This is a genomic window from Arthrobacter sp. THG-b23 (genome assembly GCF_059091265.1).
Map to the genome: position 1 here is coordinate 449,148 of NZ_JBNHGM010000001.1, position 222,897 is coordinate 672,044.

General features: G+C 65.4%; 221 protein-coding genes, 3 tRNA genes, 3 pseudogenes and 2 riboswitches (2 of these 229 running past the window's edge). Of the genes and pseudogenes, 98 read left to right on the forward strand and 129 right to left on the reverse strand.

Annotated elements, in window-relative coordinates; translation table 11 throughout:
- The 6 genes from AC5RVD_RS02140 to AC5RVD_RS02165 all read right to left on the reverse strand — a co-directional run.
- Positions 1–473: the 5' portion of an ABC transporter permease gene (locus tag AC5RVD_RS02140; protein WP_494125802.1), read on the reverse strand. 301 nt of this gene lie to the left of the window's left edge; only the first 473 of its 774 coding nucleotides appear in the window; the start codon lies at positions 471–473; its stop codon lies off the left edge, out of view.
- Complete coding sequence (locus tag AC5RVD_RS02145) at positions 470–1,315, reverse strand: ABC transporter permease (protein WP_494125803.1); 846 nt, start codon at positions 1,313–1,315, stop codon at positions 470–472. Before AC5RVD_RS02145 ends, AC5RVD_RS02140 begins: the two co-directional genes overlap by 4 nt.
- A 243-nt stretch (positions 1,316–1,558) precedes the next feature.
- The gene (locus tag AC5RVD_RS02150) at positions 1,559–1,786 is read right to left on the reverse strand and encodes a PLDc N-terminal domain-containing protein (protein ID WP_494112622.1); all 228 of its coding nucleotides are present in this window, start codon (positions 1,784–1,786) and stop codon (positions 1,559–1,561) included.
- Positions 1,787–1,857: 71 nt separating this feature from the next.
- The gene (locus AC5RVD_RS02155) at positions 1,858–2,598 is read right to left on the reverse strand and encodes an NUDIX hydrolase (protein WP_494125804.1); all 741 of its coding nucleotides are present in this window, start codon (positions 2,596–2,598) and stop codon (positions 1,858–1,860) included.
- Between the two features lie 56 nt (positions 2,599–2,654).
- The gene (locus AC5RVD_RS02160; protein ID WP_494125805.1) at positions 2,655–3,698 is read right to left on the reverse strand and encodes an LLM class flavin-dependent oxidoreductase; all 1,044 of its coding nucleotides are present in this window, start codon (positions 3,696–3,698) and stop codon (positions 2,655–2,657) included.
- A gap of 29 nt (positions 3,699–3,727) precedes the next feature.
- Entirely contained in the window at positions 3,728–4,378 is a 651-nt protein-coding gene (locus tag AC5RVD_RS02165) for an NADPH-dependent F420 reductase (protein WP_494125806.1), read from the reverse strand.
- 91 nt (positions 4,379–4,469) lie between these two features.
- On the opposite strand from AC5RVD_RS02165, the gene AC5RVD_RS02170 reads away from it, so the two are divergent.
- From AC5RVD_RS02170 to AC5RVD_RS02185, 4 genes are all read left to right on the forward strand, one after another.
- Positions 4,470–4,976, forward strand: a complete 507-nt coding sequence (locus AC5RVD_RS02170) for a MarR family winged helix-turn-helix transcriptional regulator (RefSeq protein WP_494112618.1) — start codon at positions 4,470–4,472, stop codon at positions 4,974–4,976.
- A gap of 10 nt (positions 4,977–4,986) precedes the next feature.
- Positions 4,987–5,280, forward strand: a complete 294-nt coding sequence (locus tag AC5RVD_RS02175) for a DUF503 domain-containing protein (RefSeq protein ID WP_494112617.1) — start codon at positions 4,987–4,989, stop codon at positions 5,278–5,280.
- 114 nt (positions 5,281–5,394) lie between these two features.
- Positions 5,395–5,826 carry a hotdog fold thioesterase gene (locus AC5RVD_RS02180; RefSeq protein ID WP_494112616.1) on the forward strand — a complete coding sequence of 144 codons (432 nt, stop codon included), beginning with the start codon at positions 5,395–5,397 and terminating at the stop codon, positions 5,824–5,826.
- A 30-nt stretch (positions 5,827–5,856) separates the two neighbouring features.
- Entirely contained in the window at positions 5,857–6,687 is an 831-nt protein-coding gene (locus AC5RVD_RS02185) for an aldo/keto reductase (protein ID WP_494125807.1), read from the forward strand.
- 73 nt (positions 6,688–6,760) lie between these two features.
- Here the strand turns inward: AC5RVD_RS02185 and AC5RVD_RS02190 are convergent, their stop codons facing one another.
- Positions 6,761–7,864, reverse strand: a complete 1,104-nt coding sequence (locus AC5RVD_RS02190; protein ID WP_494112614.1) for a fatty acid desaturase family protein — start codon at positions 7,862–7,864, stop codon at positions 6,761–6,763.
- A gap of 304 nt (positions 7,865–8,168) precedes the next feature.
- Here AC5RVD_RS02190 and AC5RVD_RS02195 point away from each other — a divergent pair, with 304 nt between their 5' ends.
- From AC5RVD_RS02195 to AC5RVD_RS02210, 4 genes are all read left to right on the forward strand, one after another.
- On the forward strand, positions 8,169–8,375 hold the full coding sequence (locus AC5RVD_RS02195) for a cold-shock protein (RefSeq protein WP_127512299.1): 207 nt from the start codon (positions 8,169–8,171) through the stop codon (positions 8,373–8,375).
- Between the two features lie 166 nt (positions 8,376–8,541).
- The gene (locus AC5RVD_RS02200) at positions 8,542–9,240 is read left to right on the forward strand and encodes a hypothetical protein (RefSeq protein ID WP_494125808.1); all 699 of its coding nucleotides are present in this window, start codon (positions 8,542–8,544) and stop codon (positions 9,238–9,240) included.
- Between the two features lies 1 nt (position 9,241).
- The gene (locus AC5RVD_RS02205; protein WP_494112612.1) at positions 9,242–9,931 is read left to right on the forward strand and encodes a PspA/IM30 family protein; all 690 of its coding nucleotides are present in this window, start codon (positions 9,242–9,244) and stop codon (positions 9,929–9,931) included.
- Entirely contained in the window at positions 9,931–10,911 is a 981-nt protein-coding gene (locus AC5RVD_RS02210; protein ID WP_494125809.1) for a D-2-hydroxyacid dehydrogenase, read from the forward strand. Before AC5RVD_RS02205 ends, AC5RVD_RS02210 begins: the two co-directional genes overlap by 1 nt.
- Before the next feature lie 22 nt (positions 10,912–10,933).
- On the opposite strand, the gene AC5RVD_RS02215 is transcribed toward AC5RVD_RS02210, so the two are convergent.
- On the reverse strand, positions 10,934–11,518 hold the full coding sequence (locus tag AC5RVD_RS02215) for a PepSY domain-containing protein (protein WP_494125810.1): 585 nt from the start codon (positions 11,516–11,518) through the stop codon (positions 10,934–10,936).
- A 102-nt stretch (positions 11,519–11,620) separates the two neighbouring features.
- Here AC5RVD_RS02215 and AC5RVD_RS02220 point away from each other — a divergent pair, with 102 nt between their 5' ends.
- Complete coding sequence (locus tag AC5RVD_RS02220; protein WP_494125811.1) at positions 11,621–12,352, forward strand: dienelactone hydrolase family protein; 732 nt, start codon at positions 11,621–11,623, stop codon at positions 12,350–12,352.
- 10 nt (positions 12,353–12,362) lie between these two features.
- Here AC5RVD_RS02220 and AC5RVD_RS02225 read toward each other — a convergent pair whose 3' ends face one another.
- On the reverse strand, positions 12,363–12,506 hold the full coding sequence (locus AC5RVD_RS02225) for a hypothetical protein (protein ID WP_494125812.1): 144 nt from the start codon (positions 12,504–12,506) through the stop codon (positions 12,363–12,365).
- 35 nt (positions 12,507–12,541) lie between these two features.
- On the opposite strand from AC5RVD_RS02225, the gene AC5RVD_RS02230 reads away from it, so the two are divergent.
- The 9 genes and pseudogenes from AC5RVD_RS02230 (at position 12,542) to AC5RVD_RS02270 (ending at position 20,226) form a co-directional block, all read left to right on the forward strand.
- Positions 12,542–13,561 (forward strand): squalene cyclase, encoded by a 1,020-nt coding sequence (locus AC5RVD_RS02230; protein ID WP_494125813.1) that lies wholly within the window; start codon positions 12,542–12,544, stop codon positions 13,559–13,561.
- A 216-nt stretch (positions 13,562–13,777) separates the two neighbouring features.
- Positions 13,778–14,080, forward strand: coding sequence for an urease subunit gamma (locus AC5RVD_RS02235; protein ID WP_493989825.1), 303 nt, complete (start codon positions 13,778–13,780; stop codon positions 14,078–14,080).
- Between the two features lie 18 nt (positions 14,081–14,098).
- A pseudogene (locus AC5RVD_RS02240) lies at positions 14,099–14,533 on the forward strand (urease subunit beta); the annotation flags it as partial.
- A gap of 149 nt (positions 14,534–14,682) precedes the next feature.
- Positions 14,683–16,395 carry an urease subunit alpha gene (gene ureC / locus AC5RVD_RS02245; protein WP_494125814.1) on the forward strand — a complete coding sequence of 571 codons (1,713 nt, stop codon included), beginning with the start codon at positions 14,683–14,685 and terminating at the stop codon, positions 16,393–16,395.
- Positions 16,396–16,424: 29 nt separating this feature from the next.
- Positions 16,425–16,898, forward strand: a complete 474-nt coding sequence (gene ureE / locus AC5RVD_RS02250; protein ID WP_494112388.1) for an urease accessory protein UreE — start codon at positions 16,425–16,427, stop codon at positions 16,896–16,898.
- Entirely contained in the window at positions 16,879–17,592 is a 714-nt protein-coding gene (locus AC5RVD_RS02255) for an urease accessory protein UreF (protein WP_494125815.1), read from the forward strand. Before ureE ends, AC5RVD_RS02255 begins: the two co-directional genes overlap by 20 nt.
- 65 nt (positions 17,593–17,657) lie before the next feature.
- Positions 17,658–18,272: an urease accessory protein UreG gene (ureG, locus tag AC5RVD_RS02260; RefSeq protein ID WP_493940768.1), complete on the forward strand. Its 615-nt coding sequence runs from the start codon at positions 17,658–17,660 to the stop codon at positions 18,270–18,272.
- Positions 18,269–19,123, forward strand: a complete 855-nt coding sequence (locus AC5RVD_RS02265; protein WP_494125816.1) for an urease accessory protein UreD — start codon at positions 18,269–18,271, stop codon at positions 19,121–19,123. The genes ureG and AC5RVD_RS02265 overlap by 4 nt, the downstream gene beginning before the upstream one ends.
- 56 nt (positions 19,124–19,179) lie before the next feature.
- On the forward strand, positions 19,180–20,226 hold the full coding sequence (locus tag AC5RVD_RS02270) for a HoxN/HupN/NixA family nickel/cobalt transporter (RefSeq protein WP_494125817.1): 1,047 nt from the start codon (positions 19,180–19,182) through the stop codon (positions 20,224–20,226).
- A 59-nt stretch (positions 20,227–20,285) separates the two neighbouring features.
- On the opposite strand, the gene AC5RVD_RS02275 is transcribed toward AC5RVD_RS02270, so the two are convergent.
- Positions 20,286–20,732, reverse strand: coding sequence for a MarR family winged helix-turn-helix transcriptional regulator (locus AC5RVD_RS02275; protein ID WP_494112384.1), 447 nt, complete (start codon positions 20,730–20,732; stop codon positions 20,286–20,288).
- 330 nt (positions 20,733–21,062) lie between these two features.
- Here AC5RVD_RS02275 and AC5RVD_RS02280 point away from each other — a divergent pair, with 330 nt between their 5' ends.
- Positions 21,063–21,428 carry a hypothetical protein gene (locus AC5RVD_RS02280; RefSeq protein WP_494125818.1) on the forward strand — a complete coding sequence of 122 codons (366 nt, stop codon included), beginning with the start codon at positions 21,063–21,065 and terminating at the stop codon, positions 21,426–21,428.
- 98 nt (positions 21,429–21,526) lie between these two features.
- Here the strand turns inward: AC5RVD_RS02280 and AC5RVD_RS02285 are convergent, their stop codons facing one another.
- The gene (locus AC5RVD_RS02285) at positions 21,527–22,894 is read right to left on the reverse strand and encodes a DUF2254 domain-containing protein (RefSeq protein WP_494125819.1); all 1,368 of its coding nucleotides are present in this window, start codon (positions 22,892–22,894) and stop codon (positions 21,527–21,529) included.
- Between the two features lie 335 nt (positions 22,895–23,229).
- On the opposite strand from AC5RVD_RS02285, the gene lysA reads away from it, so the two are divergent.
- The 7 genes from lysA to AC5RVD_RS02320 all read left to right on the forward strand — a co-directional run bounded on the left by lysA (position 23,230) and on the right by AC5RVD_RS02320 (position 31,085).
- Positions 23,230–24,669 carry a diaminopimelate decarboxylase gene (gene lysA / locus AC5RVD_RS02290; RefSeq protein ID WP_494125820.1) on the forward strand — a complete coding sequence of 480 codons (1,440 nt, stop codon included), beginning with the start codon at positions 23,230–23,232 and terminating at the stop codon, positions 24,667–24,669.
- 154 nt (positions 24,670–24,823) lie between these two features.
- Positions 24,824–25,744 (forward strand): MurR/RpiR family transcriptional regulator, encoded by a 921-nt coding sequence (locus tag AC5RVD_RS02295; protein WP_494112381.1) that lies wholly within the window; start codon positions 24,824–24,826, stop codon positions 25,742–25,744.
- A gap of 416 nt (positions 25,745–26,160) precedes the next feature.
- The gene (locus AC5RVD_RS02300; RefSeq protein WP_494112380.1) at positions 26,161–26,985 is read left to right on the forward strand and encodes an ABC transporter substrate-binding protein; all 825 of its coding nucleotides are present in this window, start codon (positions 26,161–26,163) and stop codon (positions 26,983–26,985) included.
- A gap of 82 nt (positions 26,986–27,067) precedes the next feature.
- Positions 27,068–27,904 carry an amino acid ABC transporter permease gene (locus tag AC5RVD_RS02305; RefSeq protein WP_494125821.1) on the forward strand — a complete coding sequence of 279 codons (837 nt, stop codon included), beginning with the start codon at positions 27,068–27,070 and terminating at the stop codon, positions 27,902–27,904.
- Between the two features lie 2 nt (positions 27,905–27,906).
- Positions 27,907–28,737 (forward strand): amino acid ABC transporter ATP-binding protein, encoded by an 831-nt coding sequence (locus AC5RVD_RS02310; RefSeq protein WP_494112378.1) that lies wholly within the window; start codon positions 27,907–27,909, stop codon positions 28,735–28,737.
- A 281-nt stretch (positions 28,738–29,018) separates the two neighbouring features.
- Positions 29,019–30,584, forward strand: a complete 1,566-nt coding sequence (locus AC5RVD_RS02315) for an amino acid permease (RefSeq protein WP_494125822.1) — start codon at positions 29,019–29,021, stop codon at positions 30,582–30,584.
- 129 nt (positions 30,585–30,713) lie between these two features.
- Positions 30,714–31,085, forward strand: a complete 372-nt coding sequence (locus AC5RVD_RS02320) for a VOC family protein (protein WP_494125823.1) — start codon at positions 30,714–30,716, stop codon at positions 31,083–31,085.
- Positions 31,086–31,214: 129 nt separating this feature from the next.
- Here AC5RVD_RS02320 and AC5RVD_RS02325 read toward each other — a convergent pair whose 3' ends face one another.
- Both AC5RVD_RS02325 and AC5RVD_RS02330 read right to left on the reverse strand, forming a co-directional pair.
- Positions 31,215–31,415, reverse strand: coding sequence for a cold-shock protein (locus tag AC5RVD_RS02325; protein ID WP_494126052.1), 201 nt, complete (start codon positions 31,413–31,415; stop codon positions 31,215–31,217).
- A 33-nt stretch (positions 31,416–31,448) separates the two neighbouring features.
- Positions 31,449–31,925 carry a general stress protein gene (locus tag AC5RVD_RS02330; protein ID WP_493989836.1) on the reverse strand — a complete coding sequence of 159 codons (477 nt, stop codon included), beginning with the start codon at positions 31,923–31,925 and terminating at the stop codon, positions 31,449–31,451.
- A 101-nt stretch (positions 31,926–32,026) separates the two neighbouring features.
- Here AC5RVD_RS02330 and AC5RVD_RS02335 point away from each other — a divergent pair, with 101 nt between their 5' ends.
- Positions 32,027–32,554 (forward strand): MarR family winged helix-turn-helix transcriptional regulator, encoded by a 528-nt coding sequence (locus AC5RVD_RS02335; RefSeq protein WP_494125824.1) that lies wholly within the window; start codon positions 32,027–32,029, stop codon positions 32,552–32,554.
- A 58-nt stretch (positions 32,555–32,612) separates the two neighbouring features.
- Here the strand turns inward: AC5RVD_RS02335 and AC5RVD_RS02340 are convergent, their stop codons facing one another.
- From AC5RVD_RS02340 to AC5RVD_RS02350, 3 genes are read right to left on the reverse strand one after another with little or no spacing between them, the layout of a single operon-like run.
- Positions 32,613–33,590 carry a formylglycine-generating enzyme family protein gene (locus tag AC5RVD_RS02340; RefSeq protein ID WP_494125825.1) on the reverse strand — a complete coding sequence of 326 codons (978 nt, stop codon included), beginning with the start codon at positions 33,588–33,590 and terminating at the stop codon, positions 32,613–32,615.
- Positions 33,587–35,308 (reverse strand): sulfatase-like hydrolase/transferase, encoded by a 1,722-nt coding sequence (locus AC5RVD_RS02345; protein ID WP_494125826.1) that lies wholly within the window; start codon positions 35,306–35,308, stop codon positions 33,587–33,589. Before AC5RVD_RS02345 ends, AC5RVD_RS02340 begins: the two co-directional genes overlap by 4 nt.
- Positions 35,309–35,313: 5 nt before the next feature.
- The gene (locus AC5RVD_RS02350) at positions 35,314–36,219 is read right to left on the reverse strand and encodes a bile acid:sodium symporter family protein (RefSeq protein ID WP_494125827.1); all 906 of its coding nucleotides are present in this window, start codon (positions 36,217–36,219) and stop codon (positions 35,314–35,316) included.
- A gap of 239 nt (positions 36,220–36,458) precedes the next feature.
- Between AC5RVD_RS02350 and AC5RVD_RS02355 the strand changes: the two genes are divergently transcribed.
- Complete coding sequence (locus AC5RVD_RS02355) at positions 36,459–38,114, forward strand: SulP family inorganic anion transporter (protein WP_494125828.1); 1,656 nt, start codon at positions 36,459–36,461, stop codon at positions 38,112–38,114.
- 26 nt (positions 38,115–38,140) lie between these two features.
- Here AC5RVD_RS02355 and AC5RVD_RS02360 read toward each other — a convergent pair whose 3' ends face one another.
- From AC5RVD_RS02360 to AC5RVD_RS02370, 3 genes are all read right to left on the reverse strand, one after another.
- Entirely contained in the window at positions 38,141–38,644 is a 504-nt protein-coding gene (locus AC5RVD_RS02360; RefSeq protein ID WP_494121358.1) for a ferritin, read from the reverse strand.
- A gap of 71 nt (positions 38,645–38,715) precedes the next feature.
- Positions 38,716–39,246: a YbaK/EbsC family protein gene (locus AC5RVD_RS02365; RefSeq protein ID WP_494125829.1), complete on the reverse strand. Its 531-nt coding sequence runs from the start codon at positions 39,244–39,246 to the stop codon at positions 38,716–38,718.
- Positions 39,243–39,965: an alpha/beta fold hydrolase gene (locus tag AC5RVD_RS02370; protein WP_494125830.1), complete on the reverse strand. Its 723-nt coding sequence runs from the start codon at positions 39,963–39,965 to the stop codon at positions 39,243–39,245. Before AC5RVD_RS02370 ends, AC5RVD_RS02365 begins: the two co-directional genes overlap by 4 nt.
- A gap of 167 nt (positions 39,966–40,132) precedes the next feature.
- Between AC5RVD_RS02370 and AC5RVD_RS02375 the strand changes: the two genes are divergently transcribed.
- The 4 genes from AC5RVD_RS02375 (at position 40,133) to AC5RVD_RS02390 (ending at position 44,577) form a co-directional block, all read left to right on the forward strand.
- Positions 40,133–41,230 (forward strand): DNA alkylation repair protein, encoded by a 1,098-nt coding sequence (locus tag AC5RVD_RS02375; RefSeq protein ID WP_494125831.1) that lies wholly within the window; start codon positions 40,133–40,135, stop codon positions 41,228–41,230.
- Positions 41,231–41,480: 250 nt separating this feature from the next.
- Complete coding sequence (locus AC5RVD_RS02380) at positions 41,481–42,230, forward strand: glucosamine-6-phosphate deaminase (RefSeq protein WP_494125832.1); 750 nt, start codon at positions 41,481–41,483, stop codon at positions 42,228–42,230.
- A gap of 14 nt (positions 42,231–42,244) precedes the next feature.
- Positions 42,245–43,516, forward strand: coding sequence for an N-acetylglucosamine-6-phosphate deacetylase (gene nagA / locus AC5RVD_RS02385; protein WP_494112366.1), 1,272 nt, complete (start codon positions 42,245–42,247; stop codon positions 43,514–43,516).
- A gap of 59 nt (positions 43,517–43,575) precedes the next feature.
- A complete protein-coding gene (locus tag AC5RVD_RS02390; protein WP_494112401.1) occupies positions 43,576–44,577 on the forward strand; it encodes an LLM class flavin-dependent oxidoreductase in 1,002 nt (333 codons plus the stop codon).
- Positions 44,578–44,616: 39 nt separating this feature from the next.
- On the opposite strand, the gene AC5RVD_RS02395 is transcribed toward AC5RVD_RS02390, so the two are convergent.
- The 6 genes from AC5RVD_RS02395 to AC5RVD_RS02420 all read right to left on the reverse strand — a co-directional run bounded on the left by AC5RVD_RS02395 (position 44,617) and on the right by AC5RVD_RS02420 (position 50,376).
- Positions 44,617–45,558: an alpha/beta hydrolase gene (locus AC5RVD_RS02395; RefSeq protein WP_494125833.1), complete on the reverse strand. Its 942-nt coding sequence runs from the start codon at positions 45,556–45,558 to the stop codon at positions 44,617–44,619.
- The gene (locus AC5RVD_RS02400; protein ID WP_494125834.1) at positions 45,559–46,665 is read right to left on the reverse strand and encodes a cation diffusion facilitator family transporter; all 1,107 of its coding nucleotides are present in this window, start codon (positions 46,663–46,665) and stop codon (positions 45,559–45,561) included.
- On the reverse strand, positions 46,662–47,027 hold the full coding sequence (locus AC5RVD_RS02405; RefSeq protein WP_493979994.1) for an ArsR/SmtB family transcription factor: 366 nt from the start codon (positions 47,025–47,027) through the stop codon (positions 46,662–46,664). The genes AC5RVD_RS02400 and AC5RVD_RS02405 overlap by 4 nt, the downstream gene beginning before the upstream one ends.
- A gap of 54 nt (positions 47,028–47,081) precedes the next feature.
- The gene (locus AC5RVD_RS02410) at positions 47,082–47,744 is read right to left on the reverse strand and encodes a DUF305 domain-containing protein (RefSeq protein ID WP_494125835.1); all 663 of its coding nucleotides are present in this window, start codon (positions 47,742–47,744) and stop codon (positions 47,082–47,084) included.
- 50 nt (positions 47,745–47,794) lie between these two features.
- Positions 47,795–49,882 carry a heavy metal translocating P-type ATPase gene (locus tag AC5RVD_RS02415; RefSeq protein WP_494126053.1) on the reverse strand — a complete coding sequence of 696 codons (2,088 nt, stop codon included), beginning with the start codon at positions 49,880–49,882 and terminating at the stop codon, positions 47,795–47,797.
- A gap of 155 nt (positions 49,883–50,037) precedes the next feature.
- Positions 50,038–50,376 carry a heavy-metal-associated domain-containing protein gene (locus AC5RVD_RS02420; protein ID WP_494125836.1) on the reverse strand — a complete coding sequence of 113 codons (339 nt, stop codon included), beginning with the start codon at positions 50,374–50,376 and terminating at the stop codon, positions 50,038–50,040.
- A gap of 291 nt (positions 50,377–50,667) precedes the next feature.
- Here AC5RVD_RS02420 and AC5RVD_RS02425 point away from each other — a divergent pair, with 291 nt between their 5' ends.
- Positions 50,668–51,090: a four-helix bundle copper-binding protein gene (locus tag AC5RVD_RS02425; protein ID WP_494125837.1), complete on the forward strand. Its 423-nt coding sequence runs from the start codon at positions 50,668–50,670 to the stop codon at positions 51,088–51,090.
- Positions 51,091–51,172: 82 nt separating this feature from the next.
- On the opposite strand, the gene AC5RVD_RS02430 is transcribed toward AC5RVD_RS02425, so the two are convergent.
- Together AC5RVD_RS02430 and AC5RVD_RS02435 are read right to left on the reverse strand one after the other, a co-directional pair.
- On the reverse strand, positions 51,173–52,723 hold the full coding sequence (locus tag AC5RVD_RS02430; RefSeq protein WP_494125838.1) for a hypothetical protein: 1,551 nt from the start codon (positions 52,721–52,723) through the stop codon (positions 51,173–51,175).
- 191 nt (positions 52,724–52,914) lie between these two features.
- The gene (locus AC5RVD_RS02435) at positions 52,915–53,844 is read right to left on the reverse strand and encodes an EamA family transporter (RefSeq protein ID WP_494125839.1); all 930 of its coding nucleotides are present in this window, start codon (positions 53,842–53,844) and stop codon (positions 52,915–52,917) included.
- 305 nt (positions 53,845–54,149) lie between these two features.
- Here AC5RVD_RS02435 and AC5RVD_RS02440 point away from each other — a divergent pair, with 305 nt between their 5' ends.
- On the forward strand, positions 54,150–54,635 hold the full coding sequence (locus AC5RVD_RS02440) for a MarR family winged helix-turn-helix transcriptional regulator (protein ID WP_494125840.1): 486 nt from the start codon (positions 54,150–54,152) through the stop codon (positions 54,633–54,635).
- A 158-nt stretch (positions 54,636–54,793) separates the two neighbouring features.
- Here AC5RVD_RS02440 and AC5RVD_RS02445 read toward each other — a convergent pair whose 3' ends face one another.
- From AC5RVD_RS02445 to AC5RVD_RS02455, 3 genes are all read right to left on the reverse strand, one after another.
- A complete protein-coding gene (locus AC5RVD_RS02445; protein ID WP_494121369.1) occupies positions 54,794–55,984 on the reverse strand; it encodes an NAD(P)/FAD-dependent oxidoreductase in 1,191 nt (396 codons plus the stop codon).
- A 343-nt stretch (positions 55,985–56,327) separates the two neighbouring features.
- Positions 56,328–56,400 (reverse strand) — tRNA-Ala (locus tag AC5RVD_RS02450).
- A 207-nt stretch (positions 56,401–56,607) separates the two neighbouring features.
- Positions 56,608–56,982: a VOC family protein gene (locus tag AC5RVD_RS02455; protein ID WP_494125841.1), complete on the reverse strand. Its 375-nt coding sequence runs from the start codon at positions 56,980–56,982 to the stop codon at positions 56,608–56,610.
- A gap of 368 nt (positions 56,983–57,350) precedes the next feature.
- On the opposite strand from AC5RVD_RS02455, the gene AC5RVD_RS02460 reads away from it, so the two are divergent.
- Both AC5RVD_RS02460 and AC5RVD_RS02465 read left to right on the forward strand, forming a co-directional pair.
- Positions 57,351–57,734: a VOC family protein gene (locus AC5RVD_RS02460; RefSeq protein ID WP_494126054.1), complete on the forward strand. Its 384-nt coding sequence runs from the start codon at positions 57,351–57,353 to the stop codon at positions 57,732–57,734.
- Positions 57,735–58,068: 334 nt separating this feature from the next.
- Entirely contained in the window at positions 58,069–58,530 is a 462-nt protein-coding gene (locus AC5RVD_RS02465) for an Lrp/AsnC family transcriptional regulator (RefSeq protein ID WP_494112353.1), read from the forward strand.
- Positions 58,531–58,609: 79 nt separating this feature from the next.
- Here AC5RVD_RS02465 and AC5RVD_RS02470 read toward each other — a convergent pair whose 3' ends face one another.
- Positions 58,610–59,107 (reverse strand): DUF456 domain-containing protein, encoded by a 498-nt coding sequence (locus AC5RVD_RS02470; protein WP_494112352.1) that lies wholly within the window; start codon positions 59,105–59,107, stop codon positions 58,610–58,612.
- Between the two features lie 254 nt (positions 59,108–59,361).
- On the opposite strand from AC5RVD_RS02470, the gene AC5RVD_RS02475 reads away from it, so the two are divergent.
- Positions 59,362–61,092 (forward strand): calcineurin-like phosphoesterase C-terminal domain-containing protein, encoded by a 1,731-nt coding sequence (locus tag AC5RVD_RS02475; RefSeq protein WP_494126055.1) that lies wholly within the window; start codon positions 59,362–59,364, stop codon positions 61,090–61,092.
- A 118-nt stretch (positions 61,093–61,210) separates the two neighbouring features.
- Here AC5RVD_RS02475 and AC5RVD_RS02480 read toward each other — a convergent pair whose 3' ends face one another.
- The gene (locus tag AC5RVD_RS02480) at positions 61,211–61,654 is read right to left on the reverse strand and encodes an iron chaperone (RefSeq protein WP_494125842.1); all 444 of its coding nucleotides are present in this window, start codon (positions 61,652–61,654) and stop codon (positions 61,211–61,213) included.
- A gap of 176 nt (positions 61,655–61,830) precedes the next feature.
- Between AC5RVD_RS02480 and AC5RVD_RS02485 the strand changes: the two genes are divergently transcribed.
- Positions 61,831–62,280 carry a hypothetical protein gene (locus AC5RVD_RS02485; protein WP_494112349.1) on the forward strand — a complete coding sequence of 150 codons (450 nt, stop codon included), beginning with the start codon at positions 61,831–61,833 and terminating at the stop codon, positions 62,278–62,280.
- 60 nt (positions 62,281–62,340) lie between these two features.
- Here the strand turns inward: AC5RVD_RS02485 and AC5RVD_RS02490 are convergent, their stop codons facing one another.
- The 3 genes from AC5RVD_RS02490 to gluQRS form a co-directional block, all read right to left on the reverse strand.
- On the reverse strand, positions 62,341–63,612 hold the full coding sequence (locus tag AC5RVD_RS02490; protein WP_494125843.1) for an MFS transporter: 1,272 nt from the start codon (positions 63,610–63,612) through the stop codon (positions 62,341–62,343).
- Between the two features lie 243 nt (positions 63,613–63,855).
- Entirely contained in the window at positions 63,856–64,704 is an 849-nt protein-coding gene (locus tag AC5RVD_RS02495) for an SGNH/GDSL hydrolase family protein (RefSeq protein ID WP_494125844.1), read from the reverse strand.
- An 83-nt stretch (positions 64,705–64,787) separates the two neighbouring features.
- Positions 64,788–65,702 carry a tRNA glutamyl-Q(34) synthetase GluQRS gene (gluQRS, locus tag AC5RVD_RS02500; protein WP_494125845.1) on the reverse strand — a complete coding sequence of 305 codons (915 nt, stop codon included), beginning with the start codon at positions 65,700–65,702 and terminating at the stop codon, positions 64,788–64,790.
- Between the two features lie 65 nt (positions 65,703–65,767).
- Between gluQRS and AC5RVD_RS02505 the strand changes: the two genes are divergently transcribed.
- The gene (locus AC5RVD_RS02505) at positions 65,768–66,631 is read left to right on the forward strand and encodes an SDR family oxidoreductase (protein WP_494125846.1); all 864 of its coding nucleotides are present in this window, start codon (positions 65,768–65,770) and stop codon (positions 66,629–66,631) included.
- A 129-nt stretch (positions 66,632–66,760) separates the two neighbouring features.
- Here the strand turns inward: AC5RVD_RS02505 and AC5RVD_RS02510 are convergent, their stop codons facing one another.
- Positions 66,761–67,606, reverse strand: a complete 846-nt coding sequence (locus AC5RVD_RS02510; RefSeq protein WP_494112344.1) for an HpcH/HpaI aldolase/citrate lyase family protein — start codon at positions 67,604–67,606, stop codon at positions 66,761–66,763.
- Positions 67,607–67,743: 137 nt separating this feature from the next.
- Complete coding sequence (locus AC5RVD_RS02515; protein ID WP_494125847.1) at positions 67,744–68,223, reverse strand: DedA family protein; 480 nt, start codon at positions 68,221–68,223, stop codon at positions 67,744–67,746.
- Positions 68,224–68,491: 268 nt separating this feature from the next.
- Here AC5RVD_RS02515 and AC5RVD_RS02520 point away from each other — a divergent pair, with 268 nt between their 5' ends.
- The 3 genes from AC5RVD_RS02520 to AC5RVD_RS02530 all read left to right on the forward strand — a co-directional run bounded on the left by AC5RVD_RS02520 (position 68,492) and on the right by AC5RVD_RS02530 (position 71,107).
- Entirely contained in the window at positions 68,492–68,899 is a 408-nt protein-coding gene (locus AC5RVD_RS02520; protein WP_493980005.1) for a helix-turn-helix domain-containing protein, read from the forward strand.
- A gap of 210 nt (positions 68,900–69,109) precedes the next feature.
- Complete coding sequence (locus tag AC5RVD_RS02525) at positions 69,110–69,943, forward strand: aldo/keto reductase (RefSeq protein WP_494125848.1); 834 nt, start codon at positions 69,110–69,112, stop codon at positions 69,941–69,943.
- Positions 69,944–70,321: 378 nt separating this feature from the next.
- Positions 70,322–71,107, forward strand: coding sequence for an acetoin reductase (locus AC5RVD_RS02530; protein ID WP_494112341.1), 786 nt, complete (start codon positions 70,322–70,324; stop codon positions 71,105–71,107).
- A gap of 155 nt (positions 71,108–71,262) precedes the next feature.
- Here AC5RVD_RS02530 and AC5RVD_RS02535 read toward each other — a convergent pair whose 3' ends face one another.
- From AC5RVD_RS02535 to AC5RVD_RS02545, 3 genes are all read right to left on the reverse strand, one after another.
- Entirely contained in the window at positions 71,263–71,454 is a 192-nt protein-coding gene (locus AC5RVD_RS02535; protein ID WP_494125849.1) for a hypothetical protein, read from the reverse strand.
- A complete protein-coding gene (locus AC5RVD_RS02540; RefSeq protein ID WP_494125850.1) occupies positions 71,451–72,422 on the reverse strand; it encodes a lantibiotic dehydratase C-terminal domain-containing protein in 972 nt (323 codons plus the stop codon). The genes AC5RVD_RS02535 and AC5RVD_RS02540 overlap by 4 nt, the downstream gene beginning before the upstream one ends.
- A 98-nt stretch (positions 72,423–72,520) precedes the next feature.
- Positions 72,521–72,667 (reverse strand): hypothetical protein, encoded by a 147-nt coding sequence (locus tag AC5RVD_RS02545; RefSeq protein WP_493989877.1) that lies wholly within the window; start codon positions 72,665–72,667, stop codon positions 72,521–72,523.
- Between the two features lie 405 nt (positions 72,668–73,072).
- Here AC5RVD_RS02545 and AC5RVD_RS02550 point away from each other — a divergent pair, with 405 nt between their 5' ends.
- Positions 73,073–74,047, forward strand: a complete 975-nt coding sequence (locus AC5RVD_RS02550; RefSeq protein ID WP_494112338.1) for a helix-turn-helix transcriptional regulator — start codon at positions 73,073–73,075, stop codon at positions 74,045–74,047.
- A 66-nt stretch (positions 74,048–74,113) separates the two neighbouring features.
- Positions 74,114–75,406 carry an aminotransferase-like domain-containing protein gene (locus AC5RVD_RS02555; protein WP_494112337.1) on the forward strand — a complete coding sequence of 431 codons (1,293 nt, stop codon included), beginning with the start codon at positions 74,114–74,116 and terminating at the stop codon, positions 75,404–75,406.
- On the opposite strand, the gene AC5RVD_RS02560 is transcribed toward AC5RVD_RS02555, so the two are convergent.
- The 7 genes from AC5RVD_RS02560 to AC5RVD_RS02590 form a co-directional block, all read right to left on the reverse strand.
- Positions 75,384–75,608, reverse strand: coding sequence for a hypothetical protein (locus tag AC5RVD_RS02560; RefSeq protein ID WP_494112336.1), 225 nt, complete (start codon positions 75,606–75,608; stop codon positions 75,384–75,386). The two genes, AC5RVD_RS02555 and AC5RVD_RS02560, sit on opposite strands and share 23 nt — an antisense overlap.
- Positions 75,609–75,648: 40 nt before the next feature.
- Positions 75,649–76,689: a serine hydrolase domain-containing protein gene (locus AC5RVD_RS02565; RefSeq protein ID WP_494125851.1), complete on the reverse strand. Its 1,041-nt coding sequence runs from the start codon at positions 76,687–76,689 to the stop codon at positions 75,649–75,651.
- A gap of 20 nt (positions 76,690–76,709) precedes the next feature.
- On the reverse strand, positions 76,710–77,222 hold the full coding sequence (gene rraA, locus AC5RVD_RS02570; protein WP_494125852.1) for a ribonuclease E activity regulator RraA: 513 nt from the start codon (positions 77,220–77,222) through the stop codon (positions 76,710–76,712).
- 157 nt (positions 77,223–77,379) lie between these two features.
- On the reverse strand, positions 77,380–78,918 hold the full coding sequence (locus tag AC5RVD_RS02575; RefSeq protein WP_494125853.1) for a dihydrolipoamide acetyltransferase family protein: 1,539 nt from the start codon (positions 78,916–78,918) through the stop codon (positions 77,380–77,382).
- 13 nt (positions 78,919–78,931) lie between these two features.
- Complete coding sequence (locus AC5RVD_RS02580) at positions 78,932–79,906, reverse strand: alpha-ketoacid dehydrogenase subunit beta (RefSeq protein ID WP_494125854.1); 975 nt, start codon at positions 79,904–79,906, stop codon at positions 78,932–78,934.
- Positions 79,906–81,090, reverse strand: coding sequence for a pyruvate dehydrogenase (acetyl-transferring) E1 component subunit alpha (gene pdhA, locus AC5RVD_RS02585; RefSeq protein ID WP_494121391.1), 1,185 nt, complete (start codon positions 81,088–81,090; stop codon positions 79,906–79,908). Before pdhA ends, AC5RVD_RS02580 begins: the two co-directional genes overlap by 1 nt.
- Positions 81,091–81,241: 151 nt before the next feature.
- The gene (locus AC5RVD_RS02590; protein ID WP_494121392.1) at positions 81,242–82,396 is read right to left on the reverse strand and encodes a histidinol-phosphate transaminase; all 1,155 of its coding nucleotides are present in this window, start codon (positions 82,394–82,396) and stop codon (positions 81,242–81,244) included.
- Between the two features lie 70 nt (positions 82,397–82,466).
- On the opposite strand from AC5RVD_RS02590, the gene AC5RVD_RS02595 reads away from it, so the two are divergent.
- On the forward strand, positions 82,467–82,868 hold the full coding sequence (locus AC5RVD_RS02595; protein WP_494112329.1) for a phage holin family protein: 402 nt from the start codon (positions 82,467–82,469) through the stop codon (positions 82,866–82,868).
- A gap of 13 nt (positions 82,869–82,881) precedes the next feature.
- Here AC5RVD_RS02595 and AC5RVD_RS02600 read toward each other — a convergent pair whose 3' ends face one another.
- The gene (locus AC5RVD_RS02600) at positions 82,882–84,345 is read right to left on the reverse strand and encodes a hypothetical protein (RefSeq protein WP_494125855.1); all 1,464 of its coding nucleotides are present in this window, start codon (positions 84,343–84,345) and stop codon (positions 82,882–82,884) included.
- A 37-nt stretch (positions 84,346–84,382) separates the two neighbouring features.
- Entirely contained in the window at positions 84,383–84,694 is a 312-nt protein-coding gene (locus AC5RVD_RS02605; RefSeq protein ID WP_494125856.1) for a hypothetical protein, read from the reverse strand.
- A gap of 157 nt (positions 84,695–84,851) precedes the next feature.
- Here AC5RVD_RS02605 and purB point away from each other — a divergent pair, with 157 nt between their 5' ends.
- Positions 84,852–86,264 carry an adenylosuccinate lyase gene (gene purB, locus AC5RVD_RS02610; RefSeq protein ID WP_494125857.1) on the forward strand — a complete coding sequence of 471 codons (1,413 nt, stop codon included), beginning with the start codon at positions 84,852–84,854 and terminating at the stop codon, positions 86,262–86,264.
- 159 nt (positions 86,265–86,423) lie between these two features.
- Positions 86,424–86,497 (forward strand) — tRNA-Met (locus AC5RVD_RS02615).
- A gap of 234 nt (positions 86,498–86,731) precedes the next feature.
- Here the strand turns inward: AC5RVD_RS02615 and AC5RVD_RS02620 are convergent.
- Positions 86,732–86,956: a hypothetical protein gene (locus tag AC5RVD_RS02620; protein ID WP_494125858.1), complete on the reverse strand. Its 225-nt coding sequence runs from the start codon at positions 86,954–86,956 to the stop codon at positions 86,732–86,734.
- 388 nt (positions 86,957–87,344) lie between these two features.
- The gene (locus AC5RVD_RS02625; RefSeq protein WP_494125859.1) at positions 87,345–88,244 is read right to left on the reverse strand and encodes a diacylglycerol/lipid kinase family protein; all 900 of its coding nucleotides are present in this window, start codon (positions 88,242–88,244) and stop codon (positions 87,345–87,347) included.
- Between the two features lie 492 nt (positions 88,245–88,736).
- Between AC5RVD_RS02625 and AC5RVD_RS02630 the strand changes: the two genes are divergently transcribed.
- The gene (locus tag AC5RVD_RS02630) at positions 88,737–89,000 is read left to right on the forward strand and encodes a hypothetical protein (RefSeq protein ID WP_494125860.1); all 264 of its coding nucleotides are present in this window, start codon (positions 88,737–88,739) and stop codon (positions 88,998–89,000) included.
- Between the two features lie 338 nt (positions 89,001–89,338).
- Here the strand turns inward: AC5RVD_RS02630 and AC5RVD_RS02635 are convergent, their stop codons facing one another.
- The gene (locus AC5RVD_RS02635) at positions 89,339–89,659 is read right to left on the reverse strand and encodes a transcriptional regulator (RefSeq protein WP_494112322.1); all 321 of its coding nucleotides are present in this window, start codon (positions 89,657–89,659) and stop codon (positions 89,339–89,341) included.
- Positions 89,631–90,173, reverse strand: coding sequence for a hypothetical protein (locus tag AC5RVD_RS02640; RefSeq protein ID WP_494125861.1), 543 nt, complete (start codon positions 90,171–90,173; stop codon positions 89,631–89,633). The genes AC5RVD_RS02635 and AC5RVD_RS02640 overlap by 29 nt, the downstream gene beginning before the upstream one ends.
- 868 nt (positions 90,174–91,041) lie before the next feature.
- Between AC5RVD_RS02640 and AC5RVD_RS02645 the strand changes: the two genes are divergently transcribed.
- Positions 91,042–92,616, forward strand: a complete 1,575-nt coding sequence (locus AC5RVD_RS02645; protein WP_494125862.1) for an aspartate:alanine exchanger family transporter — start codon at positions 91,042–91,044, stop codon at positions 92,614–92,616.
- Between the two features lie 780 nt (positions 92,617–93,396).
- Positions 93,397–93,636, forward strand: a complete 240-nt coding sequence (locus tag AC5RVD_RS02650; RefSeq protein ID WP_494126056.1) for a VOC family protein — start codon at positions 93,397–93,399, stop codon at positions 93,634–93,636.
- A gap of 419 nt (positions 93,637–94,055) precedes the next feature.
- Here AC5RVD_RS02650 and AC5RVD_RS02655 read toward each other — a convergent pair whose 3' ends face one another.
- The 3 genes from AC5RVD_RS02655 to AC5RVD_RS02665 form a co-directional block, all read right to left on the reverse strand.
- A complete protein-coding gene (locus tag AC5RVD_RS02655; RefSeq protein WP_494125863.1) occupies positions 94,056–95,345 on the reverse strand; it encodes an AI-2E family transporter in 1,290 nt (429 codons plus the stop codon).
- Positions 95,346–95,615: 270 nt separating this feature from the next.
- On the reverse strand, positions 95,616–95,918 hold the full coding sequence (locus AC5RVD_RS02660) for an SUMF1/EgtB/PvdO family nonheme iron enzyme (RefSeq protein WP_494126057.1): 303 nt from the start codon (positions 95,916–95,918) through the stop codon (positions 95,616–95,618).
- A gap of 24 nt (positions 95,919–95,942) precedes the next feature.
- A complete protein-coding gene (locus tag AC5RVD_RS02665; protein ID WP_494121432.1) occupies positions 95,943–96,419 on the reverse strand; it encodes a general stress protein in 477 nt (158 codons plus the stop codon).
- Between the two features lie 97 nt (positions 96,420–96,516).
- Between AC5RVD_RS02665 and AC5RVD_RS02670 the strand changes: the two genes are divergently transcribed.
- From AC5RVD_RS02670 to AC5RVD_RS02680, 3 genes and pseudogenes are all read left to right on the forward strand, one after another.
- Positions 96,517–97,077 carry a MarR family winged helix-turn-helix transcriptional regulator gene (locus AC5RVD_RS02670; protein ID WP_494125864.1) on the forward strand — a complete coding sequence of 187 codons (561 nt, stop codon included), beginning with the start codon at positions 96,517–96,519 and terminating at the stop codon, positions 97,075–97,077.
- A 301-nt stretch (positions 97,078–97,378) separates the two neighbouring features.
- Positions 97,379–98,095: a DUF2238 domain-containing protein gene (locus tag AC5RVD_RS02675; RefSeq protein ID WP_494125865.1), complete on the forward strand. Its 717-nt coding sequence runs from the start codon at positions 97,379–97,381 to the stop codon at positions 98,093–98,095.
- Positions 98,096–98,231: 136 nt separating this feature from the next.
- Positions 98,232–98,516 (forward strand): annotated as a pseudogene (locus tag AC5RVD_RS02680) (aldo/keto reductase); the annotation flags it as partial.
- 10 nt (positions 98,517–98,526) lie between these two features.
- Here the strand turns inward: AC5RVD_RS02680 and AC5RVD_RS02685 are convergent.
- From AC5RVD_RS02685 to AC5RVD_RS02695, 3 genes are all read right to left on the reverse strand, one after another.
- The gene (locus AC5RVD_RS02685) at positions 98,527–99,867 is read right to left on the reverse strand and encodes a SpoIIAA family protein (protein WP_494125866.1); all 1,341 of its coding nucleotides are present in this window, start codon (positions 99,865–99,867) and stop codon (positions 98,527–98,529) included.
- Between the two features lie 811 nt (positions 99,868–100,678).
- Positions 100,679–101,722: a hypothetical protein gene (locus AC5RVD_RS02690; protein ID WP_494125867.1), complete on the reverse strand. Its 1,044-nt coding sequence runs from the start codon at positions 101,720–101,722 to the stop codon at positions 100,679–100,681.
- A gap of 98 nt (positions 101,723–101,820) precedes the next feature.
- Positions 101,821–102,345, reverse strand: a complete 525-nt coding sequence (locus tag AC5RVD_RS02695; protein ID WP_494125868.1) for a WxL domain-containing protein — start codon at positions 102,343–102,345, stop codon at positions 101,821–101,823.
- Between the two features lie 1,938 nt (positions 102,346–104,283).
- Between AC5RVD_RS02695 and AC5RVD_RS02700 the strand changes: the two genes are divergently transcribed.
- The 3 genes from AC5RVD_RS02700 (at position 104,284) to AC5RVD_RS02710 (ending at position 107,502) form a co-directional block, all read left to right on the forward strand.
- Positions 104,284–104,357: transfer RNA gene (locus AC5RVD_RS02700), tRNA-Met, on the forward strand.
- Between the two features lie 362 nt (positions 104,358–104,719).
- Positions 104,720–106,984, forward strand: coding sequence for a choline BCCT transporter BetT (gene betT, locus AC5RVD_RS02705; protein ID WP_494125869.1), 2,265 nt, complete (start codon positions 104,720–104,722; stop codon positions 106,982–106,984).
- A gap of 83 nt (positions 106,985–107,067) precedes the next feature.
- Positions 107,068–107,502 (forward strand): acyl-CoA thioesterase, encoded by a 435-nt coding sequence (locus AC5RVD_RS02710; protein WP_493989900.1) that lies wholly within the window; start codon positions 107,068–107,070, stop codon positions 107,500–107,502.
- A 108-nt stretch (positions 107,503–107,610) separates the two neighbouring features.
- Here the strand turns inward: AC5RVD_RS02710 and rlmN are convergent, their stop codons facing one another.
- Complete coding sequence (gene rlmN / locus AC5RVD_RS02715) at positions 107,611–108,828, reverse strand: dual-specificity RNA methyltransferase RlmN (protein WP_494121436.1); 1,218 nt, start codon at positions 108,826–108,828, stop codon at positions 107,611–107,613.
- Positions 108,829–108,953: 125 nt separating this feature from the next.
- Between rlmN and AC5RVD_RS02720 the strand changes: the two genes are divergently transcribed.
- The gene (locus AC5RVD_RS02720) at positions 108,954–109,436 is read left to right on the forward strand and encodes a pyrimidine dimer DNA glycosylase/endonuclease V (RefSeq protein WP_494125870.1); all 483 of its coding nucleotides are present in this window, start codon (positions 108,954–108,956) and stop codon (positions 109,434–109,436) included.
- A 105-nt stretch (positions 109,437–109,541) separates the two neighbouring features.
- Here AC5RVD_RS02720 and AC5RVD_RS02725 read toward each other — a convergent pair whose 3' ends face one another.
- The 3 genes from AC5RVD_RS02725 to AC5RVD_RS02735 form a co-directional block, all read right to left on the reverse strand.
- Positions 109,542–110,708: an aminotransferase class I/II-fold pyridoxal phosphate-dependent enzyme gene (locus tag AC5RVD_RS02725; protein WP_494126058.1), complete on the reverse strand. Its 1,167-nt coding sequence runs from the start codon at positions 110,706–110,708 to the stop codon at positions 109,542–109,544.
- 61 nt (positions 110,709–110,769) lie between these two features.
- On the reverse strand, positions 110,770–111,195 hold the full coding sequence (locus tag AC5RVD_RS02730; protein ID WP_494112311.1) for a universal stress protein: 426 nt from the start codon (positions 111,193–111,195) through the stop codon (positions 110,770–110,772).
- A 104-nt stretch (positions 111,196–111,299) separates the two neighbouring features.
- Positions 111,300–111,503, reverse strand: a complete 204-nt coding sequence (locus AC5RVD_RS02735) for a hypothetical protein (protein WP_494112310.1) — start codon at positions 111,501–111,503, stop codon at positions 111,300–111,302.
- 215 nt (positions 111,504–111,718) lie between these two features.
- Between AC5RVD_RS02735 and AC5RVD_RS02740 the strand changes: the two genes are divergently transcribed.
- A complete protein-coding gene (locus AC5RVD_RS02740; protein ID WP_494125871.1) occupies positions 111,719–112,177 on the forward strand; it encodes a VOC family protein in 459 nt (152 codons plus the stop codon).
- Between the two features lie 252 nt (positions 112,178–112,429).
- Positions 112,430–112,870 (forward strand): arsenate-mycothiol transferase ArsC, encoded by a 441-nt coding sequence (locus tag AC5RVD_RS02745; protein ID WP_494121438.1) that lies wholly within the window; start codon positions 112,430–112,432, stop codon positions 112,868–112,870.
- Positions 112,871–112,922: 52 nt separating this feature from the next.
- Here AC5RVD_RS02745 and AC5RVD_RS02750 read toward each other — a convergent pair whose 3' ends face one another.
- The 3 genes from AC5RVD_RS02750 to AC5RVD_RS02760 form a co-directional block, all read right to left on the reverse strand.
- Positions 112,923–114,224, reverse strand: a complete 1,302-nt coding sequence (locus AC5RVD_RS02750) for an MFS transporter (RefSeq protein WP_494126059.1) — start codon at positions 114,222–114,224, stop codon at positions 112,923–112,925.
- A gap of 353 nt (positions 114,225–114,577) precedes the next feature.
- Positions 114,578–115,030, reverse strand: coding sequence for a DUF4190 domain-containing protein (locus AC5RVD_RS02755; RefSeq protein ID WP_494125872.1), 453 nt, complete (start codon positions 115,028–115,030; stop codon positions 114,578–114,580).
- A 68-nt stretch (positions 115,031–115,098) separates the two neighbouring features.
- Positions 115,099–115,638 (reverse strand): TetR/AcrR family transcriptional regulator, encoded by a 540-nt coding sequence (locus tag AC5RVD_RS02760; protein WP_494112306.1) that lies wholly within the window; start codon positions 115,636–115,638, stop codon positions 115,099–115,101.
- Between the two features lie 109 nt (positions 115,639–115,747).
- Here AC5RVD_RS02760 and AC5RVD_RS02765 point away from each other — a divergent pair, with 109 nt between their 5' ends.
- From AC5RVD_RS02765 to AC5RVD_RS02780, 4 genes are all read left to right on the forward strand, one after another.
- Positions 115,748–117,253, forward strand: coding sequence for an MFS transporter (locus AC5RVD_RS02765; protein WP_494125873.1), 1,506 nt, complete (start codon positions 115,748–115,750; stop codon positions 117,251–117,253).
- A gap of 84 nt (positions 117,254–117,337) precedes the next feature.
- Complete coding sequence (locus tag AC5RVD_RS02770) at positions 117,338–117,694, forward strand: metal-sensitive transcriptional regulator (protein ID WP_494125874.1); 357 nt, start codon at positions 117,338–117,340, stop codon at positions 117,692–117,694.
- 40 nt (positions 117,695–117,734) lie between these two features.
- On the forward strand, positions 117,735–117,959 hold the full coding sequence (locus AC5RVD_RS02775; protein ID WP_494112303.1) for a heavy-metal-associated domain-containing protein: 225 nt from the start codon (positions 117,735–117,737) through the stop codon (positions 117,957–117,959).
- A gap of 120 nt (positions 117,960–118,079) precedes the next feature.
- Positions 118,080–120,518 carry a heavy metal translocating P-type ATPase gene (locus AC5RVD_RS02780; RefSeq protein ID WP_494125875.1) on the forward strand — a complete coding sequence of 813 codons (2,439 nt, stop codon included), beginning with the start codon at positions 118,080–118,082 and terminating at the stop codon, positions 120,516–120,518.
- A 12-nt stretch (positions 120,519–120,530) separates the two neighbouring features.
- Here the strand turns inward: AC5RVD_RS02780 and AC5RVD_RS02785 are convergent, their stop codons facing one another.
- On the reverse strand, positions 120,531–120,806 hold the full coding sequence (locus AC5RVD_RS02785) for a DUF2277 domain-containing protein (protein WP_493989913.1): 276 nt from the start codon (positions 120,804–120,806) through the stop codon (positions 120,531–120,533).
- A gap of 183 nt (positions 120,807–120,989) precedes the next feature.
- A complete protein-coding gene (locus AC5RVD_RS02790) occupies positions 120,990–122,312 on the reverse strand; it encodes an MFS transporter (protein ID WP_494112301.1) in 1,323 nt (440 codons plus the stop codon).
- A 287-nt stretch (positions 122,313–122,599) separates the two neighbouring features.
- Here AC5RVD_RS02790 and AC5RVD_RS02795 point away from each other — a divergent pair, with 287 nt between their 5' ends.
- Positions 122,600–123,277, forward strand: coding sequence for an NADPH-dependent F420 reductase (locus tag AC5RVD_RS02795; RefSeq protein WP_494125876.1), 678 nt, complete (start codon positions 122,600–122,602; stop codon positions 123,275–123,277).
- Here the strand turns inward: AC5RVD_RS02795 and AC5RVD_RS02800 are convergent.
- Complete coding sequence (locus tag AC5RVD_RS02800) at positions 123,261–124,265, reverse strand: EamA family transporter (protein ID WP_494112299.1); 1,005 nt, start codon at positions 124,263–124,265, stop codon at positions 123,261–123,263. The genes AC5RVD_RS02795 and AC5RVD_RS02800 overlap by 17 nt on opposite strands.
- Positions 124,266–124,373: 108 nt before the next feature.
- On the opposite strand from AC5RVD_RS02800, the gene AC5RVD_RS02805 reads away from it, so the two are divergent.
- Positions 124,374–124,922 (forward strand): CGNR zinc finger domain-containing protein, encoded by a 549-nt coding sequence (locus tag AC5RVD_RS02805; RefSeq protein WP_494121445.1) that lies wholly within the window; start codon positions 124,374–124,376, stop codon positions 124,920–124,922.
- A gap of 65 nt (positions 124,923–124,987) precedes the next feature.
- Here AC5RVD_RS02805 and AC5RVD_RS02810 read toward each other — a convergent pair whose 3' ends face one another.
- The 5 genes from AC5RVD_RS02810 to AC5RVD_RS02830 form a co-directional block, all read right to left on the reverse strand.
- Positions 124,988–125,926: a DUF4261 domain-containing protein gene (locus tag AC5RVD_RS02810; protein ID WP_494125877.1), complete on the reverse strand. Its 939-nt coding sequence runs from the start codon at positions 125,924–125,926 to the stop codon at positions 124,988–124,990.
- Positions 125,927–125,967: 41 nt separating this feature from the next.
- Complete coding sequence (locus AC5RVD_RS02815; protein ID WP_494112296.1) at positions 125,968–126,396, reverse strand: hypothetical protein; 429 nt, start codon at positions 126,394–126,396, stop codon at positions 125,968–125,970.
- Between the two features lie 102 nt (positions 126,397–126,498).
- Positions 126,499–127,110 carry a hypothetical protein gene (locus AC5RVD_RS02820; RefSeq protein ID WP_494125878.1) on the reverse strand — a complete coding sequence of 204 codons (612 nt, stop codon included), beginning with the start codon at positions 127,108–127,110 and terminating at the stop codon, positions 126,499–126,501.
- A 9-nt stretch (positions 127,111–127,119) separates the two neighbouring features.
- A complete protein-coding gene (locus tag AC5RVD_RS02825; protein WP_494125879.1) occupies positions 127,120–128,469 on the reverse strand; it encodes an MATE family efflux transporter in 1,350 nt (449 codons plus the stop codon).
- 34 nt (positions 128,470–128,503) lie between these two features.
- Positions 128,504–129,658 carry an MFS transporter gene (locus tag AC5RVD_RS02830; RefSeq protein WP_494126060.1) on the reverse strand — a complete coding sequence of 385 codons (1,155 nt, stop codon included), beginning with the start codon at positions 129,656–129,658 and terminating at the stop codon, positions 128,504–128,506.
- Positions 129,659–129,847: 189 nt separating this feature from the next.
- Between AC5RVD_RS02830 and bcp the strand changes: the two genes are divergently transcribed.
- Positions 129,848–130,312 (forward strand): thioredoxin-dependent thiol peroxidase, encoded by a 465-nt coding sequence (gene bcp, locus AC5RVD_RS02835; RefSeq protein ID WP_494125880.1) that lies wholly within the window; start codon positions 129,848–129,850, stop codon positions 130,310–130,312.
- A 126-nt stretch (positions 130,313–130,438) separates the two neighbouring features.
- On the opposite strand, the gene AC5RVD_RS02840 is transcribed toward bcp, so the two are convergent.
- The gene (locus AC5RVD_RS02840) at positions 130,439–131,707 is read right to left on the reverse strand and encodes an MFS transporter (RefSeq protein WP_494125881.1); all 1,269 of its coding nucleotides are present in this window, start codon (positions 131,705–131,707) and stop codon (positions 130,439–130,441) included.
- Between the two features lie 95 nt (positions 131,708–131,802).
- On the opposite strand from AC5RVD_RS02840, the gene AC5RVD_RS02845 reads away from it, so the two are divergent.
- The 4 genes from AC5RVD_RS02845 to AC5RVD_RS02860 all read left to right on the forward strand — a co-directional run bounded on the left by AC5RVD_RS02845 (position 131,803) and on the right by AC5RVD_RS02860 (position 134,150).
- Positions 131,803–132,900, forward strand: a complete 1,098-nt coding sequence (locus tag AC5RVD_RS02845) for a WD40/YVTN/BNR-like repeat-containing protein (RefSeq protein ID WP_494125882.1) — start codon at positions 131,803–131,805, stop codon at positions 132,898–132,900.
- A gap of 12 nt (positions 132,901–132,912) precedes the next feature.
- Complete coding sequence (locus AC5RVD_RS02850; protein ID WP_494125883.1) at positions 132,913–133,215, forward strand: MoaD/ThiS family protein; 303 nt, start codon at positions 132,913–132,915, stop codon at positions 133,213–133,215.
- 69 nt (positions 133,216–133,284) lie between these two features.
- Positions 133,285–133,500 carry an Rv3202a family protein gene (locus tag AC5RVD_RS02855; protein ID WP_494121452.1) on the forward strand — a complete coding sequence of 72 codons (216 nt, stop codon included), beginning with the start codon at positions 133,285–133,287 and terminating at the stop codon, positions 133,498–133,500.
- A gap of 65 nt (positions 133,501–133,565) precedes the next feature.
- Positions 133,566–134,150 (forward strand): LOG family protein, encoded by a 585-nt coding sequence (locus tag AC5RVD_RS02860; RefSeq protein WP_494112285.1) that lies wholly within the window; start codon positions 133,566–133,568, stop codon positions 134,148–134,150.
- A 103-nt stretch (positions 134,151–134,253) separates the two neighbouring features.
- On the opposite strand, the gene AC5RVD_RS02865 is transcribed toward AC5RVD_RS02860, so the two are convergent.
- The 3 genes from AC5RVD_RS02865 to AC5RVD_RS02875 form a co-directional block, all read right to left on the reverse strand.
- The gene (locus tag AC5RVD_RS02865; RefSeq protein WP_494125884.1) at positions 134,254–135,240 is read right to left on the reverse strand and encodes an ABC transporter substrate-binding protein; all 987 of its coding nucleotides are present in this window, start codon (positions 135,238–135,240) and stop codon (positions 134,254–134,256) included.
- Positions 135,241–135,422: 182 nt separating this feature from the next.
- The gene (locus AC5RVD_RS02870) at positions 135,423–137,114 is read right to left on the reverse strand and encodes a long-chain-fatty-acid--CoA ligase (protein WP_494125885.1); all 1,692 of its coding nucleotides are present in this window, start codon (positions 137,112–137,114) and stop codon (positions 135,423–135,425) included.
- A gap of 113 nt (positions 137,115–137,227) precedes the next feature.
- The gene (locus tag AC5RVD_RS02875) at positions 137,228–137,914 is read right to left on the reverse strand and encodes a transglycosylase family protein (RefSeq protein WP_494125886.1); all 687 of its coding nucleotides are present in this window, start codon (positions 137,912–137,914) and stop codon (positions 137,228–137,230) included.
- A gap of 371 nt (positions 137,915–138,285) precedes the next feature.
- Between AC5RVD_RS02875 and AC5RVD_RS02880 the strand changes: the two genes are divergently transcribed.
- Positions 138,286–138,483 carry a DUF2795 domain-containing protein gene (locus AC5RVD_RS02880; RefSeq protein ID WP_494112281.1) on the forward strand — a complete coding sequence of 66 codons (198 nt, stop codon included), beginning with the start codon at positions 138,286–138,288 and terminating at the stop codon, positions 138,481–138,483.
- Here AC5RVD_RS02880 and AC5RVD_RS02885 read toward each other — a convergent pair.
- Both AC5RVD_RS02885 and AC5RVD_RS02890 read right to left on the reverse strand, forming a co-directional pair.
- On the reverse strand, positions 138,480–138,992 hold the full coding sequence (locus tag AC5RVD_RS02885; RefSeq protein WP_494112280.1) for a metallophosphoesterase family protein: 513 nt from the start codon (positions 138,990–138,992) through the stop codon (positions 138,480–138,482). The genes AC5RVD_RS02880 and AC5RVD_RS02885 overlap by 4 nt on opposite strands.
- 22 nt (positions 138,993–139,014) lie before the next feature.
- Complete coding sequence (locus tag AC5RVD_RS02890) at positions 139,015–139,635, reverse strand: LysE/ArgO family amino acid transporter (protein ID WP_494125887.1); 621 nt, start codon at positions 139,633–139,635, stop codon at positions 139,015–139,017.
- Positions 139,636–139,705: 70 nt separating this feature from the next.
- On the opposite strand from AC5RVD_RS02890, the gene AC5RVD_RS02895 reads away from it, so the two are divergent.
- The 3 genes from AC5RVD_RS02895 (at position 139,706) to AC5RVD_RS02905 (ending at position 144,096) form a co-directional block, all read left to right on the forward strand.
- On the forward strand, positions 139,706–140,605 hold the full coding sequence (locus tag AC5RVD_RS02895) for a LysR family transcriptional regulator ArgP (protein WP_494125888.1): 900 nt from the start codon (positions 139,706–139,708) through the stop codon (positions 140,603–140,605).
- A 129-nt stretch (positions 140,606–140,734) separates the two neighbouring features.
- A complete protein-coding gene (gene scpC, locus AC5RVD_RS02900) occupies positions 140,735–142,255 on the forward strand; it encodes a succinyl-CoA:acetate CoA-transferase ScpC (protein WP_494125889.1) in 1,521 nt (506 codons plus the stop codon).
- A 197-nt stretch (positions 142,256–142,452) separates the two neighbouring features.
- Positions 142,453–142,562, forward strand: a riboswitch (TPP riboswitch).
- Positions 142,563–142,716: 154 nt separating this feature from the next.
- A complete protein-coding gene (locus tag AC5RVD_RS02905; RefSeq protein WP_494125890.1) occupies positions 142,717–144,096 on the forward strand; it encodes an NtaA/DmoA family FMN-dependent monooxygenase in 1,380 nt (459 codons plus the stop codon).
- 18 nt (positions 144,097–144,114) lie between these two features.
- Here the strand turns inward: AC5RVD_RS02905 and AC5RVD_RS02910 are convergent, their stop codons facing one another.
- The 3 genes from AC5RVD_RS02910 to AC5RVD_RS02920 form a co-directional block, all read right to left on the reverse strand.
- Complete coding sequence (locus tag AC5RVD_RS02910; protein ID WP_494126061.1) at positions 144,115–144,942, reverse strand: oxidoreductase; 828 nt, start codon at positions 144,940–144,942, stop codon at positions 144,115–144,117.
- Positions 144,943–144,952: 10 nt separating this feature from the next.
- Entirely contained in the window at positions 144,953–146,017 is a 1,065-nt protein-coding gene (locus AC5RVD_RS02915; protein ID WP_494125891.1) for a hypothetical protein, read from the reverse strand.
- A gap of 154 nt (positions 146,018–146,171) precedes the next feature.
- Complete coding sequence (locus AC5RVD_RS02920; protein ID WP_493979801.1) at positions 146,172–146,312, reverse strand: hypothetical protein; 141 nt, start codon at positions 146,310–146,312, stop codon at positions 146,172–146,174.
- A gap of 168 nt (positions 146,313–146,480) precedes the next feature.
- On the opposite strand from AC5RVD_RS02920, the gene AC5RVD_RS02925 reads away from it, so the two are divergent.
- Both AC5RVD_RS02925 and AC5RVD_RS02930 read left to right on the forward strand, forming a co-directional pair.
- On the forward strand, positions 146,481–147,293 hold the full coding sequence (locus tag AC5RVD_RS02925) for an SGNH/GDSL hydrolase family protein (protein WP_494125892.1): 813 nt from the start codon (positions 146,481–146,483) through the stop codon (positions 147,291–147,293).
- 259 nt (positions 147,294–147,552) lie between these two features.
- Positions 147,553–149,130 carry an amino acid permease gene (locus tag AC5RVD_RS02930; protein ID WP_494125893.1) on the forward strand — a complete coding sequence of 526 codons (1,578 nt, stop codon included), beginning with the start codon at positions 147,553–147,555 and terminating at the stop codon, positions 149,128–149,130.
- A 57-nt stretch (positions 149,131–149,187) separates the two neighbouring features.
- Here the strand turns inward: AC5RVD_RS02930 and AC5RVD_RS02935 are convergent, their stop codons facing one another.
- On the reverse strand, positions 149,188–151,656 hold the full coding sequence (locus tag AC5RVD_RS02935; RefSeq protein ID WP_494125894.1) for a hypothetical protein: 2,469 nt from the start codon (positions 151,654–151,656) through the stop codon (positions 149,188–149,190).
- Positions 151,657–151,662: 6 nt separating this feature from the next.
- Complete coding sequence (locus AC5RVD_RS02940) at positions 151,663–152,454, reverse strand: peptidoglycan-binding protein (protein WP_494125895.1); 792 nt, start codon at positions 152,452–152,454, stop codon at positions 151,663–151,665.
- A 298-nt stretch (positions 152,455–152,752) separates the two neighbouring features.
- Positions 152,753–152,854, forward strand: a riboswitch (glycine riboswitch).
- A 148-nt stretch (positions 152,855–153,002) separates the two neighbouring features.
- Here AC5RVD_RS02940 and AC5RVD_RS02945 point away from each other — a divergent pair.
- The 4 genes and pseudogenes from AC5RVD_RS02945 to AC5RVD_RS02960 all read left to right on the forward strand — a co-directional run.
- Positions 153,003–153,400, forward strand: a pseudogene (locus tag AC5RVD_RS02945) (glycine dehydrogenase (aminomethyl-transferring)); the annotation flags it as partial.
- Between the two features lie 46 nt (positions 153,401–153,446).
- Complete coding sequence (gcvH, locus tag AC5RVD_RS02950; RefSeq protein WP_494125896.1) at positions 153,447–153,833, forward strand: glycine cleavage system protein GcvH; 387 nt, start codon at positions 153,447–153,449, stop codon at positions 153,831–153,833.
- Positions 153,830–155,155 carry a serine hydroxymethyltransferase gene (gene glyA / locus AC5RVD_RS02955; RefSeq protein WP_494125897.1) on the forward strand — a complete coding sequence of 442 codons (1,326 nt, stop codon included), beginning with the start codon at positions 153,830–153,832 and terminating at the stop codon, positions 155,153–155,155. Before gcvH ends, glyA begins: the two co-directional genes overlap by 4 nt.
- An 8-nt stretch (positions 155,156–155,163) precedes the next feature.
- Positions 155,164–156,579 (forward strand): L-serine ammonia-lyase, encoded by a 1,416-nt coding sequence (locus AC5RVD_RS02960; protein WP_494125898.1) that lies wholly within the window; start codon positions 155,164–155,166, stop codon positions 156,577–156,579.
- Positions 156,580–156,637: 58 nt separating this feature from the next.
- Here AC5RVD_RS02960 and AC5RVD_RS02965 read toward each other — a convergent pair whose 3' ends face one another.
- Positions 156,638–157,672 carry an AAA family ATPase gene (locus tag AC5RVD_RS02965; protein WP_494125899.1) on the reverse strand — a complete coding sequence of 345 codons (1,035 nt, stop codon included), beginning with the start codon at positions 157,670–157,672 and terminating at the stop codon, positions 156,638–156,640.
- A 430-nt stretch (positions 157,673–158,102) separates the two neighbouring features.
- Here AC5RVD_RS02965 and AC5RVD_RS02970 point away from each other — a divergent pair, with 430 nt between their 5' ends.
- On the forward strand, positions 158,103–158,498 hold the full coding sequence (locus tag AC5RVD_RS02970; RefSeq protein ID WP_494125900.1) for a nuclear transport factor 2 family protein: 396 nt from the start codon (positions 158,103–158,105) through the stop codon (positions 158,496–158,498).
- Between the two features lie 540 nt (positions 158,499–159,038).
- On the opposite strand, the gene acs is transcribed toward AC5RVD_RS02970, so the two are convergent.
- The 11 genes from acs to AC5RVD_RS03025 all read right to left on the reverse strand — a co-directional run bounded on the left by acs (position 159,039) and on the right by AC5RVD_RS03025 (position 171,507).
- Positions 159,039–161,006 carry an acetate--CoA ligase gene (gene acs / locus AC5RVD_RS02975; protein ID WP_494125901.1) on the reverse strand — a complete coding sequence of 656 codons (1,968 nt, stop codon included), beginning with the start codon at positions 161,004–161,006 and terminating at the stop codon, positions 159,039–159,041.
- Between the two features lie 124 nt (positions 161,007–161,130).
- Complete coding sequence (locus AC5RVD_RS02980; protein WP_494125902.1) at positions 161,131–161,970, reverse strand: enoyl-CoA hydratase/isomerase family protein; 840 nt, start codon at positions 161,968–161,970, stop codon at positions 161,131–161,133.
- Entirely contained in the window at positions 161,967–163,205 is a 1,239-nt protein-coding gene (locus AC5RVD_RS02985) for a CaiB/BaiF CoA transferase family protein (protein WP_494125903.1), read from the reverse strand. Before AC5RVD_RS02985 ends, AC5RVD_RS02980 begins: the two co-directional genes overlap by 4 nt.
- A 3-nt stretch (positions 163,206–163,208) precedes the next feature.
- The gene (locus AC5RVD_RS02990) at positions 163,209–164,708 is read right to left on the reverse strand and encodes an aldehyde dehydrogenase family protein (RefSeq protein WP_494125904.1); all 1,500 of its coding nucleotides are present in this window, start codon (positions 164,706–164,708) and stop codon (positions 163,209–163,211) included.
- 59 nt (positions 164,709–164,767) lie between these two features.
- Positions 164,768–165,544, reverse strand: a complete 777-nt coding sequence (locus AC5RVD_RS02995; protein ID WP_494125905.1) for an enoyl-CoA hydratase — start codon at positions 165,542–165,544, stop codon at positions 164,768–164,770.
- Positions 165,541–166,452: a 3-hydroxyisobutyrate dehydrogenase gene (gene mmsB / locus AC5RVD_RS03000; RefSeq protein WP_494125906.1), complete on the reverse strand. Its 912-nt coding sequence runs from the start codon at positions 166,450–166,452 to the stop codon at positions 165,541–165,543. The genes AC5RVD_RS02995 and mmsB overlap by 4 nt, the downstream gene beginning before the upstream one ends.
- 36 nt (positions 166,453–166,488) lie before the next feature.
- Positions 166,489–167,553: an enoyl-CoA hydratase/isomerase family protein gene (locus AC5RVD_RS03005; protein ID WP_494125907.1), complete on the reverse strand. Its 1,065-nt coding sequence runs from the start codon at positions 167,551–167,553 to the stop codon at positions 166,489–166,491.
- Between the two features lie 5 nt (positions 167,554–167,558).
- Entirely contained in the window at positions 167,559–168,695 is a 1,137-nt protein-coding gene (locus AC5RVD_RS03010) for an acyl-CoA dehydrogenase family protein (RefSeq protein WP_494125908.1), read from the reverse strand.
- Between the two features lie 16 nt (positions 168,696–168,711).
- Positions 168,712–169,602 (reverse strand): cytochrome b/b6 domain-containing protein, encoded by an 891-nt coding sequence (locus AC5RVD_RS03015; protein ID WP_494126062.1) that lies wholly within the window; start codon positions 169,600–169,602, stop codon positions 168,712–168,714.
- A 117-nt stretch (positions 169,603–169,719) separates the two neighbouring features.
- On the reverse strand, positions 169,720–170,724 hold the full coding sequence (locus AC5RVD_RS03020) for an electron transfer flavoprotein subunit alpha/FixB family protein (protein WP_494125909.1): 1,005 nt from the start codon (positions 170,722–170,724) through the stop codon (positions 169,720–169,722).
- Between the two features lie 15 nt (positions 170,725–170,739).
- Positions 170,740–171,507 (reverse strand): electron transfer flavoprotein subunit beta/FixA family protein, encoded by a 768-nt coding sequence (locus AC5RVD_RS03025; RefSeq protein WP_494126063.1) that lies wholly within the window; start codon positions 171,505–171,507, stop codon positions 170,740–170,742.
- A 98-nt stretch (positions 171,508–171,605) separates the two neighbouring features.
- Between AC5RVD_RS03025 and AC5RVD_RS03030 the strand changes: the two genes are divergently transcribed.
- Positions 171,606–172,376, forward strand: a complete 771-nt coding sequence (locus AC5RVD_RS03030) for an enoyl-CoA hydratase-related protein (protein WP_494125910.1) — start codon at positions 171,606–171,608, stop codon at positions 172,374–172,376.
- Between the two features lie 298 nt (positions 172,377–172,674).
- Here the strand turns inward: AC5RVD_RS03030 and AC5RVD_RS03035 are convergent, their stop codons facing one another.
- The gene (locus AC5RVD_RS03035; RefSeq protein ID WP_494125911.1) at positions 172,675–172,857 is read right to left on the reverse strand and encodes a hypothetical protein; all 183 of its coding nucleotides are present in this window, start codon (positions 172,855–172,857) and stop codon (positions 172,675–172,677) included.
- Positions 172,858–172,869: 12 nt separating this feature from the next.
- Positions 172,870–174,447 (reverse strand): flavin-containing monooxygenase, encoded by a 1,578-nt coding sequence (locus AC5RVD_RS03040; protein ID WP_494125912.1) that lies wholly within the window; start codon positions 174,445–174,447, stop codon positions 172,870–172,872.
- A gap of 130 nt (positions 174,448–174,577) precedes the next feature.
- Between AC5RVD_RS03040 and AC5RVD_RS03045 the strand changes: the two genes are divergently transcribed.
- Positions 174,578–175,486, forward strand: a complete 909-nt coding sequence (locus AC5RVD_RS03045; RefSeq protein WP_494125913.1) for an IclR family transcriptional regulator — start codon at positions 174,578–174,580, stop codon at positions 175,484–175,486.
- Positions 175,487–175,518: 32 nt separating this feature from the next.
- Positions 175,519–176,535 (forward strand): SGNH/GDSL hydrolase family protein, encoded by a 1,017-nt coding sequence (locus tag AC5RVD_RS03050; RefSeq protein ID WP_494125914.1) that lies wholly within the window; start codon positions 175,519–175,521, stop codon positions 176,533–176,535.
- Positions 176,536–176,943: 408 nt separating this feature from the next.
- Here AC5RVD_RS03050 and AC5RVD_RS03055 read toward each other — a convergent pair whose 3' ends face one another.
- The 11 genes from AC5RVD_RS03055 to AC5RVD_RS03105 form a co-directional block, all read right to left on the reverse strand.
- Positions 176,944–177,741, reverse strand: coding sequence for an enoyl-CoA hydratase/isomerase family protein (locus AC5RVD_RS03055; protein ID WP_494125915.1), 798 nt, complete (start codon positions 177,739–177,741; stop codon positions 176,944–176,946).
- Complete coding sequence (locus AC5RVD_RS03060) at positions 177,738–178,499, reverse strand: SDR family NAD(P)-dependent oxidoreductase (protein WP_494125916.1); 762 nt, start codon at positions 178,497–178,499, stop codon at positions 177,738–177,740. Before AC5RVD_RS03060 ends, AC5RVD_RS03055 begins: the two co-directional genes overlap by 4 nt.
- Before the next feature lie 142 nt (positions 178,500–178,641).
- Positions 178,642–179,640, reverse strand: coding sequence for an NAD(P)H-dependent flavin oxidoreductase (locus AC5RVD_RS03065; protein WP_494125917.1), 999 nt, complete (start codon positions 179,638–179,640; stop codon positions 178,642–178,644).
- A gap of 76 nt (positions 179,641–179,716) precedes the next feature.
- Positions 179,717–180,484, reverse strand: a complete 768-nt coding sequence (locus tag AC5RVD_RS03070) for an SDR family NAD(P)-dependent oxidoreductase (RefSeq protein ID WP_494125918.1) — start codon at positions 180,482–180,484, stop codon at positions 179,717–179,719.
- Between the two features lie 369 nt (positions 180,485–180,853).
- The gene (locus AC5RVD_RS03075; RefSeq protein WP_494125919.1) at positions 180,854–182,458 is read right to left on the reverse strand and encodes an AMP-binding protein; all 1,605 of its coding nucleotides are present in this window, start codon (positions 182,456–182,458) and stop codon (positions 180,854–180,856) included.
- Between the two features lie 44 nt (positions 182,459–182,502).
- Positions 182,503–183,363, reverse strand: coding sequence for an amidohydrolase family protein (locus AC5RVD_RS03080; RefSeq protein ID WP_494125920.1), 861 nt, complete (start codon positions 183,361–183,363; stop codon positions 182,503–182,505).
- Between the two features lie 37 nt (positions 183,364–183,400).
- Positions 183,401–184,411, reverse strand: coding sequence for an acyl-CoA dehydrogenase family protein (locus AC5RVD_RS03085; protein ID WP_494125921.1), 1,011 nt, complete (start codon positions 184,409–184,411; stop codon positions 183,401–183,403).
- Entirely contained in the window at positions 184,404–185,546 is a 1,143-nt protein-coding gene (locus tag AC5RVD_RS03090; protein WP_494125922.1) for an acyl-CoA dehydrogenase family protein, read from the reverse strand. The genes AC5RVD_RS03085 and AC5RVD_RS03090 overlap by 8 nt, the downstream gene beginning before the upstream one ends.
- Positions 185,547–185,616: 70 nt before the next feature.
- Positions 185,617–186,384 carry an SDR family NAD(P)-dependent oxidoreductase gene (locus tag AC5RVD_RS03095; protein ID WP_494125923.1) on the reverse strand — a complete coding sequence of 256 codons (768 nt, stop codon included), beginning with the start codon at positions 186,382–186,384 and terminating at the stop codon, positions 185,617–185,619.
- A gap of 90 nt (positions 186,385–186,474) precedes the next feature.
- Positions 186,475–187,449, reverse strand: a complete 975-nt coding sequence (locus AC5RVD_RS03100) for an acyl-CoA dehydrogenase family protein (RefSeq protein ID WP_494125924.1) — start codon at positions 187,447–187,449, stop codon at positions 186,475–186,477.
- A complete protein-coding gene (locus AC5RVD_RS03105; protein ID WP_494125925.1) occupies positions 187,446–188,600 on the reverse strand; it encodes an acyl-CoA dehydrogenase family protein in 1,155 nt (384 codons plus the stop codon). The genes AC5RVD_RS03100 and AC5RVD_RS03105 overlap by 4 nt, the downstream gene beginning before the upstream one ends.
- A 438-nt stretch (positions 188,601–189,038) precedes the next feature.
- Here AC5RVD_RS03105 and AC5RVD_RS03110 point away from each other — a divergent pair, with 438 nt between their 5' ends.
- Positions 189,039–190,121, forward strand: coding sequence for a zinc-binding dehydrogenase (locus AC5RVD_RS03110; RefSeq protein ID WP_494125926.1), 1,083 nt, complete (start codon positions 189,039–189,041; stop codon positions 190,119–190,121).
- A gap of 388 nt (positions 190,122–190,509) precedes the next feature.
- Here AC5RVD_RS03110 and AC5RVD_RS03115 read toward each other — a convergent pair whose 3' ends face one another.
- Positions 190,510–191,658 (reverse strand): NADH:flavin oxidoreductase, encoded by a 1,149-nt coding sequence (locus AC5RVD_RS03115; RefSeq protein ID WP_494125927.1) that lies wholly within the window; start codon positions 191,656–191,658, stop codon positions 190,510–190,512.
- Between the two features lie 182 nt (positions 191,659–191,840).
- Here AC5RVD_RS03115 and AC5RVD_RS03120 point away from each other — a divergent pair, with 182 nt between their 5' ends.
- Both AC5RVD_RS03120 and AC5RVD_RS03125 read left to right on the forward strand, forming a co-directional pair.
- The gene (locus tag AC5RVD_RS03120) at positions 191,841–193,025 is read left to right on the forward strand and encodes a thiolase family protein (RefSeq protein WP_494125928.1); all 1,185 of its coding nucleotides are present in this window, start codon (positions 191,841–191,843) and stop codon (positions 193,023–193,025) included.
- 151 nt (positions 193,026–193,176) lie between these two features.
- The gene (locus AC5RVD_RS03125) at positions 193,177–193,986 is read left to right on the forward strand and encodes a FadR/GntR family transcriptional regulator (RefSeq protein ID WP_494125929.1); all 810 of its coding nucleotides are present in this window, start codon (positions 193,177–193,179) and stop codon (positions 193,984–193,986) included.
- A 549-nt stretch (positions 193,987–194,535) separates the two neighbouring features.
- On the opposite strand, the gene AC5RVD_RS03130 is transcribed toward AC5RVD_RS03125, so the two are convergent.
- The 10 genes from AC5RVD_RS03130 to AC5RVD_RS03175 all read right to left on the reverse strand — a co-directional run bounded on the left by AC5RVD_RS03130 (position 194,536) and on the right by AC5RVD_RS03175 (position 203,504).
- The gene (locus AC5RVD_RS03130; protein ID WP_494125930.1) at positions 194,536–195,654 is read right to left on the reverse strand and encodes a branched-chain amino acid ABC transporter permease; all 1,119 of its coding nucleotides are present in this window, start codon (positions 195,652–195,654) and stop codon (positions 194,536–194,538) included.
- A 38-nt stretch (positions 195,655–195,692) separates the two neighbouring features.
- Positions 195,693–196,577: a branched-chain amino acid ABC transporter permease gene (locus tag AC5RVD_RS03135; RefSeq protein WP_494125931.1), complete on the reverse strand. Its 885-nt coding sequence runs from the start codon at positions 196,575–196,577 to the stop codon at positions 195,693–195,695.
- Positions 196,570–197,346 carry an ABC transporter ATP-binding protein gene (locus tag AC5RVD_RS03140; RefSeq protein ID WP_494125932.1) on the reverse strand — a complete coding sequence of 259 codons (777 nt, stop codon included), beginning with the start codon at positions 197,344–197,346 and terminating at the stop codon, positions 196,570–196,572. The genes AC5RVD_RS03135 and AC5RVD_RS03140 overlap by 8 nt, the downstream gene beginning before the upstream one ends.
- A 1-nt stretch (position 197,347) precedes the next feature.
- On the reverse strand, positions 197,348–198,112 hold the full coding sequence (locus tag AC5RVD_RS03145; RefSeq protein ID WP_494125933.1) for an ABC transporter ATP-binding protein: 765 nt from the start codon (positions 198,110–198,112) through the stop codon (positions 197,348–197,350).
- A 45-nt stretch (positions 198,113–198,157) separates the two neighbouring features.
- On the reverse strand, positions 198,158–199,333 hold the full coding sequence (locus tag AC5RVD_RS03150) for an ABC transporter substrate-binding protein (protein ID WP_494125934.1): 1,176 nt from the start codon (positions 199,331–199,333) through the stop codon (positions 198,158–198,160).
- Positions 199,334–199,452: 119 nt separating this feature from the next.
- On the reverse strand, positions 199,453–200,232 hold the full coding sequence (locus AC5RVD_RS03155) for an SDR family NAD(P)-dependent oxidoreductase (protein WP_494125935.1): 780 nt from the start codon (positions 200,230–200,232) through the stop codon (positions 199,453–199,455).
- A gap of 83 nt (positions 200,233–200,315) precedes the next feature.
- Positions 200,316–201,227 carry a cyclase family protein gene (locus tag AC5RVD_RS03160; protein ID WP_494125936.1) on the reverse strand — a complete coding sequence of 304 codons (912 nt, stop codon included), beginning with the start codon at positions 201,225–201,227 and terminating at the stop codon, positions 200,316–200,318.
- A 126-nt stretch (positions 201,228–201,353) separates the two neighbouring features.
- Entirely contained in the window at positions 201,354–202,145 is a 792-nt protein-coding gene (locus tag AC5RVD_RS03165) for an SDR family NAD(P)-dependent oxidoreductase (protein WP_494125937.1), read from the reverse strand.
- A gap of 41 nt (positions 202,146–202,186) precedes the next feature.
- Positions 202,187–202,666 (reverse strand): flavin reductase family protein, encoded by a 480-nt coding sequence (locus AC5RVD_RS03170; RefSeq protein WP_494125938.1) that lies wholly within the window; start codon positions 202,664–202,666, stop codon positions 202,187–202,189.
- 544 nt (positions 202,667–203,210) lie between these two features.
- Positions 203,211–203,504: a putative quinol monooxygenase gene (locus AC5RVD_RS03175; RefSeq protein WP_494125939.1), complete on the reverse strand. Its 294-nt coding sequence runs from the start codon at positions 203,502–203,504 to the stop codon at positions 203,211–203,213.
- A gap of 250 nt (positions 203,505–203,754) precedes the next feature.
- On the opposite strand from AC5RVD_RS03175, the gene AC5RVD_RS03180 reads away from it, so the two are divergent.
- The 11 genes from AC5RVD_RS03180 (at position 203,755) to mftF (ending at position 214,325) form a co-directional block, all read left to right on the forward strand.
- Entirely contained in the window at positions 203,755–204,567 is an 813-nt protein-coding gene (locus AC5RVD_RS03180; RefSeq protein ID WP_494125940.1) for a mycofactocin-coupled SDR family oxidoreductase, read from the forward strand.
- Between the two features lie 370 nt (positions 204,568–204,937).
- A complete protein-coding gene (locus AC5RVD_RS03185; RefSeq protein WP_494125941.1) occupies positions 204,938–206,212 on the forward strand; it encodes an NAD(P)/FAD-dependent oxidoreductase in 1,275 nt (424 codons plus the stop codon).
- 425 nt (positions 206,213–206,637) lie between these two features.
- Positions 206,638–207,849 carry a cytochrome P450 gene (locus AC5RVD_RS03190; RefSeq protein ID WP_494125942.1) on the forward strand — a complete coding sequence of 404 codons (1,212 nt, stop codon included), beginning with the start codon at positions 206,638–206,640 and terminating at the stop codon, positions 207,847–207,849.
- A 110-nt stretch (positions 207,850–207,959) separates the two neighbouring features.
- The gene (locus AC5RVD_RS03195) at positions 207,960–208,271 is read left to right on the forward strand and encodes a 2Fe-2S iron-sulfur cluster-binding protein (RefSeq protein WP_494125943.1); all 312 of its coding nucleotides are present in this window, start codon (positions 207,960–207,962) and stop codon (positions 208,269–208,271) included.
- Between the two features lie 97 nt (positions 208,272–208,368).
- Positions 208,369–208,467, forward strand: coding sequence for a mycofactocin precursor MftA (mftA, locus tag AC5RVD_RS03200; RefSeq protein WP_494125944.1), 99 nt, complete (start codon positions 208,369–208,371; stop codon positions 208,465–208,467).
- Positions 208,467–208,748, forward strand: coding sequence for a mycofactocin biosynthesis chaperone MftB (mftB, locus tag AC5RVD_RS03205; protein WP_494125945.1), 282 nt, complete (start codon positions 208,467–208,469; stop codon positions 208,746–208,748). The genes mftA and mftB overlap by 1 nt, the downstream gene beginning before the upstream one ends.
- Entirely contained in the window at positions 208,745–209,989 is a 1,245-nt protein-coding gene (gene mftC, locus AC5RVD_RS03210; protein WP_494125946.1) for a mycofactocin radical SAM maturase, read from the forward strand. The genes mftB and mftC overlap by 4 nt, the downstream gene beginning before the upstream one ends.
- 59 nt (positions 209,990–210,048) lie before the next feature.
- The gene (mftD, locus tag AC5RVD_RS03215) at positions 210,049–211,350 is read left to right on the forward strand and encodes a pre-mycofactocin synthase MftD (RefSeq protein WP_494125947.1); all 1,302 of its coding nucleotides are present in this window, start codon (positions 210,049–210,051) and stop codon (positions 211,348–211,350) included.
- Between the two features lie 7 nt (positions 211,351–211,357).
- Positions 211,358–212,047 carry a mycofactocin biosynthesis peptidyl-dipeptidase MftE gene (gene mftE, locus AC5RVD_RS03220; protein ID WP_494125948.1) on the forward strand — a complete coding sequence of 230 codons (690 nt, stop codon included), beginning with the start codon at positions 211,358–211,360 and terminating at the stop codon, positions 212,045–212,047.
- Positions 212,044–212,835: a mycofactocin-coupled SDR family oxidoreductase gene (locus AC5RVD_RS03225; RefSeq protein ID WP_494125949.1), complete on the forward strand. Its 792-nt coding sequence runs from the start codon at positions 212,044–212,046 to the stop codon at positions 212,833–212,835. The genes mftE and AC5RVD_RS03225 overlap by 4 nt, the downstream gene beginning before the upstream one ends.
- Positions 212,832–214,325 carry a mycofactocin biosynthesis glycosyltransferase MftF gene (mftF, locus tag AC5RVD_RS03230; protein WP_494125950.1) on the forward strand — a complete coding sequence of 498 codons (1,494 nt, stop codon included), beginning with the start codon at positions 212,832–212,834 and terminating at the stop codon, positions 214,323–214,325. Before AC5RVD_RS03225 ends, mftF begins: the two co-directional genes overlap by 4 nt.
- A 717-nt stretch (positions 214,326–215,042) precedes the next feature.
- Here the strand turns inward: mftF and AC5RVD_RS03235 are convergent.
- The 8 genes from AC5RVD_RS03235 to AC5RVD_RS03270 form a co-directional block, all read right to left on the reverse strand.
- Positions 215,043–215,960: an alpha/beta hydrolase fold domain-containing protein gene (locus AC5RVD_RS03235; RefSeq protein WP_494125951.1), complete on the reverse strand. Its 918-nt coding sequence runs from the start codon at positions 215,958–215,960 to the stop codon at positions 215,043–215,045.
- 30 nt (positions 215,961–215,990) lie between these two features.
- The gene (locus AC5RVD_RS03240; protein ID WP_494125952.1) at positions 215,991–217,217 is read right to left on the reverse strand and encodes an acyl-CoA dehydrogenase family protein; all 1,227 of its coding nucleotides are present in this window, start codon (positions 217,215–217,217) and stop codon (positions 215,991–215,993) included.
- A 939-nt stretch (positions 217,218–218,156) separates the two neighbouring features.
- Positions 218,157–219,110: a zinc-binding dehydrogenase gene (locus AC5RVD_RS03245; protein WP_494125953.1), complete on the reverse strand. Its 954-nt coding sequence runs from the start codon at positions 219,108–219,110 to the stop codon at positions 218,157–218,159.
- Between the two features lie 103 nt (positions 219,111–219,213).
- On the reverse strand, positions 219,214–220,098 hold the full coding sequence (locus AC5RVD_RS03250; RefSeq protein ID WP_494125954.1) for a riboflavin kinase: 885 nt from the start codon (positions 220,096–220,098) through the stop codon (positions 219,214–219,216).
- Positions 220,095–220,637 (reverse strand): NUDIX domain-containing protein, encoded by a 543-nt coding sequence (locus AC5RVD_RS03255; RefSeq protein WP_494125955.1) that lies wholly within the window; start codon positions 220,635–220,637, stop codon positions 220,095–220,097. The genes AC5RVD_RS03250 and AC5RVD_RS03255 overlap by 4 nt, the downstream gene beginning before the upstream one ends.
- Before the next feature lie 473 nt (positions 220,638–221,110).
- Positions 221,111–221,899: an HpcH/HpaI aldolase family protein gene (locus AC5RVD_RS03260; RefSeq protein WP_494125956.1), complete on the reverse strand. Its 789-nt coding sequence runs from the start codon at positions 221,897–221,899 to the stop codon at positions 221,111–221,113.
- A 17-nt stretch (positions 221,900–221,916) separates the two neighbouring features.
- Positions 221,917–222,429, reverse strand: coding sequence for a flavin reductase family protein (locus AC5RVD_RS03265; RefSeq protein WP_494125957.1), 513 nt, complete (start codon positions 222,427–222,429; stop codon positions 221,917–221,919).
- Positions 222,426–222,897, reverse strand: the 3' portion of a protein-coding gene (locus AC5RVD_RS03270) for an NtaA/DmoA family FMN-dependent monooxygenase (RefSeq protein ID WP_494125958.1). The gene runs 854 nt beyond the window's last position; only the last 472 of its 1,326 coding nucleotides appear in the window; the start codon falls outside the window, past its right edge — the gene reads right to left on this strand; the stop codon is at positions 222,426–222,428. The genes AC5RVD_RS03265 and AC5RVD_RS03270 overlap by 4 nt, the downstream gene beginning before the upstream one ends.

The following is a 222,897-nucleotide window of genomic DNA, read 5'->3' on the forward strand; positions in this document are numbered from 1 at the left end:
CCGATACCGTAAGTGTGCGCCGAGTCCGAAAGCACCGAGTCGATGGCGCGGACGCCTTCGATGGTGTTCAGCAGAACCGGCCAGATACAGCCGGAGATGATGACCACAATCTTCATCGTGTCGGTGATGCCCATCAGCAGCATCAGTACCGGAATCAGCACCGGCGGCGGGATGGCGCGGAAGAACTCCAGCACCGGCTCGGTGAAATCGCGCAGCCACTTGATCGAGCCGATCAGCAGGCCGGCGACGATGCCCAGGATGATCGCCGCGGCCACCCCGATGAGCAGCCGGCCGATCGAGGGCAGCACGTCGGACAGGAGCCGTTCGCCAAACCAGGTCTCGGCGAACGCGTCGACGAGCAGTGCCGGCGTGGGCACGAAGAAGTTTGCCTCGCCCAGCGTTGAGGCCCACCAGATCAGCACCAGGATGACCGGCAGTGCCAGCGCGTAGGCAATGCTTTTCAGGACTTTCACGCGATCACCTCGGAACGGATCGATTCATGCCAGGACAGGGTCTTGCGCTCAATGAAGCGCATCACCAGGTTGACCAGCACGCCGATCAGCCCGGTGGCCAGCACCAGCGCGTACATGCCAGCGATCGCGCCGCCGGACTGCGCCAGTGCGATTTCCCGGCCCAGGCCCGGCGATCCGATCACCAGTTCGGCCGTGATGGCCAGAATCAGGGCGACCGCTGCGGCCAACCGCACCCCGGTCATCAGGTACGGCAGGGCGGTGGGGAACACCACGTGGCGGACCCGGGCGAACCGGCCCAGGCCGTAGGACTTCGCCGTCTGCATGGCCACGTTGTCCACGTCGGCCACTCCGTAAAGCACCTGGATGAAGACCTGCCAGAAGGATGCGTAGACAATCAGCATCAGCGAGGACTCGATCTTCACGCCGAACAGCAGCACGGCCAGCGGAATAAGCGCCACCGACGGGATGGGCCGCAGGAACTCCACCGTGGAGTTGGTGAACTTCCGCAGGAAGTTCGACGAACCGATAATGAAGCCAAGGACCACGGCCAGCAGTACCGCCATCAGCAGGCCAAGGAACCACGCGAGCATGGTCTCGCCCACCGCCAGCCAGAACGCCGCCAAACCAAAGTCGTTGAAGAGCACGGCCAGCACCTCGGACGCAGGCGGCAGGAAGCGCGCCTCCACAATCCCCACCCGCGGAACCAGTTCCCACACCAGCAGGAACGCAAGGATCCCTGCAAGCCCCAGCAGCTGCTTGGCGGGACGCTTCTTCGACGGGCGCCGGCGGGATCGGCTGGGCGCCGGACCCTTGCTGTCCGTGGTCACCGCGGGGGCGCTCATGAGAGCATCTCCGCCAAGTGCGGCGCCCTATACAGCGCACATTTCATTTCCACTCCTTCTGCCCCGAGGAGAACGGGGATCCAGACCGCCCTGTTCGCTAGCCGAACAAGCGTTCACTAGCTCAAGTGTGGTCGACGCCACTTGGTGACGTCAAACACTCTAGGCCATCGTTACGCAGGCAACACTGCGCGACGGTGTTTAACGCCGGTGAATTGAAATGATCAACGGTTTGTGCTTGGCGGTTCAGCGCTTTCGGCCGAGCAGAAAGTAGGCCAACGGGCCGACGAAATTGAGGAAGGACGCCGCGAACCACACCGGCTTCGGCCCGTTGACCAGGGCGGCCGGGCGCTTCTTTAGGTCCTTGAGTGCGGCCGTCTGCAAAACAAGCTGCAGTCCGGCCATGAGGGCAACGCGTAGCCGTTGTGCCCCGCTCAAATCCTTCAAGGACTTCGTCTTCATGGCTTTCTTCATGGCGGCCTCCCGGTCTGTTCTGGCAGCAGGTGCCTCAAGTGTAGGCGTGCACCGGCCGACCGCGTAGGGGCTCAGCGGTCCCGTTCGTACCGCCACGGCAGCGACCCGGTGGAGAGCCGGTGCCGGGCCCCGGCGGAAGCCGCCGGCCCGGGACCGGGGTAGGCGTCATCGCCCGCCCACACGATGACTTGTCCGCCCGCCGGGCCGTCAATCACGTGGCTCTCATAGTTGAAAGGCTCCGTCGTCCGGGCGGCTTCCAGCGCGTCCGCCACGGTGCCGTAGCGGCCCAGTTCATGCAGTGTCACCCAGGTCGGCGGGACCAGCCGCATCCGGCCGGACTCATGCCGGCGGAGCGCTTCCTGGGGCGGCATCCAGGCGAAGCCGGCCAGCTCGCCGTCGTTGAGCACGATCTCCCCTGCCGGCGCCGCTGCCGCAAAAAACCACGTTTGGAAGCGGCGGACCAAGCTGTGCCGCGGCACCCAGTTCGACAGGTGCACCAGTTCCTGCCCGGCGATCCGCAGTCCGGTCTCTTCGAAGGTTTCGCGCACCCCTGCAACTTTCGCCGCCGCCAGCTGCCTGCCGTGTTCACCCTCGAAGCTGCCGATCCCCGTGCCGCCGGGCGCTTCCGCTTCCGCCGCCAGGTAGTCCCCCGGATCCACCTTTCCGCCGGGGAATACCCATGCCCCGGCAAAGGATCCCCTGCCGGGGCGTTCCAGCATCAGGACTTCCAGTCCCTCCGGGCTATCGCGCAGCAGGATGACTGTTGCCGCCAGCTCCGCTTGGTTCGCCTGCTTGTCCTCCGCTTTATCCACGCCCTTAGCTTAGGACGATGGCTGAAACGTTGGTTTTCGGGCCAACCCTGTCGTGCCTACTTCCGTGACAGCAGCCGCTCAACCCGCGGCTTGACCTCCGTGGCCAGCAGCGTGATGGATTCGATCAGGTGCTCGTGCGGCAGCCCGCCGATGTCGGTCTGCAGGAAGTGGCGCACATGTCCCAGGTATCCGTGCAGGTGGGCAATCCGCTCGGCCACGTCGTCCGGATCGCCGACGTAGTAGGCGCCCGGGGCTTCGGCCTGGGCCAGGAAAGCGCGCTTGTCCGGCGCGGGCCAGCCGCGCAGCCGGCCCATTTCCACGTTGAGGTTGTGCCAGCCGGGGTAAAACCGGTCGAGGGCCTCCTGCTTGCTCGGCGCCACCAACCCGAGGGCGGCTACGGAAACCTTGATCTGCGGACCGCTGTGGCCGGCCTGGGCCGCGGTGCGCCGGTAGAGCTCGGCCAGCGGCGCGAACCGGTGCGGGGCCCCGCCGATAATCCCGTAGGAAACAGGCAGTCCGAGCTGCCCGGCCCGGGCCGAAGACCCGGCGTTGCCGCCGGTGGCCAGCCAGATCGGCAGCGGCCCCGCGGCGGGCCGCGGGACGACGGCCAGGTCCGCGATGGCAGGCCGCCGGGATCCGCTCCACGACACTTCCGGTGCGCGGCTGTTGTTGATGGTCATCAGCAAATCCAGCTTCTGCGCATATAACTCGTCGTAGTCGCCCAGGTCGTAGCCGAACAGCGGAAAGGTCTCCACCGACGAACCGCGGCCGGCGGTGATCTCCACACGGCCGCCGCCGGAGATCGCGTCGGCCGTGGAGAACTGCTGGAACACGCGAACGGGATCATCCGTGGAAATGATGCTGGCGGCGCTCCCGAGCCGGATCTGCTTCGTGGCGGCCGCGGCCGCGGCGACGATCGCGCCCGGCGAGGACGCGGGCATGCTGGTGGTGTGGTGCTCGCCGATCCCGAAGTAATCCAGGCCGGCCTTATCGGCGTGGACGATCGCGTCGAAGAGGTTGCGGATGGCCTCGGACGTCGCCCGCTGGGTGCCGTCCGGATTCAGTTGCGTGTCGCCGAAGCTGTAGGCACCGATTTCCATGTCTTGTCCTGTCCTGCCTGTCGACGCCGTCATGGACGTGCGGGTTCGTTGGCCTCCGCCAAAAGGCCGCGGAGCTGCCCGGCGGTATGGGCCTCGATGAAAATGCGGGTGCCCGGTTGGAAGACGCGGCCGGCGGACAGCGGGCCGGCATCGACCGGGTCATAGCCGAGGCGGTCGATGAATCGGGCGACCAGGGATTTGGCGTCGTCATCGTCGCCGGCAAGAGCCAAGGCCCGACGGTCGGCAGAACCTGGATCGCGGCCGTCCTCTTCGAGTTCCCGGTAGCCGATATGGTTCAGCGTTTTGACCAGGCGCGCGCCCGCCAGGAAATCCTGGATGACTTCGCTGCTGCCGCGCGGGTCGTTCTCGAAGTCGTCGATCACGCCGTCGGTGGGTGCCCAATAGTTCATCGCATCGATCACGGTCTGTCCGGCCAGTATGCCCGGATCCAGGGTGCGGTATCTGTGCAGCGGCACCGCGGCGAGGACCAGGCCCGCCGTCACAACCTCGGCGGCATCCACCGGTTCCGCCCCCGGCGTGATGATTTCCGTCAGCAAGGCGATTTCCGCGGCCGGCTTGGACGTTGCGATCTTCACCCGGTAGCCGGCTTTGAGTGCTTGACGGGCCACGGCGGTGCCCACCCGACCGGCACCCAGGATGCCAATGGTGCCCAGCTCCATACCAACTCCAGTCTGCAAATATGTTGTCTGACAGACTATATTGTGCGCAGATTATCTGTGCAACTTCGCTTGGATGGATATCATGTGAGGCATGACAGGAGAACGAGCCGCCACAGCGGACAGGACGCACAGCCCGGTTCCTGGCGATCTCGGCTGGAACCTCGGCATGGTCCTGCGCGGGTACCAGGAAAAATTCGAGGAGGCCGTCACCGGCATGCCGGAAGGCATCCGCGGCTACCAAATCCTCTCCGCCGTCGTTCATCGGGACCCGCCGAACCAGCAGGCCCTCGGGGCTCACTTGGTCATCGACCGAACCGTGCTGACCTACATCCTGGATAAGCTCGTGGCCGCCCGGCTGGTGGAGCGCGTACCCGCCGCCAACGACCGGCGTGCCCGGAAAATCGTCCCCACCGCGCAAGGACGCGAAGCGCTCGCTGACCTCGAGGTCCGCGTCGCACGTGCCGAGCAGGCCCTGCTCTCCGGCTTGTCGCCGGAGGACGTGCGCCGGCTCTCCACCCTGGTCGAGGTGTTGGCCATGGAGATCCACCGCGCCCAGCCGAACTCCAGCCCGTGCGAGGCGATGGACCACCTGCCCTAAACTCGTCAGCATGTGGATCGGCTGGATTGAGTTCGACCTGCTCCTGGGCGACGTGCATTCACTCAAGGAAAAGCGATCCGTGCTGCGGCCGATCGTCGCCGAGGTACGGAAGCGGTTCGATGTTTCCGTGGCGGAAGTCGGCCAACAGAACCTCTACCGCCGGGCCGAACTGGGCATCGGGCTGGTAGGCGGCGACCGGGCCCATGTGGTCCAGGTGCTGGACGCGGCCGAGAACTACATTGCCTACCGCCCCGGCGTGGACCTGCTCAGCACGCGGCGGAGAATCCACTCCAGCGACGACTGAGTCCGGCAGCGGACCGCTGCATACCTGTCCTGCAGGCAGCTGGTGCGCATCGACCGGCGCGGATATTGGTAGCGTTGGTCACGCCCATGATCCATGCCACATCCGGAGGCTCTGTTGACCACCCCCGCCACCGACGCGCAGTTTTCTACCGTTGAGGAGCTTGTCCGCCACCGCTATGCCTCGGACAAAGCGTCGCAGCATCTTGGCATCGAGGTGCTCGAGGCCGAAGAAGGCCGCGTGGTGATGGCCATGGGCGTGCAGGACTACATGCTGAACGGCCACCACATCCTGCACGGCGGCTACCTGTTTACCCTCGGCGATACGTGCTTCGCGTTCGTTTGTGAGTCGCTGGGCCGGCCGTCGGTCTCCCGTCAGGCCGAGATAACGTACATTGCGCCCGGCGCGGCGGAAGCCCGCCTGGTGGCCACCGGCGTCGAACGCACCCGCTATGGCCGCAACAACATCGTGGATATTTCCATTCACGACCAAGACGGCCAGCACTTGGCCGAAATGCGCGTCTACGGCGTGCTGGTCCCGAAGAAGTAGTTCCGCCCCCGCACCGAAGGAGCATTCCCGATGGCCGTAGTGCCCGCGATGGATCTCAATAACGGCGTCAGCATTCCGCAACTGGGCTTCGGCGTTTTCCAAGTGCCGCCGGCCGAAACCCAGCAGGCGGTCGAAGCTGCCCTTGAAGCAGGCTACCGCCACATCGACACGGCTGCCGCGTACCGGAACGAGTCCGGCGTCGGCGCCGCCATCTCCTCCAGCGGGATCCCGCGCGAGGAACTGTTCATCACCACCAAGCTCCGCAACGGCGAACAGGCCGACGCCCGCCGGGCTTTTGATAACAGCCTGCGCGAACTCGGCTTGGATTTCGTGGACCTGTACTTGATCCACTGGCCGGTGCCCTCGCAGAACCTGTACGTGCAGTCGTGGCAGGCGCTCGAAGAGCTCTACGCCGAAGGCCTCAGCCGGGCCATCGGCGTCTCCAACTTCCTGTCCGAGCATCTGGAGACCCTGCTGGCCGCCGGAGGCATGGTGCCGGCGGTCAACCAGATCGAGATCCACCCGACCTTCCAGCAGCGCGAAGTGGCGGCGCTCAGCCGCCGGCACGGCATCGCCGTCGAAGCCTACAGCCCTCTGGGCCAGGGCGCCGATTTGGAGAGCCGGACGGTCACCGCCATCGCGGCAAAGTATCTGGCGACCCCGGCCCAAGTGGTGCTCGCCTGGCATCTGGCCAACGGCAACATCGTGATCCCCAAGTCCGCCAACCCGGACCGGATAGCGAAAAACCTGACCGCGGCACGGCTCACGCTCGATGCGGAGGACCTGGCCGCGATCACGGCGCTTGACGCCGGCGGTCGCATCGGCGCGGACCCGGCCACGGCCGCCTTCACGCAGCTCTAGAAACGACGGTTGCCGGTGTCCGCGTTGGACACCGGCAACCGTAGGGAACCTGCTGAGCGCTAGAGGCGGAGCGCTAGAGCCGGCGGTACTCGGCCACCATCGGGCAGTCGAAGGGATCCCGGGCCGACAGGCCAACCTTGTTCAGGTACTGGACCACGATGCCGTAGGACTTGGGCAGCGACGTTTCGGTGTACGGGATGCTGTGGTTGGCGCAGTATTCGCGCACGATCTGGGCCGCCTTAGCCAGGTTGGGCCGGGGCATGCTCGGGAACAGGTGGTGCTCCACCTGGTAGTTGAGTCCGCCCATGAGTGCGTTGATGGCGCCGCTTCCCGTGGGGGTGCGGCCAACGATGTTGCGGCTGGTCAGGACCTGGCGGCTGAGGAAGTCCACCTTCGAGTCCTTGGGGATCAGCGGCATGCCCTTGTGGTTCGGCGCGAAGGACGCGCCCATGTAGACGCCGAAAACGGCCAGCTGGACGCCGAGGAACGCGAAGGCGATGCCGGTCGGCAGGAAGACGAAGATGGCCGCGACGTAGAGAGTCAGCCGGGCGAACAGCACGGAGATTTCCCGCTTGCGGCCCTTGACGGGCCCGCGGGCAAACAGCGACTTAATGGAGGTGATGTGCAGGTTGATGCCCTCGAGCATCAGCAGCGGGAAGAACAGGTAGCCCTGCCTGCGGGTGAACCAGGCCATCAGGCCCCGGCGTTCGGCAGCCTGTTCGGGCAGGAAGGAGACGGTGTCCTGCTCGATGTCCGGGTCTTTGCCGATCGTGTTCGGGTTGCCGTGGTGCCGGGTGTGCTTGTTCATCCACCACTGGTAGCTGATCCCCACCACGGCGTTGGCCAGAAACCTTCCGGCACGGTCGTTGGCCGGACCGGTTTCGAAGACCTGCCGGTGGGCGGCCTCATGGGCCAGGAACGCCAGCTGCGTGAACAGGATGCCCAGGGCGCCGGCAATCAACAGCTGGAACCAGCTGTCGCCGAGCAGTACGAATCCGGTGACCGCGCCGGCCAGCCCCAGCACCAGCGCAACAAAGAGGCTGATGTAAAATCCCCTGCGCTTTCGCAGCAGACCTGCATCCCGCACCGTACTCAACAGCTGGGAGTAGCCGCTGGCGGCGGAAGAACCGCGCTTGCTACGGGTAGAAGTTGTCGGGGGAGATACAGATATGCTCATGCAGCCTTCAGTGGATCGGGTCCGGCTTCCCAGCCGTGGTGTAGGGCGAGTGCCCCGTAGATGAAGATCACTTTACGGTAGCAACCTGAACGAGTCCTGAACAGAGGGTGCCGTGGTAGCGCCATTCGGATTCCCGGAAAATGTCCTGTACAGTAGTTCTTGTAGTTGTTGTGTTGCGCATTTGATTTTGAGCAACAGGCCCTTCACCGAAGGGCTTGTGCTTCTCTGAACGGCGGACGAAAAACACCGCTGCAAACGACCCGTGAAGTCCGCGGGGCGTGAAAATACTCGGAGGAGTACAAGAATGGCAACTGGAACCGTCAAGTGGTTTAACTCTGAAAAGGGCTTCGGCTTCATCGCTCCGGACGACGGCTCGGCCGACGTCTTCGCTCACTACTCGGCTATCGAGAACAGTGGCGGATACCGCGAACTGCGTGAAGACCAGAAGGTCGAATTCGAAACCGTGCAGGGCCCCAAGGGCCTGCAGGCTGCCAACATCCGCGGCCTCTAAGACGGCAGCGGCAACGCCGCTCTAGTCTTTCCAATGGAGCCGGTTCCCGTAAGGGAGCCGGCTCCATTGTTTTGCCCGCTGTCTTGCCCTGGCGTTTTGCCCGGCGTTTTGCCCGGCGATTCACTCCCACTGGCAGGAATCGATCATCCGGGGGCAAACTTGAGGCATGCCCTTGACACCAGTGCCCGCCAGTACCGGAACCTTTTTGGCCGACATGCTCCTGCAGATCCTGATGTTCACCGGCATCGCCGTGCTGTGCGTCGGGACGGCGGCGGCCGTGACCGTGTGGCTGGCGATCCGCAGGATCCGGCGCTCCCGCCGGCTCCGGAACGGGCTGCGCCGGGGATCCCTCACCGTCCGCAGTTTCAGCAAGGACGCCGCCGGCCGCCGCCTTGCGCGCCAGCGGCTCGGGTTGCAGCGCTCGACGGAAGCGACGGAGCGGACACTCGCCGCCGCCCGGGCGGAGGGCCGCCCCGTCGGGGAACTTCCGCTGGTGGCGGCCAGGCTTGAGACGGCTTCCCGGTCCCTGGACGAACAACTGAAGTTGGCGGAAGGCGAGCCGGTGCCGGAGGTCAAGCGCTCCCTCGCCGCCAGCTTGGGCGGACGGACCGAACAGCTCACCCGGCTGTCGGGCCAACTGCGGCAACACCTGGTGGAAGCCGGGTACTCTGCCGACGCCGAGCAGCTGGAACTGGCCGGGCGGCATTTGTCCCGGGAGATCGAGGCGCTGCACGCTTGGTCCTCGGCCTACCGCGGTGTCCGCGATGGGCACAGCACTGCTGTCCCGCCACACTCCCGGTCCAGCTTCCCGCCGCGCCGCCAGCCCGCCCCGGCGCAGCGTCGGCCCGATCCCATGAGGAGCTAGCGTGTCCATCAAGCACCGCCTTGGACGCATTATCCGCGCCAACCGCGCGGCCAAAGAGACTCCGGTCGATCCCCTGGCGGCCATCGAGGCCAGCCAGCAGCAACAGTCCGAAGCGGTGGACCAGGCCCGCCGCAGCGTCGCGGACATCGCGGCCGATTGCCGCCGCATCGGGCTGCTGCTGGATGAGGCCAAAGCAGAGCAGGCGTACTGCGACCGCCAAGCCGAAGAGTGCGTGGCCCGCGGCGACGACGACGGGGCCCGCGAGTTCCTGCACCGGAGCATCACAGCGTCGAAGCGGGTGGAAACCCTCGCCCGGCAATATGAGCGCATGGCCGATCAGTGGCGCCGGCTGGACGGGGAGCTCGCCCGCTTGTCCTCGCGGATAGACGAGAGCCGCCTGCGCTACCAAACCCTCCAAGCCCGCCGCAACGTCGCCCAGGCCACGCTCGGCATGCAGCAGGCCGCCTCGGCGGCAGCCGGCAGCGCAACCGGAATGCAGTCCGCTGCCCGGGATGCCGAGCGGGAGACCCGTCGCATCGAGGCCGAGGCGTCCGCCCGCAACGAAATCGCGTGGTCGGACCCGGACTCGCCGCAAGTGCAGGAGGCCTTCGAATGGCTGGAGGCCAGCACGGAAGTTGACGACCAGCTGGGCGCGCTGAAGTCGCGGCGCAACAAGGCGCCGGAAGCCTGATGGCCGCAGCCGCCAGACCCGTCGTCACCGTCCTGTACAAAGACCATCTGCCGCCGGGCATGGAGGACGTGGAGGCCGCCGCGGAGGTGCGTTATGCCACCGCGGACCAACTCGCCGAGGCCTTGGACGGCGCCCACGTGCTGTTCCTCTGGGACTTTTTCTCCCCCGCGCTGGAGGATGCCTGGCATGCCGCCGGCTCGCTGGAATGGATCCACGTGGCCGCCGCCGGCGTGGACAAGCTTTTGTTCCAGGACCTGCGGGATTCAGGCGTGGTGGTTACCAACGCTCGCGGCATTTTCGACCGGCCGATCGCCGAATTCGTCCTCGCCGGAATGCTGGCCTTCGCCAAGGACCTGCCCGGCCTGCTGTCCCTGCAGCGGGGGCGGACCTGGCAGCACCGCGAGACCGAACGCCTGGAGTCCGGCCGAGCGCTCATCGTCGGCGCCGGGGCCATCGGACGCGAAATCGCCCGCGTGCTCAAGGCCCTCGGCCTGCGGGTTGCCGGGGCTGGGCGCACTGCCCGCAGCGGTGACGCCGATTTCGGCGAGGTTTACGCTTCGTCCGAGCTTGCCGCCGTCGTCGGAGACTTCGACTGGGTGGTGATGGTGGCACCGCTGACCGAAGAGACCCGGCACCTCGTCGACGCACCCGTGCTGGAGGCCATGAAGCCGACCGCCCGGCTGGTCAACGTGGGCCGCGGGGCCTGCGTGGACACCGACGCGCTGGTGGCAGCGCTGCAGTCCGGCGCCATCGCCGGAGCCGCCCTGGACGTGTTCGAAACCGAGCCGCTGCCGGCCGACCACGCGCTCTGGACGATGGACAACGTGATCGTCTCGCCGCACCTCAGCGGTGACGCGCGTGGTTGGCTGCCCCAGCTGGCCGGCCAGTTCGCGGACAATTTCGCGCGCTACATCCGGCAGCAACCGCTGGAGAACATGATCGACAAGAAGCTGGGTTTCGCCGCTCCCGCAGGATCATGAACGAACACGCGGGCATCTCCCTCTAGCGCATCTGCTCACCGGTTATGCCGTCAATCAGCACATCAATGCTGGAACCGTCTTCGCGGTCGATTTCGATCTCCCACACCGGCAGGCCGCCCTCATTCCCCAGCGTCACTTCGTCCACGTTGCCTGGTTCTGCCTCCGCCGCGGTCGCAAGGGCCTCGGGCATGGAAACCCTGGTCTGCTCCAACTCTCGGGCATGCTCCGGTTCGGCACCCCCGGATTCCCGCTGCTCAAGCACTTCGCTGCCGTCCGGCGAGACCTGTACCTCGACCTCAGCATCGACGTCGAAGACGTCCACTTCCCAGGCCTGAAGCCGGTCGCTGTAGTCGAGTTCGATCGCGGAACTGCCGTGGACGGCAGTCACCGCGGTTTCGACAGCGGCTATCGCATTGCGTTCACTGGGCATGGCAGATCCGGTGCCGGCAGGGCTGGGGCTGCCGGCCCCGGCTGGGGTTTCGGCCGGCTGGGCCTGGCCCGGTTCGGGCTGGGATATGTCGTCTCCGGTGGCGTCACAGGCCGACACTGTAACGGCCAGCCCGGCAGCCATCGAAAGGGCAGTCAAAGTCTTCCTCAGCTGTTCCATACACCGATTCTCCGCCCCGACAACCGGCTTGGCCATGCCCCGGAGCCTCCGCCGTCGCCCCACCGGTAACCCCGACAACATCGGCTGCTGTCCTAGACTGACATGGAATGCCCCCGAGTGATCAGGAGTACGACCTTGGCCAACAACCCGACGTACCAGAACGTCACGTTCGAATCCGCAGGCACCCAGGCCCACGGCTATCTGGCCGTACCTGAGTCCGGGTCCGGCCCCGGCGTCATCGTCATTCAGGAGTGGTGGGGCCTGGTGGACCACATCCGGGATGTTGCCGACCGCCTGGCCGCCGAAGGTTTCGTCGCGCTGGCACCCGACCTCTACGGCGGACGCATTGCCCACGACGGCAAGGAAGCCGCGGCGATGATGTCCAAGCTGCCGGAACAGGAAGGTGCCCGGCTGCTGGCCGGCGCCGTGGACTACCTGCTGGCCCACGAGGCGGTCACCAGTACCACCGTAGGCGCCATCGGTTTCTGCATGGGCGGCGGCTTTGTGCTGGCGCTGGCCGCACAGCAGGGCGAGCGCATCAGCGCAGCCGTGCCGTTCTACGGCGTCGGCCAGGGCGTGCCCAAATCGTACGAAGGGGTCCGCGCCGCCATCCAGGGCCACTACGGCGAACAGGACTCGTCCTACCCGGTGCAGAAGGCCAAGGCGCAGGAGGAGCAGATCCGCCGCGAGTCCGGCGCGGAAGTGACCTACTACTTCTACGACGCCCCGCACGCCTTCCACAACGACGAGAACCCGCAGGGCAACTACCGTCCCGAGGAGGCCAAGCTGGCTTGGAGCCGCTCCGTGCAGTTCCTCAAGGACAAGGTTAAGTAGCCTCCACAAGTCATAGGACGACGTCGGTGCCCACCTTGGCACCGACGTCGTCCTTTGTGTTGGTGATCGAGTGCCGGAGCGGCTTCCGCCGGCCCGGCCACGGCCCCCGCACGCGGAAGTAGCCCCTCCCCCGGCGGCGTGGCGGTTCGGCCATGTTGTTCTTCCACAGAGGCCGCTACTCTGTTGACCATGAAGCCCGAGGCGGCGTTGGTCGACTGGCTGCTCGACTCCGATCCGGCACTGCGCTGGCAGGTCGAACGGGACCTCGCACACGCGCCCCCTGAACAGTGGACCGCGACCAAGGCGCGCGTGGCTACGGAGGGTTTCGGCGCGCGGCTGCTCGCACACCAGGACCCCGACGGCCAGTGGGCCGGCGGGGCGTACTTCCCCAGCGACTTCGACTTCCAAGGGCCGGAAGCAGCCGAGGGTGCGGGACAGCCGTGGACGGCCACCACGTGGTCGCTCAATTCCCTCCGGGACTGGGGCCTCGACGCCGCCGTGCTGGCCGGCACAGCCGACCTGCTCGCCGCCAACAGCCGCTGGGAATACGAGAACCTGCCGTACTGGGACGGCGAAGTGGACTGCTGCATCAACGCCTTCACCCTGGCCAACGGCGCATGGCTGGGTGCGGAGGTGGGCGGGATCGCCACCTGGTTCATCGAGCACCAATTGCCCGACGGCGGCTGGAACTGCGAGTGGATCGAAGGTTCCACCCGTTCATCGTTCCACTCCACGCTCAACACCTTGAAAGGGCTGCTGTACTACGAGTCCGCCACCGGCGGTTCCGCCGAACTCCGCGCCGCCCGCCACGCCGGCGAGGAGTACCTGCTCGAACGCCGGCTGCTGTACACCCGGTCGACCGGCGAACTCGTCGCCCCGTGGGCCACGCACTTCGCCTATCCGTTCCGCTGGCTGTACAGCGCACTGAATGCCGTGGACTACTTCAGGTCGGCGACCCTCCATGACGGCGCGGCACCCGATCCCCGGCTGGCCGACGCCATGGAGCTCATCGAATCCGCGCGCCAGCCCGACGGAACCTGGCTGCAGGAACGCCGCCACCCCGGCCGCGCCTGGTTCGAGGTCGACGTAGCCCCTGGCGAGCCGTCCAAGTGGCTCACGTTCCACGGCCTGCGCGCCCTGGCGTGGTGGGACGAGGCGGGCGCCCTCCCGCCTGCGTCGGGTTACAGGTCCGAGACCGTGTGGCGCTGATCGCGGCCCCTTCAGACAGACGGAGCGAAGCGAGTGACACCTGGAAGCTCGAGCTCAAGCAATTGCGAGGCGGTGATGCCACCGGATTCCCACCAAGTTGCCGGGTGCAATCACTGTGGCTATCCTTGCCTTATCCACGGGCCTCCCGGTCTAGTCTCTGACCGGTTGTAGATAACGGGTGGACACTTCTTTTTGTTAAGGACTAGGGAGTTCTACATGCATTTAACGCCCCGTGAGCACGAAAAACTCATGATTGTGGTCGCCGCCGACCTGGCCCGAAGGCGCCAGCAGCGCGGCCTTAAACTCAACCATCCCGAAGCGGTCGCCCTGATCACGTACGAGCTGATCGAGGGGGCCCGCGACGGCCGGACGGTCGCGGACCTGATGAGCTACGGGTCCACGATCCTCTCCCGCAGCGACGTTATGGACGGCGTCGCAGAGATGATCGCCGACGTGCAGGTCGAGGCCACCTTCCCCGACGGCACCAAGCTGGTCACCGTCCATAACCCGATCCGCTGAGCCTGAGGAGGAGTACCTATGAAACCGGGAGAATACATCCTGCGCGACGAGCCCATCATCTGCAATGAGGGCGTCGCGACCCGAATCATGAACGTGACCAACCGAGGCGACCGGCCGGTCCAGGTCGGGTCGCACTACCACTTCGCCGAGGTTAATCCGGCGCTGGACATGGACCGGGTCGCGGCGCGCGGCTTCCGGCTGGACATTCCGGCAGGCACGGCCGTGCGTTTCGAACCGGGCGATGCTCGCAGCGTGCACCTGGTGGAAATCGCCGGGAACCGCGAGGTCCATGGCTTCCGAAACCACGTGAACGGGTCGCTGGGCGCCAGCGTCCCCCCGGGCTACACCGAAGCCATCGGAGGCACCGCCGGCATCAACGCGGAGGCCGAGCCCGAACTGGCGGCCGAATACGCCATTGATCTGCCCAACGTTGGCTTCGAGGGGGCCGGCTTCCACACCACGTACGGCCTGGACCCGGTCGACGAATCGCGCGGACCGAAGGCCCGCGGCGCCGGCAAGAAGCCGGGCCGTGGCGAGGCCGCCGAGAAGACCGACGACGGTGCTGCCATCGGGAAGACCAACGGCGGCGGGGAGGAGCAGCGATGAGTTTCGAGATGAAACGCAGGCACTATGCCGAGATGTACGGGCCGACCACCGGCGATGCGATCCGGCTCGCAGACACCGACCTGCTGCTGGAGATCGAGCACGACTACACCCGCTACGGAGAGGAAGTGGTCTTCGGCGGCGGGAAAGTGATCCGGGACGGCATGGGCCAGAATGGACAGCGGACGCGCGACCAGGACATTCCGGACACGGTCATCACGAACGTCGTGGTGCTGGACTACAGCGGGATCTACAAGGCCGACGTCGCGCTGCGCGACGGACACATCTTCAAGATCGGCAAGGCCGGCAACCCGGACATCTCCGCCGGCGTCGACATCACCATCGGTGCCGCGACGGACGTGATCGCCGGGGAGCACAAGATCCTCACCGCGGGCGGCATCGACACCCACGTGCACTTCATCAGCCCCGACCAGGTGCCGGTTGCCCTGGCGAACGGCGTCACCACACTGATCGGCGGCGGCGCCGGGCCGTCGGATGCCTCCAAGGCGACGACCGTGACGCCGGGACCGTGGCACATCGGCCGGATGTTGCAGGCGGTCGACGATCTGCCGGTCAACATCGGGCTGCTTGCCAAGGGCCACGCCAGCGCGCGCGGTCCGCTGGCCGAACAGATCCGGGCCGGTGCCATCGGCTTCAAGGTGCACGAGGACTGGGGCGCCACCACCTCCTCCATTGACATGTCGCTGCGGATCGCCGACGAGTTCGATGTGCAGGTCGCCATCCACGCGGACACGCTCAACGAGTGCGGTTTCGTGGAGGACACCATCCGCGTCATCGACGGTCGGGTGATCCACACCTTCCACACCGAAGGCGCCGGCGGCGGGCACGCCCCGGACATTATCCGCGTCGCCGGGCTGCCGAACGTCCTGCCCGCTTCGACCAACCCGACCCTGCCCTACACCACCAACACGCTCGACGAGCATCTGGACATGCTCATGGTCGCCCACCACCTGAACCCGGACATCCCCGAGGACGTAGCCTTCGCCGACTCCAGGATCCGCAAGGAGACCATCGCCGCCGAAGACGTGCTGCACGATCTCGGCGTCTTCTCGATCACCAGCTCGGACGCCCAGGCCATGGGCCGCGTCGGCGAGATGGTGCTGCGGACCTGGCAGGTGGCGGATGCGATGAAGCGCCAGCGCGGCAAGTTTGAGCAAGACCCGGAAATTGGCGACAACTTCCGGCTCAAGCGCTACGTCGCCAAGTACACCATCAACCCCGCGCTGGCCCACGGCATCGCCGACTCCGTCGGCAGCGTCGAGGTGGGCAAATTCGCCGACCTGGTGCTTTGGGATCCGGCCTTCTTCGGCGTCAAACCGGAGATGGTGATCAAGGGCGGACAGATCGTCCAGTCGATCATGGGCGACGCCAACGGTTCAATTCCCACCCCGCAACCACGGGCCCTGCGGCGGAACTTCGGGGCGTTGGGCAACGCAGTGCACTCATCCTCGATCACGTTCATGCCGAAGATCGCCATCGACGAAGGCATCCCGGACCGGTTGAATCTGCGCCGGACCATCCGGGCAGCGCACGGCATCCGCACCCTGACCAAGGCCGACCTGAAGTACAACGGGGAGACCCCGGATATCCAGGTCGACCCGCAAACCTACACCGTCACGGTGAACGGTGAGGTAGCGACCTGCGAGCCCTCGAGCGTGCTGCCGATGGCCCAGCGCTACTTCCTGTTCTAGACCGAGCCATACCCGAAAGGACGTAGTCAATGATTGTTGAGCGCGTCATCGCCAACCGGCACGATCTTCCCAACACGGAGCTTGCCGGCCTGCACGAGGAGAAGGTAGCGCTTCCCAGCAGCGAACTGGTCAAGCGCGTCCAGCGCGTCACCACCGATCACGGCCGCGAAATCGGCATCCGGCTGGCCACGCCGGGCGACCTGCGCGACGGCGACATCCTGTTCCGCGACGAGTCGAACGTCATCGTCGTCAGCGTCCTGCCCACGGACGTCCTGGTCATCGCCCCGCGCACCATCCGGGAGATGGGCGTGGTGGCCCACAGCCTGGGCAACCGGCACCTGCAGGCGCAATTTTTCGACGCCGGAAGCGACTACCGCGCGGAGGTCATGGTGGTGCAGTACGACCACACCGTCGAAGACTACCTGCAGCACATGCGGGTGCCCTACTCCCGGCAGGAACGGGTCATGCCCGTGCCGTTTCGACATGCCGAACACACGCACTGAGGCACCCGGCCGCCACCCGTCGTCGTACCTGTTGCCCCTGCTGCAGCTGGCCGACTCTGCCCTGCCCACCGGCGCCTTCAGCCACTCGTTCGGGCTCGAGACGTTTCTGGAACGCGGGCTGGTCCGCGACGAGAAGACCTTCGCGGTCTGGCTCGGCCAGTTCATCCACAGCCAGCTGACCTACAGCGACGGCCTCGCCATCCGGCTGGCCCTGGAAGCCCGCTCGACGGCTGAACTGCGTGAGCTGGACGCGATGCTGGCAGCGCAGGCCCTGCCGCGGCAGGTGCGCGAGGCCGGCGTGAAGATGGGCGCGCGGATGCTCCAGATCGCCTCGGTGATCCTCGATAGCGACGAGATCGAGCAGTACCGCGAGGACGTCGCGAGCGGCGCCTGCAGCGGACACCCGGCGCTGGCGTTCGCCCTCGCCGGGCGAAGCCTGCAGGTTCCGCTGCCGGAGCTGCTGGGCACCTACCTGTTTTCGACGGCGACCTCGCTGACGCAGAACGCCATCCGCGGCATCCCGATCGGCCAGGACGCCGGCCAGCGGGTGCTGCGCCAGATCCATCCGGAGATCACCGCGGCCACGGCCAGGATCTCCGGACTGGACCGCAGCGACTTCGGCGCCGCCGCACCTGGGCTGGAGATCGCCCAAATGCGCCACGAGCGGCAGCGGGCCCGCATGTTCATGTCCTGACCCGCCGTCGCGCACCGCAAGACCCGGCCGCCCAGCGGCCGGCCCACGGAACAAGGAGTAAGACAATGGAACCCATCAAGATTGGTATCGGCGGCCCCGTCGGTGCCGGCAAGACCCAGCTGGTCGAACGCCTGACCCGGCACCTGTCCGGCGAGATCTCCATGGCCGCCATCACCAACGACATCTACACAATCGAGGACGCCAAGATCCTGGCCGCAAACGGCGTGCTGCCGCTGGACCGGATCATCGGCATCGAAACCGGCGGCTGCCCGCACACAGCCATCCGCGAGGACACCTCAATGAACTCCGCCGCCGTGGAGGAATTGAAGAACCGGCACCCGGACCTGCAGGTCGTGTTCATCGAAAGCGGGGGCGACAACCTCTCGGCGACGTTTAGCCCGGAACTGGTGGACTTCTCCATCTACATCATCGACGTGGCGCAGGGCGAGAAGATTCCCCGCAAGGCCGGCCAGGGCATGATCAAGTCGGACCTGTTCATCATCAACAAGACCGACTTGGCGCCGCACGTGGGTGCCGACCTGTCGGTGATGGAGTCCGACTCGAAGGAATTCCGCGGAGACAAGCCGTTCTGCTTCACCAACCTGAAGACGGACGAGGGCCTGGATAAGGTCATCGAATGGCTCCGCCGCGACGTGTTGATGCAGGACCTGGCGCAATGAGCGCGGCCCGGCCGGTGGGCGTGCAGCTGCCGACCGGTGAGCTGCGCCTGACCGTTGGCCAGCGCGGCGGCCGCGGCGTCGCCACCTCGCAATACCACCAGGGCGCGCTGCGCGTCATCCGCCCGCACTACCTGGACGCCTCCGCGCAGGTCGCCTACACGATCGTCAACCCGGGCGGCGGCTATCTGGGAGGGGACGTCTACGACGTCGACATTAAGGTCGAGGACCAAGCCCGTCTGTTGCTGACCACCCAGTCCGCCACCAAGATCTACCGGACGCCGGGCGATCCGGCCGTGCAGCACACCCGGTTCCGGCTCGGCCCCGGCGCCAGCCTGGAGTACCTGCCGGACCAGCTCATCGCGTACCGGGAGGCTACCTACCGCCAGGAGACCGTCGTCGAACTCGCCGCGGACTCCTCCCTGGTGATGTGCGATGTGGTCACTCCCGGCTGGTCCCCGGACGGCCGGCCCTTCCGGTACGAGGAGGTGCGCATCCGCAACGACATCTACCGCGACGGCCGCCTGCTCGCGCTGGACAACCTGCTGATCCGCCCCGGCGATCCGGACGCGCCGCTGTCCAGCATGCTCTTCCTTGAGGACTACTCGCACCTGGGCTCGATGCTCGCGGTCGACCCCCGGGTGGACGGTGACCTGGTCCGCGAGTTGCAGGACCTGTTGGCCCCCATGGATCCCGGCGGACAGCTCGGCCTGTCGCTGCTGAACGGCCCCGGCTTCGCCCTGCGCGCCCTGTCCCGCAGCACCGACACGCTGAACGCCATGCTGCACGCAGCCGTCGACCTGCTCCGCCACCGCTGGTTCGGCCAGCAACCACTGAATCTTCGCAAGTACTGACCCGGCGCCGGACGCCAGCCACCCTGAATCCGGCCCGGCCCCAAAGGAGACAAAGTATGAACGCACAGCCGTTCCCCCTCGCTTCCAGCTACCTTGAGCGGGAAAAACTGCCGGCCTCGCGCCGGATCGCCGCCACCTTCGGCGCCGTCGCCCTGCTGCACGTGCTCTGCCTCGGCCTGCTCGCCTACTCGTTCGCAACCGACACGCACCCGCTGGCCATCGGCCTGTTCTTCACCGCTTACCTGGCCGGCGTCAAGCACAGCTACGACTGTGACCACATCGCCGCCATCGACAACTCCAGCCGCAAATTCGCCGCCCAGGGCCGCTCGCCGGTCAGCGTCGGCTTCGCCTTCAGCCTCGGGCACAGCACCATCGTGCTGCTGGCCGGCATTCTCGTGGTCAGCGGCGCCACCATCATGGCCTCGGCTTTGGAGGAAGGCTCCACCGTCAACACCGTGCTCGGCCTGATCGGCGCAGCCGTCTCGGCCACCTTCCTGCTTGTTATCGGCGTCTTCAACGGCGCCGCCTTCCGCCGCACCGCCCGGCTCTACCGGCACGTGCGCGACGGCGGACACGTCACCGCGCAGGAGCTGCGCCCGCAGGGCCTGGTCGCCCGGCTGCTGGACAAGCCGCTGTCCCGGATCAACCGCCCGCGGGACATCTACGTGCTTGGCTTCCTGTTCGGCCTCGGCTTCGACACCGCCACCACCATCGCCTTCCTGCTCCTGACCGCCTCCGCCGCCCTCGCCGGCGTCTCGCCCCTGGCCCTGATGGCCCTGCCCCTGGGCTTCACCGCCGCCATGACGCTGTGCGATACAGCCAACGGCATGGCCATGATGAAGATGTACCGCACCGCCATCCTGGACCCGCAGAAGAAGATCGGCTTCAACATGGTCATCACCGGCCTCTCCTCCTGCTCCGCGCTCTTCATCGCCGTGCTGACCGTCGGCGGCATCCTGCATGAAGCCGGCCTGAAGGATCCGATAACCCGTTGGCTGGGCGCGCTCGACCTCGGCCACGCCGGCCTGCTGCTGGTCGCCGTCTTCCTCGCCACCTGGGGCATCGCCACCCTCGGCTGGCGCCGCCGGGCCGTGCCGGCCTGACCAAGGCGGCCTGGAAGCGGCCCCAGCCGGCGTAAAACTCCGTTGTTGTCCCTGCCGGGTCAGGCAGGGCGCAAGGGCCTCTTGATGCCGAATCTGTCGTTACCGAGGTCCCGGATGACGCCGATGAGCCGCGTCTTGAGCTGCTCGACCTCGCCGTCCTCGCCCAGAAGCTCCTGTCCCAGTTTCACCACCTGTTGGAAGGTTTCCTCGCCCCGCTCCGAGATGTTGACCCGTTGCTCGCGCCGGTCGCTCTTGCTGCGAGCGCGGGATATGTAACCGGTTGCTTCCAGCCGTGCCAGGGTCTTGCCCACGGTCTGTGGTTGCACCCGCACCCGCTTTGCCAGCTGTGCCTGGGCCATCGGCCCCTCCACGGCCAGGATTTCCAGGACAGTTGCCCCGGCATGGGTCAGGCCGAGGGAAGCCAGCTGCTCGTTCCACTCGTATTCGACAAGCCTCGCGGCTGTGGACAGGAGCCGGGGCATGGGCCACTTGGAAAGATCAGGCATGCAGGATTATAAGCAAACTGACCGTTGAGAGGTCAATGGTTTATCCCAGCATCACAGCAACTTACGCCGATCTTTTGCACGCCGGGACGCTTGGCGCCCCCGACCCGTCGCGGCGCTGGCGGATGAACCTCCGGGCGCCCACCTGGAGGCGAATGCCGGGGAAAGTGTCGTCCTTGGCACAGCGCGACCGAACCGACAATCCCGCTGCCTTCCGTGTTTGACCGTGCGGTAGGCTTCGACTCAGTAGGCAGGCCTGTCTGTCTACAACACGCAGCAAGCGCTCTCTCACCAGAGGAAGAAGCGCTGCACTTTCCCTTGAAAGGGACATTGATGGATCCCGTGAACGAAACCAACACGCTGCCCCTGTCCATCGCGGAGTTGGACTCCACGATCTATACCGGACGGCCAGCTGCGACAGACACACTCCCTGAGGGACGGGCGCAGACAGTTTCCGACCTGACCCCGGGGCAGAAGAAAGCACTGGAGGCCGTCACCGTCCGGGCAGGGCAAGTCGAGGCGGCGGAATGGGCCCTGGACCAGGCGAAGGCCGTCTTCCAGGAGCAGACATCCGCCGCATTGGCCTCCGGTGTACCTGCCGAACTGGTTGCCGCAGCCGCCGGAACGTGCGCCTCTGCACTCCCCGCACCGACCGGTGGGGCTGCCGCGAACCCGCTGGATTTGGTGGCCATCAGCTGACCCGCCCTGCCGGCATGGCGGTCCGGCCGCAGGCGCGCCGCGCCGGGTCCTCTACGAAGCCGCTACGAAGGTGACCCACGAAGCCCGGGGCATGCGGGTCAGCCTCTGCCGCCGGGCGTCGAAGCGTCGGTGTGGTGGGGACGTTGCCGGCTATGGTCAGCCGGGTCTGTTTCGTTGGCTGAGAGATCACGCAGGTGCTGCCGGTCGGCAGGATGCAGCCTGGAGTTTCCGTCGATCGCTTCCGTCAGTATCGTCAGGTGCTTGCGGAGCACCGGGACGTGCTGGGGACGACCCGACTCTTGTGACAACTGGATGAGCATGCGGAGTGTTCTCAAGATTGCGGCAGCCACCTGCGGCTGTTCGGTTGCGGCATGCCGCAGCTGGTCAAAAGCATGGTCAATGTATTCATCCATGTTTAGCTCCCAGGGCCGCAGCAGGAGCCGGCCTTGGCGCCCGGCGATCCTTTCCGGAGGCAACTCCGATAGCACCAGTTTTCGCAGGAGGCTTCCGAGCCGCAACACCACTTCGACGGCGGTGTTCGGATCGTTAATCGCCGAGCTCAGCGCCCGCAGGCCGATGTCGACCAACTGCCGAATGGAAAAGTCGATGTCCTGCTGGGCAGTGCGCGCGTTGCTGACCCTGATCACGCCCCTCAAGCGGCGGGCGACGGCCGCGTCGCCATCAGGCCAGACGGTGGCCAGCGGTTCGCCCTGGTGGATGTAAGCCCCGACGCGGGTCTCGAGCCGGACGGTGGTGCGGGCGGGAACGGCAGCAAGAATATTCTTGCTCAGGGCTTGGGTAACCCAACCGTCCCGGTGCGCGCGGACAACAAATCCTGGCTGCGTTTCCGGCGGTACCGGTGATCCTGTGGGACTTGTTTCGTTTCCGCTGCCGTGCAGGACGGTAGCCGCAATTCTTTGGCCTTCGTTGGCGATGGTCCGGACAATTTCCCCCACCTGGAGCCGGTGGGCGAGGTGGTTGAGGTGCGCAATAATGAGCAGCACCGTCCCCACCGTCAGCAGCACCGCAATGGTCATCGATAAGCGGGGCGCAGGGTCGCTGGATTCGGCATTGATGTTCCGCATCACCAGGACGCAGTAAACGAACGTGGCCACGAGCAGTCCCACCACGCATTGGCTCAAGCGGTCGCGGACAAAAGAGCGCATTACTCGGGGCGAGAACTGGCTGCTGGCCAGCTGCAGGCTCACGACCGTCAGGGAGAAAACAACGCCTGCGGTCGTGATTGTCGCACCCGAAACAACGCTCAATAACCAGACCGCGGCGTTGCTCGACATTCCGAACGTGAAGCCAAGCAGCGGAGTTTCTGTGCCCGCCGCGTCAATCGCTGCGGCAACCTCCGCCAACCCGGCACCGCACACGACGATGATCGCCGGAAGAAGAAACAGGCTCTCCCGGAAGGAATATGCCGCCGCACTGGCCCTGATCCCGAACCTTGTCCACATCATGGGCTGAGACTATGGAGGAGCGCGAGGCCAGTCAAAACACCGGCATCCATACTTCAAGACTGCTCTGTTAGCCCCGCCTCACCAGCTACGTCATCGCTGCCCACAGCTGCGCCCCATGCGATGCCGCTTTGAACATGTTCATTCATGTTCCGCTATTGACGGTCTTTCTTGATCGACACTATGCTCAACGAAGCGGTGTGATCAGCGTCGCATTCTTCAACGGCACGGCGGCTGCCACGGTGAGTGGCAGCTAGCTTCTTCGGCTCCTCTTATCGCCTGCGGATGTGCGCGCTCCGTCCGTTGAACGAGACGGAGCAAAGCGAGGATTAGAGTCAATGACACCTGAAACCATGATGGCAGCCAGTTCGCCTCTGGCACCGAAATGGCTAGCAGTTCCTTCCGGCCGCAACGCACTGACGTCCAAGATTTGGCCGAGCGGGGTTGGTCGGGCAGCAACGGGTGAACTGGTCGTGGAGGGTGTGGGCGTCTCAGAGTTGGCCCGAAAGTTTGGCACCCCCGCCTTTATTGTTTCGGAGAACGATTTCCGGAGGCGTGCCCGCGCGTTCCGCGCCGCGTTCAATGAAGCGTTCGAACCGCTGTGTGGCGGCGTAGACATCTACTATGCCGGCAAGTCATTTCTCTGCGTCGAGGTCGCTAAATGGGCGGTCGAGGAAGGCATGCACCTCGACACCTGCTCCGGCGGCGAACTAGCGTTGGCAGCCCGGGCAGGCATTGAGGGTTCGAAGCTGGGTTTGCATGGCAACAACAAGTCCGATGCCGAGCTGATCCGCGCACTGGATATGGGCGTTGGACGGATCATCGTTGACAGCCTTCAAGAACTCGCGCGCGTAGGAGAGCTCGCCCGAAGCCGTGGCACGGCGGCCCCTGTTCTGTTGCGCCTGACTCCTGGTGTCTATGCTGACACCCACGAATTCATTGCAACAGCTCACGAAGATCAGAAATTTGGCCTATCCATGGCCTCAGTCAAAGGGCGGCTTTCCGCGGCGGAGGCTGCCGTGGCGGCAGCCCTGCAGGACAAAGGCGTGCTGCTTCTAGGGGTTCACTGCCACCTTGGTTCCCAGATCTTTTCGCCCGACGGGTTCGCTCTCGCAGCCGAGCGACTCTTGAAATTCGTCGCCGACATGCGGAGATTCTACGGCGCGGCACTGGAGGAATTGGATCTCGGCGGCGGCTATGGCATTGCGTATACGGCAGCCGATAACCCGCACGAGCCGAAACAAGTTGCCCCGGCCATTGCCCGCGCCGTCCAAAATGCATGCGAGCGCTTCGGCATCGACATACCGAGGATTTCTATCGAGCCTGGTCGGGCCATCGTTGGAAGTTCGACCTTTACCCTGTATTCAGTGGGGACGCTTAAGACGAATTACATCGAGCATGGCTCCGAGATCTTTCCGCGACGATATGTTTCCGTCGACGGAGGGATGAGTGACAACCCGCGCCCCGTCTTGTACGGCGCCGACTACTCAGCGGCCCTCGCTTCGCGAAGCTCACAGGCGGACTACGCGTTGTCCCGCGTAGTCGGACGACACTGTGAGAGTGGCGATATCGTTGTCCGCGATGTCTACCTCCCCTCGGACCTGCAGCCAGGGGATCTCCTCGCCGTGCCGGGCACAGGGGCATACTGCTGGGTGCTCGCCAGCAACTACAACTACACGCCGCGCCCGCCGGTTGTTGCTGTCTCCGACGGGCTTGCCCGGATCATCGTTAGAGGAGAGACCGAGGACGACCTGTTCCGCAGGGATGTGTGGTGCTAACAGGAACCGAGCCACTGTTCCTCCTGCTTGCGGGTTGAGTTTCAAGGCCTGTCTACAAACGATGAGCCGGCAGTAACATCAGGAAAGTACAAACCCATTCACAATCGGGCGGCGAAGTTCGATCTCGGATGGGTGCAATGACGGAGGTACACGAATGTCCGATCGCCAGGCGTCCAGAGATCTCCCCGTTTTTGAGGTTATTCGCCGCCAGCTGTCCGAGATGTCTGTCGCGGAGCGTAAAGTGGCGCGCACCCTGCTTGGAGGGCCAGCGACGATCGGCCTCGAATCATCGACAAAGCTGGCTCGGCATGCCCAAGTGAGCGGACCAACTGTGATCCGCTTCGTGAACCACCTGGGTTTCGCTACGTATATGGAGTTCCAAGAGGCTGTTAAAGACGACGTGATTGCGCGTGTGACGTCGCCGGTCGAGCTGTTTCCCGAGGCGCAAAACACGGCGGGAAATGAACTTCAGGACTACTCCGACGCCCTAAGCTCCGCCATATCCGCAACGATGAGTCGACTGTCCACCGAGGACATTTCTGCTGCGGCCGATCTGCTGGCCGACCCGAGGCGGAAGGTCCTTATTTTTGGCGGGTGGTTCAGTTCAGCCCTCGCTCGTTATCTGTCCGCCATGCTTCAGGAACTGCGTCCGGGAGTCGAGTTTCTGGACGATGAACCCACACGACGCGTAGCCGCACTCTGCGATGCAGACAGGCGCACTACCGCGGTTGCTTTCGACTTTCGGCGCTATGAAGCCAGGACGGAAAAGCTGGGGAGGGCTCTCGTCGAACAAGGCGGGAAGCTCATACTCTTCACGGACCCTTGGTTGTCGCCTCTGGCGGACGTGGCAACTGCGGTACTGCCCGCTTCGGTAGGAACGCCGAGGCCGTTCGAGTCATACGTGTCCAGCTTGGCAGTCGTTGAAACCCTAACAGCACGAGTGGTTGATATGACGTCGAACTCCGCTCGGGCTCGATTCGAACGTTACGGGTCCTTCACCGAAGCACTTGTACCACACTGGGAATACCGGCGGCAGCTCGACGCGGAGGAGCCGGCAGGCAAGGCTGCACCATAGGTTGGGCTCAAGACGGGCAACGCATACATACTCTCGCTCGTCCATGCCCTCTTGCCCGCGATACCCCTCCCACGCCGTTCGAGGGGAATCAAGCGTCTATCGAACTGAGGTCGAGGCGTCTCGTCGCCCGCATCAGGAACACCACATCTGGTACCGCTCGGCCAGCTAAGCAGATATGCCTGAATCAAGTAATTCTTGCAGGGCCTGTTGCGGTATCTGGCAAATGACTTCATACTTGATTTCGGTGTGGCCCAGCCCACACTGTCCAGCGGGGCGGCTTAGGCCGAGCGGCTCGGGAGCGGCAGCGGCCACACTCGAAAACGCTCCTACGGTGCTTTGCATCATAGGCTCCTGCTGTCTGCCACTCGTCGAGCCCGGGCCGAGCCCTTCTGGCCCCGCCACATAAGGAGACGCCCTTGCCGTCATACAAAAGGCTTGCGACCACAGCACTCATTGCGATCTGCGCGGTTGCACTGTCCGCCTGCGGTAACGAACCGTCCGCTGCCGTCGATCCCTCCGCCGGCTCGGCTGACGGTGTGACTCTCATTTCGCCAGGCAAGCTCACGGTCTGCACCCATCTTCCGTACGCACCGTTTCAGGCCAACGACGACTCCGGGCAGGTAGTCGGCTTCGACGTCGACATTACCGAGCTCGTTGCGGAGCGCTTGGGCGCCCAGCAGGCGATCATCGATACGCCCTTCGAGGGCATCAAATCCGGGGAGGACATGGCAACCGGAAAATGTGATATTGCTGCGGCCGGAATGACGATCACGGACGCCCGCAAGGAAGCCATTCTGTTCTCGGAGCCGTATTTCGATGCGACTCAGGCATTGCTGGTACCAACCGACTCGGCGGTGAAGAGCATGGCCGATTTGAAGGGCAAAAAGCTGGGCGCCGCGACGGCAACTACCGGCTTGGAGTACGCGAAGGAGCATCAGGACGAGTGCGCATGCGAGATCGTTGAGTTCCAAGACCTTGCGTCGCAGTCACAGGCCCTGTTCACCGGTCAAGTCGACGCAGCAATCAATGACCTGCCTGTGTGGACGGAGGCCTTGAAAGACAATGCCGGCAAGGCGTTTATCTCAGCTCAGTTCGACACCGGCGAGCAGTACGGTCTCGGCATGAAGCTCGGCAACACGGCACTCAAGAAGGTCGTCGATGAAGTTCTTGCAGAGGCCAAGAACGACGGAACGTATGACGAGATTTACAAGAAATGGATTGGGGATCTGCCGCAAACCTGACCGGTCAGCCCAACCGCCGGCGGACAGTCGGCGGTTGGGCCAAAGGCGTCCCGGTGAAATGCAGCGCACCAGTTAGGAAATCATGAGCACACAAACCCAGCAGGCCCCTCCTGAGGTTGCCACACCACGATTGACACGGCGGCAGCGGGCACGCGTCATACGCGGTATTCAATACCTGATCGGGATCGCTGTCCTTGCCTTCGTGGTGGCGAAGACCGACTGGACAACTTTCAGCGAAGCCTTCCTGCGGCCAGACATCTTCCTGCGGATGTTGCCCCGGCTAATCACGGTGGGTCTCGTAAACACCATCATCTACGCCCTCTTGGCATTCGTCTTTGCCTTCATCGTGGGACTGCTGCTGGCCATGATGAGGCTGAGTTCGGTCAAGCCGTACAGATGGTTTGCCACTGCTTATGTTGAGTTCTTCCGCGGAGTTCCTGCCCTCGTCGTCCTCTTCATGGTCGCCTATGGCGTCCCCAGCGCATTTCCGGGTTTCCAGTTTCCCGGAGATAAGTACGGCATGGTCATGGTAGGCCTGGGCATCACGGCCGCCGCCTACATGGCCGAAACTTTTCGTGCAGGCATCCAAGCCGTACCGAAGGGACAGTTGGAGGCTGCTCGCACCCTTGGGATGGGCCATGGCCGAACCATGGCGACGATCGTCATACCCCAGGCATTTCGGATCGTGGTCCCACCGCTCACGAACGAAATGATCCTTTTGGTCAAAGACTCGTCCTTGGTTTACGTCGTTGGAGTCACCGCCGCGCAGTATGAGCTCACGAAGTTTGCACAGGACTTCCTGAATCGTTCCGTCAACGCGACCCCCCTGATTGTTGGGGCACTTTGCTACCTTGCGATCACCCTTCCTCTGTCCATGCTCGTGCGTAAACTCGAGCGCCGCTACGCGAAAGCACTCTGACAATGCCTACCGCACCGATTCCAGCACCTCCGGGCACCGCAGCAAGTCCTGCCATCTCGATCCAAAACTTGAAGAAGAGTTTCGGCCAAAATGAAGTGCTTAAGGACGTCTCGATTGAGATCGGTTTGGGCGAAGTCGTTTGCGTTATTGGCCCCTCTGGATCTGGGAAGTCCACCCTGCTGCGCTGCATTAATCTGCTCGAGATCCCCACCTCAGGGACGATCTCTGTAGGTCCTGACGAGGTCACCCACCCGGATGCCGATTTGGATCGCATTCGCCGCCGGATCGGTATGGTCTTCCAGTCTTTCAACCTGTTCCCACATCTGACAGTGCTGGAAAACCTCGCTGTTGCGCAGGTCAAGGTGCTCAAGCGGCGGAAGGAAGAGGCGCTCAAAATAGCCCGACTCAACCTCAACAGAGTCGGATTATCCCACAAGGAGGCCGCATACCCTGCGCAGCTCTCCGGCGGCCAGCAGCAGCGAGTGGCAATTGCCCGCTCGCTTTCGATGGAGCCGCAGCTCATGTTGTTTGATGAACCGACGTCAGCGCTTGACCCCGAGCTCGTCGGAGAGGTGCTGTCAGTGATGAAGTCTCTCGCCGCCGACGGCATGACCATGGTGATCGTCACCCATGAAATGGCTTTTGCACGCGCAGTGGCAGACCGAGTGGTCTTTATGGACGGTGGCTACATCGTCGAGCAGGGCCGCCCTCAGGACGTTATCGGCAACCCGCAGGAGGAAAGGACAAAGTCCTTCCTCCACCGGGTCCTCAATCCGATGGTCGTCGATGCGGAAGAGATGATCGACGAGGAGAAGCTCGGCGCAGCTTTGTGACCTGGCCCCTTCGGGGCGATCCCGGCCCACCTTACGTAGACGCAAAAAAGGAAATAATAGCTATTAGCCCTGCGAGTCGGTTCAGACCCGAGATGCCTCGCAGGGTCTGAACCGCGTACGTGGTATGTACGCGGGGGCTTGCGGCTCTGGCCTCATGCGGACGATGCGTCCGCGGATCCGGGAGGATAGGACCGGCCCTGCAACGACCCGTTCTGCGGGCTGCCACTCCCTCAGCCCGGAGTGGGGTTTCCGGCGCAGGCCATCCTGAGAATACTTGTCCCATGAGCCTCTTTCGGACCAAGTCCATCGAGCAGTCCATGGCGGACATGACGGAGCCGGGGCGGGAGCTGAAACGCACGCTGAGCACCTTCGACCTGATGGTGCTCGGTGTGGCTGTCGCCGTCGGGGCGGGCATCTTTTCCGTCGGTGCGAAGGCCGCCGGCAGCTATGCCGGCCCGGCCGTGACGGTGTCCTTCGTGTTGGCGGCCATCACCTGCGCCCTGGCCATCATGTGTTATGCCGAGTTCGCCTCCGCTATTCCAGTGGCCGGCAGCGCCTACACGTATACCTACGCGACCCTGGGCGAACTGCTGGCCTGGATCATCGGCTGGGACCTGATTCTGGAGTTGTTCACGGCCGGGGCCGTCATCGCGAAATATTGGGGGATCTACCTCAGCAACGTCTTCCTGCTCTTCGACGTCAATGTCCCCACCACGGTGAATGTCTTCGGCCTGGAGCTCACCTGGGGCCCGCTGCTGATCGTTGCCGTCTTCACGACTCTGCTGGTGCTCGGCACCGAGCTGTCGGCCCGCGTGAACAACGTCTTCACCATCATCAAGGTGGCCATTGTCCTGTTCGTGATCGTTGTCGGCTTCACGTACGTGCGGGCGGAAAACTACACACCGTTCGTGCCGGCTCCGGTCGCCACCTCAGGCGCCGGAGGAAACGTCTGGTCCCAGTCGCTGTTCTCCTTCCTTAGCGGTGCGGAGCCCCAGCAGTACGGCGTGGTGGGCATCCTGGCGGGTGCCGCGCTGGTGTTCTTTGCCTTCATCGGATTCGACGTCGTGGCGACGAGCGCGGAAGAAGTGCGCAACCCGCAAAAGACGCTTCCGCGGGGTATCTTCGGCGGCCTGGCGATCGTGACCGTGCTGTACATCCTGGTCACCCTGGCCCTGACGGGCATGGTTTCCTACCGGGAGCTGGCGGCAGCCGATGAGGCCTCACTGGCCACAGCCTTCATTGGCGTCGGGGCGGACTGGGCTGCGCAAGTCATTTCGGTCGGCATCCTGATCGGACTCACTACCGTCATCATGGTCCTCCTGATGGGCCTCGCCCGCGTTGCCTTCGCGATGAGCCGTGACGGCCTGCTGCCGCGGTGGCTGAGCCACACCACCGAGCATCAAAAAACCCCGGCGCGGGTGCAGATTTTGGCCGGAGCCCTGGTTGCCCTGGTGGCGGGCTTCACCAACGTGGACGTTCTGGAAGAAATGATCAACATCGGCACCCTCTCAGCCTTCGTGCTGGTGAGCATCGGCGTCGTCGTGCTGCGCAACAAGCGGCCGGATCTGCCCCGCGCCTACCGCGTCCCGGGCTCGCCCGTGGTGCCGATCCTGTCCGCGGTGCTGTGCTTCTGGCTGATGCTGAACCTGACCACGCTCACGTGGGTGCGCTTCGCAGTCTGGCTGGCCATCGGCTTCGCCATCTACTTCCTGTACGGCCGCCAACATTCGCGGCTGAACCATCCGGAGCTGATAGCACTGGAGCACGAGCGCGAGGAGCACCGCCGGCTGGAGCACGAGCAGCGTGTCCGCGACCGCAAGAACCACCGTCACAACCCGGAGCCGTAGCCCCTCTGTTGCCGGAGCAGGGACTGGCCGCTGCCGCCGTGCCGGCCGCGTCCCGACGTGTTTGTGCTCCACCCCGGCCGGCCGTGGCTATGATGCGATGAGTCCGCATTCCGGAGAATGGAGCAACACATGCAACTCGGTGCTTTTTCGCTCAGCCTCGCTGTTAAGGACATTGCGGCTTCTGCCGCGTTCTACGAGAAGCTCGGGTTCAGCCAGCACGGCGGTGACATCACGCAGAACTGGTTGATCCTGAAAAACGGCGCGGCCGTCATCGGACTCTTCCAGGGAATGTTCGAGAAAAACGCCTTGACCTTCAACCCGGGCTGGAACCAGGACGCCCAGGCCCTTGGCTCATTCGCTGATGTGCGCGATCTCCAGCGGCAGCTAAAAGCGGAGGGCGTGCAATTCCTGTCCGAAGCAGACGAGGCAACCACCGGTCCTGCCAGCTTTGTTCTGCAGGACCCCGACGGCAACCCGATCATCGTGGACCAGCACATTTAATGGCCGCTGGCTCTGACCCCCGAACGGGGAGGGCCGATGTCGGGACGCTCATGGCGCTGCACCCGGAAATGCAACCAGCATAGGAAACGCCCCCGAACCACAAGGATCCGGGGGCGGAATTCAAAGCCGTCAGAGCGGGCGGATGTTCTCAGCCTGCAGCCCGTTAGGCCCCTGGGCGACATCGAACTCGACCCCTGGGTTGTCTTCCAGGGAGCGGTAGCCGCTGGGAGATTGCCTAAAGTGCGCGAACACGTCCGGTCCTTCGCCATCCTGGCCGATGAAGCCAAAACCCTTTTCGGCGTTGCACCACTTGACGGTGCCTGTTGCCAGTTCGGGATGGCACGGGGCGCAGCTTTCGGGCGGCTACCGGTTGGTGATGGCGGACGCCTGCGCGAAGTATTCTGAGTCGACCATGACGGCGTAGCGCTCGGCTTCAAGGGACTTTACCGACTTGAAGTCCCGTCGTCCGCCGCTGCTCCAGTGCCCGATGAAACCGAACAAGGCACCCCACACGGCGGCGATGAGCACGCTGCCCAACAGCACGCTCAGCCATACGATGCCGGGGACGAACAGCCCGAACAGCAGCCCGATGAGCAGGCCGAACCAGGCGCCGCCGGCAGCTCCGGCCAGCGCGGCCTTGCCCTTGGTCATTCGGCCCGTGACTTGCTCCACGCTGCTGATGCCTAGGCCGACAATGCGCACGTGCTCCACCGGGAACTTCTCATCCGAGAGCCGGTCCACCAGGCGCTGCGCCTGCAGGTAATCACCAAATTCGGCCAACACGGCCGTGGCGCGCGGAGCGGAAAGAGTTGACTGGTTTTCGATCGTCTCGCTGGTCATATTCCTCCTCTAGTTGTACTCGGTCATCTATCTGAGGACGCTTCCACCGTACCAGCTTTAGTTCGGTTAGGCGAACCGAACCTTATTGGTAGACTCCTTCCATGACCGATCCTCATTCGACCAAAGCCGGCGATGTGCCGACGCCCGGGGAACAAGTGCGCCACGGCTTCGCCCTGTTGCTCCGGTGGTCCAGCCGGAGAAAAATCCGCAGCTACATCCTCGGGCCCGCCGCCGCGAACCTCTCGCCCACCGATACCGCGCTGCTGGAATATCTGACCAGGAACGGGCCGATGCGGCTTTCGCATCTGGCAGCACAGTGGGGCGTCAACAAGTCCACCATGAACCCGCAGGTCCGCCGCCTCGAGGCCAAGGGGCTGATCGACCGCCAACCCGATCCGGCCGATCGCCGTGCCACCCTGTTGGGGACTTCCGCCAGCGGAATCGAACTGCAACACCAGATCGGCGTGGCCGGCGCTTCAGCGTTCGACGAAATACTCTCCACTTGGTCCCCGGAAGATCGGGAAGTCCTCGGCGCCATGCTGGTCCGCTTCGCCAACGAACTCTCGGCCGCCACACCCGAACTCCTCCACAAAGGTGCCGCCAAGGCCTCCCTGCCCGGTTCCAGCTGAGCGCCCGCACAGCAAAAGCGCGATCCGACCGACGGCCGGCCGCTGCATATGCCGATGCCTAACGACCGTCCTCCCGCGGAACCAGACCAGCAATCGTCGTCCCGATGTCCCGGACGCACCGGAATCCAATGTGCGTGGTGGCGGAGTCGCGGTCCTGGGGCTGTCGGGCGGCGGGCCGGTAGCGCAGGCAGTATTCGGGGGCGCAAAGGTGGGAGCCGCCCTTGACCACGAAGGCGTCGCGCGGATTTTCCGGGCCGGCGTGCTCCCGGCGCGGATCCGTCGGGACGCAGCAAGGGGAGGCCGCGGCCTGCGGGTGACGGGGCGACCACCGGTCGGCCGTCCACTCCCAGACGTTTCCGATCAGGTCCACGGCTCCGTAGGCGTTGGCAGCGTAGGCGCCCACGGGAGAGGTCGCGGGCCAGCCGTCCTCGGCGGAGTTCCGGTAGGGGAACGCCCCTTGCCAGGTGTTGGCCAGGTGGTGACCGCCCGGGCAGCGCTGGTCGCCCCAGGCGTAAGGAGTTGGCGCGGTACCCCCGCGGGAGGCGAACTCGTGTTCCGCCTCGGATGGAAGCCTTCGCCCGGCCCATCTGGCGTAGGCCGCGGCATCCTCCAGCGACACCTGCGTGACGGGGTGGTCCGGCCGGTCATCCAGTGCCCGCGAGCCGGGCCCCTCCGGGAAACGCCACGACGCGCCGGGCACCCAGGACCACCAGAGTGACGGGTCGCTCAGTGGAACCGACCCGGAGGTTCCGGTGAACACCAGCGCCCCTGGAACCAGCAGTCGCGGGTCCACGCCGGGGTAATCCCCCGGGTCGGGGGCTCGCTCGGCCACGGTCAGGTAGCCGGTGTCGGCGGCGAATCGAGCGAACTGCGTCACCGTCACGGGCGTGCGGTCCATTAGGAACGGGGACACACGCACCGGGTGGACGGGCCGTTCTTCGGGATAGAAGTTCTCTGAGCCCATCGGGAATGTCCCGCCGGGTACGAGAACCATTCCAGCCGGAACCTCAGCCTCCGGGACAACACCCTGGCTCACGGCTCTTGCTCTTGCCGCGCTGCGGTTGCGGGACCGGGTTCGGCCGGCAGCCCGCCGCCCGGGGCACCGGCCTCGATGTCCTCCAGCCGGTAACGGACCTCCCGCGTGCCGAAGAGGTCCAGGTCGAAGGGCGGTTCGTCCTCGCCCAGCTCGGTGTCGATAAGGTTGACAAGCTTTTTGAGCATCGACTCCATCAAGTGCCCGTCATAATCGGGATGGGAGGGATCCCCGACGTTACGTGTCTCGCCGGGGTCATCCAAAAGATCATAGAGCGCCACCTCGGAGACTGCGTGCAACTCCTCGACCGTACGGGGTACGCCGTACTGGGTGGGAGAAAACCACCGGACCAACTTGTATCGGCCGTCGGAGACCGATCGAAAGAACGTGCGCTTGTCCAGGTCCGGGGCCCCAAACTTTTTCCCGGCCGCACGGCAGTCCTCCAGTGTTTTCTCCGGGCCTTCGTGCAACTGGGCCAGTTCGCCCAAGGCGCCCTGGATAGCCCACTCCGGGTCCTGCATGTTGAGGCCGTCCCAGCTTATTAACGCGCCATCGCCGGGCTCGGAGGACGAGCCGCGAGGCGGCTTCGCCTGTCCGGGGCTTTCAAACACGGGCCGCAGGTTCCGGCCTTTCAACGCCGGGTACAGGCGACCTATCTCCGTCTCCTCCAGCCCCGCCCATGACAGGAAAGTAGTGGCGAGGTCCAGATGCGATCCGACGGCGTCGGACTGCACCCCCTTGGGGCTGCGCGGCGCGACGACGGTCATGTTGACGATCGAGGCCTCCTGGAAGGGAATTGCTCCCTTCTGTGTCATGCCGTGCCCGCCGTTCATCTCGCCGTGGTCGGAGGTGAGGATCACCACGGTGTTCCGCCACAGGTCCTGCCGGTCGAGCTCGTTCAGGATTTGCTGGAACTGTGCGTCGACCATCCGCAGGCAGTTGATCAGGTAATTCCGCCGGGCCTTCCACAAATCTTCCCTGCCCTCCGGAATCCGGCCGTAGTTCCATTCGGTGCTCCGCTTGTAGGACCGCACCCCGTACGGCTGGGCGTCAAGGTCGTCGTGGAAGTTCACCGGGAGTTCCACGTCGTAGTCGCGCATGAACCCCAGGTCCTGCGCCGGATGGGTCAAGGCGGCCATCACCCCGTTCGCGTGGGCCTGCTCCTCTTGGCCGGAGCGCAGGAACATGACGTCGTGGGGGTTGACCATCGAAGAGATCAGCAACCATGGGCGATCCTGCGGCCGCTTGTGGCGCAGCCAGTCCACGGTTTCGAAGGCCACCGCGCCGTCCAGGGTCTCGCCGTGGAACGGGGCGCCCCAGTTGTCGCCCCAGGACTGGTAATCCGAGAAGCCATAGCCTTCGAGTGCGTCCGAAGATTGCCCTGGGTGCGACAAGTGCCACTTGCCCTTGAACGCGGAGTAATATCCCTGCTCCCGCATCATCGTGCCGATCGTGGGGACGTCCTCGTCCAGCACGTCTATCCACGCGAAGTTGGTGTTGTCCCACAGACCAACGTTCTTGGCGTGCTGGCCGGTCCACATCGTGGCCCGGGAGGGAGTGCACTGTGGGACCGTGCAGTACTGGTTGCTCAAGCTGACACCCGCCCCCACCAAGCGCTGGATGGCAGGCAGTTCCACACCGGGCGGCAGGTCCATGTGCACGTCCCACTGGTCCATGCACAGCACCAGGATGTTCGGTCGTTGATCGCGGGCAGCGCACATTGTCGTCAGCCTCCTCCGTCGTCGTGGTCGTTCTTCCCCGGCATGTCGGCCGCCGTCGGGATCAGAAATTGGAAACTGTTGTCCCTGCTCATCAACTTCGCCGCGACGATCAGCAGCAGCACGCCGAAGGTGTTGAGCAGCGTGATAACGACCAGTACGCGCGGATCGTTGAAATTGGTCTGGGCGACGATCAGGGCTGCGGCGATGCCCCGCTGGGCCGTACTCAACCCGCCCACGTCCTGGAGGTGGTCGTGGCCATCGCCCATGGTCCAGCCCAAGAACAGCGCGAGCAGCAGCACCGCCGTGCCCACTCCGATGGCCGCCCACAGCCCGGGATCGGCCATTGCCGGTAGATACCCGATCGGGATCGCGACGATCAGCACGTACAGCGAGATGTTGGAGATTATCGCCACCCACGGCTGCACGGCGGCCACCACGTTCTCGGTGAACTGCCGGACGAGCATCCCAACCACCAAGGGCAGGACCATCTGCGTGAGCAGCCCCTGGACCACTGCCCAAGTGTCCACCGTCACACCTTCCAGTACCTGGGGAAGCAGGAGCGGGAGCCAGAGGACGGTGCCGACAATCAGGACGAGCATCACGGTCGCGCCCAGAGCGATGTCCGAATCGGAGACCCCGGTGAGCTTGATGGAAAACGGAGCCCCGGCGGACAAGGAGAACAGCAACAAACCAGCCGAGTAGGCAGGGGCCAGTTCAACGAGGTCCGTTGCAGCCATCATCAGGGCCGGCACCACAATGAAATTCAGCAACAGCATCCGCAGCAAAAACGCCCGGTTGGACAGGTGCGTGAGCAACCGTGAGGGTTTTTGGGTCAACCCCACGTTGAGCATCGAGGCGACCACGAAGACGGTCACCCCCCATGAGCCCAGAGCCTGGAAAAATTCGTACACGCGCGGATCCATCGTTGGGGAACTTCCGCCCCCGAACGGAACCGGTGCCGCTGGTTTCGTCCCGGGTTGTCTAACCATCCAATCACGGATGTACGTTAGATAGGGAGTAACGGCTTAGCAAAAGCGCTTCCGCTACAGGAAAAACCTTTGCATAAAGGGGCAAGCCCCCCAAAGAATCCACACAGCCGGGAGGGACCGTGCCACAGGACAGTGAGAAGGCGTCGGGGTTCCTACCGCGGATGAAAAACCTACCCGGGGATGCACTGGCCGGGCTCGTCAACGCCGTGGTCAGCGTGCCCTCCGGCATGGCCACCGCCGCACTGGCCGGGGTCAACCCCGTCTACGGCCTCTACGCCACCGTCGTCGCCCCGACCGTGGGCGGGTTCTTCGCCAGCTCCCAGCTGATGCAAATCGCCACCACCAGTGTCTCTGCCATCACCGCAGGCCAGGCGATCGCGGCATTTCCCGCCGAACAGCGCGCGCCGGCCCTGTTCTTCCTCGTGGGGCTCAGCGGGCTGTTCCTGGTGGCCTTCGGCCTGCTCGGTGCCGGCAAGCTGGTCCGCTACATCTCCTACCCGGTGATGACCGCCTTCCTCTCCGGGGTGGGAGCGGTGCTGGTGATGGACCAGGCGGCACAGCTCGCCGGATACACATCCCAGGCCAGCACCAGCCTCGGGGCGTTCGTGGACCTGATCCTGCACGTCGGGCAGTTCAGCTGGAACTCAGTGCTGGTCGGATCCATCGCGCTGATCATCATGATCTTGCTGGGGCGCACGCGGCTGGCCAACGCTGCTTCGCTCCTCGCCCTCGTCATACCCAGTCTCATCGCCATCTGGTGGCAACCTGAAGGTGTGAAGATCGTTCAGGACGTCAGCGACATCCCCACGGGCCTGCCGCCCTTCGCGATTCCCAACCTCACCCTTTTCACCCCGGGCCTGGTAGCCTCGGCCTTCGCCGTCGCGGCAGTCATTGCTATCCAGGGCGCCGGGGTGAGCCAAAGCGTGCGGAACCCGGACGGCTCCCGGCCCGACATCTCCCGGGACATGGTTGCCCAGGGCCTGGGCAACACGGCCGCCAGCTTCTTCCACGGCATGCCCACCGGCGCCTCCGTGAGCCAGAGCGCGCTGAACACACAAGCCGGAGCAAAGAGCCGCTACGCCATGGTGTTCCACGGGTTGGTCATGCTCGCGATCATCCTAGTCGCCTCGACCCTGATCGGTCAGGTACCCATGACCGTGCTCGCCGCGATCGCAATCGTCGCCGGCTTCCAAGTCATCAAGATCACCGAGATGCGCTCAATCTGGCGCGTGGGCGGAACCGCACGATGGGCGATGGTCATCACCTTCCTCGCCACCCTGCTGACCTCCATCCCGGTGGCCGTCGGCCTAGGCGTGCTGCTGACCTTGGTCTTGTTCATCTACCAGGCCGGGCAACTAACCGAGGTGCATGAACTGGTCCGCGAGGATGACGGCAAGATCCACGTCAAGGACGCCCCGACCCGATTGCGTTCGGGTCAGGTCACGGTCCTGGACGTCTACGGCCCGCTCTACTTCGCCGCAGCCCGCACGCTGCGGGAACGGCTTCCGGCGCCGGACTCCGCCGAGAGCGCCGCACTCGTGCTGCGGATCCGCGGCAACAGCCAGATCGGAGCCACCTTCATCGAAGAGATCAACGACTACGCCCACGAGCTCGCCCAGCACGGGGGCCGGGTCTACCTGTGCGGCATGACCCCCGACCTCGCCGACAAGCTATACCGCGCGGACCGTTTCGCGCTCGACGACGAAGTCGTCCTGGTTCCGGGAACCGAGATACTCGGCTCCTCCCTTCAGGACGCAGTACGGCAGGCCCAGTCCTGGCTCGACAATCGCGGTGAAGAGGGGGACCCGTCGGCCTAGCCCGCACCACCTGGCCGGCGTTTGCGCTAGCTGGCGTCGCCGGTACGGGAACCGAGCTGCTCGTCCAGGCGCAGCAGGCCGGGCCCGTCGTCGTTGACCAGCTTGACCCGGCCGATGATCTCGCCGACCGTGGCTTCTTCTTCCAACTGCTCGTCGATGAACCAGTTGAGCAGCGGAATGGAGTCGATGTCGCCCTCCTGCTGCGCGAGCCGGTACAGGTCGCGGATCGACTCGGAGACCTTCTTCTCGTGTGCCAGCGAGGCTTCGAACGCCTGCAAGACGGTCCCGGCGAAAATTGTCGGAGCGGTGATCGCCTGGATCTTCGGGTGGGCGCCGCGGTCCATCATGTGCTCGATGAACTTGTTCGCGTGGACCACCTCTTCCTCGGCCTGGGCGCGGAACCAGCCGGCGATCCCGGGCAGGTCGATGGCATCCATTTCGATGGCGAGCTGGCGGTAGACCACGGAGGCCTGGAGTTCCAGCGTGACCTGGTCGTTAAACGCTTCTGCGAGTTTTCCTGTGAGTCCCATGGCTCCAGATTATGCGCCGGCCTGTATCCCCGCCAGCAAGGTAAGGCAAGCCAAGATTAGGGAAGCCTGTGCTATCCGTCCCCTGGACTGTCGGTGGCGTTGAGCGGCACGGCGGGTTTCGCCAGCCCTTCGATCACGACGGCGCGGGGCAGCTTGGCCAGCTCCCCGGGCCTGAGCAGCAGTTTGCTGGACCGGTTGCCGCCGCCCATCACCACGCGTTCCTGGTCCATCACGGCGGCGTCGATGTAGATGGGGTGACCGGAGGTCCCGATGGCGGTCACTCCCCCGATCTCCATGCCGGTCACGGCTTGGGCGGTCTCCGCGTCGGCGAAGGACGCGCGCTTCACGCCCAGGAGTTCGCGGACCGTCTTGTTCACGTCCAGCCGGGCGGTCCCCAGCACCACGCACACCGCGTACCTGGCCGGTTCCACCTTCTTCGACGCCACCAGAATGGTGTTGGCCGACTGCTCCAGGGCGAAGCCGTAGTGTGCGCAAAACGCCGCCGTGTCCGCCAGGTCCGGGTCGCAGCCGAGGACTTCGTAAGCGAGACCGTGCCCGGCGAGCGCTGCCTCGACGGCGGGCAACAGTTTGGCTGCGCTCACTGCGCCCCGGTTGCCTCAACGGTCTTGGTGACGGCGGCCAGGATGGCTTCGCCGAGCTCGGCCGGTTTGGTGAACTGCGGCCAGTGCCCCGTGGGCAGGTGCACGTACTCGACGTCCCGGATCCTGGCCAGTTCGACCACCTGGGGTGCGCCGGCGTCGATCCAGCCCTGCAGTTGTTCGGGCGTGAACTCGCACGTGACCACCGTGACCGGAACGTTGAAACGCCGCTCGTCGGACAGGTGCTGCGGATCGGAGGCCACACCCCTCGGTTGCGGGATGGCCCGGGCACGGAACGCGGCGCGGAGCCCCTCGTCGAGGTCCACCAGGTCTTCTTCCTCGAAGAGGCTCCAGTCCGGCAGCGGCACCTCGTCGCCTTCGGCGGGCAGTTCGTCGTTGATCACGCCACCTTCGCCCAGCGGGCCGCTGTCCACGTAGACGGCACGGGCGATCCTGTCCGGGCGCTGGTCTACCACGCCATGGATGATGGCCCCGCCGCCGGAATGGCCCACCAGGACCACCGGCCCGTCCAAACCGTCCACCGCTTTGACGGTTGCGTCGATGTGGTCGCGCAGGCCGATCCCCGCCCGCGGCGCATCAGGCGCTTCCAGCCCGGGCAGCGTCAACGGGTGCACTCGGTGCCCGGCGGCGGCCAACGGTGGGGTCACCTCGGCCCACGACGACGCGTCCAGCCAGAATCCGGGTACCAGGATGATGTCCATGTCAGGTGACTCTAGTGCCCGACCGTGACCCGGAACACCCTTGCGGCGAAATTCAGGACAACCACGGTCCCTTAGGTGGTTCCGGAGGAGAACAACGGCCGGGTCCACCGGCCGAAGAGCCATAGGCTGGTTTCGGCGAACTTATTGGCCCCGACCCGGAGGACCGTATGGGAATCATGAACGACCTGCTGGGGCCGGCCGACGTCGAGCAACTGCAAAGTTCCCTGGCCGCAGCCGGTGGCCAATCTGCATGGCCGGCGCTCCGCGAAGCAGGGAGTCGGCTCGAGCCGCTGGCCCTGCGCGCCCGCGCCGACTTGCTGGCGGAAGCGCTCCTCGCCGACCTGGCTGGCGGCTACGAACCAGCCGCCGCCATGATCCGCGCGGCGCTGGCCGACGGCGCCTTCACCGGCTGGATGCTCTGGCCGGTCGGCGAGGCGGCCGTAACCCGCGCCTTGGAAGACGGGAGCCAGCGGGCCTTCGACGATGCTCTGGCCCTGCTCGCGGAACTGACTCCGCGGATGAGCAGCGAGTTCGCCATCCGCCGGCTGTTGATCCAGGACCTGGACCGGGCGCTGGGAATCATCCGGGACTGGACGGCCCACCCGGATGAACAGGTGCGGCGGCTGGCCAGCGAAGGGACGCGGCCGTACCTGCCGTGGGCCGTTCGGGTACCCGGCATCGTCGACCGGCCGGCGGGCACCTTGCCGATCCTCGACGAGCTGTTCCAGGACGACAGCGACGCCGTCCGCCGCTCGGTGGCCAACCATCTGAATGACGTCTCGCGCCACGCCCCGGACGACGTGGTGGCGACCGCGGCCCGGTGGAACGCTGCGCCGGGTGGCCACACCGCCTGGGTGGTACGGCACGGGCTGCGCACACTGGTGAAAAAGGCCCACCCCGGCGCCCTCGCGACGCTTGGCTTCACAGCCGACGCCGTCACGGTGACCGTCCCGCAACTTGACCGGAACATTGTCCACCTGCCCGGGGAGCTCGGCTTCGCCGTCGAGATCCGCAACGAAACGGACGCCCCGGCTCGCGTGGCGGTGGACTACGTGGTCCACTACGTCAAGGCAAGCGGTTCGCTGGCTCCAAAGGTCTTTAAGCTGGCGGTCGCCGACCTCGCCCCGGGCGAGGCCCGGCAGTTCCACAAAACGCACGCCTTCCGCCAGATGACCACGCGCGCGCATTACCCGGGCCGGCACCTCGTCCAAGTGCAGGCCAACGGAACCCTGTCGCCCGAGGCGGGCTTCGACGTCGTGCTCTGACACATGCACCGTGCGCAAACGTCTGGAATTCGCTCTCGGCATGGTGCGCCCGCATCTACCCGTTTGGGCCGGTAGCATCCGGTAATCTTGCTCCAACCTTTATCCGGGGTGCCGACCCTGACGGCACACCCGGAGGCTCCGACCCGTCCCACAAGGAAAAGTGCATGAAGTTTGACTTGCCCTTGCCGCAAAGCACGTGCAGCGCGGCGCGCATCCGTCCAGGCGGACTCCTCCAGCAGACAGGACTCCTATGAACCCGTTGGCCGAGCAGGAACGCAAGCTCCATGTTTCGCACCACGACGCTGAAGACATCGGCGCGCTGGCCGCCGACATAGTGGCCGACCTCGTCGGAGAGCTGCCCCGTGCCGTCATCGGGCTGGCCACCGGGTCCTCGCCGCTGCCGCTGTATCAGTCCTTGGCACGGCGCAGCCTGGATCTGTCCGGGGTCCGCTGGTTCGCGCTGGACGAATACGTGGGACTTCCGGCCGGGCACCCGGAGAGCTACGCGCAGGTGATTGACCGGGAAGTGATCCGGCCGCTGGGGCTCGACCGGGCGTCGGTCCTGCTGCCGGACGCCGACCGGACCGATGTGGACCGGGCGGCTGCGGACTATGAAGCGGCCATCGCGTCGGCGGGCGGAATCGACCTGCAGATCCTGGGCATCGGCCACAACGGCCACCTGGCCTTTAACGAGCCCGGCTCGGCCCTGGATTCCAGAACCCGGGTCGAGGAGCTGACGATGACGACGCGCCGAGCCAATGCCCGGTTCTTCCCGTCGCTCGACGACGTCCCCACCCGCTGCATCACGCAGGGCCTGGGGACCATCCTGGATGCCAGGCGGCTGCTGTTGATGGTGCAGGGTCGGGACAAGGCCGACATCCTTCACCGCGCGTTGACCGGGCCCATTGACCCCGACTGCCCGGCCTCGGTGCTCCAACTGCACCCGGACGTCACCGTCCTCACGGATGTCGAGGCGGGCTCCCGGTTTCCCCCCGGATAGGCCTCGATTCCGCCATGACATGCCAAGGCGCGGGCAGCACCGACGGCTCCCCCGTCCCGTTCCGCGAAGCGGAACGGGCTCCGCTGCCGGGCGGCCGGACCATCCTCAGGGGCAGAATCCACACCGGCGAGGGTGAACTGCGGGACGGAGCCGTTGCGGTGTCCGGCGCGAAAATCAGCTTCGTCGGTCCGTCGGAGGCCCTGCCGCCCGGCGAGGCGGACACCGTCGTCGACGTCCCTGCCGGCCAGAGGGTGATCCCCGGGCTGGTTGATCTGCACTGCCACGGCGCCTTCGGCGTCGACTTCCCCACCGCCCAGGAAACGGACGCACGCCGCGCGGCGGCCGGCATCCATGCTTCGGGCACCACCACCCTGCTGGCGAGCCTAGTGACAGCACCGCCCCAGGATCTGCTCGGCGGACTCGACGTCCTCGCGCGCATAGCCGCCGACGGCGAGGTAGCCGGCATCCACGCGGAGGGGCCATTCCTGTCACCTGCCCGATGCGGCGCGCAGGACCCGCGATGGCTGCTGGAACCGGACCTCGACCTCACACGCGAGATGCTCGCAAGCGGTCGCGGCTTCCTGCGCACCATGACGTACGCGCCCGAGCTGGCCGGCGCCGACGAACTCGTGGAACTGCTCGCCGGCCACGGCGTTGTCCCCTCGCTGGGCCACACGGCCGCGGAAACCGCGGTCGCGGCCGACTCCCTGCGCCACGCACGGGATGCCCTCGCCCGGCGGTTCGGTGAGGGGTCAGCGGTGCCCACGGTGACGCATTTGTTCAACGGGATGGAACCGCTGCACCACCGGTCCCCCGGCGCCGTGAGCGCCTGCCTCCGGGCCGCCCGCGCCGGCGAGGCCGTCGTGGAGCTCATCGCGGACAACACCCACCTGCACCCCGACCTCGTCGTGACCATGTTCGAGCTGCTGGGTGCCGACAACATCGCCTTGGTCACCGACTCGATGGCAGCAGCCGGGCTAAGCGACGGCGTGTACCCCCTGGGCCCGGCGGAGGTGCGGGTGCAATCGGGAGTGGCCCGCCTGGCATCCGGGGCCATCGCCGGAGGCACCGCCAGCATGATGGACCTGCTGCGGAACGCCCTCGAGGCGGGAGTCCCTTTCGACCAGGCCCTCCGGTCGGCCACTGTGGTCCCGGCCCGGATCATGGGCCTGGCCGACAGCGTAGGCACCTTGGCTCGCGGCAAGTTCGCCGACCTCGTGATCATCGATGAAGCCCTGGCAATCACCGGCGTCATGCGCCGGGGCCGGTGGCTGGCCCGGCGCTGAGCGCGAGCAGGACCTCCGCCGGGATGGAATACCAGCCTGCCGGCCACGTTGTGACTGGTATGCACCGTGCCTCCATCCCCGTCTCCATCCTGGACCGCGCCAACGCCCGCGAGGGCACCTCGGCGTCGGCGGCCCTGGACGCCACCATCCGCCGGGCGCGGCAGGCCGAGCAGCTGGGCTACCGCCGGTTCTGGGTGGCCGAGCACCACGGTGTGCCGGGGATCGCCGGTTCAGCTCCGACGGTACTGATGGCCGCGGTGGCTGCCCAGACAAAACGGATCCGCGTCGGCTCCGGCGGCGTGATGCTGCCCAACCACCAACCGCTGGTGGTGGCCGAACAGGCCGCCACCCTGCAGGCGCTCTTTCCCGGCCGGATCGATCTCGGGGTCGGACGCTCCGTCGGATTCACGCCGGCGGTACGGTCGGCGCTGCGGCAGGACAAGGACGCCGCGGACCGCTTCGGCGAGGACCTGGCGGAACTGATGTCCTATCTCGACGGCAGCGCCGCCGTCACTGCCCGGCCGCACGACGGCGGTGCGACGCCGCTTTTCGTGCTGGCTACCGGCAAGGGGGTGGACATCGCCGCCAAGGCGGGCCTCGCCGTCGTGGTTGGCGGTCCTGCCTTTACCGGACGCAATGCGGAACCGGCCCGCGGAGTTCTGGGGCGCTACCGGCAGAATTTTCGGCCGTCCGCCTATTACGCCGAGCCGTACGTGATCGCCTCCGCGACCGTGGCCGTTGCTGAAACCGCCGAAAAGGCGCGGGAGCTGCTGCTGCCCGAGGCCTGGGCAATGGCGCAGTCCCGCACCCGCGGGGAATTCCCGCCGCTCGCGCCCGTCGGCTCCATCCGATCAGCTCCCATGACCTCCAGGCAGGAGCGCCTGGTAGCCGAGTCCCTTGCCGCTGCCGTGCACGGAACGGCGGACCAGGTGGGCCAGCGGCTCGGACGCTTGCTGGAGGTGACCGGTGCCGACGAACTCTTGGTCACCACCAACACCTTCGACACGGACGCCCTCGCCGACGCCGACCGGCGGCTTGCCGCGCTCCTCGGCCTCGGATGACCGCGCCGCTGAGCCACCTGGCGGCGGCCGTGGTGCGCGTCAGGCCTTAGACACGGATTCGACTTCCATGCCGACGACGTCGAGGAATTTCTGGATGCCCGGTTCTTCCACTGGAAAGTGTCCGCATCCCTCGAGCTCAACCAATCGATGTTTTCCGGCAAGCCGGCTCAGGTACCGGCTACTGATCTCTGTGGGGGTCCACCGGTCGTTGCCCGGATGGACCAGCAGGACCGGCGGTCCGCCGTATGACTCCGGCGGCACGGCGGGGCCGGCCTCCAGGAACGACCGGAACCAACCCAGCGGCATCGAACCTCCCCCGCCGCGCGAATCGCGCAGGACCTGGGCGGATAGTTCCGGGTCGTTGGAAATCTTCCGCATCGGGGCGACCCACCGCAGCGGAAGGGGTATCCGCTGAGCCGGCCCGCTGATGGTCTTGAGGAAGGGCGCCGCAAGACGGGCCATCCACGGGGCACGCACGATGGCCGCCCGAACGTCAGGGTCGGTGGCGTCGAGCAGGCACGTCACGATGACCCGGTCACCCCTGCCGCTCAAAGCAGCAGCATCCAGCGCCAGCATGCCGCCCATACTGGCGCCCAGGAGCAGCAGCGGCCGCTGGTCAGCGATGCGCGCCGCAAGGTCCGCCAGAAGCCGCTGCCAATCCTGATACGAAATGCGCGCGCTTCCGCGGGGACGGGTACGCCCATAGCCCGGAAGGTCAACGAGCGTGACGAGGCCTCCGAGCCGCGACAGATGTGCGGCAAAGGGCCACATGGCCGCAGCGTTCCCTCCCCCGCCGTGCACCAGAAGCATCCGCACCGGCGCCTCAAGGGACCCGACGTGTTCCACGTGCACGTCCCACCCGTGCCAGGTCCAGGTTTCAGCGCGGCGTCCAACCGACGGGTCGATAGGACGGACGTAGGGCTCGTACCTGCGGTCGGCCGCTGTGAACCTCGCGCCCTGATCCCTCCCGATGCCGCTCATTTACGGCTGCCCGCTAAACCCGGAGCCCGGGCGGAGGGCTTCGGCCGGTGTAGGCGTCAGGGACAGGTAGTCGATTCCGGGCAGCGCCTCGCGTAGCCCGGCGGTCAGGCGTCGCCGGAGAAGGTGGTAACCGTCGACGGTCATGGCCGGGTCCACCAGAAGCGTGGCGGAGACATTGAGCCGATGACCATTCCAGCGAAGCCGCACCTCCGACAGTCCCTTGACTTCGCTCTCAGCCAGCAGGATCTGTTCGGCACGATCGACGAGTTCGGGTTCGACACCGTCCAGCAGGCGGCGGCCGATGTCCCGGGCGGTGCCCCAGAGCAGGACGAGGATCGCGGCGGTGATGACCAGGCCGACGATGGGGTCGGCCAGCGGGAAACCGAGCCAGACCCCCATGACACCCAGAACCACGGCCAGGGAGGTGAACCCGTCCGTGCGGGCATGGATGCCGTCGGCCACCAAGGCGGCCGAGCCGATGCTCCGCCCGACCCTGATCCGGTAGATCGCCACCAGCTCGTTGCCGGCAAAACCGACGAGTCCTGCCGCGAGGACCCAGCCCAGGTTCTGCAGGGGCTGCGGGTTTAGCAGCCGGTCGATGGACTGCCAGCCGGCGCCCAGGGCCGACAGCGCGATCATGGCCACGATGAACAGGCCGGCAAGGTCCTCGGCCCGGCCGAAGCCAAACGTATAGCGGCGGGTGGGCTGCCGCGTCCCCAGGATGAAGGCGATCCACAGCGGAATGGCTGTCAGCGCATCGGAAAAATTATGGATCGTATCGGCCAGCAGGGCGACCGAGCCGCTGATGACCACAACCACCAGCTGCAGCACTGCCGTGGCGCCGAGCCCTGCCAGGCTCAGCTTTACCGCGCGGATGCCCTTTGCGCTGGATTCCAGTACATCGTCGATGGAGTCGGCGGTGTCGTGGCTGTGCGGGACAAAAAGCTCGTGGAGAAACCCTTTCAGCCCCGTCGGATGATCGTGGCCGTGGTCGCCGTGGCTGTGGTCATGGTCATCGTGGCTGTGGCTGTGGTCGCCGAGGCTGTGACCGTGCTCGTCCCCGGCCTCCCCGGCTGCAGAACGTCCGGCCTGCGGATGCGCGCTCATGATGCCTGCGGCCGGGGGTTGCTGTGATGTGCCGGAAGGCCGCCGAGCGAATGCTCCGCCTGGAAAACAGCATCGGCAACCAGCTGCCGGGCATGTTCGTTCTCCAGCCGGTAGTACACCTTGGTGCCTTCCTGCCGCGTCGCCACGATGCGTCCCAGCCGCAGTTTCGCCAGATGCTGCGATACCGCGGCCGGGGACTTTCCCACCGTCTCAGCCAGTTCGTTCACCGGCAGTTCGGTATCCCGCAGAGCCAGGATGATGCGCACGCGTGTGGCGTCTGCCAGCATCGCAAAGACCTCAACGGCCAGCTCAACATACTGGCTGTCTACGTCGAGGCTGCAACCCTTCTTACCTGCATTCATACGCAGATAATTGCACACGTCGGCCCGGGCGGCAATGGTTCACCGCGGGAGCGGTCAAAGGCTGCCGAGGAGGTCCTGCATTTCCTGGATTTCCCCTTCCTGGTCTTCGATGATGGTCTGTGCCAGTTCCTTGGCCTGCGGGTTGGAACCCTGTTCGACTTCCTGCTCGGCCATCTTCACGGCGCCCTCATGGTGGGCGATCATCTGGGTCAAAAACAACTTGGCCGCCTCGGGCCCCTGCGCGGACTCCAGCCGTGCCAGATCTTCCTCCGACATCATGCCTTCCATGGCACCCATGCCGGCCTCCCCGGATTCTGCGCCGTGCATGTCGTGGCCTTCCATGCCGCCGGTGCCCGCGGACATACCGACCTGTTCTCCCCAGGCTTCAAGCATGGCGGTCATCCGGTCGATTTCCGGGCCCTGTGCTTCCTTGATGCGGGTCGCCAGCTCGGTGATCCGCGCGTCCAGGCCTTCCTTGGACAACATGGTCCCGCTCATCTCCACGGCCTGCCGATGATGCGGGATCATCATCTGCGCGAACATCGTGTCGGCGTCGTTGTGCTCGGTGCCGGTTTCCGCGCCGGCCTGAGGCGCCGTCCCCGTGGTCGCGGCGGTCGGTGCAGGGGCGGTTTGGCCGCCGGAGTCTCCGGTTGCACAGCCGGCGAGCGCGAGTACGACGGCGAGGGCGGCAGCGGACAGGGTCAGGTCATGCTTCATGATTTTGTTCCTTCGAAATAGCTTGCTCGTGCGGGTGTGGCTCCGCACTGCTACTGGATTCGTTCCGGGTCCAGGTCAATCCGCCGCAGCAACTGGGCGTTGAGGGCGACCACGATGGTAGAAACGGACATCAGGATCGCCGCAATGGCCGGGGAGATGGCGACCCCGGCGAAGGCAAGCACACCGGCGGCCAGCGGCACGGCGATGATGTTATAGCCGGTGGCCCAGATCAGATTCTGAACCATCTTCCGGTAGCTGGCCCGGGACAGGTCGATCATCGACAGCACGGACCGGGGGTCGTTGCCCGCCAACACGACGCCGGCAGATTCCATCGCCACGTCGGTGCCGGCTCCGATGGCGATGCCGACTTCGGAGCGGGCCAGGGCTGGCGAGTCGTTGACGCCGTCGCCGACCATCGCCACTTTCAGGCCGCGTTGCTGCAGTTCGGTGACCTTCTTGTCCTTGTCCTGCGGCAGGACCTCGGCGAAGACCTCGTCGATGCCCAGGTCGCGGCCCACGGAGTTGGCGACTTGCCGGGCGTCCCCGGTGATCATGGCGACCTTGAGCCCGCGCGCCTGCAAGGCCCTGACCGCCGCCCGCGACTCGGGGCGGACCTTGTCTTCCAGGGCCAGCGCCCCAATCATCTTGCCGTCGCGGACCACGTGCAGCACACCGGCGCCCCGATCCATCCAGGCCGAGGTTTCTTGGGCTACCTCCGCCGCCTCAGCCAGGTTCAACTCCCGGAGCATGTTCGGCCCGCCCACGGAGATGTCGGCCCCGTTAACCACGGCACGCACGCCCCGGCCGGTGCTGGAGGTGAAGTTGCGTCCGGTCAGGCCCAGTCGTGCCGCCTCGGAATGCTCGGCGGCAGCCCGGACGATCGCACGGGCGACGGGGTGTTCGCTGTCGGATTCGGCGGCGGCAGCCAGGGCCAGCAGCTCGCCTTCGGTCACGCCCTCCGCTGCGGCGACGGCGGTAACCGCGTGTTCGCCTTCGGTCAGCGTGCCGGTCTTGTCGAACAGGACGACGTCGATGGTGCGCATCCGCTCCAGGGCGATGCGGTTCTTGATCAGCACGCCAGAGCGGGCTGCTCGTTCGGTGGAGATGGCGATGACCAGTGGGATGGCCAGGCCCAGCGCATGGGGGCAGGCGATGACCAGGACGGTCACGGTGCGGACGACGGCCTCATCGGGACTTCCGAGCAGCAGCCAGGCCCCGAAGGTGATGATGCCGGCCACCAGCGCGAAGTAGAACAGCAGGGCCGCAGCCCGGTCCGCCAGGGCCTGGGCCCGGGACGACGATGCCTGGGCCTCGGCCACGAGGCGCTGGATGCCCGCCAGCGCCGTGTCGGAGCCCACCGCAGTGATCTGGACCCGCACCGAGTTGTCCGTGGCGACCGTACCGGCAACTACCGTATCGCCGGTCGCCCGGGCGACGGCTTTGGATTCCCCGGTGATCATCGATTCGTCGAACTCGGCGCCGCCGTCGACGATCTGCCCGTCTGCCGGCACGCGGGCGCCGGAGCGCACCAACACGATATCGCCAATGGCGAGGGACCCGACCGGCACGGTTCGGACACTTCCATCGCTGTTGACCACGTCCGCCTCATCCGGCAGCAGGGCGGCCAGCGCGTCGAGTGCTCCCTGCGCGGAGCCCAGGGCACGCATTTCCATCCAGTGGCCCAACAGCATGATCACAATCAGCAGCGCCAGTTCCCACCAGAAGTCCAGATCGAACCCGCCGATGCCGAGCGTCGTGATCCACGAGGCGGCGAAGGCAACCGTGATGGCCATTCCTATCAGCAGCATCATGCCCGGCTGCCGGGACCGCAGTTCCTTCATCGCGCCCTTCAGGAAGGGGGTGCCGCCGTAGAAGAAAATGATGGTGCCAAGTACCGGCGGGATCCACGCCGCCCCGGGGAACTCCGGGACGGTGTAGCCCAGGAGCATGGCGAACATCGGGCTGAAGAAGACCACCGGGACCGACAGGACCAGGGACAGCCAGAACTTGTTCTTGAACATCGCCGTACTGTGCCCGGCGTGCTGGCCATGCGTATGGACGGCATGTTCTTCGTCCACCGCCGAATGGACGGGTCCGTCCGGCATGGCCTGCCCGTGCGATTCGTGGTCGGTCACCATCGGGCCCTGGCCCGGATGGCGGTGCTCAGGGCCAGGGCTTTGGGTCTGCTGGCCGGAATTGTAGAGGTGCTGCGAATGCTCGCTTTTCATGACTCTTCTTTCGCGGGCGCCCCTGCCTTTGGAAGCGGGGCGGCCCTTAGCGGGGAACCTGATCTTCAGGAGGCAATAAGTTCGTAGCCGGCGTCGGCGATGGCCGACCGGACGGCGGACTCGCTGACCGGCGATACGGCCAGAAGGGTGACAGTGGAAATGCCGCCGGGCACGAGGGCGACCTGCACGTCGCTCACGTCGTCGAGAGCACCCAGTGCATCCGTAACGCTGGAGGCGCAGTGTCCGCAGGTCATGCCGGCAACCCGGTACTCTGCCTGAACGGCCGGCCACATCGACGAAGCCTTCGGCTCGCGGCGCTCGGTTCGTTTTCCGGAGGCGCCGGTCGGGGCGCAGCAGGTGCATCCTTGTGCGGACTTGGCGGTCAGGGACAGGGATTCGGCCATGGTGTTCTCCTCACACATCGTGGTGCTGGCTGCGGGAAGTGGGAACGCCAGACCAGGGGAATGACGCTCCGCCGCCGAAGCCGGTGAGGACCTTCACTGCGTTGAAGCCTTGGCGGGCTCGTGACGCTTGTTCCGGTGAGTCTGAACTTATACCCCCCGGGGGTATAAGTCAAGGGGCGGGCAGGGTCTGGAGATGCTGCTGCGGCAGTGGCCACAATCCCAGCGTAGGGGTACGGTGCTTGAGAGGCGGCCGACCGCCGCCGGCCAGAAACCGGACGACAGGAGCAGATTATGACGCACATCAGCTCGATGCTCGATACCTACCCCAAGGACCTGGGCGGCGTGGACCGCCAGAAGCTGGCGGAGTGTATTGCCGCCTGCTTCGAATGCGCGCAGACGTGCACCGCGTGCGCCGACGCGTGCCTCTCGGAGGACATGGTTGCCGACCTCACCAAGTGCATCCGCACGAATCTGGACTGCGCCGACATCTGCGCAACCACCGGCCGCATCCTCTCGCGCCACACGGGCTATGACGCCAACATCACCAGGGCAATCCTGGAGGCCTGCCGGACTGCCTGCAGGGCCTGCGCCGACGAATGCGGGCAGCACGCGGAGATGCACGAACACTGCAAGGTTTGCGCGGAGGCCTGCCGTCGGTGTGAACGCGCCTGTGCCGAACTCTTGGCCTCGCTGGGAAGCGGCGCTTCCGAATAGGCCGGCCCACCTCTTGTCTCGCTGCGGTGGCGCGCAGCCTCCTGCCGCGGGCCCGGGACCCCGGGGCCCGCGGCAGGTCCGGCTAGGAGCCGATCTTCAGTCCGTTCCAGCCGCCGACACCTACAGTGATGCGCTTTTGGATCTTTTTCGAGGCGACCGGGTAAAAGTGCAGGTTGCCTTTCTTGTCGCGAGCGAGGATGCCGGGCTGGCCAGCGGTCACATGGTCGTCGGCAGCAGACAGGTGCGTCATGGCATTCCAACCTGACTTGGCGATCACCTTCCGGGTCTCGCTGATGATCTCGCCTTTGCCGTTGGAGCGGTAGAGCTTCAGTTGCCCGGCCTCGGTGCGGGCGACCAAGTCCATTTTCTGGTCCGCGTCGAAGTCCAGGGCCATCACGTCCATGCCCTTCCAATTGCCGGAGCTCAGCAGCTTCCGCGCCTCAGGCTTTAAGCCGGCCGGGTTCGCATAGGAGTACAGCTTGCCGTCACGATTTTTGGCGATGATGCCCGGGTACTTGTCGGTGGCCCTCCACCTGGTGACGAGGATGGTGTTGTGCTGCCATCCGCTCGTGCCCAGAGTGGAGCGTTTGAAGCCGCCGTTCTTTTGCCCGTAGTCGACGGTGAGCCGTCCGTCCTTCCAGTTGGCGATCAGGTCCTGGGTGCCGTCGCCGTTCCAGTCGGCGATCTCCACCGCTCGCGCTGCTCCCCATCCGGCCGAAACGTAGGAGCGCTTGTTCAAGTCCCTCCCCTTGGCTGACGGGTATAGGTAGAGCTTGTCTGCGGAGTCCACGGCTGCAACATCGCCGGACTTGGCCTTGGCCGGGGCGACGGCGGCCGGCAGTGCCTTCAAGTCGTTGGCGATCAGCTTCGGCATGTCATAGGTGTAGTGCGTGACACCCGGGAGGATGGTCATCTTCGTGTTGGTGAACCCGAGGCTCTTGTATTTTTTCTCAGCGCTCTTGGCGCTGCCTAGGGCTGACCAAGTTTTCAAGCTGGTGCCGCCGCGTCCGTCGCGGCTGCCGCAGATCCAGTGCAGCTTCATCTTCTTCACCGCCGCGGGACCGGCTGTCTCCATGCCCGTGTATCCGCCGCCGCCGACGATGGTGGCCCCGCCGCCCTTCATCCAATCCTGTCGGTCTGCGAGGAGTTCATAGGTGATGAACTCGGCTCCGCCGGAGTAGCCGTGGAACCAGATGCGGCGGGCGTCGAGCTTGTATTTGGCGATCAGTGTTCCGGCCAGGGCCCGGAAGTAGTCACCGTTGCGGTCAGCATCCTCCCACCAGGTGATGCCGCCTTTCTTGTCCGGGGTGATGACGGGAACCATGATCATGTTCTTCTTGGCCGCCTCGGCCGCCATCTTCTTCATGATGGACCCGTTGGGGTGGTGGACGTACGACTGCGCCGGGTAGGAGTAGTCGCCGTGGAAGACGAATAGGACGCCGACCGGCTTCTTCGTATCGATGCCGTTGGTGTAGACGTGGTATTTGCTGCTGACACCGTTGGGAGCGGTGTAGGTCTGGTAGGTCGCGTTTCGCGGTGCCGTGGCCTGGGCCGGGGTGCTGACAGCCAGGGCTGACGCGAGCATGGTCGTCCCTAGGACTGCTCCCAGGAGCGCGCGGATGAGGGCCTTCATCAAGCTGGTTCCGTTCATAGTGCTGCCGCACTGCGCGAATGCGGGCACGGGTGCTAAGGGATGCAATCGGACGTAAGGGATCTGAGGAAACCGCGCCAGTTCCCCCCCTCGAAGTAGGGGTGCCAAATCGTGGGACGGGAGCCGCATTTGCCTTTGGACAGGAACAGCCGGTTCCTGCATGCGGGGAGGACTCATATGTCGCTGGCGGTTTGGGACGCCGCAGGAATCAAGGGTCTTCCGCGGGCAGCGGTTGTGCTGGGCATGGCTCCGGGAGGAGCGGGCAGTTGGGCGGCAACGATCGCCGTCAGGGACAAGCCGAAGCCCACGACCTGCCACGAACCCAGCACCTGCCCCAGCAGCAGCGCCCCCAAGGCCGCGGCTACCAGCGGGGACAGCAGGCCCAGCACCGCCACCGCGGAGACCGGGATGCGTCCGATGCCCCAGAACCAGATCACGTAAGCAGCGAGCCCGCCGACAGTCCCCAGCCACGCATAGCCAGCAACCGCCGGGAGGTCCAGGTGTGGCGGGATGCCTTCCAGCAACAACGTCACCGGCAGCAGGAACAGGCCGCCGGCAGTCAGTTGCCAGCCTGCCAGCGCAACAGGCCCAACCCCCGGAGGCCGGCCCCATCGTTTGGTGAGAGTGACGCCGGCAGCCATTGCGGCCGCACTGGCCAGTCCGGCTGCAACTCCGGTGGCATCCAGCACCGCGGTGGAGCGGAGAACTACGAGGGAGACGCCGGCCAGACCGATGAAGCCCCAGCCCAGCCGCCAGCCCGACAAGCGCTCCCGGAGCACGATCACGGCTAGCAGGGCAACGATCAACGGCTGGGTCGCCCCGAGGGCGGAGGCCACCCCGCCTGGCAGCCGGTAGGCGGCCGCGAACAGCAACGGGAAGAACGCCCCGATGTTCAACATGCCCAGCACTACCGCCTTCCACCACCACCCTCCCCTCGGCAGCCGGCGGGTGAAAACCAGCCCGATGATCCCGGCGGGCAGTGCCCGGATCATCGCGGAGAACAACGGGTAGTCCTCCGGCAACAGCTCGGAGGTCACCACATAGGTGGTCCCCCAGGCAAGTGGCGCGATGGCAGTAAGCAGGATGACGGCGGCGCCGGCCATGCTTCCCCCTAACGGATGTGCTTGAGCTGCTGCCGTAGGCCGGCCTGTCGCCGCACGGCGGACCGACAGGTGGAGCGCCTCATCTTGGAGCTACTCAAGGAGTGAGATATCTAAGTGCTTAGGTATAATACCTAAGCACTTAGATATTTGCAATGGTCTCTTCGACGTTCGGGAGTTGATGTACAGACCGGCCATCTGTTCAACGCCATCTGGCCCGGCGCGGCATCAGCCGTTCCCGAGCATCTGAATGGGTTTGAACCGGCACATGAAAACCAGATTCATCAGCACATAATAGGTTGGAGCGTATGAACGACCATTTGGAATCGATCCTGGGCCAGTGGGCTGCCGAACGTCCCGACCTGGATGTTTCTCCCATGGCGGTGATCGGGCGCATTTCACGCATCTCCAGAATGATCGACACCAGCCTCGCACGCACCTTCGCTGATCACGGGCTGGACTCCGCATCGTTTGACGTTCTTGCAACCCTTCGGAGGTCCGGAGCCCCCTACACGCTGAGCCCTAGTGAACTGACCAGCAGTGCCATGGTTACCTCTGCCGCCATCGCCCAGAGACTAAACCGGCTTGAAGAAAAGGGGCTGGTCACCCGCTCAAAAAACGAAGCGGACGGCCGGGGCAAACAGGTCACACTAACATCCAGGGGTCTCGGCCTTATCGAGCAGGCGCTGCCAGACCACGTCCGAACCGAGCACGATTTGCTTAGCTCACTCAGCAAAGCCGAGAGAGACTCCCTGGCCTCGCTCCTGGCGAAGCTCGAATCGGGCTTCAGCTAGCGGGACCCCCGTTACTGCTTGAAGAGCATTCGTCGAAGATGCGGCTCGACGTCAACAGTGCCGAACTCAACAGGATCTAGCCTCACACCTTGCTTCATGCCGACCAGGGATACAGCCGGCCCTCTTTTCCAAGGAACACGAGCAAGATGACGAGACGCTCAGGCCCGTCCCTTCAGGATCAGGTGCCAGTAGATCTGCGGGAGGATCCGCCGGTCCATCACCCACTGCCAGCGCCGTTCCTTGGCCATCCTGAGGACCGGGTAGCTCGGTTGGGGGCGGTATTGGTCGTCGAACTCGGCAAAGAACGCGGTGCGGCGGCTCAGCGTGAACGGGCAGACTGAGTAGCCGTTGTAACGCGCATCAGGCGCACGCCCGGCCAGAACAGCGGTGAGGTTCTTCGCCAGTACCGTGGTCTGTTTGCGGAGCGCCCCGCCGGACTTGGAGTTCCGCGTTCCGGCGGCGTCGCCGAGGGACCAGACGTTGGGAAATCGCGGGTGGCGCAGAATCTCTGAATCTACCTCGACAAAGCCGCCGCTGCTCCCCCTCGGCGGCAGTGAAGTGGCTTTTAACCAGTCCGGCGCCGACTGCGGCGGCACCGCGTGCAGCAGGTCGTACCGGACCTCCCGGTCCCCCGAGGAGCCGTGCAGCACCAGTGTCTGTGCCTCAGGATTGACCGAGGCTACGGTGGTGGAGGTCCACAGCGTGATCCCGTACTCGCTGATCTTGCGCTCCAGCTCCCGGTCCACCTCCGGCATCCCGAAGACGGTAGGCGTGGGCACCACCATGTGCACGTTGATGTCCTGCAGCACGCCCTGTTCGCGCCAGTAGTCGCAGGCCATGTACGCAATTTTTTGGGCGGCACCTGCGCACTTTGCGGGCCCGGGCGGCTGAGTGAATACGGCGGTGCCGGCGCGCAGCCCTCGCACCAAATCCCAGGTCTTGGGGGCCAGCGCGGCGTCGTAATTGGACGAGCCGTGCGGCGAGGCTATCGCCTCGGCAAGCCCGGGAACGGCGCCCCAGTCCAACTGCAGGCCCGGGCAGACCACCAAGTGCTCGTAACCAACGCGATCGCCTCCGGCCAGGACGACGACGTTCTCCTCCGGCCGCACGTCGGCCGCCGCCCCGCGGATCCAGTCAACCCCCTGCGGCATGACATCCGCCTGGGGGCGGACTGCTTCGGCCATCCGTGCAGCCCCGGCTCCTATGTGGGAGAACAGCGGTTGGAAGTAGTGCTGGTCCCGGGGTTCGATGATTGCGATGTCCTTAACCTTCCACCGGCGAAGCCGCGCGGCCAGCGAGATTCCCGCATTGCCGCCGCCGACAACCACTACCTGATGGTGCTTGTCCATGTTTCGGCCTTCCGCCATTGGCGGCCGCGCCCCAGCCGCTCCCGCATCCGCCCAGTCCACAACGCCCAGGGCCTTCCGTCAAGGCCGGAGCGAGCCAGGACCGGGTCGTGAAACGTCGGCCTCAATCTCCAAATGCAGCGGTGCGCGCAGGATGGGGCTGGGACGTTACGGCGGCGGTCCGGGATGAGGCGGTCGGGTTCCGGCACATGCGGTCGTGATTGGCGGCTGCGAGCACCAGCGCGACCGATGAGTAGCAACGTTGGCCTCGATGCCCTTAGTACTGCCAAAGTCTGTGGAAAGTGTGTTCTTTGGGAGGCGGAACACAGAAGTCGCGCGTCTTCAGTGGAGCTTAGGGGAATCGAACCCCTGACCTTTTCATTGCGAACGAAACGCTCTACCAACTGAGCTAAAGCCCCGGATGCGCAGGTTACCCGCGCTATCACACGTGTGTAAGGGTAGCGCATCGACCCGCGTGTGCACCAAATGAACTCCGGCTTTCTGATGTGCAGCTTCGAGGGTGCTATTCCCTATTCAACGCCCACGGCCGTTCGGGATCCCACGCTCGGTCGGACCGCTGGGAGCTCACCAGCTAGCTCGGATGGTGGCGTCCGGGCGACCTCCGACTACTTCTCCTGCAAGACCGACAGCACGTTCCCGGACGGATCTTTGAACCATGCGATGTAGGGGCCTTCGTCGCGAAAGATGCCATGTTTATCCTGGGCAAAACCCTCATAGCGCTCGAAATGCACTCCCTGCGAGGCCAGTCCGGTCACGGCAGCATCGATGTCATCCACTTGAAAGTTGAGGATCGTGAAGCTCGCCGGAACGGCGTCGGGCTGTTCGTAGACAAGCGTGTCCCGGCCGCCTGCCAGATGCAGCCACATCAGCCCATACTCGTCGGACGTTCTCAGGCCAAGAGTTTCGCCGTAAAAGCGTTGCGCCTCCTGCAGATCACGAACGGCGATGCCGCTGTATGCCTTGCTGTTGGTGAGCTTCATCGCAACCCCTCCAGGGTGGACCCAAGCGTGAATGTGCAGGGCCTGCCTTCAACGTTTCCAGCCGCCAGCTCTTGCCCGGTGGTGATCTGTCACAGCGAAAGATCCTGCTCAACAGTGTCGCAGTTCGAGGGAGTTCGGGGAAGACGCTTGCTCGCTCAGGGAATGTAAGCCAGTCGCAACGAACCCGCAGCTGGGAGGTTCTGCTTAGTTTGAACCACAGGTGCGCCTTCGCCGTCGTGGGCGATTCATCGATGAGGACCAATTCCCCGACCGTATGTCCTCGGGCTTACCTATAGTAGGTGCACCCGCCCATCCGGCTGAAGGCGGGAGAGACAGGAGCAGCAATGCAGCAGGTACCGCAGTAGAAAATCACCACTTTCCTCATGTTTGATGGTCAAGCCGAGGACGCGATGAACTTCTACGTCTCCCTGTTCCCCGACGGCGAGGTGCTGAGCCTCGTCCGCTACGGGGCCGATGGCCCCGGCGTTGAAGGAACAATCGAGCACGCGGCCTTCTCGATTGCCGGGCAGCAGTTCATGTGCAGCGACAGCAGCGTCAAACAAACCTTTGGCTTTACTCCGTCCATGTCGCTGTACATCGAATGTGAAGCCGAAGATGAAATCGGTCGGCTTTATGACGCAGTGGCCGTGGACGGGGAGCTCCTGATGCCCTTGGACTCCTACGGTTTCAGCACAAAATTCGCTTGGGTACAGGATCGGTACGGGGTGTCTTGGCAGCTGAACCTGAAATAGGCGCAAACCTCTCACGGAGCACGCCGCGGGCGACGCTTGGAGCGCCTGCGCTACAGGATTGCTAGAACAAACGCAGCAAGACCCCTGGCGGTCCGGCATCCGGACTGGCAGGGGTCTTCAGCTGTGTGAACAACAAGGTCGGGGCTTTGCGGGCCCGCAGACACTGCTCCGGCTTCGTGGGCCTGAACGGTGCACCTCAACGGGCTGGCAGCTTGTGACTTCGCCCGATCTGATAAGTATCAGAGCACTCTGCCTACAATCCGTGCAAGCGCTTTCCTTACAATTGATCAGACTGTTCAAGCAGTAGTGCGGCACTCGACAGGAAGTGGTCATTTTGCAGCAACTTGATGCGACGGACCGGCGGATCCTGCTGGCGCTGGATGAGGATCCGCGGATCCCGGTGATGATGTTGGCCCAGCGGCTGGGTCTGGCCCGCGGCACGGTCCATTCGCGGCTTGAGCGCTTGGCTGCCTCTGGTTGCCTGCGCACACACTCCGCGCGGGTGCTGCCGGAAGCCTTGAACCGCGGGGTGATGGCCATGGTGAGTGCGGAACTGGACCAGAGCAAGCTCAACGACGCGGTGGAAGCGCTCAGGAAGATTCCGGAAGTGCTGGAATGCCACGCCCCGGCGGGCGATACAGACTTGCTGATCCGGGTGGTGGCCAGCAGCCCGGACGATCTGTATCGGGTGAGCGAGGAGATCCGTTTCTGTCCCGGCATCACCCGCACCTCCACGCAGATGTTCCTCCGCGAGGTCATCCCCTACCGCACCACGGGGCTTTTAGAGCAGGACTGATCATCGCGGAGCCACGGCCGGCAGCGCCGCGCTGGTCTGAAAAGCCGCTCGTTGGGATGGCCGGTTCCGGGGCCAGCCGCTAGAAGAAGAACTGCGCCAGCACGCCGATCACCCAGACGGCGCCGGCGGCGAACGCGCAGCCGAGCTCAACCAGCATCCCCAGGCCCACTGCCTTGAGCGCCGCCCAACTGGCCCCGACCGCCTGGCCGAAGTCCCGCCGTCGTGCGTATTCGCTGAGCAGTAGCCCGGCGGCAAATCCGATGAACAGCCCGACGACGGGAATCACGAACATTCCGACCACACCGACCAGCACGCCCGCCAGGATTGACCAGTTGGGCACCTGCCGCTGTTTCAGCCTGCGCCCGGTGAGCACCAGGCTGGCCAACATGCCGGCGGCCACGAACACCATGCCAATCGCGAAGACCACCCAGCCCAGGGTGTTCTGCAGGACGATGGCCCAGACCAGCAGGCTGATGCCGATGGTGATGGTGCCGGGCAGGACGGGGACGACGATGCCGGCAATGCCGACAGCGATGAGCAGACCGCAAAAGACGGTCGCGAGTATCTGGGCTTCCACCCACTCAGCCTACTGGGATGCATCGCGGCCGGCGGGAAGGGGTGTGTCACCAGAACGTGGCGCGCACCTCGTTTCCCCTTCGGTCCCCGTTCATTCCCGCGGGCAACAGTTGAGGGGTCGGCCACCTCCAACGGCCGGCCATCACTCAACCGGAGGTCCCATTCGTGTACGCGTCCCCAACTTCGAAATCAGCCTGGTTGTCCCGACCTTTGCGCCTGACCGGCGGCGCTCTGGTCCTGCTGGCTGCCGGCGCAATGCTCGGCCCCGCCGCCACCGCCGCTCCCACCCCGGTCGACACCGATTGGGCAGCCTCGGCCTACCGCGGAGGCATCGACGTCGTTGATGCTCCTGATGCCGACCAGCAGACCCTCGACGGTTCCGTCTTTGATGACAAGAACAAGAACTCAAAGCAGGACGTCAACGAACCGGGCCTGCGCGGTGTCACCGTCTCCAACGGCCGCGACGTCGTCACCACGGACAGCCATGGCCGCTACGAACTGCCGGCGTTCGACAACATGACCGTCTTCGTTACCCAGCCCCGCGGTTACCAGGTGCCGGTGGACGAAGACAACGTCGCCCAGTTCTTCTACCACCACCTGCCGGAGGGGTCCCCCGACCTGAAGTTCGGCGGCATCGCCCCGACCGGAGCGCTGCCTGACAAGGTGAACTTCCCGCTGGCCAAGAGCAAGCTCACCCAGTCCCCGGAGCAACACTGCGCAATCGGCGCCGACGTCCAGACCTACAACCAAAAAGAGATGGAGTTCGCGCACAACGGCGCCTTCGCCGACCTGGCCGCCCGCTCCGACTATGCCGGCTGCGGCGCGCTCTTCATCGGCGACATCGTGGGCGATGACCTGTCCCTCTTCGGGCAGACCCGGGAACTGACCGCCAAGCTCAACGGTCCGGCCCGGTTCCTGCCCGGCAACCACGACCTCGACTTCGACGCCCTTGACGGCGAGCACGAGTTCGACACTTACCGCAGCCAGTTCGGACCGGAATATTACTCGTACGACGCCGGCAAGGCCCACATCGTCGCCCTGAGCAACATCGAATATCCGACCGCGATCCCCGCGAAGAAGAGCAATTACACTTACGCACTGGGCGAACGCCAACTCGAGTGGCTCCGCCAGGACATCGCGAAGGTGCCCAAGGACCGGGTGATCGTGCTGGCCGGCCACAGCCCGCTGCTCGAGTTCTACTACAGCGACTCTCACACCACGAAGCAGCTGCAGGCGATTTACGGGATACTCGAGGGCCGCGAAGTCGTTTCCCTGGGCGGGCACACCCACATGTCGGAGAACCTGCGGGAGGGCGACCTCATGGCCGGCTGGCGCGACGAGCTCGGCGACGCGGGCTTGCCGTTCACCCATTTGACTGTCCCGGCAGTGTCCGGCCAGTGGTACAACGGCCGGGTGCTCGAGGAGGGCTTCCCCACCGCCATCCAGCGTGACGGGACCCCTCCCGGCGTCCTGACCCTGGACATCAAGAACACGGAGGTTCGCGAGCGTTTCACGGCCACCGGCGACGACGGCTCCGACCAAATGGCTCTGGGCATCAACTCCCCCGCGTACCGTGCCTGGTTCGACGAATACAAGAACCAGCGCGGCAAGGCCCCGTCCCCGGAGAACCCGAACGCGGTGGCACAGGGCGAACTCGGTGAGACCTGGCTGACGACCAACTTCTGGATGGGCTCCACCGGCTCCACCGTGAAGGTATCCATTGACGGCGGCGAAAGCGCCGAAGCCGCGCGTACCCAGTCGATGACCGCCGACGACGTCCCGCTGATTGGTGCCGAGTACACCGATCCGACCGCCACCATCGAACAGTTGGTGCACGGCGGCGGCCTACACGACCGCACCTCCCACCTGTGGCGACTCGAGCTGCCGGCCGGCCTGACCGTCGGCGAGCACACGGCCACGGTCACCGCGACCGACGTGCACGGCCGCGAGTTCACCGAGACCATCACCTTTGAGGTCGTCAAGTAACCCTGCCTGATATCCGACGGCGGTTGGTTGCGTTCCGCAGCCACCCGCCGTCGCTGGTCTCACCTCAGCTCGGCCAGGATCTCCCCAAGGTGCCGGGGACTGCGGCCGGTGGGGGCACCTAGGCTATCGCGGCCTTGACGAGCGCCTCGACCTTCTCCTCCACCGCGGGGGTCCACTCCACTATCGCGAACGAGACCGGCCACATCGGCCCGTCGTCAAGCGTGGCCGCGTCGTTGAATCCGAAGGTGGCGTAGCGGGCCTGGAACTTGGCTGCGCCCTGAAAAAAGCAGACGACCTTGCCGTCCGTGTTGGCGTACGCAGGCATCCCGTACCAGGTCTTGGGCAGAAGCTCCGGCGCGTTCGCGGTGACGAGTGCGTGAATGCGTTCGGCGAGGACGCGGTCTGCGTCGGGCATTTCGGCGATCGCGTTGAGCACGGCGCGCTCGTTGTCGGCCTTCTTCTGGCCGCTGCGGCCCTGTGCCTTCAGCTCCTGGGCACGCTCCTTCATGGCGGCATGCTCGGCCTCCGAGAAGCCGCCCGCATCTGACTTCTTAGTGGTCATCTCGATCTCCCTTGTACGAATCACGACCGACAGTAGCAGCCACGCGGGGCGCGGGCTTCTCGAATCCTGCTCGGTTCGCGAAAAAACGTAGCCGTCGGCGGGCAATCTGATATACGGTGCAGCGATACCTCGCGGCTACAGGGCGGGGGCTATTTACCGGAAGGCGCGGGGACATCATGGACGACGCACAGAGCCGCCAGGACCTGACCCTACAAATCGACCAGCGCCGTGATGACATCAGGGCCTTTCTTCGCCGCGCCCGTCCCAAGCGCAACCGCCTGACCAATGTCAGCATCGTCGGGAGCTCAGTCGTCGCCGCATTGACGGCGGGGCCCGGCTTCGGCCAAAACAACTTCAACTCGGCCGTCGCAGGCGCTTTCTCGCTGTCCAGCACTTCGGTCGTCTGGCAGGTCATCTGCATCCTGGCCTCGCTCCTCTCCCTTGCCGCCGCGATCGCGTCCGGCCTTGCCAACTCACGCAACAGCGCGGAGCAGATCTCGACGGCAGAGTCCGCCAGCGCGCAGCTCGACGGGCTGCTGACGGCACTGAAGTACGGCCAACTGCCGGTGGGCGATGCTGCGCGGCTCTATCAGGAATACAGCTCTAAAGCAGCCTTCATCGACTAGCCGGTGCAGCGACCAGGCCAACCTTGGCTTGAAGAGGCCTCGAAACCGGGCTGCTGTTGGCTACCGGACGCCCTTGATCTTGACTACGAAGACCGCGCCGAGCAGCCCGATCACAGCGGACAGTACGAACAGCGCCGTGTAACCGCCGAGGTAGAGGACGGTGGGGGCGGCGATCAACGGGGCGATGACCTGCGGCGACGAGGCCGCGATATTGATGACGCCCATGTCCTTGCCCCGGTCCGCGGCGCTCGGCAGCACTTCCGTGAGCAGGGCGAAGTCGACGGCCAGGAACATGCCGAAGCCCGCGCCGAGGACCATTGCCGCCCCGACCACGGCCAGCCACGCGGGCGTGATGGCCACGATGATCGAGGCCGTTGCGATGGTGACCGAGGACGCGATAACGAACGGCTTGCGGCGCCCCACCCGGTCGCTGAGTGGTCCCCCCACGACCGCCATCACCACCACCATGGCCGCATAGACGCCGGTCAGCAGCAGCACGCCGGCGGCCGGGTCCGGATGCCCCACGGCGTCCTGGAGGAAGAAGAACAGATAGAGGGTGAAGATGTTGTTGCCCAGATTGACCAGGAACCGGGTCAGCCACGCCCAGCCGAAGTCGGGGTGCTTGGCCGGGGAGATCCAGAAGCCCTTGAGGAAGCCGGGCCAGGCGAAGGGCGGGCGGTCGGCCTTCCGCAACGGGGTGTCCCGGCCGGCAATCACGAAAGGGATGATGCTGGCCAGCAGGAAGACGGCACAGTAGAGGTAACCGAGGACGAAGCCGCCGGCCAGATTGGCCAGTACCGCGCCCATCACAATGCCAAGCGTCTGCCCGATGGCCGCCAGTCCGCCGATCTGGCCGCGCTGCCGCCGCGGCACGCGGTCCGGGATGCTGGCCGTCACGGCTGCGTAGGCGCCATTGCACCCTGCCTGCACCAGGCACCAGCCGATCACCATCACCGCGATGTTGGGGGCGCCGGAAAGCAGCAGCAGCGCGGCGAACCCCAGGATGCCGCCGGTCAGCGCCCACGGCACGCGGCGTCCGAACCGTGAGGTGGTGCGGTCGCTCAGCGCCCCGAAGACCGGATTGGCGACGAGGGACACCGCGGCGCCGAAGCCCGTGGCCATCGCCAGTACGGCTTCCTTGTTCACGGCATCGAACGCCTGCGACTGCTGGGCCAGCAGCACCTGCAAGGGGCCGAAGAACGCCGCGTTGATGCCAAGGTTGGTCAGCAGGACGGCGGTGACCCAGCCGGCCCGGACCTTGGTGGTGGGTTCCCGGAACGCCGCGGGAAGGTCGAGCGCCGGCACGGGCTCGCGCGGTTCCTGGACGGACATGGCGACAACCCTCCTCACCGACGGCGCGGCATGGCCGCGGTCCCCTGTTGTTGCAACAGCGTACAGCCGCAGCCGCGCAGGCCGGTAAGGCCATGCGCCGGCTGCCGGTGGTGTCGCTGAACGGCAGTGTTGCCGCGGTGACGGGCATGCCCGTCGCGGTGACCGGCTGGCTTAACGCAGGCGTGCGGGACGTTATCTGCGGGGCGTCGCCCCGGCGGCCGGCCGACGGGGCTCTGCGGGACGTCAGCCTGCGGAAGCGGCAGCCCGCTGCCTGGCCAGCTTTTTCAGCCCGTGCGAGACCCGGACTGGCTCGGGCCAGCGTGGCGTCAGGTTGTCCCCCAGCGTGACGCCCTTGAGCTTGCGGCCGAACATCGGGACCACCCATTCCTGCAGCCAGTCGCGCTCGCGCCGGAGCGCTTCGCGCCAGCCCGCCCGCACCGGAGCCTCCAACCGCTTCAGCCTGAGTGTGTGATCCACGCCGAGGGCCTCGAGGACCCTGGCCGCCATGTACTTGTGCCCCAGCGCGGACATATGCAGCCGGTCCGTGTCCCACATCCGCCGGTCCTGATAGAGGTCGAACGCCCAGTGGTCCACCAGCACGGCGTCGTATCGCCGGGACAAGTCACGGACGGCCTCGTTGAACACCCAGTTGCGCCGCCGCATCGGCTCAAGGACCGGCGGGAGCATGACCTCAAAGCCGGTGAAAAGGATCAACTGCGCACCCGTTTGGGCCAGCCGGCTGACGGCGGATTCGTACTCGGCCAAGAGCTCGGGCATGCTGCGCTTGAGCTCCAGGATGTCGTTTCCGCCGGCATAGAAGGAGACCAGTGTGGGCTGCATAGCCACGGCCGGTTCCAACTGGTCAGCGACGATCTGGTGCAGCCGCTTGCTGCGCACCGCCAGGTTTGCGTAGCGGAAGTCCGGGTCCTGCTTGCCCAACTGCTTGGCCACCCGGTCGGCCCAGCCGCGCACGCCATTGGGGAAGTTGGCGTTGTAGTCCCCCACGCCCTCGGTGAAGCTGTCGCCCAGCGCCACGAATAGTCCTCCCACCTGCGGAAGACTAGCTGCGCCGGGCGACGTACCGGCAAACATGCGGTGAAGTTCAGCGCCGTTGCGGCCGGGTGGTCCGCTGCGGGGTTATAAGACCCGGAGCCCGGCGGCATGCCCTGCTGCCGTCAGGTGGCGTCGGGAACCAGCTCCGGCGGGTCGAAGATCCACGGCTCACGCGGCAGGTCATCGGGCCGGAAGTCGGAGAGCAACTTGTGCAGCGGCACATCCGGCAAATCCAGCGATGCCAGCAACAGGCCGCGCACCGCGGCCGCGTCCAGCCCGGCCAGCTCAAGTGCCCCCAATGTCACCGCGCCGTCGCGCTTGGCCAGGCGCCGCCGTCGTTCATTGAGGACCAACGGCACGTGGACGTATTCGACCGGCGGCAGCCCCAGCAGCACGGCGAGGTACGCCTGCCGCGGTGCGGAGGACAGCAGGTCATCGCCGCGCACTACTTGGTCCACGCCTTGGGCGGCGTCATCCACCACCACCGCCAGGTTGTAGGCGGGGACGCCGTCGTTGCGCCGCAGCACGAAGTCGTCAACGATGCCGGTGTAGTCGCCGTGCAGCCGGTCGGTGACCGTGTGGCTGGTGGTGGAAGCGCGCAGCCGCAGCGCTGCGGGGCGGAACTGGCGGCGCTCCTCGCGTTCGGCGTCGGTCAGGTTGCGGCAGGTTCCCGGGTAGGCGCCCTCCGGGGCATGCGGGGCGCTGGGCGCCACGGCAATCTCGCGCCGCGTGCAGAAGCATTCGTAGATCAAGCTGGCCTCCGCCAACTGCCCGAGGGCCTGCCGGTAGACCGCGGCGCGGTCGGTCTGGCGCACGACCTCGCCGTCCCAGTCCAAACCGATGGCCGCCAGATCCGTCAGCTGCCGGGCCTCGAACCCGGCTCGCGCACGGTCCAGGTCCTCGACCCGAACGAGGAAGCGGCGGCCGGTGCTGCGGGCGAAGAGCCAAGCGAGCAGCGCCGTGCGCAGGTTGCCGACGTGCAGTTCACCCGAGGGGCTGGGCGCGAACCGACCGGCGGGACTCTGGGCTGCTGGCACGTCCCCACGGTAGCAGGCCGGTCCCCGCCCGCGGGGGTGTTGCCGCGGCCTACTAGGCTGGTGCTATGAGCACACCCGACTCCCCCAGGGAAACCCCGATTGCCGTCACCGGTGCCACCGGCGAGCTGGGCGGCATGGTCGCCAGGATGCTGGCGGAGCAGAACCTTCCACAGCGGCTGATTGTCCGCGACCCGTCGCGTGCACCGCAGCTGCCCGGAACGACGACGGCGCCTGCCGACTACGGCGACAAGGCCGCCGTCACCGCAGCGCTGCAAGGCATCGAGACAGTGCTCATGGTGTCCGCCGCCGAAGCCGAGGACCGGCTGCAGCAGCATTTCACCTTCATCGACGCCGCCATCGACGCCGGCGTGCAGCACATTGTCTACACCTCCTTCATCGGTGCGACCGAGGACGCCACGTTCACGCTGGCCAGGGACCACTACGCCACCGAGGAAAAACTGCGCGGAACCGGCCTGAAGCACACGCTGCTGCGCAACAACCTCTACGCAGACGTCCTGCCGTTGTTCGCCGACGAATCGGGCGTGATCCGCGGTCCGGCGGGGGACGGGAAGGCGGGATTCGTGGCCCGCGAGGACGTGGCCCGGGCGGCCGCGACCATCCTGGCCGAACCCATGCCCCATGCCGGCTTTACCTACGAGCTGACCGGCCCGGAGTCGGTGACCCTGGCCGAGGCTGCAGCGGCCATCGCGGAGGCAACAGGCCGCCCGACGTCGTTCCTTAACGAAACGGTGGAGGAGGCCTACGCGAGCCGGGCGCACTACGGCGCCCCCGACTGGCAGCTGGATGCCTGGGTCAGCACCTACACGGCGATTGCCGCCGGGGAGCTGGACCTGGTGACCCACGACGTGGACCTGCTGACCGGGCGGCCGGCGCTGAGCCTCCGGGAGCTGTTCGGCGGCCGGGAGTGATCCGGAGCCGGGCTGTTCGGCGGCCGGGAGTGATCCTGCGGGAGCAGGTCGGCGGCCGGGACTGATTCGAGGTCGGGCCAGCGCTTGACGCTGCCGGCCGGACGGAGCCCCGCGCCCGGAAAGTGGAACCTAGGCGTTCCAGAGTCCGTAGGAGTCCGCGAGCGAAGAGATTTTCTCGGCGCGGGCGAGGCGCGGCAGATAGGAGCCGTCGCCCACCACCGCGCCGGCCGCGTGCGCATCGAGCAGTTCGTGCGCCCACTTGATTTCCGACTCGCTGGGTGAGAGTCCCTTGTTGATGGTGTCGGCGGCGTCGGTGAGCAGGCAGAGCTTGCCCGTCATGCCCATGGACGCTGTCACCTTGCAGGCTTCCAGCAGTTCGTCGCCGAGCGCGCCGACGGTCGGACCGTCGATGGGGCCCGGCAGTTGGCCCACGCGGGAGGCGACTACCAGCCGGGAACGGGCATACGCCAGGGCCATCGGTGAATCGCTGGCCCCGGTGTCCCGGCGGAAGTCGCCCACGCCGAAGGCGAGGCGGAAGGTGCCCGGCGCGCGGGCGATGTCGGTGGCGTTCTCAATGCCGACGGCGGATTCGATCAGGGCGAGCACCGGGGTGCCGGCCTGCAGCCGCATGGCGGTGTGCGTGACCTGCTCGGGCTTTTCCGTCATGGCCAGCATGACGCCGCGCAGGCCCGGCGCCTTGGACAGGGCGGCCAGGTCGTCGGCCCAGTAGTCGGTTTCCATGCCGTTCACGCGGACCCAGGCGGTCATGCCGGTGGACAGGGCCTCCACCACCCGTTCGCGCGCGGCGGCCTTGCCCTCCGCCGGCACGGCATCTTCCATGTCGAAAATGACGGAGTCTGCTTCAGAGGCGAGTGCCGGCCCGAAATTCGCTTCGTCCGCCGCCGAGGCCAGAAGCCATGAGCGGGACAATTTTGCGGGAAGGGCGGCAGCACGGCGGTTTCTTAAAGCGGACATACCCCTAGCCTAATGTTTCCGCCGCCGGGGCTACCAATGCAGGGGCGAATGCCGATGAGGCATGCGCCACGTGCGTCCGCGGCGGAGGTAAACCGGCGTCAGAGAGATGCCGGGCGGCGGCGTTAGGTAACCCGGCGTCAGAGAGACGCCGGGCGGCGTCCGCGCCGCCGGCGGGCCACAACGATGGCGGCGACCACCACTGCTGCCAGCAGCACTACGACGGCGATGCCAAGCGGGGACCCGGCGGCCGCGGCCAGCCAGGCGTTGAGGGCAGCCAGGCCCACGGTGGCATACAGCACCGCCCACAACACCGAGCCGACCACGACGGCCGGCAGGTACCGGCGCAGCGGCATCCGGCCCAGGCCGGCCGTCGCGTTTACCGCAGTCTGGACGCCCACCGTCAGGAAGCAGAGCGCGACGGCGGGGGCTCCCCAGCGGGCGATGATAGCCTCCGCGCGGCGCATGGCCGGCGAATCCAACTGGCGGACCAGACGGGTGTGCCGCCCGCCGGCGGCCACTCCCCTGCCGGCCCAGTACGTGGCGTTGGCGCGCAGCATCACGATCACGAACAGTGCGCTGACCGCGTATCCGAAGGGGAGGCTGGCGATCTGCTCCATGTCAGACCGCGGGCTCCGGCCGATGCGGGGCGTTCGGAACACCCTTCAGTTCGGCGCAGAACGGTCTGCCCACGATGGTCTCCTCTGGAGTCGGCGGATATTCCCTTCCGCGGACGGAGCACGCTGTCCGTCGCGAACAGCAGTTTACGCTTACCTAACGCCGGGCCGTCAGGGAATGTCAATGCCGCCGCCGGGCACGTCCGCGGCAAGAACGACGACGCAGCACGCCTTCCCCGGTGCGGGCCGGGAAGTGTCTTACGCTGTCCCCATGGCCCAGCTGACTCCCCGCACCACCGATGCCCTCCCGGCCGCCCAGGCGCAGCGACTGCAGCGGGCGCTCGACGAGAGCGCCGATGTCACCGTTTTCGTGAACGGCACCACGGTGAAGCTGCCCGCCCAAGCCGCGGACGCCGTCGTCGATATGCTCCGCCGCTTTGCCCACGGCGATGCGGTGATGGTCAGCTCCGCAGTCGAACTGCTGAACACCTCTCAGGCGGCGGAGGTGGCCGGGGTGTCGCTGACCTACATGCGCCGCCTGACCGACGCGGGGACCATTCCGGTCCAGTACCGCGGGACCCACCGGCGGATCCTGCTCTCCGACGTGCTGGCCTGGCTGGAGACCCGGACCGCCGCACCCGACGCAGGTTCGGCGGACGCCGCCTCCGCTGCGGGTTAGCGGGCTCTTCCCGCCTGAGCCGGGGAACCCGCGCCCTACGGCATCCTCTTCCCGCCTGAGCTGGCAAACCCGCGCCCTACGGCGTCCTCTTCTCCGACTGTCGCCGGGCTGCGGCCGGCACCGGGGTGCACAGCCGGCGCTATCACCCCTAGGCTGGGTGCCACGGGCCCGGGACCGGGTCCTGAAGGACAACCAGAGGAGACTGTGACCGTGGCCGACCTGCTTGCTCCGCTCGTGACCCTCCGCAACGGGGCCAAGATGCCGCTGCTGGGACTGGGAACCTGGCCCCTGGACAATGCGGAAGCCGCCCGGACGGTCGAAACTGCACTCAACCTCGGCTACCGGCTGTTCGACACCGCGGAGAATTACCAGAACGAGGAAGGCGTCGGCGAGGGGTTGCGCCGCAGCGGGCTTGACCGCTCGGAAATCTTCATCACCACCAAGTTCAATAAGCAGTGGCACAGCGTCGACGGCGTACGGCAGGCTTTCGAGGCCAGCGCCCGGCGGCTGGGCGTCGACTACGTGGACCTGCTGCTGATCCACTGGCCCAACCCCGGGCAGGACGGCTACGTCGAGGCCTTCGAGGGGCTGACCCGCTTGCTGGAGGACGGGAGCGTGCGGGCCATCGGCACGTCAAACTTCAAACCAGCGCACCTGCATCGGCTGTTCGACGCCGGGCTGGTACCCGAGGTCAACCAGATCCAGCTGGATCCCCGGCACACCCGCGGGGATCTGGTGGAGATACACCGCCAACGCGGCATCGTCACGGAGTCCTGGAGTCCGCTCGGGAAAGGCGGCGACCTGCTGCGGGAGCCGGCGGTTCAGTCGCTGGCCGGCAAGTACGGCAAGAGCCCGGCCCAGATCGTGCTCCGCTGGCACACCCAGCTGGGGCATGTGCCCATCCCCAAGTCCGCCCGCCCGGACCGGCTGGCCGAAAACTTCGCCATCTTCGACTTCATGCTGGAGGCCGGCGAACTGGCCCGGCTCTCCACGCTGGACCGGGGCACCGGAGACATCACTGACGCCGACGCTTTCGGTCACTAGGCGGCGGACTGCGGGAACTGCTCCGGCTCCCTCCCGCTCTAGGCGCGCCAAGGTTCCAGTCCGGCTTCCCTCCCGCTCGAGGCGCGCCAAGGTTCCGGTCGGCTTTCCTCCCGCTCGAGGCGCGCCAAGGTTCCGGTCGGCATTCCTCCCTCCGGAAACCGCCGGCCCCGCCATGGCCGGCTTCCCACCGTCCCGACGCGAACCTCCGCCGTCTTGGTGGCACCGGCCACCAAGGCACAAATATGCAAAGGAATGAATGCTGGTGGGTTTGTGTTGCGCCTAGTGACACCGGTTTTAACTCAACGGTGTTCACCGCAGCCGCCGTGACGCTCGGATTAGCGCTACTGGCCGGCTGGAAGCAGTACAAAGGAGACAACAATGACTGTGCAGGACAAGGTCGCTCTCGTAACCGGCGCCGGCCAAGGCATCGGGCGGGCCATCGCTCTTCGCTTGGCTGAAGACGGCTTCAACGTCGCCATCGCCGATATCGAACCGCAGCGCGCCAAGGGCGAGGCTGTCGCGGCGGAGATCGAAGCCCTCGGGCGCAAGTCCATTTTTGTGGCAGCAGACGTCGCCAAGAGGGACGAGGTTGTTGCTGCTGTCGACACGGCCGCCGACCAGCTCGGCGGATTCGACGTCATCGTCAACAACGCAGGCATTGCCCAGATCAAGCCGGTTCTTGAAATCAGCGAGCAGGAACTCGACCAGATTTTCAATGTGAACGTCAACAGCGTGGTCTGGGGCATTCAGGCCGCGGCCGCCAAGTTTGAAGAGCTCGGCCACGGAGGCAAGATCATCTCGGCGGCCTCCATCGCAGCCATCCAGGGCTTCCCCATTCTCAGCGCCTACTCCGCCTCCAAGTTCGCCGTGCGCGGCTTCACGCAGGCCGCAGCCCAGGAGTTGGCACCCAAGGGGATCACGGTCAACGCGTATGCGCCCGGCATTGTGGGAACCGGAATGTGGGAGCTCATCGACAAGGAGCTCAGCAAGATCAACGGAAAGCCGATCGGCCAGAACCTCAAGGAGAACGTGGAGGGCATCGCCCTCGGCCGGATTGAGACGCCGGAAGACGTGGCAAAGATCGTGTCCTTCTTCGCCGGCCCCGACTCCGATTACGTCACCGGCCAGGTGCTGCTGGTGGACGGCGGCATGCTCTACAACTGACTAGGGCATGCGGGCTGTCCGCACCAGAGCTTGACGGGTGAAAACAGCCCCTGATGGGCAGGACACGCAAGGAAAGGATCAGGCCGGAGCGTTGGGGGTCGCTCCGGCCTGATCCTGTTGGGGGAGGTGTGGTTTTGGAGGCGGACGCCGGCGGGCTATTGCCACGCCTGGTCTGCCCAGGCGGCGTCGCGCGAGTAGTTGCTGCCGGTGAGGTTCCAGAGGTCGTCATCCTGGGCGTGCGCACCCAGCACACCAACCTGATCCAGGGATGATGATGTTCCTTCGTTCTGGACATCCGGACTCCTGATGGATTCTGGTCCAATCGACGAGAAACCGAACGGGCTCATTTTGTCCTCTTCTCCAACAGTGAGGATTCGACTTCGGGCGACCAGCCCCTGGCATAGACACCGAGTGCCGCTTCTTCCCACGTGGTGAACCCCAACCGGTTCATCAGCAAGTGGGCCTGGGAAAACGTCAATTGCTGCGCACTGCGGCTAACCCGCGCACGGTCCGCCCGGTACAGGTACGAGTCAAGGGTCCTGATCCAGCGGCGGCGCCAGTTCTGGACACTGCTTTCGTCCGCGGTCGCGGCCATCAAACGGTGCATCGGCGCGGTGCGGGCTACCAGTCCGGCGGTGAGGCTGTGGCGCGCCTTCGGGGCCGAACGGCCCAGCTCGGCCGTGGATACCCGCAGGTGGTTGTCCCAGCAGTACTCCCAGGACAGCCTGCCGCGGTCCGGCCACTGCTGCGCCTTCGGCCCGTACATCATGGCCCACGCTGCATCGCAGAGGAGCAGGGAAGCAAGCGCCGAACGTCCTTGGGCCTTGCTGAAACGCTGCGTGGCCCACATGGCCAGCTCGGAGGATAGTTCGAAGACCTCCTCCGCGAGTTCCAGCCCATCGGGTCCCCCAAAACGGTCCAAGTCCGCTTCGGGCACGGGGACGGCGGCATCAGCCGGCGAGAGGTGGATGGAATCCTCGCTGCCGGAAGGCAGCACGAAATTTTCCTGCGTGGTGATGCCGGGAAGGATGTCGAGGACCCGGTCCCGGGCCGCCAGCTCAAACCTTTGGAGGCTGTCGAGGATTGGACGGCGGCCCAGGAACCGGACCTTCACGTGAGGCCCCATCTGGTCGGCACTGTGGCTGAAGTACCAGCGGCCCACGCCTTCGCGGCGAGCGTGGGCGACCAGCGGTGTAACCAGTTCTCCTATGACTGCGTCGACTACGTCCTGCCTACCCGTGTAAATAGACAGAACCCACCAGTACGATTTGACGTTCACCGAACTTGTTGGGCGGATGGCTGTCAGCTGGCTCATGCGCTACTCCTGGTTCGATGTTCTGGTGGTTGGGGAGGGATAGCCGGCGTCATCCTGGTTACGGAATCAGCACAATGCCGATGAGATGGGGCGGCTTTTTACCAGTCCCAGATATAGGCGGAAGCGGTGGCGTTTTGAGAATGGGGAACCGGTCCTAGATCGGCCGCTACTGCCGGAGTGGCCGCAGAGACCGCCCCCAAGGCAACCAGCAGACCTGCCGCGATGCTTGCGATCTTCTTGAACATGTCATTCCCTTCACATGGCTTAGGTTCGTTCAGTGACAAATCCAGCCGGGTTGCTCGCCCCCGACATGTTCAAGAGTTCCGTGCTACTGCTACGCCTGTCCAGCCAATCCAGTTGCAACATCCGGACATGCCATGATCGTGCCTCATGGCTTGCGCTGTCACGTTCCGGACAGGTGGTCGAAACAGCCTGCTGCCCCGAGAACCCGGGGAAGGGAACGGCTCCACCGGATCAGCGGACAAACGTCGTGAGCCGGTGGCATAATGTGGCCATGGCAGGAAGTGGTCGGTAACAAAAGGCGCAAGATGCCCCAAAGAAGTGCTTTAGACTGACCACAGAGCGGCCGCACCGCATCGGAAATGGCAGGCCCTGCGTGATACATAATGGATCAACCGGAGGAGCGCCCTATGCTGAGCGGGACGGCATTCGAGGTCTATGAATTTGCTGTGGCCCACCCCGGCTGGACCAAAGAAACCATGTCCACGGCACTTGGCTACACCATCCGCGACCTCAACATCGCCATCGGCGAGCTGGTCAGCCGGCAACTGCTCCAGCAGCCGGCACCGGACGTCGAATGCTATGTCGCCATCTCCCCCGACGTTGCGCTGTCGCAGCTGGTGGACTCCGACGAACGGCTGCTGATCGACCTGCGCACCAAGATCAGCGGACACCGTGCGGACATGGCGGCCCTCGTGCCGACGTATTTGGCGGCCCGCAAACGGGTGTCGCTTGATTCCTCCGTGGAGGTCCTCGAAGACCCGGGAGTGATCCGCAAGCTGCTGGTGGACTATGGCCGGGACGTTTCCGAGCAAGTGCTGATCAGCCAGCCGGGTTCCGGCGCCTCCGCCGACGTCCACGAAGAGGGCATCCAAAAGGACATCGAACTACTCAACCGCGGGGTGGTCCGCAAGAACATCAGCCACGCCAGCACCCTGGACCACGTGCCCACGCGCAAAGCGGTCGCCGCGATTTCCCCGGCCGGCGGTGAGTACCGAACCTTGCCGTACGTGCCGCTGAAGATCATGATCTTCGACCGCAACCTCGCCCTGATCGGACGCCAACTGCATCCGGAAGACCGCGGCGCGCTGGTGGTGCGCGACTTCAACCTCATCCAGGTCTTCATCAACCTGTTCCACGTGGCCTGGGAGCTGGCCGACCCCTACATTTTGGACGGGCAGGACAACGCCGCCTCGGATCTCAACGGCATCCAACACTCCATCCTCAACGCCATGGCCGCCGGTTACTCCGATGAAGTGATTGCCCGGAGGCTGGACATCAGCGTCCGCACGTGCAGGCGCCACATTGCGTGGATGCTGGAGCAGCTCGGCGCGGAAAGCCGTTTCCAGGCCGCGCTCAAGGCCCGGGACGCGGGCTGGCTCTAGCTCGAGGCAGCACCAATAGAAAACTTCTGTTTCCTATCCCGTAACGTCTCGGGCTATCCTGTGTGAGTGACTTCACAGGATGCAGACCTTTCCGAGACCCTGCCCACCGAAACGGAAGTGGCGCTGGAGCGCGCCACTGCGGCGCACCGGCACGAGCACCTGTTCTCGCAGCGCGCCGCAAACATCAAACAATCAGCCGTCCGCGACGTCTTCGACATCTCGATGCGCCCCGGGCTGGTATCCCTGGCCGGTGGCAACCCCTACCTGCAGTCCCTGCCCTTGGAGAAGATTGCCGGCTTGGCGCAGCGGCTGATCGCCGAGCATGGGATGACCGCCCTGCAGTACGGCGGCGGCCAGGGCACCCCGGACCTGCGGCGCCAGATTTGCGACGTCATGGCACGGGAAGGGATCACCGGCGTGGATCCCGCGAACGTGGTCGTCACGGCGGGGTCCCAGTCCGCCCAGGATGTGGCCGCCAAGGTCTTCTGCAACCCCGGCGATGTGGTGCTGTGCGAGGATCCCACCTACGTGGGCGCGCTGAATACCTTCGAGGCCTACGAGGTCCAGGTGGAGCCGGTGTCGATGGACGAACACGGTCTGGTCCCCTCGGAACTCCAGCGCCGCATCGAAGAGCTGCAGGGCGAGGGCCGCAGCATCAAGTTCCTCTACACCATTCCCAGCTTCAACAATCCTTCGGGCATCACGCTGGCCGCCGAGCGCCGGCAGCACATCGTCGACATCTGCCGCGAGGCCGGCGTTTTGGTCCTTGAGGACAACCCCTACGGGCTGCTGCGCTTCGACGGCCAGCCCTTGCGGCCGCTGCGCGCCGATAATCCCGACGACGTGGTCTACCTGGGTTCGTTCTCAAAGATCCTGGCGCCGGGCCTGCGGATCGGCTGGGCCCTGCTGCCCGACCACCTGCAGCGGAGCTTCTACCTGGCCAACGAGGCGGTCACCCTGTGCCCGCCCACGCTCAACCAGATGCTGATTTCCGCCTACCTGGACGAGCACGACTGGGTGGGGCAGATCGATACCTACCGCCAGTTGTACGCCACGCGGTGTGCCGCCATGTTGTCGGCGTTGGACGAGTTCATGCCGGACGGGGCCACCTGGACCGAACCCGAGGGCGGCTTTTTCGTCTGGGTCACCCTCCCGGAGGGCGTTGACACCTACCCGCTGCTCTACGACGCGATCGAGGCCGGAGTTGTCTTCATCCCGGGAGCGGCGTTCAGCCCCTCCGAGGAGCCGTCCCGTCAGCTGCGGCTGGCTTTCAGCGCCGTGCCCGAAGAGGCCATTCGCGAGGGCGTGCGGCGGCTGGCGCCCGTCCTTGCAAAGGCTATGGCCGGCGCCGGTTCTTGAAATAGCGGTAGTACGCGTAGCGGCCGGCGAAATACAGGCCGATCACGATGATGATCCGCAGGATGGGGTGCAGGCCGGGCACCAGCCAGATCATGACGTAGCTGAGCAGGAAAACGGCCGCCATGGCCCAAAGGGTGCCCTTCCAGTCGATCCTGGGCACCCCGGAGTCGTTGCGCTGACCCGAGGGCCTGTTGTTACTCATGGCCCCAGTCTTTCACAGCCGGTACGCGGCCAACGGTCCGTCAGGGAATGAGGTCGTTGATCTGGCGCAGCGGATCCCAGACGCCGTCCTCCGAGTTGGACACCATGGCCAGGGTGAGGTCGTGTGCGGGAAAGTACTCCACGATGGCGCTGGCCCCGGTGTTGATTCCGTCCTTGGACAGCGTCCGCATCCTGCCGGCTGTAGACCTGAATTCGAGTCCGAACCCGTACTCCACCACGGTGTCGCCGTCCTTGTGGTGCTTCAACTGGGGGGTCAGGAAGGCCCGCGTGGATTCGGCCGACAGCAGTTTCCCTAACCTCGCCGCGTCCAGGAACACGGCGAGGTCGCGCGCCGTCGCGTGGGCGCCACCGTCCGGAGACCCGATGGGCGGATAACTGTAGATGTTCGACCGCCAGCCCGTCCCGTCCCGGGCCGGTTCCCAGCCTTCGGTTACATCCGGGACCGCCGCGCGCATATCGAAGAAACCGGCCGTCATCCCTGCCGGGGCAAAGACATGATCGACGACGTAGTCGCGGTAGGCACGGCCCGTCACCTTTTCCACAGCAAGGCCTGCCAGGACGTAGCCCACGTTGCAGTACCGGCATCCCTGCCCCGGCGCGAAGTTGGGCACCTTGTGCACGAACTGCGGCAGGAAGTCGGCGGTCTCCGTGACCGAGTAGTTGGGCCTGTCATGCCAGAGGGCCTCGTATGATTCGCCGCTTTCCTCATCCGCGTCGTCGGCGATGCCGGAGGTGTGGGTCAGCAAGTGCCTCAGGGTGACCGCGGCGGGGATCTGCGTGTCGGCCAAATCCACGTAGTCGTGGATCCGCGCGTCCAAAGCCAACGTCCCGGCATCGACCTGCTGCAGCACGGCGACGGCGGTGAATAGCTTGGTCACGGAGGCGACGTCGAACCGGGTGGCCGTGCTGACCGGCACGTTCCACCGCCGCGTGGCCACCCCGTAGGCTTCGTCGAGCAGGACCCGCCCGCCCTGCCGGACGTGGATGGCGCCGGAGAAGTTCCCGGCGGCCGCCGACTCCAATATCCCGGCGGCAGCGGCGGCACCGAAGGATGCAGTCATGAACCGACTCTAGCGCGCGGTCAGGCGCCTACCAGGATGCCGTCCAGGTCGGCGTGGACCGTGGCGCCCGGCCGGAACAGCACGCCACCGATCTCGACGGGAACGTCCGTTTCCCCGCTGCTGTTCTTGGCACTCTTCCGCGGGTTGCTGCCAAGCGCCTTGACGCCGAGCGGCAGCTGCGCAAGTGCCGCCCGGTCCCGGACCGCCCCGTTGATGATCACCCCGGACCAGCCGTTGGCCACGGCGGCCGCGGCGATCATGTCCCCCATCAGCGCCGTCTCCAGCGAACCGCCGCCGTCGACCACCAGCACGGCGCCGTGGCCCGGGGAGTTGAGGACGGATTTCACCAGCCCGTTGTCCTGGTAGCACCTGACGGTGCGGACGGGTCCGCTGAAGGCCGCCCGGCCGCCGAAGTCGCCGAACTGGAGCGACAGCGACGCCAGTTCGTCGCCGCGCTGGTCGTACAGATCCGCCGTGGGGATCACTGTAGGTTCTGCGCCGCGGGTCGCTGCGTTGCCAGCTGTCTCAATCACCTGATGGTGCTCCTCCTCGCCACACCGCGATCATAGCCAACCGCGGCCCGGCGGGCATCCGCGCGCCGCGCACCGCCCATTCAGCACGCGGCGGGCACCGCCCATCTGCGCGCGGTGCCAGCGCCCGGTCAGACCAGCATGACGCGGCGCCGCGCCCTCAATCCAGCAGCAGCGCCGGTTCTTCCATGATCGCCGCGACGTCTGCCATGAACCTGGCGGAAAGGTCGCCGTCCACCACGCGGTGGTCGAACGATCCGCCCAGCGTGGTGATCCAGCGCGGAATGACTTCGCCGGAGACCACCCACGGCTTCTGCCGGATGGTGCCGAACGCGACGATTGCGACTTCGCCCGGGTTGATGATCGGGGTGCCGATATCGATCCCCAGCGCGCCGATGTTGGTGATGGAGAGGGTGCCGTTCTGCATGTCTGCCGGCTTGGTCTTGCCGGCACGGGCGGTGGTGGCCAGGTCGTTGAGGGCGACCGCGAGCTCTTTGAGCGAGAGGTCCTGGGCGTCCTTGATGTTCGGGACCAGCAGGCCGCGCGGGGTGGCGGCGGCAATGCCCAGGTTCATGAAGTGCTTGACGTGGATCTCGTCGCCGGACTCCGTCTCCACCCAACTGGCGTTGACGTTCGGGTTGCGCGCGGCAGCCCAGATGACGGCCTTGGCCAGGATGAGCAGCGGCGACACCCTGACGCCTTCGAAGTCGCGGGACTTCTTCAGCCGCTGGACGAACTCCATGGTCCGCGAAGCATCCACGTCCACGAAGATGCTCACGTGCGGGGCGCTGAAGGCCGACTCGACCATGGCCTTGGCGGTCGCCTTGCGCACGCCCTTGACCGGGACCCGCTCGATCCGGTTGTCCAGCCCCTTGCGCGGCGTCCAGAACGTCGGGGCAGCTGCCTGCTCCGCCTCGCGCTGGGCCTGGTAGCTGAGCAGATCCTGCTTGGTGACCTCGCCGCCCTTGCCGGTGGGGGTGATGTCCGCCAGGTTGATGCCCAGGTCCTTGGCGGCCTTGCGCACCGGCGGCTTGGCGAGCACCCGGGTCAGCAGCCGCGTGACGGCCGCCTGGACGGCTTCGCCGCGGGCGGCCCCGGTCGCCGGGGCCGCCCCGGGAACCGCTGAGCCTTCGCCGGCGGGAACCGGCGGCACGTGCTGGGCCTGGCCGTGCGGCTCGGGCAGATGGATTTCCGCGGCGGTTGCGGCCCCGTCCCCGGACGGGACCGCGGAACGGCGCACCGCCGTCGTCGTTGTGGGAGAGGAAGCCGAGGCGCTGCCGCGGCGCGGGCGCCGCCGGACCGGATCCGCCTTGGGGCCGGAACCGACCAGCGGCCCGCCCTCGGCGGTGGCCTCGGGCACCGGCTGCTCCGGGACGGGAGCCGCGGCGCGCGGTGGGGCGGCGGGCTGCTCCGATGCGGCCGGCTGCTCCGGGGCGGCGGGCTGCCGGGCAGCGCCTTCGGCGGCGACGGCGAAGATCGGGGTGCCGACCTCTACGGTCTGCCCCTCCGGCACCAGCAGCTCCGACACCACGCCCGCGTAGGGGCTGGGCAGCTCGACCAGCGACTTGGCCGTCTCGATCTCCACGATGACGTCATTGACCGCCACGGTGTCCCCCGGCTTGACCTTCCAGGACACGATTTCGGCTTCGACCAGTCCCTCGCCGACATCCGGGAGGTTGAAAATCTGCGTGTTCGACATGGAAACTCCGATATCAGTAGGCGAGCGAACGGTCGAGGGCCTCGAGCAGGCGGTCGATGTCCGGCAGGTACTGTTCCTCCACCTTCGCCACCGGGTAGGGCATGTGGAAGCCGCCGACGCGAAGCACCGGCGCCTCCAGGCTCAGGAAGGCGCGTTCGCCGACGCGCGCGGCGATCTCCCCGCCGATGCCGCCAAAGGTCGGGGCTTCATGCGTGACGATCAGCCGTCCGGTCTTCTCCGCCGACGCCGTGATGGTGTCGAAGTCGATCGGCGAGATGGAGCGCAGGTCGATGACCTCCACGCTGTTGCCGTCCTCTTCCGCCGCCTTCGCCGCGGCCAGGGCCACCGGTACCAGCGGGCCGTAGGCGACGATCGTGGCATCGGTGCCTTCGCGGACCACCTGGGCGCTGAAGGCGTCGCGGCCGGCCGACTCGGTGTCCACCTCGCCCTTGAGCCAGTAGCGGCGTTTGGGTTCAAAGATGATGACCGGGTCCTGGCTGGCGACGGCCTGCTGGGTCATCCAGTAGGCGTCGTGCGGGTTCGAGGGGGTGATGATGCGCAGGCCGGGAGTGTGCGCGAAGAGGGCCTCCGGGGACTCCGAATGGTGCTCGATGGATCCAATGCCGCCGCCGTAGGGGATGCGGACGACGACGGGGGCCGACAGGAGTCCGGAGCTGCGGGTCCGGATCTTGGCCAGCTGGGTGGTGATCTGGTTGAACGCCGGAAAGACGAACCCGTCGAACTGGATCTCGCAGATCGGCCGGTAGCCGCGGAAGCACAGCCCGATGGCGGTGCCGAGGATGCCGGATTCGGCCAGCGGGGTGTCGACCACGCGCTCGGCGCCGAACTCGGCCAGCAGTCCTTCGGTGACCCTGTAGACCCCGCCGAGCTTGCCGATGTCCTCGCCCATGATCAGCGTCTTCGGATCATTGGCCAGGGCCTCGCGCAGCCCGCTGGTGATGGCCTTCGCTATCGTCATGGTGGTCATCAGCGGGCCTCCCCGGCGGCGTTGTCTTCGGTGGCGGAATCGGCGAAACCGGCCTGGTACTGCCGGTGCCACTCCAACTCCTCGCGGACCAACGGGTGCGGATCGGCATAGACGTTGGCGAAGTGGTCCTCGAAGTCCGGGGCCTCCATGGCCAGGACGTCGGCACGGGTGGTCGCCGCGAGCTTGTCGGCGTCTGCCGACACCTCGTCGAAGAATTCGTCGCCGGCCGTGTTGGTGCTGCGCAGGTACCGTTCCAGCCGCAACATCGGATCGCGCTCCCGCCAGCCCTCTTCCTCGGCAGCCTCGCGGTATTTGGTCGGGTCGTCGGCGGTGGTGTGGGCGCTCATCCGGTACGTGAATGCCTCGATCAGCACGGGCCCCTTGCCCGAGCGGGCGTGCTCCATGGCCCACCGGGTGACGGCGTGGACGGCGACGACGTCGTTGCCGTCCACGCGGATACCCGGGAAGCCGTAGCCGGTGGCACGGTTGGAGAGCGGAACGCGGGACTGGACTTCCGTGGGAACGGAGATGGCCCAGTGGTTGTTCTGGCAGAAGAACACCACCGGTGACTGGTTGGAGGCGGCGAAAACCATCGATTCGTGCACGTCGCCTTCGGAACTGGCACCGTCGCCGAAGTACGCGATGGCCACGGCGTCGTCGCCGTCGCGCTGGATGCCCATCGCGTAGCCCACCGCGTGCAGTGCCTGGGCGGCCAGCACCAGTGTGTAGAGATGAAAGTTCGCCTCCTGCGGGTTCCAGCCGCCCTGGCTGACACCCCGGAACAGCTTGAGCACGTGGGACAGGTCCAGCCCCCGGGTCAGGGCGACGCCGTGCTCCCGGTAGGTCGGGAACACGTAGTCCTGCGGTTGCATGGCCCGGCCTGAGCCGATCTGCGCCGCTTCCTGGCCGAGCAGGGGAGGCCAGAGCAGCAACTGCCCCTGCCGCTGCAACGCGGTGGCTTCCTGGTCGAACCGGCGGATCAGCGCCATGTCGCGGTACATCCCGCGAAGCGCCTCGCCGTCGAGGTGGGCTGCGTAGGGGCTGTACTTCGCATCGTCGCGGACGGTCCCGTCCGGGGCCATCAGCTGCACCAGCGCAGGCGCGTCCGAGGGGTCGCTGGACACCAGCGACTGCTCAAGTTCTTCGATGTCGAATTCCGAGGCGGGCAGGTGCTCAGCGCCCATACGAACTCCTCGCCGATCCGCTGCCTAAGCGGCAGAGATCTTCGCTGTTCATATATGCCGGGCCGGGAATACATTCCTGACCCGGCATATACCTGTCGTTTGTCTCGTCCTAGCCTAATGGCAGGTGCAGTGGGGGCCGGTGATATTACCGTCAGGAAACGCCCGGACCGTTTGTATAGTTCTCACAGACGGCCAGGAAGCGGGTGTTGGCTTCGACTTCGCCGATACTGACCCGCACGCCCTCCCCTGCAAAGGCCCGCACGGACAGTGCCTGCCGGCCGGCCAGCTCTGCGAACTCCTGCGCCCGGTCACCCAGCGGCAGCCAGACGAAGTTGCCCTGCGTCTCCGGGATCTTCCAGCCGAGCATGTTCAGTCCGGCGACCACGCGGTCCCGTTCGTCGACGAGGCTTTGTACCCTTTCTACAACTTCGTCGTAGTGGCGCAGAGAGGTGATGGCCGCATGTTCGGCCAGGCTCGACACCGCGAACGGGGTGGCCGCTACGCGCAGGTGCCGGGTGATCTCCGGCTGCGAAATGGAATAGCCCACCCGCAGGCCGGCCAGTCCATGCGCCTTGGAGAAGGTCCGGAGCACCACAACGTTGGGGTACTTCTTGTACATGGCTACGCCGTCCACCACCTCGGGGTCGCGGACGAATTCCGTGTAGGCCTCGTCGATCACCACGATGATGTCGTCCCGCACGCTGCGGACGAAACCTTCCACTTCCGCCGCAGTCAGCGCCGGTCCGGTGGGGTTGTTGGGCGTGCACAGCAGGATGACCTTGGTCCGGTCGGTCACGGCGTCCAGCATGGCGTCCAGATCATGCGAGCCGTCGGACCGGTTGGGGATCTGCACGCTGCGGGCACCGGAGAGTCCAACCATGATCGGGTAAGCCTCGAAGGACCGCCACGCGTAAATCACTTCGTCTTCGGTGCCGTCCTCGTGCTGCCCGGCAAACGTCTGCAGGATCTGCACCAGGGCACCCAGGCTGCCGGCGCCGGTGACCACGTCGTCAGCGGGGACATCCAGGAACCGGCCGAGTTCGGTCCGCAGCGCCGTGCACAACGGATCGGGGTAGCGCATGATGTCCGCCGTCTGCGCGTTCACGGCTTCCAGCACGGCGGGCAATGGAGGCAGCGGGTTTTCGTTGGAGGACAATTTGTAGGACTGCAGTCCTTGGATTGCAGCCGGCGGTTTGCCGGCAGCATATTTGGGCAGCCTGTCGAGCACCGGCCGGGGGTGGATCCGGACCGACGCACCTGCTGCCGGAACCGCAGCTTCCTTGATGGGGTTCTCAGGAGGAGTCATGCCTTAAAGGATACGTGCGCCGGTCACGGGCTTTTCCGCGCCCCGGCGCCGGATGTGGCAGCATACACGCATGGGAAAGTTCATTGTGCGGGTCGTCGTTAATGCGCTGGCGCTCTGGGTGGCAAGCTGGATCCTGCCCGGCCTGGCCATCGAGGCCTCCGCAGCGGCCGACGTCGCAGGCAACGAGTCCTTTGGCACGGTGCTGGCGTACCTGTTCATCGGCCTGATCTTCGGCCTGGTTAACGCCATTGTCCGGCCCATCATCTCCTTCCTCACGCTGCCCGTGACCATCCTGACGCTGGGCCTGTTCACCATCGTGATCAACGCCCTGATGCTCGTGCTGACGGCCTGGTTGTCAAGCTTCACGCCCGTCGAGTTCGTCGTCGATTCCTTCTTCTGGACGGCGATCCTCGGCTCGCTGATCATCAGCCTGGTCTCGCTGGTAGTGGGCACGCTGACCCGCACCCGCTGATGCCCGGCATCACTTACCCCTGCCCGCCCCGACCCGCCGCCGGCGGTGCCTTCCGGAGGCCCGGGCGGGGCGGCTTCGACCCGTCCGGCTGCGAACGGCGCAGGGTGAACAGATGCTGCCTGGCGGTGCCGCCGGCGAGCGCTGCGCCCAGGAATGCTGTCGCGTCGCGCACCGACGGATCCGGACTCGCGTCGATGTTTCCGGCCGCCCGCACATAATTCCCGAGATCATGCCCGGGTCCCAGCCCGGCCCCCGCGCCCTCAGGGGTGGCCACGGGGTCGGTCAGGGTCACGGTGACCTGATCGCGTCGGTCCGGATTCGGCCTGGCGTCGGCGCCCGGCACCCAGTCCTGGGCGTGCTCCAGGTGAACGCTCCGGACGCCCGGGCCGGCGTCGATGCCGGCCACCGGCGACCCGGCCGTGAGGACGAAGCCCACGTTGTGGTCGGCCAGGAAGGCCGGATCGGCGGCAAGGTTCATGGCGTGGATGCCGCCCTGGCTGTACCCGACCAGCACCACCAAATCCTCCGCGCCGGCGCCGGCTCTCTCGAGGGCCTGCGACACGGCGGCCGAGACGAACGGGCTCCCGCCGGCGACCGCTTCGGCGATGCCGGTCTCATCGAACGGGTTGGCTGTTGCCTCGGCCGAGCCTGCGGCCTGGGTGCCCGGCAAGGCGACCACCCACCCCTTCCGGCCGCCGGGGGCGGACACTTCGAGCACCTCTACCGTGCCGTCGCCGGCGCGGTCCGCGATAGCCGTCCGGTGGAGCAGCCCTGCCAGGGAAGCCGGTGCGGGATCGATGTCCACGGCCGCCGCGGCCACACGTTCAACCTGGATGTCTCTGGCCCGGAGCATTCCGGCTTGCCGCGCCGCGGAGACCAGCAGCGGGGCCACGTGTTCGGTGGCCGGGTTGTTCCACCGGCCGCCCTGCCGGCCATCCCGTAGCAGCATCCCCGCTGCCGGGCCTCCCAGCGCTCCTGCCGGCGCTGCCGGGAACTGCCCGAGCAGCCGTTCGCCTCCCGCCCGGGTCGGCCGGCCCTCGTTGGCGGCCATGCCGAGGGGAACCGTCAGCCACCAGGTGGCCGAGTCGACCGCCTGCAGCCCGGCGGAGACGGCCTGCTCGGTTGCCAGGTAGGTTCCGTGGGCCAACCGCACCTTTCCGGCCAAACCCCCAGCGCTGTCGGCAAGGGCGGCCAACGATCCCGCAGCGGTTGAGACGGCAGCTTCGGCCGCCAGCCTCTCCGGCAGCAATGTCCAGCGCGGATCGGCCAGCAGCATTTGCACCGACAGGAGCTGGCGCCACAGGTCGTCGATGGCATCGGCCGCCGACTCCAGTCGGATTGCTGCAGACGTCAGCTCCTGCCACTCAAACGCGACGCCGCCAATGCCCCCGGCAACCCGATAGCCGGCGTACCGGCGGTGCCCGGTGCCGCCTTCCCACCACCGGGCTCCTTCGGGCAGCCAGTCGGCGTCAGCCACCGGGCATCACCAGCACACTGCGTCCTGGCCCCGGCAGTCACGGCCGGGGGGCGCACAAAGCGGCGGCCGCCGTTTTTGCCGCGCCGGCAGCTGCTTCTGCCGCGCCGACCGCGGCTGCCGCGAGCCTTAGCAGTTCTGCAGCCTCCGCCATCCCGGTGCGGTACTCGTACAGCCGCGCCCTGAAGGCCTTGCCGGCCGGCGAGACCCATGCAGCAGCTGCGCCGGCCAGATCCGCCCGTACGGCCAGCAGTTCCTGCTCACAGGAAAGCAGCCGGCCCGGGGCCAGCCCCCATTCCGGGTCCGGCGGACCGCCCAACCCGGCCTCCGCCGTCGCCGTTTGCCAAAACATCACCGTAACCTCCTTTGCTCTCGACTTCCGACGCTAGGGCCGGCGCCGCCTGCGATGCCCGACGTAAAACGGCCATGTGCACGAGGGAGGACGCAGCGCCGCTGTGCAGGCGAAGTCACGCAGGAAGCGGCGGCAGGGGACATGAAAGAATGGGGCCATGGCTGAAACTTCCCGTGTCCCCCTGGCAGAAGTCACCCCCGCTATCGCACTCGGTCCGTTGGACGGGCGGTACCACCAGGCGGTTGCGCCCCTGGTCGATTACCTCTCCGAAGCCGCGCTGAACCGCGACCGCGTACACGTGGAAGTGGAGTGGCTGATCCACCTGGCCGGCCAGTCCGTCCTGCCGGGGGCGGGACCGCTGACCGAGGAGCAGCAGTCGTCGCTGCGCAAGATCGTCACCGACTTCGACGGCAATGCCGTGCGCGAACTGGCCGAGATCGAAGCCGTCACCGTCCACGATGTGAAGGCCGTGGAGTACTTCATCGGCCGCCGGCTCAGCCAGATGAGCATCGAGAACCTCACCGCCATGGTGCACTTCGGCTGCACCTCGGAGGACATTAACAACCTCTCCTACGCGGTGGGCGTCAAGGGAGCCGTGGAACAGGTCTGGCTGCCGGCCGCCCGCGCCCTGGTCGAGCAGTTCTCGGCTATGGCCCGGGAACACCGCGAAGTGCCGATGCTCTCCCGCACCCACGGACAGCCTGCCACCCCCACCACGCTCGGCAAGGAGTTGGCAGTCATTGCCCACCGCCTCACCCGCCAGCTGGACCGGATCGCCCGGACCGAGTACCTGGGCAAGATCAACGGGGCCACCGGCACATACGCTGCGCACTACGCTTCGGTTCCGTCGGCGGACTGGCAGGCCGTTGCGAAAACCTTCGTGGAGGGCCTGGGCCTGACCTGGAACCCGCTGACCACGCAGATCGAGTCGCACGACTGGCAGGCCGAGCTCTACTCCGACATGGCACGCTTCAACCGGATCCTGCACAACGCCTGCACGGACATTTGGAGCTACATCTCCATCGGCTATTTCGCGCAAATCCCGGTGGAAGGAGCCACCGGCTCGTCCACCATGCCGCACAAGGTCAACCCGATCCGCTTCGAAAACGCCGAAGCCAACCTGGAAATCTCCAACGGCCTGCTCGACACGCTGGCGGCCACCCTGGTCACCTCCCGCTGGCAGCGCGACCTCACCGACTCGTCCTCGCAGCGGAACATCGGTGTCGCCTTCGGGCACTCGTTGCTCGCCATCTCCAACGTTGCCAAGGGCCTGGACCGGCTCAGCGTGCCGGCAGACGTGCTGGCCGCGGACCTGGACCAGAACTGGGAGGTGCTCGGCGAGGCCATCCAGATGGTCATGCGCGCCGAGGCCATCGCCGGGGTCGAAGGCATGGAGAACCCCTACGAGCGGCTGAAGGAGCTCACCCGCGGCCACCGCGTCGACGCCGAGCGCATGAAGGAGTTTGTCTCCGGCCTCGGCCTGTCCCCGGATGCCGAGAACCGCCTGCTCGCGCTCACCCCGGCCAATTACAACGGCATCGCCGGCAAGCTGGTGGACCACCTGCGCTGACCCTCCGCCGGTTCTGCCAACGACGGCGCCGGTCGCCTTCCGCGGGGAAGGCGACCGGTCGCCGTCGGGCCGCAGGAGCACGGCCGATCCCCGGGATCAGTGATCCGTCTCACCAAATTCGTCGTTTGTTCACCGGGGGGTCTAGAGTCATTACTACGCCGCGGGGTGGAGCAGTTCGGTAGCTCGCCGGGCTCATAACCCGGAGGTCGTAGGTTCAAATCCTACCCCCGCAACGAATGAAGGCCCTCTGACTAGGGATTATCCCGGTCAGAGGGCCTTTCTTTTGATTGGACACTATTCGGCTCCGTTCTAGACTCCGGTCTAGGTTTGAGCCAGCAAGGCTCTGTATCAAAATGCTCGGCGATCTTGCGTATGAGGAGATGCAGCAATAAGAATCAGGCTCGGTTCCTAATGACGACGATCAGGTCTAGGAACAAGGCTGAGGGTGCGTGGGTGGCGGCCATGACCTACCACTCCGGCAGTTTTGTCTTCCAAGGGTGCCCCTCGGGCAGTCCTACTCTCGGGTCGACGGCGAGTTCGCGGGAACGTTCATGTGCCCGATCCAGGGCCGCGGCTGCCACATGATCCCTCGGGACGCTGAAGGTCCGGGGCGCCGCGGTCGGGACGTCCTGATCGAGCATGACCAGTGCGTACCACTCGTGCTGGGAGAGCGATGGCTGCTGCGAGTTCACACCGAGTGGCCATCGCTCACCGGCGGCCTTTGATCTGATCGACTTGACCTGCATCTCGATGGTCCGCCGCTCGGCCCTTCCGTCTGGACTGCGAGAATGTCGATCCGCTCCAGCCCGTCGCGGGTGAGCGCTGCCGCCCAGCCGTGCCGCGAGCACCGAGCAGACCCAATGCTCCCCCGCGCTCTTGGTCATCTTCTTGTCGCCCACATCCCGGAGCGTAACAGTCCGTTCCTGAAGGCCGTGGTTTACCAGCAGGCATGATGAGACGAACGGCGATACGGCGCATACGTCAGCTGATGCTGAGCGCCGCTTTCTTCATCAGGTTCGCTTTCCCAGGTTTGGTCCGGTCTTAGGAGCGGGTGATTGCCAGTATGCCGGCTGCATGTATTCAGCCGAGAATTGGTAGGGCCGACGGTGCGCTCTCGACCTTGACGAAGGTGCCGGCGTCTACGGACTTCACTTCCCCGTCGATCTGATAGGGCAGGGGCTTGAGCGTAGTGAACTCGTAGCTGCTTACGCTGGGCTGGTCCCCGAGCCCCTGGGTGGTGGCGCGCAGGGCCTTCAACAGGACCCGCCACTTGGACATATGCGGGAAAATGATCACTTCGAACTTTCCATCCGATGGCTCGTCGTCGGCCTCGCTGAGCGTGGCGTACTTCGCCATCTCGGCAATGTTAGCGAAGACGATGCTGTCGAACTTCCGGCGCTTGCCGTCGCTCTGGCGGATCGCGAAGGGCTGAAACTTCGAAAATGTCCGCACCACGGAGAACATCTCCTTGAGGGCGCCTTTGCTCCCCTTTTCCAGATCGATCGCCATCACCGGCGTCAGACCGAATCCGACATAGGAATGCGCGTATTCACCCGGAGCGTCCGGCCCTTGGCCGGTGTGGATGCGCAGCAGGTCGATATGCCGCACCCGGCCCTGGGCGATCGCTTCTGCCAGCGGCATCGTGCCCGTGGTCCGCCGGTGATCATTCGCGTTTCCAGCCGCCATCACAGCACACACCGCGTTCGGGTTGCCGGCCTGCATGACACCGTTGACCACTTCGTTGTACCCGCCGTCACCGCTGACGGACACGATAAGCACGTCGCGGCCTCCGGCAGCCGCCTCACGCGCCAGCGTGACGGCATGGCCGGCATGCCCGGTTGGCTGCAGCCTGATTTCCGGGGCATAGGACAACAGTTCCCTCAGCCCGTCGTGCAACTGCTCTGCCAGCTTCGGTGCATCACCGGTGCTGTTGGGATTAAAGATGATGACAATCGATTCAAAGCTCCGTGCAGAATCCATCACGCACTCCAGTAAAAACTAGTGGATGCCCACCGTGCACCGACCCCGTCGAAAACACAATGCCAGCCCCGGAATCCGCCTCGCCGCCCGGACAGCTGCCATGGACCCACTTCATCATGAACAGGCCACGCATGCCTAGAATCAGCACCCTTTAACCACCAGCCATGAGAACGTCGATAACAGCGCCTATGACTGCCGGAACAGGTTTGACCTACCTACAGGGATCCCCTCGTTTCGGCACGTCGATGTCCACGGCGACACGGATAGTGTGGGAAGGCTCCTGATCCGAGTCGCCCCACACCATCAAGAGGGTTCAGCCTTTGCCGAGTGTGGAACCTGCCTTAGATTTCGCCGTCTTGCTCGTGGAGTTGGAAGCCAATGTCTTTCCGGCCTTGGACAGAACGGCCTTCGAAGGCTTGGAACTCTTTCGCAATAGCCTCACCTCCTCTCCTGGGAGCAAATCAGGCTTCGTGACCGGCTAGGAGGCGGGCGATGCGCAGGACTGACATCATCACAGTGGTGTCCATGTTCGGGATCATCCTGGTTATCGCAGGCCTATTCCTCTCCGGCCATCCGGAGTGGGGCGGATATGTCATTCACAACCTCATGGTTGTCGCCCTCGTGCTGGTCATTGTCCGCACAGTAAAGGATCGCAAAGGCAGCGTATCCGGGCCGGTTGCGGATTCCGGCAGTGTCATCAACGACCTCTACTTGGGCACCACTTACACAGGACCAAGGCACGTCGCTCCCCTCTAGGGAAGCACACAGAATTGGTGCTCGACGACGAAGAGCGGCTGGCCTTTCTGCAGGCACTGGAAAAAGCCGACCCGCGTCCCGGCCGTAGCTCTTCTGAAAAACGATGACGCTGACTCAGCTGGTTGATAGTCAATCTGGGTGGGTGATGATTGCCACCCACAACATAACCGACATTATGTTATGGACTGGCGATGGTAGGAGGTCTTGGGCCAGAAACCTATGCAACTACCTGCCATAAGGTAGCTTATCGGCGTTCAAACAACGGGAGTTGAAGTGGATGCGGGAGCTCCTGGCAGATCGTCTTGCCCCGCACAGTCCGCGGTGGTTGTCCGAAATGCTCAATCGCTCGGGTTTGGCGCATCAGCACTTGCCGCCAGTGCTATTAAGGCGTCGATGTGAGCTCGAAATGCTGCGCGGCCCGTCTTGGTTAAGCTCACCCACGTGCGCGTGCGCTGATCAACCGTTCCCTTGCGCAACATCACGTAACCCGCGGACTGAAGAACCCGCAGGTGCTTACTGAGGGCTGAATCGCTCAGTCCCAGCGCCTCACGCACGACCCCAAATTCAGCCTCGGAGACCTCGGCAAGTACCGCACAGGCACGCAAGCGGGCCGATGCGTGAATTGTGTCGTTAAACCCTTCGGTCACGATGCCCTGCACGAATCGCGCGTTCGAGACGGTCATCCATGAGAGGGCCGAAGATAACGGTCAGTGCAAAGCCTGACACGGCGGCGAGATAAGCCACCCAGGCGTAGGCAACGCCGGCAACAGAAGGCACCAGAACGGCGGTCACCGCCAGCAGGACAAGCAATAGTAAGTAAATTGCGCCAACCCTACGACTGCCGCGATGTGTGTACACATCGAAGACTACCCGCGCCGGAGCCTGCTGAAGCAGCGGCAGCAAACAGAACAGGATGATGGCCGCGACGATGGCTGTCATCCCCCATGCGGAATCCGACTTGCTAAAAGCGATCCCGATAATAAGTGCGGCAACACCAATCCCTTGAGTGGGATAAAGCCACCAGGGCGAACGCACGTGCTCGGCCAGCCGTGCGCTGGGTTCTTCGACAGAAGCCAAAGCTTCCCGCGCTTGTGCCGGAGTTGGACGCTCAGGTCTACTTTCCATATCGGAAACGCTAGTCTTTCCTCGATGGAAAGCCAATAGGAAATACATGATTCCATCCCGTTTTCTCATTCTGAGGACTGATTCGAGACCAGCAGGGCGCGGGGCACAGGCGGCCAAGCGCTCTTCCTTGTCGGCGGCCGTTTCGACAGCGGTGGAGACTGGCTGATGGGGTCCAACCCGCGGCTGGATGAAAACCTCCCGGTGAGGTACATCCAGCAGACCCGCGCTCACGAGGTCCTGGTGCCGCTGATGCCTCGTGAACGACGTCCACACCGCGTGACGAAGCGTCCCTGCCCCGACACCGGACTGAAGCCTGTCGGGCGGCGGGAGAGACGGCCTATTGGGTAGCCAAAGACCGCTACGGCGCGTTCTCCGTCCGCCGCAGTGAGAACGTTGGGCCGATGCGGGTTGGCACCGACGCCGGGACGCCCGGATTGAACCGCCGCGAAGTGTCTGTTGAGGATGCTCAAGCAAGGAGCCTTGCGGCAACCGCACATCTCTTGCCGGATCGGAGTGATTCTGTAGCGCCTACGCATCCTCATGGACAAGGGCCCTTCCAGAAATGCGCCTACGTCGGACATAAAGCACCAAAGCCGGACAGGACGGGTCAGCCCAATAACTGATCCGGTTCCCCCCGGGAGGGACGGGAGGCAGCTCAAGTGAGACGTGTCCGGCTGCGGTAATATAACACGCTACAAGCCGGACATTCCGGTCACAACGCCGAGGAACCCAAGATCAGGCGCGACTGTACGTCGGGGCCAGTTCCATCGGAGGTTCTCGACGAAGAGTCGTTTTTCGCGGGTATGGTTCACGAAGCGCAATGACGACGAGGACTGAATGTCTGCTGACCTTGCTCGCGGCTCGGGTGTTCTAGAGGTCCCTGCAGTCGCGCTGCGTGGAGACGTTTCCTAGGGCGGTGACGCACGTGTTGGACATTTTAGCGGACAACGTATTCCTTACGCTGTTCCTGGTGATTGCGCTGGGCGCGGTCTTGGGTGCCGTTCCTTTCGGCCCCGTTAAATTCGGCGCGGCCGGTGCATTGTTCGTCGGACTCATCATCGGCGCGATCATCCCGGCACCCAACGCCGACCTGGTGATGCTCCAGGACCTCGGACTGGGGCTCTTCGTCTACCTGGTCGGCCTGGAAGCGGGTGAGACCTTCTTTAAGGAGTTCAGGAAGCAGTTCGGCATGATGCTCACGGCCATGGCGGCCGTGGGGATCGGTGCTGGCGCCGCGGTACTTGCCGGTGAACTCCTGAATGTCTCACGTGAATTCGCCGTGGGCGTCTTTGCGGGAGCGCTGACCAATACGCCCTCCCTGGCTCTGGCTCAGGCCCAGACCGGATCCAGTCTTCCGGCTGTGGGTTACTCCCTGGGTTACCCCACCGGTGTGGTCCTGGCGATCCTCATGGTCGCCCTCATCATGGGCCGCAACTGGAAAGCTCCTAAGGACCAGCTCAACCCGGACGATGCCGTCCTGGAAGTGGCCCGTATAAAAGTGCAGAAGCCTGTGAAGGCGCAAGACCTCATTGAGCTCGGAGGCGACCAGGCGCGGATTTCTACGGTGCGCCGCGACAACCGCACCTTGGTTCTCGGACACGATGACCAGCTCGATGTCGGTGATGTCCTCACCGTCTTCGCGACCAAGTCGGCTCTTCCAGAGGTGGTCCGCGCTGTGGGCAGGCGCGTTCCCCGCCGCCTCTTCCGCGATCAGCAGGTTGGCCTGCACCGCTTCACCCTCTCCAACCGGGATATCGCCGGCAATTCCGTAGGGGAGCTGCCGCTGTTCGACCACCACCATTCCCGCATCACGCGCATCCGCCGTGCTGACAGGGAATTCCTCGCTACCCCGGAGACCTATCTGGAAATGGGCGACGTCGTGGAGGTGGCACACCCGGTCGAACGCATCGACGAGCTCACCGGGTACTTCGGCAACTCGATCCGCACTGTGTCGGAGGTGGACCTGGTGGCCGCCGCGGGCGGTCTGGCGCTGGGTTACGCCGCGGCGCTGATCGTCGTTCCCCTCCCCGGCGGCTCCTCGTTCGCCCTGGGGTCGGCAGCGGGCCCGTTAATCATGGGCCTGATCCTCGGTGCGCTGAGGAGCACGAGTGGCATTTTATGGCAGCTTCCCCGACCGGCCAGCGTCACTCTGCGCCAGTTCGGCCTGATGGTGTTCCTGGCCGCCGTGGGCATCGCTTCCGGGCCGGCCTTCGCCTCGACGGCCTTAACATGGAACGGGCTGACCGCTGTGCTGATCGCCGTCATCGTCAGCGTTGCCGCATGCGGCTCGTTGTTCCTGATGACCTGGCTACGGGGCCAGTCTGCCACCCGGGCCAGCGGCGGGGTTGCCGGCCTGTTGGGTCAACCGGCGGTCCTGCAGTTCGCGCTTGGCCGCTCCTCGGACAGCCGCATCATGACCGGTTACAGCACCACGATCACCGTGTCCGTGCTCTTCAAGATCGTTGCCGTTCCATTAATGCTGGCCCTCTAGTACTACAGTCGGGTTTTGCAGGGTGTGCCCGCGGGCCCTGTAGTGGTGTTGTCGTGCGCGTTGTTGGTGTCTTCTGATGAGCGTGCCCCCCTATGCCGTTCCCCCATCAGTCGATGCGAACTGATGCAACGGCGGCCAACAGCGAAAGGAACGATCTTCTGACCCGAAGTACCCGGCCAAATGAGAACCAACGCCGTGCGGGACAGGACACCATCCATCAGCCCCATGAGTGCATTGCGACCGAACAGTTAATAGTCGACAGTGCAAGTCCCCACATCTGGTTGTAAAAGACCAATCGCCCAATCAGCCGGATCACCCGGACGCGCTGCTCATAAGCATCTTCAGGTAGAGGCTGTCCTGCAGATACGGCACGATGAAAGAGAAGTGGGGTGAGGCACGCTCCTGGTCCCTCACTTGGTCATAACGCCCAGTAACTGCCGGGCCGGACGGGTGACAGGACGTCCCCCTCCCTCCCCCGGTGCAGACCCGCGCCACGGTCAGGGTGCTTGCCGCCGGGGAGAAACAGTGCAAGCATTCTGCGGACCCGACGGTAATCTGGGCCATGGCGGTTTCGATCACACCAGAGCAGGATGTCCGCCGGGTTTGGCGCAGGTTTTTCTTGACCGCTTTCCTCCACCGGATCCGCGGCGCGGGGAACGCGCTCTCACTTCGCACGATGCCGGAGACAGGGTGACGGCGCGTGACGTAACGCTGGCCCGTTCAATATCGAAGCAGGCCCAAGCCACTGGCGTCACGCCCCTCCCGGAACTCTTGCGTACGGTGGAGATAGCCATAGACACAGATGCCCCGGAAGCCATCTCGGAAGTTTGGCGAACTGCACTGGGCTACAAGATGCAGGAAGACGGAAGCCTGATCGATCCCTATGGCAGGGGCCCGGCCATTTGGTTTCAGGAGTCCCAGAGTCCCAACATGAATCGTTTACACCTGGATGTCACCGTCCCCTTCAGCGAAAGCGCCCACTCTGGATGCCCTGGTAAGCGTTGGTGCAACACTCGATGATGAACATGCGCCCATGTGGGTAGTTGCCACTGATGCCCAAGGCAACCGGCTATGCATCAGTACTGAAGCCGGACGCGGCGACTAGTGCGGCGCTCTGCCGTTACGGGGGACTCGAGGCCGTCTATCAGCGGGGGGTCTCGTCAGGTTGAAGCCGCTAAGTGTGGGGAACGTGTCGGGAAATCGGCGCAGGGGTCAGTGGTGGCGTTCTGCGTTGCGGGAGATCCGTTGTAACAACGAGGCGAGCAGGAGTTGTTCGATTTCCTCCGGTCCGGCGAGCAGTTCGTGGTCGTGGTTCATGCAGCAGGAGAATTTGGTTGCGACGAGGTCGCAAACTTCCACGGGAACTGCAGCGGCACGACGCGGCCAGCGCGTCCCAGTCCTTGACGCTAAGCCGGTCCGATGTGTAGGTAGCGCCGATCCTAGGCTCGCTCGGCGCCGGTGTCGCGGACGGCTCTGCTACCGCCCGCGCCGTCGTCGTCCGTCGCACGGTCCCGGGACTCATCCATGGGCGTCGGCGCACCATCGTCGGAACGTGCCGTGTCATCGGCGGAGGGACTCGCCGGCGTGAATGAGATGTCGCGCACGTACCGCAGCACGACGATGCCGACCGCCGTGACCGGCGCAGCCAAGAGCGCGCCCGTGATACCGAACAAGGTGCCAGCCACGGTCACCGACGACAGCACGACGGCGGGATGGATATGGAGCGCGCGCCCCACCAGCATCGGCTGGAGAATATTGCTCTCCAATTGCTGGACCAGCAGCACAATGCCGAGCACGATGAGCGCCGTCGTCCAGCCGCCGGAGAGGAGAGCCACAAAGGCAGCCAGCGCACCGCTTGCGATGGCTCCGAGGATCGGGATGAAGGCCGAAAAGAAAATCAGCACCGATAGCGGCAGTGCCAACGGAACGTCCAGGATCCAGAGCCCCAGCCCGATGAACACCGCATCTACGAAGGCAACGGCAGCCTGAGCCAGAATATACCCCGACAACGTCTGCCATGCCTTCACCGAGACCGCCTTTATATGCCTATAAGCACGGGCATTGCTCCAGTGCGCGACCCACGGCAGGAATTTGTCTCCGTCCTTGAGGCTGAAGAAGACGAAGACAACGACCAGCAAAAAGATGATGATCCACGATGTCACCGTTCCCACACCGCTATAGATCCCGGAGGTAATGCCGGAAAGGATGGCCGAGAAGTTCTCCCGCACCTGCTGCAGTCCGGTGTCAATCAACCCGTTTAGATCCACGTTCTGCAGATTGAACGGAGGACCCGTGAAGAAGGCACTGATCTGGGTCAGCGTTTGCCGGGCCTGCTCCACCAGCCCGGAGGTCTCCGACAGCAGGGACGGAATCATCCACCGCATGATGCCGTAGATCACCGCGAACAGGGCCGCGATGATCACCAGCGCCGCCAGTGCGTTAGGCAGCGCTTTCCGCAGCAGCCGGTTGACAGGCCACAGGATACTGCTCAGCAGCAGCGCCAGCAGGATGGGAAAAACTACGGTCCACAAGTAGCCGGCAATATTCCAAAGAACTGCTGCTCCAAGAATGAGGACGATTCCCCCGGCCACCCATTTGACGGCCCCGGCGAATATTCTGGCGAATTCTCCCGATCCTCCCTGCCCTAAGGCTTGGCCGCCCTCGGCTTCGCCCTGCTGGTCGCGGTTTGCTTGCGGCGCCCGGCGCCCACGGTCCTGAGAGGAATCCATACTCTTTATCCTGCCGGAACGCTCCGCTCCGTAGTAGTCATCTGGTGCGGGGCTATTGTGCGGCCGGTCCTGACGCATGAACTGCGACACCACTACTGACGGCTAGAAGAAAGACAACGCCGCGGCTGCGAAACAGATCCGGGCAGCGGTGTGCCCCGTTGTTCTTCAGCTCCGCGAGTACCGCGGTGTCCTGGGCGCATCGGAACGCGATGTGCGTGGTGGCCGAGGCCCGGTCCGGGGCTGTCGGACGGCCGGCCGATAACGCAGGCATTACTCGGGCGCGCAGAGGTGGGATCCGCCCTTGACCACAAAGACATCGCGGGTGTCTGGGCCGATGTGCGGTCTGCCGGGATCGCCCGGCGTGCAGCACGAGGAGGCGGCGGCCTGCCGGGGGTGGCAGGAGCTCCACCGGTCGGCCGTCCGTTCCCATCGTTGCCAATCAGGTCCACGGCTTTCGCAGGCGTTGGCCGGGTAGGCGCCGACCGGGGAGGTCGCCGGCCAGCCATCCTCGGCCGTGTTCCGGTAGGGGAACGGTCCCTGCCAGGTGTTGGCGAGGGCCGGCCGCCCGGGCAGGAAGGACCGGAGCCTCCTCTGCCGTTACCGGTTGGCGATAACAGATGCCTCGGCGAAGTATTCGGCATCGACCATGACGGCGTAACGCTCGGCTTCAAGGGACTTGACCGACTTAAAGTCCCGGCGGCCGCCGGTGCTCCAGTGTCCGATAAAACCGAAGACAGCTCCCCACGCGGCCGCAATAAGCACGCTGCCCAGCAGCACGCTAAGCCAGACAATGCCGGGAATGAAGAGTCCGAACAGCAGGCCTATGAGCAGGCCGAACCAGGCGCCGCCGGCGGCGCCGGCCAACGCGGCCTTCCCCTTGGTCATCCGACCGGTGACCTGTTCCACGCTGCTGATCCCCAGACCGACAATGCGTACGTGTTCGACCGGGAACTTCTCATCCGAGAGCCGGTCCACCATGCGCTGCGCCTGCACATAGTCGCTGAACTCGGCCAGCACAGCCGAAGCGCCCGGCACGGATGTACGGGATTGGTGTTGGAATAATTCGCTGGTCATGTTCTTACCTCCGGTGGTTCTTACGTTTGCGGATAGTCCCAGCCTACCAAGGATAGTTCGGTTAGGCGAACCGAACTATCCTTGGTAGGGTGGCTCCATGGACGATTCTCCTAAAAACAATGAGACCGGCGGTGAACAGCCCACACCGGGGGTTCAGGTCCGCCACGGCTTCGCCTTGCTGCTCCAATGGGCCAGCAGGAAAAAGATCCGCCGATACGTCTTCGGCCCCGAAGCCGAGGACCTCTCGCCCACCGATACGGCACTGCTGGAATACCTGACCAGGAGCGGCCCGATGCGGCTATCCGACCTGGCCGCGCAGTGGGGAGTGAACAAATCCACCATGACCCCGCAAATCCGCCGCCTCGAAGCCAGGGAACTGATCGACCGCCGGCCGGACCCGGCCGACCGGCGCGCGACCCTCCTACAGACATCCGCCGCCGGAATTCAACTGCAACAGCAGATCGGCGCCGCCGGCGCGGCAGCGTTCGATGAAATACTCTCCAGCTGGTCACCGGAAGACAGGGAAATCCTCGGTGCCATGCTGGTCCGCTTCGCCAACGAACTCTCCGCCGCCACGCCCCGGCTCTTCCAAAGCACCGCGGCAGCCCCCAACGACATTCCTCCAGCCCACAACCCGGAAAGAAGCCCCGACCCCTAAACAACCCCCCCGGCCCGAGACTTCCGCGCCGTCTTCGACTCGCGACAGGGCGACGCTCTCCCCCATCCGCTGCCTTGCAATGGGAGATTCCTTTCTACGAAAACGGCCTCGGGGACCTGCCACCCGATGTGCTGGCGGCTGGGCAGTCCGGGGGCTGGCCATTGCCCCGTCCTCGGTGCCACGTCGCGACGCCGTATTGCCACGTGTGTCTCCCGCTCCCGAACTGCTGTCGTCGGGGAGGGCATCTGCGTGCTTGTCCGCCCCGAACCGCTCCCATGAAGCTTTGTGAAGGAATGACTGAATGAGTGAAAGCAACGAAATACGAGAAAGGGTGACGTCCAGCGGCGCGCTCAGGCGGCACACCCCCCTGATCGCGGCCGAGGCCCTTTTCGCGCTCTCTGCACTCAGCGCGCTCATCCGCGGCGAGTCCACCGCAGCCGTCATCCCCGTCGCACTGCTACTGGCCTCGTTCCCGGTTCTGCTGGTGGAGCGGTGGGCGCGCGTTGAGATCCCCGCACGCCTACAGGGGCTGTACGCCGTGCTGCTGCTCGGTGGCCCGTATCTGGGAAGCCAACTGGGTTTCTACGCCATATGGACACCGTGGGACACGGTTGTGCACTTCTACTCCGGATTCGTCGTCGCGCTCGGGATCGTTTTTGCCCTGGGCATCACCGGCCGCCGCCACGGGCTCTCGATGCCGCCCTGGCTCGCGGCGGCGATGATCGTCGCGTTCAGCGGTTTCGTCGCCCTGCTGTGGGAGATCGCGGAGTTCGCCTCCGATGCCGTGCTCGGCACCACCGCGCAGATCACCAACTTCGACACCATGACGGACCTGATCGCCGGAACCGCGTCGGCGATCATCGTGGCGGCCACGCTGTTCCTCGTCCAGCACAAGGGACCGTTCCCCTCCACCGAGGTCCTGACGCAGGGCCCACCACCTCGGCAGATACCCAATGCGCACACCCCGGCCGCGGGCACCCCCCGGAGTGCTCCGGTGACCGAGGGCGCCACACGATAAGACCCGAATCACCGGGCCTGGCAACGGCGGGCCCCGCTGACCGGCACCCCCCGGCACCACGGCGCGCCCGGGGAGGACGAGCACCGATCGCCGCTACATGTCGGGACCACGCACGGTTCATGAGGCCCACGGTCCCCCCGGTCCCTACGGGCAACTGGGCTCCCGAAAGTACATCCGCGCCTTCGCGACGAGTCGCTTGAGCGCATGGGCCGGCCTACGTCGACATCTTCTACTCACACCGCGCCGACGCCGACACTCCGCTCCAAGAGACCATCGGGGCACTGACACCCTGGTCCGGCAAGGCAATGCCCTCGTCGGCATCTCTTCCTACTCAGCAGAACGCACCGCTACAGCGACAGAAATTGCCAACAACCGGGGCACTCCCCTGCTGATCCACCAGCCCGCCTACTCGCTGTTCAACCTTCTCCGGCTCATGCTGCCGAGTCTCGCGCGGTCGTGGTTGGCTCTGCTTTAGTGACCGGCAGGAGACGTAGAAACTGGGAACTTGAGGTTACGGCGCGCAGCAGGGCTTGGGGGTTGTCGTACCTTCCGCTTCGAATGTAGTCGCAGAGCTGGTCCGTGGCTTCCGGGTGCTTTAGGACGAAATCGATCAGACCTGTGCCTTCCTCGACGATGCTGTATCGGGCGTCGTAGATGTCGGTGTATTCGCGGTAACAAGCTGTCAAACCGTGCTTGTCCCCCTCGGTCACAAGCAGTCGCGCCAGGGAGGCGCCGAGACTGGAAATGTTCCGCTGAGCGCCTATGCCGACCTGTCCGGGCCACGGTGAGTGAACGAGCCCGTTGATCAGGCTGATGGCGTCTCGGACTTCTTGTCGCACATTGTGTCCGGCGCTGTCGCGGTCGGTGATGCGGGCGGCCGTGATTTTTCCTGGATTTAACCGTGCCCTCCGGATGCCGCTGTTTGCAACGCGCGCCCGGGCGTGGAAGTAGGTCTGCTCGGCGGTGGTTACCCAAAGTGCGAGCTTGGCCGGGGATCGGCGGTAGTGCCGATACAGGTGCGCGCTGATTAGACCGCGTTCTGCAGGTGAACAGCGGCTGATCACCTCCACGAATGACATCAGGTTCACATGGTCCAGAACGCCGGCGACGGCAATGGCCATGGGGAAGGTCTTGGCGCCGGTCTGACCCCGAAAAGCTGTTGCGAGGAGCTGTCGCCTTTCCGCTGAGATTACAACCGGCGCCTCGTGTGCAATGTCATCGCCCGCGATGCGGCGAACCGGTGAGGAAAGGGCAGCGGATGTGAGCTCCACGACCGGTGCACGGAGGCCGTGCACCGCCTTATAGAAGCGGAATATGTTCCTGTGCCCCTTGTCGCCGGCGTTGTTGGAAACGTGACTCTGCCCGTTCTGCGGTGCGGGTACAGCAGCAGGAGTCGGCTTGTAACGCTCGCCTTTCAACCACTCCAAGGCCTGTACGTCTTTGGTGAAGTACGACACCGGGTAGGAAGGATCATGGACCGCTCGGAAGAACTGCGCGATCGTCCGCTCAACCGGCGAAGTACCCACGAGAGCCATGCGTGTGGCAGGGACGCGGCGCGCGAAGTTAGCCAATGCACGTGAATGGACCGACCTCATTCCGTGCATGTGCACCAAGATGGGCTTGGGCTGATCACTGCTCAGCTTTTCGACTTGCTTTATCGCCTCGAGCGCGTCCGCTTCCCTGATCACGGCGTCGACCGGCCACCGGACAAAAACGATGTCGTCCCGGAACAATTCGACTTGAGGACAGCACCTAGCGTCGGGAAGGCGCAATCGTTCACTGCTTGCCCGCTTGACGGGTGGGGATGGAGCGGGCATTTCTTGGCTTTCTGTCAGTATTTGGTAAAGGATTCCTCGCGAACTTGCAAAGCATAGTCCCTATATTTCGAATACTGCAAAGTTCAACTAATCAGTTTTCTTAGTAATATAGCGAGCATTTTCTTAGCAAGTCCGGCCGTTATAAGAGTGGCTGCAGGTGCGAAACGCGGCCTGTCTCTGTCCGCCTTCGCAGCATGGAAGAATCTGACCCCGCGCCCGCTACTACCGGGAACGACGTAAGCAACGGCAGGACCAAGCCCTGATCGCCCTCGCCAGACCCACTGGGACGCCTGGTCACGATGCGCTCCGCCAAAACTTTCTATCAAGCACCTGCAAGCCGTCAGGGCCAACCGTGCGGCGCCGACCAGCTCCAGCACGGTGGTGAAGATGAGAACGTGGGCGAGGCAGAACAGTCAACCGAGGCCGAGGGTCAGAAGAAAGGTCAGACGGACGGCGACAGTTGAAAAATCCATGTTTTGTCCTTCGAATTTTTCCTGGCAGCGATATTTGCACGGAACCTGGTCCGGGAACCAGCGCCCGCAGCAGTTACGAGGCGTTGGTCTGTTGTGTTTTCAGGCGCCCAGTAGACGGCGTTCGTGGGCGAACGCGACCAACTGGAGGCGGGTGCGGAGTTCGAGCCTCCAACGCACTGCGCAAGTGGGCTTGACGGTGGCTTCAGAGACGAACAGGCAGCGGCCTCGCAGAATGGCGGCCCGTTGTTCTCCCGACCCTGGGCCGAGATTCCTGATGGGACACCCGCGCTATTTCATTTGGAGTCATCCACCGTTACACGCCGTGCACGCCAAACGAACAGAAAGACAAGAGCCAAAAGGATTATCCCGGCCGTCACGCTGATCGGCATCCACGGTACGTCTGATTCGGGCTGTGCAGTAAATTGTTTCCCGGCCTCGGGAAACACCAGTTCTGCTGATGCATCTTCTTCAATGGTTCCGCTTTTCAGGCGAAGATGAGCCTCCCAAGGACCGTTTGGAAGTTCGTTAGCTAAAGGGAATATGACGTCTCCCGTGCTGCCCGGAGTGATGGTTGTTGCCCGCTCCAGAGCCAGGGGTCCTGCTGAGAGACCGCCCGGCCCTTTTTCGAGTTGCAATTCGCCTACGATGTCCACTGCTCGCCCACCGGTATTGGTGACCTCGGCTTTTACCTGCGGCCTCCCGGAGGCATCTCTTGTAGCGGTCAAGGTTCCAATGTCGAAGTCGGCAGGCTTACCGTTGCCCGCGCCGACCGAGAGGTAGATACGGACTCCGACCCGGCTGGCCTGTATGACATTTGTGTCATTGGCCTTCTCGCTTCTTATCTCGGCCCATACCGCGCCGTAGAGTTCCGCCTGGGGGGCATCGGCGGGAACATCGATGGTTACCATGACCATTTTCGATTCACCGGCAGACAGATCCATCTTGTTGCTTTCCAGGGAGATCCAGCTCGTCAACTCGTTTCGCGATGGCTCTTCTTCGCCTGTGAACGTCCCGTTTTCGATTCGGGCTGCGCCGGGGTAAATCCGGACCGATTGATCGGTATCCGAGTTGTTCTGCACTTCGATCCGGCGTTCGATGGTGGTGCCGGGTTTGACGTGGTCAACGATGTAGGAGCGGGCCCTTGGATCGTCCAGGGCGTGGGTGGGAACATCGACTAACCGCAAGCCGATTCCTGTTGGTGCCGGGCTAGGTGCAGTTGTGACGTCTGCGAAGGCGGCAGCGGGATATGCCAGTGCCGCGGCCATCCAGAGCACGAAGACGAGTGCGAGTGGGAAACGTTTCATAGGGGCCATTTCGATAGAGGTGGCAGCAGTCATGTGCCGAGAGTAATGAGGTGTGCTTTTCGTAGGGAGGGTGCGGCGCTTGTCCGGCGCCGCACCCTCCCAAAAATCACTTCCGTGTCGAGAAGCGTTTCTTACAGGACCGAGTGAGTTACGACGGCGGTGTAGGTGTCTGCAAGCGCGTCGGCGGGGACGGTAAGGGAGAGGGCGGCGTTCCAGACTGCGGCGTTGTTACCGTTCACAGCAGTGGTGGTCTGGACGTTCCTGGCCTGGGACAGATCCGACTGCGTACCGGAGGCGGTAACGGTCGCGGTTCCGTTCACAGTTGCATTCGACGCAGAATAGCTTGCATTCGCAGCCGAGATGACGTTGTCCGGAGTGTCGCCGACGAAATTAGTTGAGGCTACAGAGGCTACCCAACCGGCCGTGCCGGCGCGTTCGTCCGTGACCTGGATACCGGCCAACTCGACGGTAGCTGTGGTCCCCGGCTTGATGGCGCCGAAGGCTGTTGAGCCAGGGGCGGCGCTAACGGAGATGGTGCCGGAGGGAACTTCAGCGGTTGCGGTGGTGGTGTCTGCAGCCGAGGCGGGCAGGGCAACGGAACCAATCAGGGCTGCGGATCCGGCGATGACGAACGAGAGGCGAGTTGCTAAACGCACAAGAGTACTTTCTTTAGGGTTGATGTGATACTGCCGAGGCGCTGTGGCCGAGTGTCGGCTCTTAGAAGTTATCGCCCGGACCAGCCTGGAAAAGGGTTCCTGCAGCGATCCTGCGGGAAGCCTTTCGAAGTGCCTTCAATGCTGGCCAAAACCTGTGTCGACTGCGGCAATCAGGCTTTGCATGCCCCTGAAAACAGAACCTGCTTCCGCCTGCACTTCGGGAATGGCATCGTGCTAGATGCTTTCAGTTGCGGAATAGTTCACCGGCATCTATCCCGCGGCATCATCGCGTAGGTGGAGCGCGGGTTTCGGAGTATCGCCAACCAGTCGGCACCGAGGCTGACGACGGCAATCGTGGAACCATTGATGGTTCCCGCATGTTTGAGGGGTCTGCACTTCGGGTTCTTCGGCTCTTTGCAGGGCTGGCTGCCCTTTCGTTGAGCCTGACTCGGCCTAGGCTTCAGAGGGGAATCGATTAACCGGAAGGAGTAGAGAGATCCCTCCTTCTGCAGAGACCTAGACGCCCTCTGACATCGGCCTCGTTCAACTAGTTAAAAGGAGGAGATGCAGATGAGTGATCCGGGTACGGCCGTTGTCATCGAAGATGACGTTGATATCCGCAACCCTGTGCGACACCCCCCCAGCGATGCCGAACCTGCTAACGCGCCTGGAAGTCGAGGCGCTCCGCCGCTGTATCGCATGCCCGGTCTGTGCACCCTCCTTGCATCACCCCTACAAGCGCCCCGGTGTCCGCGGTTGGACGACCCTGAAGGCTGGCAGCCTCAAGAGCCATCATTTCGGGACGAGTTTCAGCATCGAGGACGGCACGCAACTGGGCGTCCGGGTCAGGATCGCCACCGTGGAGACCGTCGATGGACTCGACTTCACCGCAAAGTTTGACGGCAGGGACACTTCTATCACCGACCCGGTCGCTCTAGTCAGGTACAGGACCAAGACCAGGACGTATCAGCCCAAGTCGGCGTCCGTCGCCTTGTTGATCGCCTTTGTCGTCGAGGGCGTAGCTGATGATATGGCATGCGATGAGCGGGATGCACTCGCCACCACGACGGGCATGACTACACCTCTCCGCGAGGCAGAAGACCGTGTCCGACAAGGAGCGCGATGCGCCGTTCGATCTCGTCAGGCAGAGTCTTCATGGCGGCGACACCCACCAATGCCTCAGACAGCCCTGCTGCCGTCATTGCGTCGCCCCTGTTGAGCCGCTTAGGAATTTGATGCAAGTTCCCGCCGATGTGGGCGACTTGGTTCCGGATCGCCCCCTAGCTCGTAGCCGAGTCGGTCGGAGATCGCTAACGGGTTCCAGCCAGCCGAGGCGATGCCGCCACGCTCGATCACGAGTGCTTGCGCTTCAACCTCGGCGACGCCCGGCATGTCAATGATGAGCAGGCGTAAGGCTTGAGACCACTCCGAGGTCGCGACCGCTGGAGTCAGCCAAAGCTCGCCGTACGCCGCCCGGGAACGCTTTCCCATCGGCGCTGTCGTGCCTGCCGCACGTGGCCCGTTCGATTTGGTTCGCAGTGACGGTGTCAGGCGGAAATTTCCAGGGGAAGATCACCCATCGAGCCGCCGTCGGGCGTGGAGCCAGCGTCATGACGGGGAAGGGCAAGGTAGCTATACCTCCGGTCTAGACTCCGTTCCAGCTGCGGGATTCTGCGGTATAACTCCGGGCCACCAAACGCTCTGGTGCGCCGATAAATAGGCCTTGACCGCGGGCAAATTCGCTCGTTTCCGACGCGTTCGAACGCAACAGCTCCTACCCCGGGACACTACAACGGCCGCCGACGGCGGCCGTTGACCTGCCGTAGGAAAGGCGCCCGGCCGCCGTCGTGCTTGAATAACAGGCTTCCCTGAAGCATGCGGTGACGCCCCTCACCAAATTTGTCGTTTGTGAACTGGGGGGTTTACAGTCAGAAACGCCGCAGGGTGGAGCAGTTCGGCAGCTCGCCGGGCTCATAACCCGGAGGTCGTAGGTTCAAATCCTACCCCCGCAACTACTAGTGGGACCCTTGCCTGTTTCAGGCCGGGGTCCCACTTTTTTGGCCTACTCCCCTGCCGGAGCGCAGCCCGGAACCAGCCGGCAGCGCCCGAAGATGGACCCGATGGAGTACGGGCAGCAGCCCGGCCGCCGACATCGATGGCAGCAGCACCGCATGGCGGAGCCGCGCCGCGGGTTTGTCCCGGAAAGCGGCGTCCAGGCGGGGGCGGGGAGACGGAGTCGGGGACCGGAAAAATTGCTCCCCGCAGGTGGGCACGGACAGGCTTGGGAGGTCTACGCTGTTCACCGCCACGGTTTTTTGGGCGACGTGCCGCTGACGAGAGCGGCAGGCGCCGCCCGCGAGAGAAGGAGAATCCGATGGCTAACGCCGAAGACGACAGCATCTCGAACAATGAGGCGCTGAAGCCACTCGTCGAACGCAGTCGCTTCGGCGTGGCGGAACGGCGCAAACCCGCCGACGCCGATTCCGAGGCCAAGCGCCCGCCCATATCCAGCACGGAACTGAGCAAGGGGCCCGCCGAACTCACCGAGAACCGCGGCCCCCGGGTCAACTGGCGGGTCTTCATCATCTCGTCGGCGATCGTCCTGGCCTTCTCCATCTGGGCCATCATCGCCCCGGGCAACGCGGCCGGCACGATGCACACCATGGTCGGCTGGATCGCCACCAATCTGGGCTGGTTCTACGTCCTGACCGTCACCCTGGTCATTCTTTTCGTCCTGTGGGTGGCCCTCTCCAAGGAAGGCAGCGTCAGGCTCGGCCCCGACCATTCACGCCCCCAGTACAACCTGTTCACCTGGGTCGCTATGCTCTTCGCCGCCGGCGTGGGCATCGACATGCTCTTCTACTCCGTCACCGGCCCGATCACGCAATACATAAACCCTCCCACCGCCGCACCCGAATCGGCGGAAGCCGCGCAGGACGCCGTCGTGTGGACCATGTTCCACTACGGCGTGGCCGGCTGGTCGATGTATGCCCTTCTCGGCATGGCGATGGGGTATTTCGCCTACCGGTGGGGAATGCCGCTGTCCATCAGGGCCGCGCTCTACCCGCTGCTGGGTAAGCGGGTGCGCGGCGCGACCGGCGACGTGATCGACATTTTCGCCTTGGTGGGCACCGTCTTCGGCGTAGCCACGTCGATGGGCATCGGCGTCGTCCTGCTCAACGTCGGCTTCAGCTGGTTGTTCGGCCTGCCGGAGGGGCTGGCCCTCCAGATTGCCCTCGTGCTCGTCGCCGTCGTCATGACCGTAGCGGCCTGTACCTCCGGCGTGGACAAGGGGATCCGGTGGATTTCCGAACTGAACCTCTGGGCTGCCGGAGCGATGATGCTCTACATCCTGGTCACGGGCAAGACCTCGTTCCTGCTGAACGCGATGGTCGAGAACATCGGCCGTTTCATCTTCTCCCTGCCGGAGCGCACCCTGCAGACCCTGGCCTACGAGGAGGACGGTTCGGCGTGGATGGCCGGCTGGACCCTTTTCTTCTGGGCCTTCTGGCTGGCCTGGGGCCCGTTCGTCGGCCTTTTCCTGGCGCGGATCTCGCGCGGCCGGACCCTGCGGGAATTCGTCATCGCGGCCATCACCGCTCCGGTCCTCTGCGACTTCTTCATCGTCTCGATCTTCGGCAACAGCGCCATGAGCGAGGTGCTCGCCGGGAATACCGAATTCGCGCAGGAGGCCATCAACAGCCCCGAGCACGGATGGTATGCGCTGCTGGAAATGTTCCCGGGCGCGCCGTTCCTGATCGGTCTGGCCACCCTCTCGGGCCTGCTGTTCTACCTCACCAGCGCCAATTCCGGTGCGATGGTGATGTCGAACTTCTCCTCCATGATTCCCGATCCGGCGATGGACGGGGCCAAGTGGCTGCGCATCTTTTGGGCCCTGGTCACGGCGTTCCTCACGGTGGCCATGCTGGTGGCCGGCGGCGTCACGACCATGGAATACGCCACCCTGATCTTTGCGTTGCCGGTGACCGTCATCGCGTATCTGGTAATGGCTTCCTTCTCGAAGGTGCTCAGGATGGAACGGGCCGAGCGCGAGGGGCAGGTGCTGCGACGGCGCACTGCTGCCGCCCATGGCGGGCAGATACCGGAGAAGACCTGGCGGCAACGCCTGGCGCGGCTGCGGTCCTACCCGTCGAACAAGGCCGTGGCACAGTTCGCCGAGCGGGTCGTGCAGCCGGCGCTGCAGGACGTCGCCAAGGAATTCACCGAACTCGGCTACGAGGCGGAAATGACGACGACGCCGAACCCGAAGACCGGCATCGACGAGCACACCCTCATGGTGTACATGGAGGACCACCGCAACTTCCATTACCAGGTGGCCGCGGTCGAGGCCCCTGTGCCGACATTCGGCGGCCGCAGCATGCCCCGCGAGATCGACACGTACTATCGGCTCGAGGTGTTCACCCAGACCGGCAGCGAGGGCTATGACCTCATGGGTCTGACCCAGCAACAGGTCATCAACGATGTCCTCGACCGGTACGAGGCGCACCTGGCGTTCCTCAAGTACTCCAGCGAACACGCCTACGCCTCGGTGCTCACCCCCGTGGTCCCGCCGACGACGGAGTCGATTCCGCATGTGCCCAAGAAGGCCGACGACGTCGAGAGGCTCGACGAGTCCTAAAACCGCGGGACGGCGTCTCGGCGGGCTGACTGTTCCGAGACGCCCCGGCCGAGCCGCCGGCCCCGTTCCGATACAGTCGTCCCATGGGCACCGACGACATTTCCTTCCATACCCGCAAGTGGGTTCGCCCCGAAGATCTCAACGCCAACGGCACCCTTTTTGGTGGCAGCTTGCTGCGGTGGATCGACGAACAGGCGGCCATCTACGCCATCGTCCAACTGGGCAACGGCAAGGCAGTGACCAAGTACATGTCGGAGATCAACTTCGTCAGCTCGGCCCGCCAGGGCGATCTGATCGAGATGGGCCTGAAAGCCACGCATTTCGGCCGGACGTCCCTGACCATGCGGGCGGAGGTGCGGAACATGTTCACCCGCCAGTCGATCCTGACCATCGACAAGATCGTGTTCGTGAACCTGGGCGAGGACGGCAAGCCCGCACCGCACGGCTACACCGAGATCACCTACAGCCGCGACAGGGTCCCCCGGCAACATCTGGATCCCTCGGCGGTCCCGGACTAGCGGGCAGACCTCCCGCCGGCGGCGACGAGGGTGCCGGGAAGCGGCGCCGAAACAGGCGGCGTGCCGGATCCGAGGACCCGGCCCGCCGCCGTCGTTGTTGGCGGGAGGTTACTCCGTCGCCGCCAGCTGGCCGCAGGCGCCGTCGATCTCCTTGCCGCGGGTGTCGCGCAGCGTGGTGGGGACGCCGGCGTCGTTGAGCCGGGCCACGAACTCGCGGGTGACGTCCGGGTCGGACGAGGTCCAGATGGAACCCGGGGTGGGGTTCAGCGGGATGGGGTTGACGTGCACCCAGCCGCGGCCGCGCTTGTTAAGCTTCTTGGCCAGCAGGTCGGCCCGCCACGCGTGGTCGTTCATGTCCTTGATCAGCGCGTACTCGATGGAGACGCGCCGGCCGGTGCGCTGGTAGTAGCCGTAGGCGGCGTCGAGCGCCTCGTCGACCTTCCACCGGGAGTTCACCGGGATCAGCTCGTCGCGCAGCTCGTCGTCCGGGGCGTGCAGGCTGAGCGCGAACGTGAAGGGGAGGTTTTCATCCGCCAGTTTGTTGATCGCCGGCACCAGGCCCACGGTGGAGACAGTGATGCCGCGGGCGCTCATGCCCAGGCCCTCGGGCGCCTCGTCCACCATGCGGTGCACGGCATTCATCACGCGCTTGTAGTTGGCCAGCGGCTCACCCATGCCCATGAAGACGATGTTGGTGACCCGACCCGCGTCGTGGCCGGCGTCCTTGCGCTTGCCGCCGAGGCCGCCCTCGGCGATGACCCGGTTCGCCTGGACGATCTGGTCCAGAATCTCCGCGGTGGACATGTTGCGGGTCAGGCCGGCCTGGCCGGTGGCGCAGAACGGGCAGTTCATGCCGCAGCCGCACTGGCTGGAAACGCAAAGCGTGACCCGGCCCGGGTAGCGCATCAGCACCGATTCGACCAGCGAGCCGTCGAAGAGCCGCCACAGGAACTTGATCGTGTCGCCGTTGTCCGTGGTCAGGCGCTTGACCTCGGTGAGGAGGGTGGGGAAAAACGCCTCCGCCAGTTCCGCGCGCCGCTCCTTGGGCAGGTCGCTCATGCGCTCGGGGTCGGTGGTGTAGTGCTGGAAGTAATGCGTGGACAGCTGCTTGGCGCGGAACGCCGGCAGGCCCAGCTCCTTCATCTTTTCCTGCCGCTCGGCCAGCGTCATGTCGGCAAGGTGGACCGGCGGCTGCGTGACCCGCGGGGACTTGAACTGCAGCAGCGGCCGGCCCTCGCTGGTGACGGCCTGGTTCCAGCCCTCGGCGGCGGGACGCACCTGGGGCCGGTCGGAAGTTTTTTGGGGGGAAGAAATCTGCGAAGACATTGCCACCCATTGTCTCACAGGCACGATATAGTTCTCCCTTCGCCGCCGCCGGCTGCCCGGACCGCCGCTGCAGCCGGCTGCGGTGGTCGCTGCCCCAACCGCCGCGGTGTGCTTATTCTGGTCCAATGCGGATATGGAGCCTGCACCCCCGGCTGCTCGACCGCAGGGGCCTGGTGGCCTGCTGGCGGGAGGCCTTGCTGGCGCAGAAGGTTCTCGCGGGCGAAACCAAGGGCTACCGCAACCACCCGCAGCTGCAGCGTTTCCGTGCCGCGGAGGATCCGATGGCGGCCATCGGCGCTTATCTGGAGGGGCTGGCAGCCGAGGCAACGGCCCGCGGATATGGCTTCAACACCGGCCTAATCCGGTGCCCGGGAACCTCGGCCGCCGGCGCTGCCGCACGGGAACGACAGCCCCTCCTGCCGGTCCATTCGGAACAGCTCAGCTTCGAACTGAGGCATTTGATCGCCAAGATCACGGTCCGGGATCCGGACCACGCCGTGGTCCTGAACCGTGGGCTGGAGCAGCAAAACCCGGGCTGGGTCCCCGACCCGCATCCGCTGTTCACCATGGTCGAGGGACCGGTGGAGGATTGGGAACGGCCGGCGTGACCGCTTCCGGCTCGCCGGCGTAACCCGTTCCGGCGCAAGCGTGGGCTGTCCGGCGGCTAGCGGCTCCTTGAGAGCGCCTGGGCCCAAGCGTGAGCGGCCCGCGACCTAGGCGTTCCGGCCGTGGCTCTCCTGGAAGCGGACAATGCGCTCGATGGCCGAGGCCACGGCGTCCGCGCCGGCGGCAAAGGACAGCCGGACGGAGCGGGTGCCGTGGACGGCGTCGAAGTCGGCGCCGGGGACCAGGGCCACGCCCTCTTCCTCCAACAGCGCCCGGCAGTAATCGGCCGAATCGGCGAAGCCGTTCAGCTGTTGTCCGAGGTCGGCGTACAGGTAGAAGGCCCCGTCTGCCGGTGCCGCATTCCCCCACCGGAGCCGGCCCAGGTTCTGCAGCAACACCGCACGCACCTCGGCGAAGGCGGCCACCGCCGCATCCGCCTCCGTGTAGGAGTCCGCGCTGAACGCCGCCAGTGCCGCCAGCTGGGCCGGCGCCGGCGGGCACAGCGCCACGTTTCCGGCGAGCGCCTCGAAGGCCGGCGCCAGATCGCCGGGCATCAGCGCCCAGCCGAGCCGCCACCCCGTCATTCCCCAGTACTTGGAGAAGGAAGAGACAACGACGCCGGTGCGGTCCAGTTCCCAAGCGCAGGTTCCGCGGGAATCCGGTTCCGTGGGGTCGGCCGGATACGTGATGCCGTGGTAGATTTCGTCGCTGATGAGGCGGACCCCCTGCCCGGCGCACCAGGCCGTGAGCGCGGCGAGCTCGCCCCGCGACACCATGGTGCCGGTGGGGTTGGCCGGCGACGCCAGCACGAGGCCAGCCAACGGCCCGTGGTCCGACTCCGCTGCGGCCAGCAGTTCCGGCGTCGGCTGGTAGCGGACCTCGGGACCGCAGTCGATCTCCACTACCTCGCAACCGAGCGCCCGCAGAATGTTCCGGTAGGCCGGATAGCCGGGCCGTGCCAGCGCCACGCGGTCCCCCGGGTTGAAGGCGCTCAGGAACGCCAGCACGAAGGCTCCGGATGAACCCGTGGTCACGGCCACTTCTTCCGGGGCCACGTCCAGCCCGTACCAGCGTCCGTAATGACCGGCAATCGCTGTCCGCAGCTCCTGGACGCCCAGCGCGCTGGTGTAGGTCAGCGGCTGGCCGGAGGCATGGATCTCCGCGGCCCTCGCGGACACTGCACGCGGGGCGCCGCCCGACGGTTCCCCCGCGCACAACGAAATAACGTCCCGGCCGGCAGCGCGCATCTGCGCCACCCGGTCCAGGATGCTCATCACTTGGAACGGCGGAACCTGGGCACGGCCGGCCACCTGCAGTTCGTTCACGATCCCGGAATCAGCCGGCGGTCTTGGCGATGTACACGTCGCAGGCCGCCTTGTGGGTGACCGAACTGGCCACGCTGCCGAGCACCCGGCCGAGCCCCTGCATGCCCACGTTCCCGACCACGATCAGGCGGGCGTTGACGCGTTCCGCCTCTTCCACCAACGCGTCCTGGGGCTTGCCGAGCACCGCCGTGAAACTGGTCCGCAGGCCCTCCGCACCCAGTTCCGCTGCGACGTCCCTGGCTACCTTTTCGGCCCTTTCGGACTCGTGGATGTACCACTTGTCGTTTCCGATCGCCACTACTTCCGTCGCATCGGATTCGTGGGCCGTGACTACCCGGAGCTCGGCACCCATTGATGCGGCGAGTTTCGCTGCGGTGCGCGCCGCCTTCATGGCGGTTTCGCTGCCGTCGACTCCTACGATGATGATTCCGGCCATCGGGCCACCCCTTCGAGCACGTCGTCTGGCGGCCACGTGGGCCGTTTCACACCAACTTACCCGCCCCGGGCCCGACCGGCCGGGAGCGCCGCCCGCCGTCGGCGTCAGTCCACGAACTCCGACTGGGTCTCGATGAACTCCCAATCTTCTTCCGGCAGCGTGGCCTCCTTCAGGTCGGGCCCGCCGGCCTCATAGACCGCCGCCGCCGCATCTGCGTCCACCACGTCGGCCCGCAGGTTCTCCCGGAACCACTGCTTATGCCCGGTCGAAAGCTTCAGCCACCACTGTTCAATCCGCAATTCCGCCATCTCGCGCCTCCTTCGCCTCGCCGCTACTACTTCCACCGTAGGTCTGCGGTTTCCCGCGGACAAGGGAGGCCCGCCCGCAAAGACCCCGGCCGTGGCGGCAAAACTACCTCTGCCGATAGCTCTTGGCTCGTACCGGCCGCAGTGCCACAGTGGACCTCGTCCACACTCCCGTTGCGCCCCGCCGGCCGGCGGGCCCCTCCTGGAAGGATCAGCCAATGGACCGCATGGTTTTCATCAACTTGCCCGTCAGCGACCTTATAAAGGCCACCGATTTCTACACCGGGCTGGGTTACACGCTGAACCCGGACTTCTCCTCCCCCGATGCGTCCTCGGTGGTCATTTCCGACACGATCGTGGTGATGCTGCTGACGCAGGAGCATTTCGGCAAGTTCCTCCGCGACGGCGGTATCCCGCATCTGGGCTCGAACGCCAAGGAAGTGCTGGTGGCCCTCAGCGCGGACTCCACCGAGGAGGTCGACCAGTTCCTGGCCAAGGCCGAGGCCGGCGGCGGTGCTGTCTACCGGCCCGCTGAGGCCGAGATGCCGGGCATGTACGGGGCCGCCATCACCGATCCGGACGGACACGTCTGGGAGATCATGCACATGTCACAGGAGGCGATGCAGGCAGTCGCGGAGCAGAACGCTGCGGCGGGCAACCCCGCGGAGGCCCAGTAGCTTCAGCGCGGATCGGGTTTCCCTGCCGAACCAAGCCACATTCATGGAAAGCCTCAATCCACCGCGGGGAGGCGTCGTGTGCCCCGGGTTAGATGCGCTGTGTGCCCCGAATTATCGACCGGCCGGTTCCGGGTTCACTGGCCTGCAATTATTGCCCGCGCACCTATGGGTCTGCCCGAAGTTCTGGCACAGTGAGGAGAAGCAGCCGGCGCCGGCAGCGGGGCCGGGAGCCGAACGACGCGGAGGGCCGCCATGACTGCCTCAACAACGGGCACTACCCGTCCGACCGTCCTGTTCGTGGGCGTCCGGGATGCCGGCCGCTCACAGATGGCCGCGGCCTATCTCTCCCAGCTCGCCGAGGGCGGCATCGAGGCCCGCTCGGCCGGCACCCGGCCCGGAGGACGGCTCGACGCCGCCGTCGTGGAGGTTATGGCAGAAGAAGGCATCGACCTGTCCGCGGTGCGGCCCACGGCGGTCACCCACGAGTCGGTCAACAAGGCGCAGATGGTGGTCACCCTGGGTTCCGGCGACGAATGCCCCGTGGTCCCGGGCCGGCGCTACGAAGACTGGGAAGTCGATGACCCCGCCGGCCGGGACGCCGCCGGCGTCCGTGCGGTCCGTGACGACATCAAGCACCGGGTGCAGCAATTGCTGTCCGAGTTGCAGCCCGCGCTGCACCCGGACGCGCAGTGAGCCCTCGCGAGGGGCGCCACGGGCTGGATGCGGGAGCTGCCCGTGGCCGGAATCAGGTTCCCGACGCTCCGGTGGTCGCCTCCGCATACGAGGCCGAGACCCGGCGATAGACCGGGGTCAGGAAGGCCAGCAGTGCGGCGACGATCATGATGATCCCGGCGACCAGGAACACCAGGGCGATGCCCCGGGACGTCCCCTCGCCCAGGAGCGGTGCGAGCTGGGCCGAGCCCTCAACCGACCGGGCATATGGAATGATCCAGACTTGCGCGATCGGTGCGATGAGGAACGCGGTGATCGGCGCAGCCGCGGACTCGAGCGCCATGGCGAATCCGAACACCCGGCCCTGCCGTTGAAGAGGAACCACCTGCTGGATGACCGTCTGCTCGGCGGCCTCCACCACAGGCACCAGGACCAGATACAGCCAGATCCCTGCGACGTACAGCCAGGCCCACTCGCGGAGCGTGAACACCGCACCGAGGGCCCCCATCACGATCACCGCGATGAGCATGGTGCGCAACGGATTGCGCCCAAGTCCGAACTTGCCGATCATCGCGCCGCCCACGATGAATCCCGTGGAGCCGAGCGCAAGGTACGCGCCCCACAGCTCCACGGGGAACAGTTCCAGGCCATAGGGATCCATGAGCGCCATGTAGACCCCGCCGATGAAGTTGTTGAAGGTGGAAAACAGGATCAGCGCGAACAGTCCGGCAATGGCCAGCACGGCGGCCAGGGAACCGCGCAGGTCGAAGCTGCCGTGCGCGTCCGTGGCGGCCGCGCGCACTTCCTCCGGCATGCGCAGGGTCAGCAGGTGCGCGAACGCCAGGGCTGTGAGCACCAAGGCGACGACGATCGTCGCGCCCATGCCCAGCAGCCCGACCGAGAGGCCGGAGAGCACCGAGGTGACGATGAACATGAGTCCCTGGACCATTCCCACCAGTCCGTTGGCGTTGGCCCGCCGGTCCGGCTCGATCAGGATAGTGACGGTGGTGGAGAGGGCAATGTTGCGCATGTTCTCCACCACCGCGCCGATCAGAATGATCAGGGAGAAGACCCAGAACCACGGCCGGGTGAGGTCCAGCAGCCAGGCTTGGGGGGTCAACAAAAACATGGCCCCGGACAGAAGGAACATCACCAAGGTGAAGGCGGCGGCGAAGCGCATCACGACCAGCTTGCGGTAGCGGTCCACAAAGGTGCCGAAGCTGATGCTGGAAAGCGCTATCAACAGCATGTACGCGCCGCCGATCACCCCGGTGGCGATCACGTTGCGGGTCTCCAGGTACACCCAAAACGTCAGCGCGAACCACAAGTAGCTCGTGGTGATGTTGGCCAAGGCCGTATTCACCAGGATCCCCATGAACGTGCGGTACCGCTGTGCAGGGCTGCGCAAGGTCGTGTCGACTGCGTCCGGGGTGACCAGGCTCTGACCTTCGCCGGACCCGCCCTGCACCGGAACAGCGGCCGCCCCCGGGGTGAGACCCGCAACCTCTTGTTGAGCCGGGGGCCCGGTCGGGCCCGGTTCCTGCTCGGTCATGCGTCCCAGTGTAGTGATCAGGCTTCGGCACGGACACAGTTTCACCGATCGGGAATGCCTACAACTCTGTGCTGATCTTCGGCCGGCACGGGTGCCCTAACCGGCGTGCAAATCGCCAGAGACGGCGCCGCCCGTACGGGGACGGCCTGCCGGCTCCCTGCCCGGCACGTGGCTGGTTAGCCGCAGGTGACGGTGACGCCGTCCACGAGGTGGTTGCCCGGGCCCAGGTCGCCACAGACTTCCATCATGTAGCCGATGCCGGCGATCGTGATGATCGTGAACAGAATCAACAGCACCGTTCCCACGGCGCCGATGATGATGCCGGCGAGCGCAAAGCCGTTCTTCGCATGCGCGCGCTTGGACTGCACCGTGGCGATGATGCTGACGATCAGCCCGACCACCGTCAGCGGCCCGAGCAGGGACAGGACAAAACCGATGATCCCCATGGTCCTGCCGGGAACGGGTTGTCCGGGACCGGGCTGTCCCGGGTGGCCGTAAGGCGCGTTGGGTTGCTGGTATGTCTGGCCAGCGCCCTGTTGCGGATAGGCGGGGTAGGTCCCCTGCCTGGACTGCGGCTGTTGGGAAGCCGTTGGCTCGGGATGCTCGCCGTAGCCGTTGGGAGTAGACATGAGGTTCCTCTCGTCGGTGCGTAAACGATTTATCGTTCCCCACGAACCCTAAGCCCGGCGGCCGCGGATCAGCCCCGGCTCACCAGCGTGTCGACCTGTTCCAGCAAGGCATCCATCTCGCCGTCGGCCAATTGGTATTGCTGCGCATCCGGCGAGAAGAAGGTTGCGCTGTAGTAGAGGCCGTCGCCGATCAGCTTCACGGCCTGGGCCACCGGCCGGCTGCCCAGCGCCTGCTCCAAGGCATCCAGCCACAGCTCCTGGATTCCGGCAAAGGTCCTGGCGGCGGAGGGGTGGCCCTGCTGGACCAGGCGCGCCACGGCCACGATCGCCCGATCCAGCGGCGAACCGACGAACTTGGACGTGCGCACGTAGTAGCGGGCCGCTCCTTCCGGGGCACTGAGGATCTGCTCCGCGTCTGCTGCAGTCAGTGCGGACAGCCGCTCGCACAGGGCCTCGACCATGGCCTCCTTGGACGGAAAGTGGTACAGCAGCCCGCCCTTGGACACCCCGGCCGCCGCCGCGACGGCATCCATGGTGGCGGCTCGTTCGCCCTCTTTGATCAGGATGTCCTCGAAGTTATCGAGGATCCGGTCTCTCGCACTGGCCATCCATCCATCCTAGGACTACGCTCTCCGGCCGAAACGCCACCCCTTTTGCAGGTAAACCGTCCAGACGGTACAGTAACTCCTGCGTCCCCCGATTTCCGAAGGATCCACCATGCTCACCGTTACCCAGCGCGCCGGGCGCAAAGAATGGACCGCCCTGGCCGTCTTGATGCTTCCGGTCCTGCTGGTCGCCGTCGACAACACCGTGCTCAGCTTCGCGCTGCCCGCGATTTCCCTGGCCTTCAGCACCAGCGGCACCACCCTCCTGTGGATCATCGACATCTATCCGCTGGTACTCGCCGGCCTGCTGGTGGCAATGGGCAGCCTGGGCGACCGGTTCGGCAGGCGCCGGATGCTGATGATCGGCGCGGCCGGATTTGCCGCACTCTCCGCACTCGCCGCGTTCTCCCCCAGCGCCGAACTGCTGGTTGCCGCACGCGCCGGCCTGGGCGTCTTCGGCGCCATGCTGATGCCGGCCACCCTGTCCCTGATCCGGAACATCTTCACGGACCGGACGCAGCGGCGCTTGGCGATCGCCATCTGGGCCGCCGGGTTCTCCGCCGGCGCTGCGCTCGGCCCGCTGCTGGGCGGCCTGCTGCTGGAGCACTTCTGGTGGGGTTCGGTCTTCCTGCTCGCCGTGCCCATGCTGCTGCCGATGCTGGTGCTGACGCCGGCGTATGTGCCGGAGTCGCGCGACCCCGAGCCCGGGCCGGTCGATGCGGCCAGCATCCTGCTCTCGGTCGCAGCGCTGCTCCCTGTTGTTTACGCCATCAAGCAGCTGGCCGGCGGCGGGAATCCGGGCGTCGCAGCGGTAACGTTCGCCCTCGGCATCGCGGCCGGCTGGCTGTTCGTCCGCCGCCAGCTGCGCCGTGCGAATCCAATGCTGGATGTCCGGCTGTTCCGCCACCGCCCGTTCACTGGCGCCGTGCTGGTCAACCTGTTGGCCGTTTTCTCCCTGGTCGGCTTCCTGTACTTCGTGTCCCAGCATCTCCAATTGGTCCTCGGGCTCAGCCCGCTGCGGGCCGGCCTGGTGCTGCTGCCAGGTTTGGCGGTCACCATTGCGGCCGGGTTGCTCGCGGTGCCGCTGGTCCGCCGGATCGCGCCGCACCGGGTGGTGGCACTTGCGCTGTTGCTGTCGGCGGCGGCGTACGCGCTGGCGGCTTCGACCCCGGACGCGTCGGCGGTGACCCTGATGACGGCATTCGCGCTGCTCGGCGCGGGAGTCGGCGCTTCCGAGACGCTCTCCAACGACCTCATCCTCTCCAGCGTCCCGGCGGCCAAGGCGGGGGCCGCTTCCGCCGTGTCGGAGACGGCCTACGAAGTCGGCTCCGTCTTCGGGACCGCCGTGCTCGGCAGCATTCTGGTCGGCGCCTACCGGCGGAACATCGCCCTGCCCGCCGGGCTGACCGCGGAACAGCAACAAGCTGCCGGCGAGACTCTCGGCGGCGCCATCACCGTTGCCGGACAGTTGCCGGAACGCACCGGGACCGCCCTGCTCGATTCCGCAGTCCATGCCTTCGACAGCGGCGTGACCGTCACCGCCGGACTGGCCGCAGTCCTCATGGTGGCTGCAGCGTGGCTCGCCTTCCGGACGCTGCGCATCCCGCAGCACCAGTGAGCCGGAGCGCCGCGTGTCACATATCCTTGCGTCATACCCCTAGGGGGTATAGATTGGCTCTGTAGTCCACCGATCGAGGAAGCCATGAGCCACACAGCACTGCCCGCGGAAACCGAAGCCGTCACCTCCCCCGCCGACGAGCACATCGGCCACGCCTACACGTCGGACAAGGAAGCGTACCTGCGCCGGCTCAAGCGCGTCGAGGGCCAGGTCCGCGGCATCGCCCGCATGGTGGAGGACGACAAGTACTGCATCGACATCCTCACCCAGGTCGCCGCCGTCAACAAGGCCCTGCACGCGGTGAGCGTGGGCCTGCTCGAAGACCACATCGGACACTGCGTCGTCGGCGCCGCCAAGGAATCCGAACTCAGCGGCGACCCGCAGATCGTCCACGACAAAGTCCGGGAAGCATCGGACGCCATCGGCCGGCTGCTGCGCTAACCTTTCCGCCCCCGAATACCCCAACCCCCAGGAGACAAACATGAGCATCACCACCATCAGCATCGACGGCATGACCTGCGGCCACTGCGTGGACGCCGTTACTGAAGAACTGCAGGCCCTCGACGGCGTCCGGGACGTCAGCATCGAACTCAACAAGGGCGGAATCTCCACGGCGACGGTCGATTCCGAGGCGGATCTTGACCCGGCCCAGATTGGCGAGGCCGTCGCCGAAGCCGGGTACACCGTCGTCGCGCAGAACGCGTAGGGCCAGACCAACTTCCGCGAGTACGACGACGGCGCCCTCCCGCCGACGTCCGCCCCCCTTCGTGCCCCGGCAGACGCGCCGCCCCCGCACCGTCCCACGCAGAATCGAGATAACCAACCGATGGCCTCCCATCCCGGCACCATGGATCCTGTAGCTGAGCCGAACCCGACCAGAACTGTAGAACTGGCGATCGAGGGCATGACGTGCGCCTCCTGCGTGAACCGGGTGGAACGCAAGCTCGGCAAGATCGATGGCGTCCAGGCCAGCGTCAACCTGCCCTTGGAGTCCGCCGTCGTGAGCGTCCCGGACGGCGTCACCGACCAGCAGTTGGTGGATACGGTGAATGCCACCGGTTACAAGGCCCGGGTGAAGCAGCAACCGCATTCCGGGCCCGCAGCACGGCACGGGGATGGCGGGCACGGGCACGGCGGGAACCCGGAGGCGGACCACCACTCCGGCCCGATCCAAGACCGGCACGACCACCCCGGGCACGGCGAAGACGGCGAGCACGCCGATCACGTGGATGGTGAGGACCACATGGCCCATGGCGGAACCGCCGGCCAGCTGCGTCCGCGCCTCTGGACGGCCGCCGTCCTGACCTTGCCGATCTTCATCATGTCGATGATTCCCGGGGCCCAGTTCCCGCACTGGGGCTGGGTGGCCTTTGCCCTGAGCATTCCCGTGGTGTTCTGGTCGGCCTGGCCGTTCCACCGCGCCGCCGCGGTCAATGCCCGGCACCTGGCCTCCACCATGGACACCCTGGTGTCCATCGGCGTGCTGGCCGCCTTCTTCTTCTCCGCCTGGCAACTGGCGATGGATCCGATGATGACCCAACACGTGCACGGCGACATGACGGAGCACGCGTTGTACTTTGAGACCGCCGCCGTTGTGGTCACCTTCCTGCTGCTGGGCCGCTATCTGGAAGCCAACGCCAAGCAGAAGGCCGGCGACGCGCTGAAGTCGCTGCTGAACCTGGGCGCGAAGGAAGCCACCGTCCTGCGCGACGGCACCGAAGTGAAGGTACCGGCCGCCGGGCTGGTGCCCGGGGACATCATGGTGGTCCGTCCGGGTGAGAAGATCCCCACCGACGGCTACGTGGTCGACGGCCACTCGGCCATCGACGCGTCCCTGCTCACCGGCGAATCCGTGCCGGTTGAGGTGGATGTGGACGACGCGGTTATCGGCGCGACCATTAACACCTCCGGCCGGCTGCTGGTCCGCGCCACCCGGGTCGGATCGGACACCACGCTGGCCCAGATGGGCCGCCTGGTCAGCCAGGCGCAGGCCGGCAAGGCACCGGTTGCCCGGCTCGCGGACCGGATCAGTTCCGTGTTCGTGCCCATCGTGCTGGTCATCGCCGTCGCGACGTTCATCCTGTGGATGACCTTCAGCGGTGACCTGCGCTCCGCCTTCACGGCCGCCGTCACCGTGTTGGTCATCGCCTGCCCGTGCGCCCTGGGACTGGCAACGCCCACCGCGCTGCTCACCGGCACCGGCCGGGCCTCCCAGCTGGGCATCCTGATCAAGGGGCCGCAGATCCTCGAGGACACCCGGCACGTGGACACCATCGTGCTGGACAAGACCGGCACCGTGACCACCGGGCAGCAGGCGGTGGAGGGCGTGCTGGCCCTGGCGGACCGCAGTGAAGACGAGGTCCTGCTGCTGGCCGGCGCCGTCGAGGCCGGCTCCGAGCACCCGATCGCCCTGGCCATCGTTGAAGCAGCCCGCAAGGTGGCGGCGCGCACCGCCACGCCGTCCGGCGCGACCGCCGGCAAGGACGCCGCGCTGCCAGCCCTCTCCGATTTCCACAGCACGGCAGGCGGCGGCGTCCGCGGCACCATCATCGACCGCGACGGCCGCGGCAGCACCGTCGTCGTGGGCCGCAACAACTGGATGGACGAGAACGGCATCGTCCTCGCCGACACCCACCGCGAGGCCCTGCTGGAGCAGCAGCAGGCCGGATCCACGGCGGTCTGGGTCGCCGTCGACGGCGCCATCGCCGGAATCGTCAGCCTCCAGGACACCATGAAGGAGAACTCGGCGGCCGCCATCGCACGGTTTAAGGACCTCGGCCTGCACCCCATCCTGCTCACCGGCGACAACGCCGCGGTGGCCGCCGAGGTCGCCGCCGAGGTCGGCATCGCCCCCGGGGACGTCTTCGCCGATGTGCTCCCCGAGGAGAAGGTGGCCGCGATCAAGCGGCTGCAGGACGAGGGCAAGACGGTCGCCATGGTGGGCGACGGCGTGAACGACGCCGCCGCGCTGGCCCAGGCCGACCTGGGCATCGCCATGGGCGCCGGCACCGACGTGGCCATCGAGGCCGCGGACCTGACCGTGATGGGCAGCGACCTCGGCCAGGTGGTGCAGTCCATCGAGCTCAGCCGCCGGACGCTCTCCACCATCAAGTCGAACCTGTTCTGGGCCTTCGCCTACAACACGCTCGGGATCCCGGTGGCCGCGCTCGGGCTGCTCAACCCGATGATCGCCGGCGCCGCGATGGCCGCCAGCTCCGTGCTGGTGGTGGCCAACTCCCTGCGGCTGCGCCGCTTCGGGCGGTAGCGGGCGCCGGGCCTAGACGGTGGCCCCGTAGCGGACGGCGGCGCGGGCCCGGGCCTTCGCGGCTTCTTCCTCACGGTTCTTCGGGGGCGCAGCGGTCACCAGATCGTCGAGCAGGTGGGCGGTGATGTGCGCGATCTCGTGCACGGCCTGGTTGAATGCTTCCTCGTTGGCCTTGGACGGCTTGTTGCTGCCGCTGACCTTGCGCACGTACTGCAGCGCCGCCGCCTCGATTTCGGCATTCGTCGCGGCGGGTTCGAAGTTGTGGAGCTGGCGGATATTCCGGCACATGTCGGGCCTCCGGTTCGGATCGTGGATGCTGGCTGGTTCCAGTTTGCTCCCCCGCCGCGGCATCGCACCACCCCCGCACACAACGGCCGCGGGGGCCCCACACCCTCCCACGCACGACGGCGGGGCCCGGCACAGTGCCGGGCCCCGCCGTCGTTCCGGGGTTGTCAACCAAACTGCGGCCGGTTAGTGCTTGCCCACCGGTTCCCGCTCCCCGACCGCTTCGCCTTCCGGGGCGACCGAGGCCAGCACCGGCTTGCCCAGCATGGAAATCACCACGGCGCCGATCAGCATCGGGATGATGAACAGGAAGTACAGGTCGGTAGGCTTCCAACCGCCGTCCATCAGTGCGCCGGCAATGATCGGCGAGGCGATCGCACCCACGCGGCCCATGCCGATGACCAGGCCCAGCGCGGTGCCGCGCACGTCCGAGGTGTAGTACGTGGGGCTGATGGCCAGCATGCCGGCAATCGGGGCGTTGGAGCCGAAGCCGACCAGCGCCGCGGCAAACAGCGCGCCGGCCAGCGACCCGGTGGAGAGCGAGAACGCACCGAAGGTCAGGCCGCCGATCACGAAGAACACCGCGAGGACCTTGCGCATCGGGAAGCGGGCACCGAAGACGCCCAGCACCACGGCGCCGATGATCGCGCCGACGCTGAAGAGCACGCCGGCGGTGATGCCGTCCTGCTGGCTGAAGCCGCTGGCGGTGACCAGCTTGGGGGTCCAGGAGTTGGCGAAGTAGAAACTGGCCATCAGGATGAAGTAGGCCAGCGAAATCAGGATGGTGCGGCGCGCATTGACCCCGGTGAGCACGTCGGCAAAGCGGGACTTCTTCTTGGCCGGGGCCGCCGGCAGGGCCGGCAGTTCTTCCACGACCGGCTGGCCGATCCGGCGCAGCACCTTGTTGACGCGCTGCAGGGCATTCTCCGGGCGGCGGACCAGCAGGAAGTCGACGGACTCGGGGACCGCTTTCAGGATGAACGGGATCATGACCACGGTGATGACGGCGCCGAACAGGAAGGCGGAGCGCCAGCCGAACGCGGTGATCAGGGCGCCGGTGGCCATGCCGCCGAGCACACCGCCGATGGGCTGCCCGATGCTGACCAGGGCCAGCGCGGTGGAGCGGCGCTTGGCGTTGGAGAATTCGGAGGCCAATACGTTGGCCGTGGCCTGCAGGGTGCCCACCGCCAGGCCCGTGATGAAGCGCAGCACCACCAGCACGGCGTATCCGGGCGCAAACGCCGAGACAAGCATGCCCAAGGCGACGACGGCCGCACCGATCACCAGGGTTTTTTGGCGGCCGATGATGTCGGCGACGCTGGAGACGAAGATGGAGCCGATCGCCATGCCGATCAGCGCCGAGCTCAGGAGCACGCCCAGCTGGCTGCCGGTCAGGCCCCAGTCCTCCATCACGGCATTGGCACTGAACGCCATCACCAGGACATCGAAACCGTCGATCATGTAGAGCGCCATGCAGATGGCGATGACGCCAACCTGCGTGCGCTTCATGGGGGCCGCCTCGATGCGGGCTCTGATATCCATAGCGGGCCTAACTTGTTGCTGGTGCAGCCGCTCGGGAGCGGCTGCCGACTGAACGACCGGTAAGTTTGGTTGAGCAATCAACTCTATGACCCGCGCGACCCGCCCCTGTGCCACAGGCCATAGATATGTGAGCAAGCTCTCGTGGCGGGTGTTACAGCACCGGCCGGACTGGATCGCTCCCGGCGAAAGGAGCACAGTGAGTGGTGAGGGGAGTCACACTCGGCCCGGTAGCCCGCACTGAACAGGAAACCATCATGAAAACTGCAGTCCTCGGAACCGGCAGAGCCGGCCGAACCATCGCAGCACGCCTCGCCGAGCTCGGCCACACCGTCAGCATCGGAACCCGCGATCCCGAAACTACACTGTCCAGGACCGGGACTGACGCCATGGGCACCCCGCCCTTCGCCGCCTGGGCTGCCGACAACCCCGGCATCGGCGTCGCCCGCTTCGCCGACGCCGCGGCCGGCGCCGAGCTTATCGTCAACGCAACCAACGGCGGCGCCTCCCTGGACGCCCTGGCTCAGGCCGGGGCCGAAAACCTCGACGGCAAGGTCATACTCGACATCGCCAACCCCTTGGACCCCAGCAGCGGGATGCCCCCGACCCTCTTCGTCAAGGACACTGATTCCCTCGGCGAGCAGATACAGCGCGCCTTCCCGACCGCGCGCGTCGTGAAGTCGCTGAACACGCTCACCGCCGACCTCCAGGCCCGCCCCGCACTGCTCTCCGACTCCGGAACGGTCTTCGTTTCCGGCAACGACGCCGATGCCAAGATCACGGTCACCGAGCTACTGAAGGATTTCGGCCATCGGGATGTCATCGACCTCGGCGACATCACTACCGCCCGTGGTGCCGAAATGATCCTGCCCATCTGGCTCCGCCTCTGGGGCGCGCTCGGCACGCCCCAGTTCAACTTCAAGATCGTCCGCTAGCCCTCTGGAGATGCTTCCGCTTTAACGCCGGCTTGGGGCCGCGCAATTCGTCGGCGCGGACCAGCACCACGCCCGTCACGATCAACACGCCGCCAACCAGTTGGATGGCCGCGGGCAGCTCGCCCAGCAGCAGCCAGGCCCAGATGACGGCGAAGAGCACTTCGGTCAGCGAGACGAAGGAAGCCACCTTGGTGCCCAGCGCCCTGGCCGCCATGATGCCGGTGACATAGGACAGCACGGTGGACAGCAGCACCAGTCCAACCAGCGGCACCCACCACTGGGTCTGCCAGCCGGCCAGCTCAACGCCGGCCGTGCTGAAGGCCATCGGCAAGATCTGCACCGCGCCCAGGGCGACGATGGCGGCACCGCCCACCAGCAGGCCGCCGGCGGCCAGCACCAGCGGCGGCAGCGAGTCGTTCTGCTTGGCGGTGATGAAGAAGTAGACCACCAGGCACACGGCGGCACCGAGCCCCCACAGCACGCCGGCAACGTCCAGCTTGACCGGCCCGAAGACGTCGAGGACGAGCATGAGGCCGGCCATGGCCAGCACGGTACCGGCGATGGTCGCTGGCCGCGGCAACCGGCGGCTGGTCAGCCAGAGCCACAGCACGATCAGCACGGGCGCCAGGAACTCCAGCAGAAGCGCCACCCCCACGGAGAGGGTTGCAACGGCATTGAAGTAGAAAAGCTGGCAGCCGGCCACGCCGATCAGCCCGAACAACACGATGGTCTTCCAGTTTTGCCGCAGCTGGCCCCACCGGCCGCGCAGCAGGAAGGCGGCCGGCAGGAACAGCACCAGCGCCGCGCACACCATCCGCACCGCCACCGCAGATCCAGGCGTCCAGCCGGCCTCAAGCAGCGACTTGGCGAAGGGCCCCGAGAGTCCGAAGATCGCCGAGGAGGCCAAGGCGATGCCGACGCCGGCCACGGCGGAACCCGGGTGCGGCGGGGCTGTCTGGGTGCGCTGTTCGGCGGCGGTGGTGGCCATGACGGATCCTTGGGGAAGTGCGGGTTCGCTCCCGGCGCAGAACGGGTCTGTCAGGAGTCATGAGAGGTATACTCCTGACAATAACGCTGCCACTGTTCAGGAGTCAATGTGGTCTTTGCTCATGACACGGAGTACTCGCTGGTGGACGCGGCCCGGCTGATCAATACGGCCGAGGTCCACCCGGACACCCTCGCCAGCGTGGCGGATCTCGATGCTCTCGTGGACGACTTCGGTTTCACCGGCTCGCGGACGCATACGACGGCGGAGCTCGAGGCGGTCCGCGCCCTGCGCCCCGTACTCAAGGAGGTCTGGTCCGCGACGGAGGACCGCGCCGTCGTCGTTGTCAATACAATCCTGGCCGACGCCGGCGCCATCCCGCAGCTGGTCAAGCACGACCAGTGGGACTACCACTTGCATGCCACCCGCCCGGATGCGCCGCTGGAGGTGCGCATGGCCGTGGAGGCGGCGATGGCGCTGGTGGACGTGATCCGCGAGAAGCAGCTGGAACGGCTGCGGATCTGCGCCGCGGACGACTGCACCGCGGTGCTGGTGGACCTGTCGAAGAACCGGTCGAAGCGCTTCTGCGATACCGGCAATTGCGCCAACCGTACGCACGTGGCCGCCTACCGGGCGCGCAAGTCGGCTGCCGCCCGCTGACCGACGGGCCGCCGGGCCTGGGGTGGTTGAGCGCCCGCCGCGGCCCTAGCGTCTGCCGGCCGGCCTCACGCCCCGCCGTGGCCCTGGCGGCTGCCGGCCGAGTAGGGCGGGCCTGGATCCAGGTCGATGACCGTCCGCAGCGGCGGCAGCAGCGAATCTTCCCAGCCGGCGGTGAACCTCATGCCCTCCGGACCGTTCAGCTGGCTCTTGGACTCGATGACGGGCCCGTATTCGTAGAGGTAGGCGGCCACGTTGAAGGCCAGTTCCACCATCTGGTTCGGATCCTTGTCGCGGAAGTGCACCTGCACGTCCGGCAAGCCCAGCTGGTACATGCCCAGGCTGTCCACCACCATGGCGCCCTCGTCGTTGCTGACCAAGAAGAACCGCATATTCACCGGGCCCGCCAGCGGGTGTGCCGCCTCCAGCTCCCCCGGGTCCCGCCAGTGGGAGTTGTGCAGCCACCGGACCGCGGCCGGCCGGGTCTCGGCGGCCAGCAGGCGCAGCACCCGCTGGAAGGACTCGACCCGCGGCTTGGGTTCGAAGCCGCTGGCCACCACTTCCGTCACCAGGATGCGGTGGGTGCAGCCGGGCACCTGCTGCTCGGCGTCCGGCCAGGACCAGCTTTGGTCCGCGGGGGTCGCCTCCAGCGCCTCGGCGGCGGACAGCGGCCCGCGGGGGACGGCCACGCCGGTGCTCAGCCGGATAGTCTTCACGCCGGAGGCGCCGTTGATGTCGAAGGAGTGCCCGGCGTGCGGCAGCAGGGCAACGCCGTCGGAAAAGGAGGCGCCGGGGAATTCCGCCGTCAGGCGCGACTGGAGATTCTCGCTGAAGAGTCGGGGATCCGACCGGTACCACAGCTCCGCGGCCAACGTGGTCTTGGCCTCGGGCGCTGGTCCGCCGCCGGGCGCGGCGGTGTCGCCGGTCGCGGCGGTGTCGCCGGGCGCGGCGGTGTCGCCGGGATCTGCCGGGAAGGGCAGGTGAGGGGAAGGCTGGCCGGATGTCATGCTGCCAGCTTGTCAGGCCCGGCCGGGCCGGCGCCAGCGCATCAGCGGCGCGCGCCGCCGTCGTCGTCGTTGCCCGAAAGACGGTTGGTGGCCTGGTCAGGATTTGCGGCGGACTCCGCCGCCTGCTGTTCTTCCACCTGGGCCCGGCTCTGCGGCGTGCCCGGGGCCGGCACGGTGCCCGCGCCGCCCGGGATCTTCGAAGAGACGCGATGGATCCCGGAGCCCTGGCTGAGGTGCTCCGGGTTCTCCTTGGTGGACATGGTCAGCACCGCCACGATCAGCAGCGAGGCGATGAAGGCGATGCCGGCCGCCGTGACTCCGAGGTCCCAGCGCAGCAGGTTTCCGGACCCGCCGGTGGCGAAGACCATGGTCAGGGAGCCGGCGATCACGGCAAGTACCGCCGAGAAGATCAGCGGGCCCTTGACGGACATCCGTCCTTCGTCCGGACGGCCAGACGCGTTCTTGCCCACGATGATTTCCTCCTGCTGACGGATAAAGCCTGCATCCAGTCTACCGACTGTAGAAGTTGCCGCGCAGGCGCCGGTGGCGGGGACCACACGCGCGGGCGGTATTCAGCCGGCCGCGGGCTGCCGGGCGTCGTGGCGCAGGCTGAGGGCGGCGATCAACAGGACGACGGCGATGATGATCGCCGCCCCGCCCAGCACACCCAGCAGAGCGTGCGGGCCGAGGTGCGCGAAAAACGGCAGCGCGACGCCGAAGCCCACGGACACGGCGCCGGTGATCAGCCAGTCGCGGGCCAGCACGGAGCCGGCCTCACCGGTCGCGGCCGGGGTGCCCGCGGACCTCCCCGGGACGTCGCCGCGGGAGGGCCGGTTGCCCCACCAGAGCATCAGCTCGGCCCCGCCGGAGACCAGCAGCGCCGCGGTGGCCAGCACTGTGAACATCGGCACCGTCTGAAGGGCGCAGGCCAGGATGCCGGCGACGGCGAGCACGGCGGCCTGCAGGAGCAGCAACTGGCGGTGGGCAGCAGCGGCCGGCTTGCGCGCCAGCAGCCAGACCGCCCCGCCGCTGAGCAGCAGGAAAAGCCCGCCGGCCAGCGCCATCACGGTGCGGTCGGGTTCCTGCCAGAAGATGGTGGTGGCGCCGAAGGCGGCGGCCACGAGGGCGCGGATCAGGACCGGCTGCCAGAATACGGCCGCCTGGGTAGTACTCGGGATCGTCACGGTTCCAGCCTAATGTGCCCCGGTGACCATCCACGCATCGTTGCGGACCCGCCAGCCGAGCGTGACCGCGCGCGCCGCCGTGTAGCCGAGCCCGAAGGCCGCCCACAGCCAGACGAGACCCGCTGCGCCGGTCAGCCCGGCCATGGCCACCCACATCAGCAGGGGCACGTAGGCAACCAGATTCACGACGCCGGCGATCGCCAGGTAGCGCGCGTCGCCGGCGCCGATCAGCACGCCGTCCAGGACGAAGACAAGCCCGCAGATCGGCTGGCTCAGGGCGAGCAGCCAGATCGCGGCCGTGAATGCCTGGTGGACGGCCGGGTCGGAGGTGAAGACCCAGCCGAGCACGGGTGCCACCGCCGCCAGCAGCAGGCCGGTCACTACGCCGAATCCGACGCCCCAGACGATCATCCGGCGGGTCAGCGAGTGTGCCAGCGCCTTGTTCGAGGCACCGAGTTCCTTCCCGATCAAGGCCTGGGCGGCGATCGCGATGGCGTCCAGCGCGAAGGCCAGGAAACTGTACATGGTCATCACCAACTGATGGCCGGCCAGGCTCACCGGGCCCTGCGAGGTGGCCACGAAGACCGTGGCGAGCAGGGCGATGCGCATGCTCAGGGTCCGGAGCATCAGCCACGACCCCACGTGCGTGGTGGCCCTCAGGCCGACCCAGGTGGGTCGCAGCCGCACACTGTGTTTGACCGCCCCGCGGTAGACGATGACGAGGTAGACCGCCGCCATGGCCCACTGGACCAGGCTGGTGCCCATGGCGGACCCGGCCACCGAGAGCCCCATCCCGTAGACCAGCAGGAAGTTCAGGCCGATGTTGGCCAGGAAGCCGACGCCGGCGACCAGCAGCGGGGTCTTGGTGTCCTGCAGGCCGCGCAACACCCCGGTGGCCGCCAGCACGATCAGCATGCCCGGCAGGCCGGGCATCGACCAGCGCAGGTAGTCCACCGCGAACCCCTGCACCTGCCCGCTGGCCCCCATCGCCGCGGTCAGGTCCGGTGCGAAAGCCCAGCCGGCGGCGGCCAGCACCACGCCGACGGCGAGCGCCAGCCAGATGCCGTCCCGCCCGACGCCGTACGCATCCGAGACCCGGCCGGCCCCCAGCAGCCGCGCCACCGCCGGGGTGGTCGAGTAGGCGAGGAAGATCATCAGTCCGACGACGGTCTGCACCACGGTGGCTGCCAGGCCCATCCCGGCCAGTTCCGCCACGCCAAGGTGTCCCACGATGGCCGAATCGGCCGCCAGGAAGAGCGGCTCGGCGATCAAGGCGCCGAAGGCGGGGATGGCGAGTGCAAGGATTTGCCGGTTCAGGCTCCGTCCCTGCCGCTGCTCGGCAATCTTCTCCGGGTTCACGCCCTCCAGCTTAGATGCCTTCGGGTGGCCAACCTCACTCCGTGCCGCCGCGCCCCCGCAGGGCGGGCACCGCCGTCGCCCCCGCCACGACGGCGAGCGCGGCGGTAAACGCAACGACGCCGGTCCAGCCGAACCGGCCGAAGAAGAGGCCGCCGACCCAGCCGAACAGGCTGGACCCGGCGTAGTAGAAGAGGTTGTAGAGGCTGGACGCCTGGGCCGCGCCAACCGTCGCCAGCCGCGGCGTCCAGCCCGACGCGACCGAATGGGCGGCGAAGAATCCGGCCGTGAACACCAACAGTCCCAGCAGGATCAGCGGCAGCGAATCGGCCAGCGTGACCGCCAGCCCGGCGATGCTGACCAGGATCGCGCCCAGCAGCACGGGCAGCCGGCCGGTCCGCGCCGTCAGGCCGCCGGCGACCCGGGAACTCACGGTCCCGGCCAGGTAGGCCAGGAACAGCAGGGAGGCCAGCGAGGCGGGCAGGGAAAACGGCTGCGCCTCCAGCCGGAAGCCCAGGTAGTTGTAGACGGCGACGAAACCGCCCATCAGCAGGAAGCCCTGGGCATAGAGCGCCAGCAGCGGCGCCGAGCGCAGGTTGGCCATGATCCGCTGCCCCAGCCCGGGCCCCTGCCCGCGCGGCACCGGCCGGAAGCCGCGCGGGGCCGGTGCCAGCCGGATGAAAAGCACGGCGGCAAGCGCGGCGGCGGTGCTGACCGCCAGCACGCCGGCGCGCCAATCGGCCCACTCCCCCACCGGCCCGGCGATGAGGCGGCCGGCCAGGCCGCCCACGGTGGTGCCCGCCACGTAGGTGCCCGCCGCGACCGCCGCGTGCAGCCGCTGCACCTCCTCGTTCAGATAGACCAGTGCGACGGCGGGGATGCCGCCCAGCGCGGCGCCCTCCAGGAAGCGCAGCGCCAGCAGGGCGGGGAAATGCGGCGCCAGCGGCAGGGCCAGGCCCAGGATCACGGCGGCGCTGATCGCCCACGCCATGGTGCGCTTGCGGCCGGCGCGGTCCGCCACCGCGGACCAGGGGATGACGGCCAAGGCCAGGCCGATGGTGGCGGCGGAAAGACTGAGCGCGGCATCGGCTGCGCTGACCTGGAAGCTTCGGGCGATGCCGGGCAGCACCGCCTGCACCGAATACAGCTGCGCAAAGGTGGCGAAACCGCCGAAGAGCAGCGCCAGGAGCATGTTGCGGTATCCCCGGGTGCCTTTCGGGTGGCCTGCCCAGGGATGCTCCGCGCTACTCACGGATCCGATGCTAGGCCAGCCGCACGCACTGGTTGACCATGCCGCACAGGTGCGGCGCAGGCCGCGCCACTACACTCGGATCAGTAGCGAAGCTTCGCAACTGGTACGTTTCGATGAAAGAGGATCTCCGTGTCCCAGCTCCAGCCCGGCATGTCCGCCCCCGAGTTCACCCTCTCCAACGCCGACGGCAAGAAGGTCTCGCTGTCCGACTACGCCGGCGGGAATGTGGTGGTCTACTTCTACCCCAAGGCCGCCACCCCCGGCTGCACCACCGAGGCCTGCGACTTCCGCGACAACCTCAACTCCCTGCAGGCCGCGAACTACGACGTCATCGGGATCTCGCCGGACGGTCCCGAGGCCATCCAGGCGTTCAGCGACGCCGAGGGCCTGACGTTCCCGCTGCTCTCCGACCCCGATTTCGCCGTGGCCAAGGCATACGGCTCCTACGGCGATAAGACCTTCGGCGGGAAGGTCATCACCGGCACCCTGCGCAGCACCTTCGTGATCGGTCCGGACGGAACCATCAAGCACGCCGAGTACGACGTGGACGCCAAGGGCCACGTCGCCCGCCTGCGCGAGACCCTCGGGGTCTAACTCCGGGGACTTCCCCACATCCCAAGCACGACGGCGGTGCGCAGCCATCGCCGTCGCGCTCCGTTTCGGGTCCCTGCTCCACTCAACAACCGGAGCAGCCGCCCGAACCGGAGCGCCAGGCCGGCTTTAATCGGCCGGCCGCCGCCCGCCGCCGCCACCGCCGCTGCGCACTGTCAACCGTGCCGCGGCGGCACCGCCCAGCACCGCGCAGGAGAACCAGATCGCGCCGCCCGGGCCGAGCGGCGCGGCCACCAGGCCCGCGGCCAGCGGCAGCACAACCTGCCCCACCCGGTTGCCCAGCAGCCGCAGTGCCAGCGCCGAGCCCCGGGACTCCGGCCGGACGGCGTGGCTGATCAGCGTCATGGTCAGCGGCTGGCCCAGGCCCAGGAGGAAGCCGCCCACGAACAGCGCCGCCGCGGCCACCCAGAAGGGCTCCAGAACAAACGGTGTCACCGCGATCGCCGCGCCGGCGCCCAGCAGGCTGGCCACCAGCAACTGGATCCGGGTCCAGCGGTGCACCAGCCAGGGCAGCAGGATCCGGGAGATGATCGACGCGCCCGCCCGCACGGCCAGCAGGACACCGACCCAGAGCGGGGGCACCCCGAGCTCCTCGCCGACCAGCGGCAGGAAAGCCACCAGGATGTCGATCACCGAGAGCAGCGCCATGGACGCCAGCATGTTCCAGGCGACGCCGGGCCGCCGCAGGATCTGCAGCACCGGCTCCTTCACCACCGGCTCCCGAGCGGCGCCGCCGTCGTTCTTGCCGCGGCGGAGCCGCCGGGCCGCGGCGCCGGGATGCGCGCCGATCAGCATCACGGGCGCCCCGGCGGCGGCAATGCCCGCCGCCAGCAGCAGGGCCAGATCGATGGCGCCGAGCCAGCTTGGCCCTACTCCCGCCGTCCCGCTGCCCAGCAGCAGCCCGGCGAGCAGCGGGCCAAGCAACTGACCCAGCGAAAACGCCGCCGTGAACCAGCCGAAGCCGCTGTCCATCTGATTCAGCGGCGCATACCGCCCGATGGCGGACTGGCCGGCAATGGTGAACACCAGGTGACCCACCCCGAGCAGGGCCATGGATACCCCGATGACCACGAATCCCTGCGCCAGGGCCAGCCCCAGCGTGGCCACCGCCAGCAGGGCAGCACCCAACGCGACCATGCCCTTGAGCGAAGGAACACGGTCGCTCACCCGCCCCAGCCACAGCGCCGCCACCACCGGCAGCACGGCGTAAACGGCGGTCACCACGCCGATCACTGCCGCGTCGCCGCCCAACGCCAACAGCTTGTAGGACACGACGGGCCGCGACACGTTCAGGGACGTCTGCGTCAGCACGGCGGCCGCCATCAGGACCCAGAGCCAGAGGCGGGACCCGGGCTGGTGCGGCGGCTGCGTGCTCATGTCCTCGTTCCTGAAGTAAGGTCGGCCTCCCCATTCTGCCCCGCGCCCGGCCGTTCGCCGCAAAACCGTTGCGCAGCCGGTGCCTCGGTGGTCGAATGGGTGGCATGGCTACTGGGGAGACCGTCCTGGCGATCGGGACCAAGAAGGGGCTGTGGCTGGCGACCAGCCGCGACCGGACCAATTGGTCCCTGTCTGGCCCGCACTTTCTGATGAACGAGATCCCCAGCATCGGGATCGACCAGCGCGACGGCTCGACGCGCCTGCTGGTGGGCGCCCGCTCCGAGCATTGGGGGCCCACGGTCTTCCGCTCGGAGGACCTCGGCGAGACCTGGACGGAACCGGAGAACGGCTCCATCCGCTTCGGCGACAGCGACGGCGCGGCGCTGGAGCGGATCTGGCAGATCCAGCCCGATGCCGCGGACCGGCCGGGCGTGGTCTGGGCCGGCTGCGAACCGATTTCCGTCTGGAAGTCCACCGACGGCGGCGAGCACTTCGAGCTCAACCGCAGCCTGTGGGACCACCCGGACAAGGACCAGTGGGGTGCCGGTTATGGCGGGGCGGCCGTTCATTCGGTCCTGCCGAGCCCGCAGGATCCGGATACCGTCCACGTGGCCATGAGCACCGGGGGCGTGTACCGGACCACCGACGGCGGGGCAAGTTGGCAGGCACGCAACCACGGCATCAGCGCCTACTTCATGCCCGATCCGAATCCGGAGGTGGGCCAGTGCGTCCACAAGATCGCGCGGGATGCCGCCGCACCGTCCACCCTCTTTGCGCAGAACCACCACGGCGTCTACCGCTCGGATGATTCCGGCGACAACTGGCAGTCCATCGCCGACGGGCTGCCCACCGATTTCGGCTTCGTCATGCTCACCCATCCGCGGAAGTCCCGGACCGCATGGGTGGTCCCGATCAAGGCAGACGGCGAACGGATCCCGCCGGACGGGCATCTCGCCGTGCATCGGACCGACGACGGCGGCGCCACCTGGGCGCGTTTCGCCACCGGATTGCCGGACCTGGACTACAACGTGGTGCTGCGCGACGCCGCTGCCGTGGACACCGGGGATCCGGCCGGCGTCTACTTCGGCACCCGCGGCGGCTCGGTGTATGCCAGTGCCGACGAGGGCGAAGTGTTCGTGGAAGTGGCCTCGGGGCTGCCGGACGTCCTGTGTGTCCGCGCGGCCAACCTTTAAGGAGGGATCCCCGTGGTGGATGTGGCAGAGAAGGCGGTCACCGTCGTCGTGCCCAGCCTGCTGGCCAAGGTCACCGGCGAGCAGCGCGAGCTGACCGTACCGGCATCCGGCCCGCAATCCGTGGCGGACATCCTGGACGCCTTGGCCGGCGACTACCCGGTCTGCAACCGCCGGGTCCGCAACGAAACCGGTGCCATCCGCCGCTACGTCAATCTCTATCTCGACGGCGAAGACATCCGCACGCTGCAGGGGCCGGCCACGCTCGTGGCTCCGGGGCAGGAACTGCTCATCATCCAGTCGGTTGCCGGCGGATAGGAACCACGTTTAGCTACCGTAGTGATCAGACGACCGCATGTGACCGAACCAGACAACAGGAGGCCCGCGATGACCAGTACCGGCAACCACGAAGCAGACGTCCCCGAAGCGGATGAAGCCGACCGCGCCTGGCAGGAGCGTCCGGTCGATGAGGACGCCGCGGACACGGCCGTACCAACCGTGCTGCCGGTCGACTGGGAAGCGAACGAGGCCGACCTGCAGGAGCAGCTGGAACTGATCAAGCCCGACGATGACGACGAGTATCCGCGCGGGGAAGCCGAGTAAGAGCGGTCCGCCAGGGACGCCGGAGCGCGGCCAGGGCGTAGTTGCGGCACTGGAATAATAGCCGCATGCGACTTGCAGTTTTCACCGGATCAGCCAGCGGCACGGACGACGTCTACGCGCGGGAGGCGGAGCGGTTCGCCACCGAACTCGCCTCCCGCGGCATCGGGATTGTGTACGGCGGCGGGCAGGTGGGCCTGATGGGCGTGGTCGCGGACAGCGCGGTGGCGGCCGGCGGCGACGTGGTGGGCGTGATCCCGGAGTCGTTGGACAAGACCGAAGTAGGTCACGTCGGGCTGAGCAGCCTGCACGTGGTGGACTCCATGCACGAGCGCAAACAAATGATGGCCGACCTGGCCGACGCCTTCGTGGCGCTGCCGGGCGGCATTGGAACGCTGGAGGAGATTTTCGAAGCCTGGACGTGGCTTCAGCTCGGTATCCATGAGAAACCGGTGGCCTTCCTGAACATCAACGGCTTCTGGGACCAACTGCTGGCTACCATCGACGGCCTGGTCGCCAGCGGCTTCCTCAAACAGGACTATCGGGATGCCGTCATCGTGGCCGGCTCCGCCGCTGAGCTGCTGGACGCCATCGACGGCTGGAGGCCTCCGGTGCGCAAGTGGCGGGATCCCGGCGAGCGCAGCCGGATCTAACGGCGGCGGTGGAACGCAGACAGCGCCCCTCCCTTCCGGGAGAGACGCTGTCGGGGGTCACAAACGCCGGGAGGCCCCGCCGTCGTACCGGTGAGGACCTGGCCTACGGGAAGAACTTGTCCAGCTCCGCGGGCTTCCCCAGCGTGCCGTACTTCAGCGCCGCGTCGGCGAGCTTCTGCGCCGCCTCCATGTTGAAGTCCTTGCGGAAGGTCGGCAGGGCCATCTTCGCGCGGGCGTCTTCGTCGATTTTGGTGTAGGTGCCCACGATCTCGCGGACCTCGTCCGGGTTCTCCTGCGCGTACTCCAGCGAGCGGTTCATCGCGGCCTGGAACTTCTTTACCAGCTCCGGATCGCCGGAAACCGTGTCGCCGGTGGCGAAGTAGCCCGAGATATCCAGGTTCTTGTCGAAGTCGGCGAAGTTGTAGGAGACCACGCGGCCGCCGTCCTCGACTGCCTGGGACAGGAACGGATCCAGGATCCAGGCGGCGTCGACCTGCCCCTTGGCCAGGGCGGCCGGGGCGTCCGGGAAGCCAATCTCCACGAATTTCACGCTCTCGGGGTCGCCGCCGTCGGCCTCGATCACGCTGCGGATGGTGGTGTCGCCGATGTTGGAGAGGGTATTCACCGACACGGTCTTGCCGGCCAGGTCCTTGGGCGACTTTATGTCCGAATCGCCATTAACCACTACCCCGCCGAAATCGTGCGAGGTGTCTCCCGAGGTGGAGTTGCCGTTGGCCACCAACTGGATGTCCAGGCCCTTGTCGTTGGCCACCATGACCGACACGACGTTGCCGAAGGCGAAGTCGAACCCACCGCTGACCACGGCGGGGATGGCCGCCGCGCCGCCGGCGACATTCTGGATGTCCAGGTCCAGGCCCTCTTCTTCGAAGAACCCCTTCGAGTCGCCCAGCCACAGCGGGGCGGTGTCCACAATCGGAATCACGCCGACGGTCACCTTGGTCAGGCCCCCGGGCGCGGCGGATTCGTTCCCGCCGGCCTCGCTGCCGCCGCCGCTGGGTGATCCGGATCCACAAGCCGCCAGTCCAAGCGCGGAGACACCTGCCAGCAGCGTCAGTATTGTTCGCTTCATGTCACTTCCTCAGTTCGAAAAAATCAAGTGACAGCGCCCGCGGTCTCCCCCAACCGGAAAGCGCGGCCATTGCGCTGCCACCGGGGACCACTATGTCACGGCTCACACCGCATGCTCGCCGCGCGTCCGTAATGTGACGCGTCACGCATCTCGTTGCAAGACCCCCACGCGGGACAGGCAAATCACCGGGCAGCGAGTTGCTCCTTGACCTGCTTGCGGAGCACCTTGCCCAGGATCGACTTGGGCAGATCCTGGGCAGCAACTATCCGGCGCGGGACCTTGTACGCCGCGAGCCGGCCGCGGCAGTAGTCCCGCATCCCCTGTTCGTCCAGCCTGACGTCGTCTCCGGAGCGAAGCACGACGGCGGCCGCCACCTCCTCGCCTCCCTCCGGACGCGGAATGCCGACCGCCGCGGCCTCCATCACGTCGGGGTGGGAGCGGAGGGCGTCTTCGACTTCGGACGGCGAAACATTGAAGCCGCCGGTGATGATCAGTTCCTTGACCCTGTCGACGATGCGTACGTTGTGCTGCGCGTCCACGGTGACGATGTCGCCGGTGCGCACCCAGCCGCCGTCGAGCAGGACCTCCGCCGTTTCCTCCGGCTTGCCCCAGTACCCCTGGAAGACCTGCGGGCCGCGGATCAGGAGTTCACCCGGCTCGCCGGGGGCGACGTCGTTGGACGGGTCCTCCGGATCAACCACCCGCATCTCCGTGTTGGGGAACGGAACACCGATCGTGCCGTTCTTCCGCGTGGGCGCGAACGGGTTGCCCAGGGCCACCGGCGAGGTCTCCGTCATCCCGTAGCCCTCCACCAGCAGGCCGCCGGCGGTCTCCTCCCATAAGTCAACGGTGGCCTGCGGCAGGTTCATCGCACCCGAGATGGCGAACCGCACGGACCCCAGATTCACCCGGCGCTTTCTGGCTTCCCGGGCGGTCCGCTCGTAGATGGGCGGCACGGCGCAGAATATGGTGGGCGGAGTCTTCTTCGCCGCCGCCAGCACCAGGTCCACGTCGAACTTGGGGAACAGGACCACCCGCGAACCGATGAGCACCCCGAACGTCAGGTGCAGGGTCATGCCGAAGGCGTGGAACATCGGCAGGATGGCGTACATGACCTCCTTGCCCTCGGAGATTCCGTGCATCCAGGCGCGGCCCTGCTCCGCGTTGGCCCGCAGGTTCCGGTGCGTGAGCATGGCGCCCTTGGGCTGTCCCGTGGTGCCGGAGGTGTACTGGATGGCCGCCAGGTCGGTCACCGCCGGCCGGGGATGCGACTTCTTCAGCCGCCTGGCCTGCAGCAGCCTCTCCCACGTGACGGTACCCTTCACCGGTGCGGTCAGCGCTTTGCGCGCCTTCCTCGCGGCCGGGACCGGCAGCCGCAGGGCCACGCGCTTGGCCCGGGGCATCGCACGGGTCAGGTCCACCGACACGATCGCCTTGACCTCGATGTCCGGCGGGAACCCCTGCACTTTGGCCACCACGTTGTTCCAGACAATGGCTACCGTCGCCCCGTGGTCCTCGAACTGGTGGCGGAGTTCGCGCTCGGTGTACAGCGGATTATGTTCGACGACGACGGCGCCCAGGCGCAGCACGGCGTAGAAGGCCACCACGTGCTGGGGGCAGTTCGGCAGGATCAGGGCCACGCGGCTGCCCGGGCCTACGCCGAGCCGGCGCAGGCCTTCCGCTGCCCGGTCTATCTGGCGGCCGAGCTCCCGATAGCTCGTCGTGGCGCCGAAAAAGTCGAGGGCCGTCTGCTTCCGGAACCGGCGGACCGAGGTTTCCAGCATGTGGGACAGGGATTCGGTGGGAACTTCGATCTCGGCCGGCACGCCTGGCTGGTAATTCTGCAGCCACGGGCGGTTTTCAACGGTGGACACAGCAGTGGCCCGTCCTCTCACTCGGTTGATACCAGTCTAGGGCGCGTCTTTTGGGCCCAACCAACAAGGCCCCGCCCTCCTGTCGGAGAACGGGGCGTTGCTGGCACAGCGAATTACTGCGCGGGCAGCTGCAGAACCTGGTCCACGAAGATCAGGTTCGGATCGGCAACAGTGTCCGCATTGACCGCGAACAGATCCTGCCATCCGCCCTGAAGGCCCAGGGACTGGGCGATCTTGCCCAGGGTGTCGCCGGGCTGGACGGTGTAGGTTTCGCCGCTGACCGCCGGGGCCTGCACCGCGGGCGCGGCCTGTACCGGGGCCGGAGCCTGCGCAACCGGGGCCTGCTGGACCGGCGCCTGGGCGACCGGAGCCTGGGCGACCGGAGCCTGCTGGACGGGTGCCTGCTGGATCTGGGCCGACTGGCTGCTCACCTGCGACCCTCCGCCGCCGCCGGACAGTCCCAGCTTGGACGAGCAGGCAGGCCAGGCACCCCAGCCCTGGCTGTCCAGGACATTCTCTGCCACGGCAATTTGCTCGGCGCGGCTCGCGTCAGCGGCAGAACCGCTGCCGCCGTTCGCCGCCCACGTGCCCGGGGCGAACTGCAGGCCGCCGGAGTAGCCGTTGCCGGTGTTGATGTTCCAGTCACCGCCGGACTCGCACTGGGCCAAGGCGTCCCAGGTCACCCCGTCGGCCGCGTTCGCGGCCGGTCCGACCAGCGCAACGCTGGCTCCGGTCAGGGCGACGGCCGCGAGGCCGCCACGCAGGGCACGGCTAAGGTTCAGGTTTTTATTTGGATTCACAATGCTCCGGTGAGGCCGCCCTGTGCTCAGTCCGTCCCCGAACGTCTCCGCACCGCCGTCAGCCACTCGCATAATCGAGGTCATGTGGACGTCTGCCATTCTGACGGCGAAAGGCGTGGGCAGCGTCCGGGCATTCCATGGGTAAATCACGCCGGAACTTCCGGCATCCCCTGGCGCGGTCATCTGACCCACGCACGAACTGCACGTTACCGGAAAGTAACCAACGTTGCAAAACCGTGATCTCTGCACGGCGTGTCGGTGCGCGCGGCGGCTCAAATCAAGGCTAGGTGCGATCCTGCCCCTTCGGGCTCTTCCCAGTGCCCGGCCCAGCACGTAGCGTGGGGATTCTTATTCGATCGGAAGGACTTCCCATGGCAGACAATCCCAGTCCCATTGATATCCAGAAGGCGCTGGGCGGCGTCGACTACCCCGCTTCCGCCGCCGATTTGGTGAAGAACGCAGAAGAGTCCGGGGCCGGCGACGACGTCCTCTCGGCGCTCAAGAACCTTCCCGACCGGCAGTATGAAACGCCCGCGGAAGTCAGCAAGGCGGTTTCCGACAACAATTAGCGCGTCCTCTGCTCCACCGGCACCAGCCGGACGTCCACCAGGCTGCCGCCCTCGGCGGTAGCCGTCATGTACGTGCAGACCGGCTGGCGGCGGCGGTCGGTCGGCGACCCCGGGTTCAGCAGCCGCAGGCCGCCGGGCGACGTGGTGTCCCACGGGATGTGGCTGTGCCCGAACACCAGGACGTCAACATCGGGGAAGCGGGCCTCGCACCGTTGTTCCCGGCCCTGCGCCGCTCCCGTTTCGTGGATCATGGCGAACCGGACGCCGTCGATGGTTGCCTCGGCAATCTCCGGCAGCCGCGAGCGCAGGTCGTCGCCGTCGTTGTTGCCGTAGACCGCGACCAGCCGCCGGCTCCGCTCGTCCAGCTCGTCGAGCAGGTCGGCGGTGACCCAATCGCCGGCGTGGAAGACGACGTCGGCCGCCTCCACCGCGTCCCACACCTGGTCCGGGAGGCGCCGGGCGCGTTTGGGCACATGCGTGTCCGCCAGCAGCAGCAAGGTGGTGGCCATACCGGCATCCTCGCATATCCGGTCAGAGATAAAAGGCCATCCGCAGCCCGAGCACCAGCATGACGACGGCGATCAGACCGTCGAGCAGGCGCCAGGAGCCCGGCCGGGCGAAGAAGGGCCGCAGCAGCCGGGCGCCGAAGCCGAGGGCGCTGAACCAGATGAGGCTGCCCGCCACGGCGCCGGCGCCGAAATACCAGCGCAGTTCCGGCCCCTGGGTGTTGGCGATGGAACCAAGCAGCAGGACCGTGTCCAGATAGACGTGCGGGTTCAGCCAGGTCAGGGCGAGCGCCGTGGCAGCCGTCGCGGCCAGTCCCCCGCCGGAGCGATTGGCTGAGGCGGTCAGGAAGCCGGGCCTGATCGCCCGTTTGGCGGCGAACACCGCGTAGGCCAGCAGGAACGCCGCCCCGCCCAGGCGGATGACGTCGACAACTGCCGGAGCGGCCTGGATTACCGCACCGATGCCGGCGATCCCGGCGGTGATCAGCAGGGCGTCGGAAACCGCGCAGATGAGTACGACGACGCCGATGTGCTCGCCGCGGATGCCTTGGCGCAGCACAAAGGCGTTCTGCGCCCCGATGGCGACGATCAGGGCCAGCCCGGTTCCCAGGCCCAGCAAAACTGTGGGTGCAATAGCGGTAGTCACAACAGTCGACGCTACTGACAACCCGCGCATCAGTACAGCTAAAGAATCTTGGGTTACGTAAGCTGGACTTATGCAGCCGTTCCAGTTCGACCATCTGGCGACCTTCGCCGTCGTCGTCCAGGAAGGAAGCTTCGATGCGGCCTCCCGTGCGCTCCACGTGACGCCTTCGGCCGTGTCCCAACGGATCAAGGCCATGGAGCAGGCGGCGGGGCAGGTCCTGTTGCAGCGCACCGCCCCGGTGCGGCCGACTGCTGCCGGAGATGTGGTGCTGCGGCTGGCGCGGCAGGTGAGGGTCCTGCAGGACGATGCGCAGCGCGAACTCGGCGGCAACGGTGACGGCGTGGCCCTGCCGCTGGTGGTCAACTCGGATTCGCTGGCCACGTGGTTCCTGGGCGCGCTGGCCCGCATGCCGCGCGAGCGGGGCGTGTTCTTCGAAGTCCACCGCGAAGACGAGCAGCATTCAACCTCGTTGCTGCGGGCCGGACTGGTGACGGCGGCGGTGACGGCCACGCCGGAACCGGTCCAGGGCTGCTCGGTGGAGGCGCTCGGCTCGCTGCGCTACCGGGCCGTGGCCAGCCCGGCCTACCTGGAGCACTGGCGGCCCGCCGGGGCAGGGGACGCTGATGTGGCGTGGCTGGCGGCCGCGCCCGTGCTGGATTTCGACCGCAAGGACGACCTGCAGGAGCGCTTCTACCGGGAACTGACCGGCGCTGCCCTGGCGGCGCCGCGCCACTATCTGCCGGCCTCGGCGGAGTTTGCGGCAGCCGTCCGGCTGGGCTTCGGGTGGGCGCTGCTGCCGGAGCAACAGTGCCTGGCGGACGTTCGCAACGGGACGCTGCACGAGCTGGCCCCCGACCTGCCGGTTGACGTGCCGTTGTACTGGCAGCGCTGGAAGATCAGCTCGCCGGTGCTCGACGAACTGACTGCCTGCGTGCGGCAGACCGCCGAAGAACAGCTGCGCCAGCCCTAGCCTCTTCACCGAAAATCAGGCTGCGTGCCACGACTCCGCCCGTCGGCCGGGGCCGTTTCCCTCCGCCCGGAGCCCCGGTGCCTGGCCCGACCCCTAGAGTGGAAGGGGAGATCCAGACGAAGGGGCACGATGCAAGACCGCATTCGCAACGCCCGCCTGCTCGAGCGCGTGATGTCCGCGGAGCAGGCGGCTGAACTGATCAAACCCGGCATGACGGTGGCCATGAGCGGCTTCACCGGGGCCGGTTATCCGAAGGCCGTGCCGCAGGCGCTGGCGGCGCGGATGGAAACCGCCCATGCGGCCGGGGAGCAGTTCAAGATCCGCGTGCTGACCGGCGCCTCAACGGCCCCCGAGCTCGACGGCGCCCTCGCCAAGGTCGACGGGATGCAGCTGCGGCTGCCGTACCAGTCGGACCCGGCGCTGCGCGAGCGGATCAATGCCGGCGAGCTCGACTACATCGACATGCACCTCAGCCACGTCGCCCAGCACACCTGGTTCGGCTTTTTCGGCGACGTCGACCTGGCCGTGGTCGAGGCCGTGGGCATCCTCGAGGACGGACGACTCATCCCGTCCACCTCGGTGGGCAACAACATGACCTGGCTCCGGGAGGCCAGCCGGGTCATCGTGGAGATCAACAACGCCCAGCCGCTCGGCCTCGAAGGCATGCACGACGTCTACCACGGCACCGCCCTGCCGCCGGAACGCAGGCCCATCCCGCTCGTGAATCCGGACGACCGGATTGGTGAACCCTACCTGGAGGTGGATCCGGACAAGATCGTGGCCATCGTGCACACCGACGCGCCGGATCGGAACTCCCCTTTCAACCCGCCCGATGAAAACTCGCAGCAAATCGCGGGCCACCTGCTGGAGTTCCTGGACCACGAGGTCCGGCGCGGGCGCCTGACCGAGCAGCTGCTCCCGTTGCAGTCCGGGGTCGGCAATATCCCCAACGCCGTGCTGGAAGGCCTGGCGGCCGGCGGCTACCGCGGCCTGACCGCCTACACCGAGGTCATCCAGGACGGCATGCTGCAGCTGCTCAAGGAGGGCGTGCTGCGGATGGCCTCCGCCACGTCCTTCTCGCTCAGCCGCACCGGTCTGGAGGAGTTCAACGCGAACGTGGACTACTACCGCGAGCGCATCATCCTGCGCACCCAGGAAATCTCCAACCACCCCGAGCTGGTGCGCCGGCTGGGCTGCATCTCGCTCAACGGGATGATCGAAGCGGACATTTACGGCAACATCAACTCCACCCACGTGGCCGGCACCAAGGTGATGAACGGCATCGGCGGCTCCGGCGACTTCGCCCGGAACAGCTACCTGTCCGTCTTCATGTCCCCCAGCATGGCCAAGGGCGGGAAGGTTTCCAGCATCGTGCCGATGGCCAGCCACGTCGACCACACCGAGCACGACACGATGATCGTGATCACCGAGCAGGGGCTGGCCGACCTGCGCGGCCTCGCGCCGAAGCAGCGGGCGCGCAAGATCATCGAGACCTGCGCCCACCCCGACTACCGGCCGATGCTGCAGGACTACTTCGACCGTGCCTGCCGGGACAGCTTCGGCAAGCACACCCCGCACCTGCTCGGGGAGGCCTTGTCCTGGCACCAGCGCTTCGTGGAGACCGGCAGCATGCGCCCCGCGCAGCAGTAACGGCCGCCTCGCCCACCCCCGGGCGGAGGTCTGTCCGGCTCTCTCTCTCTGGCCCTCCGGCCCTCCGGCCCTCCGGCTCTCCAGCTCTCCGGCTCTCCAGCTCTCCGGGTCTCCGGGTCTCCGGGTCTCCGCCCGGGAGTATGACGCCGTCGTACCGGCGGTCTTTCGCCGCCCGGGTGCGACTGCCGGTAGGCTGCTGGCTTGTACACGGGAGTCCGGTGAGCCGGGCTGAGAGGAAGCTTCTCAAGTTTCGACCGTTGAACCTGATCTGGATCATGCCAGCGCAGGGAGCAACCCTCACACCCGTCCCCTGTTAACTCAACAGAAGGGCGCGAACATGCAGACATCCGACGCTGCCGTCCCACTCACCGGCTCCGACTGGCTGATGGCAGCAGCGAGCCCGGCCGTGCCCGGCGGGGTCCTGCCCGCCGGCCGTCTTCTTGCGTCGCCGGGAGGATATGATGCGCTCCCCAGCTGACGGCATGCACCTGGTGGCGATGGTCAACCCGCCCACCAGCCAGTATTCGGAGAACTGGCGGCATCCGCTCTCCCGGCGCGACTGGCTGAGCGCGGAGTTTTATCTTGATCTGGGCCGGACACTGGAACGAGGCTGCTTCGACATGCTGTTCCTGCCCGACGCGCTGGCCGTCCCGGAGGACAACGCGGGCGACTTCGCCACCACGCTGGTCACGGGCGGCAAGGGCGCCATCTATCTCGACCCCTTGGTCACCCTGTCACTGGTTGCCGGGGCGACCCGGCACCTGGGGTTGGCCGCCACCATCTCCACGACGTTCACCCCTGCTTACACCATCGCCCGGAAGCTTCTCTCGCTGGATCACCTCTCCGGCGGCCGGGTCGCCTGGAACATCGTCACGTCCACCACGGACGCCGAGGCCGCCAACTTCGGCCTGCCCTCCATCCCGCCCAAGTCGGAGCGTTACTACCGGGCCGACGACGTCGTCCAGACCGTGGTGGACCTGTGGGAAACCTGGGACCCCGGGGCGCTAACACTGGATGCGCCGGGACGCCGGTTTGCGGATCCGGAGCGTGTCCACCGGATACCCGAACGGCCCCGGCTCGACGGCGACGACGACCGTCCGCTGAGCCGCGGTCCGATCACCCTGCCGCGCAGTCCGCAGGGAAGGCCGGTACTCATGCAGGCCGGATCCTCCCTGCGCGGCATGGAGTTCGCCGCCCGCTGGGCCGAGGTCGTGTTCGCCGTCGCCGACACTCCGGACGCCATGCGCGCGGTGCGGACCGAACTGCGGGCCCGCGCCGCCGCCGCCGGACGGAATCCGGATCGGCTGGCCGTGCTCCCGGCCGTCCAGCCGATCACCGGCGCCACTCCCGCCGCCGCGCGCCAAGCCGTACGAGGCCTGGAGGCGGCGCTCGATGAGGAGGACGTCCTGACGAAGTTGGGCCGGCTCCTCCACGCGGCCCGGGAGGACCTGCAGCCGGACGGCAGCGCCGAGGAGTTGCTGCTGGCCCACCGCGGGGCCACGGGCAGCGATGGTTTTGAACAGATGCTCCTGGCCGCAGCCCGCCGGGAATCGATGACCGTCCGCGATCTGGCGACGGCGCAGGCCATGAACCAGCTGCACCCCCAGCCCGTGGGCGATCCGGCGGACATCGCCGACTACTTGTGCGAACTCTACGACTCTGAGGCGGCTGACGGTTTCGTGATCATGTCGGCCCTCTACCCGTCCTCGCTCGAAGAGTTCGTCAACGGGGTGGTGCCGGAACTGCAGGCCCGAGGCCGGTTCCGGACCGCGTATTCGGGACGCACCCTGCGCGATCACCTGGGAGCCTCCCGGGAGGGCAGTCGCTCCGTCGCGTCTTAGCAGCGGTTCCGCGCCGGTTCAGCGCTGGTACACCCTGGCGAGCACGGCGTCGAAGACCCGGTCGGGCAGCAGCCGACGAGCGCTCATGATCGTCCGCGCGCCTCGTCCGACCGGGTACCGGCTGCGCGTGCGCCGGGCGGCCGCCACCCGGGCGATGCGACTTCCAACGACTTCCGGCCGCGTTCCCGTGCGTTCCGTGTAGGCCCCGGCGATCGCCCGCGCCACGCTCTCCGCCTGCTGCGCGTAGGCCGTACCTTCGGAACTCTGCAGCAGGCCCTCCACCGCGATGGCGTCCCACTCGGTCAGAATCGGCCCGGGCTCGACGATCACCACGTCGATGCCGTAGGGTTTGAGCTCCACCCGGAGGCAGTCCGACAAACCCTCGACCGCGAATTTCGCCGCGTGGTACCAGCCGCCCAGCGGTTCATAGAACACGCCGCCGATCGAGGAGACGTTAATGATCCGCCCGCCGCCCTGGGCCCGCATGGCCGGGGCCGCCAGCTGGATAAGCCGCCCCAGCCCGAACAGGTTCACTTCGAACTGCTGCCGGGCATCATCCAACGGCACATTCTCAATCGCGCCGTATGATCCGTAACCGGCATTGTTGACCAGCACGTCCAGCCGCCCCTGCTCCGAAAGGATGTGCCCTACCCCGCGCACCATGGACGCGTCGTCGGTCAGGTCCATCTCGAGGACGCGAACCCCGTGCTCTTCCAGCGGGCGCATCCGCTCCAGCCGGCGCGCGGCCGCGTAGACGATGAAGCCGCGGCGTGCCAGCTCCCGACACGTATGTTCCCCGATCCCGGAGGACGCTCCGGTTACCAGTGCGACTTTGTCCCTCACCATCACGCCCGCCTCACTTCTCCAATGCCATGACGACGGCGGCGCGCGCCTCGTCCGGCAGGTTCCGGGCCGCGCCGTCGGGAGCCAAGAGCCGCCGGCAACCGTCGAGTTCCACCGCCAGCGGTGCGCCAATGCTTTGCCCCTTGGCGAGCGGCCACAGCACGGCAAGCTCCGTTGCGTCGTCGGCGCATTCGCTGTCAGCCGGATCCTCGCTGGCCGCCTTCAAGATGACGTCTATGGCCGGGCCCTCAAGGCTACCTCCCCTAAAAAACGTCCCGGACACGATCTCGAACACGTCAAACTCCAGGTTCGGCTGCGCGTCGGCGGGGCGCTCGTCGTCTTCATTCGTTATCCGCTCGGTCCGGTACTGGCAGATCTTCATCGTGTCGGCCTCGCCAGCGCTGGGCAGAAGGCCGGGGGAACCCGGCATGCCCTCGCCGCTGCTACGCGGCTGCGCGCCCGCCGTCTGCTCGAAAGGTACCAGCGCAGCCACTCCCGGCATCGGCTTGATGCCCCACTCGGCGGGGCAGCCAGCATCCAGCGCCGCCCTCGGCTGGATCAGTTCCCTCCGGTGCTGCTTCGACTCGATTACGGTCATGCCCGCCAGAACCTCGCGGACCCCCGGTTTGGTCTTGCCGCAGGAATCCGTCGGCCACGCGGCACGCATGGCCTTGCCGGCCGCATCCACGAGCCACAGATCGGGGACCATTTCCATGTCGGCGGTGCAGGCCAAGTTCGCCCTGGGTCCGTCGCTGGGCTGCGCCAGCGCTTTCAACAGTGCGTCAATGTTTCCGGTGAGGCGCTCTTCCGTGAACGCCGACCACAGGCCATCCTCGTCCTCGACGGTTGCCATCGCCAGGGCGTCACAGCGGATGACGTCGACCGGCGCGAAGGCTTCGGGCACGCTGCCGGCCGCCGGCGGCGGAGGTGCGGACGGCTGCCCTGGTTCGACGATGTGCTGCACCGTTGTGCAATCGACGGCGTCGACCAGTTCGGCCTCGGGCCGCGCTTGTCCCCCCGGGCCTCCCGGGAGCTGCCCGCAGGCCGCCATGGCGCCGACCGTCAGTGCTGCCGCCATCACCGCCCCAAGCCTCCGGCCCCGGCTTCCCTGCCGCCGCTTCCGCTTCACCGCGCCCGTCCCCCGATCACCGTCGATGCCGTCAGTGTAGCGAGGCCCTCGGGAAATACATCGCGGGCACTGCCCCCGGGGGAACCTGCGCCTCGCGGGAGCGTCAGGAAAGACGGCGGAATTCGCCTGCGCGGAGCTGGACATAGATCGGCAGGGTCATCTGGATATGAGATACGCCGACCGGCTCGTCAAGCAGTTCATTGATGGTGGTTTGCCCTTCCAGCTCGGTCACTTCGCCATCCATGACTTGAGCCTACGTCGGCAGGACGCTCCCGGTACCAAGACACGCGCCACCTGCTGCTTGGTGCCGCTTCTGCACAGCTTCGGTCACGTCGGGAGGTTCACGAACCGTCCTCGTTTTATGGCGACGGTTGCTGTCGGTGATTAGAGTCTTCGACATGGAAGAGGTTCCGTGGGCAGCACCGTCCGGTTCCTGATCCTGGCGCTGATGCTGTTCGCGCTGCTGGTTATGCCAGGGTCCGCGGCCCTGCGATCGTATCCAAGCGCCATTGCGGGACTCGGAGATTCCATCACCCAGGCCGCAAACACCTGTTGCAAGCCCGGCAACTACCCGGCCCAGTCCTGGTCCACGGGCGACGAGCGGTCCGACGGCATACGCAGCCACTACGAGCGGCTGGTGGCGTTGCACCCGCAGAACAGCATCAGCAATTACAACAATTCCGCCGGCGGCGCCGGGGCGGCGGATCTTCCTGCGCAGGTGTCCATGGCCGTGGCCCAGAAGGCGGACTACATCACCCTCCTCATTGGAGCCAACGACCTGTGCGCCTATTCGGCATCAGCAATGACGTCCATCACCGACTTCACAGAACAGGTCGCTACTGCTCTCGAGGCGCTGCATCACGGGCTGCCGCACGCCAGCATCTACGTCAGCAGCATTCCCGACCTTCATCGCCTGTGGTCCGTTCTGCGCACCGATCAGGAGGCCAGACGGGTGTGGGCGGCCAACGGAACCTGCCCGTCCATGCTCGGCGCCGAGGTCACCGAGAACCAGCGGCAGGAAGTTGTTGCCCGCGAGCTGGCCTTCAACGAGATCCTCGCCGACACATGCGCAAGGTATAAGAACTGTCACTGGGACCGCGGCGCCGTCTACGCCTACAGGTTCTCCGCCACCGAAATTAGCACCCTGGATTACTTCCATCCCGGCCCCGGCGGCCAGGCCGCACTGGCCGAACTGACGTGGCACGCATTCCAGGGACACCGATGACCCGGATATTTGGGACGGGCCGTGCAGCACACGGGCGCCTAGCAGATGACCAAGAGATATTTACTCAAAAGCGCGAGTAAGTTAGCAACTCTGATGCTTTTTCTGCGGATAACTCCGGCACTCGTAAGATTTTGAGGTCCTTGTCAGCAACATTCGCTTCGCATAAAAACTCTTTTTCAGCGCGTGTTAGCTTGATCACCGTCCTTTCCGGCGGGCCCACCGGAAAGCTCAACCAACGCTGCTACCTTCCGGAGGCACCATGGGACTCAGCTCCCCCACGCACACAGACGACAGCGCTGTCGCGCCCGGACCCGCTGCAGAAACACGACGCGGATCCTCCCCAGGGACAGGGGCAGGCCGCACCTCCGGCAAGGCCGACAACGAACTCAAGCGCGGGCTGAGCAGTCGCCACCTGCAGATGATCGCCATCGGCGGTGCGATCGGCACGGGGCTGTTCGTGGCCTCGGGCGGCACGATTTCCCAGGCTGGTCCCGGCGGAGCCTTGGTCGCCTATGCGCTGGTCGGGCTGATGGTGTTCCTGCTGATGCAGTCGCTGGGCGAAATGTCGGCCAAGATTCCGGTGGCCGGATCCTTCCAGACCTTTGCCACCCGATTTGTCTCGCCGTCCTTCGGGTTCGCGATCGGCTGGAACTACTGGTTCAACTGGGCCATCACGGTGGCCGCCGAGCTGGTTGCCGCCGGAATCATCATGGATTTCTGGTTCCCGGGGGTCCCCGGCTGGGTGTGGGCCGGGATCTTTCTGCTGGTCTTGACCGGGCTTAACGCCCTCTCCGCCAAGTCCTTCGGTGAGTCAGAGTTCTGGCTCTCCCTCATCAAGGTCGCCGCAGTGGTGCTCTTCCTGATCGCCGGCGTGCTGATGATCTTCGGCATCCTCGGGGACAACTCCCCGGGCCTGAGCAACTGGGAAAACCGCGATGACGTGTTCCACGGCGGTTGGGTCTCGATCATCTCGGTCTTCATGATTGCCGGGTTCTCCTTCCAGGGCACCGAGCTGGTGGGCGTGGCCGCAGGCGAAGCCAAGAACCCGCGCCGCGAAGTGCCGAAGGCCATCCGCACGGTCTTTTGGCGCATCATGCTCTTCTACATTGGTGCCATCTTCATCATCGGCTGCCTGATCCCGTTCACCGATCCGAGTTTGCTGGCCTCCGGCGAGGCCGATGTCGCAGTATCCCCGTTCACGCTCGTCTTCTCGCGCGCCGGAATCGCCTTCGCGGCGGCCCTGATGAACGCGGTGATCCTGACCGCCATCCTCTCGGCCGGCAACTCGGGACTATATGCCTCCACGCGCATGCTTTACGCCATGGCCCATGACGGGAAGGCCCCGAAAATCTTCCGGAGAACCAATGCCCGCGGTGTGCCGATTCCGGCGCTGCTGGCCACCGCGGCTGTGGGTCTCTTCGGATTCCTCTCCGCGATCGTCGGTCAGGGCGCGGCCTACTCCTGGCTGCTGAACATGTCCGGCCTGTGCGGCTTCATCGTGTGGGCGGGAATCGCTGTCTCCCACTACCGCTTCAGGCGCGGCTTTCTGGCCCAGGGCAACAAGGTCAGCGACTTGCCGTACAAGGCCTCCTTGTTCCCCATCGGCCCGCTGCTGGCCTTCGCCCTGCTGGTCCTCGTGATCGCCGGACAGAACTACGAGGCCGTGCTTGCCGGACGGGGCATGGAGGTGCTTTCCTCCTACATTGGCTTGCCGGTCTTCATCGTTTTGTGGCTGGCCCACCGCTTCATCACCAAGTCCAAGGTGGTGCCGCTGCTCGAGATGGACCTCGGGGCACCCGAGGACCTCGAGGACGAACCCGCCGGCGCCACCCGGTGACCCTGCAGCCGCCGGGCTGCCCTGGCGCTGCGGGGCGCCGGCGGTAGCTGCCGAGAGTTATCCGCTCGGCACCGGCGCCGGTTCGTCAGCCGGAGCGGGCGCAGGGGCGGGCTCCTGCGCGGGGGCGGGTTCGGGCTGCGGTGTGCCGGTGGGTATCGGTGCCGGGGATGTCGTCGTCGTTCCGGGCTCGGGTTCACCGGCGGGTGTCTCTGCCGGGGCGGGTGGCTGCCCGCTGCCGGTGTCCGCCGGAGGTGTTGCCTCCGGAGACGAGCCCGTGTCGGAGGCCGGCTCTGTTTCGGACGCCGCGTCGGTGCCTGTGTCGGCGCTGCCGTCACCGATGGCGGCGTCTTGTTCGATGATGCCGAGAATGCGCATCTTGTAGTCGTTCAGCCGGGCCTGGATTTCGTCCAGGGGAACGTCTTCGAGCGACCGGCCGTAGGCGGCGATCTCCTCCCACAGGTGTGCCAGTTTCTCCATGCCGGCGTCGCTGAGCGGACCGTCGAGGGTGAGGACCAACTGGCTGGCGAGGGCGTAGGTGAGGCACTCGACGCAGTTGTAGTTGGCCGCCGCCGAAAGGTTTTGGGGGACCACGACGTCGGCCTGGCCGAGGATCAGGACAACCTGAAAACCCACGGCGACGGCGGTGCAGCCCCGGCACGAAGCGAAGGCGTAGGCCTCGTTCGTGGCGTCTACCGGCCCGTCTTCGGCCCAGACAAGGGCGAAGGCGACGTCGTAGACCACGGATCCGTCCTCAACGTTGACGGCAAGGGCCTGGTTTCCGTCCTCCTCCGGGGCCAGCGGCCGGTCGAAGGGGAAGACCCAGGCCGGCGGTGGGTCCGCGGAAGGCTCAGTAGCTGTGGTGCCGGCACCGCCGTCGTTCGTCGGATCTTCGCCGATGTCCGCGGTGGCGGTCGCTTCGCGCCCAGGCTGATCGTCACGGGGAACAAGGACCATCGCCAGTTGCGGATTCTCCGCCGTCGGCAGGTCGGTACCGGACGGCCACGCCGCCACCGTTTGTCCTGCGCGGCCTTCGGTCAGCCCCGCCGATGACACCGGGGCGAAGGAAGCTGCCGCATCGAACAGGGTTCCGCGCTCGTAGGGCTGCACCGGGCGGTAGGCGCCGTCGTCGGGCCACCAGGCCCAGGCCAAACCGGCGAGAACGGCGACGGCGGCGGCCATGGCAGTCACCCGCCGGAGCGGCCGGCCACGGGTTTTCGCCCAGACCGCCGTGCCAAGCTGACGGGCCATCCGCAGCAGGATGTAGGCAATCCCGAGAACGGGAAGCGCGACGGCGGTGATCGCCAGGACACGCACGGCCATGCCGGCGACGTCGCCGTCCGAACCGGCAGCCACCAGCAGCCTTTGTTGGTCCAAGATGCTGGCCCAGGCCGTCCCCAGGACCCGGGGAAGCGAGACCACCATCATGAAGAGGCAGAACAGGAGCAGCGGAACCGTGACCAGGACCCAGGCGGTCACGACGGCCCTGGCCCAGGGCTTGAGCAACTTGGGTTCGGGATCGGACCACCGCCAGGGCAACAGCCCCAGCAGGGTGGGCTTGATCCGTTGGAACAGGTCGGGAACCCCGGTTGCGTCGGCAAGAATGTGGTAGCCGTCGAAGCGAACCAGGGGCAGCAGTTGGCGCACCATCTGCAGTATCTGGGTCACCACCACCAGCAGCAGCGCGTCGAAGCCGGTGAGCCACCAGGCGCCTATCGTGCCCACCACGACGATGGCGTTAAAGTACAGGCCGCCCAGATCCGTGCGGAGCCGGCCGCCGCGTCCCAGCCGGTAGGAGTCCGTGACATCGGTGTAAAAGGCGGGCCAGATCAGGTACAGGCCGACGCCCATGGCTCCCGGCGTCGCGCCGCCGCGGCGCGCCCCGGCGGCATGGCCGAACTCGTGGAAGCCGGCCGAAAGAATGGTGATGGCGAAAACCAAGAGCAGCAACCCGGGGTTGGCGAAGGCCTGGTGCGTTGCCGAACCGAGGCCCTTGACCATCAGCACCCACCAGCACGCCGCCAAAAAGGCCAAAGCCACGGGCAAGGCGATCAGCGGATGGAACAGGACTGCGAACGGAGCCGTCAGTTTCCGGGTCAGCGCCGGATCCGTGACCGTGTAGCGGAAGCGCATGCCCAGCAGCGGGCTGGCCTTTTTGACTTCGGGTTGCGAGCCGTCCGCGAGCCGCAGCAGGCCCAGCGGCAGCAGCTGCTTTTCGATCAGGGTCTGCACGTTTCCGGCAGTGATCAGCCTGCCGGACTTCCCGCCGGCATGTTCGGCAATTTGGTCGAGGCTCCGGGAGCCGTCCACGCCCTCCAAAACCGCATAGAGCAGCGGAGTGAGCTGAAGCGTCTGCCCGTCCGCGCGCCGGACCAGCGCGGGCGGTTCCCGGTAGCCGGAACCCTGTGCCGGTCCGAGGAGCTGCACCCCATCGGCCAGCGCCGGGACATCAATCGAAGGGGGTGCAGCCGGCCGGCCGCCGTGCAGCACGTCACTCATGGCCGGCGGCCGGCTCGGACCCATGCTCATTCAGGACTATTGTTCGAGGTCGGACTGCTGGCCGGCGCTGGCCTCGGCGCTGCCGTCGATCTGCTGGTTGATGATGGCGTCCTGCTGCGCCACCGCGACGGCATTGCTGTCGACCGAGCCGATATTCGCCGCCACCGCGGCGTCAATCGGGGCGGCAACGTTGGCGTTGGCGGCCACAGCACCGTTGATCGGGGCGGCAATATCGGCGTCCGCGGCCAGATTGACGTTGACGTTGAGCAGGTTCCCGTCGAGGGTCGACCCGAGGCCTTCCGTGACCGATCCGGTGTCGGGCAGGGTGCCGTCCGGCAGCGTGCCATCGGGAAGGGTGCCATCCGGCAGCGTGCCGTCCGGCAGCAGCGCCGGTTCAGTGGCCTCCTGCCCGGTGGCGTTCTCCAGCGGAAGACCGGAATCACCGGCGGCAGCCGTCCCGGCAGCGGAGCCGGCGGTTGTCCCGGCGTCGTCCACGGTGTCATTGCCCTGGTCGATGGTGCTGTCCTGAGTTGATTCGGCGGTCGCGTCCGCAGTGATGCCCTGGTCGATGATGACGCCCTGATCGGACAGGGCCTGCGCCGTGGAGCCGGACGAGAGGATGTTGGCCGAGGCGGCGGCATCGATGGGGGCCGCCACGTTGGCGTTCGCCGCGACGGCCAGATCGATCGGCGCGGCCGCATCGATGGCCAGGTCGAGATCGGCATTCAAATCCAGGATGGACGCGACTTCCTTGTCCGGCAGCGCCGTCCCGGACTGGGATTCGAGTTCCTCGGGCGACAGCGGCGTGCGTCCCTCTTCGTTGCTCATCAAAATCTCCGTCTCCGGCGCCAGGCGCCTTCCGTTCCAACCCGTGGTCGAGTCGCTTCTCGTTATCGGCCCGGCGGCCCCGGGCCCTGATCGTTTGCCCTCCTCTTCAGCACATCAACGCAAAGCATACTGATGAATCCTTTTATTGTGTAGGCGCGGAGGCGGTCCCGGCCCGGCGTGCGGCGGTTGACCGGACCTCGGTTTTGCGACGTGACCTGATGTTCGGCGACCGGATTTTTGATCGCACGGCACCGCGTGTATGGTGTGAGTCGAATCACCCACAATTGAATGAGCCTTTCGAACCGTGGCGGGAGAGTCCTCTCCGCACACCATCCGGGCAGGCGCCGTAGGAGCAAATCCTCCCCAGGAATCTCTCAGGCCCATGTACCGCCGCGGCGAGGCAACTCTGGAAAGCAGTCTGGCAGCAGCCCGGCTCACCGACGGTGCAAGCGGAACACACTCCGCGGAATCTCTCAGGTCAAATACAGAGCGGGGAGGAACCCCAATCCCAGCCGAGCCCTCGGGCCGGCCCCATCTTGGAGTTCCTCATGACGGTTCAACCACTTTCATCAACCTTCGCCGACCGGCATCTCGGTGCCCGCCGGGAAGCGGACATCGAGACCATGCTCAAGATGGTCGGCTACGACAGCGTGGACGGTCTGATGGACGCTGCCGTTCCCCCATCCATCCGCCAGGAAAACGCCGTCGATCTCGACGACGCCCTGAGCGACACCGCCACGCCGCCGGTGAGCCGTCGCAATGTGGTGGAATCCCCGGCCGGGTACACCGCGCACACGCCCTACAGCCCGAGATTTCCCAAAGCCGGCTGGAGGCGCTGCTGAACTTCCAGACCATGGTCCAGGACCTCACCGCCCTGCCCGTCGCCAAGGCCTCCCTGCTGGACGAGGCCATGGCGGTCGCCGAAGCCGTGCGGTGGCGCCGGCAGTAATTCTTTTCCGCATCAACAGCACGTTTCCAAGAAAGGCATCACAGTGAGCAAAGTCAACGCCGAACTACGATACTCCGCAGAGCATGAATGGGTGGCCACCGACGGTTCCGGCCCGGCCAGGATCGGCGTTTCTGCCGTGGCAACCGAGGCACTGGGCGACATCGTGTACGTGGATCTTCCCGAGGTCGGCACCGTCGTCACAGCCGGCGAGACCTGCGGTGAAATCGAGTCCACCAAGTCCGTTTCGGATCTCTACTCTCCTGTGACCGGCGAGGTCACCAAAGTCAACGGCGACGCCGTGGCTGACCCGGCCGTGATCAACGATGATCCCTACGGCGCGGGCTGGCTCTTCACCGTCCAGGTGTCGGAGGAAGGCCCGTTGCTCTCCGCCGAGGAGTATGCCGCCGCCAACGGTGGTGAAGTAGCATGACCGCGGCAATGACGGCGGTCGCCAGCGCCAGCCTGAACGCGGACCTGGGCGTCCTGGATCCGGAAATCGCCGCCCAGATCGACAACGAGCTGCGCCGCCAGCAGTCCGGGCTGGAAATGATCGCCTCGGAGAACCACACGTCCGTCGCCGTCATGCAGGCCCAGGGCTCGGTGGTGACCAACAAGTACGCCGAGGGCTATCCGGGGCGCCGTTACTACGGCGGCTGCGAGCACGTCGACGTGATCGAGCAGCTGGCCATCGACCGGGTCAAGGAGCTGTTCGGCGCCGGCTTCGCCAACGTCCAGCCGCACTCCGGCGCCCAGGCCAACGCCTCGGTCATGCACGCCCTGATCAAGCCCGGCGACACGATCCTGGGCCTGAACCTGGCCCACGGCGGGCACCTGACCCACGGCATGAAGATCAACTTTTCCGGCAGGCTCTACAACGTGGCCGCCTATGGCGTCTCCGAGGAGGACTACCGGGTCGACATGGCCGAGGTGGAGCGGCTGGCGCACGAGCACCAGCCGCAGCTGATCATCGCCGGTTGGTCCGCCTACCCGCGCCAGCTCGACTTCGCTGAGTTCCGCCGCATCGCCGACGCCGTCGGGGCATACCTGATGGTGGACATGGCGCACATCGCCGGCCTGGTGGCGGCGGGCCTGCACGCCAGCCCGGTGCCGCACGCCCACGTGGTCACGTCCACCACGCACAAGACGCTGGCGGGTCCGCGCGGCGGCATCATCCTGACCAACGAGGCCGACATCGCCAAGAAGATCAATTCCGCGGTGTTCCCCGGCCAGCAGGGCGGGCCGCTTGAACATGTCATCGCGGGCAAGGCCGTGGCGTTCAAGGTCGCCGCCTCCGAGGAATTCGCCGACCGCCAGCAGCGCACGCTGGCGGGCGCACGGATCCTTGCCGAGCGGCTGTCGCAGCAGGACGTCGCGGAGAAGGGCATCACGGTGCTGACCGGCGGAACCGACGTGCACCTGGTCCTGGTTGACCTGCGCAGTTCCGAGCTGGACGGCCAGCAGGGCGAGGACCTGCTGGCCGCCATCGACATCACGGTGAACCGCAACGCGGTGCCGTTCGACCCGCGGCCGCCCATGGTCACCTCCGGCCTGCGCATCGGCACGCCGGCGCTGGCCACCCGAGGCTTCGGCGAAGAGGCGTTCCACCAGGTCGCGGACATCATCGCCGAAGCCCTCATTGCCGGGCCGGCCGCGGACCTGTCCGGCCTGAAGGCCCGGGTGGAGGCACTGGCCCAGGCGCATCCGCTCTACCCGGACCTGGCCCCGGTTTCCACACCAACCGAAGGTCGTTAAGGAGCATCATGGCTGTCGGCGTATTCGACCTCTTCACCGTGGGCATCGGTCCCTCCAGTTCGCACACCGTTGGTCCGATGCGGGCAGCCGCAGTCTTTGCCGGGGAACTGGTGTCAACGGGTGTGCTGGACCGGGTCGCCGGGCTGCGGGTGGACCTGTACGGATCCCTCGCGGCTACGGGCCGCGGCCACGGCACCTTCACGGCGGTGATGCTCGGGCTGGAAGGCTTCCAGCCCGAGCAAATCCTGCCCGACGAAGTCGAATCCCGCCTTGCAGAGATGGCCTCGACCGGCGAGCTGCAGTTGTGCTCGCGAGTCGAGGGCTCGGCCGGCCTGGTCCTGGATTACCGGGTTGAGGACATGGTGCAGCATCCGCTCACCGTGCTGCCCCGGCACACCAACGGGATGAAATTCCAGGTGACCGACGACGCCGGTGCGGTCCTTCACGAGGCGACGTTCTTTTCCGTGGGCGGCGGCTTCGTGGTCCGCGACGGCGAGGAAAGTGCGGCAGCCCGGGAGCTGGAAGCCTCCAAGGAGGAGCTCCCCTACCCCTTCCGGACGGCGGCCGAACTGCTGGAACACTGCCGCAACACCGGCCTGGGCATCAGCGACATCATGATGCTCAACGAGAAGGCCTCACGCTCCGAGGCGGACATCCGTGCCGGCCTGATCCACATCTGGCAGGTGATGGAGGAATGCAAAGACTCCGCCATCAAGCGCGAAGGTCTCTTGCCCGGGGGGCTGAACGTCCGACGCCGGGCCCCCGCCTGGCATGAGCGGCTGCGCAAGGAAGACAAGGACCGGGACCACAAGTATTGGCAGGAATGGGTCAATCTGGTGGCCCTGGCCGTGAACGAAGAGAACGCCTCGGGCGGCCGCGTCGTCACCGCACCCACAAACGGAGCGGCGGGCATCATTCCCGCGGTCATGTTCTACGCCACGCACTACGCGCCGGGCATGGACAAGGCCACGCAGGCGGACAAGGAAGACGTCATCGTGAAGTTCCTGCTGGCGGCCGCCGCCGTCGGGGTCCTCTACAAGGAGCAGGCCTCCATCTCCGGCGCGGAGGTCGGCTGCCAGGGCGAGGTGGGTTCCGCGTCCTCCATGGCCGCCGCAGGCCTGGCCGAGGTTATGGGCGGCAGTCCCGCGCAGGTGGAAAACGCCGCCGAGATCGCCATGGAGCACAACCTGGGGCTGACCTGCGACCCGATCGGCGGCCTGGTGCAGATCCCCTGCATCGAACGCAACGCCATCGGCGCCGCCAAAGCCGTGAACGCCGCCAAGATGGCGCTCTGGGGCGACGGCACGCACCGCGTCTCGCTGGACGAAGTCATCATCACCATGCGCGAAACCGGCAAGGACATGAGCTCCAAATACAAGGAAACCGCGATGGGTGGCCTGGCCGTCAACGTCGTCGAATGCTAGGCGCGCCCGGTCAGCCGCAGCGAACGCTGCATTTGCCTGACAGCCGCCGCAGATCCGATCAGGCCAGCCAGCGCCGCCAGCGTGACTGCTCCGGTTCCGGCGTTGGTTCCGGCTCCGGCTCCTCGCCCAGCGCCAGCGCGGCCTCGACGATGTCGTCCTCGGTGAGCGTCATGACGGCCTCACGATCGAGCGCATCGAAACTTTGTTCCCCGTCCAGCGACAGCCGCAGCGCCTGACGGTTGAGCGCCTGCTCGAACAGCGTGCGGGCGAACCGTGCATTGCCGGAGTCCTCGCCCGCGTGGAGCCCGGTGAAGATGCGGCGCAGCATCTGGTCCGCACCCGGTTCCAGCGTGTACTCGTGTTGGGCCAGCATCCGGTGGAAGATCGTCAGGAGTTCGTCGATGGAGTAGTCGGGGAACGTGATCTCGCGGGCGAATCGGGAGCGCAGTCCGGGGTTCGAGAGCAGGAAGGATTCCATCAGCTGCGGGTACCCGGCCGCGATCACGACCAGGCGGTGGCGGTAGTCCTCCATCCGCTTGAGCAGGACCTCGATCGCCTCGGGGCCGAAGTCCGCCCGGCCGTCCTCCGGGGCCAGCGCGTAGGCCTCATCGATGAACAGGACGCCGTCCAGCGCACGCCGGATCACCCGGTCCGTCTTGATGGCGGTCGCGCCGACGTACTGCCCCACCAGACCCGAACGGTCGACCTCGACCAGATGGCCTTTCTGCAGTAGACCGACGGCGCGGTACATCTCGGCCAGGAGCCGCGCCACGGTCGTCTTGCCCGTGCCCGGGTTTCCAAGGAACACCAGATGCTGTGATGTGGCCACCTCCGGCAGGCCGTGCGCCTTACGGCGGGCCTGGACCTGGAGCAGTGCGACGAGGGCCCGCACCTGTTCCTTCACGGTCCCCAGTCCGATCAGCGTGTCGAGCTCGGCCTGCACCTCGGACAGCGGCCGGGCCGGCCCGGGCCTCGCACCGATGCGATCGCCGACCAGGTCGTCGACGCGCTCCGAACCGTGCAGCTTGAGCTGATCGGCCAGATGGCCGATTGTTTCGCGCAGGTCGTCGAGCGGATTGCGGCTGGCAGCCATGCATCCACTGTAGTACCCGGTTCCCGACCGGGATGGGGTTGGCCTCACTAGTATCACCCCCTTTGGCCGCTGGCAGCGATCACGCAAGCCGGTCCGCTATCCGGCAGGCATGAGGGAGAGCTTATGCATGGGCCTGAATGAATGAGAGGCTGGTGCCTTAAGTTCAAGCCCTATCGGGTGGCTGTCCCGTTTGAGCATCCTCCAACACTCCACTCCCCTGATGGCAGTCTCCACTCAGCATTGGCCCCAGTCGACATACTCACGGTTATCGGCGTCTAAAGCACGGGAGTTGAAGCAGTTGCGAGAACCCCTTGGGTCCGTTCTCAATCCAGATATCAGTTTTCGCATTTACCTTGTCAGTTAACGGCTGCGGTCGAATAGTATTAAAATGATAATAAAGATAGAGAACTAGCCGGATTGGTGGTTTCCCATGACAGTTGCGCTAGAAGATTTGCTGCAAGTCACTCAGCTGATTAACCGATATGGGCACCTGGTCGACAACAGGTTGACCGACAATCTTGAGGAGATCTTCGCACCCGATGCCGTGTTCAATGCTGAGCGGGTCGGCGGTGATTCCCATCGGGGTCTAGCCGCCATCACTGACTGGTTCCGTCTGGGAGATGCGGCGCACCCACCAGCGCACCACTCAACAAATCTGTATGTCTATGAGTCCGAGGGTGAACTGAGGGCGATGAGCAAGTACATCGTGGGACCTGTTGATGGCTCTCTGGTCTCCGGGACCTATTACGACCTTTTCACCCGTGCGGGAGAAAAGCTATTGATCCTCGAGCGCGTAGCAACTCGACGTTGGCCAGAGATTCGCTGAAAGAGGACTAATCATCGTCGACGAGGTGGGCTACAACAGGACGCCACCAACCTGTTCTTCCGGCTGGTGTCTTCACCCTACGAATGCGGTCCAGACGTCAAACCTGAGCTTCGCCCGCTGGGATAATGTCTTCGGCGGCCAGGTGGTCGCGTCCGCGATGATGACCGCCTCGTCCCCTTCGAGTCAGTCATTGCTTCGTGCACGAGAGTTCAGGCTGCTGCTTCTGCTCCCATAGGTTGTACGCCCATACCCCCTCTTAAGTGAAGTAATTGCCTCAGGCAACGTGCATTCACGCCTGCACAATTGCAACTCCTCACTCGACGACCTCGGTTTCCAACGCTGTGGTCCGGGCAAAGGAAGTTCCCGCGTTCGCGAGTCATAGGTATACGAAGCAACGCTCAAAACTTCGCGGAGTCCACCGTATAGCGGACGTATGTCTGTTCTTGGATACACAAACCAGACGGCCCCTGCCGAGGCAACTTCATTTTGTCGTTTCAAGACGAGGATCAGAGATCCAACCCTCGGCATTCCTGATAAGGCTCAGGCTTTGAGCGAGGCTGCGACCTGTTGCATGACGGTGTTGTCGGCCAGGGTGGTGGCGTCGCCGACTTCGCGTCCTTCGGCCACGTCCTTGAGCAGGCGGCGCATGATCTTGCCGGAGCGGGTCTTGGGAAGTTCCGGCACCACCAGGATGGTGCGCGGCTTGGCGATGGGCCCGATTTCCTTGCCGACGTGGGCGCGGAGGGTGGCGACGATGTCCGGGTCTTCCGCTGCGTTGCCGCGCAGGATGACGAACGCGACCACTGCCTCGCCGGTGGTTTCGTCCTTGGCGCCGACGACGGCGGCCTCCGCGACGGCGGGATGGGAGACCAGCGCCGATTCGATTTCGGTGGTGGAGAGGCGGTGGCCGGAGACGTTCATCACGTCGTCCACCCGGCCGAGCAGCCAGATGTCGCCGTCGTCGTCCTTTTTGGCGCCGTCGCCGGCGAAGTACATGTTCTCGAACCGGGACCAGTAGGTTTCCTTGAACCGCTCCGGATCGCCCCAGATGCCGCGCAGCATGGCCGGCCAGGGCTCGCGGATCACCAAGTACCCGCCGTGCCCGTCGGGGACGGAGTCGCCGAGTTCATCCACCACGTCCACCGCGATGCCCGGCACCGCGACCTGCGCTGAACCGGGTTTGGTGGCAGTGACGCCGGGCAGCGGGGCGATCATGTGCGCGCCGGTTTCGGTCTGCCACCAGGTGTCCACAATCGGCGCCTTGTCGCCGCCGATGACGCGCCGGTACCACATCCAGGCTTCCGGGTTGATGGGCTCACCGACGGAGCCGAGCACACGGATGGAGGACAGGTCGAACTTGGCCGGGATGTCTTCGCCCCACTTCATCATGGTGCGGATCGCGGTCGGCGCGGTGTAGAGGATGGAGACCTTGTACTTCTCCACGATCTCCCACCAGCGGCCCTGGTGCGGGGTATCGGGGGTGCCTTCGTACATGACCTGGGTGGCGCCGTTGATCAACGGGGCGTAGGTGACGTAGGAGTGGCCGGTAACCCAGCCGATGTCCGCGGTGCACCAGAACACATCGGTTTCCGGTTTCAGGTCGAAGACCACCTTGTGCGTGTAGGCGCACTGGGTGAGGTAGCCGCCGGTGGTGTGCAGGATGCCCTTGGGCTTCCCGGTGGTCCCGGAGGTGTAGAGGATGAACAGCGGGTGCTCGGCGTCGTGCGGCACCGGGGTGTGCTCCGCGGAGGCAGCCTCCACGGTGTCCGCCCACCACTGGTCGCGGCCCTCGTGCCAGTCCACGGGTTCGCCGTTGCGCTTGACCACCACCACGTTGGAGACCGTGTGTCCGGGGGCGGAGAGGGCCTCGTCCACGGCCGGCTTGAGCGGGGACGGCTTGCCGCGGCGCCAGGTGCCGTCGGCGGTCACCACCAGCTTCGCCTCGGCGTCGTCGATCCGGGAGCGCAGCGCATCGGCGGAGAAGCCGCCGAACACCACCGAGTGCACCGCGCCGATCCGCGCGCAGGCCAGCATCGTGATCACCGCTTCCGGGATCATCGGCAGGTAGACCGCGACCCGGTCGCCCTTGGCCACGCCGAGGGATTCGAACGCGTTGGCGGCCTTCTTCACTTCCTCGGTCAGCTGCGCGTACGTGTAGCTGCGGGTGTCGCCGGGCTCGCCCTCGAAATGGATCGCCACCCGGTCGCCCAGGCCGTTCTCCACATGCCGGTCCAAAGCGTTGTAGGCAGCGTTCAGTTCACCGCCGACAAACCACTTCGCGAACGGTGCCTCGGACCAGTCCAAGGCCTGGCTGAAGTCCTTGTCCCAGGACAGGACCTCGCGGGCCTGCTGGGCCCAGAACGCCGGCCGGTCCGCCTCGGCTTCCGGGTAGACACCTGGCTTGGCCACCGCTGCCGCGGCGAATTCAGCGCTTGGTGCAAACTTGCGGTTTTCGTGAAGCAGGTTCTCTAAGGCGGGAGCAGTTGTCAGGGTCTCTTGGGTTGGCATGTCTCTTCCTTTGTCTCGAGGCGACTGTGCAAGTGGATGTGGATGGCACGACCATGGCTAAACAGGTGCTCCGGGTCCTGCAAGTCAGGGATCCGTGCGCCGGCTTTCAGCTATCGCCAGCCGGTCAGATTCCGAAGAGCTTTGCATCCTGGCCGGTCCACTTAAAGATCGGGGTCTGCTTTGCAAGGAAGGCCTCGATTCCAATCTCAGGTTCGCCGCTGACGGCCATTTCACGCTGCCAGTCAGTATTGCGTTCTGCGAGGTTTGGGCCGCCTTCGGCGATGATGTCCACGATTTCTTTCATCGCCTGGATGGACAGCTGGGAACGGCTGGCGAGACGCTGCGCGAAGTCGGCGACTTCCTTCCAGAAGCAGGTCTTGGGGACGACCCTCGCCAGCAGCCCGAGGGACATGGCGTCGGTGGCGTTGATGAAGTCGCCGCTGAAGAGCAAATATTTGGCCGCTGCCGGCCCGGCGAGGCGGACGAGCCGTTCAATGCCGGAGAGCGGGTAGACGATGCCGACTTTGGCCGGCGTGATGCCGAAGGTGGCCCGGTCGGTGGCGATGCGTATGTCGCAGGCGCCGGCGATCTGCCACCCTCCGCCGATGCAATAGCCATCGATCGCGGCGATGGTGGGCTTGTGGAACTCAGCCAGCGTGTTCTCCCCAGCGGTGACGTGGCCGCCGTCGTGCCGTCCGGTGTCGGGATCGTGCAGGATGTCTTTGAGGTCGCTGATGTCCGCGCCGGCAGAGAAGTTATCGCCTGCTCCGCGGACGATGACGACCTTGACGGTGTCGTCGGTTCCGAGCCGGTCAAGGATGGGTTTGAACTGCTGCCACATGTGCTTGGTCATCGCGTTGCGGCGCCGCGCGTGGTCAATGACAATGGTGGCCACGGATCCGGCCTGTACGACCCGGAGTGCCCCCGTGGTTCCGGCCACGCGTTTCTCCTGAACCTCGGTCATGCGCCGACCTCCGCCGTCTGCGCCCCGAGTTGCCGGACGATTCCCGCGTCAACCAGTCCCTCGACTTGCTCCGGTGGCAGCTCCAGCCGTTCGAGTACTGCCCGGGTGTCTTCGCCCAGGGCTGGCGGAGGCTTGCGGATGGGGGTGGGCTGGCCGTTGATGGAGAGCGGTCCTCGCAGCAGCGGCAGCTCGCTGCCGTCGTGGCGGTGCACGTGGCGGACCATGTCCAGGTGTTTGACCTGCTGGTCGTCGAAGACCTGCCGGTAGTTGTAGATGGGCCCGGTTGGTATGCCGGCGCGGCGGAACTCCTCGACCCATTCGGTCCCGGGCTGTGCGGCCAGCAGTTCCTCGAGCCGGCTCTTCAGCTGGGCGCGGTTTTCCGAGCGCAGCCTGCCTGTGGCGTATTCCGGGGCTTGGGCGAGGTCCTGGCCGCCGATCAGCCGGCACAGCTGGAGCCACTGTTTCTCGCTGCCGACGGCGATAATGATGGGGATGTCGGCTGTTTTGAACACGCCGTAGGGTGAGAGGATCGGGTGGTTGTTGCCCTGCGGGACGGGTACTTCGCCGGTGCTCAGGTAGCGCTGGCCCTGGAACGCGGAGATCGCCAGTGCCGATTCCAGCAGCGAGGTGGACACCGTGGCCCCGGAGCCGCCGCGTTCGCGGGCTGTCAGGGCTGCGGCGATGCCGAAGGCGGTGAATACCCCGGCATAGATGTCGACCACCGGCAGCCCGACGCGGTACATGTGTTCCTCGTCGGCTCCGGTGACGGACATCAGGCCGGACATGCCCTGGGCGACCTGGTCCAAGCCCGCGGTTTGGCTGAGCGGGCCGGTGGCCCCAAATCCGGTGACGGAGGCGATGATGAGGTCCGGTTTTTCGGCGCGGAGGCCGTCCGGGTCCAGTCCCATGCTGGCCATCACGCCGGGGCGGAAGTTTTCGATCACCACGTCGGCGGACAGGGCCATGGTGCGCAGCAGCTCCCGGCCTTCGGGGGTGTAGAAGTCGACGGCGATGGAGTCCTTGCCACGGTTAACGGAGTCGAAGTAGAGGCTGTGTTCGTTTTCGAAGGGCGGCCAGGACCGGCTGGAGTCACCGCCTTTGGTGCTTTCGGCTTTGATGATGGTCGCGCCCATGTCCGCGAGCAGCGCGGTGGCGTAGGGCCCGGCGAGGGCCCTGCTGAGGTCGAGGACGGTGATGCCGGCCAGTGGCGCATCCGGGGAGGTGGGTTCGTTCATGGTTCAGCCCCGCAGCCTGACGTTGACCTGCTTGGTCTGGGTGAAGCCGGCAAGCATGCCTTCGAGGGAGACTTCCCTGCCGATCCCGCTTTGCTTGTAGCCGCCGTAGGACTGCCCCACTACTTGGCCGCCGCCCTGGTTGACCTGGACCCAGCCGGCCTCGACCCGGTGCGAGGTATTCAGGGCGTTGTCCAGGTTGTGGCTCCACACGTAGGCGGCGAGGCCGAAGTGGGTGTCGTTGGCCATGCGGATAACGTCGTCGACGTCCTTCCAGCGGATGGCAACCAGGACAGGCCCGAAGATTTCCTCCTGCGCGAGCCGGAATTCGTTCCTCGCGCCTCCGAACACGGTGGGCAGGTGGTAGTAGCCCTCGGTCAGCGGGCCGTCGGCGGGTACGTCCCCGCCGAGTGCGACCGTCAGGTCCTTGCTGGCGCGCCCTTCATCCAGGTACTGGCTGATCTGGGTGAACTGGCTGTTGTTGATGATGGCGCCCATGTCGGTGGCCTCGTCCAGCGGATCGCCGACCTTCAGCGCGCCGAGTTTGGCGACCAGCCGGTCCAGCACCTCGTCGTAAATATCCTCGTGCAGGAACAAACGTGAACCTGCCGTGCAGCTTTGGCCCTGCCGGGTGAAACGCGAGGCGGCGAGCAACCCGTCGATGAGTTCGTCGTCGACGGCGTCGGGGAAGACGATCGAGGGATTCTTGCCGCCCAGTTCCAGGGAGACGTGGGCGAGACGTTCTCCGGCCTGGCGGGCGACGCCGCGGCCGACTTCGGTGGAGCCGGTGAAGGAGACCTTGTCCACTCCCGGGTGGCCGGCCAGTGCCGCGCCGATGACGCTGCCGCGGCCGGTCAGGGCGTTCACGACGCCGGCGGGCAGGTGGGCGTTACAGATTTCGGCCAGCAGCAGGATCGTTAGCGGGGCGTCGTCGGCGGCCTTCATGATCACCGTGTTGCCTGCCGCCAGCGCGGCGGGGATCTTGAATCCGGCTATCATCAGGGGCGAGTTCCACGGCAGGATGCAGGCCACGACACCGAGCGGTTCGAGCCGGGTGTATTGCAGTTGCCCGTCCCCTGCCGGCAGGGTGGTTCCCTTGACCTCGCCGGCGATCCCGGCGAAGTAGCGGAACAGGGCCACGAGGGTCGTGACCTCGGGGCGGGCCTGGGTGCGCAGCGCGTTGCCGGTGTCCAGCGCGGTCAGGCGGGCGAATTCCTCTGCCCGGGCCTCAATGTCGTCGGCGATCCGGGCCAGCGCGCGGGCACGTTCGGTGAAGTGGACCGAACGCCAGGCAGGGAACGCGGCGCGGGCTGCAGCGACCGCGCGATCCACGTCCTCGGCGCCGGCGGAAGGAACCCGGGCAATCACGGTCTCACGCCGCGCGGGATTGCGCACGTCGCGCCATTCACCCGACGCTGCTTCCACCTGTTCACCGTTGAGCCACATCGGCTGGTCCGTTCCGTTCACGATGGAATCGGTACGCGGGTCAATGCTCACTTCAGTCATGCTTTCCTCGCATTCAAACTTGGTGCCCTGGGCGTTGATCTACTACGACCCGGGCCGGGTCAGCGGTGGGCGAAGTCCGCCGGTCGCTTTTCGATGAAGGCCTGCATGCCTTCTTTTTGGTCCTCAATGGCGAAGCAGGAATGATTAAGCCGGCGCTCCACGTGGACACCCTCGGCCAGTGACATCTCGAACGCCACGTTCACGGCCTCCTTCGCCAGCAGCGCCACGGGCTTGGACATGCCCGCGATTGCCTCAGCCGTTGCCCGTACCTCGTCCAACAGTTTGTCCGCCGGGACTACGCGTGCCACGAGCCCGGCTTGTTCGGCTTCCTGGGCGTCCATGGTCCGGCCGGTGAGCACCATTTCCATGGCCTTGGCCTTCCCGACGGCACGCGCCAGCCGTTGGGTGCCGCCCATGCCGGGAATGAGTCCGAGCTTGATTTCCGGCTGTCCGAATCTGGCGTTGTCGGCGGCGATGATGAAGTCACAGATCATCGCCAGTTCGCAGCCGCCGCCCAAGGCGTGCCCTGCCACCGCGGCGATCAGCGGCGTGCGCACCTTGGCCAGCCGGTCCCAGTCGGCGAAGAAGTCCGCCTGATACATGTCCATGTAGGACTGCGGCGCCATTTCCTTGATATCGGCGCCGGCGGCGAACGCGCGTTCGGAGCCGGTGAGGATGATCGCCCCAATGCCGGGATCGCGGTCGAAGGCTTGGGCGGCGGCGAGGACCTCGGCCGCGAGTTCCTGGTTCAGTGCGTTAAGGGCCTCGGGTCGGTTCAGGGTGATGGTACCGACGCGGCCGTCCTGTTTGACCAGGATCGTCTTGTAGTCGCTCATACTGTTTCCTTTGTCTCGGAGTTGGCCCGGATTTCCTCGATGATTGCGGAGAAGTCCCTGGCCGCGCCCTCGCCTTCTGCGAAGCGGCGGTAGATTTCCTCGGCCACAGCGCCCAGCCGCCCGTCCACCCCGGTGGATTCGAGGGCGTGGACGGCCAGGCCCAGATCCTTGGCCATCAGGGCTCCGGCGAACCCGGGTTGGTAGTCCCGGTTGGCCGGGCTGGCGGGCACGGGTCCGGGCACGGGGCAGTTGGTGGTCAGCGCCCAACATTGGCCGGAAGCGTTGGCGGCGACGTCGAAGAGTGCCTCGTTGGACAGGCCGAGCTTCTCCCCCAGGACGAAGGCCTCGCTGACTGCGATCATGGACACGCCCAGGATCATGTTGTTGCAGACCTTGGCCGCCTGGCCGGCACCCGGTACGCCGCAATGCACGATCCGCTTGCCCATGGCCTGCAGGATTGGTTCTGCCTCGGCGAAATCCGTGTCGCTGCCACCGACCATGAACGTCAGCGTCCCGGCCTCGGCTCCGAGCACCCCGCCGGAGACCGGCGCATCCAACCCCCGATGCCCGGCTTCTGCCACCTTCCGGTGCACTTCCCGTGCATCGTCGACGGCGATCGTGGAACAGTCCAGGAACAGCGTGCCGGGTTCGGCGACGGCCAGCAGCCCCTCCGGGCCTTCACAAGCGGTCAGGACATGTCGGCCGGCCGGCAGCATGGTGATGACCACGTTCGCGCCGCGGGCGGCATCCGCCGCCGACTCCGCGATAGCGATGCCCTTCGAGCGTGCCACTTCAAGGGCCGCAGGAACCAGGTCAAAGCCGGTCACCTCATGGCCTGCTTTGACTAGGTTGGCTGCCATCGGCCCGCCCATGTTCCCAAGTCCGATGAACGCTATCCGTGAACCCATATAAATCTTCTCCTCGGCAAAATTGTGTCGGTTTCTCTACCTGCTGAATTGCTGGACCGACTCAGCGGCAAGCATGAGCTCGCGCGCTCCGAGACCGGCGAAATGGGCTTCCACAACCTCCGGACCCACTTCCTGCAGCGACGCCGGTTGCCACCGGGGGGTGCGGTCCTTATCGATGACCTGAGCCCTGATTCCTTCGGTTAATTCCCTACCCTGCAGGCAGCGGAGGGACACCCGGTACTCCTGGTCCAGCACTTCCTCCAGGGTGGCCAGGCAGCGAGCCCGCCGCAGGGACTCCAGCGTCACTTTCACCGCGGTCGGAGACTTGGCCAGAATCGCCTCCGCTGCGCGGTTGGCTGCCGGTTGGGCGCTCGACTGGAGAGCGTCGACGATTTCCTCGGCGGTGTCGAAGGCGTAGCATGCGTCGATCCAGAACCGGTCGGCTGCCAGGGCCGACGGCGGAAAAAAGTTTTGCGTGATGGATCGAACGGCTTCGTTGGCTTCCATCCGGGTCAGTGCCTCAATCAATGCCGGCAGGTCGCTGCTGTCCACGAAGTGATCGGCCAGACCGAGGGCGATGGCATCGGTGCCTGTGGCGGTGCCAGCGGTCAGCGCCAGGTGGGTGCCGAGCTCCCCCGGGGCCCGGGAGAGCAGGTAGGTTCCGCCGACGTCGGGGATGAAGCCGATGCCGGTCTCCGGCATGCCCAGTTTTGTCCGCTCGGTGACCACACGGAGGGAGCCGTGCGCGGAGACACCGACGCCGCCGCCGAGCACGAGGCCGTCCATCAGCGCCACGTACGGTTTCGGGTAGCGGGAGATCAGGGCGTTGAGCCGGTACTCCTCTGCCCAGAAACATGCTGTGTCCGTTCCGCCGGCCAGGGCATCGTGGTAAATCGCGACGATGTCCCCACCCGCGCACAAGCCCCTCTCCCCCGCGCCGGACAGCAGCACGCTGTCCACCGTGTCGTCGTCCGCCCACTCTTCCAGAGCAGCGGTGATCGCAGTGACCATGCCGTGGGTCAACGCGTTCATCGCCCTGGGACGGTTCAGAACAATTTGCCCTGACCGGCCTTCGCGTTTGATGAGGACTTCAGCATCCATGCTGCTCAGGCCTCCGCCATAGTCCGGCCGACAATGAGACGCATGATCTCGTTGCTGCCCTCGAGGATCTGATGCACACGCAGGTCGCGCATGATCTTTTCCAGCCCGTACTCGGCCAGATAGCCGTAACCGCCGTGCAGCTGGATGGCAGAGTTCGCGGCATTGAAACCGGCATCGGTGGCAACCCGCTTCGCCATTGCACATAACCGAACGGTGTCCATTGACCCCCGGTCCAAGGCGTCGGCGGCACGCCGCAAAAGGGTGCGGGCGGATTCCAGTTCCGTGTCCATGTCCGCGAGCTGGAAGAGCAGGGCCTGCTTCTCGATCAGCGGTACCCCGAACGCCTCGCGCTCCTTTAAATACGCGACCGTTTTCTCCAGCGCGGCCTGACCGCCTCCGAGCGAGCAGGCGCCCATGTTGATGCGCCCGCCGTTGAGACCCTTCATCGCGATCCCGAAGCCCGTTCCCTCCTCACCGAGGCGGTTGCCCGCCGGAATCCGGACGTTGTCCAGGATCACTTGACGGGTAGGCTGCGCGTTCCAGCCCATCTTCTTCTCATTGGCCCCGAAGGACAGGCCTTCGGTGCCGGCGGGTACGAGGAACGCTGTGATGCCGCGACTCCCCGTGTCCGCCGTACGGGCCATGACGATATACAGGGCCGAGGCACCCGCCCCCGAAATGAACTGCTTGACGCCGTTGAGCACGTAGCCGTCGCCTTCCCGCACCGCCCTGGTGGTAAGCGCCGCGGCGTCGGACCCGACGCCGGGTTCGGTCAGGCAGTAGCTGCCCAATCCCTCCATCGACGCCAACAGGGGCACCCACTCGGCCCGCTGCTTCTCATTGCCGAAGGCATCGACCATCCACACCACCATGTTGTGGATGGAAATATACGCGGCAATGGAAGGATCGGCCTTGGCAAGTTCCTCGAAAATCAACACCGCATCGCTGCGTGTCAGACCCGACCCGCCATAGTCCTCAGCGGCATAAATGCCGCCCAGGCCGAGCTCGCCGGCCTCGCGGAGCACGTCAACCGGAAAATACTTGGCCTCGTCCCACTTCGCGGCGTTCGAGGCGAGAGCCTCACGGGCGAAGTCCCGCACCGTCTCGACCAGCGCCAGCTGATCCTCATTAAGTTCAAACATGACTGTCCTTTCCTCCCTAACGGGAGACTTTGCCCATGAGGGAGGCGATGGGCCGAAGGAAGAGCGGCCGGGCCAGGAACCAGGCGGCGGCTATCGCTGCAATGGAGGCGCTGAAAATCCAGAATCCGACCCAGCTGGCGTCATCCCGCGAGGCATACATGTGGTTGAGGTTGCGCAGGGCTCCGGTCATCAGGACCAGCGCGACGTGGGTCACGATAAACAGGACGAAGTAGATCATCGCCGGCAGGTGAATGGCCCGGGCCACTTCGACCGGGTAAAGCCGGTTCAGCCTCTCCGCCTTCTGCGGCCAGGCCCCGGACATCCGCAGCCCGGTCGCCAGTGCCAGCGGGGCGGCGACGAACACGGTCACGAAGTACGCGAGCACCTGGAGGCTGTTGTAGTTCACCCAGCCGTTCTCGGTGGGCCAGTCGAAGGAGGCGTACTGCAGCAGGGTGGACAGCGCATTCGGGATGACGTCCCAGCTGGTCGGGACGATCCGCATCCACTGCCCGGTGGCGAAGAGCAGGATCATGAACACGGCCCCGTTGAGCACCCACAGCACGTCCAGGGTCTGGTGAAGCCACAGGTCAAGGCTGATCTTCTTCGGCGGGTTCTTCGTCTTGAGCAGGCCCTTGTTATTGCGGGTCCAGTAAGCCTTGGGGCGGGCGGTGGTGCGGACCTGCCAGCCCGTCCGGATGATCAGCACCATGAAGAACGCGTTGAGGAAATGCTGCCAGCCCAGCCAGGCCGGCAAACCGACCGGCGCCGACGCCGGCAGTTCCACCTGACCCGGGTACTCGACCAGGAAGCCTTCGACGGCGGGCAGGGTCCGCAACCACTTGGCAGCCAAAACCAGGAGCAGGAGTACCCCGACGGCGATGCCGATGGCGACGGCATACCGGATCATCTTGTTCTGCGGCAGCAGTGCCGTCTTCGTTACGGTCGGCATCACGGATTTCCTTTCGTGAACGGAAGCGTTCGAGGCTGCCGGGCCGGAGTGAAAGGCTCCTGCCCGGCAGTTGGACTAGTTGGTCTGGAGGGAGGGTGCCGCAGCGTTCTTCGCCCGGTCGCCGAGGGCTTCGATCAGCTGCGGCACGACGCTGAAAACGTCACCGACGATGCCGAAGTCGGCTACGTCGAAGATGGGTGCGTCCTCGTCCTTGTTGATCGCCACGATCGTCTTCGCTGTCTGCATGCCCGCACGATGCTGGATGGCGCCGGAGATCCCCAGTGCTACATACAGCTGCGGGGACACCGACACCCCGGTCTGCCCCACCTGGCAGGACTGCGGAACGTAACCGGCATCCACCGCCGCACGCGAGGCCCCCACCGCTGCGCCGAGCGCGTCAGCCAGCTGCTCGACCAGCACGAACTTGTCCTTCGACCCCAGCCCCCGCCCGCCTGAAACCACGGTCGCCGCACCACGCAAGGCCGGCCGTCCCGAGCCGGTGCTTGCGGGATGAGCCTGCTCGATCACCGAGGCGTTATCCGCCCCAGCCTCCAACGACACCGTTGCTACTTCCGGTGAGGCGGACGGCGCCCGGTCCTCGAGGGCTCCCTGTCGCAGCGTGATGACTGCCAACCCGGACTCAACGGTGGACTCCACGTTGTAGGCGCCGCCGAAGACCGAATGGGCGGCAACGGGGAACCCGTCATCGCTGGTGCGAACGTCGACTGCATCGGCGAGCAGCGCAGAATTGGTCCGTACGGCGGTCCGCCCGGCGATCTCACGCCCTTCAACCGAGCTCGGCACGATCACAGCCGACGGCCGGTACTGGTCGACAGCGGAAACCAGAGCGGTCGTTTGAGCTGCTCCCATCCGCTGTCCCACGAGGGGGCTTTCGACGACATACACGTATTGGGCGCCCAGGTCGCCCAACTGCGCGGGCAACGCCGTGCCCTCGCCCGGTTTCACGGTCGCCACGGCGACTGGTGTCCCGAGCTTAGCGGCGGCAGCAATCACTTCGGCAGCGCTACCGGCTGCAGCGCCGGTATTCGAGATTTCAATAAATGCGATGACGTTTGTCATGTCAGTCTCCTCGGATCAGATCAGGCGGCTGGCGACCAGAAACTCGGCCAATTCGTGGCCGGCGTTGCCGTCGTCGATGATTTTCTTACCGGCGGAACGGGCCGGCCGTTCCGCCGTCGCCAGCACGACGGCGGCCGGCGCTGCGGGCTCAAGGCCAAGGTCTGCCAGGGAGAGGGAGGCCAGCGGCTTGCGTTTGGCGGTCATGATCCCCTTAAAGTTCGGAAAACGCGCCTCGGCGGCGCGTTCAGTCACTGAGACCACGGCCGGCAGCGGTGCACGGACCGTCAGGGACCCGTTCTCAATGCCGACTTCGCCGGCCACGGACCCTTCGCCGATCTCGACCGAATTCAGCGAGGGCAGCAGCGGCAGCCCGAGGTGCTCGGCGACCATTGCCGGCACCACGCCTCCGCGGCCGTCGGTGGATTCGTTGCCGGCGACCAGCAGATCGAATCCTGTGTGTTTCGCCGCAGCAGCCAGTACGGCAGCAGTGCGGACAATATCGGCGCCCTCCAGCCCGTCGTCGACGACGTGCACCGCCGAATCGGCACCCATCGACAGGGCCTTGCGCAGCGCCTGGCTGGCAGACTCGGGACCCATCGTCAACGCGACAACCTCGGTGCCCTTCTTGTCTCCATCCTTATAACGCAGCGCTACCTCCAAGGCCCGCTCGTTGATCTCGTCGGCCACGCTTTCGCCCGCCCGGTCCACCCGCCCGGTGGCTGGGTCCAACCTGCGCTCCTCCTCGGTGTCGGGCACCTGCTTCACCATCACCAGAATCTTCACAGTCATCTCCTTCGTCCCGGTCCAACTAGCCTAATATAGCTAACATTAATATGATAGAAACATCAAGGGAGTATCCATCCACTTGAAGGGAAACAACGATGGCCTCCGTAAGCTTCAGCACCCACGGGCCGATTGCACGTATTGTGCTCAATCGACCCGAAGCCCTCAATGCCATTGACAGCGAAATGGACGCCCAGCTGTACGACATCTGGACCGAGGTGAACCGCAATCCCGGCATCCGAGTTGCAGTACTCACTGGCGCCGGTGACAGGTCCTTCTGCGCGGGAGGGGACATTTCAAATGCGGTCCCGCCGCCGCAGCGGGTCGCGTTGGGAGGCGGGTTGACCGGCATCGGGGGCGAGCTATTGACGTTGCGTAAACCCCTGATTGCTGCCGTGCACGGTTTCGTGCTGGGCGGCGGGTTCGAACTGGCCCTGTGCGCCGACATAATTGTGGCCGCGGACACGGCAGTGTTCTCCATGCCGGAGGTTCGAATAGGGATAATGGCAGGTGCAGGTGTAATGCACCGTGCCATCCGCCAACTGCCCCACCGCGTGGCGATGGCGATGATCCTCACCGGTGAGCGTCTCAGTGCAGAGCAAGCCCTGCACTACGGTCTGGTGAATGAGAGCGTTCCGTACGGAGAACTGCAGTCTGCGACCGAGCGCTGGGTGGACAAGTTGCTGGCGGTCTCTCCTCTCGCTGCCCAAGCGGCTAAGGAAGCCGTGCTGTCCCGGCAGGCCCACCCACTCGAGGTCGCCCTCAGCACGCGCTTTCCGGCGATCGAGTCTTATGCTGCCTCAGCCGATTATCGGGAAAGCCGACATGCCTTTGTGGAGAAACGCCGGCCCAGATGGCGCGGGCTATAGCCGGCACAGGAACCGTTGCATACTCTACCGGCAGACCACGCCTTGGAAACCGTGCTCCCATCGCTGCAGACCTGGTCCGAACCCAGCCGAGTATGCCGTTCTGCCCAAAACTCCATCCAGTGCATAGCTGAAGCTTGCAGCCACCATCCGGCGAATGTGACGGACGCCGCCCTGCTGCATAGTAATTTAAGCCCTGGGAGCCTACGTCTCGGGTTCAGACCAAAGGTCCTCCTACTCCCCTAGGCCAACTAAGCAGTGCTGGCTGCCCAATGGAAACGATGCCGCGGCTAGCGGCAGATCAGTTTTCCCTGCGCTTTGTACCGAATACCGACGCAGTGTCGACATCGTTCAGGATGCTTGTCGATTCGACCACCCGCTTGATTTTCACGTAGGCCGGAACCGCGGCCGCCGCCAGGAGCAGGACGATCCCTAACGTTCCTCCGCGCCTTCTGACTGCGCTGGCCTTCAATGCTTTTGTCATTTGCTTTTCCTCTCAGCTTCCCACGTAGAGTTGCTCAAGTTCGGCCTGCTCGTTGGCGAGACCGACGGTATCTGCCACTCCAACCCGGGCGGCGGAAGCCGGCTCCGATGCCAGTCCGCTGCTCGGCACGATGTGGCGGGTCTTCCATGCGGCATGCCGGAGCAGTTTGGTGAGCACGCTATAGACAATGGCCCCGTCGCTCCACTGGGTCACGATCCGCCCGCTGGCGCTCTTGTAGTAGTTGCTGGCCCCCTCGAACGAAGCGCCGGCCAGACGCTGTTGGATCATGCTGTTAAACCACTGGGAAACAGAGTCACGGACTTCCACCGAGCTAGCCCGTCCGCCGGCTAGGAGCTTGATTGCCGCAACAATGTAGTCTGCCTGCGCCTCGAGATGGGTAACGATCGCGCCGCCGTTTGTGTTCGGGCCGTACATCATAAAGAAGTTGGGAAACCCAGTAGTCATTATCCCCAGGAGCGCCTGCGGCTCGCCATTCCAGACTTCGTTCAGGCTCCTGCCGTCTCGTCCGACCACTTCCACCGTGGACACGAAATCGGACTTGAACCCCGTGGACATGACCAGTACGTCGACTCCGTGCTCCTGCCCAGCAGTATCCACCAACCCGTGTTTGGTGACCCGGGCAACTGCACGGGGTACGACGGCGACATTCTCGCGTGTGAGGGAAGGATAGAAGTCGTCCGTCAAAATCGGGCGTTTGCCGCCGAATGGATACGCGGGCGTCACCGTCTCCCGCAGATCGGGCCGTTCAGCGAACACCGTGTCAATGTAAGCGCGGGCAGCCTCCTCTGCGGCCGCGTTTTCCGGAGTCCCGGGGCGCCAAGAAGCGTTCTTGTACTGCGCCTTCTCCCGACGCATGAGCATCATGGCACGCACGATGCGCTGGGCGGCGGGCGAGTTCATGGCTGCCCTCTCCGGGGCGGTGAAGTCACGTGCCCCCTTGGGCAGGACCCAGCCCGGTTCTCGCTGGAACATCTTCACCTGGCCAGCGACGGGAGCGATGCTAGGGACCACCTGAGCCGCGGTCGAGCCCGTACCGACAACGGCGACAGTCTTCCCGGACAGATCCACCTCGTGGTCCCAGCGTGAAGTATGGAACTTCGGGCCCACGAAGTCCTCCAGCCCCGGCCAGTCCGGATAGCGGGGATCGCTAAGCAGGCCCACCGCGCTGACGACCGCTTCGAATCGCTCAACGCGGCCGTCCTTGAGCAGAACGGTGTACCGCTGACGGTCTTCGTTCCACACTGCATTTTCGACCTCGCAGCCGGTCTTGATGTGCCTGCGCAGGCAGTACTCGTCCACCACGGCCTCGAGGTATTCCAGCAGTTCGGCCTGGCGGACGTGTGTCCGGCTCCAACGCCACGGTTTGAATGAGTACGAATAGAGAACTGAAGGCGTATCCACCTCGGCCCCTGGATAACGGTTGTCCCACCACACGCCCCCGACGTTGGGTGACTTTTCGTAGATGGTGAAGTTATCGATTCCTGCCTGCTTGAGCTTGACGCCTGCCGCTATACCGGAGAAACCGGCACCAATGATTGCCACCCGCGGTGATGCAGTAGGTTTTCGCACCGTTGGGGCTCCTCTCTACTAGTCGATATAAGCAAAAGCTTTTTGATATATCGAAACCTAAGCTGATATACTGAAATAGAACCTAGTTCACCTACGTCCGGCAGTCAATACTTCGAGGATGGAGACCTAAATGAAGCCCGCTCCCGCGGCCGCCCGGGCCATGGCAGTGATCAATTACCTGACCGTTCATCCCAAAATGGCCTTCACTCTGTCCGAGCTCTCCTCTGCCCTCGGAGTCAGTCCGGCCTCGATGTCATCCATCCTCCTGGCGCTGACGGAATGGGGTTACGTCCTCCGCGACCGCCGGCACCGTACCTATGCTCTGGGTCCAGCGGTAGTAGCTGCCGGACATGCCGCCTCCCAACGCCACCCGGTCATTGAAGCTGCACGGCCCGAACTCATGCGGCTGTCCAACTTTGGGAGTGAATGCATCGGCAGTGCCGCTGTAGCGGATGAAATCCTAATCCTCGCCATCGAAGGCCGCCCCTCCAGCCAATCCCGGGAAGCGTGGATCGGCCAGCGGATTCCGCTCATCCCCCCATTTGGGCAGGTCTTCCTAGCCTGGGCACCCGAGGTTGATGTGCAGCACTGGCTTGGACGGCTTGGGCCGGAGGCAGCGGCCAGACACAGCCGAGGACTGGCCCAAGACCTCCTCCAGGTACGCGGGCGGGGCGTAGTCATCGGACTTCGGAACAAACAGGTGGATACCGTGATCGGGCTCATCAATGAATCCACGCACCGTCTGGACAAGGAAGCGGAGATCCATACAGAATTGCAGAGAGCCATCCCGGACCAGACGGATAACTACTCGCTTCGCGACGTAGACCCCGCCGCACGCTACGACGTCGCGAACCTGGCCGCACCGGTTTTTGGCCCGGACGGCACCGTCGTGTTCGCTATGACGCTTTATGGCATCAACGACATTCGAGGTTCCGACCTGCTGGTGCTCTGCTCCGAAATGCTGCAGTCGGGACGTACCGTCACCCGCGCAATCGGCGGGAAGTGGGCGGGCGATATGCCAGTGAGTATCGCGCCGTAGCACGCCCCTCATCATTAGAAGGAGAACGCACGATGGACCCAACCCCCTTCATCCGGGGAATCGCGTTTGCCGCCCAGGTGCACGCTGGCTCCCGGGTGCCGACCGAATGCACCGAACGGTTTGCCTGCGACACTGCATCCGCTGCCCAGGTCCCCGCCGGCGTACGGCTGGAGTTCTGCGGCAATGCTAAGGCGGTGGATATCGACGCCACGACCGGTGCCTGGCACCCGCTTGCCGCTCCGGTGCCGGAGCAGTATTTCTCGGTGTGGCTATCCGGGCGCCTATACACTCGGATCCCGGCAGCTCCGGAGGCACGACAACGATTCCACATCGACCTGCCGCCACACGGACGCAACCAGCCGGTTACCATCCACCTGCCCGAAGGCTATCGCCCCGTCCTGCACAGCATCGAGCCGATTGGCGGGACAATCCTCCCATCGCCGCCTCGCCTACGCTGGGTGGCCTATGGGGACTCCATCACCCAAGGCTGGACCACGAGCGATCCGGGACGGGCGTGGACCGCAGAGGCGGCGCGCGAGGCGAACCTCGATGTCATCAACCTCGGCTTCGCGGGCTCGGCACGGGGCGAACTGCCCGCGGCCAGTTTTGTCGGCACGGTGCCTGCGGACGTGATTTCGCTTGCCTGGGGGACCAACTGCTGGTCGCAGATCCCCATGGACCGCAGCTACATCAGCGAACTCATGCGGCTCTTCCTGACCGTGATCCGCAGCGGCCACCCCAAAACTCCAATCGTCGTTTTGAGCCCGCTGGTCCGCCCCCATGCCGAGTCCACCCCCAACAGCGTCGGCGCAAACCTTGAGGACCTGCGCCATGGAATCGAAGCGGCAGCCGCCACGTTCGCCACTACTGAGGGTGATGAACGCATCCACATCCTTCCGGGCCGGGAACTGATTTCCGCATCGCAACTAGTCGACGGCATCCACCCTGGGGACCAAGGGCACGAGGTGATTGGCAAGGCGATGGCTGCAGCCCTGACCTCCGCCCTACGAAGCGGCTCCGACATCAGGACAGCAGCCAAGATGCGCTAGACCCGGCAGAAAGCGGTTAGAAGGCCACAAGGTGGGAACTCAACGGGCAAGCGGCATTGTCTATCGCCGAACCGCCATCGGCTCTTCGCCGAGCTCCATCGGCTGGTACCAAGCAAGACGCGATCGACCGATTCCTTGCATTGAACAGGCGCGCAGCATGCACCAGATCAGCGCGGTCGGCAAGCCGACGTACCGGCAGGAACCAGGTGGCAAGGGCGTCGGGAACAATCCTCGGGTCCGGCCACGAACACGGGCTTGACCCCCATGAGCCACGAGCCGAAGAACCATCGGCAGCGTCAGGGCACCGTAAACGCGCAGATGTGCATGTAGTCTGGCCGCCGTCCACGGTGGCGTCTTCCGGACCCAACACAGCACCTGTTCCCATGGCCTTAACCGTCCCTTGTTGGCCTATTTAGCTGCGGCAGCCTCGTGGCGCTGCGGGCGAGCGGCGAATGACTCGAAACGTTCAGTAGTGTCCGGATGCTCGGCCAGGGCGGCAATCTGCTCCTGTTCAAGGCGCAGGTGCGCCTCGTATTCGTTCAGTGCTTCGGCGCCAAGGAGCCGTTTGGTCGGGCCAAGAGCCTGCACCGGCGAAGATGCCAGGGAATCGGCCAGCTCCTGCACCCTTTGTCTCAGGAGCCCGTCCGCGGCGACCTCGCCGACCAGCCCCCAATCCAATGCCTCCTGCGCGCCAACCGAACGTCCGCCGAGCAGGACTGTCGCGGCCCGGCGTGGGCCCACGGCCCGCGGAAGCAGGTAGGAGACCCCGCAGTCAGGGCTTAACCCGGCCCCCGCGTAGGCACCGATGAAGGATGCCTGTGGCGAGGCAACCGCAAAGTCGGCGTTCAGCACCAGCCCCAGCCCGGCGCCGGCGGCCGGACCGTGGACGGCCGCAATGCTAACCAGCCGCGACCGGGCCAGCCGGAGCAGCCCCTGGTGCATTGTGCCAGCCAACTGGGCAACGAACGCCCCCCGCTCGGGCGCCTGGGCCATCGCCGCGACGTCTCCTCCGGCGCAGAAGAACCGCCCGTTGCCGGCGAGGACCACCACGTGGCAGTCCTGGTCTGCCTCTGCCAGGGCCAGTGCCTGGCAGAACTCGTCCGCCAACTGCTGGTTCAGCGCGTTGGCAACGTCCGGCCGGTCCAGCGTGAGCCAGGCGATGCCGTCCCGCACGGCAAACCCGAGCGTCTCAAAAACGACCGTCACCGCGGCGCCATCCGGACTGCGCCATCCAAGCGAATAGTTTCGCCGTTGAGCATGGGGTTTTCCACGATGTGGGCCACCAACGAGGCGTATTCCTCCGGTGCTCCCAGACGTGACGGATGCGGTGTCTGCGCCTCAAGCGAGGACACCGCATCCTCCGGCAGCGCCTCGAACATCGGGGTGCGGAACAGGCCCGGAGCAATGGTGACCACTCGGATACGGTGCTGGGCCAGGTCCCGGGCGATGGGCAGAGTCATCCCTGCCACCCCGGCCTTGGACGCTGAATATGCAGCCTGCCCGATCTGCCCGTCAAAGGCCGCGACCGATGCGGTGCAGACCAGCACGCCGCGTTCCTCCCCGACCAGGGGCTGTTCCATAATGCGTATCGCTGCCAGCCGGATGACATTGAAGGTGCCCACCAGGTTGATTTCGACGGTGCGCCGGAAGTCATCTAGGGGAAAGGGGCCGTTCCGGCCTGCCACCCGTGCGCCTAGGGAGATGCCTGCGCAGTTGACGGCCATTCGCAGGGGTCCCAGTTCCGAGGCCGCGTCCACCGCTGCCTGGACCGCCTGTTCGTCGGTCACATCGGTGGGCAAAAAACGCACCCGATTGCCCATCTCGCGGGCCACCGCCTCACCAGCCGATGTTGCCAGATCGGCAATTACGACTGCTGCCCCGTCCGCCGCCAGCCGGCGCACCGTGGCCAGGCCGAGCCCTGATGCCCCGCCCGTGACCAGTGCTGCACTTCCGCTACTGTCCATCACAAATTCTCCTTCTAGAGTCACAACAAAAAGCGCTGCCCGGGCCTGCTGTCCGGTGCTCTCCCGCTACGGGCAGCCCGCCGGGTCCTGCCCCGGGAATTCGGCGTGGCCCGGCCCCCGGAGACAGTCCCGGCAGGGTCCGTCAGTGTACTGGCTGGGGCGTCGCGACAATCTGTGGGGCCAGCCGGCCCGTGATGATCTCTTCTGCCTCGGCGATGATCATGCGCACAACATGTTCGCAGGAGGCCACCTCGTCGATCAGGCCCTGGGTTTGCCCGGCCCACCAGAGTCCGCCTTCCATGTCTCCGTTCTTGAGCACGGCTTCCCGGCCTCGTGCGCCCGAGGCCAGATGCGCGATGTCCTCAAACGTTGTTTCGGGCCGGGCAGAGACCTCCAGGATTTCCTCCGAAATTGAATTCCGAGCTACCCGGGCCGAATTCTTGAACTTGCGGAATACGATCCGGGTGTCGCGCTCGGTGTTCGCCACTATTTGGTCCTTCACGTTCCGGTGCACCGGTGCCTCGTCGGTGGCGACGAACCGGGTGCCCATGTTCACGGCGGCTGCGCCCAGGGCCAATGCGGCCACCAGCCCGGCGCCGTCGGCGAATCCACCGGAGGCAATGACCGGGATGTTCAAGGCCCGTGCGGCGGCGGGGACCAGAATCAGGCTCGTAATGTCTTCCTCGCCCGGATGCCCGGCGCACTCGAATCCATCGATGCTCACCGCGTCTACGCCCAGAGCCTGTGCCTTGAGGGCATGCCGGACCGCCACGGCCTTGTGCACCACCTTCACCCCCGCGGCCTTGAATGCGGGCATGTGCGGTTCCGGGCTGCTGCCGGCGGTCTCGACAACGGGGATCCGGTTCTCGATGATCACCTGCCGGTATTCTTCGTACGGCACCGGGCGAAGCGTCGGCAGGATCGTCAGGTTCACCCCGAACGGCTTGTCCGTCAGTTCCCGGCACGCCTTAATCTCGGCGTCGAGGGCTTCAGGTGTCGGCTGGGTCAGTGCCGACAGGAACCCCAGGGCCCCCGCATTGGCCACGGCGGCGATCAGCGGTGCCGTGCCGACCCCGGTCATTCCTCCGCACACGACCGGATGCTCGACCCCGAACGTCTCGGTAAAAACATTGGACAACATCGCTATCCCACCTATCAGTTTTAGCTTCATATCGCCATGGCCCCGCGTGCCGCTTTGGCAGCGGGGCATCCTGCCTTTAGTCCCGGACCAAATGCGGGAACTTCGCCCCGACGCCCCCATCGACCAGGATGTTCTGTCCTGTGAGGTAGGAACTGGCATCCGAGACCAGAAACGCCAGTACGCTGGCGATCTCCGCGGCGTCGCCGAAACGTCCCAGCGGCACGTTCCGGGCTTGTCGGGCAACGAAGTCCCCGTCGTTGAACAGCCCGGCCTGCGTCCGTGGCGTCATGATCACACCCGGAGCCACGGAATTGACACGGATGTTGTCCGTGGCCAGTTCCACCGCGGCAGAACGCACCAGCGACATCAACGCCGCCTTCGCAGCACCATAGGCTGAATGCCCTTGGGCGCCGGCGACACCGGAGGCCGAGGATACGAACGCAAACGCTCCGCCGCCCGAAGCCTTCACCTGCGGCGCTGCAGCTTCAAGCACATACAGGGCCTGCCGGTAGTTCAGCGCGAACTGTCCGTCCAGCACCTCGTTGGGGGTGTCCAGCACAGGATGCCAAGCAGCGGCCCCAACTACGTCCACGACCGCATGCAACTCGCCTAGGCCCGCAAATGCCGCCTGTACCCCGGCCCGGTCTGTCACATCCACTTGGACCGCCGATCCTGCGACCTCCTTCGCCGCCGCCTCGGCCAGTCCCAGGTCCCTGTCCAGGCACACGACCGAGGCACCGGCGGACTGCACAGCGCGTGCCGCCTCGAGACCCATCCCCTGTCCTGCCCCGACGACGGCCACCACCCGGCCTGCCAAGGACAGCCGGTCAGCATAATCGATCATCAGAGTTCTCCTTGCCACAAATTACAGGCTATGCGGGCCGTTTGCTTTGAATCATAATAACAATAGTCCTGTCAGAAAAATATAGTCGGACGCATTTTGATGAAGAACGTCTTTCCATCACGAAGCGGGGGGAGAGGCGAGTCCGTGTCTCGCGAATTGACATCCGTGCTGCCAGTGCATCCTCGTTCCAGATGCATCGCCGACTGCTGCGCGTCAGGTTATTAGTCGGCCTGCACTGAATACCGCGGGAATCAGGGGTTCCGGGGTACCGCCACGCTGTCGGGGGGCCCGGGTGCCCTCAGACGTCCGGCGCAGTCCCTTGCACAGCGCCGACCGCATCCGCTGCCGGATCCTTTGCTTGAAAGTCTGTCACTTGCCGGTTGAGGACATGCTGGCAAGCGCGACCAGTTCGTCCTTTATGACTTTGCCGCTGGCATTCAGCGGCAGGGCGTCCACGAAACGGATCCTCCTCGGCCGCTTGAAATTGGCCAAACGGTCCCGGCACCATTCGGCCAGCTCGGCTTCGGTGACCCCGGCATCGCGCCGCACCACGCAGGCCAATCCCACCTCCCCGAGCCGTTCATCCGGCACCCCCGTGACCGCCGCAGCCAGCACCCGCGGGTGCGCCTGTATCACCGCCTCGACCTCTGCGGGGTACACGTTGAATCCGCCAACGATGTACATGTCTTTGATCCGCCCGGTGACCCTCAGGTAGCCCCGCTCGTCCAGGAAGCCCAGGTCGCCACTGCGCAGGTAGCCCCGCCCGTCCAGGAACCCCTCGTCCGTGCCTAGGTAGCCCGCCATCAGGTTGTAACCGCGCAGGGCGATCTCGCCGGTCTCGCCGACGCTGACCGGGTTCCCCACCCTATCCAGCACGGCTACCTCCACCCCGGGCACCGCCTTGCCGGCGGTGGTGGCGACCGCCTCGCGGTCATCGCCCTGCCTGGTCAGTGTCGCCACGCCGGTGCCTTCGGTGAATCCGTAGGGAGAGAAGACCTCATCGAACCCGAGTACGTCGTACATGTCGTGGATGAGCTGCGGGGGGATGGACGTTGCGCCGGTAACCGCAATGCGCAGTGAAGAAAGGTCCCGGCTGGGCAGGGATTGATGCGCGAGCAGGGCCTGGAAGACCGTGGGCGGCGCGGGATAGAACGAAATCCGCTCCCGTTCGATGGTGTCCAGCGCTGCCTCCGCGTCGAAGACCGCCATCGGATAGGCGGCCACGCCGTGCACCAGGCTCAGCAGCAGGCCGACCTTGAGCCCGAAGGCGTGGAAGAAGGGGTTGGAGAGCAGGACGCGGTCCCCCGGGCGCACCCCGAGCAGCGTACCCCAGGTCCAGTACGCGCGCAGCAGGGCCCCATGGCGCAGCATGGCGCCCTTCGGTTGTCCCGTGGTCCCCGAGGTGAACAGCACCGTTGCAATGTCTTCCGGCGAGATGCCGCTAATCCGCTGTTCCAGGTCGCGCTCCGACTCGGACCCGCACGCGGCCAAAAACGCCTGCAGGCTCGGACTGTCCGGTTCGTCGATGCCCACGATCCGCGGCAGGTGCGGCAGCAGTTCGGGGGAATCGCGGTGGAGGGCGCGCAGTTCCTCCGCGTAGGAGCGCTCCAAAAACCGGTCGACGGTGAAGACCAGCACCGCGCCGGAGCGGTTCAGGATGTCCGCCGCCTCCCGCGCGGTGTATCGGGTGTTCACGGGCACCAGCGCAGCGCCGCTGAGGTGGATCGCGAGCACCGATACGGCGAATTCGATAGAGTTGGGCGCCCAAATAGCCACGCGGTCCCCCGGCTTGACCCCCGCTGCCATCAGGCCGCACGCGGTCCGCTTGGCATAGGCGAGGTAGTCCGTAAAGCTCAGGCTCCGTCCGGCGTCGACCAGGGCCGGACGAGCACCATAGTGCTGTTCGGCCCAGAAGGCGGCCGCCGCGATCGTGCGGACGTCGGGGGACGGGTAGTCGGTGGCTTCGTCATTCATCGTTCATCTTCTCCGCGGGAATGTTCAGGTAGGACAGGGAAACGTTATGCACCGTCGGCCAGGAATCGCTCCAGCCCAAATGCCCTGATCGCGTTTTCACCCACGAATTTTGCCTCGACGTCTTCCTGCAGTCCCAGTGCCCGCGCAGCCGCCAATGGACGCTGGAAGTCGAGCAGGGGCCAGTCCGAGGCGTAGATGCATTTGTCCTGCCCGTACCCGCCCAGGAACTTGCGGAAGGCTTCCTCGAAGTGCTTGGCCAGCCTGGCCGACGTGTCGATGTAGACGTTGTCGTGCTTCCAAGCGACGTGGATCATCTCCTCGACCCAGGGCGACCCGACGTGACCGCACACGATGGTGAGGTCGGGGAAGTCCAGGGCGACGTCGTCGATATACAGCGGCTGGCCGGAGCGGGACGGAAACAGCGGGCCGGTCCCGCCCACCTGGGTCTGGACGGCCAGGCCCAATTCCTCACACTTGGCGTACAGCGGGTAGAACACCCTGTCCGTCGGATCCCGCCAAAAGTAAAAGGGCTCCAGCTTCATGGCACAGATGGGGTAGTTCCGGGCCAGGCTTTCCAGTTCCCGCACGGCCCGCATGACGCCGTTGGTCGGGTCCACCGCGACAACACCCACCAGCCGGTCGGCCCACTTGTCCAGCGCATCCAGCACCAGGTGGCCCGGCACCACGGGTCCGCCCGAAACCAGCGACACGTCGACGTCGGAGGCGTCCATTTCCTCGATCATGTCCTCGAGCGAAATGCCGTTCTTCATCCGGTCGGTCCCGTACTTGCGGAAGACGTGGGCAGTCCGTTCCGGCATCGCGTCCACCACTTCGCGGGTCCACGGCTGGATCCACGCGTCAACCACCTTGGGGCGGGTCTTCAAATTCTTCATGGGGGCGGTCACTTCGCACCTTTCGGGGTGGACGGTTCCAAATCGAGGATCAGGCGGCACCGAAGCCGGAGAGCCGCGGCGCAGTGCCGAAGGCCTTCAGCAAGCAGGCGGTTTCCAGGCCGAGCTCGGCGGCAGAGCCGAGGAACGGCGCGAAGAACTGGGCGCGGCGCACCAGCGGCGCCAGCGGGAATTCCTCGGTGAAGGCCATGCCGCCGCAGACCTGAAGGCCGTGCGTGACGGCCAACTGCCCCGCCTTCTTGGCCAGGGAACCGGCGACGAGGACGGCCAGCTCCGTCCGGTCCGCTTCATCCCAGCTTTCAGCCAGCGCTGAGCGGGCAGCGGCGATCGCCACGCGGACGTCAGCCAAGCGGTGCTTGACGGCCTGGTAGCTGCCGATCGGGCGCCCGAACTGCTGGCGCTCGGTGACGTGGGCAACGGCGACGCGCAGGCATTCCTCGGCAACCCCGACCATCTGGTACGCCAGCGCCCGCCGCGCCGTGCGCCAGGCAAGCTGCGAGTGCTCGGGTGTCAGCGCCTCCTGGATGACGGCGGCGTTGACGGTGACCCGGGCGGCCCGGACGCGTGCGTCGGCCCCCTTGAGCCCGACCGCCGCGGCTGCTTCCAGTGGATCGAACAGGGCGACGGCGGGCTGGCCGGCGGCGTCGGCCACGAACGCCAGGACCTGCTCGCCTTCCGTGATCGGGCCCAGGACCAGACCGTCGAGCCGGACCGAACCGTCCGCGGACAGCAGCCCGGCGTCGGCGGAGCCGGGCAGGGGGTAAAGAACCGAGCAGGGCTGCTCGGCGGACACGCGGGCGCCGGCCACTTCCAGCGCCTGCACGACGGCGGCGTCCAATGCGCGCGACGCCGCGGCGGCGCGCCCGAGCTCCTCCCCGAGCACGGCGGTGGCCAGCTGTGGGTCCTCCTCGGCCAAGTCGAACCAACCCAGGTCGAGGAGGGCCTCCCAACCGACTCCCTCCGGACTCTGGGCCACCAAGGCGCGCGTGGATGCAGCCACCGCCTCGGCCAGGTCTTCCATCTCATCGACCAATTCAGCCACGGGCTGCCTCCCTCGGAAGGCCGAGCACACGCTCGGCAACGATGTTCTTCTGGACCTCGGCCGCCCCGCCGTACACGGTGGCGGCGCGCGAGTAGAACCATTCGCCACGTTCGGTGTGGGGTTCCGCGCTGTCGCCGATGGCGAAGTTCCGCACGTGCACGGCCCGCACGGCGTCGTGGACTAGGTGTTCCGTCTGGCCGAGCAGGATCTTGTCGATCGACACCTCCGGTCCCAGCCGTTCCCCAGCCGCAAGCCGCTTGACCGTTTCCCGGCACCGCATCCGCAATGCGGCAAGGCTTGTGTACGCTTCGGCAACGGCCGAGGCCGCCAGCACGTCCGATCCGTCCAGATCGGCGACGAGTCCCGAGAGCGTCGAGTGCATGATGGCCTGGCGCTGCCACGCCCACATGCCGCGCTCATACTGGAGCAGGTCCATCGCAACGCCCCAGCCGCCATCTACCGGGCCGACGACGTGGTCTGCGGGTACGTGGACGCCGTCGAGGAAGACCTCGGAGAATTCCTCTTCACCGGTGAGCGTCAGCAGAGGGCGGACCTCGACCCCGGGGGCCTTCAGGTCAACCCAGAAGAGGGTCAGGCCGCGGTGCCGGGATTCCGGAGCACCCGTACGAGCAAGAACGCCGCACCAGTCCGACCGATGGCCCAGCGACGTCCAGACCTTCTGGCCAGTGATCCTCCAGCCGTCGCCGTCGGGCACCGCCTTGGTGCGCAGGCTGGCCAGGTCGCTGCCGGCCTCGGGCTCGGAGAACCCTTGGCACCATAGCGCCCTGCCGGCAAGCAATTCCGGAAGGTAGCGCGAGGCAAGGCCGGGGTTGTGGGCCACCAGGGCCGATCCGAGGACCTCGAGCGCACCGACCTGCTCGGGCATTCCGAAACCGGCGGCGGTGATCGCATCGTAAAGCTCGGCTCTGTGCTCGGTGCTTCCGCCGCGGCCGCCGCTCTCGGTCGGCCAGCCCCAGCCGGTCAGGCCGGCGGCGTCGAGCCGGGCGATGAATTCCAGGCTGCGGTCGATCCGCTCGTCCAGGCTGTCCGTCCGCCGAGGATTGCAGTCCTGCAGGGCATTGGAGTTCGCATTCAGCCACTCCATCACGTTGGGCGCATCCACTTCCAGGCTCACCACGGCCTCACTTTCTTTCCTACGTTCCGGCTGCTGCGGCGTGCTCCGACCTCCGGCCGGAGCGCCGTCCCTAGTGCGCGGTCCATCCGCCGTCGACTGTCAGGGTCTGGCCGGTGACATAAGCGCTCATGTCGCTGGCCAGGTAGAGCAACGCCCCGTCGAAGTCTTCCACCTGCCCGTGCCTGGGGATCAACGTGTTACGGCCGATCCACTGCTGGATGTTGTCCTTGTTGATCACGTCCGCGGTGATGCCGGTTTCGATGAAGCCGGGGGCGATCGAGTTGATCCGGATGCCGTAGCGGCTCCACTGCGCCGCCCATTCGCGGGTGATGGATTCGAGCCCGCCCTTCGAGGCCGAATAGACGGCCTGCGGGAACCTTCCGATCCCGACGCTCGCCACCATGGAGGTGACGTTGATGATCGATCCGGCGCCGCGTTCCTTCATGGACGGATACAGAGCCTGCGCCAGCCGGATCGGCGAAACCAGGTTGACGTTCAACGTGGTGTTGATGATGTCCAGTGTCTCGTCCTCGGCCTTGACTCCGCCGGCGATGTGCGCGGCGTTGTTGACCAGGATGTCGATGGGTCCGAGCTCTTCAAGTACCGCCCGACCCAGCTCATCGGCCGCTTCCGGCACGGACAGGTCCGCGGGGAAGGGGACGCAACGCTCGAACTGCCCGGCGATCTCCTTCAGGGTCTCTTCGCGGCGGGCCACGATGCCGACTGTGGCGCCGGCTTCGGCCAGGACCTGGGCAAAGCGGCGTCCGATCCCGGAGGAGGCGCCGGTTAGCAGCGCCGTCTTGCCCTCGAGGGAGAACCGGGCGATTGGGCTTGACATCGTGTTCCTCTCCGACGCCGGATTGGGCGCCAGTGGTTTTCCGTGGCCCAAGTGGTTCCGTTTGCTCCAGTGGGCCCGTGCGGTCAGCGGTCAGTGGGTGAGCGCATCCTCGTGGGGCGCCGGGGCGGGCAGGGGCGTGAAGAGGTTGGTGAAGCGGTCCTTCCCCATCATCTCTACCAGGACGGCCTCGGTCAGGCTCAGTCCCATCGGAAGCCGCCGCACTGGCTGGGAGAGCCGGGAATACCATGACACGTTGGTCTCGTCGGCGAAGCCCATGGCGCCGTGCAGCTGGTGTGCCCGGCGCATCACGGTATCGGCCGTTTCCAGAGCAGCCACACGCAGTCCGACGGCGTCCACGAGCCAGACCCGCTCGTGGTCTTCCTGCGCCAAAGACCACAGCGTGTACTTGGCCAGTTCGGCCAATCCCTGGGTGGCAACGTTGACGTCGGTGAGCGTGAACTGGATGCTCTGGAACTTGGACAAGGTCCGGCCGAACTGTTCGCGCTCCTTCACATAGGTCAGGGTATCCGCAGCCGCCCGCTCCAGGACTCCGAGCAGCCACCACACCTGCAATGTGACCAGCAGTGCCGTCTCGCGCTCCAACCTCCCCACGGCATCGCCTAACCGGACCTCGCCGGCAAAGCTGCCCAGCTTGGTCCCCAAAGAACTTCCCGTTGCCAAGACCACGCGCTGCTCCCCGCTGAGCTCGACCGCACTCCAGGACAGCGGAAGATCGGCATGGGAGGCTACCTCCCGGCCCGTCGACGGGACCAGCAGCAGTCCTTCCGAACCCTTCGGAGCCGAGAGCCGTTCCGCGATCGGGTAAGGCAGCACGTGCCGTCCTGCAGCCCGGCAGGCGGCCGCTGCCGCCTCAAGCTGCACTTGGTCCGCCAGTGGTTCGATGTCCCACAGGCCGATTTCATCCAACAGCGGGCCGATCAGGGTCGCCCGCCCCTGCGGGTCTGCTTCCGCCCGTCGGGCCAAATCCACGCCGCCCGCTGATGCCAGCGTGTCAAATACCGCATCGCCGAGCTCTACCGCCTCGACCGAGAGGTGATTCCTCATCGCTTACCCACCAATCTGTTAGCGAGCGCCAGGCGCTGCATTTCCAACGTTCCCGATGCGACGGTCGAGGCCTGCGCATAGCGCCAGTGGTCTTCGACCGCACGTTCAAAGATCCGCTCCTCGTCCCCGGTGCCCAGGCCCCAGCCGCCCACGATGTCCATCAGCACCTCGGCGACTTCCTGGTCCAGCAGCGTTACCGCGATCCGGTAGGCGGCAGCGTCGGCCGGGTCCAGCTTGCCCTGTTCCTGGGCGGCAACGACCTTGTAGGCAAGGAGCCGGACGGTTCGGCTGTGCACCAAGGCCTTGGCCCAGCGCTGATGTAGGCCTTCAGGCAGGTCCGCCCAGGCGTCCCCCAGTGCCTCCGGAGCCCAGGAGAGCAACTTGTCGCACCGGGCATATCGCGCAATGCCGATCCGTTCGAACGCGAGCACGTCGGTGACAATATTCCAGCCCTCGTTGACCCCGCCGAGCACGTCCCGGTCCGGCACCCAGGCTCCGGTGAAGTACACCTCGTTGATGTGGTGTCGTCCAAGCATCGAAGGAATCGGCCGGACCTCGATCTCCGCCTGCTCCATGTCTATCAAAAACACCGTGATGCCCTCCTTCCGGCTCTCCGGTGTGCCGGTCCTGGCGAGCAGGAAGCACCAGCGTGCCATCTCCGCATAGGAGGTCCAGACCTTCTGCCCATGGATGCGCCAGCCACCTTCTTCACGGACCGCCTTGGTCCGGAGGCCCGGAAGATCGGAGCCTGCTTCGGGTTCACTGAAACCCTGACACCACAACACGTCGCCGGCAGCGATCGGAGGCAGGTGCCGCTGCTGCTGGTCTTCGCTGCCGTGGCGCATCAGAACGGGTCCGATCCAGTTCAGGCCCATGTACTGGGCGCCGCGGGGTTCATGGGCTGCCCACATCTCTTCCCGAAGGGCTGTCTGCTCCCAGCTCGTGGCTCCTCCACCGCCGAAAGCCTCCGGCCAGGTCAAGGCGAACAGCCGCTGCTCACCGAGGGTCCGGCTGAAACGCTGGGCAATTTCCAAGTCATTTGGGTCATCGGTAAAGGCGCCGAGATATGACTTTGGAATGTGTTCTTCCACGAGGGCCCGCAGCCGGTGGCGCAGTGACCGGACTTCATCCGCCTCAGCATAGTCAAGCATGGCGCTCCTTCATTCTTGGGTGCCGCTGCCGCAGCTGCCCGGTGCTGTCGGGCGCCTCCGGCGCAGAGGTTGGTGGGCAACTGAGGCCCCCTAGCTTACCTAGCTATCATATTAATGATTAGGATGACAGTCAAGAGCGGGTGTCCTATTGCCTGTCGCCCGAAGCCCTTGGCAGACGACCTGAGGAGATCGCTGCGCCCAAGGGACCTAATGCAGGCCGGGCTCGAGCGGCCCTGGTCGGTGCTGAAGGTCGGGCGACGGTACAAATACTGGGGCATGACTTCAATCATTTATATCTTGACATAGTCAGTTCTGATTGAGACTGTCTCCTATGAAGAGCGGCGTCGGATGCGATTCTCCATTTTGGAATCCGCTGCGCCAGCAGAAAGGAAGCCGTCCTCTCCTGAAACGGAGGGACCCGGATAGCTAGGAGTGGCTATGCAATCCACCGCAGTCTCTTTTGACGGGTCTTCATTATCTCTTTCAATCACTACCGAGAAGGTCGAGATCCCACCAGTTGGAGGGCTCATTGCTCGGGTTTCGATGGCTGGGATATGCGGTACTGATGCTCATCGCATTGTTGGCGACGTACCTAAGGAGGACGAACCGATTTCTTTTGGCCACGAGGCTGTTGGGGTCGTGGCCGAATTGGGTGTTGGACGTGTGACCGATTGGCACGGCCACAATCTTGCTGTCGGTGATCGCATAACCTGGTTCCCGCCCGCCGCAGGCTGTGGTCACTGCCAAAATTGCCTCAATGACTTCACTCTGCTCTGCGAAGACGAGACCTGGCCTTACCCTTCATCGAGGCCGAACCCAGCCGGTTTTCAGCAGTATGCCACCCTTTCACCACGTGTGCCGGTGTACAAGATCCCCGACGACATTCCGGACGAGGCCTACATTGCACTCGGCTGCGCACTGCCCACCGCTATCAACGGAATGGACGTGCTCGGCCAAATTCGCCCCACCCAAACTGTGCTGGTGCAAGGTAGCGGACCTGTCGGCCTCGCGTCCATTGCCTTGGCGACCCTAGCAAGTCCTGCACAACTCATTGTCGCCGGCGCTCCGGCAAAGAGGCTCGAGTGGGCCACGCAGCTTGGCGCCACTACAACGCTTGATATAACGACAACGACTCAAGCGGAGCGTGCCCAGCGAGTGCATGAGTTGACTGATGGCCGAGGTGTGGACGTGGTGATCGAAGCTGCTGGACAACCCGCAGCCTTCACCGAGGGCATCGAACTCCTGGCCAGGCGCGGGCGCTACCTTATCTCCGGCTTGTTCTCAGGCTCAGGCACCGTGGAGCTTAATCCTGTGCTCATCAATAACCGCAGCCTGACCATCTTGGGCAACTTGGGCGGCAAGCTTGAGAACCTGGGAAATGCGGTGGATCTGACCCCCTTGCTTCAGCGACGCTTCGGGATCGCAGACCTAGTTACCGACCGGTTCGACCTTGCAGAAATTGCAACTGCGATTCGAAATTTCGGGGTGGGATCGAGTACGAAAACCGTTGTAGTGCCCTAAATTCCTGGAAGTACTGGGAGTAGGGGTGGATAGGCGGAGCCGGAACCAGCAGCGGGTTCGCACCGCTACCCGGCAGGCTGGATGGATGCGGCTAGTCAAAGCGGGCACGGTGGCCGCCTCGCTTCCAAGGGGTTGAGGCTACGGATAGGGATGGTCCTTTCCTGTGTAACGCGTATCGGCCCATGTCCGCTAATGACATGTATAGTGCTGTGTTCCTCAGGAAAACCCAGCAGCGTCAAACCCCGAAGTGCCCGCCCGAGGGTAACGGCTGCTGCAGAGCCTGAGCTCGGCCGGCGTGATTCCGGTGCGCGCGCCCAGACAACCTGGTGCTGGTGACGCCGAAATAGCTCAGCTCCCGTTGGGACAGTTCCCTTCGCTGCCGGACCGGCTACTTGCTGGTCACAGGAACAAGACCTAGTTGTTCGTCCGTCCACGCCGACTTCACGCCCGAAGTGCCCGCCGTCGGGCGCGCACCTTCCACAAAGTTGCGCATATAGGAAGCCAAGTATTCGATGAAGGATTCCCCGACTGCCTGGCTGCGAAGATATTCCGGTGAGGCCGGTAGCCAGCGGGGCCTGAACGCCGGGTCTGCGAATACTTGATTCGGATAGTCGCCATGCAGGATTGCCACCTTGCCCAGTGCCACGTAGTCCGCGCCGGCATCTAGGCAGGCTCTGGCGGTTTGCGGATCGACGATTCTTCCGGCGACGCCGACACGGACGGGACCACGGTCGAGTTCCAGAAAGTGGGCCATGATGTTCTTGCCGCGGGCCCGTTCGTCGTCGGGATCCTTAAAGATGTTCCATAGGGACATGTCGAGATAGTCGATCCGGGCCTCGTTCAGGAGGCGTTGAACGGTGGCGCGGATGTCGAAAAAGTCCTGGCCATATCGTTCTGGAGAGATCCGGACGCCGAGTTGGAAGTCCTCGCCACAACGCCGGCGGACGGCATCTACGACCTGGAACAGCAGCCTGCTGCGGTTGTCGAGGCTGCCGCCGTAATGGTCCGTTCGGCGGTTGGCTGTCCGGCTAAGGAACTGGGCGATCAGGTAGCCATGCGCGGCATGAATCTGAACTCCGTGGAAGCCCGCTTCCTCCGCCCGCCCCGCCGCTTCGGCAAAGCTGTCCACGATGGCTTCAATTTCGTCCACGGTGAGGGCGCGCGCGCCGGTTTCGGCATCTTCGGAAGGGCCGACGCGGTCCGTGCTGTCGGCCCGGATGCCCGCGTGGTTGAGCTGGACGCAGGCTACGCTGCCGGCGTCGGTAAGGGCAGAGGCCAGGTTCCGCAGCCCGGGCAGGTGCTTGTCATCGTACACGCCGATCTCGCCTTGGAAGCCTCGCCCGCAGGGCTGGACCGTACTGGCGCAGGTCACGATCTGTGCGAATCCGCCATGGGCCCTGCGGAGGAGCCAGTTTATTTCCTGATCCGAGACCGTGCCGTCGAAGTTGCTCTGTTTATTGGTCATGGGGGCCAGCATGAATCGGTTCTTCATTGCTGGGCCGCGGGAAAAGCTTAGCGGCGTGAATAGCGGATCCATACAGCTCCTTGTGGGTGTTTACGGCGGGTGACGCCGTAGAGGGCTCGCAGCTGGAGGCAGCGCGGGCCGCCAAGTCGTCCCCGAACCTTGCCCGGCAAACGCCTTATGATTACAATGTTTATTGTTAATCTTAGCAAAGTGGTGAGGCGCCACCAAGCACCTTCAAGCAGATCGGGGAAATTGTGGGCAACCAGGAGAAGATCGTCCTTCTCGACGGGGCACGAACCCCTATCGGCAGTTTCGGCGGGGTTTTCAAGGACGTTCCTGGGTACCAGCTCGGGGCCTCGGCCGCCAAAGCGGCGCTGAAACGCTCGAAGGTGGAGGCCGCGGAGATCGGCGAGGTCGTCATGGGCTGCATCGGACAGGTCGGTCCAGATGCCTACAATGCCCGTCGGGTGGCCCTGGCCGCGGGACTGCCCGCGAGCATCCCCGCCTACACCGTGAACCGGCTGTGCGGGTCCGGGCTGCAGGCCATCTGGTCCGCGGCGATGCAGATGCGCTGGGGCGGGGCGGATTTTGTGCTGGCCGGCGGGGATGAATCCATGACGAGGATGCCGTTCTACGACTTTGGTGCCCGCAACGGCTACCGGCTCGGGGACCGCGCCCTGGTGGACGGCACGGTCGCGATCCTTACCGACCCCTTCCACGGCATCCACATGGGAGTTACGGCCGAAAATGTTGCCCGCAGGTACGACATCTCACGTACCGAGCAGGACGAGTTCGCCCTCGAGTCCCAGCGCAGGGCCGCCGCCGAGACCGCCCGAACTGCCTTCGCCGAGGAAATAACTCCCGTCCAGGTAGACGGTCGCACGTCGGTGACAGTCGAAGTGGACGAGCATCCCAAGCCCGGGACCTCCCTCGAAGGGTTAGCGAAGCTGAGGCCGGTATTTGAGGAGGGCGGTACCGTCACCGCCGGCAATGCCTCAGGCATCAACGACGGCGGCGCCGCGGTCGTGCTTGCGCGCCAATCAGTTGCAGCCGAACGCGGACTCTCTGGCCTGGCGACCCTGGAGGCCGTTGCTACCTCAGCCATGGAGCCGGAACTGATGGGCTACGCCCCGGTCCTAGCACTGAAGAAGCTCTTCGAGCAGACCGGCACGACCCCGGCCGACATCGACGTGATCGAACTGAACGAGGCATTCGCTTCACAGGCGGTCGCCGTAATCCGCGATGCCAAGCTGGACCCCGAGAAAACCAACCCTTACGGCGGGGCCATTGCGCTGGGCCATCCGGTCGGCGCCACCGGTGCCATATTGTCGCTCCGGGTGGCGAAAGACCTAGTCCGCCGCGACGGTGAACTGGGCATCGTCACCATGTGCATCGGCGGCGGCCAGGCGCTTGCGGCACTCTTTCGCCGCCATGGATGAGAAGCCGACGGCGGATTCGGGCGGCGTCTAACCGCCGATACCGTATCCTTTATATAAAGGCAATCATTACGGTCTCCTGCGACGCCCGCATCAAGGAAGCCGAATATCGACAGCCTCAGTCTTACCAATTTGATCTCCCTGGAGGCCCCCCGTGAGTGAACTCTTGGATGCGCAGCGACCCGCGGCGTCACAAATTCATCAGGTCCGCGTCGCCGAATCGGTGGCCAGCGAACTGCGTGCACGCATCCTCCGGGGCGAGTTCTCCAGCGGAATGCTGCCCAAGCAGGAGGATCTCCGCGACGAGTACGGCATTAGCCACCCCTCCCTGCGGGAGGCGCTGCGCATCCTTGAAACCGAGGGGCTGGTTACGGTACGCCGTGGCAATGTCGGCGGAGCGTCAGTCCATCGACCGGGCGAGGGCAGATTCGGCTACTCGCTGGGGATTGCCCTGCAGTCAGCCGGCACCCGGATCGACGAGTTGGCAGCCTCGCTTGCCCGGCTGGAACCGTTGTGCGCGCGGCTGTGCGCCGAGAACCCCAACCGCAGCACCGAGGTTGTCCCGAACCTGCGCGAGATCCTGGAGCAGGCACCCCACAACGACGAGGGCGTCTCCTTCACCCGGTCCTCCCGCGACTTCCACGCCGCAGTCGTGGATCTCTGCGGAGACTCCCCTATCCAGCTCATCGTCGGCGGCCTGGTGCGCCTGTGGACGGCGCAGGAAGAAGCTTGGGCAGAGACCTTAAGTTCGGAGGGTGAATATCCCGACCACAAGGCTCGCGCCCATGCCACCAAGGCCCATGTGCGGCTGGTCGAACTGATTGACGGCGGCAAAGCGGATGAGGCCGAGGCTTACTCGCGCAAGCACATCGTCGCGACGCAGCAGTTGGTGCTTGCCAAGGTCGATGGCCGCATCGTGGATGCGTCCTCCACCCGGGCACGGCGGCACCTGCTCCGCACGTAGTTCAGCATCCACGGCGGCGACCACCTTGGTGGCCGGTCGTTCCAGCAGGACGTGGATCCGAGGCTAAACGCGGTGGCGCGTGCAGTGTGCTCGGGCGCTCGGTCTCGGCAGCGAGTGGGGCCCAATACGGCAGCGCCTGATCACATCATTGGACGATGTGGTTCAAGGTAATTGTTTGGTGCAGATGCGCGTTTTGTTCGGTAAGTACGGGGTCGCGTTTCGGCGGGTCGGCATGCCGACCTAGAATGCGACAGCGAACATGTTACATAGACGGTCTAAGAGCTGTACCCCCCCCCCAGGCCAACTCAATGCCAAGGGAATGGCATGATGGTCTGCCACTGTCAACCGCTGGCCCGAAAGATGTCCGCGACAGCGTTGACGATGTTCATGTTGCCGAGTCGAGTTCGGCGAAGGGCCGGACAGACAACAAACCCTGTTCTTCTTGCCGTCGACAAACCTGGCGCGCGACTTCCGTTGCTGCTTCGGCATCCGGATTCCCGTGGTTCGGATTCCAGACACCCTTTACTGGTTCTTGAAGGACAAAAAAACTCAGAGCAATCCTTGGCGCGATCCGGAGGCGGCAAGCGCTGTTCCCGTCTCGTCATCGTGTCCGGGTGAGCTACCCGAACCTGAGCGGCGGGACCCTGAGTCCCCTCCGCGGCCAAAGCCTGCCAGTTTCACCCGTAGACGGGTGCCTGCTTTTTCAATGAGACCCGCTAGGCCTTCCGGTGCGAGTAGCATCATGAGCACCACGGCTAACCCGATATAGAGCGGCGGTTCCTGAAGCGGCCCGGAAATCCACTGTGGCAGGCCTTCGTCAAGGGCGGCGGTGCTCATGTTGCCGAGACGGATGTTGGCAACGCCGTAAAGGAACCCGCCGAGAGCTGCTCCCCATAAGCGTCCGGTGCCTCCGAACACCACCATGACCATGATGAGCAGCGCAAAGTCAGTCCCGGCAATGCCCGGATAGGCTATCTTCGAAACCAGCAGATAGGCAAAGCCGCACAACACGGCCAGCGTCGACGAGAGCACGAAGGACATCAGCCTGAAACGGTAGGTGTGCAGGCCTAGGAGTTCGACCCGCAGGGGATTCTCCTTCAGCCCCTGTAGGACGTGCCCGGCACGCGAACCGACGCTCTGGCGCAGGAGCAGGTAAATGGCCACCGCCAGTATCAGAGCGATCCAGTACACCGCACCAATGCCGGCCACACCCCGTACTGCCTGGGGGAGGAGGGAGCCAGCCACCGTAATGCCTTCGTCGCCGCCGAACATCTTGGTCGGGTTTCGCTCGACGAAAATCAGGAAGGCCTCGGCGAACGCCATGGTGACCATCGCGAAGGCGATTCCCGAGGTCCGCAGCGCCACCGACCCGATGATGAGCGAAAGCAGGAGGCAAACGGCCAGGGCCAGGAGCAGGGCGGTCCCGAAGGGAATGTTTGCCCCAACCATCAGCACCGCAGGCAGGTAAAGCCCCAGGGCGAACCACAAGGTGTGGCCGAACGACAATAGCCCCGTGTAGCCGAAAAGCAGGTCAAATGTCATGGCGAGGGCCGCGAAGATCAAACCCACGGCGATGATCTGCATGGTCCCCAGGGAACCCAGCGGTCCGTCGAAGACCAGAGGGACCGAGACGTTGGACAGGAACGGCACGGCGGCGAAGAGGGCCACGACGATGGCCAGGGGAACTGTCCTTGCTGCTGTGCGCTTCATGCTGCAACCTTTCCGAGTAGGCCCCGCGGCCTCACCAGAAGCATCACCGCGAGCAGGAGTACAGTGACGAGATCGCCGGCGCCGGGTGGCCCGTAGTAGTTGACGAACTGCTGAAGGACGGCGACGACGAGCGCCGCCAGCGCCGTGCCTTCGAGGGATCCCAGTCCGCCGACGATGATCACGATGAACGCGAAAATTAGCTGCTGCGTTCCTAGTTCCGGCGTGACGCTTCCGAAAAACACTCCGGCCAGTACCCCGCCGAGACCGGCCAGGCCCGATCCGATGGCGAATAGCAGGGTGAAGGACTTGGACACATTAATGCCGAGGGCCATCACCATGGACCGGTTGTTCACTCCGGCGCGGATGATCAGGCCATGCTTGGAACGCCGTAGGAAGATGAGCGTGGCGAGGAACAGGATCAGGGCAATCCCGACGATCACCAGCCTGCTGTTGACCACGCGGCTTCCCGCGATGACGGTGACCTCGTCGAACCAGGCCGGCTGCTTCAAGGTGAGCGGATCATGCCCGAGCCACCCGCCCAGGAATGCGGTCATCGCGAACGCCAGGCCTAGGGTCAGCAGCATTTGGGCATAGGGGCGGCCGTAAAGTCGGGCCAGCAATCCCTTTTCGATCAGGATGCCCAGTGCTGCGCCGGCCAGGGTGGCCAGCACCAAGGCGACTGTAAAACGGAGCCAGTCAGGCTCGATGGGAAGGTAGGCCAGGGCTGCCCATCCCACGAATCCCCCGGCCGCGAAGATGGCGCCGTGAGCCAGGTTGAGCACCCGCATCAGTCCGTAGATTAGCGAGAGCCCGGACGCCAGCAGGAAATAGATGCCGGCCAGGCCCAAGCCGGAAATGAGCAGCGAAATGATGTCATTCATTGCCGCGGCCTCCAACCGCCTTGGGCCTGATATCGACGCCGAGCCAGCGCGTGGTCGCTTCCGTATCCCGGGCGAAATCCTCCATGGTGCCGGAATAGACAAGGCGCCCCTGGTCTAGGACGAGGGCGTGGTCCGCAAGGCGTGCGGCCACAGCGAGGTTCTGTTCGACCAACAGGATGGTGGTGGTGGCCTTGACCTGCTCGATGGCCTGTACTACCTCCGTCACGACGGCGGGGGCAAGGCCCTTGCTGGGCTCGTCGATCAGCAGGATCTTATTGTCGTTGAGCAGCGCCCGTCCGATGGCGATCATCTGCTGCTGGCCGCCCGACAGTGTGCCGGCGCGTTGCTGGGCACGGTCTTGCAGGATGGGGAAGAGCTTGTGCACCTGCTGCAGCCGCGCCGGGGATTCGGGTCCGCGCATCGCCAGCCGCAGGTTCTCGGCAACCGTTAAATCGGCGAAAACCTCCCTGTCCTCCGGAACGTAGCCGATGCCTTGCCGCACCCGTTCATCAACTTTGAGCGGCTGGAGGTCGGTGCCTGCCATCGACATTCTGCCCGTGGCTGCCAGCAGCCCGACGACGGCAAGCAAGGTTGTCGTCTTGCCTGCGCCGTTGCGACCCAGCAGCGCGGTGACTGCGTTCGGCGGCACTTCGAAGGAGACGTCCCGCAGGACGTGGGCTTCGCCTCTGTAGACATCGACGTATTGCAGCGAGAGCGCGCTGTTGGAGGCGGTCCAGGACCGTACTGGTGGCGCCTGCGTCCTTGTCATTTCACAATCCTTCTCCCAGGTAGGCCTTTTGCACCGTTGGATCGGACAAAACCACGTCCGGTGTATCGACCATCAGGAGACCGCCGTTGTGCATCACGGCTATGCGGTCCGAGATGCTGGCCACCAGCTCGATGTGGTGTTCAACCATCACTACCGTGTTGCCTTCCTGGTGGATGCCCCGTGCGATGTCGATGAGCACGTCCACTTCCTCGGCTGCGGCACCCGACGTCGGTTCGTCCAGCAGCAGCAGCTTCGGCCGCTGAACGGCCAGGATGGCCATTTCCAGCTTGCGCTTGTCGGCGTGGGTGAGCTCGCCTGCCTGTTTGTGGGCGACGCCCTGCAGCGCGGAGCGCTCAAGGCTGTCCCGCGCCAGTTCCGTGGCCTGGTCGTTCCGGCGCGGACGCCTGAACAGGGACCCGCTGCCGCCCAAGCGTGCCTGCGCGGCTAGCCGTACGTTCTCCAGGACCGTCCGTTCCAGGAACACGCTGGACGTCTGGAAGGTCCTGGCTATTCCAGCCTTGGCACGGTCGGCGGGTCCGCGGGGGGTGATGTCGGTCCGATCAAACCGGATGGCCCCTGCCGTCGGGCGGGCGACGCCGGATACCAGGTTGATCATGCTGGTCTTCCCGGCGCCGTTCGGCCCGATGACGGAGAGGAACTCCCCCTCCTTAACCCGGAGGGAGACATTGCGGATGATGTCGATCCCGCCGACACTCCACGAGAGGTCCTCGGTTTCCAGGATCCCCTCGGTCATTGAGACGCCCATTGCCTGTCCTTCGCTGGTTGTGTCCTCAGTGGGGCCCGTCTGCTGCTACGGCAGCGGAGGGGCGATGGCCTCGCCGTCGATCAGGCGGTCGACCACGGCCTTGCCGTCCGCGAAATGGAGGAACACCATTGGGGCGATGAGCGCGTGGTCCTCGGCCCGGATGCTCGTTGGCCCGCGGGGACTGTCAAAGGAGTAGCCTTCCAGCGCCGCGATCATATCCGCGGTGCTGCCGCCGCCGGTTTCGGTGACGGCGTGGGCGATCATCTGCGCGGCCAGGAATCCGTCGGCGTGGATGTAGTCCACCTCGTGCCCCAGGGCGGCGACTTCCTTGTCCAGGAACCGCGCGGCGTCGTTGTCCACTTCGTTTTCCACGTAGGAGGTGAACAGGGACAGGTTGGGGGACTCGATCTCGGCATAGGTGGGCCAGGTCGGACGCATGCCGATGTTGGACATCACCTGTGCACTGGAGAAGATATCCTGCTGCTCGAGCGCCCGCCACATGGCCGTTACATCGCCGGACCAGAACGGGATAACGATGTCGAAGTTGCCGGATTTAATGCGCTGAACGTAGGGGGCGACATCATCTGTGGGGAAAGGTGCCAGTACCTCCGTGACGGACGCAGCCCGGTCCCCGATGATTTCCTTGGTGGTTTCGATCAGGCTCTTGCCGTATTCGATGTCGTGGGCGAGGATGCCGATCTTGGCGCCATCCACCTTATCGCCCAGGCCCTCGACGAGGGTGGCTACGTCCTGATACGCCTGGCGGGAACCGCGGAAAGTGTTTTTGTTCGCCCCGGTGATTTGATTCGAGTTCGCGCTGCCGGTGATGTAGAGGATGTCGTTCTCCTCGGCAAAACCTGCCAGGTTCAGCGCAATACCCGAACTCTGCGTGCCGGCGATGATGTTCACTCCCCGGCCAACGAGGTTGGTGGCCTCGGTCATAGCCGTGTTGGGATCGGTACCGTCGTCGACTTCCTGGACGGTGATTTCGGTGCCGTTGACCTCTCCGGTGCCCCCGGTCGCGTAGTCGAGTCCGATCTTGAAGCCCTCAAGCCAGTTCTTACCGGATGGAGAGTTCGCGCCGGAAAGCGATGTCAGCGCCCCGACAACAATCTCGCCGTCCGCTCCGCCTGCCGTGGCCCCGCCGGAAGCGCCGCAGCCTGCCACGGCCAACGCCGTAGCCGCCACCATTGCAATCCGGATTTTCGATCCTGTTTTCATTTTCTGCCGCCCCAACGATTCTGGTGAGTAGTTGTAAATTACATAAAAGATTATAAGGTTAAACGGAAACTGGAAGCTCCAAGAAACCTGTGTACGAACTGCCTTTGCCGAGCCTCCGGTCAGCGGTGCCGGCCCCCGCCATCGACCACCAAGGTGTGCCCGGTGATAAATGAGGCGGCATCGGAAATGAGGAACAGCATCGCGTCCGCGACGTCGGCAGGGGTGCCCGGCCGTCGGAGCGGAATAGTTTGCATGGTGGCCTCGAAGGTTGACGGGCTCTCATGGATCCAGGCCGTCATCTGGGTCTCTATGATTCCGGGGGCGACGGCATTGACCCTGATACCTGCGGGTCCCAGCTCGACGGCCAGAAAACGCGTCAGATGCTCGACGGCCGCTTTGGATACGCCGTAGGACGCCCGTTCCGGGCGCACCGTAAAAGCGGCGATCGAAGCCATATTGACCAGCGAACCGCCGCGGCCGTTCATGGCGGCCGCAGCGGCCTGGGCCCCGAAGAGGACGCCGTTGACGTTGATCTCGAAAGTTGTATTGAACTGCTCCGGGGTGATACTGCGAACGCCGGCCTCCGGGAAGATGCCGGCGTTGTTGATCCAGTGGTCCAGGCGACCGAACCGACTGCAGGCCAAGTCCGCCAGGGCATCGTGGTCGTCCCGTAACGCGACGTCGATGCGTGCGGGCACGACACTCGCCGTTGAGCCCTCTTCGACGTTGATCCGGCGCGCAGTCTCGGTCACCAGCCTCAGATCGATATCGCCGGCGACTACATTGACGCCGTTGCGCAGCAGTGCCCTCGTGTGTGCCTCGCCTAGTCCCCTGCCAGCTCCGGTGACGACGGCGGTACCACCCACCAGCTCCGGATACCTTATTCCGTTGACTCTCATGCCGCTCCTCACGGATTGAGGCCCGGCCCGTGCCTGGACAGGCGACGGGCCGAGGAGTCCCCTGTTTAGACTGCGATCATCCGCTACCCGACAGCGATGGGATTTACGGGACTACCTGTCGCCCCAACAATCTGTAGCGGGGCCGCCGCAAAGAGGAACTTGTAGCAGTTGTCCGCTGAGAGTTCGGCGAGCCTCACGTGTTCGATCAAGTGGATGCCGCGCTTGACCAGCAACTCAATGTGTCCTCCAAGGAATTCCCCCTCGCTCCATGGCTGGACCTCCACCGATGTGTTGTCGGCGCCGACTATGGCAACGTCCTGCTCTCCAAGGAATTTTGCGGCCTCCAGGGAAAGCCCTGGCTGGTCCAGCCGCATCTCGCCCGTCTCCATGAACAGCTCAAGCCATCCGGTGCGGATCAGTACCGCGTCGCCAGGCCGGAGCTCGACGCTTTGCTGCCGAAGGGCCAGCTTAAGGTCGTCGGACGAGACCGCGTAGCCAAAGTCCAGATGCGGAACACCCTTGGCGGCTGCGACATCGATCAACACGCCCCTGGTAACGATAGGTCCCGCCTTTTCGATTCCGCTGTATGCCGCTCCCGCATAGGAAGCCATGCCGTCGTGTGGATGTCCGTTATAGGTGGCACCGTCAGCGTAGACATGGCAGAGGGCATCCATGTGGGTCGCCGTGTGCGTGCCCATGACGACTATGTCCTCATTGGCACCTACTCCGACCCGTCCGCCGAACCCGTTCACGAACATGGCTTCGTCAGTGTGGTTCGTCAACGTCAGGCGCTGCGGTGCGCCGCGGTAATTTAAATGGGGCCCAGTACGCTCGATCGGCATTGAAAGCGAATACAACTTTCCCGTCCGCGGAGTCTGCAGGGCAGAAAGGACAAGTTCAGGCGTCAGAAGGTTGAGCGCGCCACGCTCATCCTGCTTCCCCCAACGGCCCCAGTTACCTTCACGAATCATCGGGTGGGTCTGTGTGTCGGTCATGATGGCTCCCTCTTTTTTCGTTGGTTCGTCGGTCAAGCTAAGCCAGGCGCTGGCGCAGAAATTCGCCGATGTTGCGGATAGATGCATCAGCCTCCGCTTGGGTAGAGCGGTCGGTACGCTCTGATGTCAGCGGGGCATGACGAACCCGCCATTGGGCCGCAGGGTCTGTCCGGTGGTGAACCTGCCCATGTCGGTTGCCAGATACAAAGCGGCCCAAGCGACATCCATCGGTTCTCCCACCATTCCCAGCGGCGAGAAACTTCTGTAAGTGTCAAGAGTCTCGCCCCAGCGGACCTCATCCAGTCCGCCACTACCATCGACATAGTTACGTCTGATCATGGGGGTATCGACATAGCCTGCTGCGATGGCGTTGACCCGGATGTTGTCGGCTCCGACTTCGAGCGCCAAGCAGCGGGTCAGTTCGGTTACGGCTGCCTTCGAGGCAACATAAGCAAACTGTTCAGGTCTCGGCCTGTCCAGGCCTCCGGTGGAGAGATTGACGATGGAACCCGACTTTGCCCGGCGCATGTGCCGAACTGCAGCCTGCGAGGTGTAAATTGAGCCCATATAGTTGACTTGCATGACCCTGTTGAGCTCGGAGTCTGATGCGGAGGACGGCGTCACGTCGATGAAGATTCCGGCCGCATTGCAGAGCACGTCCAATCGCCCCCAGCGCGCTGCCGCGGCATCGACGGCTTGGTCAACCGCATTCCGGTCTGCGACATCGAGCCGCACCGCTTCTGCATCACCGCCGGCCGCTTCAATCTCGCTCACTGTCGATTTAGCGCCGACCTCATCGAGGTCGGCACACGTCACATTGGCGCCGAAGGCGGCATAGGTGATAGCGATAGCGCGACCGATGCCACTGGCCGCGCCGGTGACAAAGGCCGCCTGGCCTGCCAAATCCGGAATCTTCACCAAATCTCCTTTGATAGCTTCTGTAATGGTCTGTCCGAACGCTAAACAGTGGTGAAAGTGCCGTAGCTTCCGCGGTGGAACACCAGCGGCAACCGGTTGTCGTCACGATAGTCAATTGCACAGACCCGCCCTAGAACAACCGTGTGGTCGCCGGCCGGGTATTCTTCGGAAATCTCGCACTGGATCCAGCACATTGCCTCTTCTAGCAGAGGTCCGCTGAAGGACTCACGCCAGGTCACCCCGGCAAACCGGTCGATCCCGGGACGTGAAAATTCGCGGGCGAGAGATTCGTGGCCGTCGGCTAGCAGATTGACCGTAAACTGCCCAGATTCTCTGATTCCCGGCCACGTGGTAGAAGTTTTCCCCGGAAAGAACCCAACCAGAGGCGGTTCCAGTGACACCGAAGTAAACGAATTGCAGGACATTCCGGCCGGGCGTCCGTTGCTCCAACCCGTCACCACGATTACCCCAGTGGGCAACTGCCCCAATGCATTTCGGAACGTCCGCGCGTCGATTTCCATGGCCCTCTCCTCAAACTCATTATTCTCCGTACCTCCAAGACCGGCACTAAGCGTCGGCATCCAGATCATCGAAAAGACGCTGTGGTCCCCATCGCCTTATGATGTCTATCATATACATGATTAATGGGACAAGAACATTTTGTAACTCTCACTGTGAGCGGGGGTGTCGCGACACCCAAATCCGAACCCGCCGGATTTTTTGCTCCGAAACTCCAGATGGCAGCCTGGGCGACGGCACGTTCAGTGGGACTCTTCCTTCTGCCTTGCGTCCAATGCATCCTCTTACGATTACCGATGCGCTTCGCATGCTATCCGGAAGCAAGCGGCGGCAAATGGTCTGGGAAGACAGGACACCAACGGCTGCGGCGCACGCTCTAGGCATATCCGAGCACGAGTCCGTCCGCTCGGGTGCCGAGTCGAAGTCGTCAAGACAGACGGATGGTTTCTAATGACGGAGGCTTGGGCATGGAAGCTGAGCTAGACGCTACGGGGCGGCAGGGCTTTTCGGCCGCCAGAGCCTCCCCCGAAGATAGCGGCGCGGAAATCAGACGCGCCAGGCATCGTATTTTGTGAGAGACGGCGGGCCCGCGAGAAGGGGCGCGAGCTCGGATTTGACGCCTTGGGAAGCCCTGTAGGACAGATAAGCGGCATTGTGCTCGGCCGATTCCCATGACTCAACCAGCAGCCAGCGCGTTTTGTCTGCTTGATCGACTAGGACTTCGACTCCCAGACATCCCTCAAACGAACGAGTAGGTTCGAGTGTGCGCCCTACGGCTTTCTCCACAGCGTCAAGGCTTTCAGCTTTGAACGTGAGGGCCGCGATAACAGTAATAGACATGTGCTTCCTTGCATTAGTTGGACCAGGGAAAGTTAGGCCGCCTCGGAAGTGAGCAAACTTTATTTGCTCACAATGCACCCGAGTCTGGACTGCCATCCACAGTGATGTGGACTCCCTACTTCAATCGGTGGATCCGACCCTGAAACGAGGGCAATTCAGGGCTACCCTTGCCTCGCCTCGACCGTTCCGCTAAGGTCTCCATCATTGTAACTTTAGTCACAATGGTAAACAAACTAAGAAGGACGCGAACATGGGCCGAGTAGCAGGAAAAGTTGCTTTTATCACGGGTGCGGCACGCGGACAGGGGCGTTCCCACGCCATCCGACTTGCCAAAGAAGGTGCGCATATCATCGCCGTAGACATTTGCTCGAAGGTGCCAGGGGTACCGTATCCCCATGCGACGTCGGAGGACCTCAAGGAGACGGTAGCGCTGGTCGAAGCCCTGGGGCAGCGGATTATCGCCGCTGAAGTCGACGTCCGCGACCTTGATACATTGCGGTGGACGGTAGACCAGGCCGTCGCGGAACTGGGGCACCTGGACATAATTGTGGCCAACGCCGGAGTATGTATCCCCGCAGCTTGGAACAAGGTAACGCCACAAGTGTTCAACGAGACGATCGAGATCAACGTCCACGGCGTGTGGAACACCATCATGGTCGGCGCACCTTATTTGGTGAAGGCTGGCGGCGGTTCAATCATCGTGATCAGCTCCGCCGCGGGGCTGAAGGTGCAGCCGTTCATGGTGCCGTACACCACCAGCAAGTTCGCGGTGCGGGGGATGGCCAAGGCCTTCGCTGCCGAGCTCGCTAAGCATCAGATTCGGGTCAACAGCGTCCACCCCACGGGGGTCAACACCCCTATGATGAGCGAGGGGCTGCTGGGGGAACTCAATCCTGCCATCGAGGATGATCCGCGGCTTGGCGGCATGTTCACCAACCTCTTGCCCGTTGAACACACGGAGCCCGAGGATGTCTCTGACACAGTCCTTTTTCTGGCCTCGGATGAGTCAAAGTACATGACTGCCCACGAGCTGGCCCCTGATGCCGGTGTCACTGAGTTCTAATCCCAGGTAGAGCCCCAGCCTCGGAGATATCACCAGGATCATCCGACCCGAACCGCGCATTTCAAATGGTTCATGCGCTTGGCCGGTGAAGCCGAACCTCAAGGAGCACTTCGCGAGGGCTCATCGACCGGGACCGCGTAAAGCCGCTGGTGCACTTGAACTTGGTGGAGTGGTTTGACTGCGTGCCGGCCTATGGAGGAAGAGTCTGAGCTGATCGGTGTCCTTGTCATCGGTGACGTGCGCACCGATGGCAGGCTCTGCTGCCAGCCTAAGCCAGGCTCGAGCAGGACGGCCTCTTCGCTACCGTTTCAAGCGAGTAGAGGCAATGGCGCTCGCCCGAATTTTCCAAACTACAGCTAAGGATGGACACATGAACGAGCACCACGATGTAGTGATCGTCGGAGCCGGCCACGCAGGTGTTAACTTGGCGGCGTATTTGACAAAAGGCGGATTTCAGGGGTCCGTCGCACTACTTAGCGGGGAGACGACTCTGCCCTACAAACGGCCCCCGCTATCCAAGGGATTTCTTCTCGATGTCGAATCGCTGGAATCCCTGCCACTGCGGACGGCTGAGTATTGGGCCAGTTCGCCGGTTGAACTCCTGCTGGGGAACGAGGTTTTAGAAGTGCGTCCGGACGAACGCACGGTGGTCACCTCCACTGGCCGAAAGTTTTCCTACGGTCGCCTGGTGTGGGCGGCCGGCGGCCGTGCGCGCACCCTGGCCATCCCCGGAGGCGAGCTTCCGGGCGTGCATCAGGTCCGTACGCTGGACCATGTTCTAGCGCTCAAGGAGGAGCTGCGGCAGGCTTCCCGAGTCGTGTTCGTCGGAGGGGGCTATATAGGGCTAGAAACAGCCGCGGCATGCCGTAGCCTCGGGATGGACGTGACGGTCATCGAGGCAGCCGACCGGGTGCTGGAGCGCGTGACATCCGCAGAGGTCTCCGAATATTTCCAGCGCGTGCACATTGAGGCCGGTGTGGACGTCCTGCTGCGCTCGACGGTGAAGGAGTTCACCGAAGGTGGCGGACGCGTGGCGTCGGTGGTCCTAGGTGACCGTGTGGTGCCCGCCGACCTTGTCATCGTGGGGGTCGGTCTTGTCCCCAACACGGAGGTTCTGGCAGCGGCCGGCGCGGTTTGCGGCAACGGTGTTGAGGTAGACGAGCAATGCAGGACCAGCTTGCCCGCCGTATCCGCGATTGGGGACTGCACCAGCCAGGTTAATCCTTATGCGCCTAATCGGCGGATTCGTCTCGAATCGGTGCAGAATGCAAATGAACAGGCGAAGGTCGTGGCCTCGGATCTGCTGGGTGCGCCTGCCGCGAATGATGAGGTCCCAAAGTTCTGGTCGGACCAGTACCATGTCAAGCTCAAGACGGCGGGGCTGATGTCAGGGTATGACCAAATGGTTATTCGCGGCGACCGCGAGGGCGGATCCTTCTCGGTCCTTTATCTGTCAGCGGGCCGGTTAGTCGCAATCGACTCGGTCAACAGTCCTGTGGACTTCGCTCAGGGAACCGCCCTGGTCAAGCAACGTGCGCAAGTCGCCGCTGAGGCTCTCGCCGACGACGCCCGACCGCTTCGGGAATGCGCCCTTCCACACCCTACGCCCCTCTTCACAACGGGAGCTGGCGGTAGCCGGACCTGATCTCGCTGAACGGGACGGCCCTTGGAGCGGAGCATGCATCGCACGGCGTAGTCCAATCGGGCGCATGCTTCATGCGGCTTGCCTGGCCCTAAAGCGCCGTCGGAGGGCCTGCGGGAGGCGTCTCAGTCGGCCTACTCCTTGCTGAAGGCAAACCCAGCGGGCACTCGCCACTCTCCCCCGCAGCCGCTCGAGACGTCCTCTTAGCCATCTTCTTCTCGAGGAACGCCCCATCAGGACCCATCTGAATCGCGCGCTTCCACCGTTCAACGCCACCATGACTCTTTCTCGCGAATCATTTATATGATATAAATCACAATTACTTCAACTCTCGACCTTGAATCTCAAGGAGAAAGCGACGGCGAGCTCTCTGCTTGCCCCGAGACGGCAATTTACATTCCCCAGAAAGCAGCAGGAAGGCAAAACCAATGACGGCAACGAAAGATCTCTCCCGACCGACCCATGTCCCCTCCGAACTCGTCATCGACTTTGACTGGTTCAACTTCGGTACGAGCTTCGACGACCTACAACTTGAATGGGAGCGGCTTCGCGAAAAGGCTCCCGGCGGAATCTTTTGGACGCCCCGAAATGGCGGACACTGGGTCCCTCTCGGGGGAGAGGACGTGGCTACAGTGCTATCCGACTACTCCAGGTTCTCGGCAATCGACATCTATATCCCGGCGAATGTCAATCGAACGGCCCAGCTGATCCCCCTTGAGATGGACCCTCCAGAGCAGCTGGACTTTCGTAAGATCATTATTCCGTTCCTTGCATCGAAGAATCTCCAACCGGTAGAGGACAGGGCGCGTGCGCTCACGATCTCGCTGATTGAGGGGTTCCTCGCGCGCGGTGAATGCGAGTTTGTCAGCGAATTTGCGGCCATTCTGCCGGTGGCCGTCTTCCTTGATCTCATGGGTTTGCCGCAAGATGATCGAGAAATGCTGAGGGGATACGGAGAAGAGATCACTCGCTCCAGCGACGCTGAGCAGCGTCTGAACGCGCAGAAAGCACTTGAAGGCTACCTGCTGGGCTGGATGGAGCAGCGCCGGCAAGACCCCGGTGACGATCTGCTGTCGGCGATCGTCACAGCGGATGTAAATGGTCGCGAAATCACCGAGACCGAAGCTCTTATGCTGGCCATGAATGTGCTCCTTGGGGGGCTCGACACCGTGGTCAATATGTTGGGGTTCTTTGCGCTCTTCCTTGCCCGCAATCCAGGGCATCGCAAGCAGCTCACCGAGAACCCCGCGCTTGTGAAGCCGGCAATCGAGGAATTGATGCGTCGCCACAGTATGGTCGCTAACGGGCGCAGAGTCGTTCAGGACACAGAGATGAGCGGCGCTCAGCTTCGTGCCGGCGATATGATCCTCGCCTCGACGGTGTTGTATGGCACCGATGCGTCGATCACCTCAGACCCGTTCACGGTGGACTTCGAACGCGAGTCGTCGAAACACATCGCGTTCGGCAAAGGAAATCATGTGTGCCCGGGACAGCATCTTGCTCGACGCGAGTTGAAGGTGTTTCTCGAAGAGTGGCTGAAGAGGATTCCCGACTTTTCGCTGCAGTCAACTGATCCGCTCCAGATCGCTGTAGGTCACGTTGCGGGACTCACGTCGCTCGAGCTGCGCTGGCCTTCCTGAAATCCATACCAGACGCCTGCCGGGTCAATGCGAGCCCGATCCCTTGGTGTTCCATTCGCTACAGCACTTAAGATCCGTAATCAAAAAAACAACTTAGAGGGGAATAAGCAATGCCGACAATTACTTTCGTTGATCCCCACGGCATCGAGCACGACGTCGAGGGTGACGTTGGACAAAGTCTCATGACCGTGGCGGTCAACCATGACATCCCGGGCGTCGAAGGCGAATGCGGAGGCGAAATGGCTTGTGGAACGTGCCATGTGTATGTCGCCGATACCGTTGGCAGCGCACCTCCACCCCGCACGACAGCCGAGGCTGAGATGCTCGGGGCGCTTGTGGACGAAGTCAAGCCGACCAGCAGGCTCGGTTGCCAGATGGAGGTCACCCCTGCCCTCCAGGGCCTGCGCGTCATCGTTGCTTGAGGCTGGACGCATCTCGCGATCTGCTTTGCCTTCCGCGCGTCAATCTTTCTAACGCAACGCTGGTAGGCCCAAAATCACAGTAAAAAGGAGGACCACAATGAACCCTGACATTTCGGGCGAGGATCAGCTCAGCGAGTTGGCCACTGAAGATCTCATCGAGGAGGTCTCGATCGACGGCATGTGTGGCGTCTACTGATGGACGCCCTGCTGGGAGAGCCGTGGATGCTCTCGCCGTCGGTAGCGCTGCGGCCCGAGCCTTTCGGGGCGCTGGCCTACCACTTCGGCAACCGGAAGCTGACGTTCCTCAAGCGACCTGAGTTGGTCGCCGTTGTCCGGGGCCTTGCTTCGGCCCGGGACGTCCGGAGCGCACTTGAGTCGGCCGGCGTCCCTGCCTCCCAGCACAATTCCTACGCGGCGGCGCTGCGCGGCCTTGCGGCAACCGACATGATCCGCCCCCGGAAGGGACCTGAAGCATGACGACTATTTTGGCTGACCACCCCACGCATCGACCGGAAAGGCCCCAAACCGGCACACTCGTGCAGCAATTCGAGTACGGCTTGGACGCCCCGATCTGCCTAACCTGGGAACTGACGTACGCCTGCAATCTCGAGTGCGCGCACTGTCTGTCCTCTTCCGGGCGACGGGACCCACGCGAACTCAGCACGGATCAGTGCAAGGCAGTCATCGACGAATTGCAGCGCATGCAGGTCTTTTACGTCAATATCGGCGGCGGTGAGCCGACGATCCGTCCGGATTTCTGGGAGCTTCTGGAGTACGCCGTCGACCACCAGGTGGGAGTGAAGTTCTCCACCAATGGGGTGCGGATCAATCCTGAGCGGGCACGGTTCCTCGCCGCCACCGACTATGTCGACGTCCAGATTTCCCTGGACGGAGCGACGGCAGAGGTCAATGACTACGTCCGCGGTCCCGGTTCCTACGACACCGCGCTGCGGGCCCTTCAAAACCTCAAGGACGCAGGTTTCAAGGACGCCAAGATCTCCGTGGTCTGCACCCGGCAGAACATCGGCCAGCTTGACGAGTTTAAGGCGCTGGCCGATAGGTACGGTGCCACGCTGAGACTCACGCGTCTTCGCCCGTCGGGGCGGGGGGCTGACGTCTGGGATGAACTGCATCCGTTGCCACAGCAGCAGCGTGAACTGTACGACTGGTTGATGGCCCACGGCGAAGACGTGCTTACCGGCGACTCGTTCTTCCACTTGGCTGCCTTCGGGGAGTCGCTCCCTGGCCTGAACCTGTGCGGGGCAGGACGTGTGGTCTGCCTGATTGACCCGATCGGGGATGTCTATGCCTGTCCATTCGCCATCCACGACAATTTCCTGGCCGGCAACCTGCTCGCCGACGGGGGCTTCCAGCAGGTCTGGCAAACCTCCCCATTGTTCCAAGACCTGCGCTCGCCCCAGACTGGCGGCGCGTGCACGAAATGTCAGTTCTTCGATGCCTGCCGCGGTGGCTGCATGGCCGCGAAGTTCTTCACCGGTCTGCCCCTGGATGGACCAGACCCGGAGTGTGTCCAAGGGTACGGCGAGCAGGCCCTAGCAGGCGACCGCCTCATTCCGCAGGCAAGTAAGGACCATTCAAAGGCCAATCCGACCCGCAACCAGCCCGTGATGCTGCAACTTCTGACCCGCCGCCCGGAAAGGCTGCCGGTTTCTCCATGTGCGGAGAGCCCCCTCGCTGGTTTCGATCCCGCCCTCTGACCCTTGGCCGTCCACGTCTTCCAGAAACGACGCCGGACTGCACCTACGACCCTGAAAGCATGCAAATGAAGATCGTGAATCCTTGGAAGCAGAACCCTTGGTTCGAGTCTGTCGAGGTCGCGCATCAGCGCGCCCGTAAGCGCCTCCCGCAGCCGGTCTACGGTGCCTTGGTTGCCGGGTCCGAGCGTGGCCAGAGCATCGCCGACAACGAGGCAGCGTTCACCGAACTCGGACTTGCACCCCACGTCGTCGGCCAACAGCCCGAGCGCAGCCAGGCAACGACCGTATTCGGCCAGCTCATCGGCATGCCGGTCATCATCAGTCCCACCGGCGTGCAGGCCGTTCACCCCGATGGTGAGGTCGCGGTCGCCCGGGCCGCGGCCGCACGGAACACGATCATGGGCCTGTCAAACTTCGCCTCTAAGTCAGTCGAGGACGTCACCGCCACTGGGGCCACCACCTTCTTCCAGATGTACTGGACCGGCAACCGGGACACGATGATCCAGCGTATGCAACGCGCGCATTCTGCCGGCGTCGCCGGCCTGATCGCCACACTCGACTGGTCCTTCTCGATGGGCCGCGACTGGGGCAGCCCGGAAATCCCGGAAAAAATGAACTTCAAGGCGATGGTCCGCTTGGCCCCCAAGGTCGCCACTAAGCCGCGGTGGCTTTGGCAATTCGGCCAGCAGTTCCGCGAAACCGGCAAACTTCCCGACCTCACCGCCCCCAACCTCGCCCCGCCAGGAGGCGATGCGCCGACCGCTGCGCCGGGTGGGGAAACACCGACGAAGCCGTCCTGGGGCCCCGCACCCACCTTCTTCGGCGCCTACTACGAGTGGATGACCACCCCGCCACCCAGCTGGGAAGACGTGGCGTGGATGCGGGAAACCTGGCAGCAGATCTCCGGGACCCCGTTCGTTCTCAAGGGCGTCTGCCGTGTCGACGACGCCCTGCGCGCAGTCGACGCCGGCGTCGCTGGCATCTCGGTATCGAACCACGGCGGTAACAACCTCGACGGCACCCCGGCCGCGATCCGCATGGTCCGCCCTATCGCTGAAGCGGTGGGAGACCAGATCGATGTAGTCATGGACGGCGGCGTCCGCCGCGGTTCCGACGTGGTCAAGGCCCTCGCCCTGGGGGCAAAGGCAGTCCTCATCGGCCGCGCCTACCTGTGGGGGCTTGCCGCCAACGGACAGGCTGGGGTCGAGAACGTTCTGGACGTCCTCTCCGGTGGTGTCGACTCTGCCCTGCGCGGACTGTCGCTGTCCTCTACCGCTGATCTGCGCCCCGAGCATCTGCTCATCGCGGACGGATTCGACCGGGCTCCGGGCGTCCCCGAGCCGGCTCAGACCAACCGCTGACCGGCCAATGACCGCGCTCTCATCAATCGCCTCACCCGATATCCCGCCGGCGGTGACCGCGCTGGTGCCTGTCGGTTCGACCGAGCAGCACGGGCCTCACCTGCCGCTCGACACCGACACCGTCATTGCGACTGCTGTCGCGTCCGCGGCCGCCCAGGCGCTGGGCGCGACGGGTGAGCAGATAGTGGTAGCGCCGGCTCTGGCCTACGGCTCCAGCGGCGAACACCAGGATTTCCCCGGTACTTGCTCTATCGGCACCGATGCCCTGCGGACGGTGCTGGTTGAGCTCACCCGGTCGGTGCGTACCTGGGCGCGGCGGGTCGTCTTCGTCAATGCGCACGGCGGCAACTCCACCGCACTGCGGGACGCTACCCGCCAGCTTGCCGACGAGGGCCATGACGTCGCCTGGGTCGCCTGCGCGACCGAGGATGTGGATCTTCATGCAGGACGCACCGAGACGTCCCTCATGCTGCACCTAAAACCGTTGGATGTCCGACTTGAGCGGGCCGAGGCCGGTAACACGGCGCCGCTCCGCGAGCTGCTCCCACTCATGATGGAGGGAGGCATCAAGGCTGTCTCACCTAACGGCGTTCTCGGCGATCCGGCCGGTGCGACCACGGATGAGGGCGCTGCGGTGCTGGCCACGATGGTGCGGAACGTGGTCAGAGCTATTGGTTCGCTAGAAGCTTCGCGATGAACTCCCGCGTCGTATTGGTTACGGGGGCAGCACGCGGCATCGGCGCAGCGACCGTCCGCCGGCTTGTCGCAGACGGCCACCGAGTGCTCGCGGTCGACGGTTGCGAGGGTGAGCGGGCAGGAGTCCCGTACTCCCTCGCTACCAAGGCTGATCTCGACGGCGTGGTGGCAGAAGCCCCGGCCGGAACCGTCGTCGGTCACGTCGCGGACGTCCGCAACCGGGCGGAACTCGCAGCAGCCGTCGACCTCGCCGTCGAACGGTGGGGACGGCTGGACGCCGCTGTCGCCGCGGCAGCCGTATTAGTCGGCGGTCAACCGCTGTGGGAAACACCCGACGATGAGCTTCAGCTGATGTGGGACGTGGACGTGCGGGGGGTATGGAACACCGCCGCCGTCACGGTGCCGGCTCTCCTCGAAGGCCCGGCCCCCCAGGGTGCCCGATTCGTCGCCATCGCCTCGGCCGCCGCCCACCAGGGCCTGTTCCGACTGGCGGCTTATAACGCCGCCAAACATGCCGTGGTCGGCCTCGTGAAGGGCCTCGCAGCTGACCTTGTCGGCACCGGCGTCACGGCCTGCGCGGTGTCACCGGGCTCGACGAGGACACCGATGCTGGCCGCCACCAGCACGGTCTATGACCTGCCGGACGTCGAGGCCTTCGCTGACCATCAGCTGCTGAAACGGCTGCTCGAGCCAAGCGATGTGGCCGCGACCATCGCTTTTTGCTGCAGCCGGGAGGCTGCGGCCCTCAACGGTTCGGTTGTCCACGCCGATGGCGGATTTTCAGGATGACCATCGCCACCGCCGCTATTGGCCGGCGAACGCTGCCAAAGGGTTTCGAGATCCGGCTCAGAGACGACCTGATCATCGCCGACAACGGAGGGCTCCTCGTCGGTGGGTCGCCTATCCGGTCCGTACGGCTCGGAGCACGAGCACGCGGCATGCTCGCCAACGGGCGGCTGGTCGTGGAAGACGCGGCCACGGAATCGCTCGCCCGCCGACTGCTTGACGGGAACCTGGCTGTCCCCGTACTCGATCGGATCGAAGTATCGGCCGCAGACCTCACGGTAATCGTCCCGGTACGGGACCGGGCCGAACAGCTGGACCGCTGCCTGACCGCGCTCGCGCCACTTCAGGTAGTCGTAGTAGATGACGCCTCGCTGGAGCCTGCAGCAGTCTCAAGGGTCGCCCGAGAACACGGCGCACGGCTCATCTCATTGCCCACGAACCTTGGTCCCGCCGGCGCCAGGAACGCCGGACTCGCCGGCGTCGCTACCCCCCTCGTAGCCTTTGTCGACTCCGACGTCGAGGCCGACGCCAGCAAACTGCTGAACCTGGCACGCCACTGCACAGACCCCCAGCTTGCTCTGGTCGGACCCCGCGTCACCGGCGTCGCCCGAACGGATCAGCCACGCTGGTTCCAACGGTACGACGTCGCAGCGTCGTCCCTTGACTTAGGAAAAGTTGGCAGTCAGGTCCGTGCCGGTTCCGAAGTCGGCTGGCTTCCCTCAGCTTGCCTGGTCGGCCGCACGCAACTTCTCGGCCGCGGCTTTCAGAGCTCGTGGCGGGTGGCCGAGGACGTTGACTTCGTCTGGCGGCTGATTGAGGCCGGCCATGTCGTCCGGTATGACCCAACAGTCGAAGTCCGCCACGACATCCGTCCAAGTATGCGGGCTTGGCTTGGCCGAAAGGTCCTCTACGGCACGGGAGGCGCGGCCCTCGCCGCACACCACGGTGACAAGGTAGCCCCAGCGGTCCTGTCCGTCCCCATGGCACTCGGTGCCGCGGCGGTCCTCCAGCGCCGATGGTGGTCGATACCGGTCGCCGCGACCGTCGTCGCTACGACCGCCTGGTCCCTGCGCACCAGCTTGCCCGCGGTCAACGGAACAGGCTTCATCGCCGCCCGGCTGGCAGCTCGCGGCCTCGGCTGGGCAGTGCGCCAAGAGGGCAACCTCCTGCTCCGCCACTGGTGGCCAATTGCTGCCGTAGCAGCACTATTCTGCCAACCGGTCCGACGTGCTCTGGTAACAGCCGTCGCCGTCGATCTGGTGCTGTTCCTCCGTAAACGTTCAGGTGTCGGCCCACTCACCGCGCTTATCTGCCGCCGCCTGGACGACCTGGCCTACGGAACTGGCCTATGGGGGGGAGCCTTACGCCGTCTCGATGCCCGATGCTTGACTATCCGATGGGTCGGAAACGTAGCGAGATCTTCGCCACCGCGTCGTGGTGCGGATGCATTACAGGCGATGGAGTGCGAGGCGTCCAGTAACGATGCTGTATAACCCCCTGAAGCAGCCGTCGACCGCCTTAGAGGTCGAGTCCTATCCACTCGAGGTGACACGAGTGGAGCCCTCCTCCGCATCTCCTGGTGGTAAGACCGCCTGTCTTGCAGGAAATGAAGATGCTCGGCACCGCGCATAAACGAATAACTCCCTGCCTTACACAACTGTCCCCGAATATCGCTATGGCCAGGATTACGCCTTCACGTGATACGCAGGGGTGCCAGTAAGGGATGAACGATGTGCAGTTCTCGCACGTCGCGGAGTATCGGATAAAGCGACTGCCTCTCCCCTGGGCCGCCCAGACCAAGGCTTTCTCTGTTGGCATGTCCTCGTGCGGGTGCACGCGGCCCTGGAGAGGTGTCCTGGCGGCCCGTTATTCAGGGTCTGACCTGGGGGTGGGCTTTGACTGATTGCGGTCCTCGCAATCTGTGTGCGGTGATCGCAATCAGTTCCCGGATGTCCGCTGAACCCTGGCCAGCTGCCTTGCAGGGGAACATGCTCGGTGGACGCGGAACAGTGAGAAAGGGGATAATGCGCTTCCCCATCAAACCGGGCATATTCGCGGTAGATGCGCCTTAGAGGTTCCGTTCCCAGATCACCCGATAGGTTCGCTCGGACTCATTCCTATCGGGCGATCTGGGCAGCGGGTGTATCGAGGCCGACGCCGATGTTTATGACGGCGTTGCCCTATCGCACATTGGGATGATCACGTCCTTCTCAGCCGGCGAGGTGGTCGCGCAGGAACGCGCCCATCGCCTCGACCGATGCGGTCGCCTCCGGCGCGTACCCGACGAGGAACTGCGGAACGTGGTCCATTTCCTCGAGAACCTCGTTCACGACCTCGACGCCGGCTGCGCGTGCACGCTCAGCGAACATCGTGCCTCCGTCGGCAAGCGCCTCAAACCCACCGAACGACACGAATACGGGAGGCAGACCTGTCAGGTCCGCTCGCAGCACGTTGACGTCGGCATCCGATGCGGTCGCGCCCTCGGGAAGGAACGCGGCAAGGTTCTGGGCGATTCCTTCGCGGCTAGCGATCGGGTCGTTCTCCCGGTTGTGGTCGAACGACTCGCCCCTGCCCTCGAGGTCATAGTACGGCGACATCGCGACGATTGCGCCCACTTGTGGGCGGTTTTGCTGTGCGCGGACGATGCCGAGGCGGGTCGCGAGGAGGCCGCCAGCCGAGTCACCCACCAACCCGATGCGAGCAGCCGCGTATCCCTGATCGATTAGCCAGTCGAGCGCCGCGGCCGAGTCATCGAGCGCCGCCGGGTAGAGGTGCTCGGGAGCCAGTCGATAGTCGATGAGCAACGTGCGCCGCCCGGACGCCGCCGCCACGTGAGCCGCGAGCTTCCGGTGGCTATCGATCCCACCGCCGATGAATCCTCCGCCATGCGTGTACAGGACGGCCGATCCCTCGATCTCGTGATGGGGAATCGCCCAGATCGCGGGGACCCCGTTTGCGGTGACTGACTCGTAGCTGACACCGGGTGCCTCGGGCGCGTACCTCGCCCAGCCGGTGTAGAGGTCGCGGATGAGTCCGAACCCGGTCTCGTCGATTCCTGCGGTGCGGTCATTCCAGTAGCGGTAGAGGGTGTTGAGCGCGTGACGCTTCTCGGCGGTTATTGTGTTCATCGTGCGTATCTCCTGATCTGGGATTCGGATTCAGAAGGATTTGGGCTGTGCGTCATCGCGCCACAGGGCCAGCAAGGCGGGCGCCTGCTCGGGATAGTGCTGGGGGTCGATGAGCAGGTGGTTCATCAGCACGGCAGCATCGGCATTCAGCCTCGTGAGCACTCCGTCCGGTGGGATCACCGCCGATCCGGCCCAGAGGCGAGCGGTGGACGCGATGGTTTCGAGAACCCGGTGCAGGTGGGTCGACGACTGGATGATCCGCGAGACGTGCAGGTCGGTGAACGCGCCGCGTTCGGCTGCGGCCCACGCGTCGTCGTACGCCTTGAGCGCGAAGGCTCGCGCGGCCTGGTATTCGGCCTCGATGCGCACGAATTCGAACTGGAAGAGCGGGTACTCGTCGAGCACCGGGACGATCCCCCGACGCTTGTTCACCGTGAGCTGTGCGACCTCCTGAATGAACCGCTTTGCCAGGCCGAGGGCGGCCCCGACGTGCGAGGTGTAGCCGGGGCCCATGTAGCCCTGCCGGAATGCCGGATAGTCGTAGTAGGTGCTCGTGTCGTCGGTCGCCACGAACCGATCCTCGATCGTGTGTTCCTTGACGAAGTAGTGCCCCGATCCGGTCGACGCGAGGCCGGAGGCGGTCCAGTTGTGCAGCCACTCGACGTGCTCGACCGAGGGGTACATGATGCGCACGACGGGCTGTCCGTCATCACCCGGGATGGGCTGGTCGTCGTCATCCACGATCACGGCCATGCAGGTGACGCGGTCGACGTGCTGCGTCGCCGAGCCGAACGGCATGGGCTCTGACTTCAGGACGTACCCGCCGTCTACCTTGCGCGCAGTCCCCGGGGGCTTACCGTTAGCGAACCCGCAGGCGAGCCCGTTTGAATCGGGGCCCAGGATGTCGAGGAAGCCCTCGCGGGGGATCAAGGAGCCCGCCAGCATCGTGCCGCTCGCACTCACACCGTACACCCATCCCGCCGACGTGTCCTGGCGCGAGATCTCCTCCATGATGAGGATCCCAGTCGCATAGTCAATCCCCGCGCCGCCGAGTTCGACGGGCAGCTGCGCACGGTAGAGTCCCGCGTCCTTCCACGCCTTCACGACCCGCGGAGTGATGACGGTGTCCTTCCGCGCCTGCTCACGGTCCTCTTCGACGAGGTGCTCGAGGGATCGGGCGATGTCAATCCACTTCCTCGCCCTCTCGTCGGGGCTCGCGTCCTCTGTGAGTTGCCGTTCGGCTGTCGTAGTCGTCATGGTCCAGAACTCCTCTCCGGTGAGTGCATCGACGTCTGGGGGCAGCCGCCGCACTCGGGTGGAACCGCGGTTGAGAGCCCGCGGCTATCGGCTTATCCCCAAGCCGATGTGACGCAGATTACCCCACGGTTGTATTTAAATCAATGTCATCATTATAATAATCAGGTGGGCCCCTATCCTGTTATATGAAGCGCGGAGGCGACGATGTGAATGGCCGAGCGCCGGAGCCAGGGGATCGCGACGCGCACGCCGTTTCTCTCCGCTGCGGCGGGCGGGATCGCAAACCATGGTTACGCCGGTGCATCGCTGTCGGAAATTTCCGCGCGTGCCGGCGTTCCCAAGATAGCCTGCACTACCACTATCCGACCAAGGCCGAGTTTGCGCGCGACATCGTCGCTCACCAGTCCCGAAGAGCTAAAGAAGCTCGGCCTCGAATCAGGGGCGGCAACCCGGCGCAGGAAGGCAACCAACCGTGCCACTGGTGAGAGTCCTGCACCGGCCATTGTGGACGACGGGACCCACCTGACCGCCAGCACACAACCACCACGTCACCACCTCAGCGCACCGTCACCCTGGGTAAGCGGCGGCTGTGCACAGGCTCCGTAGCGCACGGGCCGGGTCGGAGAAACTCCCCATGGTGCAAGCCTCAACGCGGCCGGCTCCCCGCCGCCGGCGGGCCGGGTTCTTTTTCGGCAGTAGTCGGCGGAGCCCTTGCTCTGGTCGGTGCATCCCGTTCATCCCCCATTGCCCTGGTGCGGGTGAACGTCAGGCGTGACCGTTCAGGGCGAGTTAAACAGAAAGGGCCGGCGTTGTTGAACTGCTCCCCGAAAGTTGGACTAAAAATTCAGTTCTGTTAGGAATCCGCCGCAGCGAGACCTCCATCCGAAAGCCATCTTGCCGCCGTACCCATCGGCACGACGGCCACGCCCGGAGTACGCTTTAGATGCCGGACTGCAGATCAACGACCAGTCGACCCTGCACGACGCCGCGACGCAGTTGATCGAGGCCGTCCGGGATGTCGGCAAACGAGACGGTGGATACCTTCGGGGCCAGCTGCCCCGAGGCCATGAGCTCATAGACGGACGACAAGTCCTCCACGCCCCCACCCATGGATCCGACGTAGTCGATCTGCTTGTTGATAAGCAGATTCGTATTGAACTCGAAGACGAGGCGGCCCATGCCTACCTGAACGACGCGGCCGCCATCTTTGATGACCTCGATCGCCCCGGTCGTCGTCGTGCCGAAGCCGGCGAAGTCGATGATCGTGTCGAGCCCGACATCGGCCAGCTCGCGGATGTCCTTCACGCATCTAACGACGCCGAGCGACTCCGCCATGGGCCAGACGCTCTCCTTGGGTTCCGCGGCGTAGACCTCGGCCCCGCTGATGACGGCGATCCGCGCGCCGATCTGCCCGAGGCCGCCGATACCTATGATGCCGACCTTCTGGCCCGGTGCGACCAGTCCGCGGGCCACGACGGCGTGGTGGGCCACGTTCCCGGCATCCGTGCCCGCCGCGGCGTTGATGAAGTCCAGGCCGTCGGGAACCTTCACGACCGCGTGGGCGAGTGCCGTTGTCTTCTCCGCATAGGCGCCGTCGCGGGTGTACCCGTTGAGGTTCGGTGGTCCGGAGGGGATCCCCACCCGATCTCCGACCTTGAGACCGGTGACCCCCTCGCCTACTTCCGAGACGACGCCCGCCGGCTCGTGCCCAAGTACCACCGGGAGGTTAGGGAAGATGGGGGCCCAGTTCGGATCGTCGAGGGCCGACACATCCGAGTGGCACAGACCGCTTGCCTTGATGTCGATTACGACCTCACCCGGCTTGGCCTTGGGGTCGGGCCGGTCCTGCAGTTCAAGAGGCTTACCGACTCCATTGAATACCCATGCTTTCATGGTTCCTACCCTTCGTTTCGTAATTTGTGGACACTTATGAACGGTTCAGTACAGCCTCTGAATTGGAAAGCCTTACCGCTCCTGCCATCAAGGTGCCCTGAGGTCATCGTGGGCGTTCCCGTTTCGTAGCCATCAGGTAGCGGAGGTGCCCGGGCAGTTCCTGGGGCGTCACCCACACCTGGTGGCCCTCGGATGCTTCAAACATTTGGCGCGGGCAGTTGCCGTCCGCGGCAATCCAAAGCGCCGAGGAGTCGGGCATGGCGTCTTCCACGAAGCCGGTTCTGATGACGTGGCCTTTGTGGCGAATCTCCACCAGCGCATTGGTCAGCAGTCTCCATTCGACGTGCTTACGCGGCGTTGCTCTGTTGAGTGTCACTTGGCTTCCGGAGGCTGGGACAGCAGTGGCAGGGCCCGGTTGGGCCAGTGGTGGTCGCTGCTTCGGAGTAATAGGTGTGGCTAGGGACTGATGATTTGCTGTGGTACCTGCGGTTTCGTGCCCTTGATCTCTCACGGCCAGATTCTGGCAGGCGCTGGCGGCCCACGACCGCGCGCATGCCACGTCGTCCCGGATTTGGGCTGCGAGTTCATCAGTTCCGTGGAATCGTCGCTGGGGGCGTATGTAAGCGTGCAGAGCAACCTGAACGATGCATCCGTACAAGTCGCCGCTGTAGTCCAGCAGGTGGGCTTCCAGCAACCGGGTGCCTTTACGGTAATACGTCGGACGGCGCCCCACCGAGACGGCGGCAGTGAAGGTCTCGCCTTGCCCTTCCCGCACTAGGTGCACGGTGCCTGCCCAGACGCCGTCCCGGATGCCGCCGTCCGGCACGCAGATGTTGGCCGTCGGATAGCCAAGCTCTCGCCCGCGGGCATCACCATGCTCCACTACACCTTCAACTCGGATGATTCCGCCGGTTTCAGCCCCGGCGGCGGGGCCTGGCTGCGAACGACCGGTACCGGAGGAGGAATCGGCTTTGGTGATGGTTTTCATTGGCTCGCTACTTGATCTTGCAGGTTGTGGGGATCGTGGTGCCTGACCAAGGCTGGTGCCGGGGCGGTCGCGGGGCGGTGGCCGGTTGCCTCGAGCACGTCCTCCAGCCAGCTGACCCGGTTAGTGAAGCGCGTGGCCTTGTAGGGGGCGGTCCACCGGTAGCAGTCGTGCTCCCAGTTAAGTCGCAGCCGGCGGCGGGAGGTCAGGGCTGTGAAAGTGTGCACTAGCCAGGGTTCTCCCGATGCGTCGGCGAGCATCAGTTCGGGTCCCTGCCGGAAGTCCAGGAGGTCTTTGGCCTGCAGCCCTGTTTCTTCAAACAGTTCTTCAAGAGCCTGCTGTTCAGGCGTTGCTCCGGCCTCGAAGTATCCGGTAATGCAGTGCCATCGGCCGCTGTCGTGGCTTGGACGCCCGCTCCTTCTGAACAGGGCGATCCTGCCTCGCCACTCGACGACGACAGCAATGACGGTGCGGTCCGAAGGGATGTCATACGTGGTATTAACGGGAAATCTGATACCAGGGAATGCATCGATCGTGCTCATCTTTCCTGTCCTTACAACCTGTTCTCAAGGGCGTTCCCTTGGCTGCAGGGAGTTCGGCTCCCGCCCCAATTCTCGGGCCGTGCAACGCCGCCTGTTCGAAGATGCGGGGGCGTACAGCCGTCCTTTTTCACCTCAAACAGAGAAATCCGGGGGCGTCGCCTACGAAACCTCGTGAACCAAGTCCTCGAGCCACACTGCCATCTTTCAAAACCATGGCGTCCCAAAGGCGCGGTTCATCACAGCCACCCTCCTGTGAACAAGTATGTGAGGGCGGCCATAAAAACCTTCAGCGCTCTTGGCACCCTGGGCCGTCCCCATAGCTGAGACGGGGATGGCCGTATGGTCAACACCGCGGTAATGAACCCAGAGGGGAGGGTGGGATGCCAGCTCGCCAACGGAATACCCCGCCTTCGGCGAGTTCCATCAGAGAGCCGGCACGCAAACTGCACTGGTAACTCTGGTCACCTGGCGGGTTAGACGGGTTGGTGCTCCACTAACTCTGGTTCGGAGTCTCGGTACGTGGCAATCGACCGTTCAGCTGCCGCACGCAGCGTCGACAGGTCGCTGTCCAGGCTGCCGAAGTCGGCCAGTCTGTCGAAGCCGAAGCCGAGCGGGGCTCCAGCACGGACACCGTGTTTGTGGGCAGTCGTTGCTACGTGTTCCCATATTTCCACCAGCTGGTCCAGGTCTGCCTCCATGTCGATGCCCATATCCTGCGAGAGGTCGGCGAGCCCGAAGAAGATATGGTCCACGCCGTCCACCGAGACGATGTCTTCGATGTTGTCGACGCCGCGCTTGGTCTCGATCAGCGGCATGAGGATTACGTTGTCGTTCATCTCGGTGCTGTAGCCGTTCCAGTTGCTGCCCGAGAAGTTTGTCGCGGGAACGACCGGGCACATGCCTCGTCCTCCGGCCTGGTAGCGCGTGGCCGCGACCGCGCGCCGGGCTTCATCGGCTGATCCGATTTTCGGGACGAGAATGCCCTGTGCACCCGCATCCAATGATTGCTGAATCAGTGTGGGGTTGTTCTCAAGCACACGCACGATCGACACGAGGCCGGTCGCTTGGGCTGCCAGCAGGTGGCTGACCATGTGACAGTTGTCCATGACACCGTGTTCGCGGTCAATCAGCACCCAGTCGTAGCCGGATGCACCGTAAACAGCCGTGGTGGATGCATCTTTGGACATGACGAACACGCCGGTCGGCCTACGGCCTTCGGCGAGGATCGAATTGAATGCGGCGCGGGCGCGTTTCATTGCCATCTGGTTTCCTTTCATAGTCAGACCTGGGCAGGTTGTTCGATCTGTGCGTATTTTCCTCGGAAAAACAGCAGGGGATTCGCGGTGTCGTTCACTTTGATGTCTTCCACGCGGGCGACGACCAGGGTATGGTCTCCGCCTTCGTACTCCCGGTAGGGCGTGCAGTCGAGAGTCAGCACGCTCCCATCGAGGACAGGGTTGCCCAGCTCGCTTGAACTCCATGAGACGCCTGCCCACTTGTCCGTGCCGCTCCTGGCGAACTGGTTTGAAATGTTCGCCTGGTCTGCAGCCAGTACATTGATAGCGAAGGACGGGCTGTTCCTCAGCTTCGGGTACGACGTAGATGACGCCATGACGCTGAAGGCTACCAGGGGCGGATCGACGGAAAGGCTGAAAAAGGACTGGCAGGTAAAGCCGACAAGCTCGCCCCCTTCCGAAGCGGTAATTACAGTCACACCGGAGGCGTAGTTCCCCAGGGAACTACGGAATATCTGGTCACTGAATCCGGCGGTGGCAAGGGATTCGGCAGTCATCGAGAAGCCCTCCTGCTCAGGGACAGCCGATCTCTCAGCGTGGCGCCCTCCTGGGCATCCGCAAGCAGTCCTCGCTGGCGCAGGACCGGAACAACGAATCGGACGAAGTCTTCAAACGAACCGGGGGTGTCCGCGGGAATGATGGCAAAACCATCGCATGCCTCTCCCAGGAACCATTCGCTCATCTGGTCGGCCACTTGGTTGGCATCGCCGACAAAGCGCACCGCGCTGTTGCGTGCCTGGCTCTCCGCCAATTGACGAAGGGTGGCCTGCGGGCCGAATTCGTCGCGGGCGGCTTCCACATACTTCTGGACAAGTCCCTTGGCCCCCTTTACAGCATCCAGGTAATTGTCGGGAATGGGTTCGTCCATGGGCAGCTGGCTGAAGTCGAAATTCGCCTGCTCGGAAAGGACGATGAGTTCTTCTTCCGCCGAAGACAAGGAGTCGAAGAACCGGCTTCGCGCCTGG

Excerpts from the sequence above, each read along its gene's own strand:
- AC5RVD_RS02145 (WP_494125803.1), bottom strand. The coding sequence starts at position 1,315 with ATGAGCGCCCCCGCGGTGACCACGGACAGCAAGGGTCCGGCGCCCAGC.
- AC5RVD_RS02150 (WP_494112622.1), bottom strand. The coding sequence starts at position 1,786 with ATGAAGAAAGCCATGAAGACGAAGTCCTTGAAGGATTTGAGCGGGGCA.
- AC5RVD_RS02160 (WP_494125805.1), bottom strand. The coding sequence starts at position 3,698 with ATGGAAATCGGTGCCTACAGCTTCGGCGACACGCAACTGAATCCGGAC.
- AC5RVD_RS02165 (WP_494125806.1), bottom strand. The coding sequence starts at position 4,378 with ATGGAGCTGGGCACCATTGGCATCCTGGGTGCCGGTCGGGTGGGCACC.
- AC5RVD_RS02170 (WP_494112618.1), top strand. The coding sequence starts at position 4,470 with ATGACAGGAGAACGAGCCGCCACAGCGGACAGGACGCACAGCCCGGTT.
- AC5RVD_RS02175 (WP_494112617.1), top strand. The coding sequence starts at position 4,987 with ATGTGGATCGGCTGGATTGAGTTCGACCTGCTCCTGGGCGACGTGCAT.
- AC5RVD_RS02185 (WP_494125807.1), top strand. The coding sequence starts at position 5,857 with ATGGCCGTAGTGCCCGCGATGGATCTCAATAACGGCGTCAGCATTCCG.
- AC5RVD_RS02190 (WP_494112614.1), bottom strand. The coding sequence starts at position 7,864 with ATGAGCATATCTGTATCTCCCCCGACAACTTCTACCCGTAGCAAGCGC.
- AC5RVD_RS02195 (WP_127512299.1), top strand. The coding sequence starts at position 8,169 with ATGGCAACTGGAACCGTCAAGTGGTTTAACTCTGAAAAGGGCTTCGGC.
- AC5RVD_RS02200 (WP_494125808.1), top strand. The coding sequence starts at position 8,542 with ATGCCCTTGACACCAGTGCCCGCCAGTACCGGAACCTTTTTGGCCGAC.
- AC5RVD_RS02210 (WP_494125809.1), top strand. The coding sequence starts at position 9,931 with ATGGCCGCAGCCGCCAGACCCGTCGTCACCGTCCTGTACAAAGACCAT.
- AC5RVD_RS02215 (WP_494125810.1), bottom strand. The coding sequence starts at position 11,518 with ATGGAACAGCTGAGGAAGACTTTGACTGCCCTTTCGATGGCTGCCGGG.
- AC5RVD_RS02220 (WP_494125811.1), top strand. The coding sequence starts at position 11,621 with ATGGAATGCCCCCGAGTGATCAGGAGTACGACCTTGGCCAACAACCCG.
- AC5RVD_RS02225 (WP_494125812.1), bottom strand. The coding sequence starts at position 12,506 with ATGGCCGAACCGCCACGCCGCCGGGGGAGGGGCTACTTCCGCGTGCGG.
- AC5RVD_RS02230 (WP_494125813.1), top strand. The coding sequence starts at position 12,542 with ATGAAGCCCGAGGCGGCGTTGGTCGACTGGCTGCTCGACTCCGATCCG.
- AC5RVD_RS02235 (WP_493989825.1), top strand. The coding sequence starts at position 13,778 with ATGCATTTAACGCCCCGTGAGCACGAAAAACTCATGATTGTGGTCGCC.
- ureC (WP_494125814.1), top strand. The coding sequence starts at position 14,683 with ATGAGTTTCGAGATGAAACGCAGGCACTATGCCGAGATGTACGGGCCG.
- ureE (WP_494112388.1), top strand. The coding sequence starts at position 16,425 with ATGATTGTTGAGCGCGTCATCGCCAACCGGCACGATCTTCCCAACACG.
- AC5RVD_RS02255 (WP_494125815.1), top strand. The coding sequence starts at position 16,879 with ATGCCGAACACACGCACTGAGGCACCCGGCCGCCACCCGTCGTCGTAC.
- ureG (WP_493940768.1), top strand. The coding sequence starts at position 17,658 with ATGGAACCCATCAAGATTGGTATCGGCGGCCCCGTCGGTGCCGGCAAG.
- AC5RVD_RS02265 (WP_494125816.1), top strand. The coding sequence starts at position 18,269 with ATGAGCGCGGCCCGGCCGGTGGGCGTGCAGCTGCCGACCGGTGAGCTG.
- AC5RVD_RS02270 (WP_494125817.1), top strand. The coding sequence starts at position 19,180 with ATGAACGCACAGCCGTTCCCCCTCGCTTCCAGCTACCTTGAGCGGGAA.
- AC5RVD_RS02275 (WP_494112384.1), bottom strand. The coding sequence starts at position 20,732 with ATGCCTGATCTTTCCAAGTGGCCCATGCCCCGGCTCCTGTCCACAGCC.
- AC5RVD_RS02280 (WP_494125818.1), top strand. The coding sequence starts at position 21,063 with ATGGATCCCGTGAACGAAACCAACACGCTGCCCCTGTCCATCGCGGAG.
- AC5RVD_RS02285 (WP_494125819.1), bottom strand. The coding sequence starts at position 22,894 with ATGATGTGGACAAGGTTCGGGATCAGGGCCAGTGCGGCGGCATATTCC.
- lysA (WP_494125820.1), top strand. The coding sequence starts at position 23,230 with ATGACACCTGAAACCATGATGGCAGCCAGTTCGCCTCTGGCACCGAAA.
- AC5RVD_RS02295 (WP_494112381.1), top strand. The coding sequence starts at position 24,824 with ATGTCCGATCGCCAGGCGTCCAGAGATCTCCCCGTTTTTGAGGTTATT.
- AC5RVD_RS02305 (WP_494125821.1), top strand. The coding sequence starts at position 27,068 with ATGAGCACACAAACCCAGCAGGCCCCTCCTGAGGTTGCCACACCACGA.
- AC5RVD_RS02310 (WP_494112378.1), top strand. The coding sequence starts at position 27,907 with ATGCCTACCGCACCGATTCCAGCACCTCCGGGCACCGCAGCAAGTCCT.
- AC5RVD_RS02315 (WP_494125822.1), top strand. The coding sequence starts at position 29,019 with ATGAGCCTCTTTCGGACCAAGTCCATCGAGCAGTCCATGGCGGACATG.
- AC5RVD_RS02320 (WP_494125823.1), top strand. The coding sequence starts at position 30,714 with ATGCAACTCGGTGCTTTTTCGCTCAGCCTCGCTGTTAAGGACATTGCG.
- AC5RVD_RS02330 (WP_493989836.1), bottom strand. The coding sequence starts at position 31,925 with ATGACCAGCGAGACGATCGAAAACCAGTCAACTCTTTCCGCTCCGCGC.
- AC5RVD_RS02335 (WP_494125824.1), top strand. The coding sequence starts at position 32,027 with ATGACCGATCCTCATTCGACCAAAGCCGGCGATGTGCCGACGCCCGGG.
- AC5RVD_RS02345 (WP_494125826.1), bottom strand. The coding sequence starts at position 35,308 with ATGTGCGCTGCCCGCGATCAACGACCGAACATCCTGGTGCTGTGCATG.
- AC5RVD_RS02355 (WP_494125828.1), top strand. The coding sequence starts at position 36,459 with ATGAAAAACCTACCCGGGGATGCACTGGCCGGGCTCGTCAACGCCGTG.
- AC5RVD_RS02360 (WP_494121358.1), bottom strand. The coding sequence starts at position 38,644 with ATGGGACTCACAGGAAAACTCGCAGAAGCGTTTAACGACCAGGTCACG.
- AC5RVD_RS02370 (WP_494125830.1), bottom strand. The coding sequence starts at position 39,965 with ATGGACATCATCCTGGTACCCGGATTCTGGCTGGACGCGTCGTCGTGG.
- AC5RVD_RS02375 (WP_494125831.1), top strand. The coding sequence starts at position 40,133 with ATGGGAATCATGAACGACCTGCTGGGGCCGGCCGACGTCGAGCAACTG.
- AC5RVD_RS02380 (WP_494125832.1), top strand. The coding sequence starts at position 41,481 with ATGAACCCGTTGGCCGAGCAGGAACGCAAGCTCCATGTTTCGCACCAC.
- nagA (WP_494112366.1), top strand. The coding sequence starts at position 42,245 with ATGACATGCCAAGGCGCGGGCAGCACCGACGGCTCCCCCGTCCCGTTC.
- AC5RVD_RS02390 (WP_494112401.1), top strand. The coding sequence starts at position 43,576 with ATGCACCGTGCCTCCATCCCCGTCTCCATCCTGGACCGCGCCAACGCC.
- AC5RVD_RS02395 (WP_494125833.1), bottom strand. The coding sequence starts at position 45,558 with ATGAGCGGCATCGGGAGGGATCAGGGCGCGAGGTTCACAGCGGCCGAC.
- AC5RVD_RS02400 (WP_494125834.1), bottom strand. The coding sequence starts at position 46,665 with ATGAGCGCGCATCCGCAGGCCGGACGTTCTGCAGCCGGGGAGGCCGGG.
- AC5RVD_RS02405 (WP_493979994.1), bottom strand. The coding sequence starts at position 47,027 with ATGAATGCAGGTAAGAAGGGTTGCAGCCTCGACGTAGACAGCCAGTAT.
- AC5RVD_RS02410 (WP_494125835.1), bottom strand. The coding sequence starts at position 47,744 with ATGAAGCATGACCTGACCCTGTCCGCTGCCGCCCTCGCCGTCGTACTC.
- AC5RVD_RS02415 (WP_494126053.1), bottom strand. The coding sequence starts at position 49,882 with ATGGTGACCGACCACGAATCGCACGGGCAGGCCATGCCGGACGGACCC.
- AC5RVD_RS02420 (WP_494125836.1), bottom strand. The coding sequence starts at position 50,376 with ATGGCCGAATCCCTGTCCCTGACCGCCAAGTCCGCACAAGGATGCACC.
- AC5RVD_RS02425 (WP_494125837.1), top strand. The coding sequence starts at position 50,668 with ATGACGCACATCAGCTCGATGCTCGATACCTACCCCAAGGACCTGGGC.
- AC5RVD_RS02430 (WP_494125838.1), bottom strand. The coding sequence starts at position 52,723 with ATGAAGGCCCTCATCCGCGCGCTCCTGGGAGCAGTCCTAGGGACGACC.
- AC5RVD_RS02435 (WP_494125839.1), bottom strand. The coding sequence starts at position 53,844 with ATGGCCGGCGCCGCCGTCATCCTGCTTACTGCCATCGCGCCACTTGCC.
- AC5RVD_RS02440 (WP_494125840.1), top strand. The coding sequence starts at position 54,150 with ATGAACGACCATTTGGAATCGATCCTGGGCCAGTGGGCTGCCGAACGT.
- AC5RVD_RS02445 (WP_494121369.1), bottom strand. The coding sequence starts at position 55,984 with ATGGACAAGCACCATCAGGTAGTGGTTGTCGGCGGCGGCAATGCGGGA.
- AC5RVD_RS02455 (WP_494125841.1), bottom strand. The coding sequence starts at position 56,982 with ATGAAGCTCACCAACAGCAAGGCATACAGCGGCATCGCCGTTCGTGAT.
- AC5RVD_RS02475 (WP_494126055.1), top strand. The coding sequence starts at position 59,362 with ATGCTCGGCCCCGCCGCCACCGCCGCTCCCACCCCGGTCGACACCGAT.
- AC5RVD_RS02480 (WP_494125842.1), bottom strand. The coding sequence starts at position 61,654 with ATGACCACTAAGAAGTCAGATGCGGGCGGCTTCTCGGAGGCCGAGCAT.
- AC5RVD_RS02485 (WP_494112349.1), top strand. The coding sequence starts at position 61,831 with ATGGACGACGCACAGAGCCGCCAGGACCTGACCCTACAAATCGACCAG.
- AC5RVD_RS02490 (WP_494125843.1), bottom strand. The coding sequence starts at position 63,612 with ATGTCCGTCCAGGAACCGCGCGAGCCCGTGCCGGCGCTCGACCTTCCC.
- AC5RVD_RS02495 (WP_494125844.1), bottom strand. The coding sequence starts at position 64,704 with ATGTTTGCCGGTACGTCGCCCGGCGCAGCTAGTCTTCCGCAGGTGGGA.
- AC5RVD_RS02505 (WP_494125846.1), top strand. The coding sequence starts at position 65,768 with ATGAGCACACCCGACTCCCCCAGGGAAACCCCGATTGCCGTCACCGGT.
- AC5RVD_RS02510 (WP_494112344.1), bottom strand. The coding sequence starts at position 67,606 with ATGTCCGCTTTAAGAAACCGCCGTGCTGCCGCCCTTCCCGCAAAATTG.
- AC5RVD_RS02515 (WP_494125847.1), bottom strand. The coding sequence starts at position 68,223 with ATGGAGCAGATCGCCAGCCTCCCCTTCGGATACGCGGTCAGCGCACTG.
- AC5RVD_RS02520 (WP_493980005.1), top strand. The coding sequence starts at position 68,492 with ATGGCCCAGCTGACTCCCCGCACCACCGATGCCCTCCCGGCCGCCCAG.
- AC5RVD_RS02530 (WP_494112341.1), top strand. The coding sequence starts at position 70,322 with ATGACTGTGCAGGACAAGGTCGCTCTCGTAACCGGCGCCGGCCAAGGC.
- AC5RVD_RS02535 (WP_494125849.1), bottom strand. The coding sequence starts at position 71,454 with ATGAGCCCGTTCGGTTTCTCGTCGATTGGACCAGAATCCATCAGGAGT.
- AC5RVD_RS02540 (WP_494125850.1), bottom strand. The coding sequence starts at position 72,422 with ATGAGCCAGCTGACAGCCATCCGCCCAACAAGTTCGGTGAACGTCAAA.
- AC5RVD_RS02545 (WP_493989877.1), bottom strand. The coding sequence starts at position 72,667 with ATGTTCAAGAAGATCGCAAGCATCGCGGCAGGTCTGCTGGTTGCCTTG.
- AC5RVD_RS02550 (WP_494112338.1), top strand. The coding sequence starts at position 73,073 with ATGCTGAGCGGGACGGCATTCGAGGTCTATGAATTTGCTGTGGCCCAC.
- AC5RVD_RS02560 (WP_494112336.1), bottom strand. The coding sequence starts at position 75,608 with ATGAGTAACAACAGGCCCTCGGGTCAGCGCAACGACTCCGGGGTGCCC.
- AC5RVD_RS02565 (WP_494125851.1), bottom strand. The coding sequence starts at position 76,689 with ATGACTGCATCCTTCGGTGCCGCCGCTGCCGCCGGGATATTGGAGTCG.
- AC5RVD_RS02575 (WP_494125853.1), bottom strand. The coding sequence starts at position 78,918 with ATGTCGAACACGCAGATTTTCAACCTCCCGGATGTCGGCGAGGGACTG.
- AC5RVD_RS02580 (WP_494125854.1), bottom strand. The coding sequence starts at position 79,906 with ATGACCACCATGACGATAGCGAAGGCCATCACCAGCGGGCTGCGCGAG.
- pdhA (WP_494121391.1), bottom strand. The coding sequence starts at position 81,090 with ATGGGCGCTGAGCACCTGCCCGCCTCGGAATTCGACATCGAAGAACTT.
- AC5RVD_RS02590 (WP_494121392.1), bottom strand. The coding sequence starts at position 82,396 with ATGACTCCTCCTGAGAACCCCATCAAGGAAGCTGCGGTTCCGGCAGCA.
- AC5RVD_RS02595 (WP_494112329.1), top strand. The coding sequence starts at position 82,467 with ATGGGAAAGTTCATTGTGCGGGTCGTCGTTAATGCGCTGGCGCTCTGG.
- AC5RVD_RS02605 (WP_494125856.1), bottom strand. The coding sequence starts at position 84,694 with ATGTTTTGGCAAACGGCGACGGCGGAGGCCGGGTTGGGCGGTCCGCCG.
- purB (WP_494125857.1), top strand. The coding sequence starts at position 84,852 with ATGGCTGAAACTTCCCGTGTCCCCCTGGCAGAAGTCACCCCCGCTATC.
- AC5RVD_RS02625 (WP_494125859.1), bottom strand. The coding sequence starts at position 88,244 with ATGGATTCTGCACGGAGCTTTGAATCGATTGTCATCATCTTTAATCCC.
- AC5RVD_RS02630 (WP_494125860.1), top strand. The coding sequence starts at position 88,737 with ATGCGCAGGACTGACATCATCACAGTGGTGTCCATGTTCGGGATCATC.
- AC5RVD_RS02640 (WP_494125861.1), bottom strand. The coding sequence starts at position 90,173 with ATGTATTTCCTATTGGCTTTCCATCGAGGAAAGACTAGCGTTTCCGAT.
- AC5RVD_RS02655 (WP_494125863.1), bottom strand. The coding sequence starts at position 95,345 with ATGGATTCCTCTCAGGACCGTGGGCGCCGGGCGCCGCAAGCAAACCGC.
- AC5RVD_RS02665 (WP_494121432.1), bottom strand. The coding sequence starts at position 96,419 with ATGACCAGCGAATTATTCCAACACCAATCCCGTACATCCGTGCCGGGC.
- AC5RVD_RS02670 (WP_494125864.1), top strand. The coding sequence starts at position 96,517 with ATGGACGATTCTCCTAAAAACAATGAGACCGGCGGTGAACAGCCCACA.
- AC5RVD_RS02675 (WP_494125865.1), top strand. The coding sequence starts at position 97,379 with ATGAGTGAAAGCAACGAAATACGAGAAAGGGTGACGTCCAGCGGCGCG.
- AC5RVD_RS02690 (WP_494125867.1), bottom strand. The coding sequence starts at position 101,722 with ATGACTGCTGCCACCTCTATCGAAATGGCCCCTATGAAACGTTTCCCA.
- betT (WP_494125869.1), top strand. The coding sequence starts at position 104,720 with ATGGCTAACGCCGAAGACGACAGCATCTCGAACAATGAGGCGCTGAAG.
- AC5RVD_RS02710 (WP_493989900.1), top strand. The coding sequence starts at position 107,068 with ATGGGCACCGACGACATTTCCTTCCATACCCGCAAGTGGGTTCGCCCC.
- rlmN (WP_494121436.1), bottom strand. The coding sequence starts at position 108,828 with ATGTCTTCGCAGATTTCTTCCCCCCAAAAAACTTCCGACCGGCCCCAG.
- AC5RVD_RS02720 (WP_494125870.1), top strand. The coding sequence starts at position 108,954 with ATGCGGATATGGAGCCTGCACCCCCGGCTGCTCGACCGCAGGGGCCTG.
- AC5RVD_RS02725 (WP_494126058.1), bottom strand. The coding sequence starts at position 110,708 with ATGAGCATCCTGGACCGGGTGGCGCAGATGCGCGCTGCCGGCCGGGAC.
- AC5RVD_RS02730 (WP_494112311.1), bottom strand. The coding sequence starts at position 111,195 with ATGGCCGGAATCATCATCGTAGGAGTCGACGGCAGCGAAACCGCCATG.
- AC5RVD_RS02735 (WP_494112310.1), bottom strand. The coding sequence starts at position 111,503 with ATGGCGGAATTGCGGATTGAACAGTGGTGGCTGAAGCTTTCGACCGGG.
- AC5RVD_RS02740 (WP_494125871.1), top strand. The coding sequence starts at position 111,719 with ATGGACCGCATGGTTTTCATCAACTTGCCCGTCAGCGACCTTATAAAG.
- AC5RVD_RS02745 (WP_494121438.1), top strand. The coding sequence starts at position 112,430 with ATGACTGCCTCAACAACGGGCACTACCCGTCCGACCGTCCTGTTCGTG.
- AC5RVD_RS02750 (WP_494126059.1), bottom strand. The coding sequence starts at position 114,224 with ATGGGGATCCTGGTGAATACGGCCTTGGCCAACATCACCACGAGCTAC.
- AC5RVD_RS02755 (WP_494125872.1), bottom strand. The coding sequence starts at position 115,030 with ATGTCTACTCCCAACGGCTACGGCGAGCATCCCGAGCCAACGGCTTCC.
- AC5RVD_RS02760 (WP_494112306.1), bottom strand. The coding sequence starts at position 115,638 with ATGGCCAGTGCGAGAGACCGGATCCTCGATAACTTCGAGGACATCCTG.
- AC5RVD_RS02765 (WP_494125873.1), top strand. The coding sequence starts at position 115,748 with ATGCTCACCGTTACCCAGCGCGCCGGGCGCAAAGAATGGACCGCCCTG.
- AC5RVD_RS02770 (WP_494125874.1), top strand. The coding sequence starts at position 117,338 with ATGAGCCACACAGCACTGCCCGCGGAAACCGAAGCCGTCACCTCCCCC.
- AC5RVD_RS02775 (WP_494112303.1), top strand. The coding sequence starts at position 117,735 with ATGAGCATCACCACCATCAGCATCGACGGCATGACCTGCGGCCACTGC.
- AC5RVD_RS02780 (WP_494125875.1), top strand. The coding sequence starts at position 118,080 with ATGGCCTCCCATCCCGGCACCATGGATCCTGTAGCTGAGCCGAACCCG.
- AC5RVD_RS02785 (WP_493989913.1), bottom strand. The coding sequence starts at position 120,806 with ATGTGCCGGAATATCCGCCAGCTCCACAACTTCGAACCCGCCGCGACG.
- AC5RVD_RS02790 (WP_494112301.1), bottom strand. The coding sequence starts at position 122,312 with ATGAAGCGCACGCAGGTTGGCGTCATCGCCATCTGCATGGCGCTCTAC.
- AC5RVD_RS02795 (WP_494125876.1), top strand. The coding sequence starts at position 122,600 with ATGAAAACTGCAGTCCTCGGAACCGGCAGAGCCGGCCGAACCATCGCA.
- AC5RVD_RS02800 (WP_494112299.1), bottom strand. The coding sequence starts at position 124,265 with ATGGCCACCACCGCCGCCGAACAGCGCACCCAGACAGCCCCGCCGCAC.
- AC5RVD_RS02810 (WP_494125877.1), bottom strand. The coding sequence starts at position 125,926 with ATGACATCCGGCCAGCCTTCCCCTCACCTGCCCTTCCCGGCAGATCCC.
- AC5RVD_RS02830 (WP_494126060.1), bottom strand. The coding sequence starts at position 129,658 with ATGCTCCTGGCGCTGCTCTTCGGCGGTTTCGCCACCTTTGCGCAGCTG.
- AC5RVD_RS02840 (WP_494125881.1), bottom strand. The coding sequence starts at position 131,707 with ATGAGCACGCAGCCGCCGCACCAGCCCGGGTCCCGCCTCTGGCTCTGG.
- AC5RVD_RS02845 (WP_494125882.1), top strand. The coding sequence starts at position 131,803 with ATGGGTGGCATGGCTACTGGGGAGACCGTCCTGGCGATCGGGACCAAG.
- AC5RVD_RS02855 (WP_494121452.1), top strand. The coding sequence starts at position 133,285 with ATGACCAGTACCGGCAACCACGAAGCAGACGTCCCCGAAGCGGATGAA.
- AC5RVD_RS02860 (WP_494112285.1), top strand. The coding sequence starts at position 133,566 with ATGCGACTTGCAGTTTTCACCGGATCAGCCAGCGGCACGGACGACGTC.
- AC5RVD_RS02865 (WP_494125884.1), bottom strand. The coding sequence starts at position 135,240 with ATGAAGCGAACAATACTGACGCTGCTGGCAGGTGTCTCCGCGCTTGGA.
- AC5RVD_RS02880 (WP_494112281.1), top strand. The coding sequence starts at position 138,286 with ATGGCAGACAATCCCAGTCCCATTGATATCCAGAAGGCGCTGGGCGGC.
- AC5RVD_RS02885 (WP_494112280.1), bottom strand. The coding sequence starts at position 138,992 with ATGGCCACCACCTTGCTGCTGCTGGCGGACACGCATGTGCCCAAACGC.
- AC5RVD_RS02895 (WP_494125888.1), top strand. The coding sequence starts at position 139,706 with ATGCAGCCGTTCCAGTTCGACCATCTGGCGACCTTCGCCGTCGTCGTC.
- scpC (WP_494125889.1), top strand. The coding sequence starts at position 140,735 with ATGCAAGACCGCATTCGCAACGCCCGCCTGCTCGAGCGCGTGATGTCC.
- AC5RVD_RS02905 (WP_494125890.1), top strand. The coding sequence starts at position 142,717 with ATGCGCTCCCCAGCTGACGGCATGCACCTGGTGGCGATGGTCAACCCG.
- AC5RVD_RS02910 (WP_494126061.1), bottom strand. The coding sequence starts at position 144,942 with ATGGTGAGGGACAAAGTCGCACTGGTAACCGGAGCGTCCTCCGGGATC.
- AC5RVD_RS02915 (WP_494125891.1), bottom strand. The coding sequence starts at position 146,017 with ATGGCGGCAGCACTGACGGTCGGCGCCATGGCGGCCTGCGGGCAGCTC.
- AC5RVD_RS02920 (WP_493979801.1), bottom strand. The coding sequence starts at position 146,312 with ATGGATGGCGAAGTGACCGAGCTGGAAGGGCAAACCACCATCAATGAA.
- AC5RVD_RS02930 (WP_494125893.1), top strand. The coding sequence starts at position 147,553 with ATGGGACTCAGCTCCCCCACGCACACAGACGACAGCGCTGTCGCGCCC.
- AC5RVD_RS02935 (WP_494125894.1), bottom strand. The coding sequence starts at position 151,656 with ATGAGCATGGGTCCGAGCCGGCCGCCGGCCATGAGTGACGTGCTGCAC.
- AC5RVD_RS02940 (WP_494125895.1), bottom strand. The coding sequence starts at position 152,454 with ATGAGCAACGAAGAGGGACGCACGCCGCTGTCGCCCGAGGAACTCGAA.
- glyA (WP_494125897.1), top strand. The coding sequence starts at position 153,830 with ATGACCGCGGCAATGACGGCGGTCGCCAGCGCCAGCCTGAACGCGGAC.
- AC5RVD_RS02960 (WP_494125898.1), top strand. The coding sequence starts at position 155,164 with ATGGCTGTCGGCGTATTCGACCTCTTCACCGTGGGCATCGGTCCCTCC.
- AC5RVD_RS02965 (WP_494125899.1), bottom strand. The coding sequence starts at position 157,672 with ATGGCTGCCAGCCGCAATCCGCTCGACGACCTGCGCGAAACAATCGGC.
- AC5RVD_RS02970 (WP_494125900.1), top strand. The coding sequence starts at position 158,103 with ATGACAGTTGCGCTAGAAGATTTGCTGCAAGTCACTCAGCTGATTAAC.
- acs (WP_494125901.1), bottom strand. The coding sequence starts at position 161,006 with ATGCCAACCCAAGAGACCCTGACAACTGCTCCCGCCTTAGAGAACCTG.
- AC5RVD_RS02980 (WP_494125902.1), bottom strand. The coding sequence starts at position 161,970 with ATGACCGAGGTTCAGGAGAAACGCGTGGCCGGAACCACGGGGGCACTC.
- AC5RVD_RS02985 (WP_494125903.1), bottom strand. The coding sequence starts at position 163,205 with ATGAACGAACCCACCTCCCCGGATGCGCCACTGGCCGGCATCACCGTC.
- AC5RVD_RS02990 (WP_494125904.1), bottom strand. The coding sequence starts at position 164,708 with ATGACTGAAGTGAGCATTGACCCGCGTACCGATTCCATCGTGAACGGA.
- AC5RVD_RS02995 (WP_494125905.1), bottom strand. The coding sequence starts at position 165,544 with ATGAGCGACTACAAGACGATCCTGGTCAAACAGGACGGCCGCGTCGGT.
- mmsB (WP_494125906.1), bottom strand. The coding sequence starts at position 166,452 with ATGGGTTCACGGATAGCGTTCATCGGACTTGGGAACATGGGCGGGCCG.
- AC5RVD_RS03005 (WP_494125907.1), bottom strand. The coding sequence starts at position 167,553 with ATGGATGCTGAAGTCCTCATCAAACGCGAAGGCCGGTCAGGGCAAATT.
- AC5RVD_RS03010 (WP_494125908.1), bottom strand. The coding sequence starts at position 168,695 with ATGTTTGAACTTAATGAGGATCAGCTGGCGCTGGTCGAGACGGTGCGG.
- AC5RVD_RS03015 (WP_494126062.1), bottom strand. The coding sequence starts at position 169,602 with ATGATCCGGTATGCCGTCGCCATCGGCATCGCCGTCGGGGTACTCCTG.
- AC5RVD_RS03020 (WP_494125909.1), bottom strand. The coding sequence starts at position 170,724 with ATGACAAACGTCATCGCATTTATTGAAATCTCGAATACCGGCGCTGCA.
- AC5RVD_RS03030 (WP_494125910.1), top strand. The coding sequence starts at position 171,606 with ATGGCCTCCGTAAGCTTCAGCACCCACGGGCCGATTGCACGTATTGTG.
- AC5RVD_RS03035 (WP_494125911.1), bottom strand. The coding sequence starts at position 172,857 with ATGACAAAAGCATTGAAGGCCAGCGCAGTCAGAAGGCGCGGAGGAACG.
- AC5RVD_RS03045 (WP_494125913.1), top strand. The coding sequence starts at position 174,578 with ATGAAGCCCGCTCCCGCGGCCGCCCGGGCCATGGCAGTGATCAATTAC.
- AC5RVD_RS03050 (WP_494125914.1), top strand. The coding sequence starts at position 175,519 with ATGGACCCAACCCCCTTCATCCGGGGAATCGCGTTTGCCGCCCAGGTG.
- AC5RVD_RS03060 (WP_494125916.1), bottom strand. The coding sequence starts at position 178,499 with ATGGACAGTAGCGGAAGTGCAGCACTGGTCACGGGCGGGGCATCAGGG.
- AC5RVD_RS03065 (WP_494125917.1), bottom strand. The coding sequence starts at position 179,640 with ATGTTGTCCAATGTTTTTACCGAGACGTTCGGGGTCGAGCATCCGGTC.
- AC5RVD_RS03070 (WP_494125918.1), bottom strand. The coding sequence starts at position 180,484 with ATGATCGATTATGCTGACCGGCTGTCCTTGGCAGGCCGGGTGGTGGCC.
- AC5RVD_RS03075 (WP_494125919.1), bottom strand. The coding sequence starts at position 182,458 with ATGAATGACGAAGCCACCGACTACCCGTCCCCCGACGTCCGCACGATC.
- AC5RVD_RS03095 (WP_494125923.1), bottom strand. The coding sequence starts at position 186,384 with ATGTCAAGCCCAATCGCCCGGTTCTCCCTCGAGGGCAAGACGGCGCTG.
- AC5RVD_RS03100 (WP_494125924.1), bottom strand. The coding sequence starts at position 187,449 with ATGAGGAATCACCTCTCGGTCGAGGCGGTAGAGCTCGGCGATGCGGTA.
- AC5RVD_RS03105 (WP_494125925.1), bottom strand. The coding sequence starts at position 188,600 with ATGCTTGACTATGCTGAGGCGGATGAAGTCCGGTCACTGCGCCACCGG.
- AC5RVD_RS03110 (WP_494125926.1), top strand. The coding sequence starts at position 189,039 with ATGCAATCCACCGCAGTCTCTTTTGACGGGTCTTCATTATCTCTTTCA.
- AC5RVD_RS03115 (WP_494125927.1), bottom strand. The coding sequence starts at position 191,658 with ATGGATCCGCTATTCACGCCGCTAAGCTTTTCCCGCGGCCCAGCAATG.
- AC5RVD_RS03135 (WP_494125931.1), bottom strand. The coding sequence starts at position 196,577 with ATGAATGACATCATTTCGCTGCTCATTTCCGGCTTGGGCCTGGCCGGC.
- AC5RVD_RS03140 (WP_494125932.1), bottom strand. The coding sequence starts at position 197,346 with ATGACAAGGACGCAGGCGCCACCAGTACGGTCCTGGACCGCCTCCAAC.
- AC5RVD_RS03145 (WP_494125933.1), bottom strand. The coding sequence starts at position 198,112 with ATGGGCGTCTCAATGACCGAGGGGATCCTGGAAACCGAGGACCTCTCG.
- AC5RVD_RS03150 (WP_494125934.1), bottom strand. The coding sequence starts at position 199,333 with ATGAAAACAGGATCGAAAATCCGGATTGCAATGGTGGCGGCTACGGCG.
- AC5RVD_RS03155 (WP_494125935.1), bottom strand. The coding sequence starts at position 200,232 with ATGAGAGTCAACGGAATAAGGTATCCGGAGCTGGTGGGTGGTACCGCC.
- AC5RVD_RS03160 (WP_494125936.1), bottom strand. The coding sequence starts at position 201,227 with ATGACCGACACACAGACCCACCCGATGATTCGTGAAGGTAACTGGGGC.
- AC5RVD_RS03170 (WP_494125938.1), bottom strand. The coding sequence starts at position 202,666 with ATGGAAATCGACGCGCGGACGTTCCGAAATGCATTGGGGCAGTTGCCC.
- AC5RVD_RS03175 (WP_494125939.1), bottom strand. The coding sequence starts at position 203,504 with ATGTCTATTACTGTTATCGCGGCCCTCACGTTCAAAGCTGAAAGCCTT.
- AC5RVD_RS03180 (WP_494125940.1), top strand. The coding sequence starts at position 203,755 with ATGGGCCGAGTAGCAGGAAAAGTTGCTTTTATCACGGGTGCGGCACGC.
- AC5RVD_RS03185 (WP_494125941.1), top strand. The coding sequence starts at position 204,938 with ATGAACGAGCACCACGATGTAGTGATCGTCGGAGCCGGCCACGCAGGT.
- AC5RVD_RS03190 (WP_494125942.1), top strand. The coding sequence starts at position 206,638 with ATGACGGCAACGAAAGATCTCTCCCGACCGACCCATGTCCCCTCCGAA.
- AC5RVD_RS03195 (WP_494125943.1), top strand. The coding sequence starts at position 207,960 with ATGCCGACAATTACTTTCGTTGATCCCCACGGCATCGAGCACGACGTC.
- mftA (WP_494125944.1), top strand. The coding sequence starts at position 208,369 with ATGAACCCTGACATTTCGGGCGAGGATCAGCTCAGCGAGTTGGCCACT.
- mftB (WP_494125945.1), top strand. The coding sequence starts at position 208,467 with ATGGACGCCCTGCTGGGAGAGCCGTGGATGCTCTCGCCGTCGGTAGCG.
- mftC (WP_494125946.1), top strand. The coding sequence starts at position 208,745 with ATGACGACTATTTTGGCTGACCACCCCACGCATCGACCGGAAAGGCCC.
- mftD (WP_494125947.1), top strand. The coding sequence starts at position 210,049 with ATGCAAATGAAGATCGTGAATCCTTGGAAGCAGAACCCTTGGTTCGAG.
- mftE (WP_494125948.1), top strand. The coding sequence starts at position 211,358 with ATGACCGCGCTCTCATCAATCGCCTCACCCGATATCCCGCCGGCGGTG.
- AC5RVD_RS03225 (WP_494125949.1), top strand. The coding sequence starts at position 212,044 with ATGAACTCCCGCGTCGTATTGGTTACGGGGGCAGCACGCGGCATCGGC.
- mftF (WP_494125950.1), top strand. The coding sequence starts at position 212,832 with ATGACCATCGCCACCGCCGCTATTGGCCGGCGAACGCTGCCAAAGGGT.
- AC5RVD_RS03235 (WP_494125951.1), bottom strand. The coding sequence starts at position 215,960 with ATGAACACAATAACCGCCGAGAAGCGTCACGCGCTCAACACCCTCTAC.
- AC5RVD_RS03240 (WP_494125952.1), bottom strand. The coding sequence starts at position 217,217 with ATGACGACTACGACAGCCGAACGGCAACTCACAGAGGACGCGAGCCCC.
- AC5RVD_RS03245 (WP_494125953.1), bottom strand. The coding sequence starts at position 219,110 with ATGAAAGCATGGGTATTCAATGGAGTCGGTAAGCCTCTTGAACTGCAG.
- AC5RVD_RS03250 (WP_494125954.1), bottom strand. The coding sequence starts at position 220,098 with ATGAAAACCATCACCAAAGCCGATTCCTCCTCCGGTACCGGTCGTTCG.
- AC5RVD_RS03255 (WP_494125955.1), bottom strand. The coding sequence starts at position 220,637 with ATGAGCACGATCGATGCATTCCCTGGTATCAGATTTCCCGTTAATACC.
- AC5RVD_RS03260 (WP_494125956.1), bottom strand. The coding sequence starts at position 221,899 with ATGGCAATGAAACGCGCCCGCGCCGCATTCAATTCGATCCTCGCCGAA.
- AC5RVD_RS03265 (WP_494125957.1), bottom strand. The coding sequence starts at position 222,429 with ATGACTGCCGAATCCCTTGCCACCGCCGGATTCAGTGACCAGATATTC.